The 230,686-nt window shown below is 39.4% G+C and carries 197 protein-coding genes, 1 pseudogene and 1 riboswitch (2 of these 199 only partly in view); of the genes and pseudogenes, 38 read left to right on the top strand and 160 right to left on the bottom strand.

The features are described from left to right. The 4 genes from IGI44_RS21575 to IGI44_RS21560 all read right to left on the bottom strand — a co-directional run. Positions 1–772, bottom strand: partial view of a glycerate kinase gene (locus IGI44_RS21575; RefSeq protein WP_438789968.1) — the 5' portion only. It extends 371 nt beyond the left edge of the window; only the first 772 of its 1,143 coding nucleotides appear in the window; it begins with the start codon at positions 770–772; the stop codon falls past the left edge of the window. Positions 773–1,011: 239 nt separating this feature from the next. After that, positions 1,012–1,968 carry a D-2-hydroxyacid dehydrogenase gene (locus IGI44_RS21570; RefSeq protein WP_438789967.1) on the bottom strand — a complete coding sequence of 319 codons (957 nt, stop codon included), beginning with the start codon at positions 1,966–1,968 and terminating at the stop codon, positions 1,012–1,014. 18 nt (positions 1,969–1,986) lie between these two features. Continuing rightward, positions 1,987–2,889: a sugar phosphate isomerase/epimerase family protein gene (locus IGI44_RS21565; protein ID WP_438789966.1), complete on the bottom strand. Its 903-nt coding sequence runs from the start codon at positions 2,887–2,889 to the stop codon at positions 1,987–1,989. A gap of 33 nt (positions 2,890–2,922) precedes the next feature. Continuing rightward, on the bottom strand, positions 2,923–4,593 hold the full coding sequence (locus IGI44_RS21560) for a thiamine pyrophosphate-dependent enzyme (protein ID WP_438789965.1): 1,671 nt from the start codon (positions 4,591–4,593) through the stop codon (positions 2,923–2,925). Positions 4,594–4,769: 176 nt separating this feature from the next. Between IGI44_RS21560 and IGI44_RS21555 the strand changes: the two genes are divergently transcribed. Next, positions 4,770–5,528, top strand: coding sequence for an IclR family transcriptional regulator (locus IGI44_RS21555; RefSeq protein WP_438789964.1), 759 nt, complete (start codon positions 4,770–4,772; stop codon positions 5,526–5,528). 39 nt (positions 5,529–5,567) lie between these two features. Beyond that, positions 5,568–7,175, top strand: a complete 1,608-nt coding sequence (locus tag IGI44_RS21550) for a PucR family transcriptional regulator (RefSeq protein WP_438789963.1) — start codon at positions 5,568–5,570, stop codon at positions 7,173–7,175. A 77-nt stretch (positions 7,176–7,252) separates the two neighbouring features. On the opposite strand, the gene IGI44_RS21545 is transcribed toward IGI44_RS21550, so the two are convergent. The 4 genes from IGI44_RS21545 to IGI44_RS21530 form a co-directional block, all read right to left on the bottom strand. Further along, complete coding sequence (locus IGI44_RS21545) at positions 7,253–8,500, bottom strand: MFS transporter (protein ID WP_438789962.1); 1,248 nt, start codon at positions 8,498–8,500, stop codon at positions 7,253–7,255. A gap of 79 nt (positions 8,501–8,579) precedes the next feature. After that, a complete protein-coding gene (gene allB, locus IGI44_RS21540; RefSeq protein ID WP_438789961.1) occupies positions 8,580–9,944 on the bottom strand; it encodes an allantoinase AllB in 1,365 nt (454 codons plus the stop codon). Between the two features lie 31 nt (positions 9,945–9,975). Further along, positions 9,976–11,457: an allantoin permease gene (gene allW / locus IGI44_RS21535; RefSeq protein WP_438789960.1), complete on the bottom strand. Its 1,482-nt coding sequence runs from the start codon at positions 11,455–11,457 to the stop codon at positions 9,976–9,978. A gap of 234 nt (positions 11,458–11,691) precedes the next feature. Then, on the bottom strand, positions 11,692–12,903 hold the full coding sequence (locus IGI44_RS21530) for a pyridoxal-phosphate-dependent aminotransferase family protein (protein ID WP_438789959.1): 1,212 nt from the start codon (positions 12,901–12,903) through the stop codon (positions 11,692–11,694). Between the two features lie 128 nt (positions 12,904–13,031). Here IGI44_RS21530 and IGI44_RS21525 point away from each other — a divergent pair, with 128 nt between their 5' ends. Then, positions 13,032–14,666, top strand: coding sequence for a PucR family transcriptional regulator (locus IGI44_RS21525; RefSeq protein WP_438789958.1), 1,635 nt, complete (start codon positions 13,032–13,034; stop codon positions 14,664–14,666). A 31-nt stretch (positions 14,667–14,697) separates the two neighbouring features. Here the strand turns inward: IGI44_RS21525 and arcC are convergent, their stop codons facing one another. From arcC to allC, 7 genes are read right to left on the bottom strand one after another with little or no spacing between them, the layout of a single operon-like run. Then, on the bottom strand, positions 14,698–15,636 hold the full coding sequence (arcC, locus tag IGI44_RS21520) for a carbamate kinase (protein ID WP_438789957.1): 939 nt from the start codon (positions 15,634–15,636) through the stop codon (positions 14,698–14,700). A gap of 24 nt (positions 15,637–15,660) precedes the next feature. Beyond that, complete coding sequence (locus tag IGI44_RS21515; protein ID WP_438789956.1) at positions 15,661–16,500, bottom strand: DUF2877 domain-containing protein; 840 nt, start codon at positions 16,498–16,500, stop codon at positions 15,661–15,663. A 13-nt stretch (positions 16,501–16,513) separates the two neighbouring features. Beyond that, complete coding sequence (locus tag IGI44_RS21510) at positions 16,514–17,776, bottom strand: DUF1116 domain-containing protein (protein WP_438789955.1); 1,263 nt, start codon at positions 17,774–17,776, stop codon at positions 16,514–16,516. Positions 17,777–17,790: 14 nt separating this feature from the next. Beyond that, entirely contained in the window at positions 17,791–19,548 is a 1,758-nt protein-coding gene (fdrA, locus tag IGI44_RS21505) for an acyl-CoA synthetase FdrA (protein ID WP_438789954.1), read from the bottom strand. Positions 19,549–19,567: 19 nt separating this feature from the next. After that, complete coding sequence (allD, locus tag IGI44_RS21500; protein WP_438789953.1) at positions 19,568–20,632, bottom strand: ureidoglycolate dehydrogenase; 1,065 nt, start codon at positions 20,630–20,632, stop codon at positions 19,568–19,570. Between the two features lie 21 nt (positions 20,633–20,653). Continuing rightward, entirely contained in the window at positions 20,654–21,439 is a 786-nt protein-coding gene (gene allE / locus IGI44_RS21495; protein WP_438789952.1) for a (S)-ureidoglycine aminohydrolase, read from the bottom strand. A 16-nt stretch (positions 21,440–21,455) separates the two neighbouring features. Then, entirely contained in the window at positions 21,456–22,685 is a 1,230-nt protein-coding gene (gene allC / locus IGI44_RS21490; RefSeq protein ID WP_438789951.1) for an allantoate deiminase, read from the bottom strand. A 155-nt stretch (positions 22,686–22,840) separates the two neighbouring features. Here allC and IGI44_RS21485 point away from each other — a divergent pair, with 155 nt between their 5' ends. Then, entirely contained in the window at positions 22,841–23,683 is an 843-nt protein-coding gene (locus IGI44_RS21485) for an alpha/beta hydrolase (RefSeq protein WP_438789950.1), read from the top strand. Positions 23,684–23,758: 75 nt separating this feature from the next. Here IGI44_RS21485 and allD (IGI44_RS21480) read toward each other — a convergent pair whose 3' ends face one another. Both allD (IGI44_RS21480) and IGI44_RS21475 read right to left on the bottom strand, forming a co-directional pair. Beyond that, complete coding sequence (gene allD / locus IGI44_RS21480) at positions 23,759–24,808, bottom strand: ureidoglycolate dehydrogenase (RefSeq protein ID WP_438789949.1); 1,050 nt, start codon at positions 24,806–24,808, stop codon at positions 23,759–23,761. Between the two features lie 413 nt (positions 24,809–25,221). Continuing rightward, positions 25,222–25,818 carry a DUF1989 domain-containing protein gene (locus IGI44_RS21475; protein ID WP_438789948.1) on the bottom strand — a complete coding sequence of 199 codons (597 nt, stop codon included), beginning with the start codon at positions 25,816–25,818 and terminating at the stop codon, positions 25,222–25,224. Positions 25,819–26,095: 277 nt separating this feature from the next. Between IGI44_RS21475 and IGI44_RS21470 the strand changes: the two genes are divergently transcribed. The 3 genes from IGI44_RS21470 to IGI44_RS21460 all read left to right on the top strand — a co-directional run bounded on the left by IGI44_RS21470 (position 26,096) and on the right by IGI44_RS21460 (position 28,885). Then, positions 26,096–26,803 (top strand): response regulator, encoded by a 708-nt coding sequence (locus IGI44_RS21470; RefSeq protein ID WP_438789947.1) that lies wholly within the window; start codon positions 26,096–26,098, stop codon positions 26,801–26,803. Further along, the gene (locus IGI44_RS21465) at positions 26,793–28,145 is read left to right on the top strand and encodes a sensor histidine kinase (protein WP_438789946.1); all 1,353 of its coding nucleotides are present in this window, start codon (positions 26,793–26,795) and stop codon (positions 28,143–28,145) included. The genes IGI44_RS21470 and IGI44_RS21465 overlap by 11 nt, the downstream gene beginning before the upstream one ends. A gap of 104 nt (positions 28,146–28,249) precedes the next feature. Then, positions 28,250–28,885, top strand: a complete 636-nt coding sequence (locus IGI44_RS21460) for a PepSY domain-containing protein (RefSeq protein WP_438789945.1) — start codon at positions 28,250–28,252, stop codon at positions 28,883–28,885. A gap of 747 nt (positions 28,886–29,632) precedes the next feature. Here IGI44_RS21460 and IGI44_RS21455 read toward each other — a convergent pair. Next, the gene (locus tag IGI44_RS21455; RefSeq protein WP_438789944.1) at positions 29,633–30,958 is read right to left on the bottom strand and encodes a replication-associated recombination protein A; all 1,326 of its coding nucleotides are present in this window, start codon (positions 30,956–30,958) and stop codon (positions 29,633–29,635) included. Between the two features lie 171 nt (positions 30,959–31,129). On the opposite strand from IGI44_RS21455, the gene IGI44_RS21450 reads away from it, so the two are divergent. From IGI44_RS21450 to IGI44_RS21425, 6 genes are all read left to right on the top strand, one after another. Beyond that, a complete protein-coding gene (locus IGI44_RS21450; protein WP_438789943.1) occupies positions 31,130–31,450 on the top strand; it encodes a hypothetical protein in 321 nt (106 codons plus the stop codon). Between the two features lie 206 nt (positions 31,451–31,656). After that, on the top strand, positions 31,657–32,562 hold the full coding sequence (locus tag IGI44_RS21445; RefSeq protein WP_438789942.1) for a helix-turn-helix transcriptional regulator: 906 nt from the start codon (positions 31,657–31,659) through the stop codon (positions 32,560–32,562). 47 nt (positions 32,563–32,609) lie between these two features. Next, the gene (locus IGI44_RS21440; RefSeq protein ID WP_438786461.1) at positions 32,610–33,305 is read left to right on the top strand and encodes a transposase; all 696 of its coding nucleotides are present in this window, start codon (positions 32,610–32,612) and stop codon (positions 33,303–33,305) included. Continuing rightward, positions 33,305–34,177 carry an IS3 family transposase gene (locus IGI44_RS21435; protein WP_438786459.1) on the top strand — a complete coding sequence of 291 codons (873 nt, stop codon included), beginning with the start codon at positions 33,305–33,307 and terminating at the stop codon, positions 34,175–34,177. Before IGI44_RS21440 ends, IGI44_RS21435 begins: the two co-directional genes overlap by 1 nt. 90 nt (positions 34,178–34,267) lie before the next feature. After that, positions 34,268–34,501, top strand: coding sequence for a response regulator transcription factor (locus IGI44_RS21430; protein ID WP_438790309.1), 234 nt, complete (start codon positions 34,268–34,270; stop codon positions 34,499–34,501). Between the two features lie 145 nt (positions 34,502–34,646). Continuing rightward, the gene (locus IGI44_RS21425) at positions 34,647–34,832 is read left to right on the top strand and encodes a hypothetical protein (RefSeq protein WP_438789941.1); all 186 of its coding nucleotides are present in this window, start codon (positions 34,647–34,649) and stop codon (positions 34,830–34,832) included. Positions 34,833–35,305: 473 nt separating this feature from the next. Here IGI44_RS21425 and IGI44_RS21420 read toward each other — a convergent pair whose 3' ends face one another. Next, a complete protein-coding gene (locus tag IGI44_RS21420) occupies positions 35,306–36,052 on the bottom strand; it encodes a hypothetical protein (RefSeq protein WP_438789940.1) in 747 nt (248 codons plus the stop codon). A 230-nt stretch (positions 36,053–36,282) separates the two neighbouring features. On the opposite strand from IGI44_RS21420, the gene IGI44_RS21415 reads away from it, so the two are divergent. After that, positions 36,283–37,230, top strand: a complete 948-nt coding sequence (locus tag IGI44_RS21415; RefSeq protein WP_438789939.1) for an alpha/beta hydrolase fold domain-containing protein — start codon at positions 36,283–36,285, stop codon at positions 37,228–37,230. A gap of 51 nt (positions 37,231–37,281) precedes the next feature. Here IGI44_RS21415 and IGI44_RS21410 read toward each other — a convergent pair whose 3' ends face one another. From IGI44_RS21410 to IGI44_RS21385, 6 genes are all read right to left on the bottom strand, one after another. Then, positions 37,282–38,667 carry a PASTA domain-containing protein gene (locus IGI44_RS21410; RefSeq protein ID WP_438789938.1) on the bottom strand — a complete coding sequence of 462 codons (1,386 nt, stop codon included), beginning with the start codon at positions 38,665–38,667 and terminating at the stop codon, positions 37,282–37,284. Next, a complete protein-coding gene (locus tag IGI44_RS21405) occupies positions 38,660–39,334 on the bottom strand; it encodes an ABC transporter ATP-binding protein (protein ID WP_438790308.1) in 675 nt (224 codons plus the stop codon). Before IGI44_RS21405 ends, IGI44_RS21410 begins: the two co-directional genes overlap by 8 nt. Before the next feature lie 202 nt (positions 39,335–39,536). Continuing rightward, positions 39,537–41,033 (bottom strand): ABC transporter permease, encoded by a 1,497-nt coding sequence (locus IGI44_RS21400; protein WP_438789937.1) that lies wholly within the window; start codon positions 41,031–41,033, stop codon positions 39,537–39,539. 310 nt (positions 41,034–41,343) lie between these two features. Continuing rightward, the gene (locus IGI44_RS21395; protein ID WP_438789936.1) at positions 41,344–42,189 is read right to left on the bottom strand and encodes a PRD domain-containing protein; all 846 of its coding nucleotides are present in this window, start codon (positions 42,187–42,189) and stop codon (positions 41,344–41,346) included. A 31-nt stretch (positions 42,190–42,220) separates the two neighbouring features. Further along, the gene (locus IGI44_RS21390) at positions 42,221–42,940 is read right to left on the bottom strand and encodes a glucosamine-6-phosphate deaminase (RefSeq protein WP_438789935.1); all 720 of its coding nucleotides are present in this window, start codon (positions 42,938–42,940) and stop codon (positions 42,221–42,223) included. A gap of 18 nt (positions 42,941–42,958) precedes the next feature. Beyond that, entirely contained in the window at positions 42,959–44,809 is a 1,851-nt protein-coding gene (locus IGI44_RS21385) for a glucose PTS transporter subunit IIA (protein ID WP_438789934.1), read from the bottom strand. Positions 44,810–45,230: 421 nt separating this feature from the next. Here IGI44_RS21385 and IGI44_RS21380 point away from each other — a divergent pair, with 421 nt between their 5' ends. Further along, the gene (locus IGI44_RS21380) at positions 45,231–45,446 is read left to right on the top strand and encodes a DUF3955 domain-containing protein (RefSeq protein WP_438789933.1); all 216 of its coding nucleotides are present in this window, start codon (positions 45,231–45,233) and stop codon (positions 45,444–45,446) included. Positions 45,447–45,552: 106 nt separating this feature from the next. Here IGI44_RS21380 and IGI44_RS21375 read toward each other — a convergent pair whose 3' ends face one another. Next, complete coding sequence (locus IGI44_RS21375; protein ID WP_438789932.1) at positions 45,553–46,341, bottom strand: DUF4931 domain-containing protein; 789 nt, start codon at positions 46,339–46,341, stop codon at positions 45,553–45,555. Between the two features lie 222 nt (positions 46,342–46,563). Here IGI44_RS21375 and IGI44_RS21370 point away from each other — a divergent pair, with 222 nt between their 5' ends. After that, positions 46,564–47,412 (top strand): peptidoglycan DD-metalloendopeptidase family protein, encoded by an 849-nt coding sequence (locus IGI44_RS21370; protein WP_438789931.1) that lies wholly within the window; start codon positions 46,564–46,566, stop codon positions 47,410–47,412. Between the two features lie 256 nt (positions 47,413–47,668). Here the strand turns inward: IGI44_RS21370 and IGI44_RS21365 are convergent, their stop codons facing one another. The 13 genes from IGI44_RS21365 to IGI44_RS21305 all read right to left on the bottom strand — a co-directional run bounded on the left by IGI44_RS21365 (position 47,669) and on the right by IGI44_RS21305 (position 68,247). Further along, positions 47,669–51,190 (bottom strand): SpaA isopeptide-forming pilin-related protein, encoded by a 3,522-nt coding sequence (locus IGI44_RS21365; protein ID WP_438789930.1) that lies wholly within the window; start codon positions 51,188–51,190, stop codon positions 47,669–47,671. Between the two features lie 248 nt (positions 51,191–51,438). Beyond that, positions 51,439–51,807 carry a YxeA family protein gene (locus IGI44_RS21360; protein WP_438789929.1) on the bottom strand — a complete coding sequence of 123 codons (369 nt, stop codon included), beginning with the start codon at positions 51,805–51,807 and terminating at the stop codon, positions 51,439–51,441. A 374-nt stretch (positions 51,808–52,181) separates the two neighbouring features. After that, complete coding sequence (locus IGI44_RS21355) at positions 52,182–53,126, bottom strand: transketolase family protein (RefSeq protein ID WP_438789928.1); 945 nt, start codon at positions 53,124–53,126, stop codon at positions 52,182–52,184. Next, positions 53,127–53,978 (bottom strand): transketolase, encoded by an 852-nt coding sequence (locus IGI44_RS21350; protein WP_438789927.1) that lies wholly within the window; start codon positions 53,976–53,978, stop codon positions 53,127–53,129. 18 nt (positions 53,979–53,996) lie between these two features. Beyond that, positions 53,997–55,361 (bottom strand): PTS ascorbate transporter subunit IIC, encoded by a 1,365-nt coding sequence (locus IGI44_RS21345; protein WP_438789926.1) that lies wholly within the window; start codon positions 55,359–55,361, stop codon positions 53,997–53,999. A 40-nt stretch (positions 55,362–55,401) separates the two neighbouring features. Then, on the bottom strand, positions 55,402–55,683 hold the full coding sequence (locus IGI44_RS21340; protein ID WP_438789925.1) for a PTS sugar transporter subunit IIB: 282 nt from the start codon (positions 55,681–55,683) through the stop codon (positions 55,402–55,404). Next, positions 55,683–57,734, bottom strand: coding sequence for a BglG family transcription antiterminator (locus IGI44_RS21335; RefSeq protein ID WP_438789924.1), 2,052 nt, complete (start codon positions 57,732–57,734; stop codon positions 55,683–55,685). Before IGI44_RS21335 ends, IGI44_RS21340 begins: the two co-directional genes overlap by 1 nt. A gap of 1,028 nt (positions 57,735–58,762) precedes the next feature. Next, complete coding sequence (pcp, locus tag IGI44_RS21330) at positions 58,763–59,407, bottom strand: pyroglutamyl-peptidase I (protein WP_438789923.1); 645 nt, start codon at positions 59,405–59,407, stop codon at positions 58,763–58,765. Between the two features lie 22 nt (positions 59,408–59,429). Continuing rightward, the gene (locus tag IGI44_RS21325; protein ID WP_438789922.1) at positions 59,430–60,374 is read right to left on the bottom strand and encodes a DUF979 domain-containing protein; all 945 of its coding nucleotides are present in this window, start codon (positions 60,372–60,374) and stop codon (positions 59,430–59,432) included. A 12-nt stretch (positions 60,375–60,386) separates the two neighbouring features. Beyond that, complete coding sequence (locus IGI44_RS21320) at positions 60,387–61,067, bottom strand: 5-oxoproline transporter, DUF969 family subunit (RefSeq protein WP_438789921.1); 681 nt, start codon at positions 61,065–61,067, stop codon at positions 60,387–60,389. A 126-nt stretch (positions 61,068–61,193) separates the two neighbouring features. Continuing rightward, positions 61,194–64,433: a M14 family metallopeptidase gene (locus IGI44_RS21315; protein WP_438789920.1), complete on the bottom strand. Its 3,240-nt coding sequence runs from the start codon at positions 64,431–64,433 to the stop codon at positions 61,194–61,196. Positions 64,434–64,448: 15 nt separating this feature from the next. Then, the gene (gene proB, locus IGI44_RS21310; protein ID WP_438789919.1) at positions 64,449–65,228 is read right to left on the bottom strand and encodes a glutamate 5-kinase; all 780 of its coding nucleotides are present in this window, start codon (positions 65,226–65,228) and stop codon (positions 64,449–64,451) included. Between the two features lie 466 nt (positions 65,229–65,694). Then, positions 65,695–68,247, bottom strand: coding sequence for a cation-translocating P-type ATPase (locus IGI44_RS21305; RefSeq protein WP_438789918.1), 2,553 nt, complete (start codon positions 68,245–68,247; stop codon positions 65,695–65,697). A 149-nt stretch (positions 68,248–68,396) separates the two neighbouring features. Here IGI44_RS21305 and IGI44_RS21300 point away from each other — a divergent pair, with 149 nt between their 5' ends. Then, positions 68,397–68,690 carry a helix-turn-helix domain-containing protein gene (locus tag IGI44_RS21300; RefSeq protein WP_438790307.1) on the top strand — a complete coding sequence of 98 codons (294 nt, stop codon included), beginning with the start codon at positions 68,397–68,399 and terminating at the stop codon, positions 68,688–68,690. Positions 68,691–69,099: 409 nt separating this feature from the next. Here the strand turns inward: IGI44_RS21300 and IGI44_RS21295 are convergent, their stop codons facing one another. The 3 genes from IGI44_RS21295 to IGI44_RS21285 are packed head-to-tail and all read right to left on the bottom strand — an operon-like array spanning position 69,100 to position 73,805. Then, the gene (locus IGI44_RS21295) at positions 69,100–70,503 is read right to left on the bottom strand and encodes a glycoside-pentoside-hexuronide (GPH):cation symporter (protein ID WP_438789917.1); all 1,404 of its coding nucleotides are present in this window, start codon (positions 70,501–70,503) and stop codon (positions 69,100–69,102) included. Positions 70,504–70,526: 23 nt separating this feature from the next. After that, entirely contained in the window at positions 70,527–71,399 is an 873-nt protein-coding gene (locus tag IGI44_RS21290) for a helix-turn-helix transcriptional regulator (protein ID WP_438789916.1), read from the bottom strand. Between the two features lie 36 nt (positions 71,400–71,435). Further along, positions 71,436–73,805, bottom strand: a complete 2,370-nt coding sequence (locus tag IGI44_RS21285) for a hypothetical protein (protein ID WP_438789915.1) — start codon at positions 73,803–73,805, stop codon at positions 71,436–71,438. A 555-nt stretch (positions 73,806–74,360) separates the two neighbouring features. On the opposite strand from IGI44_RS21285, the gene IGI44_RS21280 reads away from it, so the two are divergent. Next, positions 74,361–74,567, top strand: a complete 207-nt coding sequence (locus tag IGI44_RS21280) for a hypothetical protein (protein WP_438789914.1) — start codon at positions 74,361–74,363, stop codon at positions 74,565–74,567. A 238-nt stretch (positions 74,568–74,805) separates the two neighbouring features. Here IGI44_RS21280 and IGI44_RS21275 read toward each other — a convergent pair whose 3' ends face one another. From IGI44_RS21275 to IGI44_RS21215, 13 genes are all read right to left on the bottom strand, one after another. Further along, positions 74,806–76,104 carry an MFS transporter gene (locus IGI44_RS21275; RefSeq protein WP_438789913.1) on the bottom strand — a complete coding sequence of 433 codons (1,299 nt, stop codon included), beginning with the start codon at positions 76,102–76,104 and terminating at the stop codon, positions 74,806–74,808. 366 nt (positions 76,105–76,470) lie between these two features. After that, positions 76,471–77,682 (bottom strand): MFS transporter, encoded by a 1,212-nt coding sequence (locus tag IGI44_RS21270; protein ID WP_438789912.1) that lies wholly within the window; start codon positions 77,680–77,682, stop codon positions 76,471–76,473. A gap of 227 nt (positions 77,683–77,909) precedes the next feature. Continuing rightward, complete coding sequence (locus IGI44_RS21265) at positions 77,910–80,801, bottom strand: InlB B-repeat-containing protein (protein ID WP_438789911.1); 2,892 nt, start codon at positions 80,799–80,801, stop codon at positions 77,910–77,912. 225 nt (positions 80,802–81,026) lie between these two features. Beyond that, the gene (locus IGI44_RS21260) at positions 81,027–81,341 is read right to left on the bottom strand and encodes a type II toxin-antitoxin system RelE family toxin (protein WP_438789910.1); all 315 of its coding nucleotides are present in this window, start codon (positions 81,339–81,341) and stop codon (positions 81,027–81,029) included. Positions 81,342–81,346: 5 nt separating this feature from the next. Beyond that, positions 81,347–81,682, bottom strand: a complete 336-nt coding sequence (locus IGI44_RS21255) for a type II toxin-antitoxin system Phd/YefM family antitoxin (RefSeq protein WP_438789909.1) — start codon at positions 81,680–81,682, stop codon at positions 81,347–81,349. A 156-nt stretch (positions 81,683–81,838) separates the two neighbouring features. Continuing rightward, positions 81,839–83,188, bottom strand: a complete 1,350-nt coding sequence (locus tag IGI44_RS21250) for an MATE family efflux transporter (protein WP_438789908.1) — start codon at positions 83,186–83,188, stop codon at positions 81,839–81,841. A gap of 344 nt (positions 83,189–83,532) precedes the next feature. Beyond that, positions 83,533–84,273, bottom strand: coding sequence for a winged helix-turn-helix domain-containing protein (locus IGI44_RS21245; RefSeq protein WP_438789907.1), 741 nt, complete (start codon positions 84,271–84,273; stop codon positions 83,533–83,535). A 58-nt stretch (positions 84,274–84,331) separates the two neighbouring features. Then, positions 84,332–84,562 carry a hypothetical protein gene (locus tag IGI44_RS21240; RefSeq protein ID WP_438789906.1) on the bottom strand — a complete coding sequence of 77 codons (231 nt, stop codon included), beginning with the start codon at positions 84,560–84,562 and terminating at the stop codon, positions 84,332–84,334. 18 nt (positions 84,563–84,580) lie between these two features. Continuing rightward, entirely contained in the window at positions 84,581–87,841 is a 3,261-nt protein-coding gene (locus tag IGI44_RS21235) for a hypothetical protein (RefSeq protein WP_438789905.1), read from the bottom strand. Further along, on the bottom strand, positions 87,828–88,181 hold the full coding sequence (locus tag IGI44_RS21230) for an LPXTG cell wall anchor domain-containing protein (RefSeq protein WP_438789904.1): 354 nt from the start codon (positions 88,179–88,181) through the stop codon (positions 87,828–87,830). The genes IGI44_RS21235 and IGI44_RS21230 overlap by 14 nt, the downstream gene beginning before the upstream one ends. Positions 88,182–88,186: 5 nt before the next feature. Then, positions 88,187–89,230, bottom strand: a complete 1,044-nt coding sequence (locus IGI44_RS21225) for a DUF916 and DUF3324 domain-containing protein (RefSeq protein WP_438789903.1) — start codon at positions 89,228–89,230, stop codon at positions 88,187–88,189. A gap of 60 nt (positions 89,231–89,290) precedes the next feature. Next, the gene (locus IGI44_RS21220) at positions 89,291–89,944 is read right to left on the bottom strand and encodes a WxL domain-containing protein (protein ID WP_438789902.1); all 654 of its coding nucleotides are present in this window, start codon (positions 89,942–89,944) and stop codon (positions 89,291–89,293) included. A 441-nt stretch (positions 89,945–90,385) separates the two neighbouring features. Next, complete coding sequence (locus IGI44_RS21215; protein WP_438789901.1) at positions 90,386–91,501, bottom strand: tyrosine-type recombinase/integrase; 1,116 nt, start codon at positions 91,499–91,501, stop codon at positions 90,386–90,388. 653 nt (positions 91,502–92,154) lie between these two features. Here IGI44_RS21215 and IGI44_RS21210 point away from each other — a divergent pair. The 5 genes from IGI44_RS21210 (at position 92,155) to IGI44_RS21190 (ending at position 95,345) form a co-directional block, all read left to right on the top strand. Continuing rightward, positions 92,155–92,853: a hypothetical protein gene (locus IGI44_RS21210; protein ID WP_438789900.1), complete on the top strand. Its 699-nt coding sequence runs from the start codon at positions 92,155–92,157 to the stop codon at positions 92,851–92,853. Between the two features lie 539 nt (positions 92,854–93,392). Next, the gene (locus IGI44_RS21205) at positions 93,393–93,605 is read left to right on the top strand and encodes a hypothetical protein (protein ID WP_438789899.1); all 213 of its coding nucleotides are present in this window, start codon (positions 93,393–93,395) and stop codon (positions 93,603–93,605) included. Positions 93,606–93,671: 66 nt separating this feature from the next. Further along, entirely contained in the window at positions 93,672–94,064 is a 393-nt protein-coding gene (locus tag IGI44_RS21200; protein ID WP_438789898.1) for a hypothetical protein, read from the top strand. 34 nt (positions 94,065–94,098) lie between these two features. Beyond that, the gene (locus IGI44_RS21195) at positions 94,099–94,752 is read left to right on the top strand and encodes a DUF2922 domain-containing protein (protein WP_438789897.1); all 654 of its coding nucleotides are present in this window, start codon (positions 94,099–94,101) and stop codon (positions 94,750–94,752) included. A gap of 305 nt (positions 94,753–95,057) precedes the next feature. Beyond that, the gene (locus tag IGI44_RS21190; RefSeq protein WP_438790306.1) at positions 95,058–95,345 is read left to right on the top strand and encodes a phage holin family protein; all 288 of its coding nucleotides are present in this window, start codon (positions 95,058–95,060) and stop codon (positions 95,343–95,345) included. Positions 95,346–95,475: 130 nt separating this feature from the next. Here the strand turns inward: IGI44_RS21190 and IGI44_RS21185 are convergent, their stop codons facing one another. From IGI44_RS21185 to IGI44_RS21120, 14 genes are all read right to left on the bottom strand, one after another. Further along, on the bottom strand, positions 95,476–96,651 hold the full coding sequence (locus IGI44_RS21185; protein WP_438789896.1) for an NAD(P)-dependent malic enzyme: 1,176 nt from the start codon (positions 96,649–96,651) through the stop codon (positions 95,476–95,478). A 22-nt stretch (positions 96,652–96,673) separates the two neighbouring features. Further along, positions 96,674–97,207: a DUF1097 domain-containing protein gene (locus IGI44_RS21180; RefSeq protein ID WP_438789895.1), complete on the bottom strand. Its 534-nt coding sequence runs from the start codon at positions 97,205–97,207 to the stop codon at positions 96,674–96,676. Then, positions 97,204–98,295, bottom strand: coding sequence for a CobW family GTP-binding protein (locus IGI44_RS21175; RefSeq protein ID WP_438789894.1), 1,092 nt, complete (start codon positions 98,293–98,295; stop codon positions 97,204–97,206). The genes IGI44_RS21180 and IGI44_RS21175 overlap by 4 nt, the downstream gene beginning before the upstream one ends. Before the next feature lie 5 nt (positions 98,296–98,300). Further along, complete coding sequence (locus IGI44_RS21170; protein ID WP_438789893.1) at positions 98,301–98,624, bottom strand: hypothetical protein; 324 nt, start codon at positions 98,622–98,624, stop codon at positions 98,301–98,303. 74 nt (positions 98,625–98,698) lie between these two features. Continuing rightward, complete coding sequence (locus IGI44_RS21165) at positions 98,699–99,634, bottom strand: polysaccharide deacetylase family protein (RefSeq protein ID WP_438789892.1); 936 nt, start codon at positions 99,632–99,634, stop codon at positions 98,699–98,701. Positions 99,635–99,683: 49 nt separating this feature from the next. After that, the gene (locus IGI44_RS21160; protein ID WP_438789891.1) at positions 99,684–100,631 is read right to left on the bottom strand and encodes a serine hydrolase domain-containing protein; all 948 of its coding nucleotides are present in this window, start codon (positions 100,629–100,631) and stop codon (positions 99,684–99,686) included. An 11-nt stretch (positions 100,632–100,642) separates the two neighbouring features. Further along, positions 100,643–101,746: a C45 family autoproteolytic acyltransferase/hydolase gene (locus IGI44_RS21155; protein WP_438789890.1), complete on the bottom strand. Its 1,104-nt coding sequence runs from the start codon at positions 101,744–101,746 to the stop codon at positions 100,643–100,645. A gap of 36 nt (positions 101,747–101,782) precedes the next feature. Further along, positions 101,783–101,986, bottom strand: a complete 204-nt coding sequence (locus tag IGI44_RS21150; RefSeq protein WP_438789889.1) for a hypothetical protein — start codon at positions 101,984–101,986, stop codon at positions 101,783–101,785. 147 nt (positions 101,987–102,133) lie between these two features. Beyond that, a complete protein-coding gene (locus IGI44_RS21145; RefSeq protein WP_438789888.1) occupies positions 102,134–103,225 on the bottom strand; it encodes a tartrate dehydrogenase in 1,092 nt (363 codons plus the stop codon). 98 nt (positions 103,226–103,323) lie between these two features. After that, complete coding sequence (locus IGI44_RS21140) at positions 103,324–104,196, bottom strand: LysR family transcriptional regulator (protein WP_438789887.1); 873 nt, start codon at positions 104,194–104,196, stop codon at positions 103,324–103,326. A gap of 202 nt (positions 104,197–104,398) precedes the next feature. Beyond that, positions 104,399–105,448 (bottom strand): proline racemase family protein, encoded by a 1,050-nt coding sequence (locus IGI44_RS21135; RefSeq protein ID WP_438789886.1) that lies wholly within the window; start codon positions 105,446–105,448, stop codon positions 104,399–104,401. 12 nt (positions 105,449–105,460) lie between these two features. Next, positions 105,461–106,969, bottom strand: coding sequence for a BCCT family transporter (locus IGI44_RS21130; protein ID WP_438789885.1), 1,509 nt, complete (start codon positions 106,967–106,969; stop codon positions 105,461–105,463). Continuing rightward, on the bottom strand, positions 106,950–108,221 hold the full coding sequence (locus IGI44_RS21125) for an MFS transporter (protein ID WP_438789884.1): 1,272 nt from the start codon (positions 108,219–108,221) through the stop codon (positions 106,950–106,952). Before IGI44_RS21125 ends, IGI44_RS21130 begins: the two co-directional genes overlap by 20 nt. A 62-nt stretch (positions 108,222–108,283) precedes the next feature. Continuing rightward, complete coding sequence (locus IGI44_RS21120; RefSeq protein WP_438789883.1) at positions 108,284–109,381, bottom strand: alcohol dehydrogenase family protein; 1,098 nt, start codon at positions 109,379–109,381, stop codon at positions 108,284–108,286. Positions 109,382–109,623: 242 nt separating this feature from the next. Between IGI44_RS21120 and IGI44_RS21115 the strand changes: the two genes are divergently transcribed. Then, positions 109,624–110,469, top strand: a complete 846-nt coding sequence (locus IGI44_RS21115) for a LysR family transcriptional regulator (protein ID WP_438789882.1) — start codon at positions 109,624–109,626, stop codon at positions 110,467–110,469. A gap of 75 nt (positions 110,470–110,544) precedes the next feature. Here IGI44_RS21115 and IGI44_RS21110 read toward each other — a convergent pair whose 3' ends face one another. The 12 genes from IGI44_RS21110 to IGI44_RS21055 form a co-directional block, all read right to left on the bottom strand. After that, entirely contained in the window at positions 110,545–111,330 is a 786-nt protein-coding gene (locus tag IGI44_RS21110; RefSeq protein ID WP_438789881.1) for a sulfite exporter TauE/SafE family protein, read from the bottom strand. A gap of 34 nt (positions 111,331–111,364) precedes the next feature. Continuing rightward, the gene (locus IGI44_RS21105) at positions 111,365–112,768 is read right to left on the bottom strand and encodes a glycoside hydrolase family 1 protein (RefSeq protein ID WP_438789880.1); all 1,404 of its coding nucleotides are present in this window, start codon (positions 112,766–112,768) and stop codon (positions 111,365–111,367) included. A 12-nt stretch (positions 112,769–112,780) separates the two neighbouring features. Then, positions 112,781–114,661, bottom strand: a complete 1,881-nt coding sequence (locus IGI44_RS21100) for a beta-glucoside-specific PTS transporter subunit IIABC (RefSeq protein WP_438789879.1) — start codon at positions 114,659–114,661, stop codon at positions 112,781–112,783. Positions 114,662–114,799: 138 nt separating this feature from the next. Beyond that, positions 114,800–115,678: a MurR/RpiR family transcriptional regulator gene (locus tag IGI44_RS21095; RefSeq protein ID WP_438789878.1), complete on the bottom strand. Its 879-nt coding sequence runs from the start codon at positions 115,676–115,678 to the stop codon at positions 114,800–114,802. 370 nt (positions 115,679–116,048) lie between these two features. After that, positions 116,049–116,516, bottom strand: a complete 468-nt coding sequence (ribH, locus tag IGI44_RS21090) for a 6,7-dimethyl-8-ribityllumazine synthase (RefSeq protein ID WP_438789877.1) — start codon at positions 116,514–116,516, stop codon at positions 116,049–116,051. Between the two features lie 18 nt (positions 116,517–116,534). Then, on the bottom strand, positions 116,535–117,716 hold the full coding sequence (gene ribA / locus IGI44_RS21085; protein ID WP_438789876.1) for a GTP cyclohydrolase II: 1,182 nt from the start codon (positions 117,714–117,716) through the stop codon (positions 116,535–116,537). Next, positions 117,709–118,311, bottom strand: coding sequence for a riboflavin synthase (locus IGI44_RS21080; RefSeq protein WP_181236033.1), 603 nt, complete (start codon positions 118,309–118,311; stop codon positions 117,709–117,711). Before IGI44_RS21080 ends, ribA begins: the two co-directional genes overlap by 8 nt. A gap of 3 nt (positions 118,312–118,314) precedes the next feature. Beyond that, positions 118,315–119,370 (bottom strand): bifunctional diaminohydroxyphosphoribosylaminopyrimidine deaminase/5-amino-6-(5-phosphoribosylamino)uracil reductase RibD, encoded by a 1,056-nt coding sequence (ribD, locus tag IGI44_RS21075; RefSeq protein ID WP_438789875.1) that lies wholly within the window; start codon positions 119,368–119,370, stop codon positions 118,315–118,317. Positions 119,371–119,601: 231 nt separating this feature from the next. Beyond that, a riboswitch (FMN riboswitch) is annotated at positions 119,602–119,739 on the bottom strand. Positions 119,740–119,808: 69 nt separating this feature from the next. Then, positions 119,809–120,258: a PTS sugar transporter subunit IIA gene (locus tag IGI44_RS21070; RefSeq protein WP_438790305.1), complete on the bottom strand. Its 450-nt coding sequence runs from the start codon at positions 120,256–120,258 to the stop codon at positions 119,809–119,811. 111 nt (positions 120,259–120,369) lie between these two features. Beyond that, positions 120,370–121,986 carry a PTS transporter subunit EIIC gene (locus IGI44_RS21065; protein ID WP_438789874.1) on the bottom strand — a complete coding sequence of 539 codons (1,617 nt, stop codon included), beginning with the start codon at positions 121,984–121,986 and terminating at the stop codon, positions 120,370–120,372. Positions 121,987–122,000: 14 nt separating this feature from the next. Beyond that, positions 122,001–123,380: a 6-phospho-beta-glucosidase gene (locus IGI44_RS21060; protein WP_438789873.1), complete on the bottom strand. Its 1,380-nt coding sequence runs from the start codon at positions 123,378–123,380 to the stop codon at positions 122,001–122,003. Positions 123,381–123,394: 14 nt separating this feature from the next. Next, positions 123,395–124,270, bottom strand: coding sequence for an aldose 1-epimerase family protein (locus IGI44_RS21055; protein ID WP_438789872.1), 876 nt, complete (start codon positions 124,268–124,270; stop codon positions 123,395–123,397). A gap of 118 nt (positions 124,271–124,388) precedes the next feature. Here IGI44_RS21055 and IGI44_RS21050 point away from each other — a divergent pair, with 118 nt between their 5' ends. Continuing rightward, entirely contained in the window at positions 124,389–125,147 is a 759-nt protein-coding gene (locus IGI44_RS21050) for a MurR/RpiR family transcriptional regulator (RefSeq protein ID WP_438789871.1), read from the top strand. A 52-nt stretch (positions 125,148–125,199) separates the two neighbouring features. Here IGI44_RS21050 and IGI44_RS21045 read toward each other — a convergent pair whose 3' ends face one another. The 4 genes from IGI44_RS21045 to IGI44_RS21030 are packed head-to-tail and all read right to left on the bottom strand — an operon-like array spanning position 125,200 to position 128,553. Next, positions 125,200–125,496, bottom strand: a complete 297-nt coding sequence (locus IGI44_RS21045) for a PTS sugar transporter subunit IIB (RefSeq protein ID WP_438789870.1) — start codon at positions 125,494–125,496, stop codon at positions 125,200–125,202. 3 nt (positions 125,497–125,499) lie between these two features. Then, a complete protein-coding gene (locus tag IGI44_RS21040; protein WP_438789869.1) occupies positions 125,500–126,837 on the bottom strand; it encodes a PTS sugar transporter subunit IIC in 1,338 nt (445 codons plus the stop codon). Between the two features lie 5 nt (positions 126,838–126,842). Then, a complete protein-coding gene (locus tag IGI44_RS21035; protein ID WP_438789868.1) occupies positions 126,843–128,231 on the bottom strand; it encodes a glycoside hydrolase family 1 protein in 1,389 nt (462 codons plus the stop codon). Continuing rightward, positions 128,224–128,553, bottom strand: coding sequence for a PTS lactose/cellobiose transporter subunit IIA (locus tag IGI44_RS21030; RefSeq protein WP_438789867.1), 330 nt, complete (start codon positions 128,551–128,553; stop codon positions 128,224–128,226). Before IGI44_RS21030 ends, IGI44_RS21035 begins: the two co-directional genes overlap by 8 nt. A 177-nt stretch (positions 128,554–128,730) precedes the next feature. On the opposite strand from IGI44_RS21030, the gene IGI44_RS21025 reads away from it, so the two are divergent. From IGI44_RS21025 to IGI44_RS21010, 4 genes are all read left to right on the top strand, one after another. Next, positions 128,731–130,635, top strand: a complete 1,905-nt coding sequence (locus IGI44_RS21025; RefSeq protein WP_438789866.1) for a BglG family transcription antiterminator — start codon at positions 128,731–128,733, stop codon at positions 130,633–130,635. Positions 130,636–131,381: 746 nt separating this feature from the next. Further along, positions 131,382–131,519 (top strand): hypothetical protein, encoded by a 138-nt coding sequence (locus IGI44_RS21020; protein WP_438789865.1) that lies wholly within the window; start codon positions 131,382–131,384, stop codon positions 131,517–131,519. Positions 131,520–131,734: 215 nt separating this feature from the next. After that, positions 131,735–132,127 (top strand): hypothetical protein, encoded by a 393-nt coding sequence (locus IGI44_RS21015; RefSeq protein ID WP_438789864.1) that lies wholly within the window; start codon positions 131,735–131,737, stop codon positions 132,125–132,127. Between the two features lie 34 nt (positions 132,128–132,161). Next, on the top strand, positions 132,162–132,812 hold the full coding sequence (locus IGI44_RS21010; protein ID WP_438789863.1) for a DUF2922 family protein: 651 nt from the start codon (positions 132,162–132,164) through the stop codon (positions 132,810–132,812). A 349-nt stretch (positions 132,813–133,161) separates the two neighbouring features. Here IGI44_RS21010 and IGI44_RS21005 read toward each other — a convergent pair. The 21 genes and pseudogenes from IGI44_RS21005 to IGI44_RS20905 form a co-directional block, all read right to left on the bottom strand. Continuing rightward, positions 133,162–133,352: pseudogene (locus tag IGI44_RS21005) on the bottom strand (transposase); the annotation flags it as partial. A 227-nt stretch (positions 133,353–133,579) separates the two neighbouring features. After that, a complete protein-coding gene (locus IGI44_RS21000; RefSeq protein ID WP_438789862.1) occupies positions 133,580–133,741 on the bottom strand; it encodes a DUF960 family protein in 162 nt (53 codons plus the stop codon). A gap of 181 nt (positions 133,742–133,922) precedes the next feature. Continuing rightward, positions 133,923–134,081, bottom strand: coding sequence for a hypothetical protein (locus tag IGI44_RS20995; protein ID WP_438789861.1), 159 nt, complete (start codon positions 134,079–134,081; stop codon positions 133,923–133,925). A 238-nt stretch (positions 134,082–134,319) separates the two neighbouring features. After that, a complete protein-coding gene (locus tag IGI44_RS20990) occupies positions 134,320–135,093 on the bottom strand; it encodes an HAD family hydrolase (protein ID WP_438789860.1) in 774 nt (257 codons plus the stop codon). An 11-nt stretch (positions 135,094–135,104) separates the two neighbouring features. Then, complete coding sequence (locus tag IGI44_RS20985) at positions 135,105–136,967, bottom strand: glucose PTS transporter subunit IIA (protein ID WP_438789859.1); 1,863 nt, start codon at positions 136,965–136,967, stop codon at positions 135,105–135,107. A gap of 252 nt (positions 136,968–137,219) precedes the next feature. Beyond that, positions 137,220–139,664, bottom strand: a complete 2,445-nt coding sequence (locus IGI44_RS20980; protein ID WP_438789858.1) for a GH39 family glycosyl hydrolase — start codon at positions 139,662–139,664, stop codon at positions 137,220–137,222. Between the two features lie 126 nt (positions 139,665–139,790). Then, positions 139,791–141,146, bottom strand: coding sequence for an MFS transporter (locus tag IGI44_RS20975; RefSeq protein ID WP_438789857.1), 1,356 nt, complete (start codon positions 141,144–141,146; stop codon positions 139,791–139,793). Positions 141,147–141,164: 18 nt separating this feature from the next. Continuing rightward, positions 141,165–142,259, bottom strand: a complete 1,095-nt coding sequence (locus tag IGI44_RS20970; protein ID WP_438789856.1) for a Gfo/Idh/MocA family protein — start codon at positions 142,257–142,259, stop codon at positions 141,165–141,167. A 59-nt stretch (positions 142,260–142,318) separates the two neighbouring features. Continuing rightward, positions 142,319–143,431, bottom strand: coding sequence for a Gfo/Idh/MocA family protein (locus IGI44_RS20965; protein ID WP_438789855.1), 1,113 nt, complete (start codon positions 143,429–143,431; stop codon positions 142,319–142,321). Positions 143,432–143,458: 27 nt separating this feature from the next. Further along, entirely contained in the window at positions 143,459–144,640 is a 1,182-nt protein-coding gene (locus IGI44_RS20960; RefSeq protein WP_438789854.1) for a lactonase family protein, read from the bottom strand. A gap of 1 nt (position 144,641) precedes the next feature. Further along, positions 144,642–145,775 carry a hypothetical protein gene (locus IGI44_RS20955; protein ID WP_010767740.1) on the bottom strand — a complete coding sequence of 378 codons (1,134 nt, stop codon included), beginning with the start codon at positions 145,773–145,775 and terminating at the stop codon, positions 144,642–144,644. A gap of 16 nt (positions 145,776–145,791) precedes the next feature. Next, positions 145,792–146,250, bottom strand: a complete 459-nt coding sequence (locus IGI44_RS20950; RefSeq protein WP_349720920.1) for a C-glycoside deglycosidase beta subunit domain-containing protein — start codon at positions 146,248–146,250, stop codon at positions 145,792–145,794. Positions 146,251–146,464: 214 nt separating this feature from the next. Then, the gene (locus IGI44_RS20945; protein WP_438789853.1) at positions 146,465–147,424 is read right to left on the bottom strand and encodes an ROK family glucokinase; all 960 of its coding nucleotides are present in this window, start codon (positions 147,422–147,424) and stop codon (positions 146,465–146,467) included. Positions 147,425–147,478: 54 nt separating this feature from the next. Beyond that, the gene (locus IGI44_RS20940) at positions 147,479–148,393 is read right to left on the bottom strand and encodes a sugar phosphate isomerase/epimerase family protein (protein WP_438789852.1); all 915 of its coding nucleotides are present in this window, start codon (positions 148,391–148,393) and stop codon (positions 147,479–147,481) included. Positions 148,394–148,605: 212 nt separating this feature from the next. Continuing rightward, on the bottom strand, positions 148,606–149,973 hold the full coding sequence (locus tag IGI44_RS20935; protein WP_438789851.1) for an MFS transporter: 1,368 nt from the start codon (positions 149,971–149,973) through the stop codon (positions 148,606–148,608). 885 nt (positions 149,974–150,858) lie between these two features. Then, positions 150,859–152,331, bottom strand: coding sequence for a glycoside hydrolase family 1 protein (locus IGI44_RS20930; protein ID WP_438789850.1), 1,473 nt, complete (start codon positions 152,329–152,331; stop codon positions 150,859–150,861). 13 nt (positions 152,332–152,344) lie between these two features. Further along, positions 152,345–154,180: a beta-glucoside-specific PTS transporter subunit IIABC gene (locus tag IGI44_RS20925; RefSeq protein ID WP_438789849.1), complete on the bottom strand. Its 1,836-nt coding sequence runs from the start codon at positions 154,178–154,180 to the stop codon at positions 152,345–152,347. A gap of 107 nt (positions 154,181–154,287) precedes the next feature. Further along, a complete protein-coding gene (licT, locus tag IGI44_RS20920; RefSeq protein ID WP_438789848.1) occupies positions 154,288–155,124 on the bottom strand; it encodes a BglG family transcription antiterminator LicT in 837 nt (278 codons plus the stop codon). Between the two features lie 600 nt (positions 155,125–155,724). After that, positions 155,725–155,859 carry a hypothetical protein gene (locus IGI44_RS20915; RefSeq protein WP_438789847.1) on the bottom strand — a complete coding sequence of 45 codons (135 nt, stop codon included), beginning with the start codon at positions 155,857–155,859 and terminating at the stop codon, positions 155,725–155,727. A gap of 701 nt (positions 155,860–156,560) precedes the next feature. Then, the gene (locus IGI44_RS20910) at positions 156,561–156,854 is read right to left on the bottom strand and encodes a hypothetical protein (RefSeq protein ID WP_438789846.1); all 294 of its coding nucleotides are present in this window, start codon (positions 156,852–156,854) and stop codon (positions 156,561–156,563) included. Further along, positions 156,854–157,423, bottom strand: a complete 570-nt coding sequence (locus tag IGI44_RS20905) for an NADPH-dependent FMN reductase (protein WP_438789845.1) — start codon at positions 157,421–157,423, stop codon at positions 156,854–156,856. Before IGI44_RS20905 ends, IGI44_RS20910 begins: the two co-directional genes overlap by 1 nt. A gap of 80 nt (positions 157,424–157,503) precedes the next feature. Between IGI44_RS20905 and IGI44_RS20900 the strand changes: the two genes are divergently transcribed. Next, the gene (locus tag IGI44_RS20900) at positions 157,504–157,944 is read left to right on the top strand and encodes a MarR family winged helix-turn-helix transcriptional regulator (protein WP_438789844.1); all 441 of its coding nucleotides are present in this window, start codon (positions 157,504–157,506) and stop codon (positions 157,942–157,944) included. Between the two features lie 575 nt (positions 157,945–158,519). Here IGI44_RS20900 and IGI44_RS20895 read toward each other — a convergent pair. From IGI44_RS20895 to IGI44_RS20885, 3 genes are all read right to left on the bottom strand, one after another. Continuing rightward, positions 158,520–159,566 (bottom strand): zinc-binding dehydrogenase, encoded by a 1,047-nt coding sequence (locus tag IGI44_RS20895; protein WP_438789843.1) that lies wholly within the window; start codon positions 159,564–159,566, stop codon positions 158,520–158,522. Positions 159,567–160,123: 557 nt separating this feature from the next. Continuing rightward, positions 160,124–160,708: a histidine phosphatase family protein gene (locus IGI44_RS20890; RefSeq protein ID WP_438789842.1), complete on the bottom strand. Its 585-nt coding sequence runs from the start codon at positions 160,706–160,708 to the stop codon at positions 160,124–160,126. Between the two features lie 416 nt (positions 160,709–161,124). Next, positions 161,125–161,910, bottom strand: coding sequence for an SDR family oxidoreductase (locus IGI44_RS20885; protein WP_438789841.1), 786 nt, complete (start codon positions 161,908–161,910; stop codon positions 161,125–161,127). 108 nt (positions 161,911–162,018) lie between these two features. On the opposite strand from IGI44_RS20885, the gene IGI44_RS20880 reads away from it, so the two are divergent. After that, entirely contained in the window at positions 162,019–162,576 is a 558-nt protein-coding gene (locus tag IGI44_RS20880) for a TetR family transcriptional regulator (protein ID WP_438789840.1), read from the top strand. A gap of 211 nt (positions 162,577–162,787) precedes the next feature. On the opposite strand, the gene IGI44_RS20875 is transcribed toward IGI44_RS20880, so the two are convergent. Next, on the bottom strand, positions 162,788–163,030 hold the full coding sequence (locus IGI44_RS20875; protein WP_438789839.1) for a hypothetical protein: 243 nt from the start codon (positions 163,028–163,030) through the stop codon (positions 162,788–162,790). Positions 163,031–163,379: 349 nt separating this feature from the next. Beyond that, positions 163,380–163,910 carry a YbhB/YbcL family Raf kinase inhibitor-like protein gene (locus IGI44_RS20870; protein ID WP_438789838.1) on the bottom strand — a complete coding sequence of 177 codons (531 nt, stop codon included), beginning with the start codon at positions 163,908–163,910 and terminating at the stop codon, positions 163,380–163,382. Positions 163,911–164,222: 312 nt separating this feature from the next. On the opposite strand from IGI44_RS20870, the gene alsS reads away from it, so the two are divergent. Continuing rightward, on the top strand, positions 164,223–165,902 hold the full coding sequence (gene alsS / locus IGI44_RS20865; RefSeq protein WP_438789837.1) for an acetolactate synthase AlsS: 1,680 nt from the start codon (positions 164,223–164,225) through the stop codon (positions 165,900–165,902). A gap of 96 nt (positions 165,903–165,998) precedes the next feature. Here alsS and IGI44_RS20860 read toward each other — a convergent pair whose 3' ends face one another. The 5 genes from IGI44_RS20860 to IGI44_RS20840 all read right to left on the bottom strand — a co-directional run bounded on the left by IGI44_RS20860 (position 165,999) and on the right by IGI44_RS20840 (position 172,032). Continuing rightward, entirely contained in the window at positions 165,999–166,724 is a 726-nt protein-coding gene (locus tag IGI44_RS20860) for a DUF1361 domain-containing protein (protein ID WP_438789836.1), read from the bottom strand. 346 nt (positions 166,725–167,070) lie between these two features. Further along, the gene (locus tag IGI44_RS20855) at positions 167,071–169,857 is read right to left on the bottom strand and encodes a lectin-like domain-containing protein (RefSeq protein WP_438789835.1); all 2,787 of its coding nucleotides are present in this window, start codon (positions 169,855–169,857) and stop codon (positions 167,071–167,073) included. After that, the gene (locus IGI44_RS20850; RefSeq protein ID WP_438789834.1) at positions 169,847–170,221 is read right to left on the bottom strand and encodes an LPXTG cell wall anchor domain-containing protein; all 375 of its coding nucleotides are present in this window, start codon (positions 170,219–170,221) and stop codon (positions 169,847–169,849) included. Before IGI44_RS20850 ends, IGI44_RS20855 begins: the two co-directional genes overlap by 11 nt. Then, positions 170,196–171,236, bottom strand: a complete 1,041-nt coding sequence (locus IGI44_RS20845) for a DUF916 and DUF3324 domain-containing protein (RefSeq protein ID WP_438789833.1) — start codon at positions 171,234–171,236, stop codon at positions 170,196–170,198. Before IGI44_RS20845 ends, IGI44_RS20850 begins: the two co-directional genes overlap by 26 nt. Positions 171,237–171,294: 58 nt before the next feature. Further along, positions 171,295–172,032 (bottom strand): WxL domain-containing protein, encoded by a 738-nt coding sequence (locus IGI44_RS20840; protein WP_438789832.1) that lies wholly within the window; start codon positions 172,030–172,032, stop codon positions 171,295–171,297. Positions 172,033–173,303: 1,271 nt separating this feature from the next. Here IGI44_RS20840 and IGI44_RS20835 point away from each other — a divergent pair. Next, a complete protein-coding gene (locus IGI44_RS20835; protein WP_438789831.1) occupies positions 173,304–173,933 on the top strand; it encodes a CPBP family glutamic-type intramembrane protease in 630 nt (209 codons plus the stop codon). Between the two features lie 78 nt (positions 173,934–174,011). Here IGI44_RS20835 and IGI44_RS20830 read toward each other — a convergent pair whose 3' ends face one another. From IGI44_RS20830 to IGI44_RS20735, 20 genes are all read right to left on the bottom strand, one after another. Beyond that, on the bottom strand, positions 174,012–175,340 hold the full coding sequence (locus tag IGI44_RS20830) for an FAD-containing oxidoreductase (RefSeq protein WP_438789830.1): 1,329 nt from the start codon (positions 175,338–175,340) through the stop codon (positions 174,012–174,014). Between the two features lie 157 nt (positions 175,341–175,497). After that, positions 175,498–177,564: a VWA domain-containing protein gene (locus IGI44_RS20825; RefSeq protein ID WP_438789829.1), complete on the bottom strand. Its 2,067-nt coding sequence runs from the start codon at positions 177,562–177,564 to the stop codon at positions 175,498–175,500. Positions 177,565–177,976: 412 nt separating this feature from the next. Continuing rightward, the gene (locus IGI44_RS20820; protein WP_438789828.1) at positions 177,977–178,963 is read right to left on the bottom strand and encodes a choloylglycine hydrolase family protein; all 987 of its coding nucleotides are present in this window, start codon (positions 178,961–178,963) and stop codon (positions 177,977–177,979) included. Between the two features lie 49 nt (positions 178,964–179,012). Beyond that, complete coding sequence (locus tag IGI44_RS20815; protein WP_127979868.1) at positions 179,013–179,201, bottom strand: hypothetical protein; 189 nt, start codon at positions 179,199–179,201, stop codon at positions 179,013–179,015. 11 nt (positions 179,202–179,212) lie between these two features. Further along, positions 179,213–179,692: an RrF2 family transcriptional regulator gene (locus IGI44_RS20810; RefSeq protein ID WP_438789827.1), complete on the bottom strand. Its 480-nt coding sequence runs from the start codon at positions 179,690–179,692 to the stop codon at positions 179,213–179,215. Positions 179,693–179,815: 123 nt separating this feature from the next. Continuing rightward, entirely contained in the window at positions 179,816–180,769 is a 954-nt protein-coding gene (locus IGI44_RS20805) for an LCP family glycopolymer transferase (RefSeq protein ID WP_438789826.1), read from the bottom strand. Continuing rightward, a complete protein-coding gene (gene wecB, locus IGI44_RS20800; protein WP_438789825.1) occupies positions 180,744–181,907 on the bottom strand; it encodes a non-hydrolyzing UDP-N-acetylglucosamine 2-epimerase in 1,164 nt (387 codons plus the stop codon). Before wecB ends, IGI44_RS20805 begins: the two co-directional genes overlap by 26 nt. 172 nt (positions 181,908–182,079) lie before the next feature. Continuing rightward, complete coding sequence (locus IGI44_RS20795) at positions 182,080–182,580, bottom strand: DUF4352 domain-containing protein (RefSeq protein WP_438789824.1); 501 nt, start codon at positions 182,578–182,580, stop codon at positions 182,080–182,082. Positions 182,581–182,596: 16 nt separating this feature from the next. Beyond that, positions 182,597–185,470, bottom strand: coding sequence for an immunoglobulin-like domain-containing protein (locus tag IGI44_RS20790; protein WP_438789823.1), 2,874 nt, complete (start codon positions 185,468–185,470; stop codon positions 182,597–182,599). Between the two features lie 63 nt (positions 185,471–185,533). Next, the gene (locus IGI44_RS20785; protein ID WP_438789822.1) at positions 185,534–186,217 is read right to left on the bottom strand and encodes a CpsD/CapB family tyrosine-protein kinase; all 684 of its coding nucleotides are present in this window, start codon (positions 186,215–186,217) and stop codon (positions 185,534–185,536) included. Positions 186,218–186,241: 24 nt separating this feature from the next. Continuing rightward, positions 186,242–187,015: a YveK family protein gene (locus IGI44_RS20780; RefSeq protein WP_438789821.1), complete on the bottom strand. Its 774-nt coding sequence runs from the start codon at positions 187,013–187,015 to the stop codon at positions 186,242–186,244. A 35-nt stretch (positions 187,016–187,050) separates the two neighbouring features. Next, positions 187,051–187,737, bottom strand: a complete 687-nt coding sequence (locus IGI44_RS20775; protein ID WP_438789820.1) for a sugar transferase — start codon at positions 187,735–187,737, stop codon at positions 187,051–187,053. Positions 187,738–187,972: 235 nt separating this feature from the next. Further along, positions 187,973–188,743, bottom strand: coding sequence for a winged helix-turn-helix domain-containing protein (locus IGI44_RS20770; protein WP_438789819.1), 771 nt, complete (start codon positions 188,741–188,743; stop codon positions 187,973–187,975). Further along, a complete protein-coding gene (locus IGI44_RS20765) occupies positions 188,721–189,986 on the bottom strand; it encodes a glycosyltransferase family 4 protein (RefSeq protein ID WP_438789818.1) in 1,266 nt (421 codons plus the stop codon). Before IGI44_RS20765 ends, IGI44_RS20770 begins: the two co-directional genes overlap by 23 nt. Then, positions 189,983–190,708, bottom strand: a complete 726-nt coding sequence (locus IGI44_RS20760; protein WP_438789817.1) for a WecB/TagA/CpsF family glycosyltransferase — start codon at positions 190,706–190,708, stop codon at positions 189,983–189,985. Before IGI44_RS20760 ends, IGI44_RS20765 begins: the two co-directional genes overlap by 4 nt. Beyond that, a complete protein-coding gene (locus IGI44_RS20755; RefSeq protein ID WP_438789816.1) occupies positions 190,701–192,119 on the bottom strand; it encodes an oligosaccharide flippase family protein in 1,419 nt (472 codons plus the stop codon). Before IGI44_RS20755 ends, IGI44_RS20760 begins: the two co-directional genes overlap by 8 nt. Then, positions 192,116–193,327 (bottom strand): polysaccharide pyruvyl transferase family protein, encoded by a 1,212-nt coding sequence (locus IGI44_RS20750; RefSeq protein WP_438789815.1) that lies wholly within the window; start codon positions 193,325–193,327, stop codon positions 192,116–192,118. Before IGI44_RS20750 ends, IGI44_RS20755 begins: the two co-directional genes overlap by 4 nt. 23 nt (positions 193,328–193,350) lie before the next feature. Beyond that, positions 193,351–194,028, bottom strand: coding sequence for a YveK family protein (locus IGI44_RS20745; RefSeq protein ID WP_438789814.1), 678 nt, complete (start codon positions 194,026–194,028; stop codon positions 193,351–193,353). A gap of 15 nt (positions 194,029–194,043) precedes the next feature. Next, positions 194,044–195,081, bottom strand: coding sequence for a glycosyltransferase family 4 protein (locus tag IGI44_RS20740; protein WP_438789813.1), 1,038 nt, complete (start codon positions 195,079–195,081; stop codon positions 194,044–194,046). Next, positions 195,078–196,325: an O-antigen ligase family protein gene (locus IGI44_RS20735; protein WP_438789812.1), complete on the bottom strand. Its 1,248-nt coding sequence runs from the start codon at positions 196,323–196,325 to the stop codon at positions 195,078–195,080. The genes IGI44_RS20740 and IGI44_RS20735 overlap by 4 nt, the downstream gene beginning before the upstream one ends. A gap of 281 nt (positions 196,326–196,606) precedes the next feature. Between IGI44_RS20735 and IGI44_RS20730 the strand changes: the two genes are divergently transcribed. Further along, the gene (locus tag IGI44_RS20730) at positions 196,607–198,145 is read left to right on the top strand and encodes a helix-turn-helix domain-containing protein (RefSeq protein WP_438789811.1); all 1,539 of its coding nucleotides are present in this window, start codon (positions 196,607–196,609) and stop codon (positions 198,143–198,145) included. Positions 198,146–198,161: 16 nt separating this feature from the next. Here the strand turns inward: IGI44_RS20730 and IGI44_RS20725 are convergent, their stop codons facing one another. The 18 genes from IGI44_RS20725 to IGI44_RS20640 form a co-directional block, all read right to left on the bottom strand. After that, positions 198,162–198,926 carry a tyrosine-protein phosphatase gene (locus IGI44_RS20725; RefSeq protein WP_438789810.1) on the bottom strand — a complete coding sequence of 255 codons (765 nt, stop codon included), beginning with the start codon at positions 198,924–198,926 and terminating at the stop codon, positions 198,162–198,164. A gap of 313 nt (positions 198,927–199,239) precedes the next feature. Then, a complete protein-coding gene (locus IGI44_RS20720; RefSeq protein ID WP_438789809.1) occupies positions 199,240–199,581 on the bottom strand; it encodes a PTS lactose/cellobiose transporter subunit IIA in 342 nt (113 codons plus the stop codon). 55 nt (positions 199,582–199,636) lie between these two features. Next, positions 199,637–200,569, bottom strand: a complete 933-nt coding sequence (locus tag IGI44_RS20715) for an ROK family protein (protein WP_438789808.1) — start codon at positions 200,567–200,569, stop codon at positions 199,637–199,639. A 23-nt stretch (positions 200,570–200,592) separates the two neighbouring features. Beyond that, on the bottom strand, positions 200,593–202,020 hold the full coding sequence (locus tag IGI44_RS20710) for an MDR family MFS transporter (RefSeq protein WP_438789807.1): 1,428 nt from the start codon (positions 202,018–202,020) through the stop codon (positions 200,593–200,595). A 103-nt stretch (positions 202,021–202,123) separates the two neighbouring features. Next, positions 202,124–202,435, bottom strand: coding sequence for a PTS sugar transporter subunit IIB (locus tag IGI44_RS20705; RefSeq protein ID WP_438789806.1), 312 nt, complete (start codon positions 202,433–202,435; stop codon positions 202,124–202,126). Positions 202,436–202,453: 18 nt separating this feature from the next. Then, positions 202,454–203,800, bottom strand: a complete 1,347-nt coding sequence (locus tag IGI44_RS20700; RefSeq protein ID WP_438789805.1) for a PTS sugar transporter subunit IIC — start codon at positions 203,798–203,800, stop codon at positions 202,454–202,456. Positions 203,801–203,829: 29 nt separating this feature from the next. Beyond that, a complete protein-coding gene (locus IGI44_RS20695; protein ID WP_438789804.1) occupies positions 203,830–204,687 on the bottom strand; it encodes a Cof-type HAD-IIB family hydrolase in 858 nt (285 codons plus the stop codon). Between the two features lie 11 nt (positions 204,688–204,698). Then, positions 204,699–205,676 carry a sugar phosphate isomerase/epimerase family protein gene (locus tag IGI44_RS20690; protein ID WP_438789803.1) on the bottom strand — a complete coding sequence of 326 codons (978 nt, stop codon included), beginning with the start codon at positions 205,674–205,676 and terminating at the stop codon, positions 204,699–204,701. A gap of 13 nt (positions 205,677–205,689) precedes the next feature. After that, a complete protein-coding gene (locus tag IGI44_RS20685; RefSeq protein WP_438789802.1) occupies positions 205,690–206,082 on the bottom strand; it encodes a C-glycoside deglycosidase beta subunit domain-containing protein in 393 nt (130 codons plus the stop codon). 253 nt (positions 206,083–206,335) lie between these two features. Next, a complete protein-coding gene (locus tag IGI44_RS20680; RefSeq protein ID WP_438789801.1) occupies positions 206,336–207,439 on the bottom strand; it encodes a Gfo/Idh/MocA family protein in 1,104 nt (367 codons plus the stop codon). A gap of 27 nt (positions 207,440–207,466) precedes the next feature. After that, a complete protein-coding gene (locus tag IGI44_RS20675; protein ID WP_438789800.1) occupies positions 207,467–208,549 on the bottom strand; it encodes a Gfo/Idh/MocA family protein in 1,083 nt (360 codons plus the stop codon). Positions 208,550–208,551: 2 nt separating this feature from the next. Continuing rightward, the gene (locus IGI44_RS20670) at positions 208,552–208,893 is read right to left on the bottom strand and encodes a nuclear transport factor 2 family protein (RefSeq protein ID WP_438789799.1); all 342 of its coding nucleotides are present in this window, start codon (positions 208,891–208,893) and stop codon (positions 208,552–208,554) included. A gap of 11 nt (positions 208,894–208,904) precedes the next feature. Beyond that, a complete protein-coding gene (locus IGI44_RS20665) occupies positions 208,905–209,891 on the bottom strand; it encodes a sugar phosphate isomerase/epimerase family protein (protein WP_438789798.1) in 987 nt (328 codons plus the stop codon). A gap of 1 nt (position 209,892) precedes the next feature. Next, positions 209,893–210,324: a C-glycoside deglycosidase beta subunit domain-containing protein gene (locus IGI44_RS20660; protein ID WP_438789797.1), complete on the bottom strand. Its 432-nt coding sequence runs from the start codon at positions 210,322–210,324 to the stop codon at positions 209,893–209,895. Between the two features lie 18 nt (positions 210,325–210,342). After that, positions 210,343–211,257, bottom strand: coding sequence for a sugar phosphate isomerase/epimerase family protein (locus IGI44_RS20655; RefSeq protein ID WP_438789796.1), 915 nt, complete (start codon positions 211,255–211,257; stop codon positions 210,343–210,345). 171 nt (positions 211,258–211,428) lie between these two features. Beyond that, positions 211,429–213,738, bottom strand: a complete 2,310-nt coding sequence (locus IGI44_RS20650) for a GH39 family glycosyl hydrolase (protein WP_438789795.1) — start codon at positions 213,736–213,738, stop codon at positions 211,429–211,431. Positions 213,739–213,924: 186 nt separating this feature from the next. After that, the gene (locus IGI44_RS20645) at positions 213,925–214,875 is read right to left on the bottom strand and encodes an L-lactate dehydrogenase (RefSeq protein WP_438789794.1); all 951 of its coding nucleotides are present in this window, start codon (positions 214,873–214,875) and stop codon (positions 213,925–213,927) included. Between the two features lie 46 nt (positions 214,876–214,921). Further along, on the bottom strand, positions 214,922–215,890 hold the full coding sequence (locus IGI44_RS20640; RefSeq protein ID WP_438789793.1) for a TDT family transporter: 969 nt from the start codon (positions 215,888–215,890) through the stop codon (positions 214,922–214,924). A 149-nt stretch (positions 215,891–216,039) separates the two neighbouring features. Here IGI44_RS20640 and IGI44_RS20635 point away from each other — a divergent pair, with 149 nt between their 5' ends. Next, positions 216,040–216,879: a LysR family transcriptional regulator gene (locus IGI44_RS20635; protein ID WP_438789792.1), complete on the top strand. Its 840-nt coding sequence runs from the start codon at positions 216,040–216,042 to the stop codon at positions 216,877–216,879. Between the two features lie 194 nt (positions 216,880–217,073). Here IGI44_RS20635 and IGI44_RS20630 read toward each other — a convergent pair whose 3' ends face one another. From IGI44_RS20630 to IGI44_RS20610, 5 genes are all read right to left on the bottom strand, one after another. After that, positions 217,074–218,396 (bottom strand): PTS sugar transporter subunit IIC, encoded by a 1,323-nt coding sequence (locus tag IGI44_RS20630; protein WP_438789791.1) that lies wholly within the window; start codon positions 218,394–218,396, stop codon positions 217,074–217,076. A 115-nt stretch (positions 218,397–218,511) separates the two neighbouring features. Then, positions 218,512–219,876, bottom strand: a complete 1,365-nt coding sequence (locus tag IGI44_RS20625; protein WP_438789790.1) for a glycoside hydrolase family 1 protein — start codon at positions 219,874–219,876, stop codon at positions 218,512–218,514. Positions 219,877–219,990: 114 nt separating this feature from the next. Continuing rightward, positions 219,991–220,788, bottom strand: a complete 798-nt coding sequence (locus tag IGI44_RS20620) for a MurR/RpiR family transcriptional regulator (protein WP_438789789.1) — start codon at positions 220,786–220,788, stop codon at positions 219,991–219,993. 302 nt (positions 220,789–221,090) lie between these two features. Continuing rightward, complete coding sequence (locus IGI44_RS20615) at positions 221,091–222,308, bottom strand: MFS transporter (RefSeq protein WP_438789788.1); 1,218 nt, start codon at positions 222,306–222,308, stop codon at positions 221,091–221,093. Between the two features lie 136 nt (positions 222,309–222,444). Then, positions 222,445–224,838, bottom strand: a complete 2,394-nt coding sequence (locus IGI44_RS20610) for a sugar-binding domain-containing protein (RefSeq protein WP_438789787.1) — start codon at positions 224,836–224,838, stop codon at positions 222,445–222,447. A 115-nt stretch (positions 224,839–224,953) separates the two neighbouring features. On the opposite strand from IGI44_RS20610, the gene IGI44_RS20605 reads away from it, so the two are divergent. Then, positions 224,954–225,916, top strand: a complete 963-nt coding sequence (locus tag IGI44_RS20605; RefSeq protein ID WP_438789786.1) for an AraC family transcriptional regulator — start codon at positions 224,954–224,956, stop codon at positions 225,914–225,916. 16 nt (positions 225,917–225,932) lie between these two features. Here IGI44_RS20605 and IGI44_RS20600 read toward each other — a convergent pair whose 3' ends face one another. After that, positions 225,933–226,949 (bottom strand): AraC family transcriptional regulator, encoded by a 1,017-nt coding sequence (locus IGI44_RS20600; protein ID WP_438789785.1) that lies wholly within the window; start codon positions 226,947–226,949, stop codon positions 225,933–225,935. 277 nt (positions 226,950–227,226) lie between these two features. Between IGI44_RS20600 and IGI44_RS20595 the strand changes: the two genes are divergently transcribed. Both IGI44_RS20595 and IGI44_RS20590 read left to right on the top strand, forming a co-directional pair. Next, complete coding sequence (locus IGI44_RS20595; protein WP_438789784.1) at positions 227,227–228,912, top strand: glycoside hydrolase family 3 protein; 1,686 nt, start codon at positions 227,227–227,229, stop codon at positions 228,910–228,912. Between the two features lie 17 nt (positions 228,913–228,929). Next, a protein-coding gene (locus IGI44_RS20590) for a family 78 glycoside hydrolase catalytic domain (RefSeq protein ID WP_438789783.1) crosses the window boundary here: on the top strand, positions 228,930–230,686 show its 5' portion. It continues 1,069 nt past the right edge of the window; 1,757 of the gene's 2,826 nt are visible here — the first part of the coding sequence; the start codon lies at positions 228,930–228,932; its stop codon lies beyond the right edge, outside the window.

The following is a 230,686-nucleotide window of genomic DNA, read 5'->3' as shown; positions in this document are numbered from 1 at the left end:
CAAGAAGCGCAAAACCTAAGCCTCCTGCTGCTCCGGCACCGGCTGCTTGTGAAAAATCTTTTTTCAAATAATCTTCTGTAATTTTTGCGAAATGCTGAAATGAAGCATCGAACTTAGCAATATCAGGCTGTTTGACGCCTTTTTGCGGACCATAAACTGCGGTTGCTCCCTGCTCCCCACATAGAGGATTCGTAACATCACTGGCAATAGTAAAATGACACTGCTGTAATTGCTCCGGCACCTGCGAATCGTCAACCAACGCAATGTGCTCCATATCACAAATACTTCGAGAGACAATCTCGCCCTTCTTGTTCAAGAAGCGGTAGCCCAAAGCCTGAAGCATCCCCATACCACCGTCATTTGTGGCACTACCGCCTAAGCCTATCAGAAAATTTCTCTGTCCTTTTTCCATCAATGTTCGCAGCAATTCTCCTAAGCCATAAGTTGTCGCTTGCCAAGGATCCAGCTCTGCTTTTTTCACTAGCATGATCCCTGAGGTTTCCGCAACTTCGAGGATCGCCTTATCATCTAGCAGACCGTATTTCGCTTTGATTGGTTTTCCCAAGGGTCCGGTTACTGTCTCTGTCTTGATCGAACCAGAAGTACCTGCGATGAAGGCTTCGACTGTTCCTTCCCCGCCGTCAGCTACAGGTAAAATCTCAATTTCTTGAGATTCACTCATTCCAGCTTGGATTCCTTTTTTTACGGCAGCGCCAGCTTCTAATGAGCTGGCGCTGCCCTTGAAGGAGTCCATCGCGATGACTATTTTCATGCCGAACCTCCTTATTCGAATTAAAGTATTAATTTTTTCCATGTGAAAAAATTAGTTCGATTCGAATGCCGTATATCATTCAACTAAAGTACACGTTTGCTTCTATTGAGCTAGCTCGTAAGTAAGTCTGAATTTTTCTGACGTAAAAATTCAAAAGATTCTCGTACGCATACCATTTTTCTAAATACGCTAAAGCGTAAAGAAAAACTGGCAAAGTTGAACTGACATCCTTCCATCACTTACGCATTAACAACATTTACAGGATTCCCCTGTTGAAATTTCTCGACATTATCCACAGCGATATCCATCAAACGAGAACGTGCTTCACGAGAAGCCCAAGCCATATGTGGTGTGATGATCATGTTCTTCGCCGCTAACAATGGATTGTCCATTTTGATCGGCTCAGTGGAAACGACATCCACCGCCGCGCCCCCAACTTTTCCGCTGTTTAAGGCATCTCGTAAATCCGCTTCATTGATCAATTGACCGCGAGAATCATTGATGATATACACACCATCCTTCATTTTCGCGATATTGTCTTTGTTGATCAGGCCTTCCGTTTCTGGGAATAGTGGACAATGCAATGAAATCACGTCTGATTCCTTGAATAATTGATCCAAATTCACCATTCTAGCACCCGCGAAAATTCCTTCTGTATGGCTTCTGTCATTGGCGATGACCTTCATTCCTAAGGCTTTGGCGATCGCGCCGACTTTTTGGCCAATCCGACCATAGCCGATGATCCCGATCGTTTTACCAGCTAGCTCCATCTGTGGAGAGTTCCAGTAGCACCAGTCTGCATTGTTGGTCCAATCACCAGCATGCACCGTATTGGAATGATCGCCGATGCGGTGACACAATTCTAATAGTAACCCGATGGCATACTGAGCCACGCCATCTGTTCCATAGGTTGGAATGTTTGTTACTGTGATTCCATTAGCTTTAGCGGCAGCGACATCGACCACGTTATAGCCGGTTGCCAAAACACCGATATATTTTACAGTGGATGCGGCTTCGATGATTTCTTTAGTCATTTGAACTTTGTTTACCAAGATGATTTCAGCCTTTCCGATCCGTTCAAGAACCTGTTCTTGCGGTGTACGATCGTAAACGGTCAAATCTCCTAAGCTGCCTAATGCTTCCCAGCTCAAATCGCCAGGGTTTTCGGTATAGCCATCTAATACGACGATTTTCATATGAATCTTCCCTTCTCTCTAGTCTTCTAGTAATGCCCAAGCCCGTTCAATCACTCGTTTGGTATTCGCAACGATAACATCCCCGTCTTCATCTGGTCTTGGCTGAACCTCAAAGGACAGAACCATCGGGGATCTTGCATCTAAAAAGCCTTCGTCCTTCAGTACTTGGAAAAAGTCCAGTAATTCTGGTACATCATTGGCACTGTTGGGATAGCCAAAGCGCGGATGTAGGTCGCCATAGGCTTCGCAGCCTTCCGTAACAACATTATTGCCAATATGCAGATGGGTGATATACGGTTTTGTACATTGAATGACAAACTTGCTGGTTTCATAGGTTGTCGGGAAATGAGATAAATCAACAATTAGACCAAAGTTATTGTGAGTCAGGCAAACATCTGCCGCAAATTGTGCAGCTAATGGCGCCGGTCCAATCAATGAACATTTATCCATGTCATAATCGAAGATCTCTAGTTCGATTATCATGTTCTTTTTCGCAGCATAGGTACACAGGTTGCGGGTCGTTTTCAATAGCTGCTGATAAGCTTCTTCTTTCGTCGCCGCTTCCCATTTCCCTGAAAGGAAGGCAATCCCTTTCGCGCCCAAATATTCTGCCTCGTCAATGGCTTCTAATAATGTCTGCTCCGCTTTCAGACGATCGTCCTCATTGATTGCATTTGGATTCAAGCCAGGACCTAGTAAACGCGGCTGCGCTCCGTAGCACACACGCATATGGCTTTGAGCCAGAATATCTCGCGCGTCCTCCCGTTCTTGATCCTCTTTTACTTGCGTCATTTCGATCGCGTTGAAATATGGATCTCGTGATACTTTCGTCAAGGTTTCTAATAGCGGGTATTTTTGCGGTGGATAGCTCATCCACTGGATCAACCCCATATCAAAATACTTATGAATACTTTCTCTCATCTTCGTCACTCTCTTTCTTTAATTGATCGTCTTTTAAACGAATGATTTCACATTGTTCAAGGCATTTCCCATGTCACACAATTGCTCCGGTTTACAAATTGCATCGATCACATACGTTTTGCCCGATGCTTTCGCCCGATCAATCGCACCCTTCAGCTCATCTGGTGTGAAGACCCGTTCACCGACACAGCCGAAGCCTTCAGCGACCTTCACATAATCCATCGTACCGTCTTGGTTGTAAGGCATATCCACCGCATATTCAAAGCCGTAAGCACCTTTTTGGTTTTGACGAATCAACCCGAGGTAAGCATTGTTAACGATGATTACGATGATCGGTTTCTTGAATGCCGCAGCAACAGCGATCTCTTCACCCATGAAGGTAAAGCCGAAATCCCCCAAGACTGTAACAGAATGTGCTGCCGGGTCAGCAACCTTCGCGCCGAAAGCTGCTGGCACTTCATAGCCCAATGTTCCAGCTCCGCCTGATGGCAAATAGCGGCGAGAACGGTTGATTTTTTGTAGTTGTCCACTCCAGATTTGTGTAATCCCACAGCCGGCCGTAAACATGGTTGAATCATCAAAAGCAGCGTTCATCTCGTGGAAAACCCGATGCGGCATCATTGGTTTGCTGTCAAAATCTGTTTTACGCGCTAACTCTTTTCTGGTTGCTGGCAGGTCAGCGGCACGTTTAGAATTGACTGGCTTCGCATCACGTGCTTTTGCTTCAGCAATCAATGCCGTCAACGCTTCTTTCGCATCGGAAACGATACCTAGTTCAGGATCAAAGACTTTTCCGATTTGACCTTTTTCAATATCAATATGAATGAATTGACGACCTTCACGGTAGACAGCTAAATTACCTGTGTGGCGATCAGTGAAACGATTTCCGATCCCGATCACCAAATCTGAGTCTAAGAAATATTTATTCCCGATCGGCTGACCTACTTGGATACCCGCGTGTCCCGCGTTTAGCGGATGATCTTCCGGCAATCCGCCTTTGGCCATATAAGTTGCAATTACTGGGATTTCTAGCATCTCTGCAAAATCAATTAGTTCTTTTTCCGCATGAGATAGGATAACGCCCCCGCCCATGACGATAATTGGTGCGCTGGCTTTTTGGATCATGTCCATCGCTTGATTAATTTCAGCTGTTTCCGGCTTGACCGTATCGTTTGCGGCTGGTTGATAACTGTCGATATCAAAATCAATCTCTGCTTGTTGGATATCTAACGGCAGATCTAACAAAACTGGACCAGGTTTGCCATTACGCATTAGATAGAAAGCTTCCTGCATGATCTCAGGAATTTTTTCAGCGTCTAAAACACAGAAAACTTTTTTACAAACGGTTTTAGCAATACTCTCCATGTCGACACATTGAAAGGCATCCTGCTGCATTTGCCAGCTGTTGGCTTGTCCTGTGATTGCCAATACAGGAATCGAGTCAATATTTGCCGTATACAGACCAGTCACAAAGTTGGTCGCGCCCGGACCGGATGTACAAAGCGCCACGCTGATTTTGTGTGAAGCCCGATAATAGCCATCTGCCGCATGCATACATGCTTCTTCGTGACGCATACAAAAATGTTCAATTGGAGCATCCTCTAAATATTTGTAAACCGGATTGATCCCTGCTCCCGGAATCCCAAACGCATCTGTAATTCCTTCCTTCACCATAATCTGAACGATCGCATCTGCTGCTTTCATATCCATTCCTTCTTTCGTTTATATTTCACTATGTGATATTGCGTTTCACTTTATTGCATGTTACCATGTGAACAATCACTCAACAATGGAAGCGGTGTATTTTTGTCGCCCCAAAATTTAATTTGTTCGAAATGAACAAAAAAGAATTTAACGAATGAACAAAGGAGCCTTTAAAAATGGAAGAAAAGCAATTAAAAATCAATCACTCCGTCCAAAAAACCTTCGCAATCATTGAACTCATGTCTGCAGTCGATGGTCAAATGTCGTTGAATGATATTTCAAAACAAACGAACATTCCAAAAGCAACCGCATCGAGGTTGCTCTACACGCTGATGACGATGGGATACATTCAGCAAAATCAAAAAAATGCCGATTATTCCTTGAGTTTAAAATTTAAATTACTGAGTAGTAGTGTGGCGATTACTCACGATCTTGTTGCATTGGTTCGACCTTATATGCAGCAGATTTCCATGGAGCTGAACGAAGCAACTTGTTTGTCTATTTGTGACAATCAGGAGTTAGTCTATGTTGAATCAATCGACAGTCAAGACAACCTTTTGAATGTTACCCAAAAAATCGGCAAACGGGCGCCGTTGTATTGCACAGGTGCGGGAAAGCTATACTTGGCGAACATGACCGCTGATGAACTGACTCACTACTTGACTCAAGTCCAATTACAATCTCTAACTCAAAAAACAATCAACACCAAAGAAAAGCTGCAAAAAGAACTTTTACGGATCAATAAACAAGGCTTTTCAATGGATGATGAAGAATGTGAAATTGGTGTTAAGTGTGTAGCTGTTCCATTAGTGGATCAAAAAAGAAATGTAATTGCCACACTCAGTGTTTCAATGCCGACCATTCGTGCCACTAAGGAAAAAATCAAAACGACAGTCCAAATTTTGCATAACTCAACTAAAAATGTTCACCTATAGGCCGCCAGTCTAATCCCAACTCAAAAATAGGAGAAAAATATGACGTCAATAAAAGAGATCCTTCAGACTCCACGCTTTTCTGAACTATCATTACTGAACAAACGCGCTGACTTGGAACGTCCTCTGGATACGATCGAGATTTTTGAAACACCGGACGTTTCCTACTACATTCAAAAGAATGCACTGCTGGTCACGACTGCCATGGCCTTTCGTGATGATACGGATGGACTATGTCATTTAGTACGCTCGCTGGCAAAAGTGCCCTCCGCTGGGTTAGCAATCAAAATTGGGCGTTATTTAAAAGCGATTGACCCAAGGGTTTTAGCCGTTGCTGACGAGTTAAATTTTCCAATTTTACAAATTCCAGTCAGTCACCAATTAGGCGATATTTCCCATAAGCTGCTTAGTTTTCTATGGCATGATCAAACAGAGCAGATTTTTTATGCCTTAGAAATTCAGCAAAAATTTGTCAACTTGATGATCCGCGGCGCTTCGGTTGATACATTAATGAAAGAACTCAGCTCGATGATCAAGCAATCAGTCTTGTTGATTGATCCTTTTGGTGAGATCGCCAGCTCTCAAATGCAATACTCCAATCTTGAGATGCCGAAAAAACAAAAAGCGGTTCTTTTAGAAAAAATCCGTGAATGTCAAAACAATAAGCGTCGTGAGCGTCTGCTGCTTGAATTGGGGCAGAAAAAAATGCTGATCAGTATTTTCCCCCTTAGTTCGGATCGCTATTTACCCTATATGCTGGTGATTTTTGATCCAGATGAGCTTCCCTATCCCTTCTCACAATTTGCTATTCAGCAATCCTTGACCGTCCTGACATTGGCCCTTTATAAGGAACAAACATTGCTGAACGAAAAGCGAGCCGAGCGAAGGAGCTTTCTAACGTACTTGCTCAATCGTAAAACGGCTTTAGGAGATACGGATTGGTTAGAATACAAACGGCACTTCCCAAATCTAAACTCTAACTATTACCGTGTCGTTTACATTGAGTCCTTAATCAAAAAAGATCAGCACTTTTATACCAAAGAAATCGATGCTTTGACCTATGATTATCTATTCCAGCATGTTGAGGAAAAGTACGAAAATATCATGCTGTTCCCAACCGAGCAGTTGAATCAATGGATTTTCGTGATCCAGAAAAAAAGTGAGATATTACCTATTTTGGAAGAGGTACACGAACAGCTTCTGTCATTGTTTGGTGTCTATGCCCGCTTCGGCATTGGCGACCCCGTCAATAATATTGATCTGCTCCACTTTTCATATACGGAGAGTAAACAGGCGCTAGAGGAATCAGAGGATAAGAATGCGTTTGTGTCTTACAATAAAATTCAAGGTATTAAGCGAATCACCGAAAATGTCTCAAATGAGGATATGCGCTACTTCTGCATTTCAATTTTAAAAAATCTCGCCTATCCTGATAACGAGCAGGATAAGGATTTGCGAAACACACTGATGACCTACCTCGATATGCAATGTGAGATCACCAAAACAGCAGAAATGCTTTTCATCCATCGAAACACAGTCAAGTATCGAATTAAGAAATGTGAGGAGCTACTAAACAATCCGATTAATGATTCAGAATTTTCTTTGCAGCTGAGAGTAGCCCTATTTTTATCGGAGCCGGATGCAGGTTAAAAGGATCGAAAAACAATATAAAAAGACTGCTATCTCGAACTGATCTTCGAAATAGCAGTCTTTTTACCTCTCGTAGGTTAACAACTCTGTTCAGTTATTTCAGCTTCTGCTTCCTTCTTTTGGCAGACTGTATTGATTAGATAGAACACTAATGTTCCAAAGAAAATGATCCCAATCGCTAAATAAAAGGCATAAACCTTTGTCCCTGTCGTATCAGAAATGAACCCTGTCACAGAAGGAACGATTACAGAGGCGGACATTCCAAAAAAGTTAAAGACCCCATAGGTCGTGGCGATACTCTTTTTAGGCGCAAATTGTCCTAGCCAAGAAATAATGATCGGTTCTACCGCAAGTTTTCCTAAGAAACCATACATCATGATCCCAATGATCAAAAAGGTTTGATTGGAGGTGGTAATGGTCAAGAATAAGACAGCCGCAGCAGATATTTCTAACAGAATGATGATCGTTGTTTTTTTATGAGGAATCTTATCCGCGACTCGACTAAAGAGCAATGCCCCAGGAATTGCCGTAAAGAAGACTAAAGAAGAAGCCACACCGATCGATGTCCCCTGAAAGCCGCGTTCCGTTTCTAAAAAATTAGGCAGCCACGTATCGATTAAGTAATAGGTATACAAGGTAGAAAAATACAAAATATAGGCCGCGATCATTGGCAACTTGAACAGATCCTTAATGGAACTGCCGGATTTTACCGCAGCAGACTCCTGCTTGATGATTTTTTCCCCTCGAATAACTTTTCTAAAAACCACCAGCATCACGACGATTAATACAGCTGTCGCAATCAACAGATACTGCCAAGGCAGCACGCCTTCTCCCACTAAAAAGCTGGAGGAAACCAAACCTAGTCCGCTGCCGACCGCAGTTCCACTGTTCACAATTGCTGTAGCTAAGCTTTTCTTATCCGCCGGAACATACTCCGTAGTTAAAGAATACGCCACCCCGTAGTAAGTTCCGCAGCCTAAGCCCGCTAAAACACTGCCGATAAAGACCATCGGCAAACTTGACGCTGCCGCCACAAATAGTGTCCCTGCTCCAAACAGCAAGAAACCGGGAATCAATATTTTTTTCTTGCCAAATCGATCCACCAGCAATCCTGATGGAATCTGCATACTGACATAACCTAAAAAATAGAAACTAGAAATATTGCCCAGCTGTGCATCTGTTGCGCCGCCAAAATAATCACTAATGATTGGATAAATCGGTGTTAAAACCGTCCGATAAATCCAGATAACGATCCACCCTGCAGTTAATACGAAAATAATCTGCTTCCAGTAGGGAGCTCGTTTTGTCTTCACTTGTTCTTCCATTTTTACGTCCTCCCTTTAAATCAAAAAACTTGATGAAGCTGTGCCGGATTTCGGCACAGCTCATCGTATGAATTATTGTCTATTTTTTAATGAACTCACCCGGGAATTCAGTCGTCACACCAGCCTCTTGACTGTAAATCGTTTCGCCGCGCAGAATCGTTTGAACAACTTGCGCTCCGATTTCACGTCCAATATAAGGACTGATTTGGTTACGATATTCTAAATCTTCCGCTTTTAATGTGTACGGTGCATTCGGTTTAATCAAGACAAAGTCCGCGTCCTTGCCAATGCTGATCCGACCTTTAGAATCCAAATCATATCGATCAGCAGGATTTGTTGCGATCACATCAGCAAACATCTTCAAACTCATCCCGCGTTTTTGAACGCCTTCATCGTACATAACGTCCACGTTATTTTGTACGCCAGAAATACCTCCCCAAGCTTCAAAAGCATTTTCTTTGTCCTTCAAATCCGGTGTACATGGAGAATGGTCAGATGTTACAAAGGCAATTTCACCTGCCAATAATTTTTCCCACATCGCTTCACGCGTATCTAAATCACGAATTGGCGGTGAACATTTCACTACTGGACCAATGGCATCCAGCTCATCCGTGTGGAAGTACAGGTAATGGGTACACGTTTCGCAGGTAACATCCACTCCTTCGGCGCGAGCCTTCGTCACTTCTTCCACGCCTTCAGGACAAGCCACATGACAAATATGAATCCGGCAACCTGTTTCTTTTGCCAGCAGAATTGCACGGCGAATTGGTTCAACCTCTGTGAAGACTGGACGACTTTCCACATAAGCTTTTAACGTCGTCTCCCCACTTTTATAAGCAAGATCGCCTAATTTATCAGTGATAGCCGCATTTTCTGCATGGATCGCCAAGACTTTGCCCGTTTCAGCGATTTGCTTCATACCTTCATATAAAGAATAATCATCAACATTCATAAAATCGCCATCGATTGTGCGATCCCCGCAAGTTGCCATGAAGCATTTGTAAGCTGCTACACCGCCGTCATTTAATTCTTGAATCCCGCCTTTAAGATTTAACGGAGTCAAACCGCCGAACGATCCGACATCAGAGCGTAATTTGTTTTTACCTGCAGCATATTTGATCTCTAAGCTTTCTGCGTCCGTAGTCGCTGGGACTTGGTTCAAAGGCATTTCCATAAATGAAGTAACGCCGCCTTTAGCACAAGAAGCTGTCCCTGTCACATAGCCTTCCCATTCATCACGGTAACCGCCGCCAGGATCAGTGATATGCACATGGGCATCCAACATACCGGGACTCACAACTAAGCCGGAAGCATCAACGACTTTGTCTCCAGCTAAATCGTTTCCGATTGCAACGATGACTCCGTCCTTAACAGCTACATCTGTTTCAACTTCTCCGCTTTCTAAAATTACTAGGCCGTTCTTAATTACTAAATCGTGACTCATTCTATTTCCTTCCTCTCTAAAACTCATTTTTTTAATCAAAGGCTTCTTCCGTTTTATCTTCAGAGCCTAATTTCCTTAATCCGTAGTAGATAACAAATGCAAATGAGAAGCCAACCAGCCATGAAACATTTGAAATTGCTTGTAATGCTGGAATAAATTGTCCGCTTAAAGAAATAATCAAAGCGATGATTGTTGCGATATAAGCCTGACGGTTTAATCCACGATATATATTTTTTGAGTTGTCCGCTTTCGGATCCATGTAAAGCGCATTCAAGTCAATGTTTTGCTTTTTAATAAAGAAGTAGTGTGCGATCATCACTCCAGCAACAGGTCCTAATACCGCTCCAATCGAATTCAAGAAGAAGAAGATACTGTCTTGATTTTCCATCAGCTTCCAAGGCATAATCACGAAGCTGATCAAGCTAGCTACAATAACCCCTTTTTTGTAATCGATTCTTTTCGGGAATAAGGCCGAAAGCTGATAAGCAGCCGGAATGATATTCCCTGTCGCATTTGTCGAGATCGTCGTTAATAAGAAAACAGTCATGGCAATAATAACTGCTGGAAGATTATCCCAGCGATCAACAATGTTCAGCACATTCCATTCTTGAATGCCGTAATGAATCGATCCACCGATCAAAATAGCCACACTAGAAAAAGCAAAGATTACATAGGCAACTAATAGACTAGCCATCTGTCCCACCGTTTGGTCTTTGGTCGATTTAGCGTTTTGCGTGAAGTCAGAAACACTGGCTCCCGGCGCCGCCCAAACGGCTAAAACGGAGTTGATGATCATAAAGTACGCAAAAATAGGATTGATGCTTTGAGTAGCAGAGCTTGTATCAAATGATAGGATTGGTCCAATACCACCGGCTGCTCGTAATGCCCAGATCGCCATTCCGCCAAAGACAATGTAGATCAATGGACTTAAAACGGCTGTAAATTTATTCAATATATTGCCGCCGCCAATTCCAATCAAAACATTGATTCCCCAGAAAATCGTGAAAGCAATCAACCCGGGAATTCCAATCCCAAAGAAGCTGGCAGAACCGCCAATTGCTAAAAATCCGGGCCAAACTTTTCCAATTAAGATAAGAAGTGCTAAAGAACCTGTATAGTTTTGTAAGCCGAACCAAGCAATTGCTGCTACACATCCCCGAAGAAATCCTGGTAGTTTTGCTCCAACATCCCCATAGGTCGAGCGTAAGTGCAGTGCGAATGGAACCCCGTATTTAGAACCCGCACGACCATTCATTGTCATGAACAGAGCTACCACTAATGCACTGACAATTAACGCCAACATGACATTGATGGGAGACAAGCCTAAAAATAGAAATCCGCCTACTGCTGTGTAATTAGGAATGTTATGCACCGAGCCCATCCACAGAGTAAAATAATTCTTCGCGCTCATATTGCGTTTTTTAGATGTCTTTGGCAGCATGTCATCGTTGTACCCGCGCTCCTTGTAACGAGCAATTTCCTCCTCGCTAACCTGATAATCTTTGTTCTCCACTATTTCCTCCTCCTTCAACTTTCATCGTTCGATTAATCATTTTCTAACTACCAAAATTGTAAGCGTTTTAGGTGGAATCCACATTAGCCGAAGTTACCAAAATGTTCCACGTTCTTTGTACATCATAGACAATGGTATATGTGAATATCCCTCCCGATACCTACTTAAAATTCTAAAAAAAACAGCTGCTAGCCTTTTTACTCAAAATTACGAGCAGCTGTTCTTCTAAATTGTTTAGTTATCATAGACCTTCAAAGCAGCCTTCACTGCTTCACCAACATTGAGTTTCGCTCCGTAGTAAATCAATGCCGATTCTAATGCTCCTAACACCTGAAGAACATTTTCACGTCGGCTGCTGTAACCCATATTCCCAATTCGCCATACTTTGCCTTTTAAATCGCCAAATGAAGAAGCAATCTCAACACCAAACACCTCCAGTAGCATGTTGCGAATCGCTTCGCCATCATCAGCACCTTCAGGAATCATGATCGGTGTCACGGTCGGCATTTTTGTCTCCACATCTCCAAAAAGACTCAATCCCATCGCCTTAATACCAGCAACAATGGCTTCATCATTGAGTTTATGTCTGGCCCAAACATTTTCGATTCCTTCATTAATTATTGCTCGTAAGCCTTCATGTAACGCATAGATCATACTGGTGGCTTCGGTATGGTGGTTGATCCTCTCAGCGTTCCAATAACGCTGTAGCTGACTCAAATCCAAATAATTATTATTGATATGATTCTCATTGCGAACGACCTTGCTCAGTCCCAATTCTTTTTGATAGCGACTAGTCAAAACTTTTTCAACCCGCTCATTGTAAGTAATCAAGGACAAACCGGATGGCACACTCACACATTTCTGAGTTCCACCGATTGCAATGTCGACCTGCCATTCGTCAACAAAAAGCGGCACGCCACCATAGGTCGCGACCATATCAACCACGAAGAAGATCTCTCTTTTACGACAAGCAGCCCCAATCTGATCCAACGCTTGCATTTGCCCATTTGCTGTTTCCCCATGAACCATCGCAACGATTTTTGGTTGAAAATCATCCATAGCCTTGATGATTTCGGCTTGATCAAAAGGACTGGTCCAATCTTTTTCCAAATATTTGATCTCCGCCTTTGCTCGTTCGCAAATTTCTCCCAACAAATAAGCAAAACGCCCATAAACCGGTATCAAAACCTTATCGCCGGGCTCGATCAAGGCGATTAATGCTGCTTCCAAACCAGAACGTGATGTCCCGTCAATTGCAAAAGCTTGTTCGTTCTTCGTTCCAAAAGGTACTTTGATCATTTCCTTGACGTTATCCATGATCGTTAAAAATGCTGGATCAAACTGACCTAGAATGGTCGAACTCATTACTCTTAAAACATTTGGATGTGCCTCCACAGGTCCTGGTGTCATGATTGTTCGTTTAGGTATTACTAATTCTGAAAACATACAATTCCCTCTTTTTCTTTTTTATCGTTGTTATTTATGCATAATAACCAAAAATATTTAGTTAATATAACCAAAATGACCTTGAATATCTATCAGGCCTTGAATATACTTTGGTCAGGAGGTGCCCTATGAGAACACTGATTGATTTATTAGAACTCCCTCGTTTCTCTGACTTGCTTTTGATGACTGATCCCAGTTATGCAAAGCTACAGGTGGATAGTATCGAAATCAGCGAAACGCCAGATATTTCTTTCTATATTCCAGAAAACACATTTCTACTAACCACAGCAATGATCTACCAAGAGGATCAGAGCAGAATCTTTGAATTAATTGATTCCTTGCAGGAAAAAAAAGCTGCTGGTCTTGGGATCAAGATTGGGCGATTCATCGATAAAATCGATGAGCAGGTTATCGAATACGCCAATAAAGTGAAGTTTCCGATCGTTCAAATCCCTCTCTCTATACCCTTAGGAAGTCTTTTGCACCAAATGCTCAATTTTTTATGGGATAAAAAAACGGAACAACTAAATTATGCTCTAGATATTCAACAGCGCTTTTCGCATATGTTAGTGAACGATGTAAGTATCGCTCGCTTTATTTCTGATTTCGGTCGCTTGATTAAAACGCCGGTTATTTTAGTGGATCCCTACGGTCGCGTTTACGCAGCGTCTAAGCATTTTTCAAAAACCTCCAAACCAGCTGAATATTATATTGATCAGCTGACTTTGTCTGATCCGGATTTTGTAACGAAGAAAAATGATTCTACCTTAATCACTGATTTAGACAATAAATCTTTTTTAGTATCCTATTTTTCGGTCGAACCGAATCATTATTTTCCGCACTATTTAGTTATCCTAAATCCTGAGAAAATCCCATATCCTGTTTCAAATTTTGCTTTGGAACAGGCCGCTCTCGTTTTATCTTTTATGCTATACAAAAACCAAAAAGTGCAAGAATCCTTCGATGTTCTAAAGACAGATTTTTTAAGTCGCATGATTGAGATCCAACAGGCGCCAAATCAGCCCCCGCGCGATTGGCTTGATTTAGGAACGACCTACGGCTTAGTCAACGCACGGCATTACCGTGTCGTCTATGCCGCCTGTAAAATGAAGTCGAAGCATCATTCAAAAATCAAGTATCAGGAAGAGATCAGTCAGTTAAGTTTCAACTGGCTAAGTGACAAATTGGCGCACCATATTAAAGATGTCTCACTTTTCAAAGTCAAGGATACAGAGCATTTCGCGATATTAATCCAGCACAAACAAGAAAGACTTGAGGATATTCTGTCAATGGTCGCGGATGATCTCTCCGATCGTTTAGACATTCGGATCCAATTCGGTTTAGGCAATATTTACGATTCGATCGATGATATCGCCAAATCGTTTATTGAAGCTAAAACAGCCTTTGAAGAAATGCAGCAGCTCTCAACAAGTTCCCTCATTTACCAATACCAGTCAAAAGGCATGCGCAGTCTTTTTGAGAAAATGGGGCCATCCGATATTACTTATTTTTGTGAGATCACGCTTAAGGATCTTGCCTATCCGAAAGAAGAAGCGTTGATTGAGCTTCGGAAGACCTTGAAATATTATCTTGATTTTCATTGTGAAATAGCTCGAACAGCTAAGGCACTATTCGTTCATCGCAATACGATCAAATATCGGATCGAACAATGCAACAAACTGATTGATAAAAATATTCATGATTCCGGTGTGAGTCTTGATTTACGTTTAGCATTGGAATTATCAGAGGAAGATAATTTGTAAAACACTTTTAGGTACACGAATAGTAGGTATTTTACCCAACTATTCGTGTACCTGCTTTTCCTAATAACGCCTTATCTGCTTCTTCTAAAGCACAGATAATTGAGGTTTTACCTTGACGTGCAAAATGAATCGCTGCCTCAATCTTCGGTCCCATGCTGCCGTCAGCAAAATGACCGTCTTCAAAATGTTTTTGAGCAGTTTCTGGCGTAATGGTTTCTAATTTTTCTTGATTTGGTTTGCCATAATTTATATAGACATTACTAACATCGGTCAACATCATGAAAACATCGGCATCAACCTGTTCAGATAGCTTTTTACCTGTGCGGTCTTTATCAATAACGGCTTCAATTCCGCTTAGGTGTCCATTTTCTTTTCTTGATACAGGAATACCTCCGCCGCCCCCAGCGACAACAATCGTATTTTGATTCAACAAGTTCACAATCGAATTCACGCCATGGATTCTTAACGGTCGAGGAGATGGAACCACTCGGCGATACCCGCGGCCAGCATCCTCCATCATTTTCCAGTTGCGTTCTTTTGACATTTTTTCAGCTTCTTCTTTTGAATAAAAGACACCGATCGGCTTAGTTGGTTTCTTAAAGGCTTCGTCTTCTGCGGATACCTCAACTTGCGTCAAAAGAGTCACGACCCCGCTCGTTAAGCCTTCTTCTTCAATCTTATTCTTGATCGTTTGTTCCATTAAGTAGCCGATAAACCCTTGCGATTCGGCATTGCATACGTCCAAAGGAAACGGCGGTACTATATCTTTTGCTTCCTCATTTTGGCGTAAAATATTGCCAACCTGCGGGCCATTTCCATGGGTTACAACGATTTGATAATCAAGTTTTTCGATTTTTGCGATCATTTCAGCACTGGTTTTGATATTTTCCAGCTGTGCTTCGACTGTTTCTGCTTGACCTGGTTTTAAAATAGCGTTCCCGCCAAGAGCAATAACTACTCGATTTGCCATGTTCATCCTCCTTATTCTTTTGTCCTAAACTGCATTAAAAAATTCAAGTGTTCGCGTAAACCCTGCCAAAAAATCCGCGCCGGAAGTGTGTCCCGTTTTCAACACATGTTCCACGTCTACTTCTAATTGCCCATTCGGCTCTATTAAGGCTTTTTGTAGACTCAATACAGATTGATTAAAGCGCTGATTCAAGCTGCACAGCAAATAGTGCTTACTGACATCTGTGGTCAAATCATTTACCACAGTCATTTTAGTTCGTAAATAGTTCTGCAGCTTTTGATTGTTCCTGATGATAAGTAGACGAGCGGCTAAATGCCCAATAATCATGTCATCGCCAGAAGGGGTTAGTCCCGGTCCGCGTCCAATTAGAAAATGAAGTGCTTGACGCTGCAACGATAGCTGTTCAGAGCACAAATCATCCATTGCTGATACAAACGGATTCTCACTAGAGAAAATCATATTCAGCCCTTCTTGATAACCGGTCTCTTTTGTGATTCTTCGGATGCAGCATTCGTACTCAGCCCAAGTCGATTCGTTGATTCGATTGGTTTGTCTCCTTTGGAAGGTCTGATAATTTTTTCCGGTTAAGAGCAACTGACTTTTCGCAAATCTCAGCGCTTGATTTTGAATGATTAAACAATCGTCCACGGCTATTTCCGCCGATAATCGTTCGAAGTCAGGAGCGCTCAGATAGATTCCATTGGGAACAACAGTGCTTTGCTCAGAGGCGACAACTGCTAGATGCTGACGGGTCTCGTCTTGAATGTTAAAGCTGCGACCGAATTTACTGTGAACACGCCAGCGACTTTTAGAAAATGAACGTTTAGAAATTTCTTGATCCACACGACAAGCCTCTATCAGCATCTTTTTTCTCTCCTTATTCGTTAAATCCTAATTTCTTCGCATAAGCTAGAACCGCTTTTTCGAAACAATCAATCGGCGGCGTCACGGTGCCCGCGCCGATTTGTCCCTTGCCGGCTTGCTTATTCGCGATTCCCGTATTAATCACTGGTAAAACCCCTGTTTCAACAACTTTTCGCGCGTCGATACCTAGACAGATTCCTTTGAAATCCCATGTTGGCACTGGGAAATTCGGGTTGCTATCAATACAGATTTCTGTCATTTCGTTACTGGTGTTCAAGGCATCGTAAAAACCGCCCGATCCGACAAAACGCGTTACCGCCGGAGCAGCAATCATTGCCATACCACCAACACCAAAGGTTTCGGTAATCGCGCTGTCCCCCATATCTGGTGCTGCATCAGCTTCACTAAAGCCTGAAAAGTATAAACCTTTTGGCGTATTAACGGGACCCGTAAACCATTCGTCCCCCATTCCAGCGATTCTGATGCCGAATTCATAACCATTTCGACACATCGCTGTCACGATTGTTCCTTCTTGGATTTTTCTAGCGCCATCCATTACGGCTTTGGCTGATGCCATCATGACGTTTAAGAAAAATTGATCGGTGTCAGCTAAAAATTGGATGACTTCTTGCTTCTCTTTCTCGAATCCCTTTAAAGAAACGATTGCTGGAGCGACTTCTTTTAAGAACGCCAACGATGCTGCGATATTTCGTTGGTGAAATTCATCCCCCATTGAAATTGCTTTAGCAACTAAGACATTGACATTCAAACCGTTTTCCATCGTTTTCAAAGCTGCGCTCAAAACAGGTCTTAACGTATTCTTCATCCAGTGTAGGCAATCGATGACTTCTTCAGAATAGGCACCAAAACGCAAAACAGCGCCGATTCCTTCATTCATCGTGCAATACGCACGATTACCATCAGTTTTGTTTTCTACGACTAATACCGCCATACTGGCAGAAGTAATCCCGCCCATTGGTCCGACTGCGTCAACGTGGTGGCAAGGAATCAGCTTGACCTCGCCAGACTCCAGCTGCTTGCGTACCTCAACCTCGGTTTCTCCCCAGCCTTCAAATAAGGCTGCGCCAACACAGGCACCTTGGATCGGATCGATCATTTGGTCGTAACGGATTGGTGGTCCAGCATGTAACAGAACTTTGCCTTCATTTAATTCACGGATCACGGTTTTCGCAGGAACTACATCTAATAAAAAAGGAGAGCCAGCTACAATTTTTGCGGCGACCGCTTGGTTTGCTTCATCAATTGTTTTATACACTTTTCATTCTCCTCCTAATTCAATTCCACTTTATTCAAGAACTGCAATGCTTTTTGTAGGGTAACATTGCCGCCTGCAACAGGCTGCCAATCGAACTGAACAGCTTTCCCATTTTGACTAGTGATCGCATCTGAGAAGCTGCGTAAACCAATATTGATGAAGGAATCGTTCGTCAGTAGGCGCATCATCTCTTTTGATGGCGTTAATGAAAATTCACCCGCAGCCTTCTTAGCTAATACTTTTCTTTCTGGTAGTATCAACGGATTGCCTAACATTTGCACGGCTAATTTGACTGCTTGAGCGTTGCTGTTGCAAATGATAGCGCCAGCCGCTTCAAGAGTTGCTTTTTGCTCAGCCATATTTTGCGGATCTTCATCTGTTCCGACGATCGTCGCAATCACGGCCAGCTCCCGACCTTCTGATTGGGCTTTTTCTTTGATCTCTTTGATGGTCGGAGCCAGCTCCTTCGCCATATTTTCATGCGAGCCATAGCCCAACACATCATCTAATAGAATGACTGCGGTGGTATCTTCATCTGCCGCTTGTGCCAACATCTCTTGACGTTTGGAAGGGTCAATCATCGGATGAGGTTTCCCTTGGGTATAAATGTCATCGCCTAAATCGATGATTTCATGCACGCCGTCCTTCAAAATAAAACCATCTTCCGTCACGTGATCATCGCTTAGCCCTAAGGCACGCCGCATCAGCATCGCGGCCTCATAAGCTAGTGTGCCGCCAGAATACAGACCTTTGATCCCTGTTTGTTTTGAAGTGAATTGATAACCTGGATCAGTCAAAACGGATTCCTTTGGAGCTACAGCTTCTCCATTCATTAATTGAACAGCGATCTCAGCTGCTTCTTCCAGGGTGTAGGCACGATAGAGATTTTCTTCATGATCAGTCGGATCTTCCCCTAAGAAAATCGTCACGACTGACTTCGATGAACTTCTTAACAACTCAAGCACTTCATCTCGCACACTTGGTGCAGGCGGTTTAGAGATCACTACGATCACTTTCGTATCTGGATCATTTTCCAATGTTGCTACACTGTCCTTCAACGTGATCCCGCCGACTTCAGCCTTCAAATCACGGCCACCGGTTCCGATCGCATTGGTCACGCCGCCACCAAACTTGTGGATCAGCGTGGTCACTTCTTGAATTCCGGTACCAGAAGCACCAACAACACCGATACTTCCTTTACGGACAGCATTAGTAAAGGCTACCGGGATACCATTAATGATGCCGGTTCCGCAATCTGGTCCCATCAATAACAAGCCTTTGTCATGCGCCAGCTGCTTCAAACGAACTTCATCCTCTAAGGCAACGTTATCGCTGAAGCAAAAGACATGCTTACCTTCATTTAATGCATGTTCGATTTCTAAAGCCGCGTGTGTTCCAGGAATCGAGAAAACCGCTACATTGGCATCTTCTCCAAGCTCTAAGGCCTTATCCCATGTTTTAGCGGTTTCAGTTCCTTTGTCTGCACCGCCCTTGCTTTGTTCGGCAAGGAATTCATCAATCGCAGTCAATACTTCTTGGATCAATGCCTCATCTTGATCGATGATGTCTAGGACGATCACCATATCATTTGATGACGCCTTTTCCAGTTCTGTGGTGTACAGTCCACCAGTCTTAAAGATGTCTTTGTTGGCCGGCGTCCCCATCATCACTGAAGCTTTGTTCACTCCAGCGATGGTATTTAAACGGTTTGTTAACAGCATCAGGACAATCGAGTCTTGATAGCTGTTATTCTGAATTATTGTGTGTAACACTTGTTTCCCTCGCTCTCTGCTAAATAGTCGCAAAACTTCCAGTTCCACCATATTGATTGAAATGTATCGTGTCGCTTTCCAGATAGTCCAAGATTTTTTCTGCTATCGGAATGCCTTTACTCATGTATTGCTCATAATTGATTTGATTCGTCTCACCTGGATAATAGACTTGCTTAAATCCAACAGCCGGAGCGATCTCATGCAGTTCACCCACCATTGTCTCCACGCTATGTTTAAAACTTGGCAGATCGGTAAAACGGTTTGGATCGATCAAAATAAAGATTTGACCAAGATTTCTTTTTTCAGTTAAATCGGTATACATCGAAGAAACATTTTTGCCAAAAGGAAGACCCAATAACATACCGGACAAGACATCCACCATCATCATCAGCCCGAAGCCCTTTGGACCAGCTACTGGCAGCAGCCCTTGAACAGCATGAGGATTCGAAGTCGGTTCCCCGTCGGCATCTACTGCCCAACTATCTGGAATTTGCTGATTTTTAGATCGAGCATCTAAAATTTTCCCCCAAGCTTGAACCGTGGTCGCCATGTCAAAAACTACTGGAGCACCCTGTTCTCTAGGTATAGCAAAAGCGATTGGATTCGTTCCAAAGTAATTTTCTGAACCGCCAAATGGCACGACCATGGGATCTGACTGGCACATTGAAATAGCGATTAGATTTTCCTCCGCTGCACGCTTTACATAGTAAGAAAGCGTTCCACAATGACTGATTCGTTTTGCCCCGACGATTGCAGCACCGGATTCTTTTGCCATATCAATGGCATAATCTAAGGCATTCAATGCGGCGTATTGTCCCACTCCATTGTCACAATGAACGATCCCTGTGCTTGCGCCCGTTCTTTCAAACATAATGTCAGGATCAAGCGTGACACCACCTTTTGCGATCCGCTCAGCATAATAATCGACTCGAACTGCTCCATGAGAATGAATCCCGCAGGCATCAGCGAAAACTAAATGTTCTGCCACAAGATTGGCCTGATCTTTCCTCAAACCCGCTCTGCTTAATTTTTCTTGAATCAACTCATGTAATCTTGCTGGTTGAACATTCACTGTTTCTTCCATAGTAAAAGCTACTTCCTTTTCTTAGATTTCAGGGTCACGATTACAGTCTTTTGAGTAGACATATTTTAATGGCTCTTCACGCCCGACTGCATAGGCAGCTTGATGAACATAGGCGCTCATAAAGATATAGTCGCCCTTTTCTACCGGCAGCCAATCATTGTCCAAATTGTACATACCCTTTCCAGAAAGCAGATAGGCACCATGCTCTTGATAATGGGTCTCGATATAGCCATGACTAGCTCCCGGCTCAAAGGATAAGATATGGAAATTCATATCAAAACCAAGATCCTTAGGTAAAAAGTCCCAAAGCAATACATCCTTCATGCCTTCATACTGAATCGGTTCCATCTCATTGACATTGCCTACTACTTTATATGCACTATGACCTTCTAGTGGCTGATAGCGTTTCTTATATAAGAAAAAATCTGTGTCCTCTTCTTGTGCATTTGCTAAAAACATTTTTTCCTCTGCTGGTAAATAAACATATCCGCCAGAGATTACGGTGTGGCTTTCTTTGCTGTCGCTCACCTTCAGCTTGCCATCAATCACGTAAACTAACGTCTCGATGCCTTCTCCGCCGAAGCCTAATTCATTTTTGCCATCCTTATGAAAAGTCATGATGTAGTCCACAAAGCTTGCTCCAAGCTTTGTCGAACCTAGGATTGAGCAATCACAATTCTCAAAACCTGGGATCACATTATTCACCAAACCATCATGGGGAAGAACCGCATAATTGTTTTTCTTGATGACTGCTCTTGATTCTAATAAGCCGTCGAGATAGCCGATGTTATTATTTTTGTAACCCATTTTTCTCTCCTCTTTCCTACTCTTTATACGCCAGTTCATAGAGCGCTTGAGCCAGCACTTCCACCCCGGCAGTAAGGTCTGCTAAGTCAGTCGCTTCTGCTGGATTGTGGCTGATACCTTTGATACTAGGCACAAAAATCATGGCACTCGGATAATGCGGTGCGATGACTTGCGAATCATGCCCCGCTCCGCTATGCATCACTTTGTATTTCATTTCTTTCGTTTTTGCAGCTTGCTCGACGATATCAACGACGCTCTTGTCCATTGGAACGGGTGTTTCATCCATCCAAAGATCAATTTCCAATGCTAATCCAAGCTCGTTGGCTACTTCTTTCATGTATGCTTCCGCTTCTTTAGTGAATCGATTCAATTCATTGGCATCCGTATGGCGGCAATCCATGGTGAACAAGACTTCGCCTGGAACAACATTGACAGTATTCGGCTTTGGCTCAACCTTGCCAAAAGTAACAACAAGCGGGTCGCCCTCAGCAAATGCACGATCAATAATTCCTGAACAAATTTTTGAGAAACCGTAGACCGCATCGCGGCGATAGCCCATTGGAGTCGTACCGGCATGATTGGCTTCTCCCTTTAGAACGAAGGTGTAGCGCTTCTGACCGGCGATATTATTCACAACACCGATTTGTAATTTCTCATTTTCTAACACATTTCCTTGTTCAATGTGAATCTCAACAAATGCTTTGATGTCTTCGCGTCTTGCTTTCGCTTCATCAGCAAAATCAAAGCCTTGGCGGCGCATTTCATCAACAAATTTCAAGCCTTCAGAGTCGGCGATCCCTTCCACCTGTTCTCTAGAGGCTTCACAGACAAAGTTTTTACTGCCCCAAAAGACTGTCGGGAAACGACTTCCTTCTTCTTCAGCCATCGAAATAACTTCTAGTGAACGCAAAGGTTTGCCATAGGTTTCCAATAATTGCTGAATCGCAAGATACGCAGCCATCACGCCAAATTGACCATCTAGCGTACCACCATTGACAACGGTATCGATATGGGAACCAGACAGAATTGTTTCTTCAGGATATTTTGTCCCTGTCACACGGCCAAATAAATTTCCGACTGCATCAAATGAAGTCTCCAGTCCGATTTCCTGCATTTTTCCTTCAACAAATTTTTGAGCTTCTAGCCAAGAATCAGAGTAAAGCAGTCTCGTCATCCCGCCTGTTGGATCACTGCCTATCTGCGACAATGCGTTGATATTTTTATCTAGACGATTTTCTAAGGTCATTCCATGAACCTCCCTTTATTGATTAAACTTATTGTAAGCGGTAATACTTTTAACTTCATTGTTCATAAGTAACAAAAATCGATATCTATTTGTGCTAAAGCACTGTGAATTCCCTTTAGATGATTTTTTATAATGAGATAGAAAGAAGGGATTATATGAGTAAACAGGTATTTGTTTATAAAACTTGGGATCAGATTTCTTTAAAAGCGTCTTTTTTTACTAGTCTGAGAACCGATTCAAAAAAAGCGACAATTCTTTATTTGCACGGCGGCGGTTTCCTCTTTGGTGATCGTGATGATCTGCCAGAGCTTTATTTAAATAGTTTTCTTGAAAATGGGTTTAATGTTCTGACTTTTGACTATCCTCTTGCTCCTGAGACAACATTAACCGAAATCATTCACTGCTTAAAAGAAGCAATTAGGTGGTATTTAAAAAATTATCAAACGAAATTAAACCTTTTAAATTCCGACTTCTTTCTATTTGGTCGATCAGCTGGAGGCTATTTAGCGTCAATCTTGACGAATAATAATTATAAGCAGCAGCTTGGCCTAATCCGCTTTTATGGATATCACCAACTTGAACATACGGATTTTGTTTTGCCAAGCTCCTTTTATAATCGTTTTCCAAAAGTCCCGCCTCATGAAGCTCAGCAATTGATTCAAAATCAGCCTATCACTGATGAAGTTTTAGCGAAGAGGTTTCCTATTTATCTTTCTGCTCGCCAATACGGAAACTGGTTGAATTATTTAGGAACAATTACAGATGAACTATCCCTCAACTCAGATCAACTAAAGCAGTTTCCACCTGCATTTATCGTTCACTGTAAAGAAGATCCAGATGTTCCACCAGCAGCATCGCGCCAATTATCTGAAGCAGTTAAACGTTCCACGCTATTAGAACTCGACTTGAATGAGCACGATTTTGATCGAGCGAAAAATCCAATAGCCGACAATGTTTATCAGAAGCTGATTCGTTGGCTGGTCAAACAAGATTGCTAATCAAAAAAAGAAAGCTTCGATTTTACTATACAATAGTAGAATCGGAGCTTTTACTCATTTTTTTAAGAGGTTATCTTATTCTGCAAATTTATTCTTATGATCATAGCGATCGTAATGAATATCATCGCTGACTAGGTATTCATAAATATCATCAACGATTTCAATACCTTTTTCTTCATAGTTTTTCTCACGCATTCTTCCTCGCTCACCAGGATAATTCACTTCTTTGAATCCGGCGCTTGGTGCGACGGCTTTTAATTCATCTAACATTGTGGAAATTGTTTGCTTAAACATATCTAGACCAACGAAGAATTCAGGGTTGATCACGATGTGCAATTGTCCCAATTCTCTTCCTTTGGACAAATCATGATACATTGATGAAACGTGTTTCCCAAATGGAACACCCAGTAATACGCCAGATAAAACATCCACCATCATCATCAAGCCATATCCTTTTGCTCCGGCAATCGGCACTAGAGCATTTACCTTTGTCGAATCTGTCGTAGGGTTTCCCTGCTCATCAACTGCCCAAGTATCAGGAATCGATTCTTTGCGTGAGCGAGCATGCAAAATTTTCCCCCAAGCCTGAACAGTTGTTGCCATATCAAAGGTAATAATTCGTTCATCGTTGCTTGGTGCCGCAAAGGCAATCGGATTGGTCCCAAAAAATGGCTCGCTTCCGCCGAATGGTACGACCATCGGATCGGATTGACAAACCGATACTGCAACCATATCTTTTTCAGCCGCTCTTTCTACATAGTAAGCCAAAGCACCGCTATGAGAGATATTTCGGATACCGACGACGGCTACACCTGTCTCTTTGGCGATCTCAATTGCATGATCCATGGCCTTTTCAGCCGCAACGAATCCTGAACCATTATCTCCTTCAAACATCCCGCAGCTCGGTCCAGTTTGCGAAAAATTGAATTGTGGATCCTGAGTGATCCCTCCTTTAGCAATCCGTTCTGAATAATACTCTACACGCATCGCACCGTGAGAGTGAATCCCTCTAGCATCAGCAAACGTTAGTACATCACTGACAATTTCTGCTTGGTCTTCTGAAAGTCCCGCTTTGATAATTTTATTTTTGATTAATTGATGCAATTCCGTTTTTGTTAATCTCATTTTTTTCACCTTTTCTTTTTTTATTTTGGCCTTTTCAACATGCTTTTCCATTCCTATCGTACGTGTTTTTTAGCAATCGGACATTGTTCAAAATATACAAAAATTAAATAAAAATTGTTGATTTCTATTTAATCTCACTATATGAGTGTTTGATATCTCCCTTTAATTGAATTGCAAAAAAGCTCAAGAAATTACAACTTCCTGAGCTACAATAGATCTTTTATCATCCTTCTTACGATTGCAATATAGGTCTCTTAAAAAGGTCAGCTATCTTATTTATTCTTGTTTCACCATTTTTAAGCCTACTTCACCCTGACCTTAAAACAGTAACATAAAGCGAGTAACTAATCAGAACATCATCTACTTTCTTCAATGACCACTAAATAGATTCTTCAAAAGCTCACAAGAAAGCTTTATTCTGTTGAAACGACTATTTTGATTGGCGTACATTCTCCACCATTACAGTTGCTTTCGGAAACACTGCATGCAGCAACAGCTAGCTGCACATCCATTTCAGCTTCTAAAACAATCTTGTCTCCGGCTTTCGAGAGTGGTGGTTCAACAGAAATTTTTCCGTTGGGTAAGATTTTGGTATACATAAAGATATTGAATGGCGTAATTTCATTTTTTCTGAGGTTAAACTTCTCATCTAGCGAATCATTGATATTCACTAAACAACTCGAATGCCCATCCCCATTATTGTAAAAAAATTCATACATTTCTGGTCTGCAACAGGGATGCAATAAATCGTGCTCCTTCACATCGTCCTCAATGATGGTGAACATCTTGTTGTATAAGTTTGTATACAATGAATCTCCGGTGCTTACTTTCAAGCTTTCATTGCAATCAATCGTTACACCAGCAGAAAGCTGCTCAGTAAACGCAGCTTGGTTTGTCGCAAAAAAGTCGACCACTTGTTTCCCATGTAAATCAATAATTTCGATTTTCTCACCTTTTTCTACAGCAATAGTCAATCCGCTTTTCGCTTCAACGATAAATTCCCTTTCCATTTAAATCCTCCTATTAAATTGGTTAAAAAAGCCGCTCTCTTCTATACAGTAAAAATTCTATTATCTAACTATACAATAAAAATAGTTGTCCCGTCTCTTTGATCTAATGGAAAGGTACATCCATCTCCTCCTCTTTATGGAAATTTCTTCATTATAAAACAATTGACCTCTGCCTAAAAGCCAACTAATCTAAAAGATAAGAGATATTTCCGCAATTTTACATTTCGCCGATGACTAGATCGGAGTTTAGTCGAATAAAACAACTAGGGAGAAGAAAATGAAAACACCAGTGATTCTAATTGTTGAAGACGAAGAGAGTTTGATCAGCTTTATCGCTGATGAGCTAAGATATGAAAACTATGAGGTATTGATTGCTGAAGATGGACAAAAGGCATTAGAACTTTTTGACGCCAATGAAGAAAAGATTAGTCTGTTGCTGCTAGATTGGATGCTGCCTAAAGTTGATGGGTTGACCGTTGCCCGTAAAATTCGCCGGCGGAGTCAAGTACCGATCTTGATGATGACTGCCAAGGACCAAGTGGTCGACAAGGTGTCAGGCTTAGATGCTGGGGTGGACGACTATCTTACCAAACCTTTTGATATTGAAGAATTGTTAGCACGGATTCGCGTAATTCTTCGGCGAGAGGAACGAATACAGTCACTACAAAACGAACCGATTATTACTCAATATCAAGATTTAGTCATGGATGTGGTAAAAAGAACCGTTAGACGGGATGGACAGGACATAATCCTTACACAAAAAGAATTCGACCTCCTTTACGAACTAATGAAAAAGCCAGAGGAAGTTTTGACTCGAGATGAACTATTGAATGAGGTATGGGGCTATGATTATATTGGTCAGACCAACACTGTTGATGTCTTTGTTCGAGCACTGCGGAATAAATTGGATGACGCGCAGCATCCTCGCTTGATCCAGACGGTCCGAGGAGTCGGCTATGTCTTGAGGGTTGCCGATGAAAACTAAAAATGACCAAGGGAAAACATTGCAATATCAGCTTGTCACCCGTTTCAGTATGATCATGTTAGGACTGGTTCTGCTAGTAAATATTCTGATTCTCAGTGTCACCGCCCTACAACTTTATCAATCCAGCAAGAAAGAAACTGAAGCGATAGAAGACGCCCTGTCTCAAGTAGAAACACAGACGAACCAAGAATGGAAAAATACGCTGCAACTGTACATCGCCGCAGATGATCCGAGGTATTATATCCGCGTTTCTCTACAGAAAAACAATACGGTGTATTCAAGCGAAGCCTATCAGCTATATGACAACTTTCAAGAGTTAAAGCAGCTGCCTTTTCTGTCAGATGTTTTATGGTATGGCGATGCGCCCTATTTCTTTAAACAATTCCATGTCAAAAATACTAGTGTGGCGGTGCTTACCAGCATGGAAGACAATTTTGAGATTTTGGCGACCTTGTTCCTATGGTCTCTGGGCATATCAACTTTGATCCTACTGCTAGGAATCTTTTTCATCGCCAGATTTGCTAAAAAAATTAGTGCGCCATTGGTAAAAATGAATCATGAGGTCCAAAGCCTATCGCAACGACCGCAAGTAAATGAACGACTGTCAGAGCCCAGCTCACCAAAAGAAGCGAGCAACCTTGCCGTATCCTTCAATCGACTTCTTCATCAACAGGAGCAATTGATGCAGCGGGAACGCCAATTTATCTCGGATGCTTCCCATGAGTTGAAAACACCGCTGGCAGCGATTCGAGGACATGTCAATCTTATCAAACGTCGGAACAAAGAGCATCCCGAGGTAGTGGAAAAATCACTGCCCTTCATTGATAAAGAATCAAAACGAATGGAACTGCTCACCAATCAACTGTTGATTCTTGACCGCGAGAACCAGCAAGGGGAGTTGCAAAAGATTTTCTTGGCTCCGCTTATCCATTCTACTCTTGAGGAGTATGCCTCACTGATGACCCAGAAGCTGAATCTCCAATTAGATGAAGAAGCGAACCTTATAGGGAATCCTGAGCAATTTTACCAGATCATTCGTAACTTGATTGAAAATGCTGTGAAGTATACACTAAATGATGGACAAATTACGATTTCCCTCACTACCAATGAAAAAGAAATCAATTTAAAAGTAGCAAATACAGGAGAAAACATTCCAGATAGTGAAAAGGAAAAGATTTTTGAACGCTTTTACCGCATCGACCGTTCCCGTTCCAGTAAAATTCCCGGAACCGGTATTGGACTTGCCATCGTGAAGCAATTAACGGAGCTTTACCATGGTACGATTACTGTCACGGATCACCAACCGAGCGGTGTATGCTTTACTCTGGTCTTTCCTAACTAAGATGAAGACTTCTTCATGAAGACTTCATCTCATCTTATTTTTCTATCTCCTTCAGCCCGCTATACTATAGATATAGAAAGAAGAAACACGAAAGGAAGATGGAAATGAAAAACAAAGGATTACTTTTAGCGATTACTAGCGTGGCGTTACTACTTTTCGCCGGCTGCAGCGACAACACTGCTCAACTAGAGAGCGGCAATCAACAGGAGGAAAGCAGCCAGAGCATGAGCCAAGAAAAGAGTTCTGCACAATCAAGCAGCCACACTACCGCCAGCACAAAAAATAGTTCGGACACAGCAAACAAACAGATATCTCTACAAGAGGCAATCGCTGTTTATAGAAAAGAAAAGCCAAATACGGATATCACTGGCATTGAAATTAACTCTCGGATGAACCAGCTCATCTATGAAATCGAAGGAATGGATGCTAACAAAGAGTACAAATACTACATCTCTGAAACTGGTGAAGTTCAGACTAAAGATGAAAAAACACTGGATGAGGATGATCGCGGCGAAGACGAACGCAACAAAGAAAAACTTAGCTTCGAGAACCTCCTTCCTTTAGATAAAATCAACGCCATCGCCAAAAAAGAAGTCGATGGCAACATCGTAGAATGGTCACTAGAAAGAGAACTTTCGAAAACCCTCTGGGAAGTGAAAGTCGAGAAGAATGGTAAACAAACAGACATCTCCATCGACGCTCAATCTGGAAATGTTTTGGAAATAGACGAAGATGATTAATACACAAGCGGATCTCCGCGCATTGATGATGCAGAGATCCGCTTGTTTTATGATTAAGTACTAGGATTTTATTAACGCTCTAAACTTGTCTTGCCTGCTTGATCTCCAGAAATTTGAAAAGCATGGTCCTCATCGTAATCAAAAAACGAATCACTCACAGCCATATTGCTGATCGCAGCGCGCTGTTTGCTCAATCAAGAAAAGCTTGGTTAATCTCCTTTTTTCCCTGCATCTTTCCATTAAATTAAGAAGGAATTTTATCTCATAACTTAACAATCGTTCAGTCAGCTTCATTTTTTCTTTCCGAACGTAAAGTTTTTTCGTCTTTCGCTTATCAATAAACTATGGATCGTTCTATACTTAGTCTTAAAAAGCTCCATTCCTAAATATCTAAACTCTTCATAACGTCCAAATATTAATTGATAAACAACAATCATGTATTTTATTCTTATCGATCACTTCTATTGTTGATAGAAATATGGTTCAAAACCTATCCTGCACTAGTTACTGCAAATTTTTAAAACCAATAACAACTCAATTATCTCTTTTGCGATATTTTTATTGTTAAAATATATTAGTAAAAATTGATTTTCAGCATACTGGGTTCTCTTCATTATCCTATGTAAGGGAAAAACATTGAAAAAACACTTGCAATGAAGTTAAAACCGAACGTTATCGCAAGTGTTGTATGGCTATATAAATAATCAGAAAAATGGCATCTCTTCAATAAAAGTAGTTATTTTCACACTACTGATCATGCTCTGCATGCCATTTATCAATTGCTTCTTTCCGCTCCTTGAACCGCTTCTCATTTCCTTGTGTTGTTGGCAAATAGTATTGATGCCCTTCCAACGAAGCCGGCATCGTCTTCATTGAGGTCAATTTATCCTCAGTATAATGCGCGTATTGATAGTTTTCTCCATAGTGCAGGTCCTTCATCAGCTTCGTGGGCGCATTGCGAATAACTAAAGGTACCGGCTCGTTCATAGTTTCGTAGACATCTTTCTTCGCCGATTGATACGCAGCATCTACCGCATTTGATTTAGGCGCCAATGATAAATAAATCACCGCTTGCGTTAAATGAACATTACACTCCGGCAGGCCAATAAATTGGCAGGATTGAAAAACCGTATTGGCTAATTCCAAGGATCGAATATCTGCCAAACCAATATCTTCACTGGCAAAACGAACCAATCGTCTGGCGATGAACAATGGATCTTCCCCTGATTCTACCATTCGAGCGAGCCAATAGATCGCTGCATCCACATCGCTGTTTCGCATGGATTTATGCAGTGCCGAAATCGTATTGTAGTGTTCTTCACCTTTCTTATCATAAAGAAAAGATTTTCGTTCGATCAAATCCAGCAGCTTCTCTTCCGTCAACGTCACCGTATCGGCTTCTTTATCTCCGTTAAGAACAGCCATTTCTAGCGTATTCAGTGCTACTCTGGCATCACCATTGGCATATTTTGCAATAGAATCTAACACTCGATCGTCCAGTTCAATTTTTAACTTGGGAAAACCTCTTGGACTATCAATTGCTTGCTTTAAAAGCTGTAAAATATCCTCACTCTCCAGTTGATTTAAGACGAAAACCTTACTCCGCGACAACAAGGCTGAGTTGATTTCAAAGGAAGGATTTTCGGTAGTGGCTCCAATTAGAATGATACTGCCATTTTCAACATAAGGTAAAAAAGCATCCTGCTGGGCTTTGTTAAAACGATGGATTTCATCCACAAAGACAATGGTTTTCGTTCCAAATGTTCGATTATGCTCTGCATCCTTCATTACCGTTTTTATTTCTTTAATCCCACTTGTCACTGCACTAAAATTGATAAATTCGGATTTTGTCTGATTGGCAATGATCCGAGCCAGTGTTGTTTTGCCTACACCTGGCGGTCCCCAAAAAATCATTGATGAGACACGATCATTTTCAATGATTTCCCGCAGCAACTTTCCTTTACCCAGTAAGTGCTTTTGTCCGACAAACTCGTCCAGATTTTCAGGTCGAACGCGCGTTGCTAACGGCTCGCTCTCTTCTCTGGATTTTTCAAAAATTGAACCTTGTCTCATTCAAACCCCTCCTCAAAACGAACATTTGTTCTATTTTAACATTTTAATTCTTTATTTACAAAGTAATTCCTTGTATAGAACGCGCTTAATTCAAACTCTAGCGCTCAATTAGTAAGTCTGTTTTTTGTTATAATGAAAGAAAAATGAAGAAACAAATTAGGGTGGGAAAATATGAATAATGATATCACTATTCCAGATAGAAAGATTACAGTTTTTAGCACAGCTAAGCGACGTGAATGGTTGGGCTGGCTTGGTTCCATGTGTTGGTTATACTTTATGATGTACGGATATGATGTTTTCATGTCGCAAAGATTTGTTTATGGTGAAGGCAGCCGAGTGCCTTTCTATTATATGGTTGTATTTACTCTAGCACTCCTTTTTTTCGGTCTGTGCTTCTCCAGGGATGTAGAAAAGCTTTCTCACATTGCTTTTTTTCTGCACCGTCTGCCATTTTCATTACGTTTACTCTACCTTTCTTACCACCATCTCTAGGAGCCATTCTTTACGTTCTTTCCCCAATATTGGTTGCACCGTTAGTATTGCGGAGAGTTTATGGCGTATTTAACGTAGGGAACTCGAAAAATCAATTAACTAGATATATATCCGCTATTTCAGTTTGTGTCCTTCTTTTTGCTTTATGGATCATTATTCGCCCTTCAAAAGAACTTGCTTTTCTAGTGCCGGCGCTTTTTCTTATTATGGCTTGGGTCGGTATACGTCGCACAATCATCGTTTCAAGTGAATCAATCACTGTTGATAATAATATACGTTCAACCAAAATTATCTATTATTTGATTTTAGCAGTAGCGGCTGTCTTAGTATTTTGGACGAATTTAATGGGATTGATCATTCACTCCCATACTTCAAACATTGGCTTTGAAACGTCTAATTTAATGCTTACTTTACTTAGCTATATTCTTCCTGCTGCCAGTTTTTTTATGTATGGATTAATCAGCGAAAAAGGGTATGAGCGAATTGGCTTTGTTTGTGCCGCTCTCCTGCTTGTCTTAGGAATTTTACTTGCTCTTTTGCCAAATCACGATCAGATAGTTTTATTTCTAATCTTAACTACTAATTCCATCGGCGGCACTTATTTTGAATTTTTCATTTTGACCATTCCAATCAAACTTTTGGCTAGCCCAAGACACCCACTGCTTACTCCTGCATTAGGCATCCTAGCTAATCTGATCAGTTCAGCTTTATTATATATTCCTGAGCTCTGGCTACCGCAAATATTTCAAAAATTAGGTGCTCCAGTAATCATTTCCGCTGCCATTTCCGTCATTATTTGTATCATCTTGGTTTTTCTACTTTTTGAGCACTATCAAGTAAAAACACTGTCTGACGCGTTATGTACTTTCCTTTACAAAAATGAACTGTTATTGCCTTCTGTCCGTGAGCACGATCAAAAGGAAGAGTTGGCTACTGTCGGGTTTACGCAACAAGAAATTGAAGTTTCACTGATGCTGATCGATGGAAAATCAAGAAGTGAAATTACACGCAGGCTTCATTTGAAGGCAGAAACCGCTGACCTATTAATGAAATCGATTCAATATAAAATTAGTGGTGTAGAGGAACCTAATGATATGCTCCCTATAAAGTAGACAAGGAAAAACAAAAATTCCAAATCTACTTTATAGGGAGTTTTTGTATGTCTAAGAGAAGTCTTTATTCTCCAGAAGAAAAGTATTATGTCATTTCAGAGGTAATAGATGACCGTCGTAGTATGAACAGTATCGCTAAGAAACATTCCCTTTCATGGAAAACTATAAATGATTGGATTCGCAAATATAAGGATGGTGGTCTAGAAGGGCTGAAAGAATCAAACACATGGAAACGATATGATCAGGCACTGAAACAAGCCGCTGTTTTGGCTGTCATTAATAAGAAGATGTCCGTTTTAGAAGCCACAATGTTCTTTCAAATTTCTTCGACTTCTGTGTTAAGAAACTGGATTTCACGTTATACTACTGGGGAACCGACAAAATCTACCAGTAAAGGCTGTGTACCCAAAACCATGAAAAAAGGACGTAAAACCACCTATCAAGAGCGTATCGAGATCGCTCAATATACAATCGCTAACGAGCTGAATTACACGCAAGCGATTGAAAAATATGATGTTTCATACCAACAAGTCTATTCTTGGGTAAAAAAATACCAACAACACGGAGAAGAAGCACTAAAAGATAACCGTGGACGAAACAGATCAAGCGAGTTCTTAACCGAAGAAGAACGGCTGAAATTACGAGTAAAAGAACTAGAAGCACGAAACAGGCATTTAGAAATGGAGAATGACTTCGCAAAAAAGTTACAAGAGATTCAGCGGCGAAACCGACCCTCACATTAGTGAGAAACGTTGAACTCTACCAAGCCATTTCTGAATTGCATGAAGAAAAGCATTATTCAATCACGCAACTCTGTCGATTAGCTGGGGTCGCACGCTCCTCTTACTATAAATGGTTAAAGTGGAAACCCTCCAAGAAAGAACTTGAGAATCGAAAACTAGCCAAAGAAATTAAAAAGAAATACGACAGTAAGAAAGGCGCGATCGGCTATCGACAAATTCGAATGCAACTCAACATAAAACTTAAGAAGCGCTATTCTCGGAAACGTTATTACCGTTTAATGAAAGCACTTGGGATCAAAGCAGTGATCAAGAAAAAGCGTCCGACCTATGTAAAAGCAACAGAAGCACACGTCGCAGAAAATGTATTAAACCGGAAGTTTACCGCTGAGAAGCCCAATCAAAAATGGTGTACGGATATTACTGAATTGAGATACGGTAACGGTCGAAAGGCGTATTTGAGTGCCATCATCGATCTTTATGATCACTCGATCGTTTCTTGGGAGCTCGATCATTCCAATAATAACCTCCTTGTCATGACTACTGTTAAAAAAGCCATGCGCAAGAATCCTGGCGTCAAACCGCTGCTTCATAGTGATCGTGGGTTTCAATATACCTCTTATGACTATAAAGCACTCGAAACGAACTATAGGTTCACCAAAAGCATGTCCCGAGTTGGTCGCTGTCTGGATAATCAACCGATCGAACACTTTTGGGGCACATTTAAAGAAGAGAAATTTTATCAAGAAAGCTATCAAAATTTTGATGAACTAAAGAAATCTGTTAGTAGTTATATGCGTTACTACAATAACTATCGCTATTCCGAAGCGTTGAACGAGCTTTCGCCAAACGAGTTTAGAAAGCAAGCCGCATAAAAAAACAGGAATCGAAGGACTCGATTCCTGAATAGCATTATTTTTGTTTTTTAGCTGTCTACTTGACAGGGTGCATTTCATAATCCAGTAATATCGGCTATTTCAAAAAAGTACAAACTCACGAAAAGAGAAACGGAAATGCTTTTATTTCTTCAAGATGAGCTAACTAATGCGAGAATTGCGGCTGAATTAGTCCTATCAGAGTCAACAGTAAAAAATCATGTCAGTAACTTGATGAAAAAATTGCCTATCAGTAATCGAAAAGAAATTCCAAAATGGATAGAAGAAATAAATGATCAGTTATCCGACGATACTTTTTTTTGATGTAAAAAACGTTTTATAATCACTAAAAGAAGCCTAAGGACTAGTTTTGTGAAAATATTAGTCCTGTTTTTTTATCGCTTTCGATAGTAAAGTTTTAATTATAGTTACCAAAAAACTACACACTAGTTGCTTAGGAGGCGCCTTAATGTCAAAAACAAGAAAATTACTTATTATCTGTTTCATTATTTCCGTGATTTCCACGATTATTATGGTCATTAATTCTATTAGTAATTCCCAAACGATCTTATCGCCGGTAATAATCAGTGCTGGGATCGTACCTATCGTGCTCTTTATCGCAATTTTAAATGAAACTGGAGACACAAAGAAATAAGTGTATTACTTATAAAGCAGGTTTAATTTCAAACCTGCTTTTAATATTTGGAGTTACTATCAAAATCCTATATCTGACTAATTCTCTTTTTCAAATTTTAAGATAATTTCCTCATTCTGTCTTGTGGAATAGATTAGATTTTTAACCCTTAAATATACTAATTGAGTCTACTCAAATAGTTCAGCATACTTATTCTTACAAGTTAGAATACCCCATCACTCTCAACTGAATTAAGTAATATAAATGGTTCACTCAACTCATTACTGAAAAATATCAATTCTTGTTTTCCTACAGTAGAATTTAGCTTAAGAATTGTGATTATGATTTTCAGTGCTCAGAATTTCTAAAATAAAATCGTAAAAAAGCAATTAAACCACCTGTGGCAGTGAACTTCGAAAGAAATCGACAGATCATTGATTAAAAAAACCGTACAAATCCAATAAATGATTTGTACGGTTCGCTTTTATTAAAAATTAATACGAATAAATCAGCTCTCTAAGCTTTTCTTGTGCCGCCTGGTCCTCTGAGATTTGGAAACTTCTATTTGGCGTATAGCTTCCTAAACTCCCATCATCGGCGTATTCACCAAATCCAGTGTTCGTGCTCACCGGCTCCCCATTTCCTGTTTTTAATTCATAGACTACTCCATTATCGCCTAAGAGATACTTACTAACTGGTTTGCTATAATCCATTTTAACCGAATAATTGGCCGCAAAAGAGCCTGCCATCAGCTCCTGTTTGCCAATGCTTCCATCTTTTGACGTATAAAAGACGCAACCTCCCAACGCATGGATCGGAAAGGCTTTTTCCCCAGGCACACCGTTATTTTGTACCTGCACCTGACCATCTGGCGTATTGGCGTACCAATCTCCACGTCCTGCTGCCCCATGGTCAAAAAACCAATGACTCACCGCCATGTTCCCTATCGCAGCACGTTCGCCTGCCCAATCGAGAAAAGCCTGATTGATTGCTCCTTTTTGTCCAGCGGTAAATTGAACTTTCTGACTCGAATCAGTTGTCGCCGTAGTGCTGACTGTACTGCTAGCCCCCACCGTACTAGAACTTTGTGACTCTGTTGATTCAGAAGACGGACGTGAAGAAACTTCTGAAGTTAAAGACACACTCCTTGACGGTTCCACTTCTTTACTCTCTGTTGAACCACAGCCAGATAATACAAATAAAATACAAAACCCTAAAACGAAAAAACTCATTTTTTTCATTCTGTTCCTCCGAAAAATAGACTAAATTATTTTCTTTCATTAGCAATAAACCATTGCTAGTGCTTTAATTTTAGCACTAAAAAAAATTAAAATAATGAGAAAAAAGGAAGAAGCTATTTATATTTTGCTTGTTTCTGTCTTTTATAAGCGAATCATTGAACAAGCTGATCCTTTTGAAATGATAGCGGTTGCCTTTATGATAGACGAATACCAAGAAAGAAGGAATTGATATGTCAGAAAGAATCTCTTTAGAACAATCAGCTTTAGAATTTAGTATTGCTAATGAAAAAGAACCTTATATTTATCAATTACCTGTAGACGAAGCACGGGCACTACTAGAGGAAGTACAGGATTCTCCAGTAAATAAATTAGATGCAGACATTCAAGATCAAGAATGGGATTTAGGAAACTATGGAACCATTAACGTACGAACCGTAAAGCCAAAGGATACGACTGAGAAACTCCCCGTCATTCTTTACATTCATGGTGCTGGCTGGGTGTTGGGCAGTGCCCATACTCATGACAAATTGGTGCGTGAATTAGCCGTTCGAACAAATTCGATTGTTTTTGTTCCAGAATACGACCGCTCCCCCGAAGCAAAATACCCAGTGGCGATTGAACAAAGCTATGCGACCCTGCTTAAATTAGTAGAAGAGGCAAATAACGCATACGACGTTGAGCGTATAACTATTGCTGGTGATAGTGTCGGAGGAAATATGGCGACCGTTCTTACGATGCTGGCAAAAGACCGTCAAGGACCGAAAATCAATCAACAATTGCTTTATTATCCAGTAACAAATCATGGATTTGATACAGAGTCCTACAACCAATTTGCGACAGATTATTTCTTAGCCAAAGAAGGCATGAAATGGTTCTGGGATAATTACTTACCTGAAGGACAAGAGACAACGATCAAAACAATCTCCCCACTTCAAGCGTCTAAAGAAGACTTGACAGGACTTCCAGCTGCCATGATTCTTAACGGCGAGGCCGATGTATTAAGAGATGAAGGCGAAGAATACGCTCGCCACCTACGGGATGCCGGCGTAGATGTGACCCAGATTCGCTTCCAAGGGATGATCCACGATTTTGTGATGGTCAATTCTATGGATCAAAGCAATGCGGCACGAGCTGCAATGGATGTTTCGACAGATTGGTTGAACAAACGAAATAGCTAAAGAAGTCGCAAAAGGATCGAGCAACGATTGCTCGATCCTTTTTATTTAAGTTTATTCTTGTTTCTCATTTTCGTCTGCTTCGTTAGCTTCATTGGATAAAGGGGAATTAAGCGAGTTGGATGCCTCATCGGAAGGCTGGATATTTCCCAAACTGATACCAATCGATAAATTTGCGACCATCGGAAGGTATTCACCATACTTGCTCATTTCGACAACCGTCCCTTTAGGCTGATCCGAATCTACATAGTACACATCATAAGTGATTGTCGCACCTTTGGCCGCGTAGGTTTCAAAGAATAGCTTCGGCAAATCCCCTTCAAGAGCATTTTTACGCAGATCCTTGATATATGGACGTCCTTCTGAATAAACAACTTCAATCGTTGGAGGATTATCCTTTTCATCCAGTTCGGTTCCGGCTTCTATCGTTTGGCTAATAAAATGACCGAAAGGAATGGTTTCCGAATACGCACTTTTTAGCACAGCCGGCAGTTTCCCTGAGAGTTCTCTAGCTTCTTCTAAAGTGTATTTCCCATAATTGGGAACGACTAACGGCTTACCTTTCGACAACTGCACTTTAAATTCATCCTGTTTCGCAATCTTCGTCCCAACAGGCGTTTCCTGAGAAACGACGCTATCCAATGCAATCGATTGTGAGAAAACTTTCTCGGTAACTAGCTTTACTTCATTTTTTCGTACCCATTCATTGACCTCTGTCAGCGTTTTGTTGGTAAAATCAGGCACTTCGATAATTTTTTCAAAGGTTTCTTTACCTTTTGAATAGTAGACTGTCAGCCGATCTTTACGCTTGTAATTTTTCAAGTTTAATTCTTTGTTGGCTGCCTCCTGCTTGATAAATGTACCTTTTTGAATTTTATCATCATACTGCTCAATAACCGAGACATTTTCGGCCTTCTCCTTTTTTACCCACTCCTTCGCCTGATTCGAAGTGATTGACTCAAACTCTGGCAGGATGACTTGTTCGTCAGGATTAGGGCCCAAACTGACAGTCAAAATCAAGGTCTTTCCTTTTTTGATCTTATCTCCCGAGTTCACGCTTTGTTTAGTGATCTTATTGGTCGCTGTATCAAAGCTGTAAGTATTTTTAAGGTTCAAAAGCACTCCTTCTTCAGCACTCCACTCTCGTGCATGAGCAATTTCTTTGCCTTGAAAATTAGGAACCTTTACATAATTTAATCGATAATAAGCAATAGTCATCCCAATTATAGTAAGAAAAACCGCGATAGAAATGAAGAAGATTTTCCTTTGTCTGCGTCTTTTAAACGTGGGGTCAAATTCGACGTGCTCTGGCTCTACTTTTTTATCTGCTCTAGATGGTAAACGCTTTTCCTTTTTTACTGGTGCTTCCTCTAATGGTACTTCCTTTTTTTCTTTGTCTTCATCTTCATTGTTTACAAAATTTGATAAAAAATCACTCATATTGACTTAACACACCTTTTCGCAGCAGGAGCACTTCATCGGCCTGTTGAGCCACCTCACTGGAGTGGGTGACCAAAATAACACATTTTCCGTGCTTATGAGCCAACTCCTTGAAAATATCAACGATCTCCTCCTCCAGCTCTTCATCTAAATTACCAGTAGGCTCATCCGCTAGAATAATATCGCCATTCATCGATAACGCACGTGCGATTGCTACCCGCTGCTGTTCTCCCCCGGACAGCTGATTTACCAGCCGATTGGCTTTGTCTTCAGTAATTCCAATGTATTTCAAAAGATTATAAGCAACCTGCTTTTTTTCTTTTGGTAAATCATTCTCCGTTATCGCCATTGGCACAAGGACATTTTCAACAGCTGAAAGATATGGGATCAAATTATAGCTTTGAAAAACAATACTGATATCGTTTTTTCGAAATTTTTCGTAACCAATTTTTGCGATATCTTGCCCGTCATAAAGGATTTCCCCCTCTTTCGGCTTGTCTAAAGCACTGATCAACGATAAAAAAGTCGTTTTACCAGAACCCGATCTGCCTAAAATACTATAAAGCCTCCCTTTTTCAAAACTAATGGAAACATTCTTTAAGATAAATCTCCGCTGATCTCCATCTTGATAATAATAATCAATATTTTTCGCTTCTAATAAAGCCATCATTCGTACCCCTTCTTCTGATTAATGAGGTCATTTTTAACAAAAAATGACGCTGGATTTTCATGCCGTATATCATTCTACTAGTTCCTTCTTACTCGGTTTCCCCTTACTATTTTATTTGCTTATTCCTAAAACAAACTGTGAAGAGTGAAACTGAAATCCTTCTTCCTGTTGATGAAGTCATTTCCTATGCTGTTCTTTCTTACATCATAATTTTCTTCGGATTCAAGCGAAGAATATACAATAGTGGCAACAAAGCAGAAATAAAAACTGTCCCAATCCCCACCAACAAATAGGTCAAAATGTAGCCAACACTGAAGGTCACTTTGTAGGCTTGCTGAATATCTAAGAAGGAAAGATCACTTTGCATCAAGTTACTCATGTAATATTGCTGTGTTTGATTTGCATTACTTAGCCAATCTGATTGAATGAGTGATCGAGAAATTGCTCCGCCTAAGAAATTACCAGTAATTAATGACAGTACCAAAGCAACACAGCTAATCATCAACAATTCGAGAACGATTTGCATAATGACTTTACCACGGCTTTCGCCGAAAGAAAGATAAATTCCCAGTTCTTGTTTTCGATCACGTAGAAATAGCAATACCACCAATGACAAAATCAAAAGAGTCGCTACTACCGCTATGATCACGATGTATTTAGCTATCGTGTTTAATTTGGTCAAACCGCCCGCTACTTGTTCATATTGATCTGTAGAGGCCACAATATGATAAAATTCTGGTAATAAAGCATTCGCATCTTGACGGAAGGCCTCGATGTCCTCTGAATTTTTTAAGACATATGTTGCTTGATAGTAAACACTATCATCCCCCATTGATCCTTCATCGGCTGACAGACCTCCAGACATTTTCTCATCAATCTTCTTTTGAAGATCTTTTGCCGCTTTTTCAGTCGTATAAATCGTATTCAACTGCTCTAAGGCACGCCATTCATTTTCTGATTTTTGCTGCTCCGTTTGCTGGGAACTTTCTTTCTTTTGGACAACATTGAAAATTCCAGCTAGCTTCATCGGCTGATCGAAAGATGTTGTTTTAGATTGCGATTGCTCCTCCTCAGTATCCATCTCCTCAACACCAACTGGCATTTCAACAACCGTATCAAGAACAAAATTGTCACCGACGGATAGGTTATTTTTTTCAGCAACATCTTGACTAAGAAGAACCGCATTTGAACCATTTTTGATATCTGTATCAGTAAATCCGTCACCATCTGTAATCTTGATCAAGCCCTCTGACACATCTAGAGGCGTCTTGCTATTGTATCCTTTAATGTTAAACATGTACTTTGCACTACCAGCGTAAGAAACTCCCCCATTTGGATCCGTTGCAGCTTTAAATTTATTTGTTCCTGTACTGTTTAAAACAAACAGATCAGAACGTTTCACATAGGAAAGTTTACTAATTTTTTCGTAATCCTTTGCTTTAGGCTGTTTTAGTTCCTGCCCGCCTTCCTCCGCAGCAACAGTAGTCATCTGCTTCTCGTAAGCCTCATAATCCATTTCAACGCTCGCTACAGGCAGCATTTTTTTCTTCGTTTCATTTTCTACATTTGTTGTCGATTGTTGAATAGCAACAGCTCCCGCGATTACATTTCCTAAGATAAAAACAACCAGAAACAAAATCAATGACTTCCCCTTACGTCTCAGAACACTGCTGATGGCGCGCTTTTTATAATCCATAAACTAACCCCTTTTCACCTTAATTACATAGTATTATTCCATGATATTAACCTTCACTAATGGTAGCAAAATAAGGTGGAGTAAAGTCCAATTTGTCTTAAACGTACGATTTTTACTCTTGAAAGTACAAAAATAATTGTTCTTCGGCGTCAGATAATTCCTAAACGCAGTTTATGAATAGATTTCAGTTACCTGTAAAAGGAGGAATAAGTCTTTATTTTTTAAAGTTAAAACTAAAAAAGCACCTATTCTAAAAAAGAATGGATGCTTTGGTCATATTAAATTAGATAGTCTCAAAAAAACGGAGTACTTACATCTCCACCTGACGGACTCTTTCTATGTGCATCGTCAAGTATACTTCTTCCTCTAATGGCGGTTTCACATTATGGATCTTATTCAAATAACTTATAATTTTTTCTGCACATTGAAAGGAGGACTGGTATTGATCGAGGACAATACGAATCATCTCTTCACTCATATCCATCATTTTGATCCCCTTTACCTGGCGAATCAAGAAATATTGAAGGTGGGAGACTAAGCGAGAAAAATTTATCGAGTTCTGATCAATTTTGATTTGAAAATGATATTGGATAATGGAAATGATTTCCGAGATAATTTTCGTGACATTCATCGCCTGTTGAATCGAATCATAATTGCTTCCACTACTAATGAAATGCATAGCAATTGCCGTAGATTCTGTTTCATCCAGTCCCACATTCTCCGCCTCGTTGATCACTGCGACAGCCTTTTCGCCAATAGCGTACTCTAAAGGATAAAGCTGCTTGATATCCCAATGCAAAGGACTCACAATGGACATATTTTTCTTTTTTCGTTCAACAGCAGAGTAAATATGGTCTGTTAGAGAGATCAACATCGTTAAGCCAAACTCTGTGTGAAGTTCCTTTTCAGCAATTTTTATGATCGTATCACTTAGAGAAATATACTGCATAGGAATCTCACTAATTAAGGTAGAAACTTTATCAATTTCACTTTTTGGTTCATTTTTCAGGATAAATTTTCGCTCAATCAGTGATTCATTGATTAAATTTCCAGGGTAAGCCTTATAACCTACCCCTTTGCCCATCACAATCATCGGCTGGCCGGATTCCCCTTCAACCATAACAACATTGTTATTTAATCTTTGTGTTATTTGCATTGGGTTCCTCCTTATATCATTACTAACACAACTATAGCAAAGAAGCGGCCTCTTTATCAACGATCAATGTTATATTCGGATGTGTTGTCAATAAGGTAGCAGGAACCTCCTCTGTGACCGTTCCCTCGACTAGCTTTTTCACAATCTCTGCTTTTGACTCTCCACTAGCAATCATTACTAGTTGTTTAATTTGCATTATACTCTTTGGTCCCATCGTAACATAGAAATCCGGACGTTTTTCCTCTACTCCGCCAACCTCATTCAGCAGCACATCGACCATATCAGGCGTAGCATCTTCATCGACACGACTCGTCAAATCACCGAATTTAGTTGTGTTGGGTAGATTTCCGCAGAAGTGTCCATCGGCACCTACACCAAGCAATACAAAATCTAATCCGCCATCTTCTTTAATTCGTTGATCTTGCATCTCATAATTCGTCCAATCAAGTACATGAATATTTTCTTTCTTTATTGCTGCTGGTCCAAAAAACATTGCGTCTAGATTGGTCATGGTCACACCATAACGATCTTCTTCACCTTTAAAAGGAATCTCATCAAAATTGTAATAATGAACCTGTTCAAAATATTCCTTGTTCTTTACTAAGGGAACCAAAAGTTCATACACGCCTTTGGGAGTGGAGCCAGCAGTAATCGAGATATTGCGTCGATATTGACCGTGCATCGCTCCTAAAAGATATTGCGTTGCAACAGTACTCATTTCATTGTAGTCTTCCGTGATAATTACTTTCATATTTCATCCTTCTTTCTTTTAATTCAATGCGATATTAAATAAATTGTTCTCTAAATCAATCGTTTCAGAGGTCGCCTTATTGATCGTTTTATATTTTTCTGAGTTGGTTACTACGACGATTACCGCATCATTTAAGTTCTTAGACTTGATAAATGCTGGATCAAACGATAATAGCTCATCGCCTCGTTGGATTTTTTGACCTTGCTTTACCTTTAATTCAAACCCTTCTCCATCAAGAGTCACTGTATCTAAGCCAATGTGAATCAACACTTCGATCCCACAGGATGCCACCAGCCCAATCGCGTGATTCGTTGGAAATACCGCCTTTACCTCTCCTTCAAATGGTGCATAGACTTTGCCATCAGGAACTTCAATCGCCAGTGTTTTTCCAAGGATTTCCTGAGAAAAAGTATTGTCATCAATCATCTCTAAGGGCAAGATTTTCCCTTTTACAGGTGAATGAATGGATAAGCTATTCTCCTCTAACGAAATTGAGTCTGCTTGTGCTGCCTCACTGCTTTTGTTTTTTTCTCCCCTTGTTTCTTCAGAGAAACGATCCATCAACAAGAAGGTCAAAATAGCAGTGGCAACGATTGAAATGATCATCCCGATGACAATTCCAATAAATCCTTCACCCATAAACGCCGGCAATGAGAGAATTCCCGGCATAACAAATCCGAAGCTGCGCCCACCTAACATTGTGCTAACAGCAGCACCGATCCCTCCGCCGAGACAGGTCGCGATCATCGCACCCTTATACTTAACCAATACCCCATAAATAGAAGGTTCTGTGATCCCTAAGTATCCCGGAATTACAGCAGATAGCGCAACTTGTTTTTCCTTAACCTGCTTAGTTTTGAAATAAACAATTAATGGTGCTGTCGCCTGGGCAAATGTACTCATAAGCACCATCGCCAGCATTTGTGAAGAACCAAAACTGGAAATTTCCTGCTGCATTAAAGGATTCATCGCGTGATGCATACCGGCTAACACAAGGACGGGACGAGTACTTCCTACAACCAATCCTGCTAGCCACGGAGAAAAATCAATCAGCCATTTGATTCCCTGAGCAACATATTCACCAATATAATAGCCTAATGGCGCTAATACACTCATCGCAATTGGTGCAGTGATTAATAACGCTAATAAAGGAGAAAAGACCATATTGACCATTTCCGGAATACGCTTGTCAAAAAAGCGCTTAACATATTTCAATAGCCATACTGAGAAAATGATTGGTAAAACAGAGGCGCTGTAATTAACCACAGCTACTGGAATAAAGCCAAAAAGCTTCATGACCTGCTGACCTTCCGCAATCGCAAAGGGATACATCATCAATCCAGCCAAAGTTAGGGCCAAATACTCATTTGTCTTGAAGCGCTTCGCAGAACTCACAGCAAGCAAGAACGGGAAAAAATAGAACATAGCATCTGATAATCCATTCAGAAAAATGATCGTATCAGAGCCACCATCCGCCCAGCCAAAATTCAAGAACATAAAGATGAAACCTTTAAGTAGACCACCAGCAATGACTGGCGGCAAAGCGGGAGTCAAGATTGATGATAATGCATTTAACACACTAGAAACTCCGATTTTTCTATCGTTCTCCTCATCACCATTTGATAAAGACGTAATCTCGCCTAGCTCATTCGCAACACTCGCAACTTTTCCACCAAGAATTACTTGAAATTGATCTCCTTGAAACTGAATACCAAGTACACCATCCAATTGGCTTAACGCCTGCTGGTCGACCTTCTTATCATCCTTCAACTGAAAACGTAAACGTGTCACGCAATTAGTAAAATGACGGATATTCTTCTCTCCACCGACATACTTTAAGATAGCTTGAGCCAGCTCCTGATTATTCATGTTCTTCCTCCTTTTTTAGCCGAGTCCAATAAAAAAATGCCTAAAGAGAGTATGTGTATTAACCATACTTTCTTTAGGCATTGCCAGCTTTACCCGTAACGAACCCTGCTAAATGTAATTGTTTTCACACATAGGTTATCATCACAAAAAAGGAATGTCAACACGATTTTTTTTCTTTTACACGTAAAGAAATTGGAAAAATCTGCTCCACCGTTACCTTACCCGGATTCTCGGAAATCCCTCATATTTTGATTTTCAGTATTAAAAAACCCTCATAGTAAATTATTGATTCATTATTTATTAGTAATTTTTCCAAAAAATGATTCTTCAATTCTGCCTTCTCATCTAACAGTTTTGTCATGCGTATTAATTCTTAATTTCTATTTTATATAATCTGAAAAAATAACTACGAGGAGACCATATGAAAAAATATATTATACCCTGTTTATTTCTTGTTTTAAGTATTCTATTGTTTTCGATTTCCGCGCTTGTGGGTTCATACATTGATTCCAGTGGGATGCTTGTTGAACCAGCATTCTTTTGTATTCCATTAGGCTATGTAGCATTAGCTCTCGCTTTCTTTACTGCCTTGTATAGTATCGTTAAACAGAGAATCCTAAAAAAATATTCTTCTTAATTCGTTCTTTCCCCTCATGCAAACTAGCCCGTTGAATAACGGGCTAGTCTCTTAGTTCTCAAATCAAGCAGGGTCAAGAAAATACATGATCTTTCCAATTTTAAAATCAATCCTCCAACAAACTTTCCCGAAATTCCTCTTTCAGCAACAGTAAATGTTCCTCGGTAAAATTCTGGGTCAGCTTATAGCCAACAAAGTAGGGGGATACGATAAAACGTGGTGTCAGCTTAACAATGTATTTCCCTTCCCGCTCAAATAAAAACAAATTATAGCTTTCGCATCGCCCATGATGGTACGTGTTTAGAATGTACTTAACCGTCTTTTGTACATAATCTGCTAGGCAATTGATGGCATCCGCTGCTTTCACATCAACGAGAAGATTAATCTCTAAAAAGCCCATAACCGGCATACTGGAGAAATTGATTTCGACATTCTTTTCTGACAGAACGGTAATACCTTCGAAATTCTCCGATTGAATCTGAGCTTCCCCATCGATTTCCTTTAAGCCGACGATTTGCATATGAGGGTGCTTTAAGCTCCCCCCAGATAAGGGCCCGTGATTTTTATAAAAGAGCACGGATTTGAATTGGGGATCTGCCTTCGTTTTTGCCCAGCAATCGAAAGCAAAAGCAAATAACTTCCGATTTTCTTCGATTGTATAGGTTGAGATATCCTTATTGTGATCCGGATGTTCAATAATAATTGTTTGAAAAGTATCCCGCAATGTTTGGTATTTATTAAGCACCCAAAGCTGATTTCCCTCTTTTCTCAAAATATTGTCTTCTTCCGCGTAGTCACAAAATGGACAACCGGCTTTTTCCGATCCTAGGTGTTGCGGTTTCCCATTAGCGGCCAATGGTAAAAAAATTAACGCCGCTTCCTTTTTATTTTTCATAGATAAGTAGCTCCCATCTGAATAGTCTTACTCATTATACTAGAGTACGAAAAAAACGAATACATGTTAAGCCTATTTCGACAGCCTGATCATTTAACATAACGCTACGCTGGTAATGACTCCCGTTCCAAGTTTAATTGAATACTTTTTTACCTTTCTTGGGATGTTAGACTTAAAGACGAATGATAGGATTGGATTGCCGAATTCAGTAGGAGTGATTGGATGAACAGAAGGGCTCACCAATGGGCAAAGCTACAGTGGCTTGGAATCATCGGATTTCTGGCAGATATTTTTCAAATAGAAGTTCTGCGACTGTTTTATTTGTTTTGGCTTTTTGCGTTGCCTCCATTATTTTTTATGATTCTAGCTTTCTTCAAGCATTTTCCATTCATTTCTCAGAATATCCACATGTTGCTTAGCATTCCGGTTGTTCCGCTAGTCCATGGTTTCAAATTACCAGATAAAGAAAATTTCGATCCAAAATGTCACTACTCGCTGCCATTTGAAGGAGAATGGTACGTGGCAAATGGTGGTATTGATAAGGAAACCTCCCACTCTTGGCTGATGCATTCTCAAAGATACGCCTATGATTTTATCATCGTTGATCAAGCGGAACATTCTTATACTACTAATCGAAAATCATTGGAGGACTATTACTGCTACAAAGCCAACGTACTGGCCCCAGCAGATGGAACGGTTATTAAAATAGCTAATCATTACGAAGACACACCGATTGGAGAGATTGGCGAAGTCGGGTGTGCTGCTTCTGATATACGTGGAAATTTTGTTATTATTCAGCATGATAAACATGAGTATAGTGTTACTTGTTATTTACTAAAAGGCAGCATTTCCGTGAAAGCCGGCGATACTGTTCGCCGAGGAGAAAAAATTGCTCTGTGCGGAAACAGCGGTAATACAAGTGAACCCCATATTCACTTCCAACTTCAAACCGGAAAGAGCTTTGTTTATTCCGCTGGATTGCCGATTTCATTTACGGGGATCTGCTGGGACGATCATCAAATAGACGAACCTTGTTTTATTTCGCGAGAAAGTCAAGTTCGAAATGGTTAAACCTTTCTATCAGTTTTGCACGAACGACCGATTCCTTAATAATTTCCCTAAGCAAAACAGAATTAAACAAAAGAAGCTCTGGTTACCGTAAATTAGCAGGTATTTCTAAAAATTCTCAGTTCCTGATTAAAAGGAAAACTACTTACAAAAGATGGATAAACCCTTTAGAACAAAAAAAGCCGAATGAGCATGGGAACAAAAGTAGCATTCCCATTCATTTGGCTTTTTTCGTACTAATTGAAAGTTTTATCGCTTTTTATTGCTTCTTTCTAAAGATTAAATAGATGGCTGCTGCGGTTATCCCTAATCCAGCGACTGCAATCAAAGGCTGCACAGTATCATTTGTTTTTGGATAGAAGGAATTGCTTGACTGACTTCCTTTGCTCCGTCCAGTGGTTCCTTGTTGATGATGTCCTTGTTTAGTTGTATCGTCAGTTTTTTGCTTATTTACCATTGTCAGCGTTAGTAGCTGCGATGCATTCTCTCGACTGATCGTAAATGGGAGTGGTTTGGTGTCTAATTCGTAGCCTGGCAAGCTTTTTTTCTCAACAAATTGATACGTGCCAAAAGCCAAATCTTTTACGAAAATGCGACCAAATTTATCTGTTTTATAGGTTTTAATAACAGTCCCATCTGACTTTTCTAAATTGAATTCAACACCCGCTAAAACCCGATGAGTTTTTTTATCTCTCTTTTCAAGGCTGACCTGTCCCACACTTGCTATTTTCTTTTGATCTTTGACGGTTAATGTATGACTATCCGTTTGCTCATTCGTGACAACGATATGATGGAGTGTGCCATCAATCTGGTAGCCGGCTGGCGCTTTTGTCTCAATAATTTCGTATTTTCCGAAAGGAAGATTGTTAAAATACGCCTCGCCACTTTCATTTGTGACTGCTTTTTTCGTAAATGTTCGTTCATGATCATTTCGAATGGCAAATTCAGCATTCGCTAAAGGCTGACCCGAATCGTCAGTTTTTATGACCTTCGTACTTCCTAACTGTGTAGCCGTCTGCTCATTTTCCCATTTTGAAATAGTGATCGGATCTTGTGGATCATAACCAACCGTCACTTTCTTCACAAGATTTGTCGCGGTGTAGCCGGCTGGCGCCTTTAATTCTCTTACTTCATAAATCCCTTGAGAAAGGTCAGTAAAGCTCAATACACCCTGTGAATCCGTTTCGCCTTTCTGATATTCCTTTTGTCCTAATGCTCGGATGCCAAAGACAGCCTTACTTAATGGTTTACCCGTTGCCTTGTCTGTTTTTTCAATTTTCAACGAGCCTTTTTGACTGATAGGTTGCTCTTTTTTATTGGTCCAGTTACCGATATTGACATCTTGTCCGCCCTCGCCGACTCGTACAATCAGCGGATGAGGGGTTAATTGATAACCGTTTAGGCTAGTTAATTCAGCGACGGTATAGAAAGCTCCTACATTTAGCTCGGTGAATTTTACCCGTCCATTCTCATCCGTTTTTTTCTTAGTAAACTCTTTTTGACCAAATTCTCTGACCCCAAATTCTACCCCGCTTAACGGTTTTCCAGTTGCCTCGTCGATCTTCGTTAGTTGAATACTTCCCTTTTTATCTACTTTATGTTTATTCGTGAATTCAATAACCGATTTTTTCTTCTCTTGACCAACATAGATAATATGAGGTTGTTCATCAATTTGATAGCTTTCCGGAGAGGTTAATTCTACAAGCTCATAATATCCAGGAACTAAATTTTTATATTCAGCATGGCCCTGTTTATCTGTCGTCACTCTGATAAAATCGTGTTCTCTCAGTCCTTTTAACCCAAAAATTGCTCCAGATAAATCTGCGTGAGTTGTTTGATCCGATTTATGAATAGCTAATTCAACCAAAACAGCAGCTTCTTTTTTATCCTCAGCTACTAATGTGACAGCGGAGGTTTGGGCGCTAACGGTGACTTTATGGATAGTCGTTGACAGTTCATATCCTTCCGGCGCTTTTGTTTCGATAATTTCATACTCACCATAGGGAATCCCCTCAAAGCTGACATTTCCTTGTTCATCTGATGCTTGAACATCAATAAATTCTGTTGCCCCTTTTTGTCGAATACCAAATTCAGCCCCTGCAAGTGGCGTCTGCGTCTGGCTATCTTGTTTATGCAACGTGACGCTACCAACCTCAGGCTGTTCATTCTCTGATAGCCACGGATTATAGAAATTATGGATTTCCATCCCATCACGTTGATGAAGATTCTTGGCAAAAACATACCCATTAATGCTTCCTGAATGATAAACCACCGTCGCGTTAGGTGCGATGACACTACCTATAGTGAAGCTATGATAATAATTTTTTCCATTGTCTTTTCCATAATTGTCAGCTCCCTCGCTCGTAATACCACTCTTTGAAGTATCTGGATAGCTGCCATCATCTTCAAGATAGTTGGTAATACTTTGGGCATTTGGGAAATAGAACGTAATTTTTCTAGCTAAAGCACTGTAGGTCCCTGCATCTTGTCTAGTAGCTCCAGAAATACTCGTCCCGTTCATTACGATCTTTTTTGATGCAGAAGTCGCGACAATTTGTTTGTATTGATCGCTTTTCAAAAACTCATCCGGAATCGTTAATGTTTTAATTTCCAACGGTGTGTTATCCTTATCAAAGCTCAAGATAAGTACTTTCGAATCTGTGGTAGACGCACTCAATTTATACCCTGAACCTTCATAAACAGTCTTTCCAGCACTTTTAGTTAGCTTGTCTAATTTCGCGTTCATCTGATCTTCTTGTGCTTGTAATTTCGCAAAAGCCCCATCAATGATCTGGTCGTCTGCCTTATAGGCGATCGCTGAGAACCATTCGCCTAAATTCTTATAAATCCAATCAGAAATTGTTGGACGTGCGACTAACCAACCTTGCGTTTTTCCATTCGTTGTACGGTTTTCAACAACGGGCTTTACCCATTCGCTAGTTGCCCGATTATCGATTTTTCCGCCAAGCAATACATTGACATATTGATCCTCCCTAATCGGTTCTCCAATCGCCGTGTTGTTTTCCCTGAATGAAGCCCCGTAAGTGAAGGTCTGAAGATCATCAGGAAAAACACTATCTCCCCTAACAGCAATAGCCCCTTCAGTATCCGCCATATTCGCAGAATGCTGACCCGTTAAATAGGCATTATAATCCCACAAATTCCCAAGTTTTGCGGCGTTGCTTTCTGACAATGTTTGAACCGTCGCCCCTTTAGGTGCAGCGGAAGCTTTCTTTTCACGATTAGCCAAAGTTTGATCGGCATTAATTGATTGTTCAGTTTTTTCTGCTTTTTTATTGTCAGTGGATGACTGACTAAACTCAGCTCCATTTTCCATTCCCTCTTCAGAAGGAATGCTTGAATCTGTATCTTCTTTGCTTGCATCAGTCTCTTGAGTACCTGGCTCCTTAATCTCAACACTGAGCGATTTCGTATTTTCAGGAGTACTATTTTCATTCCCGCTTCTATTTGAAACCGTTATTTTATACTTTCCTTTCTGCAACACATGATACTGGTAAATAACGTGTCCAGAACTTGACTCTCCCTTCACCAGTTCCAATCCAGACTCAGGTGTTACGGACACCTTCAAATAATTTGGCTCATCTGTTGTAATCAACAGGTTTCCTTGGTCCCCAACCTGACTCGGTTGTTTATCAAAGCTTAAATCAAGCGTTTTCTCAGAAGCAAATACTTGATTTTCAAGAAAGAATGTATGAAATAAAGGGATGACCAGAATCCCAATAAAAATAATCCTCATAAGTTTCTCAACTTTTTTCCCCATTAGTAATCCCCCTTTTGTGGGAGTATATATCCATAAAAAATAACTTTCAAGGAATTGATACTACACATAAAAAGCATTCAAAAACGCGTTTTATTTTTTATTTTTTTGATCTTATTTATGACTATTTGCTCAAGACGTGTTCAAGCTATAGCTTCGTTTAACCTACAGTAATCACAGAAAAAAAGCAGGAAAGAACTATTGAACGTTTTCTTCCCTGCTTTACTTTTTTATTAATTAAATTTGGTTAGTTACCCCAGTTTCGTTGCGACCTTGTCAGGAACTTCATTCTTCTTTACTTCCTCATACATCGTTACACCTTTTTCTTTATTCCAAGTGATCTTTAAATAAGCATTTTTACGTAAAGGACGCGTTTTATTCGCTCTAAACTGAAGTTCTTTTTCCATGCCATCTTTATCATAGCCCTTTAAATCATAAGAATAGTCGGTATACTCTCTTCCCGCATCATCTTTTCCGTCTAAACGGCTGCCATCTGTAGTAATTTTTACATAATATTTTTCGCCATCCATTACTTTTTCATATGTACTATTCAAAAAATGACTTCCTCCGAATAAGACGATCGCTATCACTGCCGCAAAACCAATCAATACTTTTTTCATACTAAGCATCCTTTCTTAATTTCACAAAACAAAATAGCACGATAGGACCCTTTTAGCCCACATTTTCCACTAACATTTTTGTAAGCTGAGGCAAATTTTGAGTTAAGAATTTTCTTTTATTACACTGCTCTGTTACTTTTAAACGACAGTAGAGTATTTCTCAAAAAGTACGACCTATACCGAGGTTCATGGAATCTCGGTATAGGTCGTGCAGATGATATCAATAAAAATGTTGACACATGGATATCCTTCTCCATCACTTAGCTGACGTCTTTGATGTATAGTTCCATTTGAAGAAAATATGAATCGCCCTGTAAAGTTATAATCTAGCTTTACAGGGCGATTCGTTTATGGAGATTTATTTTAACTTGTCATTATTGAATTCTTTCAATTATTTTTTCTGTCGTCAGTCCAAATTCTTCCTGAAGGAAATCAGGAGTCCCTACTTGACCGAAGCGCTCGTCGACACCGATACGCTTCAACGGAATAGCAAGACCATTATCAGCTAGAACTTCTGCTACAGCACTGCCTAATCCTCCAGTGATTGAATGGTTTTCAATCGTAATTACCATCTTCTTACCAGCTAATCGTTCCAACAATAACTCTTTATCTAACGGTTTAATGGTAAACATGTCGATCACATCCACCGTTTCACCGCTTTCTTCGAAGAACGCTGAGACTTCCAAAGCCTCCGAGACCAATTGTCCAGCCGCAACGATTAAATAATCTGAGCCCTTCTTCAACAAATTGCCCTTCCCTAATTGAAAGGTTGATCCTTCAGCATAAACATTTCGAACACCTTTACGTGTACCACGAACATAGTGTACCCCCGATAATTTGCTGAATTCTTTGATGATCCAGTCCATCTGAACGGCGTCAGCAGCGTCACAAATGACTACATCAGGGATTGAACGCAGTAACGCCACATCCTCCCAAGTCGTGTGCGTCCCACCGTTATGACCAGCCGCAAATCCAGGGTCTGAACCAAAAATATTGATGGTATTTTTTGAATAGGCACCAGATAAGTAAATTTGATCCAATACTCGGCGTGTCGCAAACGGTCCGAAGGTATGAATGAATGGTACATATCCTGTGAGATTCAACCCCGCTGCAACGCCGACCATGTTTGCTTCGGCAATCCCGACATTGATAAAACGATCCGGATTCGTTTTGATCAAATCGGTCCATTTGCTGGCACCACCTAAATCGGCATCTAGCGCAATGACCTGCTCATTGTTTTTCATTGTCTCTTTCAGAGCGTCGACCACCACAACTCGAAGCTCTTTCCCAACTTCTCGATTGTCTGCTAGTGTGTACATCTATCCACGCTCCTTTGTTCGTTCTCGCAAGTCTTCCAGAATCCGTTCTGTCCTTGCCAAAATTTCTTCATTATCAAATTTCACAGAGTGATTGGCTACCATTTCTTCGAAGAACGGTACGCCCTGACCCTTGATAGAATCAAGCACAATACAAACTGCTTGGTCTTCGACCGTTTTACACTCCGTAATCGCTTGATCAATCGCTAGCATATCATTCCCTTTAACTTTAACTGTTTTAAAGCCAAACGCCTGCATTTTTTTCTCGATATCAAAGGGATTCAGGATTTCCTTCGTTGTTCCATCCAATTGCTTTTTATTTTCATCAATGATCACGATGCAATTATTCAGCTTGAAATGAGCCAAATATTGAAAGGCCTCCCAGCATTGTCCTTCATTTAATTCGCCATCACCGACGATTAAGTAGACGTAACTGTTCCTTTTTTGCATCTTCAATCCAGTCGCGATCCCCGCTGCAACTGAGGTCCCTTGGCCTAAAGAACCAGTCGTCGCATCCACTCCAGGCGTTTTTGTCCGGTCGGGGTGAGAAGGCAGTCTTGTACCGCCTTCATTCAACGTCATCAGCCAGCTTTTTTCAAAGAAACCAACTTCTGCCAAGGCGCTATACCAAGCAGTCCCAGCGTGTCCTTTGGATAATACCACGCGATCTCGTTCCTCCCATTGAGGATTTTTTGGATCGTAGTTCAATTGTTTTCCGTAAAGCACTGCCAACAATTCCACAATCGACAAAGAACCACCGATGTGCCCAGCACCGACTTTACGAATGGCCTCAATCGTATCAATCCGAATATTTGCGGCTAAAACTTCTAATTTCTTAAGCGTTACTTCTTCCACAGTATCTTCTCCCTTGAATTATTCAGAAACCGTACTTGATTTTTTTCCTTTGGTGATCGCTGTCAAGACGATCAAGATTCCTAATACTGCGAGAATTCCAATGATCGCCGCAATTTGACCGCCAAAATTGGCTAAGTTTCCTAAGAAAATTCCAGTTACACCATAATCCGTGTCAGAGAAGGTCGAGCCTTGGAAGCCTAGTTCGCCCATAACCGGCATTAAGAGAATCGGCATAAAGCTGATAATAACGCCATGGACAAATGAACCGACAATTGCTCCGCGTAACCCACCGGTTGCATTTCCATAAACGCCAGCTGTTGCTCCACAGAAGAAATGCGGTACTACTCCTGGAATGATCACCGTCGTTCCTGTTAAAACCATAATCACTAAGCTGACGATTCCGCCGACAAAGCTAGTCAAGAAGCCAATCAATACTGCGTTTGGTGCATATGGGAAAACGATTGGACAATCCAATGCCGGAATGGAATTCGGCACTAATTTTTCCGAGATTCCTTTAAATGCCGGTACAATTTCTGCTAAGATCAAACGAACGCCTGCCAAGATCACAAATACTCCCGCAGCAAATGATCCAGCTTGTTGTAACGAATAGATAATATAATTTGTGCCCTCGCTTAGATTTTCGGTAATGAAGGTATTTCCTGCAAACAGCGCAACAATTACATAGACCACTGCCATGGTGATCGTGATACTTACCGTTGAATCTCGTAGGAAGGATAATCCTTTTGGAAAGTTAATATCTTCCGTCGATTTTTCTTTATTTCCGACAAATTTTCCAATCAGACCACTCAAAGCGTATCCAAAGTTTCCTGTATGCCCTAAAGCAACGGAGTCATTTTTCGTAATTTGGCGAGTAAAAGGTTGTGCGACAGCTGGGAAAATGGTATTCGCTAATCCTAATGCCAAACCGCCAAAGAGTACCAATGGCACGGTTCCCATATCCGTCACACTCAAAATCACTGCAATCATGCAGGCCATATAAAGTGTGGCGTGCCCCGTTAAGTAAATATATTTAAACCGAGTAATCCGGGCGATCAAAATATTGAAAGCCATCCCGACTAACATAATAAGTGCAGTGTACGTACCAAATTTATTTAATGCCAAGGCAACAATGGCCTCATTGTTCGGAACCACGCCCTGCATGTTGAAGGCCGCTTGGAACATTTCACCAAAAGGTGCCAATGATCCTTCGATCACACCTGCTCCAGCTGTAACGACTAAGAAACCAACAAATGTCTTGATCCCGCCTTTAACAATCGAAGCAGTATCCTTCTTCTGTAAAACATTCCCTAAAACAGCGATCAATGCTACGAGTAAAGCTGGAGTACTTGCAATATCAATTAATATACTTAAAATGCCGTTCATTCTTTTATCCTCCTATTTCTTCCCTTACAGGCAATGCAGTCTATAACAGCCCTTGCTTCACACATTCCGCTTGAACCTTTTCCTTCAATTCATCCATGTCAATAATGCTATTCAAAACAATGACATTTCCTAAATGCTGCGCACTGTCTGCTAAATCCCCGCCAACAAAAAAGGCGTCCGCTAATTCTGGTGCCGCACTGCCCATGTCATAATGAGATACCTCTACGTCCTCGACACCTAAGTCTTTCAATACTGATTGAATGTTCATCTCTACCATAAAGCTTGAGCCCAATCCCGAGCCACATACTGCTGCAAATTTCATTATTCATCTTCTCCTTCAGTCATAATTGCTAAAATTTCTTCTTTCGATGAAGCCTTTAATAAGGTCTCTAATTTTTCTTTATTCGATAAAATCCTTGTTAAGCTCGCTAAGGCCTTCAAATGCATCTCATTGTCGATAGCAGCCAAACAAATAAAGATTTGAATCGGATGATTTTCATCATCTGAAAGTAAAACGGGGGGATCCACTTTTAACAGTGACATGCCCAATTCCTTTACCCCATCTTCCGGACGAGCATGAGGCAGGGCCACCCCTTTGCCGATATGGATAAACGGTCCGTAATCCTTTACCTTGTTGATCATCGCTTCAATATACGTTTGATCGATTTTTTCTTTCTTTTTTAAAGGTTCGGCAGCTACATCAATCGCCTCTTCCCAGCCCATCTTGCGGTCTGTCAATTGAATCATGTCAGCTGTTAATAATTCTGATAACATCGGTCGATCATCTTCCCTTCTTTTCATTTCCTTGTTCATTTTTTTCTGCACAATCTTATAGAGCTTTTCTTTGGTGATGCCTTTCTTTAGTTCAATATGAGGGATTAGAATATCTAGGATTTCATTCACCGATGGAATCAATACCTTCGGAAAGAGAAAATCTTCTTGAACTCTTCTCATTAATGCATTTTTTTCTAACTGGGTCATGATCGGGTTGATCACATAAAGCTTCTTCTCGGTTTTTACAGAAACACTGGAGAAAATAAGATCAAACTCACTATCCAGAACTTGTTTATTGAATTGTTCAAAAGAACTTGTTTCAGAGAAATCGATCTGCGGAAACAGCTCCTGCAGCTCAGACTTCATAATCAAGGAGGAGCTGATACCGCTAGGGCAAAGAATCAGTGCCTTGAGCTGAGCATTCCGCTTCTTCTGCCGCTGATTGCTGATTTCTCCGCCAAAGAGAATCGTGAAATAACCGATTTCCTCCTCAGGAATCTCTTTTTCAACAAGTTTCCTTAATGGAAACAAGGCAAGCTTTGTCAACTCAAAAATTTCATGATATTGCATCTTAATTTCATCAATTAGTACATTACTCAGCTTAAACTCAAACTTAATCCGAAAATACGCTGGAACTAAATGGTAAAAAAGATCTAACAACAACTTGCGATAATTTTTGAATTCAATCGCTGACAGTCGCTCAATCTCATGGATGACCTCACTTGAGCATTCCAATAAAAATTCTAACGACGTATCCTGAATCTCTCCTTGAAGAACGGTCATAAAAATGACTGTGAAGTAGTAAGATTCCATCGTAGTGTTTTTAATTTTAGGGAAATGTTCTAAAAAGCGATTGCTCGCTTTATGTGCGATCAATGGTTCTAATAGTTCCTGATCCTCCTTTTGGAAGCTCATCTCATGATTTTCTGTTCGACAAATCAAATAGGAAATAAAATACACCATTTCTTCAAAACGGCTAGGAACAAAAACCAGGTCAAATTCTTCAATCGTCATTGAAAAGTTTGAGCGAACCTCTGCATAAAGGTTTGGGGATTTTAATGATAGACCTTCATACAACAAGCGATTGCCATTAGGACTAGCGGCTAAAATACCTAACAAATGAAAGGCAGCTCCACGGATAGCTTTCTCACTGCCGTTTAGAAAGAAACCGATTTTTCTAGAATATTCAAGTGCCACACCACGCTCAGCTAGTACTGCTCGCAGTTTCTTCAAATCTTTTAAAATCGTATTTTTACTGACAAAGAGAAAGTCCTGGAAGTAATAAACCGATAATTCTTCAAACTGTGCGAAGGCGAGTAGGAAAATCATTGCCTGCCGCTCTTCTTCAAGAAAAACAGCTTCTTCTCGTTTTTGATTGAAAAAGAGATCGATCCAGTTTCGCGCAATGCCCTTAGGAATTTCAATTTCATCATTTGTTATTAAAATCTCTGAACCATATAAATTTGACGCTACTTCATTCAACTTATCGATCGCTAGAAGCAGTTCTGCTTCTTCCATTTTTGTCATTTCTGCTGCTTGATCAAGCAAAATATTTTCTTTTGAAGCTCCAATAATATAACTTAGCCGATAATCTATCATGTTCCTACCCCCACCTATACTATATATCCAGACCAAAGAAAGCGCTATGATTCTTCGGCACAACCTATTTTCGTTTTTTCTAAAACAGTGTGCCGATGTTTTTAGCTATTGAAAAAAGAACACATAATTCAACTTACCCTCCGCAGTAACAAAGCTTTTTGACTATTTTAACTACTTAATTATCATGAATAATTAAAAATTTAAAAAAACGTCCTACATTCAAATAGAAAAATAAAAATCTGTTATTTATTCTATTGTTAAGCAATGACCTACTCACCTAAAAATATTGATCTATTCATTTTTCTCTTCTCTGATATCATTATATCAATACTCCTTATTTCCCAACGGTGATTACAAAGCATTCATCGACCGCTTAGAAAATTTCCAAGACTTCTATTAGCAGAAATCAGGCATTTCCTGTTTCTTTTGTCGTAAATTGTCACAATCTTAATGAAGCTCCTCTGCAGATACGCCATCTACGTATAATTAGATCTAACAACCGCTGAAAATTCGATGATTTAATAATTTATTTTCCTTAAAGGGGAGCGATCTTATTTTTTATAGAAAAAAGAAGAAAAATAGTGAACACAAAGTCGATATATGGGGGCGGGAGCCACTTGAATTATATGAGAAAATTGGACGTACCCTTGAACGAAGTGAGCAACGTCTTTCGTTTACAAGCGACGGAACCCTTATTCTGGATCTGATGGTTTTATTTCATCATGAAAAGCCTGATATTCGCGGCGTTGGAAGCTTGCTTTACGCTGGCGAATGGATCAATTATGGTTCAAAACTCTACAGAGTAAATACGACTCTTTCTGCTAATGAACTAGAAGAATTGATTATGGAGGAGTTGAAGCTAACAAAAGCTGATTTTTTAATCAGTAGTACATTTTTAGATCCTAGAATAATTTGACAAAGACACATGTAAAAAAAGAAGCGGTTGACTGATCAAACTCATGATTTTTTGTCACAACAAAAAGATCGAGCATCTAAGAATGAATGCTCGATCTCCCAATTTTTTTTAACTACATAATGGTTCCCATCGCCACGTTTTGATCTTCATCATTGACGATCGCCGCAGTAACTGCTGCTTCTAAGCCTTTAGCAATGGTTTCAGCTGATAGGCTTGGCGTACCAGCTGGTAAATCAACTACTTGTTCTGGCAAATAAGGGACATGGATGAAGCCGCCCTTGATGTTCTTTGCCTTTTTGTCTGCTAAGTAAAGCAGGCGATACATAATATCATTGCAGACAAATGTTCCAGCGGTATAAGAGACGCTTGATGGAATTCCTGCTTCTTTAACTTTGCTGACCATTGCTTTTACAGGTAAGGTCGCAAAGTAGGCAGTTTCACCATCTTCATGAATTACTTGATTCAATGGCTGCTGTTCTTCGTTATCTGGAATGCGAGCCTCCATTAAATTGATTGCTACTTTTTCAATCGAGATATCTGAGCGTCCGCCCGCTTGTCCGACACAAATGACGATATCGGGATTTTGTTCCTCAATCGCTTTTTCCAGAACTTCACCATCTTTTTTAAAGACCGTTGGAATTTCCAGCGTATGGATTTCAGCTCCTGCAATTGTAGTTGGTAATAATTTTACTGCTTCAAACGCAGGGTTAATTGCTGCGCCGCCAAAGGGATCAAAACCGGTAATTAAAACTTTCATTTACTTCACCATTCCTTTTCTTCTATTTAAATAAAATCATATAGCAGATTTGGAAAACCAAAAAGATTACTGCTAAGACCGCTTGATTTTTGATTACGCCAAAACGATCCTTCATCTCCAGCATCGCCACTGGAACGATGTTGAAATTGGCAGCCATCGGTGTACACAAAGTCCCACAGTAGCCGCAGGTTAATGCGACCATTCCGATTAACACTGGATCAGCTCCATAAGCCAGAACAAACGGTGCTCCAATTCCGACAGTCATTACCGTAATGGCAGCAAAGGCATTTCCCATGATCATTGTAAACAGCATCATGCCGATCGCAAAGACGATAATTCCCAGATTGACATTTCCTTTTGGAATCACCTTCGCTACCAGATCAGAGATTACTTCCCCAACTCCAGCGGCCGTAAAAATCGCACCTAAACTAGCTAATAGCATCGGCAGCATACTTAATGGGCCCACCGTAGATAACATACGCTCCGCGTCATCCAAGAATACTTTCGGTTTATTTGAACGAGAATAAACCATCAAGACAACAATCGCAACTAATACACCTACGCCAACACCCACTAAGGCGCCTAATTGTGTGAATACCGCAAAAATAATCGCAAAAATCCCCATTGATAATGCTGGGATAAAAATCTTCATCCCGATCTTATCGGCCATTTTCTTCGTAACAGCCTCAGTTGGTGCGCTTTCTTTGCCTTTGCTGACTTTTTTGAATATTGGCGGTAGTGTCATAATGATGACCAGCACACCATTAGCCATTGGCGGAATCCAACGTCCAAACATCATGACCACGCCTAGTGCACACCAAAAAATCGCGGTGCCGATCGGGGTTGGATTGGCTTTATCGCGGGCATTTTTGATCCCCGTATAAACGGCAACAGCCCCCATAATAATATAAATAATTTCAAGTAGCTTTTCAGATAATAAAACATCTTGACTTAGAAAAAATGACATGTGTGTTCCTCCCTATTTATCGTTACCGTAGTATTTTTTGTATAATTTTCGGTCTTTTAAGAAGTAGTATACGATCGCTACGATGACTGCAAATAGCGCCACCGGAATCTCAACCTTCGCTAAATCAAGCAGACTCGTTTCATAACCTAGATCCTTCAATGTCGCTTGAACTAATAGCGCACCTGGACCTCCTACAAATAATACTTGGAAGAAAAACCAGGCAATATTTTCCATGCCTGAGGACATTCCTTTTAATTCTTCAACATAATCTTCTTCAGGTTCTTTTCCTTTTGCTTCAATCGAACCAATCACCATCGGCATAATAATTGGACGAACAAACCCGGCTACCCCGCCAAAGCTGATATTGAACGCCGCAAAGATCGAACGCATGACACCGTACGCTCCAATAACTGCTCCAGCGGAAGCATTTTTGATTTTTCCAATTAATTTTGCTGCCGATTCCTTTAAGCCATTTCGCTCTAAGGTTCCCGTAACCAGCATAATTAAGATGAAAATTGCCATCGAACGATTCGAGACAAAGCTTGTTCCCAATGTTGTCAGTAAACCCTCAACACCTAAACCACCAGTGATCGCTGTAACGATTGCTGCGATCAAAATGATCAGAATTGAATCCAATTTCAGTGCAAATCCAATAATAACAATTAAAATACCTATTAATTTAACTAATTCCATGTAAAACATTTCCTCCTTATTCATTTCAAACAAATGTAAAAATTCGAAATACCTTTTCTTATTATCGTTGGTATACGATTCTACTCACGTATTAAACATACGAAGTAGAACTCGCAACCAACAGCCTTAAGATGATGCAATCATCGGTCGAAGCCGAGTATAGCCAATATTTATTTCCTCTGGCGAAAGCACAGCAGATGACTGGTAGAATGATCTTGCAGCTAGCAAGACATCAATCGTCGCCAGATCATGAACAACATGGGTCTGCGCGCACAGTTGCAAATACTCTCCCTGCGCGGTTTCATCCGCCACCTCACTTGTATAAGCGACTGACGTCAGCCATGGAAAACGAATCGAAGGATATCGATGCTGGGGATCTGCCGCAAAGCTAATCCAATAATTGATCATTTCCTTATAGTACTCCGCAGGAAATAACTTAGGCAGCCATTTATGGGCATAAAGTTCAAATTGCCTTGCCCACTCTTCGTTCCACTTTTTCATTTCTGGAACATCCCCGATAGCCTCTGCAATGGCGTCTTCAATTTTTTTATTTAAGACGATGTTGGAACGGTAGTCCTCATTCGTCGGCACCCAAAAATAACCATATAATAACGAGCGAGGCAGCCAGAAGCCTTTATAGGATGGGGAAGTGTATCCAGAAAACGGCTGCTCCCATTCATGGGTAGGAACACCATGATTGTCCACCATGACATCTGGGACAAATCGCTCATACAATCGTGTCATTCCTAACGCTTCGGTATGCTGTGTTTCCAAGTTGAAGTATTCGTAATAAAACTCCTTACCCACCCCGTTAAAGCGTGCCACATGAAGTTTCCACTCGGGGGTTATTTTTTGTAACTCATAATGAATGGCGGCACCATCGACATTTTCTAATGGAACAATTACTAGGTTCAGATGTTCGGCAACATCCTGATACTTGGGCTTCGTCAACAATTCCTTCAGCAGCAGGAAAGCCCCATTCGTCCCGGAAACCTCGTTAGCATGATGCCGTGCATTGATTATTTCTGACGGATAATTGGTCAGTCGTTTCGTTCTTGAAAGATAACCCGAACCAGCAGCTTTTGGTAAGAGTTCAATCGCATATATTTCCCTTCCCAAATAAGAAGTCGCAATCTTATATACAGAAAGCTGCGGTACTCGCTTCAACTGTTGAATAATTGATAGATACTCCTCATAACCAATAACCTGATCAGGCAATAAATCAATCTGATCAATCGTCAAATTCTTGACTGTCTCAGGCGCTTTTTCAGGTACCTTTGCAGCAAAATATTTTCCCTCGACATGAAAGACTAGCTGATGGTATAAACTAAAATCAAAATCCTGACCCACTAAGCCTTGTTCAAAGAGCTTAGCATAGGACGCTACCACTTCTGCAGAAACCCCATCAATATGAATGGTTGCCGTTAATTCCTGATCTTCATAACTGATTGACTGTAAAAAGCAAGCCATCTCTTTACGTTTCACCGGATGAGAAATCCTTTGCCCATCCACGATAATTTGAGCTTCTTTCTTTGCTTGCTCAAAAAGCGTTACCTTAAATTGAGGCTTGCCCGTTTTCTGTTGAATGACGGGTAAGATTAATCCAGGTTCTTCAAACATCTCGTCAGAGACTTCCATTCCGTAATTTTTGAAGTAATCGGCTCCAGCAAAATAAAGATCCTCATGCAGTGCATCTAGACTCGATAAAAGGTCATTGCGACTTTCTAAGCGCTCATCAGGTTCACTAGCCGCTACTTCAAGTTGTAGTTGTGCAAAAAATGGCTGCTGCAACTTCGTTGGTTTGCCCTTTGCTTGTTTTTCGATCCAAGAACGACAATTGGGTAGTACCTCTTCCTGATAAAGTGTCCAAATGTTCTCCATATCTGTCGCAATTCGCTCCGTTAAAACAGACGCTCCATTGATGTTCACTTGAAGTCTGCCAGTTGGCGGATGAACTTTTCCCATACCTGGGTAAGCAGACAAATATGGGCGTTCCGAATAGCTCGCTTGATAGGTCCAGCGCTTCTGCTCTGTCTCTGTTTCTACTATTAACTCGTAGGTCAGCTCTTCCGCCCCAGAATAGGTCGCAAACGTCACCTGGTCAGAAGACAAATTGAGGTCTCTCATCAGCCTATCTTGAATGGGGTAAAGCTCTTGCAGATAACGAATCGGCAAGTCATTCCATTTTTCTGGATCATGACTGTCTACGTTGTGATAGCTTGGCGTTGCACCTGATTCTTCCGTCCATTCCGTCACACCTTCTGGCAGGAAAGGCTTGAAAGCTATCGTAACATTCTCAATTTTCTGACTTTTCAGTTTAGGTAGGATGATGTCATTGATCCAGGAATACCCTTGCTTATGGGCGCAGACCAGCTCCACCGAGCCATCCGCTTTTCGAGTCTTTAATTCCTCACGGATTCTTTGCTGAAGCTTTTCTCGGACTTGTTGATTCTCGCTTAAAACACCTGTAATTTCCACGTGATCTCCGGGACGAATTTTAGGGTAAATCGTTGATAGCAACGCCAAAAATTCATCCACTTCCCAAGGTAAATCGTAGGACTTTTCATAGCTTTCGACCATAGAACGGTGATTAATAAACGTTGTTTCAGGAAAGGCCTGTGCGATTTCTTCTTGTCGCTGTGTCATTTCCGGCGATGCGTAGACAAGCGTTTCTTTAGCTGGCAGACTGGCGGCATACGCCAATTGACCATCTAGCTTTTTCATTAAAAATCCATCCGTTAATTGTTGAAGGTAGCTGGTCCACGTTTCGAAAGCAGAAAGCTTTGGAAACTGTTCACAGAGGATTGTAGAGAATGCCTCTAGCTCTGCTCCAGTTCCTTCTATAATAATACGTTCATCTTGCTTGAAAAGTTGGCAGCTTGGCGCGTCTCGTAAGGAAATCGCCGGACCGCTCTCATAGTGTTCAGCAAGCAGCCAATCAGTTATCCCAGTGGTTTCCATGCCCAATCGGAATGCAAGGTTGCAGGCTGCCACCATCAGCGACGCACTGCATTTTTCAGGTAAAATCATCTTAACTGCTAGTTCATCAGGTAAAAAATCATGATTTCGATCTTGCAAATATGGCCCCGTACTAAACAATTTCTCTAGGCCCGTCACATCGCGCCATTCAAAATCAATCACCTTCTCAGCATAACGACTCGCCGCTTGATACGCCTCTGGCGGTCCTTCTTTCGTCATCTGCTGTTTGAGCAGCTTCATTAACTCCTGCTCAGTTGGAACAGGTCTTCCCGTTTTCGTACTAGCAATCGGAAAAGTTGTATGTTCACACATAAATCCTAAAATCAATGCTGCTTGAATGGTCTCTCGTTGCTGCAAAAAAGAGTGTTGACCTTCTACTTTTAGCACATCCGTTCCTCCCTACTACAGTTTTTTAAACAATGTCCCAATCTCACGTCCCGCCAATATATCAAACAAAACCTGCGGATCTTTGCCGTTTGCTAAGACCATTGAAATATTGGCCGTCAAAGCGCCGGTAGCTGTTTTAAGCTTACTGCGAATACCTCCGCGACTCAATTCTCCTAAGTGAGGATCAGAAGCGTCAAATAAACGCTGGTCAATTTGACTTAAATGTTGAATCATTTGGGCTTTTTCATTCACGAGTGGATTTTCCGAATACAACCCGTTCACATCCGTCAGCATAATCAATAAATCCGCAGCCACCGCTTCAGCGATCAATAAGGATAGTTCATCGTTGTCTTCAAATTTGGTTTTATGCTCCCCTGTATCAATCGTCACTGCGTCATTTTCATTTATAATGGGTAAAATTCCGCGATTCAGCAACTCCTGAAGTGTTTGCTCGAAAGCCTGACGATTTTCTGAAATGGTCAAGATATCTCTACTTAGTAATAGCTGTCCGATTTTTTGATTGTGCTTCTTAAACGCGGATTCGTATAAAGCAGTCAGAATCCCTTGTCCCACGGCTGCCGCTGCATATTTGGAAACATTTCCTAGCTGGATAGTTCCCGCGCCAACAGCTCCTGAAGAAACTAAAACAATCTTCTTGCCCGAGCGCATTAACTGGGTCAATACATCTGCTAATTTTTCGATCGCCGATTCAATTATTCCTGTCTCCGGCGACACTAATAAGCTTGTGCCCACCTTTATAACTATGATATCCGCTTTTTTTATTTCTTCTCTCATCAATTACACCTTATTTATAAAAAACAGACGATTACACTATATAAAACAGCAACCGACCATTACAATTCTTTTATTTTACGCTAATCATATCACAAAGATATACGTATGAAAATATTTTATTTTTTATCTTTAGCTCCTTTTACGCTAATAATCCTTTCATGAAGAGGTTTATCTTAAGAAATTTGAAAAATTGACTAGTTTTTACAAAAACACACAGTTATATTATAACAATCATTATTTTTCTCGAAATTTAAAATTAGATCAATTAAATATCATTTCGTTGATCAATAAATAATAATACCATCGACCTATTGAGTCAATATTCGCTAAACTTATGAAATTTTCTTATTCAATTCAACCAAAAAAGCCACTCTTTTCAATCTAAGAGTGGCTTCAGAAAAACTTGTAGCTTTGGGACTTATTTTGACATGAATAAGACAATTCTTTTCCTTAGCGTGAAGCTGCGCTAAAATCGTTGATTTCGTTTCTTTATCTCGATATATACAAGCGGTATGACTGAAATGCCTATGATAAGCAACCAGTGATAAAAATGGAGCGTCTGCAATCCCAGAATGGCGGCAGTTTGTGGAATAAGAACAAGCTGCACAAGCGTTAATGCACCTAAACAAGTGGTCCAAAACAGCAATTTATTCCCAGTAAAGCCTAATTTGAAAATTGACTCTGAACTCCTACAGTTATACATATGAACAATTGTCGTTAATCCTAAAACCATAAATGTCATGGTATTTGATAAACCAAGACTCGGCTGTACCTGTTGAATCGTAAATGTATGGCCCATATAAATCGTAATCAGAGTCAGTACCGTAAAAACTAGCGAAATCTCAATTATTTTTTTCAACAATCCATTGTCAAAAATACTGGCTTGTCGATCAACGGGCTGTTGATACATGACATTTTTTTCCGCAGGTTCCACTGATAAACTAAATCCCGGAATTCCATCTGCCACTACTTTAATAAGAAGAAGCTGGATTGCGGTTACCGGTGCACCAAGCCCCAGCAATAAAGAGATCAGGACAATGGTTAACGCGGAAATATTACAGCCTAGCATCGCATATAAGGATTTTCGGATGTTGGCGTAGACACGTCTTCCTTCTTTTACTGCGTCGATGATTGTCGCAAAATTATCATCTAACAACACCATGTCAGAAGCTTCCTTCGCAACTTCTGTGCCTCCGCCCATCGCAATTCCTACGTCAGCAGCCTTCAAGGCTGGTGCATCGTTTACTCCGTCACCGGTCATTGCTACAGTTTCGCCATTGGCTTGCAATGCTTTGACGATTCGAATTTTATCCTCAGGAGTCGTTCTTGCAAACACACGGTACTGATGAATGTCGTTTGAAAGCTCTTGATCGGATAATTTTCCTAATTCAAAGCCCGTCATCGCTTTGGTTCCATCCTCTAAAATACCAACATTTTCAGCGATTCGCTTCGCCGTCAACAAATGATCACCAGTAATCATGATCGGACGAATCCCTGCCTTCTTAGCGGTTTCCACCGCTTGATAGCTTTCCTTTCGAGCAGGATCAATAATTCCGATAAACCCTTCAAAATCCAGATCATTTTCTAAAAATTCACTTGTAACCTGTTGAGGAAAATACGCATATTCCTTCATGGCTACCCCTAACACACGATACGCCTGACTGGCTAACTCATCATGCTGCTTCTGATAGTTTGCGTGGGGTTCATTAAGCGCTAATCGATCAAAGGCACCTTTTGTGACAGAAAAATAGCTGTCTGCTTTTTTATACAATACCGTCATTTTTTTCCGTTTAGAATCAAAGGGCAGCTCTTCAATCCGCTCATATTGGCCCAATTTCTGCCGCAAACCCTCTTTTCCAAACTGTGCTTCAGCTGCTTTTTTGATCGCTTGTTCGGTCGGGTTTCCATGTTCTCCCTGTTCCTCCGCTAAATGACTAGCCAAATAAAAATGCAGAAGCACATCCGCTTCCGTTTGCGAATCCTCTTTATTCACAGAGACGATTTTTTCGACGGTCATTTTATTTTCCGTAATCGTTCCTGTTTTATCTGAGCAAATAACGGAGACATTTCCGATGGTTTCAACAGCTGCCGGTGTTCGAACGATGGTGTTTTTCTTCGCCATATTTCTAATCCCAAATGATAAAGAAATCGTAACAACTACAGGCAACACTTCAGGAATCGCCGCCACAGCCATGGAAATAGCCGTCATGATGGAAGTCTCAATCGAGTAGCCTCTGATGAGTCCAATGAGCACTGCTAAAAAGCCCGCGCCAATCGCTACGACTCCTAAAATTTTTCCTAGCTTTTGCATTCTGATTTGCAAAGGTGCTTGCATGGGTGCTTCCTCACTCAACAAGTCAGAAATTTTTCCGATTTCAGTTTGTAATCCGGTGGCTTCTACGATCGCTTCCGCGCGTCCGTTGACCACTAGCGAACCAGAAAACACTTTATTTTTCTGATCCCCAATTGAATCCGCTGGCATTGGTTGATAGTCCGGGTCCTTTTCACTGGGTTCACTTTCTCCAGTCAAAAAGGACTCATCAATTAATAGATTTTTACACGTTAATAATGTCGCATCCGCAGAGATACGGTCCCCTAGTTCCAACACCAAATGATCCCCTGGCACGACTTCTGTACTCTTTATACTTTTCAGTTGTCCCTCTCGGAAGACCTTCGTTTCAGGAATGCTGAAGTTCTTCAGCTCGTCCATTGATTTCTCTGCTTTCTTTTGCTGGCGAATCGATAGGTAAATATTCAACAGCACGATACCAAAAATAACTAGTGGTTCCGAGAAATTATCAGGATGATTTTTCCATGCTACATAACTAGAAAGAACCGTAGCAATTAATAGAATGATAATTGTAATGTCCTTCAACGACGAGAATAAATAATCGATGAAATGCTTGCTTTGGCGTTGTTCGATGGTATTTTCACCGTATTGTTCAAGCCGTTCGGCCGCCTCCTGTTGGGTAAGTCCCTTCTGTAATGTGTTCTTTTTTTCTGTCCATTTCTTTTGCATGCCTAAACCCTCCTAAACAAAAAAAGTCAGTCAAACTAACCATTAAAGCCTACGGTTAGTTTGGCTGACTTTTTAACATACTATTCCGGCGAACAGTATCTAAGTCTTTTATTTGAATTGCTCCTATCATTTCACATTGCTAAAAATAAATCAAGGATAAACTATCTCAAGAGCTTCTTGACAGAATTAAAAAGGACCCAGCAACTGTTTCTCTAGAACTTATAACAAAAGAACTTTCTTATAGTAAAGGGTATCTTACGCGGCACATAAAAAAACAAACGAGCAAAACTATTTCACAGCTTATTACCGATGAGAAATTAATACTCGCAGAAAAATATCTCTCAGAAACCTCAAAAACAATCTCTAAGATTTCAGAGATTGTTAATTATCAAAGTGAAAGCCATTTTTATCGCCTGTTTAAAAAAATTCCAACTAACACCTAAACAATATCGACTTTTGATAAAATAACAAATTATCATTTTGAAACAAGTACTTCAACGAACTAGTTATTCGGTTCACTTACAAAAAAGTGGGGCAACCACATTATGATGTATCTGATCAGGATTTTGTCTTCGTAATCGTTAGCGAAATTATTTAGTGTTTTTTTTCGTTGGTTCCTTTTTTATACTGAAGCCCTCTATTCACATCTTGTTTTATTGTTTATAAAGAATGAGTTCTGTAGCCTTCAAAGATACTAAGAATACTTCGTAATAGCAGGATAGAAACTCCTCTCAATAGATATTCATTAACAAAAATCCGAACAACTAAACGTATCCCATAGCTGTTCGGATTTATTCTTTAAAAGAAAGTTTAATTTCATTAAAAGTCTGTGATTAGTTACACCATCTATTTTTACTCTTCAACATATTTTGGCTCAGTAGTACCTCTTTTTCGTCTTATTTCTAATTCTTGGATAACTACAGACTCATTTTTTTCGAATTTGAAATAGCTGATCATTATTAACGCTCCTACTACAAAGAAAATCGCTGGTAAATAAGAAAAGCCAAATTTTATTGCTCCGAGCGCTGCATTTGTTTGAGTTTGATTAGCAACATAACCGAAATGCTGCATTAACTTTAACGGAATGAAATCACCGAATCCAGTTCCAACCTGTAACCCAACCGCACTTCCAACTGCCGTCAGAAAACCACTTGCTCGAATCCCCGTCTTATATTCACCGTAATCAACAGTATCAGAAAGCATTGCAAAGGGCATAGATACAGCTATCCCGGTACCAATACTTGTTACTACCCACATAGCTGCGAGTAGTGGAAAATTGTTTCCTGACACTCCTAACATAATTTGACCGACCGCAGCAGTAAGTAGCCCGACCATCATTGTTTGTGTTTTAGAAAAACGTTTAACCAGAAAAGGAATACAAATTACACCGATCATTTGTGTTAAAACCAAACCATTTAATACAGAGACGTAATTCTCATTATTCAAGTTATAGCGAGCATAATAAATCAATGATGAGGTTCTAGTGGAATTTCCTAACCAATAACACATACTGCCTAAAACGATGATTACCCATGGCCAGTTTCCTTTTAGTGCTTTGAAACTTTTACGAACAGGCAAACTTTTACCAGCCGTTTCAGAATTGATTTCCTTCGTATTTTTGAAAGCATAGAAAAACATGGCAATCGAGACAATGGCATAAATTGCTACGGTAAAGAAGAAACCGTTTTGTCGGTTACCTCCACCTAAAACTGAGACTAAAGTTAAAGTAAATGTCGCTGTTATAAAATATCCAACATTTCCACCAATCATGCGAAAAGAATTGAGTTTTGTACGCTCCAATGAATCATTGCTTAAATTTGGAAGTATCGCAGTAATCGGTGTTGAAATACCCGTATATAGAATACTCGTTGTTAAATAAGTAAAAATAGCATAGGCTGCCTTTGCTGTTCCATTTAAATTAGGAGTAAAGAAAGTCAATGCCATAAAGATACCAAAAGGAATTGCCAAACGAGCAAACCACGGACGGGCTTTCCCATATTTTGATTTTGTTTTATCTATCGCTAATCCCCATAATGGTACTGTTGCTGTATTAATGATTCGAACCACTAAAGCAATTGTTGCTGCCGTTCCAATTGAAAGCCCAAAAACATCAGTATGAAAAAAATTAATAAAACTAGTCAACGTACAATAAAGCAAATTTCCAGCAGCATCCGTTCCAGCATAGGCTAAACGATTGTTTAAGCTCAAACTCTTTTTCTTTGTTGCCGTTATTTCATTAGCACTTGTGTTCTCCATGATATTCTCTCCTTAATTTAGTATCAGTGATCCTTGTATTTGTTTCGATAATGTTGAGGAGAGAGTCCTTCTAGTTTTTTAAAGCGATTGGAAAAATAAATTTCTGAATTGAAACCCACGAGCATCGAAATTTCCTGAATATCTAAATCTGAACGTAGCAAATACTGTTTGGCTCGTTCTAAACGAATTTCAGCTAGAATTTCTAACGGTGTTTTTCCAAATGTCTTTTTCATCGCTTTGGAAATGTAATTACTGTGAAGATGGAATTGCTCTTCCAGCAGCCGATTCGTGACCACTTTCTCATAATTATTTTCCAAGAATAATTGCACCTGCTCTGCAAGTACAGTCAATCGGTCCCGATGAATCCCTTGATTTTCAATAAACCTTAAAAAACGTAAAAAGAGCTCTTCTGTCTGCCAAATATCATGCTGTTCCCCAGAATCCGCAACGGTACTATCAAGTATTGTTTGGATCAGTTCAAACAATACTTCAGGTTCTTTGATCGTTGCCTGCTTCTGTAAATGTAGGGTATAAGACCGTTGATGATAATGGAGCTCAGGTATAGGCAGATCTGAGATAAACCGACTTGGACGAGTACTTTGTTTCCATTGCGCCGTAGTATAGAAATGCAGCCAATAAAAACCGGTTTCTACCTCAACTGGTTGCCAAGAGTAATGATGCTTGTCAGGGAGAAGAATCAACATTTCATTCTCGCCCACTTCGTAACGCTGCTCATCTTCCGCTAAAAAAAGACAACCTTTTTTTACTATGATCAAATCAAAATAACCTAGCTCTTTGCGATTTGGATGATTCTGACCCGTTTGAAAAACTCGATAATTGCCTTCAATAAAATCGGGAAATGGCGGGATCGAGATTGAAATGATTTCTTCTGGCATCCTTTTTACTCCTTCCTTAACAAACTTATTCGTATTCTATAGATTCATCATCTCTGGCGCTATCAGTTCTTCCCTTTTTAGAAATAACTCTTGCTCAGCGTCTTTAATCGTTCGAATATTTCCATCGCAAATCAAATGGTACTCTTGATTGAACGGCGCGAAACTAACAATACGATAACCGTCCTCAAATTCTTCAAAGCTACCATTGATAACTTGAATGTGATCATCTTTTTGAAAAATGAACGTTTTTTGTCCAAAGTTTTCCATATAAGCAACCAATTCCTCTCCCATATCCCAATCTGGAGTCTGATCTGCATTATCAAACAATCGGCTGAATATCCCGCCATCTTTCCAGAAAGTCGCTTGACCAAATCGGTCTCTGGATAAATCTGGTCGATTCAAATGCGGTCCGGCAACCGCGTAAGTTGAGGCTGCCATCCCTTTTTCCAAAGGTGATGTAGTTGTCGAATGAGTATCATAACAGTAAAGAATTCCCGCAGTTGCTCGATAACTGGCTTCTAAATATTCTGGCTTATTGAGATTTTCATATACTTTGAAGGCAGCTGCCGCAGTCACACCTCCCCACAAAGAGTGAATCATGTAAGTCAATGCTTCCCACCATCGATCCGCATTTTGTGCTCGAAAGTCATTAGAATAGCCGATATTCGCTAATAATAACTCACCATATTTTTCTGCGCTTTCTTTTAGTCCAGCTTCGCTTAACGCACCTGCAGTCGGTCCGAAACCAGCATTATCATAAAAATGTTCTGTTATTGCCGCTTTATAACTTAATGTTTCACTGTCCACGCGAGAAGTCACTCTATTCCAAAGTCTATTAATTGTTTCATATTTTTTCGTTAATCCATGTTCCTTCAATTTTTTCAAAAGATCTTGAATATATAGGAAGTAAACACCCAGCATCTGAGCCTCTTCTTTTCCACGGGCATCTTCATGTAAATCAGGATTTACGCGTAGGTCAAAAACCTCCGCAGCCCAGCTTAAGTAAGTCTCACTAGAATGATGTTGCAAAATTTCATCTTCAAACTCTGAAAGCAAGTAAAAGAGATGCCCAATGTATTCAAAATCCATGCAACGGTAAAAATCACCATACAGCTTTTGAGGTCTTGTAAAATCCCCGTTTACGAACCATTTATTTTTTACATAATAAACAGCACTTTCTTCCACCTTTCGGACCTGCCGAGCATCAAGTTTCCCTAATAAATTTTTCTTGAGTACTAGATTTAGTTTTCCAAGCGACTCCCCTTGATTCGACACAGGTTCAAACGAGTAAGGAGTCGTTCCATTTTCTCCGCTGTATAGCACATCACAGATATAGGCTGCACGCTCCTCAATTACTGTCGCAATATCGTCCATCACATTTAAAACGATGAAATCTTCTGTCCCATCATTCAAAGTGAATATAATTTTGTGTTCACCTAAAAAATCAGGATTGAATGTGATTACTTGCCTTTCCTTACCGTCACTTTGTAGAACTAAAGAACGGTCATGAAGAACATTCTTACAATAGCACTGTGCACTTACTTGACTGATCTCAACTTTCTCTGGCAACTCTACAGTAATTCGGACTGGTTTTCCCAGAATATTTAGTGGTGTATAAGTAATTTTTGGGTGTTGAAGTTCTAGCCCAATACGGTAAAAGTCTTCTTGGTCTTGATTTTCGGCCAACGTGTATATCCACTTCTTTGTTTCATTTGCCTTCATCGTCAAGCCATTTTTGGAATATACCCAATCTCGGTTCTCGAATCCCTTTGGATAACCACCTGCTAAAATTAGTTTGTGAAACAAAAGTCCATCTAGTGAAGGTGAAACATTTTCGAAAAATAGGTTTTCATATACACAATAAGTTCCGACTGAATGGGTTTGCCCTTTCGTTTGATAAATCCCAAGATTACCGCCCTGATTATCCCGACGAACTGCATTGATTTTCGTATAATTGGTGGAAATTGATGGATAAATCGCAGCAGAATGATGAATATTCCGCAAAACATTCTTATCTCGAAACATGACGTAGCTTAAAGCGGCCCAAACACCAAACTCTTCGATTTCCAATGTTTCCTGAGTTTTATTGATCAGTTCTATCTCCCAATTCAAATATTTCTTCAATTCATACTTAATGTTTACGCTTACATTGTTGAAGCAATAGTTTACTAAGATCGTATTTTTTGTTTTCTCTATATCTGGTATCACATCTACACTATGCAACGTTTCACCATTAACAATCAAATCAAATTGTCCAAATAGTTTGTCACTGTCATTATAGCCTACTTCATTTAAATATTTTTCTTCAATTACCCAGTTCATTCGATACGGATCGTTCTTTAGATACAGCTGTGACAAATGTCCATCTTTTGAAACTTCCAGTTGAAATTGTTCATTTTCCAGCATGTCTTGCCTCCTCTTCTTTTTATACCTTTACGATAGCACCCTATGAAAGCGATAACTATTTACGATTTCAACGTAAAGTTAAAAGATTTCACACAAAAATTAGCCATGTCGAACTATCTCAATAATTATTCTCGATTCAAAAAAGCTTAACCATCACACAAGATGATTAAGCTTAACAATAATACAAAATACCTACTTGAAAATTCTTATTCTGAATTATTACTAAAACGACAGGCATTCTATTTCCGGAAAAGCCTGATCAATGCTCATTCAACTATCCTACTAAGTTTCGATCACAGGTTAGATTCACATTCTTTTTGAGTCTCACGATTCAGAGGTGATTAAATACATTTTTGCACTTGTCATCAAAAATTACGGAACTATTCAATGAATTATACAATTTCCCAAGTCGCAAAAGCTATAAATACCACTACCCGTAATTATGATAAAGAAGGTCTTCTACCAACAATGGAATGCAAAAGCTCAGGCTATCGACTCTTTTAAGCTACTAAGATAAAGATGCTTGGACTGATAGAATGCCTTAAAGAAAGCGATATGTCCGGCAAAGATATCAAAAACTACGCTAAATTTACCGAGCTTGGCGATGACTCTCTAAAAAAATGCTATCTAATGTTTCTCAATCATAAGAAAGTTATCGAGGAACAGATGAAAAAGCTTGATCATGGCATGGAAACGATTGAACAGAAATGCTGGTACTATGAATCTTCTATCGATGCTAAAACAGATTCATTTTCCGATTGAAATGTCCATAAAAAATGAAGAACAGTTCAGTAAGTTATACGATTAGTACGCTTCATAACTTTTTAAAAGATCAAACTAAAAACGTTTAATAATCTTTTGAAAGTTCGAAGCCATCTAAAGATAGGATTCTTTTCATCTCCTAGTTATATTGTTAAAAAACTATACAACAAGAGGAACAATCAACTGATAAGCTCCCCCTTGTTGTCTTTTATTCATAAAATCATTTTATTGAAATCCTCTACTGAGAAGACTCATCAAAAACTCTCTCTTGTTCATTTCTCAAAGCTATTCTTTTCTGCAGCTCCACATCATAATTACGTGCCTTTGGAATCGAGACATTGATTAGACCGCAGATTAATGTTCCAATTCCAGCGATCATAAACATTTTTTCAACTCCGATAGCATCGGCAATAGGTCCGGCAAACATCAGACCTACAGGTCCCGTGATACTCATTAGCGAGTTGATGACACCCATGACCCTGCCTAAATATTTGGGTTCGTAGCTTTGTTGAATCATCGCCATTAATAAGGTATTAAAATAAGGAGTTGCAAAACCCGCAATGGCATTCAAAATTAGAAATGCGACGAATCCTTTCTGTGTCCCTGGCAGCAATCCGCTCCAGCCAATGGTTATTCCAATAACTAAATAAGCGAAAAGAATCGGCCGCATCCGGTTTTTCCATTTACCAAATAATCCGATGACTGCACCGCCACCCAGCATGCCAGTCGCATAAATTACTTCGATTAACCCCGCTTGCCCAACTGTTCCCTTAAAATATTCCATCGTCATTAACGGATAGAGACTGGCTGCAGGCATAAAGATCAGCATAAAGGCTGAACCAATAAGCGTGATATACCAGAGACCTTTGTTTTCAATCAGCTTCTGCAAACCAAAATTTGAATCTGCTAAAATGTGAATACTTTCCCCTTCGGAAACAACCTGAGGAATTGTCACAAAAAGCAGCAGACCAACTCCAAGAATAGCCCCAAGAACATCAAAAAGAATCAACCAATTCATTGGAATCACTGAAAAAAGAAACGCTCCTAACGCTGGTGCAATAATGTAGTTCGCTGATTGTACCATTCCTAGCTGCCCATTGACCTTTGTCAGTTCTTCTTCTGGTACCATTGTTGGAAGAATGGACTGAATGATCGGCATCTGAAACGTTTGCGCAACGGCACGAACAAACAAGGAGACAAATACTAGCCATAATGGAAATTCAGGCGAAATAGTACCGGTAATTGAAAGGAGTAACGCAAATAATGCGACGATCACATCCGTAACAATTAGAAGAATTTTTTTGTTGCGACGATCCACAATCGGCCCGACGAAGGGACTTAGCACTACCATAGGTATCATACCCAGTAGTGTCGAAAAACTTAAAACCGTTGCAGAACCGGTGACTTTTGTTAAATACCAGACGATTGAATATTGAACAATCATGCTGGTTATTCCAGATAAAAATTGACCCGCTAGAAAAAAATACAAATTTCTCCGCCATTTCGGCGGTGTCGTTGAATCACTTTCTTTATTCATATATAAAACACTCCTATTGGATAAGACAAAATGTAACAACCAGCAATTTCTTCATTTCTAATTTTAGAGTGTTTCTAAAATCAAAAATGGTATACCTCTCTCAATCTAATTAAATCGCACATTGATTTTTTATTGAATAACACAACACCCACATTTTTAAGCGTTCCCACCAAGCATAACCCATTCAAAAATCTGAAACAAGTAAATTGTATGTATTCAACATTTTCGATTGGAGGCTTGTTTGAATCCTCGACTTTTTATAACAACACAATTTCTCAAAAATTCTGTTCGGGCACAGAAAAAAGTATCCTTTCTGTCAAAATCGACAAATTGGATACTTTTCTTCTGAAAACGAAATGTTCTTCTTTAATTTTTTCGCAGAAATTGTAACCCACTCATACCAATTAAAAGCAGGCCGCAAATAATGACCAACCACTGAATTCTCACCGTATCTGCCAGCGGACCGAAAATAGCTGTCCCTAACGGCATAAAGCCGCTGTACATCGTTCCAAGAAGCCCAAAGATTCGTCCCTGCTTTTCTGCAGGCACATGCTCCTGCAGAATCGTCGTAGTTGATGATTGCACGACCGGAATAAAAAAGCTCATGAAAAACATGCAGATGGCGAATAGCCAAAAGTTATCCATAAATCCAAGTCCTAGTGACAGCAAGCCGAAGCCCAGCAACCCGTATATGAGCGTCTTCATTCGATCCTTAAAACCTCCCCAAGTCCCCAAGAGGATGCCTCCCAAAACCATCCCAGCAAAACCGGTCATTTCATTAACGGTGAGATACATATAGCTGTCACCGAAGGTTCGCTCAATCAACAGTACCGTTAAAAAACTAGACGGCACACTCAAAAAGATAAACGAACCATAAGTCAAAAGCAGATTCTTCACCTTCTGATCTTTCACCGCGTAAGAAATGCCTGCCTTCATATCTGAGAAGAATGAATTTGACTGCTTCTGCTCCTCGCCTTTTTGTTTGCTGATGGGTATGAAACAAAGGATACCATTACCAATTATCGCCGTTGCTACATCTAACAGCAGAATCCAATGAAATGACCCTACAGCTAAAATGGCTCCTGCCACCGCTGGTGAAGCGAATTGTACGATAGACATCATACTGCCATTGATCCCGTTATAGCGTATCAACTGTTCTTCCGGGACGATTTGCGGAATAACCGCACTGACGGCTGGCGTTTGAATTCCTGATCCGAATGATCGCAGTGCGGAGACCACTAAAAGCAGCGGCAGGATATTCGCTGTTTCTCTAAACAACACTACAATCGCTAATAGTAACGTCACCGCGGCAATACTCAAGTCCGCACCAATGATCAGCCGTTTTCTCGAATAGCGATCTGCCCATACCCCGCCAAAAAGCGAAATAACCGTCTGCGGAATTGTCGAACTTAACGTCAGCAGTGTCAGCCATAAGCCGGAGGAGGTCTCTAATGCGACTTGCCAAATGATAGCCATTTGAACGATCGATGATCCGAACAAGGTAATGGCCTGACTGATAATAAACAAGGCCGTTTTTCGACGCCATGCCTGCTCTTTTTGTATGTCATTTGTTTCCATACTATCTATCCCCCACTTTCTTGTCACCAGAGTAGAATACTAGGAAAAAAGCAGGTGGTGGCTTAGTGGAGGGTTGATTTTCTCCTCCCAGCTCACAAAAAAAACTCAACCCTCATTAAAAGGATTGAGCTACAAAAGAACTATCTATAAATCTACACGTAAGCTACACCTATAAAGCATTTCAAAGAATGCTTCTTCGAGTAATACATTTCAGTGTATTCAACCTATCAATGCTTTGTCTTTTTATCACGACGGCTGTTCCAGCCTGCCAGCGCAATACTCACGGAGGCAATCCCTACAACGAGTAAGCTTGGATCATTGATAAACCCTGTTAAAGGATAGCGCTTCGCAGTTGGATATTGCTTGGTGCTTACCGGTTGAGGCTTCGTATAGTTCACTATTTGTGGTGTTACCATCGTTAGCTTTGCGATGGCATTTTGCAAATTCACTAAAGCCGTTTGATGCTTATCCAAGTCGTTGGTTGTCGCCAAGACCTCCTCAGCTTCCTTCAGCGCCTTTTCATAGTTGCTCCAGCTTTCAGTAGTATAGCGATTTTTGTCACGATTTTTCGTTTTTTCTTGAGTGACTAAGTCTTGCAGCGCAGCTGTCGTCGACTTCCATTGGGCAAACAACGTGATCGTTCCATTATTTTCAGCAGTCAAATTCAGAATCTCCTGTTCATTTGAATAGGCTGTTCCACTGCCATCTTTTTTGGTATTCCAGCCAACAAATTGTTCTCGATCCTTTGCGAAGGTATTCTTAGCTAGTTTGACTGTTTGATTATACGTCAGCACCTGTTGATTCATTGTTCCTGTGCCACCATTGGCATCATAGTGAATCACATACGAGTTGGCTCGCCAGTTTGCCTTCAATAGTAGGTTCCCTGTTCTGCCCGGTTGGATTTCTGTAATGACAGTTGGAGTCAGCACCTGTGACAGAACTTCTTTGACTTCCCACCCGACAAAATGATAACCGGTTCTTTTTTTCGTCGATAGTGGCAAGGTTAGCCTAGATTCAATCGTATAGGTCTGCGATGGCAAGGCTTCGTCTTCAAAGGTAATTTGGTAAATTTTAGGCGTCCATTGAGCGGTAAGGGTTCGATCACCGGTCTGTCCCGTTGGAATGCTTTCGATTTTTTGATTTCCTTCATACCAGCCAGAAAAATCATAGCCCTTCCTGCTAGGGGTTTCGAAACGGTCAACGCCTTTTTCAATCGTATAGGATGTATCAGCGATCTTCGAGTCACCAGTATTTTCAAAAGTTACCACATAGTCCGCCATTTCCCATTGCGCGTAAAGAGTGACGGTATCCCCATCATTTACGGATAGATTCTTCACGAGCTGTTGGTCATTTATCTTTTCCCCACGACCATCCCGCTTTGTATTCCAACCGATAAAACGATAGCCTTTTTTAGTAAAAGCATTCGCTGATAAATTTTTCTCCTCGTCAAAAACAAAGAATTGGTCATTCATCGTACCGCTTCCGCCATTGCTGTCAAACTTCACCGAATAGCGATTGCTCTGCCAATTAGCTTTCAATGTTAACGGTTGATCGATCGGATGCCTGCTAAATACAAACGGTTGCCCCTCCAGCAGCCACCCAGCAAATCGATAGCCAACTTTTTTTCCATCATACTGCGGGTCCGTTGCCAGCTTCCCAGTAAAAATCGATTGAGAAGCAGGAATTTTACTCCCTCCGTCCGTATCAAAGGAAAGCACATGTTTTTCCCTGATCGTATACGTGTGGATAGTGTCGTCTTGTAATTCTTCGTGAGCACTTATCATTTTTTCCGTCGTATCATAGCTTGCTTGATAATTATCCCTCACCCAATGAGAAGAAGTCCCTGAAGCTGGTGCGGGTAAATTTCGCAGGCAATGATTCCCAGTAAACTGAAATTTTTTCGTTAGTGTAAGGGTATCTAACTGTTCACATCCAATAAATGCTTCATACATATTCGGATTTTTTTCAGTACTCCAACTAGACAAATTCAGACTTGTCAAACTGCTGCAGTCTGAAAATAGTAAAATCATGGAGGTCACTTTCGACGTATCAAAACTTGATAAATCTAAACTGGTTAGCTTCGCACACCGATCGAACATATTATTCATATGTTCAAGACTGCTTGTATCCCAGTTTGACAAATCAAGCGTTTCCAAGCTTTCACAGCCTTCAAATAGGCCCAAAGTACTCGTCACTTTAGAGGTATCAAACTCGTCTACATCAATCTCTTTTAAAGCAGAACAATCCCTAAACATATACGCCATAAAGGATAAAGAATCCGTCTTCCAGTTTGAAATGTTAACGGTTGAAAGTTTGGAACAACCGGCGAAAATTCTGGAGAAGTTATCAAACGTTGATGTATCCCACTGGGCAACATCGAGACTCTCTAAATTTTTACAATTTTCAAAGGCACTCCTGATATCAATAAGTTTTGAAATATCCGCATTACCAAATGCAATCGACCGAATCGGCGCTCCGTTTTCATTATAAAACAGTTGATTAAGCGTCCCTGTCAGTTTTACCGATTTGACAGGATCTTGCGCGCTCTCGATTGTGAATGTTTCCGTAGTGTTTTTTAGGTATATTCCAAGTACAGTATTCAAATCAATCTGAACAGGAAGACCTTCTATTTCTGCAGGGACTATAATATTCTTTGGGTTCCCAGAATAGGATGAGATCACTGCGCGACCATTAGCGATTCCATACGTCCAGTCGAGAGTATTTTGTACAGCCGCCTTCTCCTCTTTTTTTTGGAGATTCGCTTGTGCAGAAGGAGGAGGAGAACTTTTCTTTGACAGAGGGGATACTGTTGTCGGTTGAGTCAATGCGGTGTCTTTCATTTGGCTAGTTGCAGTTTCAACGACGAGCTCTTGGCTTTCTTTTGTATCAGAAATGGTGGGAGATGTTGCTATCGGGACTTCAGAGGCATTCGTGGCAAGTGTAGATAGCGCTTCTTGTGCTTGGGATTGCGCGATTTCATTAGATGACTCAACCGCGAGGACTTGACTCGGAATGAAGACGTAGTTTCCGGCCATTATCCCAATTGAACCGATAAGAGCGAATACTTTTCGTTTCCTTCTTCCTTTGCCCAAAGAAGGCCTTTTAGCGAATTCTTTCATTTTCTAACCTCCTTAAACAAACCTACCAACAACAAATAATAGCGAATTTAGTCTTTCTTACTTAATAAAAGTGTAACAGGTTAAAGTAATAAGAACAAATTAATTTTGATCAATCAAAAAGAGCGCTCCTTCGAATACTTTCTAAAAATTCACAAAAAAAAAAGAGTAATATACTCCTTTTTTACGTTCTTATCAGAATGAACAAGTTTTGACAGCTTTAGAAAATTAATTAAGCGTTTTTTTCTGCAATCTTTTGACAGCATCTATAAAGACCCGCTCATCTGCCCTTTTCTCAATAATGATGATATCTATAACATCAATCGACTTCGTTTCACTGTTTTCTTTGAAAATGATTCTAATACCCAAGCGTTTATGCTTGATTTCTCTGCATTGCTTCAGATTTCCATGGAGCTCTTTTCCTGCCTGCATTCCTTTTTCTTGGATCTTTTCAAGTCCTTTATCCACCTGAACTCTCTGAGAGCCATCGAGTTTCTTGTAGTCCTTTACAGCTTCTTCAAACCACCTTAGTTCATAGACCATCCGTTCTACTCCCACTCATCATCCAACTCTGACAGGTCCATGTGCATTCCACCAGATTCACGAATCTCACTATCCAAAAAAGTCTTCTTATTTGTTAGTAACCGTAACTCCGTCTCTAAATAAACCAAACGCTGAGTTAATTCATTATTTTTTTCTTCAAGAACCGCATTCGACTCAATTAATTCTTTGTAACGATCGCTAGCAACAATCACTCCTACATCCTTGTTATTATTTAAAATATAGACTGCGTCGCCAGATTCTTTTGAAAGCTCGATAATTTTCATAGGCGCTTTTTTCAATTCACTTACAGATGTAAGAGGATTTTTTATTACATTCATCATATGAACCCTCCTCTACTATGACTAAATATAGCACTAAATATAGACTTAATCAAGTCTTTGCAAAAAATATAAACGATGTTTAAACCTTGTGAACGGCTTAAAATACCCGATACTGACTTTTCGAGAGTTCAATCAATCCAACCTGTAACAGCTAGACTAGCCTTCTTCTATTTCTTCTCGACAGCCTACCTTTGTTTCCCGCTCCTTCTTCCAATAGCGAACCAAATAAATCGCTAGTAGCACAATCCAAGAGAATCCCTCTGAGAGCGCAATGATCTTACTGGCGAATATGTGTACCAACAGATACGATGCCGCGATTCTGACAATTAACGAAGTCACGCCTGCGACACTTGAAAAAACCATGTCCCCGCAGCCTTCCACGTATCCCCGAATCACCATAGAAAAACCATAGATGAGGTAAAAAGGCGCTAATGTTCGAAAGAAGGTTTTTCCAATAGCTACAGAATTGGCAGAAAGTCCGAAGAGGGCTAATAAGTTTTCCCCAAAGAAAAAGATGAACAGTGAAATGCCTAGTGAGATCACCGCAATCATCGCCAACCCGATTTTCAAGGTCTTTTTAGCTCGTTCTTCATTCTCGGCACCGATATTCTGAGCCACCACCGTCGCTACACCCGAACCAAAATTCACGATCGGCAAAAAAATGACCGAATCTACGCGATAGGCTGTCGTGATTGCCGCAATGGTCTGTTCCCCGAAGCCATTCATAAACTTCTGAAGGACGATATTGCCAATCGAACTGATGCTGGCTTGAATCGTTGGTGGGACACCAAACTGTGCGCCTGTTTGTATCGTTGTCTTCTCGATTATTTTTTTGTCCAATCGATAGTTCAAATACGGATAGGTCTTTTCCGTGTAAATAATGATATAAAGCGTCATCGCGACTTGCGAAATGACGGTCGCCACCGCCGCGCCCGCTGCTCCCTGACGAAGAACCGCCACAAAAAGAATATCTAGTATCACATTAGCGATCGAAGAAAGAATGATCGAAACAAAGGGCGCCTTACTGTCACCTGCGCCTCTTAGTACACCGGTATACACATTATAAATCGCTAAAAAGGGCACGCCCATCAACATGATTTTCAAATACTGACTAGCAATGCCCATTAATTTCTGAGGCGTATCTAACAACGCCACAATCGGTGTCGTAAAAACAATCCCCAAGACCGAAATCAGTAAGAAAAAACCACCTAAAATAGCCATAAACGAAAACAACGTTTCCCGCATTTTCCAGAATTCTCTTTTCCCATGATTTTGAGCGGATAACACAGACAATCCAGAAGTAAACCCAATGATCGCTGTAATACATAAGTTGTAAATAGCAGTCGTCGCGCCGATGGACGCCAGCGGCAGCTCTCCCTCAACATTCCCGACAATGAAGGCATCCACCCAATTAAACAGCTGCTGAAATACCCCACTAAGCACTAATGGAATGGTAAATAGCAATAACACCTTTACAATACTTCCCCGCGTCATATCCTTTCCCATACAAAACCCTCCTTTGGTAACCAAACTTTAAAAAAAAGGCGTTCAGAGTTACGCATATGCAAGGATTTTCTCCTGCATAAGGGGTAACGTCTAAACGCCTTGTTCATTCCACTCATTATTGAAGTCAAAAATGACTCTTTTTTATTAAATTATCAGACGCCAAATGGAAAGTCAATGCTATTTGCCATTCTAACACCTATAAGTAAAATATCTGTAACCAATGATCTTACTCCTAGAGGATTAAAAGCAAAAAAAAAGAGATGCCAATATCCATCAGCCATCTCGCATAAAATCATTCAGTTCTTCGCCCTCCAACATCTATCCTATGTATTCGTACGTCTAGTCTAAACCGTTACTAAAAAATCCTTCTCAAAGACCCCCTTCTTCAACATATACCCGCTGCCCCAGACGGTTTTGATCATCTCAGGATCAAAGCCGGCCAACTCCAATTTTGTCTTGATCCGCTTTATCAAGACAGAGGTCTGGGATAAATGAGAATTGTTTGGCTGGTCATTCCAAAGTCGTGAACATAGGTATTCTCTAGACACAATGCCGCCTTTGGAACGAATCAGACAATCTAAGGTCGTCTGTTCCCTTTTTGTCAGGCTTCTCTTTAATTGCTGGAGATTGCCTGATTCCTGCGGTGACTCGTTCTTGTACATAAAGACGATACTCGTTTCATCCTTTTGATAGGGTGCCAGTTTTTCTGATAACTGTTCGCGTAAATAATCAATCGATTGATCAATAAACAACCAGTCGATCACGCCTAGCGTCTTCATTTGTTCCTCTTCGTTGGCATTTGGCTTATTATACAGCTTCCGTAAAAGTGCCCGCTTGTCTGATTTCAAAATCGGCAGCAGTTCTCTGATCTCGGAATCGGCGATCGTTTCACTTAAAATGATCGCCTGATAATTCAGTAAACAACGTTGCAAAGAATCCGTCCTCGTATCTTTCTGACGTTTACCTGCCTTTAAACACTCCAATAATTCCACTGAACAAAAGACCTCATAGTTCAGGTATTGAAGCTGTTGTTGCAACTCCTGTTCCACAACTAAGTTCTTGGTCAAAATCAAAATAGGTTTCATTCGTGCGCCTCCTTCTTTATTTTTTAAGGAAGTAAGCTCTCACCTACTTCCTCATATCCTAATTTCCTAAAAAGTAATTCAGCTGCGCCTGCCAATCAAGATACAGGAAGATCGCCGCACCGATCGCTAGCAGCATGATAAACAATAAGCCGCAGTCCACTAATAACACCGTCGACTTCTTGCCATGCTCTATGCGTAAGCGGCTGTCCTTGATGAAGAACAATAGAAAGCTGATCAATCCGCCTAAGGCAATCGCGCCGAAAACTCCCAGCCATACTGGAATCGTCATTCAAAGTTCCTCCCTTTCTTATGGCGTGTCATCAAGACTCCAAACCAAGTTTCCAGCATACATCCCAGTTTGATTCGCTGGCACATCAAGCGTCACACTGCTCCAGTCAATCTCTGTCCTGAAGTATCCTTGAGCATCATTTGGATCAGATATACTCCACAAAGTCTTGGCTGCCGCACCAGAATTGATCGTTACTATTCCCGGAGATCCAACAACACCTTGGTTATAATCTCCCCAATTCAGACCGTCATCAGTGGAATTCTGTAAATTTATTTTCATCGTTAATGTCGCCCAAGGCATGAGAATACTTGGATTATCCGTGCGTTTCAGCTGATCTAATTTAGCAGTTAGCTTCCAGCCTTTTGTCAGAATAGAATTCTCTACTTCAACATGATTCTTTGTACTAGCCGCATCTAAAGTAGCCGTCTGCGGGAAGTTTTCATTCTTCAACATACCGAAGTCAAGTTTTGGTGCGTTGATCAGTTCCATGCTTGCTGGGGCCTTTGGTGTCTTAAATTTATCTGAAATATCAGATTCCGACCACGCAGACCAACCACCTTGGTTTTCAACTCGATAACGGACAAAGTACTCTGTGTCTGCTTTCAACTTGCTAATAGTAAAATTCGTTTTTGTACTACTTGTATCAATGGATTGAGTGTCAATCTTTGGTGTCGTACTGCTGTCGATATTTTGCCAAGTAGAGTTATCTAAACTAATTTGGACCTGCACTTTATCAGGATGTGCTGGTGTTGTACCCACTGGACCTATACCATATACACCTGAAATATCTACTGAAGCATTATGTTTTCCTAGAGGTGTTGGTAAAGAATCAATTGTAGGTTTTGAAACTGTGTTTAAAGTGCTTGCCTGAGAATCCCTATATTTCCAAATTCTAGAAGAATCCCTTAAACAAAATCTGACATCATATAGTGTACCTGGAGTTAACCCTACGATAGTTTGTCCACTATAAATACCATCCAATGTAGTTGAATACATCAAATTTTTTGTGACCTCTGACCAAGTGCCACTCCCTGTCTTATACCACACCTCGCCTTTATCTTTATCTGCTGGATCTGTAGAAGGCTGCCCTGAATAAGTACCACTCTTTATAGTTAATTGGTTTGTTCCTGTAACATCATGATCAACACTTAGCTCACTGATTACTAAATCGATCCCCTTTGTGGAAAATTGACATGCTGCCCATGGAGACCATGCGCCACTTGCATTTTTCACACGATATCTTGTATAGTTCAAAGAATTTTGAGTGAGTCCCTTGAGTTCATAATTGATTTTCTTGGTACTAGTATTCACTTTTGGAGAAGATGATACATTCACCCATTTACCCGTACCAGTATCCAAAATTTGAGTTTCGACAATACTAGGATGTGCCGGTGAGCTCCCCACATTATAAGTTGCTTCAATTTGAGCTGTAGCATTGTTAGAGTTTGTCGGTACACCTAATGACACAGCCTGAGGTATGTTGACACTATTTGGTGTATAAAAAACTCCATTTCCAGAATAGCCACTGGCAGATAACCAGTCTTTTAAACTAACTCTGGCGTAATACTCTGTTCCAGCGGTTAATCCTGTTATATTTCTTGCTGAATAGGTGCCATCCCTACTGATGGTATGATTCAAATTGGTAATATGATTTGTCCAAGATGCTCCTTTATTAAGCGATAATTGAAGAACCCCATCATTTTTATCATTGGATGTATCTCCGCTGTAAGTTCCTTGTGTCATATCTACAGAGGTCGTCTTCTCATCAGTAGCAGTAAATTTTGGTATAGATATGTGAGAGAGGTCCTTAATGTTTGGGGCGCCAAAATAATAATCAATATAATAGGTCGCATTTTTTGATTTATATTTCATGTTGTATTCTAATCTGACATTTTGCAGTGTCGGAATATTTAATAAAACTAAAGTAGTCGTATTATCAGACCAATAATAATAACGGGCAGGACTTCCAGATACTCTCTGGGAGATAATTCGACTATTCACAAAACTAGCTACATCTAAATTTCCGTTACTTCCGTTTCCCAAATAATTGACCATGTGACTTTTATTCAGTTGACCAACAATCCCATTCTTACCCCAATATGTCCCTCCAAAACTCAAATGAAAATCGTAAGAGTTTGAACTATTATCTATCTCAACCTCCGGATTAGCTACAGAGGTATAGTAATTGTATGCTTCATATTTCCAATTAATTCTCAACTTCATGGTCACTCTGGTTTTACTAGTATATTGCGCAGATATGACCACTGGCTTAGCAAATTCAGCGAAGGGAATAGCTTGATAATAGTATTCATTTGATGTTGTGGGAGTGACACCTGCACTAGCCATCGGCATAATCCCCAAGCCTCGCTGAAACGCCTCACGATAAGTATCTGCCATCTTTGGAATCTGATTATTTTCACCTAGAGTACTGGGACTAGTAGTGCCGGTACCCGTCGATGGATCAATCATGACTGGCTCATCTTGTTTCGAATCTACTTTCGGTCCACTACTCTCAACTGTACTTTCCTCTATGGTTGTTCCAGTAGAATCTTGATTTGACTCAGTTGTACTTTCTTGTTCAGGTTCGGAACTTTCTTGAAAAGCAGAAATAGATTCCTCTGTTTGTTTCTCTGAATCCTTCGCGTCTACTTTGATGACTTTACCGATTTCTACTGAACCCTTTTGTGGTTGTTCATCCTCATTCGAGTAATTGATCGTGTAATCTGCAGCCAAACGATAACTTGCCACACCTGTTTTTTCCACTTCCTCTGAATACTCAAAAGGAAATTCAGTCACAGATAAATTAACGCCTTTTTCACCAATAGAAAAGTGATGAGTATCTTCCCACTCACCTGATTCTGCTTGACGTTGAAGAATCAATGCTGACAGGATCGTCTCGCTCTGATTTTCTTCTTTTCCAGCGGAAACCGTTCCTTGAATATTCAACCCATCTTCTAACTCTCTGTTCTGAAAAACAACCGCTGGAATCGCAGAATCAGCCTTCACTGCTTCAAACAATTGATTGTCTTCATAAGTAAGAACTCTCTTTTCTTCCTTTGGTTCAGAAGAAACGATTGGCTCACTAGATGAAGTTGATGGTGCAGGAATCGTCGGCATCGTTGACGACAGACTTTCTTTTGGTGCTGAACTGCTGGTGGTCGTCTTGATTTCTTCACTCGGTACTGTTTTCGCAAAGACGGCACCACTCATCACCACAGTATTGAGTAACAGATACCCCACAGTAATTAGACTCAGCACCTGTTTCTTAGTTCGTTTCATTCCTGTCTCCTCCTTCCTTCGAATCCTCATCGTCCTTGATTCGGAAAAATAGAAACAGCCAGAAACAAACCGCTAAGCAAAGAACGCCCAATCGATTTGCCCAATTCGTTTGGATCATACCCGTTTTCGGCAAAGTGCCGTATCGAGCGGGATACGTCTTATAGCCAGAGGTCAATGGCAAGACATTCTCTTCTGGTATGAACGGTATTTCCTTCGGTACTGGTTGGTTCTGTGAAAAGCCGATCCCAATCTCTGCATCCTGATTCTCTGACGCATAAGCAGAAATGGGTAACAATAAACTAAGTAGCACCAACAAGAAGAACCCTTTTTTATGCTTCACATCCCTCACTTCCTTTCTTGCCAAGTGCGTTGACGACGCCTCAAGAACACGATCAATCCGATTAGACTCAATAGCAGGATTCCCGCGACCCATGGGACCCATTGCGGAACGATCAGCTTGAAGACAGTCTCTTCATTGATTTGATCTGCTCGTTCTTTTCCGACCTCGAAGGTCTCGTTCCATTTCCACGTGCGTCCGTCACCTTTGGCTTCCCCGGTAAATACATAGGTTCCAGCTTCAAATTTATCTATGCCCAATGGAATCTCAAAATTGAAATTCGAATTCGGCGCAACAGAGAAATTCTCCATCTCATGCTTTGACAAGACTTTCGATTCACCTTTACGCTTGATCTGCCCGTTGATCTTCATTTCCTGCAAGACTTTCGGCTGATTATTCTGGACATTCGCCGCGATCACTTTGCGGCCGTTAGACAAATCCAAGCCGACTTTCTTCAAATGAAGGTCTGCACCATGATTAAACTGCTCTTCGTCTTCTGTTAGCATCAAAGCAATCACTCGTGCATATTCTGGAGTCAGACCGCTTTTATTCTTCTCAGCAGCGCCGCCTTTGCGAACAAAGCGCAAGGAACCCAATTTCACACCTGTAAAAGATTCTTTAGGCGGTATGATCTCGTATTCAACGATCTTCTCTTCAAAGTTTTTTACTGTTACTTCCTTAACATTGTCTTTGACCTTTACCAAGCTGGTGATTGGATTCTTCAAGCTTTTATCCAGCTTCGGCTTGGCATTGGCATAATCAATCGCGCCGACTGAACTGCTTACTGCATCATGAACCGCTACACTAACTGTGACAGGTTCTTTTTTCGTACTGATCACTTTTACTTGAATCGTTTGTTTCTGTTCCGGTTCAACAGACAAATAATAGTAGGTTTTTGTTTTATCTACCTGATTTTCAGGTATGATACTTTCTACTGTAAAACCTGCCGGATCTTGTTCTTCTTTTTCTGCTCGACCAATCATCGGAAAGAACAAACTCCCGATAATCATAAGAAACAGACTGCCTCTAATAAACTTCAAGTACCTAGCCATGACATCCTCCTCCAATAAAAAAGGGAGAGGAGACTGCTCCTACCCCTCTTTTGCGTTCTATTAGATTGTGTCTTCTAATGACCAAGTTAGTTTGCCGGAATACTGTTTACCAGATTCTGCAGCATTTGCAGGAACATTTAATTTAATGTTGTCCATTTCCATGGCAGTCTTTCCTTTATAAGAAGAAGTGGAAGACCCATCATCTGACATAACAGTAGTAGCAGAAGCTCCTTGTGCCAAAGTTTGGTTTGCAGGAACATCAGCAGTATGAGCAGGAGTTGGAGCGATAATAGAGCCCGCTGCTTCAGGTGCGCTAGTTCCTTGATAAGCTTGTTTAACAGTGTCGAATGAAAGTGTTGCTCCTACTAATGGAATAGAGCCACTTGAAATATTACCCATTTGTGCTGTTAACTTCCATTCATCGGCTCCAGTTTCTGTTCTGGCATCACTGACCACTACATATTTTTTCACACCAGATACTTCCGAAAAAGCATTCGCTGCTGTATTCACTTGGTTAGAGCTTCCAAAATCAAATTTTATTGGAGCCCATTCCATCGTCAAATCATCCGTGCCAGGCGGCACTGTGTGATCCGAAAAGCCAATACCTACTTCCGTATCATGTGAATCCACTGCTGCTAGTGCCGTACCTCCTGCCACAAACATCCCTAAAACGGTCGCGCTGGCTAGCATGCCAGCAAATAATTTTTTCTTCATCTCTTGTCTCTCCCTCTTTTTTATTTTTTTTGAGATTTATATATCAAACAGCTCTTTGCTATTGATATCGAAAAAAATTGAAAAATAGGCAAAAAGAAATGGTAAACTTAATTCGTATGACTTATTTTCTGATGTTTGGGTTTTGTCCTGTTTTAAATAAAAATAAGAAATCCATCAGAAAGTGCAGAACAACGCGTAGTCATGAATATGACGGCTAATATTGACGGCTTTTATTACTTCTTGAATATAATTTTAAATAACAAGAAGTGATTTTCACGACTTTTTATTCTTAATATTTTCTTAATAAACAGCTTAGAATAGGATTTTTTTTAATCAATTTGTTTTTTTGATTTTGTTAGCGCTTACTTTGAAATGGCAAAAAAATGCTTCGCCAAGGAACAAAAATTAGGTTATTTTCATCAAATTTTATTTCATTTTTAATTAATCCGTGAGTGCTTCGATTGCATAAACCGCGGTGACTCGTTCTTCCAGCATCGAATCCGAATAAACATCTAGTGTCATCTTTGTTGAGGAGTGCCCTAGCAATGCACTAACGGATGCGATTCCGATTTTTGCTTCTAAACACCGTGTGGCAAAGGTATGACGAAGCTGATGAAAATGAATGCTCTCCAATTTTGCTTGTTTCCTTAACTGGTGAAAGTGATATGTTAGCACACGTGGTTCACACCCTTTAGACCCAACCGAAAAAACAAAGTCTGTATCACTTGCTTTCCTTAAACGTTTTAATAAGTTTTGCACTTTTTGATTCATTGGGATAATGCGGTGGGAAGCCGCACTTTTTACCTCATCATAGTTGATAATAGTCTTCTGGTTTCCGATAGCCTGAATTCGGTTACAGGTTTGACGAATAGAAATGATTCCTTTATTAAAATCAACATTTTCCCATTTCAAAGCCGCAATTTCTCCGATACGCATGCCTGTATTTAGTGCCAGCACAACTGCTTGTGACTTCGCATCGTTATTTTTATCCACTATCTCTAAAAGAGTTCGCTGTTGCTCAATTGTTAATGCTCGAACTTTTTTGGTTCTTCTTTTTGGCAATTGGACGGCATGGCAAGGATTCTTATAAAGAAGACCTTGTTTCTTTGCATCATTTAGAGTCTTCTTTAAAAGACAAACAATGATTTGAATACTGCTGGCTGAAAGCCTTTGATCAATATAATGATCAACGATTTCTTGAATACGCTCAGATGTGACTTGATACATTGGTGTATTTCCTAAATGAGGAAGTAGGTAGCGAGAAAGCTTATAGCAATAATCTGAAAACGTCGATACCTTCACGGACATTCGAATTTCTTTTTTCCATTGGATAATCCATTCACTGTATGTCATTAGGCTTTTTCCATACAGTTCCATCATTCGTTCTGATTGTTGCTTTAAAGGAAGCAGCTTTTCGCGCACGTCTTGATACGTTTTTCCATAGATGTACCCATATTTAAGCCGGCCATTACTCTTCCTGCCGATTGCGTAGCGCCCTTCCCAGCGTCCATCCTTTCTATAGTAAATATTCTCTCCTCTGGTAGATTGTTTCTCCATAAAATAACCACACTTTCCAACTGATTTGACGAGTATTTTTGACGGGGTTAGTAATTGTTACTTTTCATTAAACTTTCTTGTAACTTTCCAGTGTTTACTCACTCCAAAAGTTAAATACCAACTATAATTTTTAAATTAATATTGCAATTCCTTTTATAATATCCTATAATTTCTAATATAAAGATATTGGTAGACAAATATGATTAGTTTTTTTCTGGTTATTTGTCAGATTTCTTATTTTTATTTAAAACAAGTAAAATGAATTAATTATATTTGCCTTCAAGTCTTATTTTTATAATTTTTCACTTGACCCCGACAAACAACTCTTTGAACACCTTAGAAAATCCTTTCTTAGGCGTTTTTCTTCGCCCTTTATTGTCTGTTTTCAATTCCCACCCTGTTATCACACGTGAATTTTTGCATTTATAAAAAGGCCAAAAAATACATTTAAATAACGAATAAAAAAGTTCAATATTTTACGGTCAAAGGATATAATACCTCAAATAAAACATCACTTCCGTACTTTTTTCTTTTTTTGAAATAAAGAATTTCAGTTGTTTTTCTGTTTACCTGTTATTTTTGAAAATAATCTGTCAAAACATGCAGTTATTTTTAGGTATACTGGAGGCATCAAGAGTTAAGGAGTGATGCACATGTCAAATGAAGAGTATTTGGGAAAAATTTTGTACAACAATCGAATGTCTGAGGAGTGGTTATTCTTATTAGAGGATGCGCCTGAATTTAATCCGTTTGATTTGAAATCGATTACAGCGTTACTTGTGGCGCCTTGTGATTTAGGCACCGTAGTCTTGCGGGAAAATCAGCGTTCCTTGTATGATGGCAGCAGCTTGGAAACCTTGCGTACGTTCTATCAGACGCACCGCCTTTTTGATTACACGCTAACGAGGCGGTGTTTTTCAATGATCAACGGTTTTTCTTCGTATAAGGTACCGTTTATCAATTGGCACTTTGCCTTGTGTCCACTGGAGGCTCCGGAAAATTGTTCGTGGGTGAATCCGCTGGACATCTATGAGCTGCGAACCATCCGAGGGATCTGTTTTGCGGAGTTGACTACCGGCTTGGTTCTGGAGATTCCGACTCAGAAGCGCAGTTTTCTACAACAACTGGAAAAAGCGATTTATTCTTTATGCTATTTACGGCGCGAGTATTCGATCACGCTACACTATAATGGAAACCCGCTGGATTACCTTCACTTGCCTGATACCCCGCTAATGCAGCTATTAAGTAGACGTGACTTTCTCCAGTGCTGGATTACTGATCGAGGGGCTTTTCATCAGAGGTATATGAGCGAACTCCTCTTAAAATATCAAGAGGACTCTGATTTACGATAAAACAACCCATTGTGGACCTTCCGTTCTGTTGAACGTCCACAATGGGTTATTTTTATGGTGTTTTTCAGGTCAATAACTGAACAGAAAATGAAAACAATCCGCCCACTTACCTGCTATTGATAGACTTCTTTACCTAACAGTAATGATTAAGAAAATATTAAGCGAAAATAGGAATTAGACGAATCTATCAACTTTAAATCCAGAAAAAAAGTCCATAAACCTCGTCAAATCAAATTTCTTTAAGAAAGCATAAAATACAAAATGTGTCAATGTCTGCAAAATCACATTAGGCAATGAAAATAGCCTATTTTTTTCGTTTTCAAAAATAGGAACTCCCCATCTAATGGGATTTCTCGAAAAAATAAGGGAAAAACAGGTGCAATTTTGATCCTCGAATGCAATTTTGCCGGCTTTGACCTTGTTTGTCTTCTCCCCTTATGATGAGTTCACCAGCTGGAATGAACAAAGAAGGAGGCAGAAACAGTCACTTAACCAAAGAAATTATCCCATAAGAACGAAGGAAGAAAGGTGGACAGTCTATGAAACGACAAAAGGAAAACGCACAAACCAATCGAAGGAAGAAGCTGACAATGCGCTTCACGTGCCCAATCAAACAGATACCCGAGTCAGAAATGGCGAACCTGTTAGCACTTATTGAAAAGACACAGCTTTTTGCAAAAGACGATCTGGATACTTGCGCTAGGATTAAACAATCCCGATCCATTGAAACAACCGAAAGAATTCTATTTTAACTAAGAAATCGAGCGGCGGCGGGAGGAATCCCGCTTGCCTCTTCTCAAAAAGAAAGGATGACCAATATGAATGAACCACTTTTAACACACAATCAAGTGTTTTCCCTAAAACCCGAAACCTTAGAAAAACGAATCATGGAATATTACCAAGAAACCCAAAACAGCAGCTTAACCATCAAGTACCTTGTCGCCTTACGCGTCCGCTTTAAGCTTGGTGCACAGGAGTTTGCTCATATTTTAGAGGACCTTGTCCGCTATCTCTTCATGAATACGAAAGCGACACGCACCATGAAACGCTTTTTCTATTATTTTAAAGATTACTTTGACGCACCTGAGTGGAAAAGATTGACCTTGCGAGTCTTTCCGTTGAGAAACTTCGGTGAAAAAGTCGTCTCCGTTGCCCGTTCCCTGATGTCGTTTGTCCGTCCTGAAAACACAACAGAACCTGATAAGCCCTGAGTAATCCAGAAAAACTTGAAAGGAGAAAAAAGAAATGATTGAAGAAACAACTGATTTAGTCGTGAAGTTTGCGAAAAGCAATGGTAAAAACCATAACTGGCGCTACAAAGAAGTCAATACCAACCTGCCCGTAGAAGAAATTAAAGAAGCCTGCGAATTACTTACGACCCTCGATATTTTTGAACAAGACGGTGTGAAATTTTTTGATTCCGTCCTCTCAGCCAAATTTGTGACCACAACTGAAGTCACTCTATTCACGAACGCATCGGAGGAGCTTCATGAAACCCCTGAAACAGAGCAATCTTCCGCTCTTTTTCCTATGCCAGTTTCTGAAACAGGTTCTAAAGCAATTCCTAAAACACCTACGAAAGTTCCTGAGGATCGCTCCCCACGTATGGCGATTTCTTTAGAAGAAGCGTTTAATGAAAAAAATCACTTCCCGTTACCAGCAAATACTTTACCGATTGATGCTGTAAATCTAAAAGAAAAAACAGTCACTAGACCGATTGAAACTATTGAACCTACTATATCTACTGAACGTCCGCAACCAACACACGTTGCACAATCACAACCAGCAACAAAGCCTAAGAAAGCACGTAAAGGTCTGATCAACCGTCTGCTTTCAAGGAAAACGCGAGAGAATGTGGATACAGAGATTCGCTCCCACGAACCTGATGATAGCGGCTAAATTCTGCCCTTGTTTTTTTTGAGAATGTTTAGTTCTAGGGATTAATCGCTTTGGCAGGAAGCGGAATAGAGATGCCCCAGCGAATCATGAATCTAGCAGTTCGCTGTTAGATTTCTCCACTCGATCTAGCGTAGGTCACAGACTCCTGCGATCGAAATCACAAGTGTTGATTAAATCTATTGAAAGAAGAAATCCCCGCTAACTATTTATTTGGCGGATGTTTCCCAATTATGGGTGTCTTCTTGACAATGGTTGGCTTGGATCTTTTTACCGGCTATGCCAAAGCCCTGAAAAGCCATACATGAATTTACTCTATCAATCTATACGAACTATTTACCGAGTTCATCACGTTTTCAACGGTTATTTATGCCGCAGCTTTAGGCAAACTCGATCCTGTCGTTGGTATTACGCTGTCTATTAATATGATCTTGATCTGGACCACTCTCTTGATTTTGTATGAGATCGGATCGATTTTAGAAAATGCCCATGCCTTTGGTCTAAAGATCGCGTGGATTCAGAATTGGCTGCGGGTCTTTGAGCGAAATGTCGGGGATGTACCTGATAAGGATGATCAGGAGAACAATGTACAATAAAAAAAAGTATCCATACTTAAAGTCTGAAGCGACTTTGTAGTATGGACTGACTTTGCGTGGAAAAATAGGTGTTCGTTAAATTCAAAAACAAAAATGAAAATGAAAAGAACATTCACAACAATTTTTCTCACTATCTTAACCTCGATACTCCAGTACTTTTTGCCGCTTTTCCTACAGCTTCAGCGACTCGATCCTTGATTCTTTTATCGAAAGGAACTGGTAAAATATATTCTGAATCTAGTTCTTCATCACTTACGAGCCCTGCGATCACCTCTGCTGCAGCTAATTTCATTTCAGTATTTATATCTGTTGCCCTCGCATCTAACGCACCTCTAAATAATCCTGGAAAAACTAGAACATTGTTTAGCTGATTGGGAAAATCACTGCGTCCAGTCGAAACCACAGCTGCTCCGCCTGCTTTTGCTTCATCTGGAAAAATCTCCGGAGTCGGATTCGCACAGGCGAAGACAATGGCCTTCTCTGACATACTCTGAACCATTTCTCTGGTCAGTACGCCTGACCCAGATACTCCAATAAAAACATCCGCGTTCTTAATTATTTCTACTAACGAACCTGTTCTTTTTTCACGATTGGTTATCTGTGCTATTTTTTCCTGCTCAGCATTTAACCCTGCTTTTCCTGCATATAGGGAGCCTGTTTTATCAGTCAGTATTATCTGATTTGCGCCTTTGCTCATTAATAATCGTGCAATCGCTAAGCCAGCTGAGCCGGCTCCGCAAATCACGATCTGAACATCTTCGATTACTTTTTCAACAAGCCTTAATGCATTTATCAAGCCAGCCAAAGCAACGATAGCTGTTCCATGTTGATCATCATGAAAGATCGGGATATCGCAGCAAGCTTTCAATTTTCCTTCAATCTCTAAGCATCGAGGAGCGCTAATGTCTTCTAGGTTCACTCCGCCGAAGCTGCCTGCTAGCAGCTGGACGGTTCGAACAATTTCGTCAACATCCTTACTTCGAATACATAACGGAACAGCATCCACATCACCAAAGGCTTTGAAAAGCGCACACTTTCCCTCCATCACAGGCATACTTGCCTCTGGCCCGATATCTCCTAACCCCAAAACTGCTGTCCCATCAGTAACAACGGCCACTGTGTTCCAGCGTCGTGTCAACTCAAAACTTTTTGAAAGATCCTTTTTAATTTCCAGACATGGTTGAGCCACTCCTGGCGTATATGCCAATGAAAGTGCTTCTTTACTATCTACTGAAGCTCTTCCTGTTATTTCGATCTTCCCTCGCCATTTATAATGGGCTTTTAACGATTCATTTGCATAATCCATAACTGTATCCTCTCACTAGTTCTTAGTCTAAGACCTTTTCTCCACTGCTTCTGGTTTCATACCATGTCTTGAAGGCAATCGTCATCCAGCCGAAAAATAGGCCAAGAGTTAGAAAGGTAAGCTCACTAATAAAAATTGAGGAGAAAGTAGCTCCAGGAACATAGGTCATACAGCCAAAATAGGCACCGCAAGCGATATAAACGGATGGTACAAAACTAAACATGTGAGGGGCGATTTCAAGATAAAAGAGTATTGTTGCGATAATCAATATAGCTAAAGGTGTCGCAAAAAATCCCAATGAAGTAAATGGGCCTGACAATAAAATGATGACAATACCTGCGGTCATTCCAATAACAAATCCAATAAAGGAACGCACGCCATCTTTTATGGTACATCCAGCCATAAAATAAGTTGCCCAAGCTAAAAATGACACCCAAGCGAAGCCGCCATTTCCTTCTGGAGGAAACATACTGTGTATCGATTGATCAATAATTTGAATAATACATGCTTGCAGACCGACAAAAAGCGCAATAGGCGTATGATTTTTTATCTTCATATTTTATTTACCTCCGTTAGTATCTGTGTGTCTTCTTCCAATAGCGATAAAAAATGATTGAGTGATTTTCGAACCATTTGAGGTGAGATTTCTTGAACAATAAAGACAATTCTTGAGGAATGATCTTCATCCGGCCATTCGTCTAGATGTAACGGTGGGGTGATATGACTTTGGACCGTATTGAGAACAACTGGGCCTAAAGCGCCAGGCACGTTGAGAAGTCCCTTTATTCGCAGGATTTTCTGACCATGGCGATAAACTAAAGCAGATAACCAAATGGCAAAAGCAGTCCAGTCTAATGGTTTTTCTGTACGAATCGAAAATGTTTGAATACTATTTTCCTCATCATGGAATTTCTCATGATAATGATGGTGATCGTCATTCGCCTCTTCATGATGATGTTCATCGACTGTACTGATATTAGGCAGCTTGTTAAGCCAGACTTGTACTTCCTTGCTTTTTGTTTCTGGATTAAAGGGATCAATGTCAAACAGCATAGACCATAGATTTTCTGATTCATTTGAATCTAAGATTGTTGCCATTGGATTGATCTGACTTATTCTACTTTTTGTTAAGGCACATTGTTCTGATGTGGCGATATCTGTCTTTGTCAGAACCAATCGATCCGCAATAGCCGCTTGTCTTAAGCTCTCCTTATGTGTGTCGATCTGTTCAGCACCGAATATCGCATCAACCGTGGTAACGATGTTGGCTAAACGAACCTGTCTTCTCAGCATTGGATCACCGTCGAGTGTTTGCGCGATCGGTGTTGGATCAGCAAGCCCTGTAGTTTCTACGACGACACGATCAAAAGGCGCAATAATGCCTCTAGAGCGCCCATCAATCAGCTCATGCAACCCTGTCTGCAAATCTTCTCGCATCGTGCAGCAAATACAACCGTTTTTCAAAACTACTGTACTTTCAGTGAGCTTTTGGACAAATAAATGATCTAGCGCCACTTCGCCTAGTTCATTAATCATTACCGCAACACCAGCACCATCATCGCAATCCAAAAGGTTCTGCAAAAGGGTGGTCTTTCCACTACCTAAAAAACCAGTCAAAACAGTAACAGGAATTCGATTGTCCATTTTAATTACCTCTTTCCCATCCCAATAGCTGATAAATATTCTTCATCCAGAGGATCGATTGCACATAATCCAATCTCATCCGCTGTTAGCCAAACATGTGCTAGGTCATCAACGATCTTCATTTGTCCTGTGGGTCCTTTAATAATCAGCTTTGTATGGAAATCGCATAACTTCACCCGGCTAGGAGACAACAGCTCGTTTACCATAAAGATTAGTCTTTGACGCTCTGCTCTTCGTGTCGTATGCTCTTCTGCTCCTATACCATCGGGATTTTCTGCACGTTCTAGCCAATCCGCCCCGCCATTTAATACTCCACATGCTCCGCACATCGTCATTCACCTCTGATTTTTTATAAGATTCAGGCTGTCTTCGCGTAAGACAGCCTGATCGATTGGTTTTGATTTTAAACGTGAAGTCCGCTTGGTCCGCCGAGTTCAATATTAGAGCCAAATGGTGCCCGCTTACGATAATCATCTGCGGCTTCTTCCATGGTTACAAAACGTACGCCTTCATGAGACAGCATATGATCAAACAGTCTTTCCAACATCATCAAGCCATGAGGTTTTCCGCAGGCATCTGGATGGATCGTGATTGGCATCACTGCATAATCATGATGACGGTAAACCCAATCAAATTGATCCTGCCAGATTTCGCCCAATTGACGTCCGGTAATCCACCCATGACTGTTTGCGGATGCTTTTACAAATAGTAGCGGTGGGGCATCATCTAAATGCCAGCTACATGGAATTTCAACTAAATCTGCTGGTTCACCAGCCTGCCATGGTTTCATCCAATCTTCGGCTGAACCGTTGTAATTGATCTTTGTCCAGCTGTCTCCAACCCGAACATAGTATGGATGGAAGTCATCCTCCATCAAGCTGCTATCATATTTAATTCCGCGCTCAAGTAATAATTCCACTGTGTTCTTGCTTAGCTCCCACCACGGTGCCATATAGCCAACCGGTTTTTTGCCAGAGATTTTTTCGATCGTGCTGATTGTGCGGTCAAGCACTGCCGCTTCTTGTTCACGGGTCATCGCTAAGGGATTCTCGTGGCAATACCCATGGATACCGATCTCATGCCCTTTATTTTTTACTGCATCACAAATCATTTCGGCCGCTTTAGGAAAACTCTCCATCGAATGCCCCGTTACTCCCCAGGTTACTTTCATGTTATAGCGATTGAATAATTCTAAGAGACGTGGCACTCCTCGTTTCGCACCATACACACCACGGGAGATATCACAAGGTGAATCTTCGCCGCCCCACGAACCGATCCATAAAGATACAGCATCAAAGTGTGGGTTAATACAAATTTGAATGTCCTTTTTGGTACTCATAATAATGTAGCCTCCTCTATATAATTAATAAAAATTAAAACCAATTTGATCAGACTTTCGTCACCAAATCCTGCCAGATTATCTGTCGCAGCGGTGACTGGTCGTACTTGCCATTAGAGCCTCCGTCAGACGGTTCTAATGACAATACGGTAATGACTGCCTTTTTTTCTGGGATCACAACACAATATTGGCCAAAGATTCCCCACATGTAGCCTGCATTATTTACGCCATCAATCCACGTCTGATAGCCATAACCTGCCTTAACAGGCGGATCACTGGGAATCCGTTCACCACTCTCGGAATATGGTGTGAGCATGTCATCGATAAATTTCTCTGAAACGATTCGTTTGCCGTTGTATTCACCTTTGTTCAATAAAAATTGACCAAAATTACTGAGTTCATCAATACTTAATTGCAACGCATTTGCCGCTATCGTGTGCCCCATTGGACAGCTGGTCCATTCAACATTGTGAATCTCTAAAGGTTCAAACAAACGGTATCTCAAATATTCTCTAAGATTTTGTCCAGACTGTTTTTCGATAATACATCCCAAGATATAAGGATTCGCATTGTTGTATAAAAAGGTTGTGCCTGGTTGATCGAGAAATTTTGCATGCTTAAAGAAATAGCGAACCCAATCTCGTTCATGCTTCCGCTCATGACCATCTCTCCACAGCATCGTTTTACTGACACCAGAGGTCATCGTCAATAAATTCTTGATCGTCGCATTTAAAGCGTTTTTATTTTTAACATCGTAGCTTTCTTCTGGAAAGTAATCCGTTACTCGATCCTCTAAGCGAATGAGACCTTCCTTTATAGCAATTCCTGCGCCAACCGCAACAAATGTTTTTGAAATAGAATACGTCTCAAATCTTGGTTTTGCTGAAAATCTGGTCCACTCGTCAACGATCCTGTCTTCTTTTCTGATTTGAGCAGCTAAGAGATACAGATTCTTTTTTTCAGCGTCCTTTAGAAATTTTTCTAGCAACTTGGTCATGACAACCTCCTTTATTCGTTGTATTGATACACCTGAAAGTCCTCTTCGCAAGGTGAGCCTGGGCAGAAAAACATTGTACTAGCTGTTAAATCTATGACAATTGAAAATACTGTGGCTAATCTTTGTCCTTCCGATACCGCTGAATTACTGTGCCGACAAATGGAATCAGGAAAACCTGTATGATTTTTTAGCATCTCCTTAATCGATTCAACTGAAAACAGTCTATTTTGTTTTTTTACCATTTGCTCCCCTCGATACTGTCTTAAAAATGTATCCGGTAGTTTTCGTTTGAAGGTATCATGATAGGGATCACGAGGTAGTCTCGGACTGAGAAAATGATTCGTATGAACGATTACTCCATCATTGGGAAGAATCACATCAAAATCATCATTGGATATTTCAATGTCCACCGCTTCACCATCTTTACTTCCAATCACAAAATTGGCGCAACAGCCTAAAGGCTTACTTACAGCAGCAGACATCGCCTCACTCAATGTTTTAGAATCTAGAATTCCTCGCATCGCAATATGCAGCGGTAATCCCGTTGGCGGCGAATCCACCGATAGCGCATTCAAATAGACGCTGATTCCACAACTGTTAAAGCCTGTTTTCCCTATAATTCCAGCTTCTGTAATCATATGAATGGTTGGTTTTCCGTTACTTTGGGTAATATTCATCATAACCATCGACGCTTTTCTTGATTCCTTCCAATCCCAGTTGTGAGCGACTAGTGTGTGATTTTCTTCCGTCACTTCTGGAAGGAAAACAAAGGAGGTGCACCCATCGATTTCTGGCGCGGACGATGCATTCCCTTGCAGGGCCAACTCGCTTCTCGCATTCAGTGTCAAAATATCGTCAAAAGAAACTTCTGCGCCATCGGCAATCCCTCGCATTTCATCTAAATAGTCTGGATTATAGATGCGAATCGGTTCAATGTACCTTTGCGCCATTTCTTTTGCCCTCTCCCAATCCAAATCGGAATAGTCCTTAAACATCACTTTGTAGCTTTCAATCGAATAAAGTACCTGTTTGCTAAATAATGTTCCATGCTGTTTGCCAATTTCATAGGGTGTTCCCGAAATATCCGCCATTGGAAATAATGAGTTCTTAGTCATCACACTTCTCTCCTTAATTCAAAATTCAAATAATTCTCATGCAACCTCTTTTTCATCTTCTAAACAAAGTCTTTCCCGCTCTTTATCCAATCGTCTATTTCGAAAGTACAAACAAATATCAACTCCAACGATCACTAAATTAATCACATAAAAAATCACAACGTAACTGATCGTGCCATTTAGAACTTTTCCAACGATTCCAAATATATATCCTGTAAAAATAAAGCATTCAAAAAACAAACTTTTTCCTTCTGAAGTACGTGAAACATAGGATTTGTAGACGGACAAAGGCCATGACAGTCCAAAACAAAGTACCATCATAATTTCAAAATAATTCGCGATGTTCCTCACCTGCTCTCCAAAATAAAACTGAATGAAAACTTTTAGTTAATCAGCAATCAAATTTATCGGAATGTCAGAATTCGATAGCTTCTCGATCACCGCATCAGTAATTTCGCTTGTTGTGGCATTTCCGCCTAAATCAGGCGTTCGCACATTCCCTTCACTCAAGACCTGTTCGATCGTATGGATAATTTTTTCTTCCCATTCCGGATAACCAAGATGAGTCAGCATTTGCCCAGCCGTCCATATCGTTGCCATCGGATTCGCAATCCCCATTCCGGCAATATCAGGAGCCGAACCATGTATCGGTTCAAACATCGATGGATGGTTCTTTTCTGGATTGATATTCGCTCCCGCGGCAAGTCCCATCCCACCAGCAATCGCAGCACCTAGATCAGTGAGAATGTCCCCAAACAAATTGCTCGTCACAACGATCTGGAATCGTTCTGGCTGCGTAACCATTAGCATACTTGCTGCGTCTACTAGGTAGCTGTGAGTCTCAACCTCTGGATACTCTTGGCTGATTTCTTCAAAGATTTGATCCCAGAAAACCATTGAATAGTTCAATGCATTTGCCTTGCTGACACTAGTAAGCGTTTTCTTTTCTTTGCGTGCTACTTCAAAGGCATAGCGGATGATTCTCTCACAGCCGATTCTAGAAAAAACACTATCTTGAATGACTACTTCATTTTCCTTCCCCTCAAACAACCAGCTGCCGCTTCCTGCATACTCACCTTCTGTATTTTCACGGATGAACAGCATGTCAATATCTGTCGTAGATTTGTTTTTGATAGGACAAGGAGCACCTTTTAATAGTTTGACCGGTCTGATATTGACGTATTGATCAAACCGTTTACGTATTACAAGCAGTAGCTCCCATAATGAGACATGGTCAGGAACTCCGGGATATCCTACAGCCCCTAAAAAAATGGCATCTGATTCTTCCAATTTTTCTAGACCGTCGTCATCCATCATCTTTTTGTTCTCACTATAATATTCGCATCCCCAAGGATACTCAGTGTATTCAAAATGAAACCTAGAATCTACAGTTGAAATATAGTCTAGAACTCTCAACCCTTCACGGATCACTTCAGGTCCTACACCATCACCGGGAATGACCGCAATTTTATAATTCATACCGTCCACCTCTTAACATCATTTATACATTCATCTTACAAGACAAAAGAAGCGGTGAAAAATATCAAAATCTTTCATCGCGATAACTTTTTTTTATATCAGATGGCTTCACTTTTGATATGATCGATGAATTTGATCATATCTGTAAACATCAAGCTGTTCTTTTTATAAACTAATCCGATATTGATCTTTAGTTTTTTACTCAAGGATATCCCTTTTACTGTCGGAATTGATTCCACAACTTCTTTGAAGAGAAAACCGCATGCGATGTCATTTAAAATGAACTGAATGATCGTTTGCAGCTGTGTAGAGGTATGGATGATATTTGGCTCAGCATTTCGTTTCGAGAACAGTTCATAAATCAATGAGCTGTGATAGTAGCCATCGTGGAACATAATTAAAGGTTCGTTGATAAAATCGCTTAGCTCCACTTCAGTTCGATCAGATAAAGGATGTTTTTCAGAAGCACAAAAAACTGTCTCCGTCGTCAGAAAATTGATGATGTTGTACTCGTCAGATGAAAGCTCGTTAGTTGGCAAAATCAAAATATCTAACGCGTCCTTATCTAGCATAGAAAGCAGATTTTTACTTCCCTCTTCTTTTGTCGTGACTTTTATTTCAGGGTACAGCGATTTAAACGATTTATAGATTTCTGGAAAAAAACAGGTTCCAATCATCGGCGGCACACCTAGACGAATCAATTTCCTATTCTTTCCATAGTCCTTCATCATTTCTACGACTTGATCTGACTGTTTGATTAAATCGTCCGCATATCCTAAAAAGATTTCTCCCTCTTGAGTGAGTTTGAAGCCCCGATTCATTCTATGAAGCAAGGTAACACCAAATTCTTCCTCCAAATCACGAATCGCTTTAGTTATCGCTGGTTGTGAAATATGTAAAAATTCTGCTGCCTGAGTGATATTATTGAATTGACAAGCCGTATGAAAATATTTTAACTGGAGTAGTTTCATTCTATCGCTTCCTTTCGTGATCGGTTGACTTAAGATAGCATGAAAAATCAAGGAATGTAAATATGCCTTATTTTAATAACAAAGCAGCTTCATACTTAATTTGAACAATACTTTCCCCATCCGGTAATACATAAATAACCCAATCACCAATATAGATGATTGGGCTTCAGGATAACAAAGTATCATTGTAAGCACGTACTCCTTACCAAATATCTCCAACTGTAAAGCCTTCTGGAAATGGATCTGTTTCGTCCAAAACGTACTGACTGTAACCGTAAATCCACGCTTGCCCGCCGATTGTTGGTACAATTGCTTTGTGTCCATGAATTTCTGTTTCCTCCACGGCATGACCGGTGAAAATCACACCTAGCAAACCTTCGCGGCGAAAGGCTTCTCCGATTTTTAGTTCGCCTTTGGCATGCTTGATCGCCATGAGTGCACAGGTTCCTGTTCCGCAGGCACAACGATCTAAAGCACCTGTCCATGTTTCAGGCTTATCAAAATCGATATCGCCAGTAAACACTGTATTGACACTTTTCCAATCCGCATTTGGATTATCAGTTGGTCCGTGTAATTCGGAAATAGTAATGCCGATTCCTGGATAATCCGGATGCTCTACTTTTAATTGCTCTTGGGCAGCTTTCATACAAAGTGCGGAGACCTTCGCGATTTCTTTTCCCATTTCAGGAACTAGCTCCAAGCCTTCGAATTGTCGGACATCGATACACACATAAAACATGCCGCCCCAGCCAACATCGACCTTGACTTTTCCAAGATGTGGGACATCAATTTCTTTGTCTAAATGAACCGCAAAGGCAGGGACATTGGAAAACGTCACCTGTTTTACTTTGCCTTTCTCACAATCGGCTTTGATACCAATCAATCCTGCTGGCGCCTCTAAATTAAATTCTGTCACGGGCTCAACCATTGGTATCATCCCCGTTTCAAGTAAAGCGGTAGCAACCGAAATCGTATTTCCCCCACTCATCATTGGGTATTCGATTTGCTCCATAATAATGTAGCCAGCCGCCGCACGAGGATCTTTCGCTGGAACGATCAAGTTGCAGCACAATGGCGGATAGCCGCGTGGTTCTCTCAACATTAGTTTTCTGAATTGGTCGTCATTATCTCTCAACCAATTTGATTGCTCATAAACAGAATCTCCTGGGATCGTTGGTATTCCGCTAGTTACAACACGCATTGGTTCTCCGCAATGTGTTTCGACTGCATTGAACATTCGCTTAAAGGCCATAAATAGTTCCTCCTAAGGATTTTTTTTCGTTGTCGCTTTTATAAATGAGACACAGTTGATTAGGAGAATAATTAGGATGGGCACACCTAGCATCACTACAGAGGTCTGAACGGTTTCCAATCCTCCCGAATGGATTAAAACAAAGCCCATCGTTGAAATCATTACTCCCCAAAATACTTTTAAAAAATTCGTTGAACGCCCTTTGTTCTTCTCTAAGCTCGTCATTTCAGCAATCGTATAAATCATCGATTCTGACTGCGTAATAAAGGATAGAAACACTGCTAATAACCCTAGCAATAAGAAGATCGTATTTAACGGCAGCGTATCCAAATAGGCAAAGAATGCGACTGGATATCCTCGTTCAAGAACCGTACTCCATATATCTGTTCCCTTCAATTGCCGCAAAATAGCTGATGAACCGAAAGTCCCAAACCAGACCACAATAAAGCCAACCGGAACCAACAGATTCACCACAACAAACTGTCGAATCGTCCGTCCTTTTCCTAGCTTCGATAAGAACAAACCTGTCAATGGTGCCACCGTAATCCACCAAGACCAGTAATAGATCGTATTACGAGCGACCCAACCGGTCTTTTTAACCGGCTCTAAATATAACGCCTGTGGAATCAAGATATCTAAATATTTTCCAAAGGAACTGATCGTATTATTCAGGATAAATATCGTTCCGCCAAAGACAAATGCGCCTACTAACAAAACGAAAAATATCAGCATGTTGAAGGTACTGACAAATTTTATCCCTTTGTGTATTCCTGAGCAAGCAGCGGTAATACTTATTACTCCTAGCACGACAATAATAATTATCTGTAAAACGCCAGGTGCTAACTTTGTATCAAAAATGAAATTGATTCCTGAAGAAAGTTGAAGCGTTCCTAGACCAACATTCGTTCCTAACGATGCGACTAATACATATAAGCATAGCCAGTTGACCAACGAACCGATCCAACCGTTGGCCTTCTCTCCTATCAGCGGATATAATCCTGCACTTAATGAAAAGCCCTTTTTCAGATTCCATAATACAAAGGCAAAGCCCAAAGCCGCAGCTGTATAAATACTATAGGCTTGAAATCCCCAATGAACATACACATATTGAAGCGCACTCTCTGCTGCCTCCACACTCCCGCTTGCTAAAGCAGTAAATTTTGGCGGCTCCATAAAATTGGTTAAGCCTTCTCCTACTCCGTAAAAAACGACCCCCATCGCCATTCCAGAAGTAAAGGTAATCGCGATCCATGAAAACGGGCTCATATCCGGCTTGGCATTTTCTCCACCTAAACGAATATTTCCAACTTTACTTAACGCTGCCCAAAGACAAAATGGCATCAACAGAAACGTTCCTAATGAATAGAACCAGCCCATGTATTTTTCTGAGTAGTTAAAAGCTAAGGAAATAAGCGCTTCGAACTGCTCCTTAAAGAAAATGCCGCTAAGTACGACCAGAATCGCTAATGTCGCTGGAACAAAGAACAACTTCTTATTAACATTACTGAATATCTTCCTCAATCAATGATCCTTTCTCGATGGTCTTCTTTCTTTTTGCCAGGACTAAAATTGTCACCCCAGCTGCGACAGCTACCATACTCATCGCTGCCATATACATGAAAATCATTCGGTACACCTGTTCAGCAGGATACTTGTCCAGCCAGCCGCCAACCTGTGAGAACATGAAAGCATCTGGACTAAACCCAATCGCAGAAATAATCCCGATGGCCGTACCTGATAAAGCCTTAGAAATTTTCGCTTCATCCATCGTCGCATAATAGACACCTCGAACGCCACTAACAAAAAATCCGATGGCCAACACCAATACCATAATCACAATTGGCGAGGATGTTGCAGGATACAGCATCATTGCTAGTGAACTACCAACAAGAAGGATCAACCCCACGATTGATGTCATTACCGAAGACTTCATCTTATCTGCAACTATTCCATAAATCGGCATTGCAATCAACCCGAGCCCATACTGTCGGAAGATTGCGATACTTCCGACAGTTGCACTGGAGATTCCAACAACACCACTCATGTAAGGAGTCGTATAAGACTGTAAAGCGAAAACAGAATACGTACCAAAGATCAATAAAGAGACTAACCATAAGCCAGGTGTTTTAAAAAGCTTGATATAATCTTCCTTTTTAAAGACCTGCTTTTCAGCTTCATCATGAACATCAACAATGATAAAATGAGCCAGAATTCCTGACACAAAATAGCAGATCGCATAGTAAAGCAAGACACTGCGATAGCCTACTCTTTCTGCCGGAATCATTTCCATGATAGCTAATGCGCCAAAGGGCAAAACAACACCGAATAAGGAGCGGATTCCCTCTGAAAAACCAAAATATTTTCCCTGTCCATCTGAACCACCTAAAATGCGGACAATCCGAATGTACGCCGCCCAGAAAATCAAGGTGCCGCTAAGGGCAGTCGCAATATGAATGATCATCAGAAATAGAAATGATGGATAGGTCATGTACCATAACGTTAATAATCCACCACTAAAACAGGACAAAGTAACTAATCTTCGTGAGCTGAAGCGATCGGCCAAAAAGCCGCCAAAGAAGTACCCAATCATACTGCTTATCCCCACCGCACTTGATAATAGCCCGAGCTGAGCATTGGTTAATCCAAGCACCGAGATGACTTGATCGTAAAACACTTCCCGTAAGTAGGTTACTTTGTAAATACAGCCGCCGAAAAAAGCGAGTAATGCAATCATTGAATATTTTCTAACGGTTGATAATGATTCGCCTTTCAAATAAATATCCCCCTTCATTTAAGAGGTTTTTGTTGTGAAATCACACAAAACTTCTTTTGAGATTATTCTCCCGAAACATTCAACACAAATTTTCCGATTAATTTCTTTTCAAGGAAGGCTTCCTGCGCTTTTACGATGTCTTGCAATGGAAATTCCTTAGCGATGACTGGTTCAATTTTTCCTTGTTCAATATACTCAATCAGGTTGGTAAAGGCTTCTTTTGTTTGGTAAGTACTGCCAAACAAACTCAGATCCTTCAAATACAGTGTCCGAACATCCAGCTCTACCATTGGGCCGCCGATAGCGCCAACGACACCGTATTTTCCGCCTTTTTTCAAGACTTCTAACAATTCTGGCCATTGATTTCCCGCGACCATATCTAATACAACATCGACCTTCATTCGACCGATTTTTTCGATGTAGCTATCTCCTCGGTAAACAATCTCATCTGCACCATAGCCTCGAACACGTTCTTCTTGATCAGGTTCGCATACGGCAATGACTTTTGCCCCACGAATTTTTACGAGCTGAACCAACGCCGAGCCCACACCACCAGACGCTCCGGTTACTAAAACAACATCGTCTTTATTTACCTCCACACGTACCACCAAGTTTTCAGCAGTCGAATAAGAACATGGAAAAATAGCTAATTCTTTGTCTGATAAATCAGAATTGATAACAAAGGCTTCATCTGAAAGTGCTACAGCATATTCTGCAAAGGTCCCATCGCATTCAGACCCATAAGTAATACATTCCAGTCCTTTATCACTTGAAGGGAGTTCCTGCATCGTTCTGATCAGTACACGTTCACCAAGCCGATCTTCACTAACACCTTCTCCGACAGCTACGATTGTTCCACAACCATCTGCACCTTGAATTCTCGGAAATTGCATCGCGGCCCCTGTCCAAGAACCATCCTCTTCTACTTCTTCTTCAAATCCAGCCGCGCCGCCGGCGTTCGTTTCTGATTTAACATTTTTGGAATACCAGCCAATACGTGTGTTTACATCTGTATTATTCACTGCTGCCGCTCCAATTTTTACTAATACTTCTCCAGCTTTTGGCATCGGTGTTTGAATATCGGTACGATACTCAAGTTTGTCAAAACCGCCATTTCCTGTTAAATAGACACCAGCCATTTTTTTTGGAATTCCGTTCATACAAATCCTCCTATTTTTCGATTGTATTTATTTTCACATTGTTAGAAAGAATTTTTCTAATTCTTTTCTACCTCGTGTAAGTTCAATTATAAATAGAAGAAACTTGAATCCAAGCGAATCAATTTGAACCCTTGATTCAAAAAAATTGAACATTGAACTTTATCTATAATGAAGAATTGCTATGCTTTTGACTCTATGATAATGTACTATGTGAATGAGTAATCAATCAGGAGGGTATTGGTATGAGCGAGCGGTTCAATCTGGAGTACTTAAACACATTTATGATCGCAGCAGAAACGGGCAAATTTAACACCACAGCTGAATTGGTCTATCTTTCTCATTCATCTGTCAGCACTCAGATTAAAAAGCTGGAGGAGCAAGTCGGAACGCTATTGTTCATTCGTAATAAGGACACGCTCACACTTACTCAAACTGGCGAAACACTCTACAATTACGCAAAGAAAATACTTGAATTAAATGACAAAGCATTTAACTCAATGAGTAATTCCAATTGGGAAGGCGCGGTTACTTTTGGCTTGCCTACAGATTACTCCAAGTTGTATCTTCAGCGAATTTATCCCTTATTAAAAAAAAGATATCCGAACTTCTCGTTTTCGACTGTCTGTTCAAGAAGTCGAGCTATCCGCAAACAAATCGAAGAAGCCAAGATAAATGTCGCAATTGTCGCAATGGAGCCGCAATATTTAGAAGATATTCCTTTGTGGGAGGAGAAGCTTTTTTGGGTGGCAAATCAAGCGTTTGATGTGGAATCGAATCGTCCTTTGCCAATTGCTTTGTTTTCGGACAACTGTATCGTCAATAATCATTCCCTTCATTGCCTCAAAAAGACAAATATCGATTTTGAAGTAGTCTTTACTAGCAGTATGCTAGAGAATATCGCAGATTGCGTAAAAAGTGGTCTGGCGGTTTCCTTACTACCAGAATCATTGATCAATGAGGAATTCACGATTTTACCAGAGGATTTTATTTCTTGTCCTTACAAATTGAAGCTAGGATTAACTTGGGATAAAAACGCACATATGGAAATGGTTGAAGAGATAGCTTTACTTGTACAATCTTGCCTTTAAGTTTCTTACTAAATGACGACCAAAGACTTCTCTTTGTTTGATAAAAGAGAAGTCTTTTTTAGTAGTAGAAAATTACTAAACCATATATCTGAAAATATTCATTAAAGTAATCAAGGACAACCCTACCATGAAGAGAGCATATAATAATTCGATTTTTTGAGAATTTAGCTTTTGATTTAACACTGTACCTAAATAGCCGCCTATTATAGCGATAATGATCAAAAATGGTACTAACTTCAAGTTGAATTGCCCGTAATCTCCCACATAGACAATAGAAATGATTTTCGCTATCTGCGAGCAAAATACGGTAGCTAAAGAATAAATCGCTGCCTCTTTCATACTATAACCAAATAGGATAACTAACAATGACACGTTTAATGGACCGCCGCCAATTCCCAAAAAAATTGAAATACTGCCTAAAGCTAATCCTAATAAGAGCGTCAGTAAAAGTGACGGTTTTTCTACTTTTGCTTTTTTCGGACCTATTTTATTATAAATGATCAAGAAAATGAGCGTAATGAAAAGAATGAGCGATTGTGAAAGCTGGACCTGCTGTTGTGTATAATTACGAACCATCTTGTTTAACAAATAGTCTCCTAAGTATCCTCCCAATAAAGATCCACCACAAATTCCAATTAGAACGTTAAAATTAAATTGAAAGCCACTCTTTCGCTGCTTATAAATCGAGACAATACACATAGTAAAGACGATAACGGTTGTATAAAAACTGATAACGAGTACTGAATCGTCACTAAAAAAATCGACCAGTGTCTTTAAAATAATTCCGCCGCCAATACCGGTCAACGAGCCAATGATCGTTGCCACAAGTGAAACAATGAGATAAAGTATATTCTCTACCATGTTATCTCCTTTCCTATTTTTAAAGTTTCATACACTAGGTCAAAGATTCGCCATTTGAAGCGATAACTTTCTTGTACCAATAAAACGAATCTTTCTTAACACGTTTATAGGTCCCAACGCCATGATCATCTACATCAACATAGATGAATCCATATCGCTTGTTCATCTCACCAGTACTTGCGGAAATCAAATCGATTGGTCCCCAAGAGGTATAGCCCATAACTGGGATACCATCCAAATCAATCGCCTTTTCAATTTCTAATAAATGACGTTTTAAATAGTCAATACGATAGTCATCATGAATTCTGCCATCACTTGTAACTTTATCCCTTGCCCCTAGTCCGTTTTCAACAATCATTACCGGTTTCTCGTATCGGTAATAGAGTGTATTTAGAGCAAAGCGTAACCCCTTCGGATTAATTGGCCAGCCCCATTCAGAACGTTCCAAATAAGGATTCTTGTAGCCTGTTTCTAAACCGTTCAATCCTTTAAAAATCCCTTTTGTATTACGTCCACAAACATGGGTTAAATAATAACTAAAAGAGATAAAATCAACCGTTCCTTCTTTTAAAATCAACTTGTCTCCATCCAGCATTGGAAGTTTGATATTTAGTCTTTCTAGCTCTTTTAACTTATACAAAGGATATTCGCCACGTACTTGGACATCAGCGTAAAACATCATTAGCTTCTGAAAGTCTTCGTTTCCTTGAATATCATCAGGATGACTGCTATTAGGATAAGAAAAGTGACCATTATACATCATGCCAACCAGATTATTTTCGTCAATTTCATGGGCAAGTTTAACTACTTTCGCACTTGCAATAAATTGATGATAAGCCGCAATCATTTTATCCTCTTCACTAGCACCTGTAGGAATCCCGCCTGCGTTCCAAGACATGGTAGACATATTATTAATTTCATTGAAGGTCAACCAATAATGAACCCGTCCTTTAAAATGGTTTATCACAGTTTGAGCATACCTGACATAGTAATCGGACGTTTCTCTTCCTTTCCAAAAGTGAAATTTTTGCAATCCCATCGGAGTATCAAAATGTTGCAATGTCACTAGTGGTTCGATTCCATAGGATAAACATAAATTGATAACTTTATCATAAAAATCCAAACCTTGTTTATTTGGCTCATCATCATACCCATTTGGGAAAATACGGGTCCAAGCGAAAGACAAACGATAAACTTTAAAACCCATTTCCGCAAATAAAGCGATATCTTCTTCATAATAATCGTAATGTTTAATGGCTTGATGAGTAGGGTAAAAGCGTTCTTCCTCAACTATTTCAGTTATTTCACGAGGGTGTCCATCCTCAGCCAAAGTCATCACATCAGCGGTACTTATCCCTTTACCATCTTTATTATATGCCCCTTCTATTTGTGCCGCAGAAGTGGCTCCTCCCCATAAAAAATTATCTGGAAACGGCATTCTTTCACTCCTCTATTCAATACTTAGTACAACTTCTCCAACTTGAACCTCTTCTTCTGTTGTCGGTAATACTTCTAAATAATCCTTCGTATTCGTTACTAAAATAGGCGTTGTTGTTTCCAAGTGTTTAGAACGAATATATGCAATATCCATTTCTAACAATAAATCCCCTTTTTTAACAGTATCTCCTTTATTCACATGAGAAACGAATCCCTCACCGATCAAGTTCACGGTATCTAATCCACAATGAATTAGCAGTTCAACACCATTACTGCCTACAATACCAATTGCATGTTTACTTTCTAAAAACACTGAGATTACGCCATCAAAAGGAGCATAGATCAAGCCATCTTTAGGAACGATTGCTAGTCCTTCACCAAGCAACTTCTGAGAAAAAACGTCATCATTCACCTGAGATAAAGACAGTACTTGACCAGCCATTGGTGAAGTCACACTGATAGACTCTCGAGCTCCTACTTCAGGGGCTGTCTGTGGATCAATCGTTGCTTCTTCATTTTCAATAATCGTGTCTTCTTTATCATCAATACCTAAAAATAATTGTGATACAAATGCGCCAACAAAGGCGATTACAATCCCGATAATCGTATAAGTTAAATTTGAAAGCCCATCTTCTCCAATGAAACTAGGTAATGCCAAGATGCCTGGTGGTACTTGCTGGTAGCGACCGACACCCATAATTCCAAGAAATAGTCCTCCAAGTCCTCCCCCAATCATCGCTGAATACAAAGGTTTCCGATAAGTAAGATTTATGCCATAAAGAGCTGGCTCTGTAATTCCTAAAACAGCTGAAATTCCTGTAGATATCCCGAGTGATCGCAGTTTCATATTTTTTGAACGTAGAGCAACAGCTAATACAGCGCCACCTTGAGCAATATTTGAAACAAGCATTCCTGGACCAGCAACCGTATCAAAACCAAACTTAGCCAAAGAATTGATACCGATTGAAATTAGTGCATAATGCATACCAGTCATTACTAATAGAGGAGTGAAGGTTCCAACTACCATTGGAATTAACCAACTTGCATAATTATCTAACCAACGAATTCCACCTGCCAAACCATCACCTAAAAAGGTTCCTAAAGGACCAATTACAATAAGAGCAACTGGGGCGACAATGAATAAAGTGATTAGTGGGGTGCTGAAAATTCGAGTAACTTTCGGAACAATTTTATCCACAAATGGTTCAATAAAAGACATAAACCAAATCGTTAGAATGATAGGAATAACCGATGATCCGTAATTGACTGGGGTAACTGGTAAACCAAAAAGTTGAATTGTACCCCCAGTCTCTCTAGCATTAGTAATCATTGCTGTAAATGTCGGGTGTAATAAAATGCCGCCAATCGTAATTGACAGGTACGGATTTGTACCGAATTTAACCGAAGCAGAGTGCGCCAATAACATTGGTAAGAAATAAAAGATAGCATCACTGACAAAATTTAAAATTTGATATGTTTGTCCATCTGTATTTATCCATCCTAATAATGCCACGATTGCTAAAACTGCTTTTAACATACCTGATCCTGCAAGTGCTGGAACAATTGGAACAAAGATACCGGCAACCGTATCCAATACTTTGTTCAATACCGTTTTGTTTTCATTGACCCCAGTGTCGTTTTCCTCTGATATGTTGACAAATTGTTGCAAAGCTTTGTAAACGTATTTCACATCATTCCCAATAATTATTTGAAATTGCCCGCCCTGATTGACCGTTCCGATCACATCAGCAAGATTTTTTAATGCTTCCTCTTTAACCAGTTCATCGTTTTTCAACGTGAAACGTAACCGTGTTGCACAATGGGTGACTGTCTTAATATTCTCTGACCCGCCAACGTATTCTAAAATTTCCTGTGCTTCCTTTTCATACTTCATAGCATTCCCTCCTTCTTTTATTGTCTTCATTATATTGGGGCATCATTCTCAATAGACGATTTCGATAAAATTAAAAAAAGTGTTGCGTAAAAAACGTATAAAACGTTTACAATTACGCAACACTGTTTCTTTCAAGCTCTAATCTTGGATCAAAGGATTGGTAGAATATCGATATTTTTGGTAGCTCTTTGCAATCGCATTCCTTTTTCTCCAAATATTTTGATGATTTTTTGAAAAAACATTCGCAAATAGCATATCTAACAAATACATCACAGATAAATCACTACTAAAATTTCCAGAATTATTAATCAACTTTTCCCTTGTTGAAATTTTCAGTGCTACATCTACAGACTCCGAAAGTGTATTGTCTCCGTAAGAAGTTAATGCTAAGGTTGGAATATTTTTACCTTTTAGTTCATTCAACACGCGAATCACATCATTTGTTTCTCCAGAGTAAGAAATAAATAAAAAACAATCGTTTGAATCTGCATAATTAATACTATAAAACGCTAAGTCAAAACGTTGAATCACTTCGACTGATCGACCTATTTCTAACATTTTATTTTTAAAATGATTCGCTAAGTTGATATGGTTTCCAGCCGAATAGATATAAATCTTATTACTGCGATCAATTAAACGAACTGCTTTTTCCATGAACTCATAATTTTGAATCGCTAATGTATCCGCAACTGTTTCTGTATACAATTGACAAACTCTATTGGCTATTGTCCAGGTACTGTCCTTTGAATGAAACGGATGATTAGGATCAATTTCTTTGAAATGCGACTGCAAATACTCATATTCAGATAGGTAGGCTTCTTTGAAATCATTGTACCCCTTATAGCCAAGTTTTTTACAAAACCTTGTAATAGTCGAAGGTGCAACAAACAGTTCCTCGGCCATCTTTCGACCGCTCAATTTTTTTATACTATCCGGTTGGTTTAAAAAATAGGTGGCAATAGTCGCATCAATTTTACTCATTGCTGTTTGATCAGACAATTTTTCATGTATTAACATCCTTCTCACCCGTCCATTTTACTCTTTATTAAGAAACGATTCACAACATCCAAAGAATAGATTTTCCGATGAATCTATAAATCTAATTGATGAAGCTATCCTACTCATTTATTATAGCATCTGTTTAATGGGAGTATGAACTCGCTTCCCAATAAAATTGTCAAAGAATCGGTATGAATAGTATCGTTAAGCAATTCAATATCACAATTTGACTTTTTATCCAAGCAGTACGATTTGTATATTATTCTTTTCCTTATAAAAGGATATGGGAAACATTCTTCACATTGATCAATGAGTAACATAATTACAACTTCACTCAAAATTAGTAGATGGTTATCCTAATAGTTCTATCAAAAATCTTTAAATAAAACTAACGAACTATATTTTTATTCAACGTCGCCATCTCGATCAAGCCCTGTGCTACTTCTGCACCTTTATTCCCTGCCTTGGTTCCGGCTCTTTCGATGGCCTGCTCGATGGTTTCTGTGGTCAATACGCCAAACATCACGGGAATCTCTGACTCCAGACCAATATGAGCCACCCCTTTCGCGACTTCATTACTAACTAGTTCATAGTGGGTGGTAGCTCCGCGAATCACTGCGCCTAAGGTGATCAAACCGCTGTATTTTCCACTTGCTACTAATTTTTTTGTGATAAAGGGAATCTCAAAGGCCCCTGGTACCCAATAGACATCAATATCTTCTTCCTTTACACCATGCCGCAGCAAATTATCCATCGCTCCGCTTAATAGTTTAGAGGTAATAAATTCGTTAAAGCGAGCAACAACGATTCCTACCTTGATTCCTTGACCGTCAAATGTTCCTTCAAATTGTGTCATTCTTTTTCTCTCCTTTTCTTAAATCGATAATAAATGATGAAATTTTTGTTTTTTCGTTTTTAAGTACGCACTATTTTCCTTTAAAGGGGCTGTTTCTAATGGAACCCGTTGGTGAATGTGGATGCCTCGTTCTTCTAGTTCTTTCACCTTCTCCGGATTATTGGTTAACAACCGAATATCCTTGATGCCATAAGAAGCTAGTATTTCTGCAGCAAATTGATACTCCCGTTCGTCGGGTTTAAAACCAAGCTCGATATTGGCTTCATAGGTATCTAGTCCTTGTTCCTGAAGCTGGTAGGCGCGCAACTTATTCTTCAAGCCGATGCCTCTTCCTTCCTGTCGCAAATAGAGGATCGCCCCGGTTCCTTCTGCTTCAACAATGCGCATCGCTTCATGGAGCTGCTCCCCACAATCACAGCGATGAGAGCCAAAGACATCCCCGGTTAGACATTCCGAATGAAGCCGCACCAACAATGGCTGTTCTGAGTTTGAAATATCACCCTTTGAAAGAAGCAAATGCTCTCGCTGTTGTCCATCCTCAAACAATGTTAATTCAAAGGACCCGTATTCAGTTGGAAGCTGAACCGTCGTCCTACCTTGTGCCGTCAGATAAAGCGTTAGTTCTTCCACTGTGATCATTGGCAGCTGCCATTCTTCTGCTAATTTTTCCAGCTGTGGACGGCGGGCCATAGAGCCATCGCCATTTAAAATCTCACAAATATAGGCCGCTTCACTTTGATTCGTCATTTTCGCCAAGTCTAACGCGGCTTCAGTATGTCCTCTTCGCACAAGCACGCCTCCAGCTTTTCCAATCAGAGGGAAAATATGCCCTGGTTTGTTAAAATCTGTTTCTTGTGCCTGGGGATCGGCTAGTGCTTTGATTGTTTGTGCTCGTTCACCAGCCGAAATCCCAGTTGTCGTTGACTGATGATCGACACTTACGGTAAAGGCTGTCCCGAAGCTGTCTGTATTTCTTTCGACCATCTCAGAAAGCTGCAATCGTTGAGCTACTTTTTCGGAGATTGGTGCACAGATCAATCCTCGAGCATGTTTTGTCATGAAGTTGACCGTTTCAGTAGTCGCTAGATTTGCAATTCCTACTAAATCTCCTTCTGCTTCACGATCATCATCATCTGCTACGATCACAAGTTGCCCCTTTTTTAACTGTTCAATGGCGGCTTCGATTTTTTCTCTATTCATACGATGTGTCCTTTCTTTGGGCTTTGACATATTTTCCTAACAAATCCGTTTCAATATTGACCAATTCTCCTCGCTGTAAACTTCCCAAATTGGTTTGATCCTTTGAGTGGGGAATCAGGCTCACAGAAAACAGGCGATTCGTGGCTTCTGTTATGGTCAGGCTTACACCATTAATCGCTATCGAGCCTTGAGAAATAATTTCACCAGTCAATTCTCTTGGGTAGTCAAACGTTAAAATCAAGGCATTTTCTAACACTCGTTTTTCGACTAAGCGGGTCGTTGTGTCGATGTGTCCAGCGACAAAATGACCTTCAATTCGACCGTTGAATGCTAATGCTCGTTCCAAATTTACTTCGTCAGATACTTTTGCCTTTGAAAACGACGTTCGCTGATACGTTTCTGGCATAATTTCAACCGTAAATTCCTGCTCTGATTTTTTGACGGCGGTCAAGCACACACCATTGATCGCCATACTATCGCCAATTTTATAATCTGCTAGTAGTTTTTTTGACGCTCGGCAGGTTAACAGAATGGTTCTTCCGCGAGGAATGATACGCGTCAGTTTGCCCTTTTCCTGAATAAGTCCTGTAAACATCTGCTACACTCTCCTTCCGGCGATTCGAACGTCTGATCCCAATTGTTCGATTGATATGTCGCTTAGTGCGGTCACCTGCTCCACTAAGCGTGTGCCAGTAAAACTAGCTGTGCCATTCCCGCCGATAATTTTCGGTGCAAGATAGGTAACCAGCTCATCCCAATAGCCGCTTGCTAAAAAGGCATCATGGATAGCAGCACCGCCTTCAACATAAAGGGATTGAATGTTTCTTTTGGCTAATTCAGTCACAACAAAAGACAGGGAAAGAACCTGTTTTCGAATGACTTCGATATGCTCAGGCAGATGAATCTCGTCATCCCTTTCGGTGAAAATGAGCACCGGACTGCTGCCAGCTTCAAAAAGTGCCAGTTCCTTATGGGCCAACACTTCCCCTTTTCGATCCAAGACCACTCGATAAGGTGGAAATTTATCCTCGTCGGTCGTTCCTAAGGTTGGATTGTCGATCAAAGCGGTTTGACTTCCAATCAAAATCCCTTGATAATCCCCCCGTTCTTTGCGGACTCGTTTCAATGCTTCTTCTCCTGTTAAGGGTGTTCTTTGACCAGCTAACGCAATTTTCCCATCTAAGGTCATGGCCTGCTTCAATGTGATAAACGGCCGTTGCTGCTCATGATAAAAATTGTAATGTCGATTCAGACTTCGAACCTCCTCCTCTAAGATCCCTGTAATCACCTCAAGCCCTTGCTCCTCTAAATAACGTTTTCCCTTTCCTGCCACAAGAGGATTCGGATCAAGTTGGCCGATGACTACCCGCTTGATCCCACTTTCCAGAATTGCTTGGGTACATGGCGGCTGCTTGCCATAGTGATGACACGGTTCCAGCGTGACATAGAGTGTTGAATTTAATAGTTTTTCGGGAGTTTTACATGATGTCAGCGCATTTTTCTCAGCATGGGGCTTACCATAAGCTAAGTGCGCGCCTTTAGCGATAACCTGATCGTCTTTGACAATCACTGCGCCAACTAAAGGATTCGTAAAGGTTTTTCCTTTACCCTTCCACGCTTCCTTAATCGCAAGCCGCATAAATGTTTCAAGCATACAAATTCCTCCTTTCCAAACAGCTATCTCGTTGTAATGAATGTATTTTTCCAAAAAACGGGAAAAATAATTCTATTCTCGTTACGCATAGCATTTTTCTAACCTGCTGAAGCAGGAAGAAAAACTGCAAAAAAAAGACCCCGTGTAAGCACATACACGAGGCCGTAACAGATAAACTCAAAGAAACCATAATGAAAAAAGGATAGACCTTCCCCATCATACTTCTGATAAGTTTTTCTTCTCCCATCCAGACTTTAACTGTCGGTTCCAGATTCACACTGGATCAACCGCAAAAAAATGCGGGTCACGGACTTCAAGGTACGCCTTGTCACCGTCGGTCGGGAATTACACCCTGCCCCGAAGAATACTATTCAATTCACGAAAAATACTACTATTCTTTTTTTAAGTCGTCAACAGAATAATTTTAAAATAACAAAATTATTTTCCAACAACGAGAACTGGACCCTGTATTTTTTCTACAGATGCGGAGCCTTGCTTGATTATCTCAACAGAAAACTCGCTGCTATTTGTAATAACCATAGGAGTAACCAAATTGTAGCCCTTTTCCTCAATAAAATCCTTTTCCAATAAAATTAATGGTTCTCCTTTTTTCACTTCTTGTTCTGGTGACACTAATACAGAAAAACCTTTTCCGTTTAATTGTGTGGTTTCTAAACCTATATGAATCAATATTTCTGCACCATTATCAGCTAGTAACCCTAAAGCGTGCAACGTATTAGCAATCATTATGACTTTACAATCACACGGAGCCCGTACCGCTTCTCCAGATAATTCAACGGCTATGCCTTCACCTAGCATTTTGTTAGCAAATACTGGATCAGGAACTTGTTCTAACCCAATTATTCGTCCATTGACAGGGGCAAACAGCGTTACCTCAGATCAAAGCTTCTTCTCTTTTCTCTTTGAAAATAAAAACATCTTCATCTTCTCCTCTAAGAGAAATAGCCGCATAAATTACACGGCTATTTATCAAAAATTCTAGCTCGATAAGCCTTCTAAATATTCCTCAAAATTGCTCTTAATGATACTCACATGCGGCCCATAGATAATCTGGACCCCGCTGCCTTTTTTGATAATTCCCTTAGCACCGTGCTGCTTCAATAGCTCATCATCTACTGCTTCAGGATCTTCTACAGTTAGTCTCAATCTTGTGGCACAGGCATCAATATCTACCAGATTTCCGGTTCCGCCAATGGCTTTCAAAATAACACCAGACAGCTCGTCATCAGAAGAATCACCCGCTTTTTTCTTTTGAAAATCATCTTTGGTGTAAAGCTTCGCTTCTCCTTCATCTCGTCCGGGAGTGGGAATATTAAACCTTTGGATAAGGTACTTGAAGACAAAGAAATACAAGACCGCATAGGCGATAAATACTGGAATGATCATCACCCAATTGGTTTTGGCATTACCTTGCAGCGGGCCGTATAAAAGAAAATCAATTAGCCCACAAGAAAACGTCGTTCCAATACAAATTTTCAACACATGCATCAAAACAAATGATAAGCCAGCAAGGCCGCAATGCAATAAGAATAGGAACGGTGCGATGAATAAGAAGGTAAACTCAATTGGCTCCGTAATCCCTGTTAAGAAGGACGTCAATGCGGCTGAAAAAAGTAAACCGCCCACTAATTTACGTTTCTCTGGTTTCGCTGTTTTATACATAGCATAAGCTGCCGCTGGCAAACCTGCCATCATAAATGGATATTTACCAGTCATGAAACGACATGCTTCAACACTAAAACGAGTCGTACTTGCTGAGGCAAGTTCCGCGAAATAAATATTTTGCGCTCCGGCAACCGTCACGCCATCGATAATTGCTGTCCCACCCAATCCAGTCTGCCAGAAAGGGATATAGAAAACATGATGCAAACCAAAGGGAATCAAAGCCCGTTCCATAAATCCAAAAATAAAGGTTCCGAAATAGCCCGACTTCATCACTAGACCGCCAGCTGAAAAAATAACTGATTGAATCAATGGCCACACAAAATAGAAAGCGATTCCAACAAAAATGTACACCAGCACAGAAATAATTGGAACAAATCTAACGCCTGCAAAAAACGATAATGCACTTGGTAATTGCTGCTTATAAAAACGATTGTGCAAGGCAGAAACACCTAATCCAACGACAATCCCGCCAAACACGCCCATTTCCAACGATGTGATGCCGACCACACTTGTTAATGCTCCGTCTAACACACCTTTACCGAATGATCCATCTGGTAAAATACTGCCATCCGCCTGAAGCAGTGCATTAATGGTTGTATGCATCACGAAAAAGGAAATCGCCGCAGATAATGCTGCCACCGCTTTTTCTTGCTTTGCCATGCCGATCGCGACAGAGATAGCAAAGATAATTGGTAAATTCCCAAAAATAACTGTTCCTACTTGTGAGAAAATTGAGAATAGCACATGTAAAGGTGTGCCATTCCCCAATATTCCTTCCAGTTTATAGGCCTCAATCGTTCCCTGATTGGTCAATGAAGCCCCTACTCCTAATAACAATCCGGCAATTGGTAGAATTGATACGGGTAGGAAAAAAGAACGCCCAATTTTTTGAATCGTGGCAAATACAACACTTTCACCTTTTTTACTCATTGCTTCCATCCTTTCTATCTCTCGTTGATCGTTAACTCCTGAGACTTTTCATCCTTAACTTCGATTCCCAGTTCCTCTAGCTTTGCAATGGTTTGACTAAACTGAGGCAAGTATTTCTTATGGGCCAACAGTAATTCATCTAAAACACGTTTCGCTGTTTTACCCGATGGAATCAATGGATTCATCGCGAATGCCTGCAGCGCCAAGCCGTAATCTCCCGTGACCGCTGCTTCACAAATCGTTAATTCCATATTTTTCATTAGCTGCAGCCAGCCTTTTTCTGCTGAGTTAAAGGTTCCAAAAGCTTGAGTAATCGCCCCAGTTGAACCAATATTGGCCGAAACCTCGACCACACATTCTGCTGGTAAATCCGGGATTGCCCCATGATTGATCGTGGACACTACCATGTGCGTTTGTGCATTTGAGTGAATGGCCGCAATTGTTGCACATGCGGCATCCGAATAATAAGCTCCGCCTCGTTTGGCTAATTGCTCTGGTTTATGATTCAGCTCAGGATTCTTATATAGTTCAAATAACTGGGCTTCGGTTTCTTTTACCTGTTCACCACGTGTACCAATTGTGCGATATTCCTCTAATGAATGGGCCAGCATCTCTTCTTCTCGATAATAATAACGATGATAGCCGCATGGAATCATATCGACACTTTCTAATTGCTCTTCAAAAAATGGCACACTGAAAATGTTTTTAGGAAGTCCAGCATCCTGTAAAGTCATTTCCTTTAACATTCGTTTCGTAACATTCTTACCAGTACTATCAAACACCCGATGCCAATGAAAATGATTCAGACCAGCAAAACGATATACCAAGTCCTTTTGCGTCTTCCCGATCAACGGAGGCTCCTCCATTGTTGCGATAACTGGAATATTGCACAATCCAATGACTTTTTCCCATCTTCCATAACGAACGACTGCCTCGGTCACCATGCCGCTAGGATTCGTAAAATTGATCAACCAAGCATCCGGACAATAGCGCTTCATATCTTCGACAATATCCAGCATGACCGGAATTGTTCGAAAGGCTTTTAAGATTCCGCCGGCACCATTTGTTTCTTGTCCCAGCATACCGTAATAAGAAGGAATTCGTTCATCTTTGATCCGAGCGTTTAAAAATCCAACGCGGAATTGTGTCGTAACAAAATCCGCTTCCTTCAACGCCTCGGAACGATCCAGGGTCGTGAAAATTTTTACATCATAGGGTGAGGCATCCCACATACGTTGTGCCATCGCTCCGATGATCTCTAGTTTTTCTTTTCCTTCTTCAATATCGACAAACCAAATTTCTTTGACAGGAAGTTCATCATACCGCTTGATAAAGCCTTCCATAAGCTCTGGCGTATAGCTGCTGCCCCCGCCGATTGTTGCAATTTTTACCATTTACACGCTGCCTCCTAATAGATTGAAATCATAAATTCTCTGCTAAAGCTTTCTTTTTCCTGTAGCTGATAACTACCGAACTTGTTCTCAAATTGCTGATCCGTCCCAACACGATCTGCGATTCCGCACCATGGCTGAATACAAACAAAATTCCCAAGTGTTGGATACGGCGACCAAATGCCTACATAATCAAAATCCTTAAAAGAAACAACTAATTTAGCTGAGTCCCTATCTGACTTTAAGGTAAATTCGGTCATCCCCTCAATTTGATAAATCAAGGCATCTTGTTTAAAAAGATCATGATCCAATCGAAGTGGAAATCTTTCTTCTGTAAAAGCGTTCGCCAAATCGGCTTCCTTGTTATCCGTCAAAACAATTCGTTTTCGGCTTTTTTTTGGTGAAACTTCCAAATAATAATCTTCAAATTTCAACTCAGGATTGATTGGGGCCGTAAATCCAGCGTGATTCCCATAGGAAAAATAAATCTGCTGATTGTCTCTGTTCTTTACAGTAAAACCAACCGATAAACTATTTTCCTCAAGGGTATAGCGAACATTTACCTCAAAATGAAATGGATAGATTTCCAAGGTTTCTTGATTGCTTTTGAAACATAAAATAACTTGACTGTTCGTTTTTTGTTTCAGCTCAAATTCAACATCTCGTAAAAAACCATGTTGACCTATCTGATATTTTTTGTTTTGATAGAAATAAGTATTCGACTTTAAACGACCTACATTGGGAAATAAAAACGGCGCACTACGATTCCAAATCGTGGGATCAGCCTGCCATAGATATTCATACCCCGATCGTCGGTTTTTGAAACTCTTTAACTCCGCACCGTGTAACGAGATTGATACGCTGCACTGAGCATTTTCTAAATAAATAATCACTATCCCTCCTATATTTTTTTAAGAATCGATCCTTAAAAAAAGAGTAACATGTAACCGCAACCAAATGGTTCCAGCTTCTGAAACTGGTTCCAATGACAAATCAGCAAAGGAGTTCATTATGAATATCGAAGAATTAATCAATGAACACTATAACTATTTAAGCCCCACCGAAAAAACGATCGCTCACTACATCGCAAATCACAAAGATGAATTAAAATCACTATCCATCACCAAACTGGCAGAAAAAACAGCCTCATCTAAAGCTTCAATTGTCAGACTCTCACAAAAATTAGGCTTTAAGGGCTTTACTGAACTGAAAAACTTCTTTGTTTGGGGCGATAAAAACATCCCGCAGAAGCTGACCTTTGCTTCCAAGTCAAATATTCTTAGTTCCTTGGCAGATACCATGGACTATCTCAAGAAGGCTGACTGGGATGAAATTTATGATTTAATTGACCATTGTGAGAAAATATATGTCATTTATACTGGTGTTTCTCAAAAAAATCAGACAATCGAGATGGAACGGCTTTTCTTGTTTATTGGTAAACCAGTCCTGTCCATCCCTGCCGATAAGGAGTCCTATGAATTCAAGCATTTCTTCAATGTCTTGAAACAAAATGATCTCATTTTTATTGTTTCCTTGACCGGTAATAACCATAATCTATCCGATGTATTGAACCTTTTATCCCTCAAGCGAGCAAAGACGATCTCCTTAACCGGACACACAGATAACCTGTTATCTCAACGAGTCGACTACCGGCTTTATGCTAGTCGCTTCAAAGATGTTCCAGAAGATTCCTTGCAATCCAATTCAATGTTTTATGTAGTGATCGAAGCATTGGTGTTTGGCTATTTGGAGCATAAGAACCTCAATTAAAACACATAAAAAGGACTGATAGAATCATCCTATCAGTCCTGAAAACAGCAAGTTAAATTTTTTTCATTAATTCATCCAAAACCTTTTTTACATTCATTAAACCAAAATCCTGAGCTGAGATTACTACAACTGGTACATTTTCTGGAACTAATTTTTTAATATCCTTTTCGGCAAATCTGATTTGTGGCGCTAATAGAATAGCATCTGTTTCCTCGATAATTTCGTCGAGTTCAACCATCGGGACAGCTTTTACAGTTGCATCAATATTTCTCTTTTTGATTTCTTCTTGCAATTTTAACTGCATGATCCCCGTACTCATACCCGCATTGCATACTAATACAATATTCATTTCTTATTCCTCCAATGCTACATTTTGATTTTCCTGTAACTCCTCTTCAAGTCGCTCTTCTTCCATTTTTTGTTTTTCATAAATTTTGAAAAACGGAAGATAAATGAATAGATCGACTACTATTAAGCCAATTACAAGGAACAATGCCTTCACATCCATTGTAGAAAGGATTGCTCCAATAGGTGCGAACATATTCCAACTAGGATCAGCAAATGTCCTACCAATAAGATGAAAATCCATTGCTAAATAAGTGATTACCCCATTAAATGCCATAGTAAAGACAAACGGAAACATCATAACAGGGTTAAACATTAATGGTAACCCAAATATTAGCGGTTCATTAATATTGAACAACGATGGAATAATACACAATTTACCGACTGTTCGAATTTGTTTCGACTTACTTCGCAAAGCTAAAAAGGCTAATCCTAATGTTGCTCCACTTCCTCCGATCGCCATAAAGGTCCACCAAAATGGTTCTGTTAAAATATAGGGTAAGGAGATTGCTGCTGTTCCTGCTGCGTATGCTGCTGAATTGGTAGTAAAATTGGTTACTAAAAATGGCGTTAACGGACCTGTAATAACGGTATCGTGAATCCCAAACCACCATAAAAGCATGACAATTACTGCTAGAATAAGCACACCCCAAACACTATCAATCATACTTACAAGCGGGGTCATAATTAAAGTCATCAATCCTGGAAAAGCATCGCCAGTTAAATTTAATGTAATAGAACTCAAAATTCCCATTAGTAGCAAGATAACCGCTGAAGGTGCTAGTGCCGCTAATGAATCGGTCAATGCTGGCGGCACTCCTCCGCCACTCAGTTCAATACGTCCAAATTTCTTGTTTGTCAAAAATCGGTATAACTCCACAGTAATAATAGATACCAAAATACTAGTAAATAGCCCTTTGCCATCAAAATATTGAAGTGATAGCGTTCCATCCTTGGTTACACAACTCATAATAAGAAATGAAATCAGCGTTAGTATAACAGAAATGAAATTATTTAGTTTATAGTGCTTCGCCAAGAAGAGTCCTAACCCAGCAGTCACATACAAAGACATGCAACCCATAGATATATTGTAAATCAGACCTAGCGGCACGGTTGTAAAATCAGCCAGCGATTGCCAGCCTTGAAAAAAAGTTCTTAAAAAGCCGACATCCATTGTCGTATAATCAGCAGCCGGCGAGATAATAATCAAAGCAAAACTTCCAATTGTCATAAAAGGAATTAGTGACAGAAACGTGCTTTGCAGTGCTTGGATATACTTTTGGCGAGCAATTTTATTTGCCATTGGTGCAACATGTTTTTCGATCGCATTACTAAACTTCTCCATTTTTATCACTCCTCATAATTTCTAATAAAGTCTCTGTACCAATAATAGCTGTCCTTTGGTATTCTTTGATTTTCGTTATCAAAATCAACATATACTAACCCGTATCTTTTTTCATAACCATTAATCCAACTGTATAAATCCATTGTCGACCAGACAAGATAGCCTCGAACATCGCAACCCTTTTCCTTTGCCTCCAGCAAATTGTCAATAAACCCTTTAAGATAATCAATTCTGTAAGAGTCTTCAATTTTTTCATCAATTAATTTATCATAGTGCCCAACACCATTTTCAGTAATAATAATCGGCGTGTCTGGATAGAGTTGTTTTAACTCAAGCAACAGATCATAAATTGACTTAGGATAAATCTCCATTCCCCATGGATTTTTCTCTGTTGTAGGATCATCATCGAACTCGAACCAATCCTTGATTACTGCCTTAGGAGCATCGCCTGTTCCAGTATTATTGTTTGTTAGAACAGTCTCACCACCTGTATACGGTTTTACTAAAATCCGGTCATACGCATTAATACCAAGAAAATCAACCCTTCCTGTCTGAAAAATATTCTTATCTTCTTCAAGCATATACGAAACATCCATGCCATCGGTGACTAATTTTTGAATAAATCTCTCAGAATACTGACCATATACACATACATCATTGACACTTCGATTAAAGAATAAATCGGCATTTTCTTTCGCTTGAGAGTATTCTGGAGTATTTTGAAGTACCTCAATCGAATAACTGTCTGAAACTAATCCAATCTCTCCGGTAAAATCCATTTTTCGATAAACGTTGACGGCTTTTGCACTTGCGAGCATTAAATGATACATTGCATGCCAACGTCGATTTAAATCCTGTACATTCGGTGGATAGTTTCCAATAGCATAAGAACACAAGGTATCATAATTAGGTTCATTAATGGTCATCCAGTAGTTGACTCGGTCGCCAAATTCTCTAAAACAAACTTTTGCATATTCTTCAAAAGCATCTGTTGTCTCGCGATTCTCCCAACCACCTTTTTCAAAGAGTGTCTGTGGTAAATCATAGTGATACAATGTAACAAGAGGCTCAATCTTATACTTTAAACAGGTATCTATCAACCGATTATAAAAATCAATCCCCTTTTGATTTATCTCACCAATACCATTAGGAATAATACGTGTCCAAGCGATTGAAAAACGATACGCATTTTGGCCTCCTTCAGCCATCATTTTTATGTCTTCTTCATATCGATGATAATGATCACTCGCGATATCACCAGTAACTGGATTCACATTGTTCTTTTCGCTATGACAGAACACATCCCAATTGGATAACCCTTTACCATCTTCATTCCATGCTCCCTCACATTGATAAGCTGCGGTTGCGCTCCCCCAAAGAAAGTTGTTAGCCATTCTTGTTTCCATCCCTTTCTCTATATAGTTCAATAAATTCTTTAGCGATCCGTTCAAACATAATTGTTCCCATCAAATGATCTTGGGCATGAATAAGAATAATACTAAACGCAATATCTTCTTCATTTGCTTCTGCTGTTAGTAATTTAGTTTGTGATTTATGTGCTGCATTCAATTTTTCATTCCCTTGTTTTATTTCCTTTTCAGCACCATCAAAATCTTGCTGCTTGCTACACTCAATCGCCTTATAGAAATGATCATAAGCTTCTCCAGCTTTTCCGATTAATTGAAATGCGATACTTTGTACTTCACTTTTGTCCATTTTCTGTAACCCCTTTCTCTAATTCCAATATAGCTAGCTTAATTTACCTATTCAAATCTGTTTTTTCATAGCACCCCGCAATTTATTAATTTGCGTTGTACCCCGCAATTATAATTTTGTCTTATTCAAGTTCTCCGTTATATAATAAAGTTGAATACTTAAAAAGAGGTGATTATTTTGGAACAATACAGTTTTACTAATAGACAAAAAAGGATTATTGCTGAACTTGTAAACAGTACAATTCCTGTCAAAGGAAAATCTTTAGCTATCATTCTTGATCTGTCATTAAGAACCATTCAAAAGGAGATTTCTCTGATAAATAAAGAACTGCCTCTTATAAAGTCAAGTAATAAAGGCTACTCTATTGATTCAAACTTATTACCATCTTTTACTGTATTTGAAGAGGACGAAAAGGATTTAAATCATCAACTATTGAAGAAACTATTTTTTAGTAAGAAAAGTATTCGAATTGAAGAACTAGCAGACATGTTTTTTATTAGTCTCTCCACTTTAGAAAATAAACTAAGAGAAATCGATCATGATTTGGAAAAATTCTGTTTGAAAATTAGCCGACATAAAGGATTGCTCAATATTTCAGGAACTGAGCTTAATAAACGTAGATTTATTAGTAGCCTAATCATGAATGAAGTCGATCCCACCTTTAATACTATCGATAACTTATCTTCTTTTTTCGGAGAAATTGATCTATCAAAAACAAAGTCGATTATCTTAAATGCAATCCATAAGTACGATTTTTTTGTTGAGAAAAATTATTCTTCAAATTTATTAATCAACATCATTCTTGCACTATATCGAATGCGTACGGATTCCTACATAGAAACGATTCCTGATTCTTTAGTAACAGCAGACTCCGTTGAATATCGAATTTCATTAGATATATGCAATCAATATGCTGATCACTGGCATATTCAGCCCAAAGAAAATGACATCATTTACGTGGCGACTTTGATTATGGGACAAATCAAACCTATTAGTCTGAAAGAAAGCGATGAGTATTCGCTAGAAGTGATCACACAAGACTTTATTGGCGAAATAAATGATATTTTGCTAGAAACGTTCAATTATTATCTTTTGGACATCAATTACCAGCAATTTCTTTATAATTTTGCGTTGCATATAGATGGTCTAATAAAACGGGCTTCTTCGAAACAATTAGTTAGCAATGAAGTCTTAGATAACTTAAAAAGGAACTGCCCATTCATCTATGAAGTAGCAATTTCCATATCAGAGAAAATTGCTTCAAAATACGGTATCTTCATTTCCGATGAAGAAATTGATTATATCAGTATCCACATTGGTTTTCTGATTGAAAACTCTACTGAGGACACTCGATTAATTAAAATTTTACTTTTAACAAAGGATTACCATCGTATCAGTGATAACATTATGAAAAAGCTTAACGAAACACATGGTGATCACATAGAAATACGAAGTACAAATAACGGAGCACCAGAAAATAGTATTGATTCTACAGTGGATCTAATTATTTCAACCAATCCGATAAATGTTATCGGTAAGAAAGTTGTTACGGTTTCTCCGTTTTTCTCTCTTATGGATCAGCTTGAAGTCGATAACGCGATTCGATTATGTATCAAAGAAAAAGAAATGAATTACCAAAATAAACTGTTGTCTTCATTCTTTCATGAGAAGCTCTTCTTTAAGACCTCTAAGCTTCAAACAAAGGAAGAAGCGATAACATTTCTGTCGCAAGAAATAATTGATTTTGGTTTAGCTGAATCTGATTTCACTGAATCAGTCTTTAGAAGAGAAGCGATGTCTTCCACTTGTTTTTTCGATACTTTCGCTATTCCCCATGCCATAGAGATGAATGCTAAAAAAACAATGTTTTGTGTGTTAATAAATGAAGAAGGTATAAAATGGGGAGAAAATACTATAAATATCGTTCTAATGATTGCTGTTCAAAAGGATGATCGGAAAAAATTTATGGACATTTACAACACGATTGTAAAAATTTTATGGGATAAAGAAAAGGCTAATCTCTTAGCCAACTCAAACAATTTTGAGGAGTTTATCTTTTTATTGAAACATCAGAATGATTAGCGCAGCAATCAAGAAAAAGTCCCAGATAGTTGTAAAAACAAGATCTCCTCATAATAATAATTGACACAAACGACCACGTACTATTGTTAGTAATAGTGCGTGGTCGTTTTTAGCTAGATCAGTAAATGCGATCGTTTGCTAATGAATTTTTATGTAACTGCTAACTCAACATTTGTCAGTTGCCCATTCAGTTACCTACATACTGTTAGTTCAATAAACTCATCAGAAGTCCTTACAGAGGAGAAAATCAGATTTCAATCACCTCAGAGATTGTCGCAAAAAAATATTTCGAATCTAATAGTCCATGTTTTCCCGCATCTGATAGAGAAACGTTTTCCATTTTAATTATTAAGAAAGCATTAAGTCAAACAAGGTTTTTCGCTTTTTTTAAAAGAAGTTTTACTACCCAAAATACTGTCAGTTCAACATTCTACTCCACTGAATAAAATATAAAATTTGTCAAAGTGGGCAAAATTGCATTTGCATTTGAAATTTGTATGTTTTTTGAGGTGATTTTTAGACAAATCCTCTTCTTAAGTGATACCTCGCAAAAAAAGGACAGAAATCCGTGCAATTTTGACCCCAAAATGTAATTTTGCCGGTTTTGACCAAGTTTGTGTTTCACCTTTATCGTTAAGTAACCGGCCGGAACAAAGCTACAACATACGGAGAAATGAAAAATAATTCAAAAAAATTGCAACAAAGTACAAGTATAAATCGATGCAGGAGAAGACAAGCAAAGAAAGGTGAACTTCCAAAACGTCATCGATGAACCAGCCGAAGAAGCTGTGCTAGAACTGGGAGCCATCATGACAGAACTTTCACCAGAGAACAACTACCTAGAAGGCGTGATCCTAACCAGCCAATCTCGGTACATCAAATAAGGAAGGATGAATTTGAGAAGTTGCAGTAGACGTACCGCCTTCTCTATTAATGAGGATGTCAGTTCTACTCTTTGCAGGACTCTTAGTCAGAAAAATAATTAATTTTACCAGCTAGTTTATCGTTCCAGCAATTTAGTTGAATGGTAAACAGCATTTGAATCGAACGATTTTTTCATAAAAAGAAAATTTTAAAACGAATTAGGAGGATACGATCCATGAATAAAACACTTTTGACGCACCAGCAAATTTTTTCACTAAAACCTGAGACACTTGAAGCACGAATCATGACCTTTTACCAAGAAACCCAAAACAGCAGCTTAACTATCAAGTACCTTGTCGCCCTACGCGTCCGCTTTAAGCTTGGTGCACAGGAGTTTGCTCACATTTTAGAGGACCTTGTCCGCTATCTCTTCATGAATACGAAAGCGACACGTACCATGAAACGCTTTTTCTATTATTTTAAAGATTACTTTGACGCCCCTGAGTGGAAAAGACTGACCTTGCGAGTCTTTCCGTTGAGAAACTTCGGTGAAAAAGTCGTCTCCGTTGCCCGTTCCCTGATGTCATTTGTCCGCCCTGATAACACAACAGAACCTGATAAGCCTTAAGTAATCCAGAAAAACTTGAAAGGAGAAAAAAGAAATGATTGATGAAACAACTGATTTAGTCGTGAAGTTTGCGAAAAGCAATGGCAAAAACCATAACTGGCGCTACAAAGAAGTCAATACCAGCCTGCCCGTAGAAGAAATCAAAGAAGCCTGCGAATTACTTACGACCCTTGATATTTTTGAACAAGACGGCGTGAAATTTTTTGATTCCGTCCTCTCAGCCAAATTTGTGACCACAACCGAAGTCACTCTATTCACGAACGCATCGGAGGAGCTTCCTGAAGCCCCTGAAACGGAGCAATCTTCCGCTCTTTTTCCTATGCCAGTTTCTGAAACAGGGTCTAAAGCACTTCCTAAAACACCTACGAAAATTCCTGAGGATCGCTCGCCACGAATGGCGATTTCTTTAGAAGAAAAAGAAGCGTTTAATGAAAAAAATCACTTCCCATTACCAGCAAATACTTTACCGATTGATGCTGTAAATTTAAAAGAAAAGTCTGTCCCTAACCCGATTGAACCTACTGTACTTACTGAGCGTCCGCAACCAACACACATTGTACAATCACAACCAGCAACAAAGTCTAAGAAAGCACGCAAAGGTCTGATCAACCGTCTGCTTTCAAGGAAAACGCGAGAGAATGTGGATACAGAGATTCGCTCCCACGAACCTGATGATAGCGGCTAAATTCTGCCCTTGTCTTTTTTTTGAGGAGGTTTAGTTCTAGGGTTAATCACTTTGGCAAAAAAAGCCTTACCTTTGTATTGGTCGTAAGGCTTGGTTTGCGTGCTTCTGTTGAACCATTTCAGTTAAAAGGAAACGAACTTTATGAATTTTTATTACTACACTCAGGACACACGATCAGTGTTCTTTTATAATGTTTATCCTTAGCTTGATGGTGATACAGTTGGAAAACGAATCTTCGTTTTTCAACTTCAGTAAATTTAGTCGTTTGTTCCTAAACCGCAGGAAGTCCTCCAGTATCATTTTCTCGTTTACTTATACTATCTCGAATTCGATCATCTGATTTTTGTTCTCATGTATATTTTTCAGTTGTTTTCTGATTCAGGCCGACTGTGCTCACGTAATAGCCCCTTGACCAGAAAATATTTATAGACTAAGTTTCTCTGCTGCTCATGGATAAACGTCGCACTTCTTACTTTCAAGTAGCCCATGACCTGCGAGATACTTATGTGATACTTTTACCAACATGTGAATATGATCTGGCTTTTAAAGTTAATTAATCCCTACTTTTACATGTTTGATGGACAATTTTAAAAAATTATATCCCTATTTATGATACGGCTCCCCGTATAACAAATACGTCTAGCTTTCAGTTTTACTATATAATAAACATATTGGTAGTATTCAGGATTTGGAACGTATGTTTCATTTTCAAAACTATAAATAAATGGCAATTATTCTTGTTGTTGGACAATCACAAAAATACCTATTCAGTCGTTTCGATTGAACTCAAAGATTTGTAGATAATCTAACTGAATCTCTGCTTCCTTTGCCTTTTCATCAGTCAACTGAAAACAATGTCGCTGTATTTCCTTTGGTACTAGTTCATTTACTCCCCTCGTGACATAGCGATTTTCTTGTGTATCGAACATTACTTGTTCCCCCTTTTGAGTACAAAAAATAACCCAATCATCAAGTTAAGATGATTAGGCTTCATAGTAATAATATATATTTGCAAATAAAGATTAATCGACAAAAATTACAATACATAATTTTCTGATGATCCGTAATTCCAATAGTTTATACAGAATAAAGAGTTTAGTATTAAAATAGCTAATAGATAAATTTCTGAATCAAGAAACCTTCTTTGTAAATTTTGCTGGACTTTATCTTATTATAATTGGTTGCAAAGCACAGTGCTTCACGACAAGTTTTAAAATTTTTTTCTTCTTTTGTTTTATCTCTATTAATACAAATTACTAGATACTTCACTTTCTTCCTCCTATTAAAAAGTGACAAAACTACAGTATTTCTTTCGATACGCTTAACATTGCTATAGTTTAATCATAAGGCATACCTCATTCGAAGGCTGTCTGTATATTGCCCATTTTTTCGATACATTTTGCTCAGTTTTTTTTTAAATTCAGACTAAGGTAAAATTAAAGACAAGATATAGTAATTACATTACGACACAAAAAAGGTGGAAAAATTAGCATTCTCCACCCTCACTTTATAATAGCTTGAACTTTTCTAACGCATACACGATACCATCATCATCATTCGTTTTGGTCACAAAATCAGCGATTGCTTTTACAGAATCATTAGCATTGCCCATAGCTATCCCCGTTCCAGCCGCTGTTAACATCTCAATATCATTTGTTTCATCACCAAAGGCAATAATGTTCTCAGTTTTTATTCCTAAGTTTTGTGCAATAGTCAGCATTGTGACTGCCTTCGACCCTTGATTAGGGACGATATCAACGAATGAAGGATGCCAACGAACAAAACGAAAATCTGAAAATTCTCTCTGTATTCTTTCATCAAGCTGCGGGGCATAAAATGCCAGTCCCTGATAGATATCATTTTTCAAGTGGAAATCTGGTAAATAGTCAGGGATTTCTCCACCGATAGAGCGCATTGCTTGTTCCATTTGAGAAACTTGAAACGAGGATATCCGACAAAAATGATCTAGTCCAGTTAATGCAATATCAATCTTTTGTTTCCTAAAATGGGTAAGTAGAGTCTTTAATTTATTTTTTTCTAGTGTTCTCTTAAACACCTGTCTATCGTTAAGAAAAGCAGCAGAACCATTGCAAACAATATAATCTTTTATAGCTAACTCATCTAAAATATCTTTGATGAGAAAACGACTTCGTCCTGTTGCCAACATTACCGTGTGTTTTCTTTGTAAGTAATCCAATGCTAGCACCGTGCTTTGAAGTAACTGATTTTTACTTGTTAGCAGAGTTCCATCAAGATCAAAAACGAATAACTTTTTCCCCATGTCTCTCCCTCTTAACTCTCTGTCTCAAAAATCGAATCATCGAATCCTAAAACCCAGGTTGCCACAAAGGTCACTACAATCGTGATTCCAATCGTGCACAAAGCTAATATAAAGTTCGTATTTGACCCATCAGGATTCATAAAGATTGGTAATGTAAAAAATGATGGTGGCGCAAATGAAAAGATTTTAACATTGGCGATGGCACAAAAAATACCGTTTGCGATGCAACCAATAAAGGTCGCATAAAAAGGTTTTTTCAGCTTCACACTGATTCCATAAAGAGTTGGCTCTGTAATGCCGCTTAAAAATGCCGTAATCGCACAGCTAGCCGCAAGCTGTTTTAGATTACGTTTCTTCGTCTTGAACATCACCGCTAATGCCACCGCGAATTGTGAGAAGTTCATTCCAATAAAAGCAATCAGCAGCATATTGTCATAGCCTAAGTTCTCAAAGTTTGTCAAAATAATTATCGGAGTCAAGGCGATGTGCATCCCTGTCATGACTAAAAGTGGAGCAAAAGAAGCTACTAATAGAATTGCTAACCAGCTTGCATGGCTATAGATCAAAGTTAGAATACTTCCGATTCCTTCACCCAATAAGAATCCTGCCGGACCAGTAATACACAAGGCGATCGGTAACATAACCACCACGATTGCAAAAGGTTTAAAAACATATTTGGCCGCATCCGGAACATATTTGTCAGCTAGTTTTTCGACGTATGACAGAACCCACACGCTTAAAATGATCGGCAATAAACTAGAAGAGTAGTCCACAGCTGTCACAGGCAAGTGAAATAAATCAACAGTTCCACCTTTTTGAGCGAAGCCTAGAATATTCGGATGTAAAAACAGTCCTCCTAAAAATAGCGCATAGATCGTATTGCATTTAAACCTCTTCGATGCGGTATAAGCCAACATCATTGGTAAGAAATAGAAAACGACATTGGCGGCGCTATTTAAAATTACATAGGTCGAGCTTTCCTGATCCATACCTAATCGAGTCATAATGACCAGAATTGCAGAAATAAATCCGCTAGCCATAATCAATGGAACTGCTGGGCTTAAAATATCGGATAATACGTTCAAAATCCGATTTGGAACCGATCCTTTTTCTTTCATTTCCTCTGTCGAACTTTCTATATTGTAGAGCTTTTGAATATTGTCATAGACTTGATTAACGGTATTGCCGATGACGATCTGCAATCCACCCATGGATTTAACGATACCTAGTACACCAGGAATTTTTTCCAGCTTTTCTTCGTCTGCAGCTGCTTCATCCTTTAAGTTAATCCTCAATCTGGTGGCGCAATGCCCCAGTGAAGTGATATTGTCTTTACCTCCCAATGTACGAATGATGGCATGTTCTAAAGCATATTCTTTTGAGTTCATTTCCTTTTTTTCCATTGGTATCTCGGCTTTCTCAATATCCAATAGAAGTGTCTCACGATCTCCCTGTTCCAATTCGTTAACCTCGATTATCTTATAATCTGGCGTATTTAGGATCACTAGTGGAATAATGGGATCATATCCTCGCTCCTTTATTTTCTCTAAATCAAAACGCATGATTAGATCCCCTGTTTTTACACGGTCATTTTCTGAAACTAGCGGCTCCAAAAGTTCTCCATTCAGATTAACTGTATCAATCCCTACATGAATCAATACCTCACAACCCTGATCACTCTTCAACGTAATCGCATGTTTCGTCGGAAATACGCTGACGACAACCCCATCAAAAGGAGCATAAATTTCTCCTAGATTTGGTCTCATTGCTGCTCCTTTTCCCATCATCTCCTCTGAAAAGATCGGATCTTTCACTTCGCTTAATGGAACAATCTCTCCTTGTGTAATCCCATGAATTTGCTCTTTTTCACTCATCTCAATCTAGGTCCTTTCTTTTTCAAGTAATCCGCATACATATTGGTCCTTCAACGTTTTCTTAATGATAATAATAGCGTTTGTCCTTAGCTAACTCCGCCGAAGTTATGGGCAAAATAGTAAGGGAATTAGGCTGATTTCTTTCTTAGAAAAGGCCTCGTGTTTGAAAAGGCAAAAAAATGACTGTCAGATTTTGTCCAATAAAAGACCTGAAATATCCCTAGACGAATCAAAGATATTTCAGGTTATGGATTATTCCATTGTTACATGCAAATAACGGATTTCATGAGGCTTTAAATGAATCGAAAATTGTAGACGATTATTCTCAACTTTTACTTTTGTGTTTAACAGCCGTGGAGTACTGATGCGATGCAAATAGTCCTGTTCATTCATACTCAACTCTTTTAAGTCAAAGCGACTCCATTCATCTTGAACACTACCATGTGCACGGTTTACCACACGTGATTTTATGATATAACCGCCATTTTCGACACCGTTAATATCGATATTCAATGTTAAGGCTTCATTGTCTTCAAAGAAATTGGACAAATTTTCTAGTTGAATTTTACTCTCATCTGTCAGGTAGTAATTAAAATTTAATTTACGATAGTTGTGACAAGCAAGGCGAAAAGAACCTCTCGTATTTCCTGTAACAATGCAATGTTTTTCTTTATAATAGATATCTTCATATAGCGAATTTAGAAATTCAAGTGCATAAAAGGCCGGTTTCGCTACTCCTGTCTTCGTAAGTAAACCACAGCCTCCAAAAAGAAATTCTTGAGAATCCTGAAGATCCGCATAGATATCTGTGCCTAGCCAATGTCCAAACAACTCGGCGCCACCGATTGTTGAGATCATATTTTGAATCAAATAACTCCCCTTCGCACAATGGTCATTGACTGGATTTCGATTAGAGAGTGTCAGACTATACTCTGAAACATGGATCGGCGTCTCTGGAAATGCACTTTGTGCTAATGCTTCTTTGACGATCTCTAAATTATGTTTGATAAAGAAAATGTCCGTTGATTTTTTTTCGTAGTAATTATCTGATTCCTTTTCTAATTGATAAGGATAACAAGTGATCGTCAAGAAATTAGGTTTCTCATCGTATTCCTGCCATAATGACAATAAATCGCGAAAGCCCTTATTTCCATAATGCTGCACTGGAAATCCGCCACCGCCAATTTTAATATCCGGTAAAATTTTTCTCATGGTTCTAGCGATTCTGTCAAAGGTTGAAAAATAATTGCGATGCACTTCTTCCGTTTGAGGCGAATAATTATAGCGTAAATCTAGAAAAGCTATATCTTCTTTTTTCCAGTATTCAAAATACCATTTTTGTACCTCTTCTGAACCATAGCGTTTAATAAAGTGCCGAAGCAATTCTCTGAAAAAGCGCTGCATTTCTTCTGGTGAATCGAAATCTTCATTTCTCGGAATCTCCACTAATGCATCTTGCGTATTTTTCAATAGCCGAATCGGTTTGAACCCCAGTTCGATATAAGGTTTCAGCTGATTCTTGACGAGAAAATCTATCGCCGTATCCAGCTTGCTAAAGTTTAAATTTTCCTTTGCCGCATGAATATCTAGATAAAGATTGGGGTCATAGATGTCCCAAAAACGTATATATTCCGCCCCAAGCTTATTTTTTAAGTAAATGATTTGTTCCTGAAAGTCTGATTTAGTTAAATCAATCGCTGTCCCAGCATTGATTAGCTTACTGTAGTAGCTGGTCTGCTTATAAGCTTTTTGATGATCTAAAATAAATGAGATGCTTCGATCATGGCTTTCTTCCTCTTGATCATTGGTTATCTGATTTTCATTTAGATAACTATTAAGTTTCTCACGCAGTTCTTCTTCATCTTGAGTGTGCTGTTCTTTTTTTTCTTTTGTTACGGCATTTTTCCGAAACAAGGAGGGCGTCATATCGTAGGCTTCTTTAAATACTTTATTGTACGCAGCAACACTCGCAAATCCGTTATCCATAGCGATTTTCATAATAGACGCGTCCGTATAGAGCAAATCTGTCATTGAATGTGTCAGTCGCACCGAATTGACCAGATCTGTAAAACTAACGTTGCATTTCTTCTTGATGTATTTTGAAAGATAGGCCGTTGAAAGGAAGAAATGATCAGCTAATTCCTGCAACGTAATGCTTTTCTGATAATTCGTTCGAATGAATTGGAAAATCTCTTCCATTCGACTATCATTTTTCTTCTCCGATTGATATCGAACATTTTCTGAGGTCAACAGAAAGTTCTTAGAAATCACATGAAGTAGCTGATAATACAAACTCATTCTATAGATTTGATTTTTCTGATTTGTCACAATCTGCTGATTAAGAATCTGATCTATGATTTTTCTCATCTCATCATAAGATTCGTTTTTTTCTAACGTGGAATTACACCAAAACAGAATCATGTCTTTAGTTAATAATTCTTTCACCTTGCTGTATGAAATAACAAAACGAGCGAGAAAAAGATCATCAGATCCTATGTAACGATGCTTGCGGTTATAATTAACAATGATCAAATCTTTTTGCTTCAACTGATACTCTTCACCCTCGACTGTCAGTGATAATTCACCATTTAACACATATAATAACTCGAAATTTTCATGATAATGAATTTTTGTTTCTGTTTGAGTTGTAAATTCAACATCCATTAATACATCTGAAGAGAGGTAATCTTTTTCCATCTTTTCCCTCCTAACTCTTGTTCATTCATTATAGCAAACCGGTTTCATTTCGTTAACCAGAGTATAAAAGGCTTGATTAGAGAAAGAAGCAGTTGATAATAATTTTACCAACTGCTTCTTTTTAGATTAACCTTTTACTACATCTACTTTATCAATTTCAGCTTCCTTTGATTTGGTAATCAAGTTGATCGCCACGAAAGAAGCGGCAGCAATCAATCCAGTAGCACCAAAAGTAATAAACCACGTACTGATTGATGCATTGGCAGATAACAACAACCCGCCCAATGTCGGTCCAAAGATTCCGCCTAAACGCCCTACGCTATTCACCAAGCCGACCGCTGAAGTACGCAACTCCTCTGGATAGTGTTGCGAAACAAAAGCATTAACTAGGCTATGTGCCGAGAATAGAAAGAAACCAATTAAGAAAACAAATAGATACAAAATGATGATATTGGTTTTTACACCCATCAGCATTAATACAACTGCTCCAATTCCATAAATTGCTGGTAAGAGGACCTTAAAGCCTTTGCGATCAGCTACTGCGCCCCATACAACCGTACCTGCGATCGTTCCTACATTCAAGAAGATCGAGAATGCTAAACTAGAGCCTAATGAGAAGCCATTTTGAACCATCACTCCCGGCAACCAGACAATCACTCCGTTAATGAAAAGCAGCCCCATAATATAGATGATGCAAGCCAGTAATGTTACGAGAATGAAACGACTGTTAAATAGTGCGAAATACGATACTTTTTTCTCTGGTTGTATCCCTTCAGCACTCATTGTTTTCAACTGTTCAAGATCAATCTTCTTCGTATAATCCTGATCAATTCTTTCTAATACTTTTTTCAGCTTTTCTGTTTCTTGGTGTTTTACTAAGTATTGGGCCGATTCTGGCACAAGTTTAATAATGAAAATTAGGAACAAAATAGGAACGAAAGCCATCCACAACACCGGACGCCAACCCAAACGCGGCAGTATTACAATCGCTAATAGAGAAGCAATGATCGAACCAATTTGATTTCCACATAGAGCAATTGCTACTGATTTACTTTTGCTGCTCTTTGGGGCATATTCCGACAGCAATGATATTACTAACGGAATCACCCCGCCAAAACCAACACCTGCTAAAAATCGGAAAATTGCGAATAATACCGGTGTATTTACTACGGATTGTCCAAAGGTAAAGACACAGAATATCAAGACTGAACCGATCAAGACCTTTTTTACACCTAAACGATTGCTGACGATACTTAAGATTACTGCACCAAACATCGAGCCAAATTCAGATAGACTGCCCATATATCCTAATACTGTCGCATTCAAGTTCCACTCAGAAGTGATGGAAGTGATAATAGAGCCATAAGCTGTTGCACCATACCCGGTAAAAGCAATCAGAAAAACACCTAAAGCAACCAAAGTGACATGGAATTTTCCGAGTTTACTATTATCAATAAAGTTACTTACTACATTTTCTTGCATGTTTATTCCCCCTTAAAACTAGACCTTTGCTTCCACAGATGACTCAAATGCCACACTTGAGAACGTTTCTGCAGACTTCCAGCAAGCTTCCATGACTTCCAATACTTTACGAACTTCTTGCGGTTTAACTAATAGTTCTACTTTGCCATTCAGAGCAGCAAAGTAATTTTCAAAGAATTCAATATGCTCTGTCTCAACTTTTGGAATATCCTCGGTGACGATCAACCCTGGTTCCGGTACTCCGAATGAACGCGTAGGCCCGTAAGATTTCGCTGATTTGTCTTGATCCTCATTCACGTTTTCTAATAGCTTTGTTGTGCGAACAATCTTGCCCTCTGGATCAAATTTATTGGCATACATACTTCCCGTATTGCCGCCCATATACCAATGACGTTCAAACCATTCTTTTTGATCAGATAAATAATACGTACCTAATTCAATCTCAGCGGTCACACCATTTTCAAAGCGTAGCAAAATATTAAAGTAATCATCGACTTCTTTATTGATTACATTGCGAATATCGGCAAACACTGCCTTTAACGGACTTTCCATCATGTACAAAATCTGATCAATCAAGTGAACACCCCAATCATAAAGCATCCCTCCGCCTTCCGCTTTGTAAACGTGCCAATCGTGCATATTACCGTTATAGCCATACAACGAGCTTTTGATCGTATAGACATCGCCCAAAGATCCTTCTTCGTAGCATTTCTTTACAGTTTGGAAATCCTTATCAAAACGACGTTGCTGATGAACCGTTAAGGTAACGCCTGCTTGATCAACGGCCTCCATCATTTCGTCAAATTCCGCCACACTCATAGCAGCAGGCTTCTCACAAATAATATTCATTCCTGCCCGTGCGGCTTTGATGACTAATTCTTTGTGCTGGTTATTGTTTGCCGAGATGATCACACCGTTAATATCTGACTCTTCCAAAAGCTGGTCAATTGTTCTATAGATCTCGATTTCTGGATAAATCTCACGTACTTCTTCTAATCGTTGTGGATTTGTGTCACAAACTGCTACACAATCTACATTATCTATACTTTTTAACGTCGCTACATGTCGGCGACCAATAAAACCGTACCCGACTACTGCATATCTGTATTTCATGATAATTCCGCCCTTTCTTTTTCAAAAAAGACGGTCAATCCCTGACCGCCTTATTCAGCTTATTCCATCGCTAATTTGATTGTCTGGTTCCCGTCCGAAGCTTGATAGATCGCATCTAAGATTTGCGTAACTTTGAAAGCTTCACTTGGCTTCACACACGGCTCGCCATCTGTCAAAATCGCATCAATCCATTGCTTCGCTTCCACCACACCAGCTGGTTCATTAACACCTTCAAAATAGTCCACTAAGGCTTCACCAGATAAAGTTTCTTCACTCATTTTTCCATGACGTGTATGATTAAACCAGAGCTCCGCATTTTCATAGCTGCCACCATATTTGATTTCGGCACCTTCTAAAGTCCCACAAAGCGTCGTTGCTGCTTCTCTGGCATCCATATAGTTCAATGCCCACGATGCTCGCAGGTTAATCAACGCACCATTTTTGAATTTGATAAAGCCCATCGCTGAGTCTTCTACTTCAAAGGTTTCAGTATCCCAAGCGCCATAGGTATTGCCTTCCGCCGCTGACGGTAAGTTACCTAATTTATAGAATACTTGACCGCTAACGCTATCCACTTCGTAGTTATCCATACACCACAATGTGATATCTAAGGCGTGCGTGCCAATGTCAATCAAGGGACCGCCACCTTGTTTGGATTTGTCTGGGAAGACGCCCCAAGTAGGTACAGCTTTACGGCGAATTGCATTCGCTTCTCCGTAGTAAATATCTCCTAAATCTCCAGCTTGACAGGCCTTTTTCAAGACTTGCACATCGTGACGGAAACGATTTTGGTAACCGACAGTAAATTTCTTGTCGCTCTTTTTCCAAGCTTCCATCATTTTACGCGCATCTTCTGTGGTCGCTGCCATTGGTTTTTCACATAACACATGCTTATCAGCAGCGAAGGCTGCTACTGTGATCTCACAATGAGAAACATTTGGTGTACAAACATGGATGATATCAATACTTGGGTCCTTCAATAATTCGTTATAGTCTGTGTAGATTTTGACATCCTTCAGATTATGACGCTCGGCAGTTGCTAACGCCTTTTCTTCTTCGATATCGCATAATGCCACGACTTCTGCTTTATCTGCTACTTTTTCTAAGGATGGAAGGTGTTTGTTGTTACAAATACCTCCTGTTCCGATAATACCGATTTTTAGTTTTTCCATTTTTCTCTTCCTCTCTGCTACATGGTCTTAACCAAATTGAATATTCACTGGATTATTTACTTGAATTTCTGAACCTGTATTTGTCAGTTTTCCATTTGCTTCATCGACTAAAAATTTATTGATCGTCCCTGAACGTTGATTCACTACATATATATGATCACCCGCTAAATCAAAATTAATGCTGCGAGGTATCGCTCCGCCTGAAGAAACGATTTCGATCAATTCCATTTTTCCGTTTTCGCTCAAACGGTAAGCTGTAATGCTGTCATCACCGCGATTTGAGACATATAAATAGTTGCCGGATTTGTGTATTTTTAGGTCGGCTGTTTGATTATGAGCGAAGATATCAGTTGGATCGTCCTTTGGTTGATAGTTATCCGACACTGTAACTGCACGTTCCAAATGATTCATCTCGCCTGTCTTTGAATTAAAAGAGTAACTATGGACTGTATGGTTTTGCTCACTGTTACAATAAAGAATTGGCTGTGTTGGATGAAACGCGATATGTCTTGGCCCAGAGCCTTTTTCTGTTTCTTGAGCCCAGACTTCGTTCAAGGTTGCTTCTTCGTAATCGATCTTGTAAACATGAATCAAATCACAGCCTTTATCTGCACAAAGCAGATAGTTTTCAGTTGGATCGAGACAAACACTATGAGGATGACTTGTCCATTGGAATAACGGTAAATCGCTAGAGCCCTCCAATACTTTCAGTTCACAGCACTCACTTAGACTTCCATCTGCATTAATTGGAAACATCGCGATACTGCCTTCATCAAAGAAGCGTTTGGCGACGTAGGTTCCTTGTTCGGTTCTCACACTGCGAGTAATGACTTCTTCATGATTGCCATGATTAGCCGCAAAGGCGTATCTGTTTTGACTATCTACCGTAATATAGCAAGGATAGGCTCCGGCTGAAGAGACTTCATTCAAAAAGGAAAGCTTTCCATCCTCATCTACCGAGTAAGAAGCGATACCTCCGCCATTTCCGTGCACGCCACCTAGATCTTTGCGCTCATCCGTGGCATAGATATAGCGAACATTTTTAGCAACCGCCATACTGCCGACATTGACATCTGGCGTTACTTTGCTGATTAATTCAAACGTTTCCGCATCATAGGCTTTGATCCCGCCATCGCCTGCTTCAGGGTTATTCACGCCTTGAATGTCCGCGCCCCACGCGCCTACATAAATGATTTCTTGTTTATTCATCCTATTCACCAATCAATCGTTTTAGCATTTCTTGATGTCTTCTCACTTGTTCGATTTCACTGTTTAATTCTTTTTCGGTCCGATCTTGGTAGTAACGTTGACCTTCGTACTCCGAATTGATATAGCCTTCATAACCGTTTTCCTTCAAGAACTTGATTGGCCCTTCGTAATCAATAGCGATATCCTGGTACTGACCAGGTTTTCCAGGAATTTCAGACATATTGTAGAATTTACCGTGTATGCTCACGATGTAAGGCATGATCGCACCTAAGTCCTCTGGTTTCGTTCTAGAAAGCAATAGTGCTTGTGACATGACTTCAAAATCAATATCTGTATAATCTGGCACATTGTCACGGATCATTTGCTGCATTTTTTTGAAGGCTGGCAATAAATCAGCTGGTGCTTCATCATGCTTCAAATAGCGATGGAACAAAGATTGGACATTCCCTGCACTATATAATGAAAGATCAATTTCATTTAACTCATTGCTCTTGCCTAGATGATTGTCCATACATAATTGAACAACTAAATCACAGCTTTCTTGTTTGGCTCCTTGACGCATGTACCATTCCAACGCCGCTTCAGAAGGTCGAAAAGCGAAGATACCCCAGTCAGGAACAAGTCCTAAATGTTTGGTTCCAGATTTCTTAGCGTATTCCACAATCTCATTGACATACTGACCATTGATCGGAATCGGTGCATGGATCTCTTTGCCTAATTTGATGTCACATTCTTCCGCGACAGGCAAGGCTTCGATCATGATTTCAACTGGCGTAGTTGCTAGTGTCCGAACATTTTTGAAGCCTAAGCGTTTCGCCAAGCGAATATCATTTTTCAAACGCTCTGCTGATTCTGAATAACTCATCACATGATCACGAAATTGCAATACATCATGGAAAACATCCATAGTCACAGGAGTCGTCTTGTATTTATCCATCCATTCAAACCATTGATCGAAAAATTCCTCTGGCGGATTTGGATATTGTCGTAGAGACATCTCATCTAAAATCTCGATTCCATCCGCTCCAAAAAGATTTGTGCCAACTTCTTTGACCTGTCCTTCTAAATCTAATTCTTTAAAAAACTGCGTTTGTTGGTAACTGTAAAATGAAACGCCGCGTTTGATTTTTCCCATTACTAACTGCTCCCTTCTATGCTTGTAATTCCAGTTCATATTTTACGATATTACGTGTCTTATCTGATCCTGCGCCGGAGCCCGGAACAGGAGGATTTTTTACCCATTCTTCATCCGTTGGCATATATCCATATGCAGCCAGAACAGATTGCTGGAAAGCTAAAATGTGTTTCCCTGGAGTTAATCCACCTGGCTTTTTCACATGGACGATTCCCTCGTCATCGTAATCCCAGTGCTCCCAAACAGCTTTTTTAATTTCTTCAAAATCACGAGGTTCTTTTCCATTGACTTCAAAAGTCTGTAATTCTCTTGGGTATTCAGTGTCATCTACTTTGATATAGTAGCCATTGTGAAGGGATAAAAATACTCCTCGGTAGTTAGCATTTCTTGCTGCAAATTGAAAGCCCACGATATTGCCATCTTGGTCAACATCGTTTTTCAAACTGTCTTTTCGAATTAAAAAATTATCGAACATCTAAATGTCCTCCCTTTTGTTATTTGCTATACTCATAATTTAAGCTATTTTGTAAGTGCGCTCCATTTCATTTTTACCCATTAATACTGCAATTTCACTCTTCTTTTTTTATCCCGACTAAACTGCTCCTACGAAAAGACAAAATTTAACTATCATATTTTGTCTTGTCCGTTTCTGAGCACTCTTTTTGTCACAATCTTTTGTTTTCTTTTTGTCATCGTAGTAACGTTTCTTCCACAGTCAGTATCTCATTACTAGACAGATACGAATAGACAGCTCCGTAGATTCCCGCATCATTTCCGAGTTGTGCTTTACTTACATTGTAGTTTCCACGAATCGCTGGAAAAATAAATTGATCAATTTTTTCTTTCAAGGGAATTAACAACGCGTCACCGGCTCCAGATAACCCGCCACCAATCACTACCTCCTCCGCATCAACCGTATTCATGATTCCAGCGATGGCTTGACCTAAATAATTTACTGTAATCGTTAAGGCGTTCATGGCCTTTTGATTTCCTGCCTCAATCCAAGTAAAAATATCAACCGCTGAAAGATTTTCTTGATTCTCTTCCATCAGATTCCGCATCGTTTTTACGAGTCCATTTGCAGAAGCGAAAGTTTCCAAGCAATTGGTGTTCCCACAGCCACAGGTTCTTTGTTCTTGCGAATAAATAGGAATATGACCAATTTCACCGCCAGAGGAATGAACGCCATTAATCACTTTTCCATTTAGAATAATTCCTCCACCGACGCCTGTCCCTAAAGTAACAAAGACCAAATTAGATTTTCCTCTAGCAGCTCCCTTCCACATCTCACCAAGAGCTGCCGCATTCGCATCGTTTAAAAGTACAACAGGAATATCCAATTCCTTTTCAATCGCCGATTTTAACGGCATGTCTTCCCAACCTAGATTCACCGCACGAACGACTATCTGCCCATCAGGTGAGATTGGTCCGGGAACTCCAATACCAATCCCAATAATTTCTGCTTGCTGATCGTTTTGTTCAAGCATCGTTTGTTGAATACTTCGAACGATGTCAGTCGGTATATTTCTGCCATTTTCAGTGATATTGGTCGGGATTTGCCATTTTTTATGGATCTGTCCATAAACATCGATCAAAGCCAACTTAATCGTTGTTCCACCTATATCAATACCAATCATTTGTTTAATCATTGCTTTTCCTCCTAAAAAAGAGAACGAATACTTCGTCCTCTTCACTAAAATTCTCTAAATAATGAAATTTCGTAAATACTTCGTACTTAAAGTAACAGACTTTTTGACGTCCTCATAAGTTTTCTCAAAAGCTTTATCTTCTACTTCAATACACGTGTACCCTTCATAACCAATATCCGTTAAGGCAGACACATATTGACCCCAATCAACATCACCTAAACCTGGTAATTTCGGACTCATGTATTCTAACGGTGTAGCCATCACGCCAACGTCAGCTAACTTATCGGCATATACTTTGATATCCTTGTAATGGACATGGAAAATTTTCTCTTTGAACTCATACAAAGGACGAATATAATCGATTTGCTGCCAAATAAAGTGGGATGGATCGTAATTAATCCCAAAGTAGTCACTATCGATTACTTCAAATACTTTTCGCCAATTACTAGGCGAAGTCATGATGTTTTTCCCTCCCGGCCATTCATCTTCAGTGAAAAGCATCGGACAATTTTCGATCGCGATTTTTACTTTTTTCTCTTCAGCGTATTTAACAATTGGATTCCAAACTTTAGCTGCTTCCTTCAAATTCTCAGAGACCGATTTACTTTGCATCCGCCCGACAAATGTCGTAACTAAATTGATGTTCATTAAGCTCGCTGCATCGATCAAGGTGTACAAATGATCGATCGCTTCTTGGCGTTTTTCTAAATTTTCATCTAACGGATTTGGATAATAAGCTAAAGCAGAGATTTCTACCTTCTTTTGCTTACAATAGGCTAAAATCTCTTCTGATTTTTCTTTGGTTAAATTTTTAGTGTCTATATGCGAAACACCTGCATAGCGACGCTCAGCTTTTCCCAGTGGCCAACAAGCAACCTCGACGCAATCAAGACCATTTTCTGCTACGATATCAATCATCTCTTCGAAATTACTTTGATCAAAAATCGCACTGACGATTCCTAATTTCATGATTTTTTCCTTCTTTCTGTTCTTTCATACCTTTATTCTAATGTCCTCAAACTGTTAAAGCATTGGAAGTTTTATTCAATATTCATTGAAATATTTATCCTTATTTTTGTTCTGGAAATCATTCATATCAAATAGAACAAAATTTAATAGTTAAATCTTGCTTTGCGGACATAAAAAGCAATCAAGCAAAGTCGCTTGATTGCTATAAGATATTATTTTTCCACAACCGTATTTTCTGGAATCGCATTTTCTTTTTGTTTAAAATGCTTAGTTTGAATATTAATTAATGTTATTGATATAGCGGCAACAATACCTGGTATCGCAAAAACCAAAAACCACATAGTGATTGAGACATTTGCTGTAAGCAACATTCCACCAACGATTGGCCCTAACATTCCACCAATTCGACCTGTCGCATTCGCAAAACCTACTCCTGTAGTACGAATTTCGGCTGGATAATATTGAGACGCAAATGTATTCATTAATGAATGTGCCGAAAATGCAAACATACCGATTAAACCAACAAACAGATAAAGAACCAAAAGATTTGCCTTAATCCCCATACCAAACAAGCTGATTGCTCCAACAGAATAAATGATTGGCATCAACACTCTAAAGCCAACTTTATCTACCATAATTGCCCAAAGAACGGTGCCTAAAAGCGTGCCTAAATTTAACACCACGGAAAACGTTAAGCTAGAGCCTAATGCATAGCCATTTGAGTTCATAACCTGTGGCAACCAAACGTTTACACCATTAATGGTAAGCAGCCCGCAAATATAAATTAACGTAATAAGAACTGTTCCTAGTGCATATCGCTTGTTGAATAACTTTAGATAAGAAACCTTTTCTGAGTTTTTTTCATCCTCAGCATCAAAAGTAATCGTTTCTTTAGTTGACTCCAATACCGCTTGATAATTAGGATCAATTTTCGTTAATGTCGCGTTTAATTTATCTGTTTGGTTACTTTGAGATAAATAGCGTGCTGATTCAGGAATCACTTTAATGAAGATAGGGATTAGTAACAAAGGTAAAATAGAGAGCCATAATACAGGTTTCCACCCAAATTGTGGCATTACATTCATCGCCACTAGTGGAGCTAAGATTCCACCAATTTGATTTCCACAAATAGCAAAAGCAACCATCTTTGCTTTGTTTGCTTTTGGAGAATACTCTGTTAACAAGGAGATAACGATTGGAGTCGCTCCCCCACTACCAACCCCAGCCATAAATCGACAAATACCAAACATTAACCCGCTATTAGTGAAGGTCGCACATACAATGAAAAAATTGAAAATAAAAATAGATACAATCAATAATTTCTTAACTCCAAACTTATCTGCTAAAAAACTTAGTAAAATGGCCCCTAACATCATCCCAAACATAGCTGAACTTCCAATAAAACCAACCTGTGTCGTACTGATATTCCATTCTTTAATAACTACTGGTACGATAGATCCGAAAACTGACAACTCATACCCAGAAAACGTGATGACAAAAAAGCCAATCGCCAACAATACTTTATGAAATCCATTAAACTTGCTGTTATCAAGAAATGAATTTAATACTTTTTGATTCATCGAAACCCTCCATAATTATATTCTGATACCAAACAAATCTCTCCAATAAAACCAGTTACTATTTGGTCATTATTGTCTCCACTGAAGCATTAAATAAATCCGTTCAGTTGGAGTATTCCTACTGCCTCCTTTTTGTATATAGTCAAATTTAGTCTTTTTGAGAATTTCTAACTATATTTTTTTTACACAAAACAACTGTTTAAGAAAGCCTTTTACAAAAAAAGGAATTTAAAAGAAAGAAAAAGTGCAAGATTCAGAATATAAATGAGGATTCGCGTTTAGTAATTAGAAGGCGTGCTAATTTAACGGATAAAAATAAAAGTATACTACTCCAACAAAACAATGTCATAATTTGGTTCGAGTGAATCATGAAAATAAGTAATTAAGTTTAGTTCAGATTCTTTAAAAAATTCGTATTAAAAAATAAGCCCTCAGATTATCGTTTGATATGCTGACTCTAACTGGAACAAAGAAATAGTTAAGTCCTAGTTAACGAAAAGAAATCATGAGTCGGACAGAATTAGTCACAATCATCGATAATTATAAGGACTATTACAAAAATGGGGCTTTCAACGAAAATTGCATACAATGACGCCTATGGAATATCATTTATATTATTAAGCAGCCTAAGGTACGACCAACCAAGCAGTAGCACGACGGTTACTGGGTAAAAAAAGTAAAAAAACTACCCTCCAAAACTGAAAGGGTAGTTCTAAAAACCATTCATTTTTTATTGACAGGTAGCCCACCAGAGTTAATTTATTGGGCTTTATATCAATAATATACTTGTAAGTTGAGATACTTTCTAACAAAGTAATAGTTAATATTTTAACCATCTTAATATAAAAAATGGACTTTTGCTCAATATAATACGATCAAATGGTGTTACCTAATTTCAATCTTCTCCCCATTAGATTCAATGACTTGTTTGTAATAGTAAAAACTATCTTTTTTGATTCGGTTATACGTGCCGTTTCCATAATCATCTACATCAACATAAATGAAACCATAGCGCTTCGACATTTGCCGTGTAGATTCGGAAATAATATCGATACATCCCCACCACGTATAGCCTAACAGCTCTACACCGTCTTCGTTGATCGCGTCACTCATGGCTTGGACATGATCTCGAAGGTATTCTTTTCGGTAGTCGTCATGAATTTTGCCATCTTCAGAAACCACATCCTTTTCACCTAAGCCATTTTCTACAATGAACAACGGTTTTCTGTATCGATCATACAAGTCTACCAGCGAAATTCGTAATCCGATTGGATCTGTCTGCCAGCCCCACTCACTTGAAGCCAAATATGGATTCTTCACGCCATTTACTGTATTTCCTGGCGCCATATCCAACCCTGTTGTATCGGCCGCCATACATGAAGTCATATAATAACTAAATGAAACAAAATCAACGGTTCCTTCTTTTAGAATTTTTTCGTCTTCTGGTTCTTGATGAAGAACAAAGTTTTTGTTCTCGATCTCTTTCAATAAATACTTCGGATATTCACCGAACACTTGAATATCAACATAGCGATAGATTGATCGCATCCGTTGCTGAGTCGCTAAGTTATCCTCTGGTTTGCAGGTGAATGGATAGAAACATAATTTGGTCATCATACAACCAATCTGTGCTTCAGGATACATTTCTTTACACATTTTGACCGCTTTAGCACTGGCAATCATTTGATGATGCATCGCTTGATAGATGGCTTGTTCAAACGGCATGTCTGTAAATCGATCCTCGATCAACCCTCCACTTGTCACAGGGTGACGCAGCATCGCGTCGACTTCGTTAAATGTCAGCCAATACTTCACATACTTGCCAAAACGTTCAAAGCACGTTTTGGCATATTTATCAAACAGATCAATGGCCTCTCTTGAATACCAGCCACGATACTTTGTAATTAATTCAATCGGCGGATCGTAATGTGACAATGTTACTAGTGGCTCAATGTCATATTTCTTTAGTTCTTTGAAAACATTCTCGTAGAATTCAATGCCTTTTTCATTAGGTGTAGGATCTTCAGGATTGGTATAAATTCTACTCCAGCAAATAGACATGCGATAAATCTTGAAGCCCATTTCAGCAAATAGACGGATATCTTCTTTGTAATGATGGTAGTGATCGATTCCACGACGTTTTGGATAATTTTCCTCAGGCCCAGCTATCAAAGCTTTTTCTAGTTCTTCTGTTGAGTACGCAAATTGCTTGGTGAAATCTGCGACCCCAACCTCTCTATACGGAAGACAATCTTCGATGGTCATTCCTTTGCCATCGATATTCCACGCGCCTTCACACTGATTGGCAGCTGTTGCGCCACCCCACATAAAATTTTCTGGAAAAGTTGTTTTACTCATTTTTTGTCCTCCATTACTGAATAATTTCCAATAGTTTATTTGAATTCTTGATTGATCCCTGTACCTTATTTGGAATCACATCAAGAAACTGATTGGTGTTTGAAATAATAATCGGTGTGACAATTGAAAATCCTTGCTCCTTGATCTTCGAGAAGTCTACCTCTGCCAAAACATCGCCCTGATGAATCTTCTGACCTTCGACTACCTGAATATCGAAATATTCTCCTTTGAGATTTGCGGTATCTAGTCCGATATGAATGATCAACTCGACACCATTAGTCGATGTTAACCCAATCGCATGTTTAGTTGGATAAATAGTTACTACTTCACCATCAAAAGGCGCAACAACTTGATTACTATTCGGTTCGATCGCAATCCCTTTTCCCATAATTCCTTTAGAAAAAACATCATCTTCAATTTCTTTTAACTCAATGAGTTTTCCTGATAACGGACTGTACACACCATAATCCACTTGTTTTGATGATTCCTTTTGTTTCTGATCTTTTTCTTCTGACAAGCCTAAAATCTGCACTAGAATAAAAGATATAGCAGCAGCCATAGCCATACCGATACAAACAAAGACAAAACCAGGACCCATAAACACAGGTAGAGACAGGATACTAGAGTTAACGTAAGCGGTTGAAGTCCCTTTAAACGTTGCCACGAAAGCCCCTGCGATTCCGCCGCCAACCATCGTTGCGATCAGTGCATTTCTAAATTTGAGCAATACCCCGTAAATTACAGGCTCAGTGATCCCGATAAAAGCAGAGATGAAGGCAGAAAATGAAATCGTCTTAATTTCAGAATCTTTGGACTTGAACCATGTTCCTAAAGCAGTACCTGCCATAGCCAGCGTTCCCATCGTGTTGATCGGTAAAATAACGTCATATCCAAATTGTGAAATATTCTCAATCATCAATGCGCCCAACGAAAGGTGCATCCCAGATAAAACGACAAGTGGTCGTGTCGCACCGACAACTAGTCCTGCAACAATTGGCGAGAACTCAAACAACATTTTCACCACGGATGCTAGTCCTATACTAATGTAGTTGGCAGATGGTGCGATCAAGATCAACGCAAGTGGTGTCATCACCAGCATCACTAGCATCGGTGTAAACACTAATCTTAATGCTTTAGGAATCACCTTATCGATAAAAGGATGAACATAACTTAATACCCATACGGTTAAAATGATCGGGATACTACTCCCAGCGTATTTCACAAAAGGAACCGTTAAGCCAAATACTAATAGCCCTGGTTCGCCATTGGCTAATCCTTCTGTCATGATCGGATACAGCAAGCATCCCGCTAACGCCATCGCTAATGGAATATTGGCCTTGAAGCGCTTCGCTGCGGACCAAGCAATTAGGAATGGAAAGAAGTAAAAAACACAATCCGAGGAAATCGTTAATAACTGCATGATCCCTGAGTCGGCTTTTACATTGGCATAAGTCGTCAAAATAATGATGAGCCCTTTAATCATTCCTGTTCCAGCTAATACGGGAACAACGGGCAGAAAAATTGCCGCAAGTGTTTCAAAGAGTCCTTTTAGATGAAACCCGTTTTTCTTCTCTCCAGAATGTCCCGCAGAATGAATCTCTCCGATCTGTTTTTCCATTGCTTTGTACGCATCTGACACGTCATTTCCAATAATAATTTGCAGCTGATCCGTCGCATATTGCGCACCAATAACGCCCTTTAATTGCTTAATTTTCTCCAAATCAACAAGACTGGAATCCTTTAAATAGAAACGTAATCTAGTAACACAGTGAAATATTTCGTTTACATTTTCTTTTCCGCCAATATTCTGTAAAATTTCTTTGGACAATTTATCGTAATTTGTTGCCATCGTTCGTTTCTCCCTTCCAAATGAACAAAAAAAGACCAAAACCAAACTATCGAACAGTTTAGCTTAGGTCTTGCCTCCATGATGAGTAACAATTCTAATCGCCTCAGTTATTTAGTTGTCACTTTTTCAATATGGATCGTTAAATACAGTAAATCATCGTCACTAATCGTTTTACCGCTAAATTTCTCTATATACCGCTTTACCTTTTTAGCACACTTAAAGGATCGTCGATACCGTTCCTTCACTAGCCTCAGCAGATGATCATCTTTACTACGGCTTTCTTCTGCTTCAGTTCCAAACAATCGCTGGTAAAAGAATTTTAGATGCGTTACTAGACGATAATAATCAAGGGAATCCTCGTCAAACTCGATGTCCATCTCAATTCGAATGATCGTTAGTATTTCCTGAACCATTTCAATCATCTGCATCGTTTCCTGCATATTGGTATTCAACTCTGCATTGATGAGATGCATGACAATCGTCGCCGCCTCATCGTCAGGTAAGTCTACGTTAAATCTTTCGTTGATAACCTCAAGCTTTCGCTTAGAGAATTCGAATTCTTTTTTGTACATGCGTTTTGTTTCTAGAACTAATTTGTTTTGAACTAATAGCCCTTCGTGGTAACGTCTAACCGTAAATTGTAAATGATCGGGTAGTGAAATATAGAGATTATCATTAAACTCTTTACCTAATTCCAGCTTGGCATCCGCGATAATTTCTTTTGACATTTCGATAAACTCAACAGGAATCTCTAAAAAACTCTTCTTTAGCTTTCCAATAATATCATGATCATCTTGATAGAAAATTCGTTCTATCTTTGATTGGTCAATCCTATCTCCACGTTTTTTTTGGAAAGCTACCCCGCTGCCCAACACAACAATGTCTTCTCCATTATCATCAATGGTCAATACAGCATTATTATTAAGTACTCGAATAATTTCCATGTTTGACCTCCTTAGAAAACAAAAAAGACAACACCAAAAAGTAAGCTTACTTTTGGTCTTGCCTGCATCATCAGTAACAATCCTCTTAGTATATGTTTCGAAATCGATTTCATTTGCAGTATATCATCCTCATAAAAAAAATACAATATCTTTTTTTATATTATGTGCAGCATAAGAGATCACTTTTAACGTGCTTCATCGCTTATTAAGAACAGAAGAGGGTGCGCACAAACATATCTACAGAGTTTCAAGACCCATAGGTTCTATTAAAAAATTCATACTATCTATATTTTTGATACGTAGAGAATCAATCCACCTATGTTCATGTACAGCATGAAAACATCCGGCTTTTAAAGTTAATTAATCCCTACCTATACATGTTTGATGAACAATTTTAAAAAATTATATCACTATTTACGATACGGCTCAGTATACAACAAATAAGTTTAGCTTTCTGCTTTACTATACGGTAGACATATCGCTAATATTCAGGATTTGGAAAACATGTTTCATACTTATAACATCTAATAGACAGCAATTATTCTTGCTTTTGAAAATCATAAAAATATCTTTTTCAATCGTCCAATTGAACTCAAAAATTTATAGATAATCCAACTGAATCTCTGCTTGCTTTGCCTTTTCATCAATCAACTGGAAACCACGTTGCTGTATTTCCTTTGGTACTTGTTCATTCACTCCCCTCATGATATAACAGTTTTCTTGTGTATCGGACATTGCTTCCCCTCTTTTTAGGGCATAAAAATAACCCAATCATCAAGTTGAGATGATCGGGCTTCAAAGAAATAAAATATACTTGCAAATTGATTTAAGTCTATTAAATAAAAAGAATCTTATTTTAATTAACATTCGCTTTGTTTGATATTTTTTTTAACTATGGAAGTTATCTCTGTCCTGTTTACTTCTCTACAACCTCTAAATATTTAGTACTTGCTACACTTTTAACGTTGAATTTTCCATTTTATATGTGATTTTTGTGACACTAGCATGAGGAAAAAGACATACTTATCGAGTTATGTGTCAATCACCTTTAAGATAAACGTTGTTAAAAGCTTCAACCTAAGAAGCAATAGTGAAAAGCTGATAGCTAATTTCAAAAATAAAGAGTTTTACTAAAATGCGATAGCTCAGCTCCTGAAAGGTAACATTCTTTTCAGATATGGAAAAAAGGAGCGCCTTCTGCTAGGTATATTTTTTATACAAAAAGACACTTTCCACTTGGAAAGTGTCTTTGATTTTCTGTACAAACGAATTAACGATTTGAAAATTGTTAAGCTTTACGTGGTTTCTTATGACTTGGTCAGCTAACTCATTTTTTCAAACAGCTTTATGAAGTTTTAATAGCGACGATTTAAAGAGAGTTAATATCAATATCCAACTACTAAGAATAAGGTCAATATAGCAACAGGTGTCCTCCATTAACTATTCTTTCTTTTTGGAAATGCAATTAGCCCAATAGCTGTGCTACCAGTCCCAATCACGACTAAGACTACTTTCCTCAAATTTCGATCTCTATCGTTATCTTCTTGGGACCAATCAAACAAATCTGAAATTATACCATCTCCAGCCTTTCCATGAATAAGTTCCTCTTGTCTTTTTTCATCATTGATTTCATGTTTTTCAAAAACAAAATTGAACATATATAAACCTAGGCAAAGGGCAGCAACGAGTAAACACAAACTTCCAATAATTGTTCTTAAAGCGTTTCCCATTAAACCCCTCCTTTTCTAACCGAGAATAGGTGAATAAACTCTTCAGAAACCATTTTAACTTGAGGTTCAATCATTTTAAAAGATCGATCAATATCAATAAATTGGTTGTTCTCATCAAACATATCCTTAGAAATATTTAGTGGCGGATTCACTGACATATTGTACATATTTAATCCCTGAGTTACTAATTTCATAGAGATTAAGCCTTGAAACCCACCGTGTCCACCATACACCATAATACTTACTGGTTTGTGGCTCCATTCTGAATATAGATAGTCTAAGGCATTTTTTAATACAGCTGGATAACCCCAATTATATTGAGGAAAAACCAATACAAATCCATCATATTGACTAATTGTTTCGCTCCAAGCTTTGGTATAATCCTTTTGATAATTTCCCATAGCTGGAATATTGGGTTCATCTAAAAACGGAAGATTAATTTTTGCTAAATCGATAATATCAATTTCTAGTTCATCATGTTTCATTGTTTTCTTCACCCAGTTTGCTACATCACCACCAATTCTAGTTGGTCTGTTGCTTCCCAGAATTATTCCAATTTTGTTATTCATGTGTAAGGTCCCTTCTAAAACTCAATTTATGTGCAACTTGCACATAAATATTATAAGGGTATTGTGCTATAATTACAAGTATGGAGAACGAAATCTTTAAGTCCTTATTTCAAATAGTCAATTTTTTTAATGATCCTAAACACGACATAGAATTATTAAGAAAGGCAGGAATCAAAGGAGACCAAAATTTATTATCAATTATTGTTCGTGTTGGCATGGCAAAGACTATCAATATTGGTGATTTAGCCAAACAAGTTGGGAAAAACCATTCATCTACAAGTAGACAAATTGATAAGTTTGAAAAACAAGGATTACTAAAAACAACTTATAACAACAAAGATAAACGAATACGAGAGATATCACTAACAAAGGAAGGAAGCAATCTATTTCACTTGATTAGTGAGGTACGTCTTGAACTGTTTAATAAGATACTGAGTGAAATCAATCCTGCTGAAGCAAAAAAAATTAATGATGGACTTTCTTTACTATCTGATATTTTACAGAGAATTGAAAATGAGTAATTTGAAAGCTTCTAATAAGAAACCTCAGGAGAAAACGAGAGTGTAATATAAACCATGTAAGTAACCATCAATCCTAGGCAGGTGGTTGCTTCGCGGTTTTTCTTTGCCTTCTTCAATATCTACCAACCAAATTCCCTAACAGGAACTTCATCATACCGCTTGAGAAATCCTTCCATAAGCTCCGATGTGTTGGACCTTTTATCCCTTAATCACGCAAAGCCGATCTCGTTAACCGGCTATACGTATAACTAGTTATTTCAACGAGTCGACTACCATCTTTATGCTAGTCGCTTCAAGGTTGTACCAGAAGATTCTCTTCAATCTAATTCAATGTTTTATGTCATAATTGAAGCATTGGTATTTAGTATTTGGAGCAAAAGAATTTAAAATAGTATTGAAACAAAACATACTAAATTTAGGAGAAAGTTAAATGATGTCTTTAGTACTTTTCTTAAAATAATAAGTGCTCTAATTGTGGGTTACTCCTTATAAAAAAATCATAGTGAAAATCTTCTAGTTACTGAGTGTAAGAACCTCACTAATAGCCAATTTCCACTATGATTATTTTTGTAAAATTAGTCAGAAACAACAACCATTGATTTGATTGTTTTACGCGCTTGCATGTCTTGATATGCCTGATTAATATCTTCTAGTCTATAGGTTTCCGTAAAGACACGACCCGGATTGATATCACCGTCTAATACGGCCTTAAGCAGCAACTGTTTGTCATAGGTCGTTACAGAAGCAGAACCACCGGCTATAGAAATATTTTGAGCAAAGGTTGAGCCGATTGCCCGATTGTTGTAGTGTGGCACTCCGACATAACCGATGCGACCACCATTATGCAGAACACCCAGGGCTTGTTCAATCGCTGCTTCTGTTCCTACACATTCCAGTGCTGCATCTGCGCCACCGCCGAGAATCTCGCGAACTTTGGCGATGCCTTCTTCTCCGCGCTCAGCAACGACAGCCGTGGCTCCTGACTGAAGTGCCATCTTCTGCCGATCTTCATGTCGACTCATAAGAACAATTTGAGAAGCTCCTCGCATTTTTGCAGCAATCACTGCACATTGGCCAACGGCACCATCACCGATTACCACCACTTTGTCGCCCTTTTCGACATGAGCGCAGCGTGCAGCATGGTACCCTGTCGGCATGACATCGGCTAAAGTTAGGAGTGATTTGATCATTCCTTCTGTATAATCGGATGGTTGGCCAGGGACTTTAACCAACGCCCAATTTGCATAATGGAAGCGAATATATTCTGATTGGAAGCCATTAGACCAGTTAGTCGCCCCCTGATGGCGATCACAGGTTCCATCGAAGCCTGCACGACACGCATCACATTCCCCACAGCCGTGGGTAAACGGTACAATTACAAAGTCGCCTGGTTTGACTGTCGTGATTGCAGCACCGATTTCTTCGACGATCCCAAGTGCTTCGTGTCCATCATTGACTGAATGGGCTTCTTTATTGTCTCCGTGAGCGTATGACCAAAGATCAGATCCACAGACACATGCGCGAACAACTTTGATAATCACATCATCATCTGCTTGCAAAGTTGGCTTAGCAACTTCCTCAACAGTTACTAGACCTGCTTTTTCAAAAATAGCTGATTTCATAAATAAACACCTTGAACGACCGAAAAATAAGTACATGTACGTTTGTTCGGCGTTCTTTCCTTTCATATTTTGACTTGATCACTCAATAATACGTTACTACTCTCGATTGAGAGTCACATTCCTTCGCAATCGCTTCTTTCATCCTCAAAAATAATTCTGCGATAGTTGAACTCATATTTTTATCTGATTCCCTCCTTCATTGTTTGACTAGCGCGTTCCAATTCGTTTTGAGTAATGTCTTTCGACTGCTCTGTCATCATAATACCCTTAAAGTTAACTTTAGGTGCAAGAGGAAAATGAAAAAAATTTAAATGTACCAAATCATAAGTTCGTACAAAAGATGGCCTTTCTTTTCATTTCAGGAGAAATTGCCTAGAAAAGCTCGTTCGTAAAGCCGGACATGGATATACCTACAGTGAAGCGATTTGTTCATATGAAAACTTTATACTTTTTTATAGTCAAAAAAACCGATCCTTGGAAGGATCGGGAACAAGTTGGCATAAAAAAAGGTGCATGATAACCAAGTATAAAAAAGCAATTAACTTTCCTTAAAAAACCTACTCACCATTCGGGTTAATCGCTTTTACAAAAGAAAAGTTTCCGTCTGCATACTCGAACATCAGAACGCAGCAATTCGTAAACGGCAGGGTTACAATTTGCTCTTGCGACAACCATTTTTGAATAAATCTGTACATCGCGCCTCCGTGACTCACACATAAAATAGTGTTTCCCTCCGACGCATCCATTAATCTCAATAGCGTACTGTTCATTCGCTCCTGCACGTCATCGGCGGATTCTCCGCCATAATCAACAAAAAAATCCCCATAAGAAGTTTCGCCTGGTTTGATTTTAGGATTTAACCGTTCACTTTCACCTTCAAATTGACCAAAATTCCATTCTTTTACTCCTTTGATTGTTTGAATTTTCAAATAATCACAAACGATTTCAGCAGTGTCAACTGCACGTTCTTGGGTAGAAGAATAGGCCGCGTCGAAACGAATCTTCTCATCAATAAAATAGTCCTTGACCTTGCGTGCTTGTTTAATGCCTAAATCTGTTAGGGGAGAATCACAATGTCCCTGAATTTTTCCTTGAAGATTGAACAGCGTCTGACCATGTCTCATTAAAAATAGTTTTTTCAAATGAAATGCCCCTTTCAAAAGCTGGATATACCTAATTATAAAGCAATTGAATCCCCAAATAAATCATACCTTTTAAGATTCATTTCGCTTATCAATTATTGGTCAATCTCCGAATCAAGAAATAAAAAGACCATCTGAAACTCGCCATGAAACACAGTAACGTAGAAACGAATGTTACCTATTCGCCTTACCGCTTCGGTGTTTTGTGAATGCTCGGTCTATTTCCACAAATGCCCTATAAGTCACCGTTAATTCATGAATAAAAGCTGATCCGAAAGTCTAAAAGACTTGTGGGTCAGCTTCCTTTTTAATTCTAAAAATAAAAGTCACAACTCGCCTATGAAATCGGCTGATTCTCCCAACTGATTTGTTCTCAAGCAAGAATATTAATCCTTCGGAAATGATTCTTTGCTTATTTATAAGCCCTCTGGGAAATATTGTTTTAAGGATTCTTTGGCCATTGTTTGCTCCGTTTTATCTGAAGCGGTATTTCTCATTTTACGAAGAACTTTTGCGGCGCCCGCGTTCACCCGCTTCTTATTTTGCTCCATTCCTTTGATCGCAGCACTTACTAGATCATCCAAAGGCATGTCTCCAAAGGCTCCTGATGGGGTGCCGCTTTCTAAATTCGTTTCGGAAACGAGTGGCGGAACAAGTTCCATTACATGAACGTTTTGCATCCCAGCATAGGCCAGTTGGTCCCGCAGTGCAGATGTAAACATTTGGACTCCCGCCTTTGAGGCTGAATAAGTTGGATGAGGTGCTGAGCTGAGATAGGCGAGTCCTGATGAAATATTCACGATCATCACTTCCTTTTGCTTCAGTAATTGTGGAAGAAATAGCTTATCAACAGTGATCGTTCCTACTAAATTAATTTCGATTTCCGATAATAACGCGTCTAGATCTAGCTCTGAGTCCAGTAGGTTATGAGCTTTCATAACACCTGCTGAATTGATCACGATATTCAAATTTGGTAAGTGGCTCGGCAACCATTCCTGTAAAGCCATTAGTGATTGGCGATCCGCTACATCTGCTTGAAAGGTCAAAATTTCAGGATATTCTGACTGAACAGCTGAAAGCCTATCCTTACTGCGCCCTAAAACAACGACCTTGTTTCCTCTTTTTGATAATTCTTTGGCTAGTGCTAAGCCAATGCCGGATGTTCCACCTGTAATCATTATTTCATTATTTTTAAGTTCCATTGTAAATACTCTCCTCTGAGTTACAGTTTTCATTTTTTGTAACAAGGCAATCTTAAAGGACTAAGTTACATAAGTCAAATAATGTAACTTATGTGTTATACTCTTCTTATGAATACAATTAATCGTAAACTCATATTGGAAACAGCTGAATTTTTAATCGAGCAGCAGGGAATGAGGAAGACCTCGCTTTCACAAGTAGCGAAAGAATTGGGTGTCAGCCATGCCGCGCTTTATAAATATTTCGCAAATAAGGAGGATTTGTGGACGTCCTTGGCCTTTGGCTGGTTAAATAAGGAACTTGTAGATGTTTTTCACTTTGACCCACGTCCTTACGATTCAAAAGTTGCGCTATTGCATGATTGGTTGTGGACGTTGACTGAAAGTAAGAAAAAGGCCTACGATGCCAATCAAAAAATGTTCAAATTGTATACGACCTACATCGATAACAATCCAGTTGTTTTAAACAAACACATGCATGAGTTGAAAGAAACAATGTCAGAGCTTCTCCACCATTCAAATGACAATGATCTTAGCACTATTTTAGAGGCTTTCGTTGTTTTTTCAGCACCCTCCTTTGCCCATACGTGGGATGCTCATTTGCAGGAAAGATTTGAAGCTGTTTGGACGCTTATGCTGCCGGGTTTAACGACGCTGTTGGGCGAATAAAGTGCCTGACACAAAAGTCTCTTCACAAACACTAAAGGGCACGAAAAACTGATCGTTGATCAGATTTTCGTGCCCTCTTCTTTTTTTCATTTGGAAAAATAGAGCTTTTGTTTTCTAAATTCCACCAAAAAAGCCTTCTAAATCTCTGAAACGATTTAGAAGGCTTTTTCTATCTTAATTTAGAGACTTTTTGATCAGCTCTAATCCTATTTTATGATACACATTTGTTTAATACTGCTTCCCCTGCATCGGATAAGAAAAAGAATCTGAATGGCTTTCTTAGTGATCCGTTCCCTTCAAAAATACTTCCTTGAATAAAGCCACTTTCCTTTAAGCCCGAAATACTCTCTTCAAAATCCGTTCTAGACGTTTCAAAGAACTGGTGTGTTAAATTGTCGAAATTCTTTTTCGCAATCTCATTTAAAATATTTTGTTCTAGTTCATTTATGTTCATCGTATCCTTCCCCTCTCAAGAACTATAATTATATTAAAACAAATAATTTGAATGTTTTTTCACAATTGTTTTATTTTTAATCACATTTTAATTTTACAGTTATTTTAAACGGCTGTTTATTATTAAACTATCATAAATATTCAATTTGAACAGACCGTTAAAACAGCATTCTTCCAGTAAATTCATTAAAATATCTAACATTCCGTTTTATAACTATAGTTTTTTTAAAGGGATTAAGACACTGACTATTCTCTGCAAAATGTGCTCTTAAATCGTTATATTCCTTTTACTAAAAAGGACTTACTGATGAATTTTTTATCCCTTGTAATTCAACATTAGAGAGCAGAAGCTATTTTACTTCTACTTCAAAATTCAATACGCCACGTGCCAATACATGATCGAACATGTTAAATCCCAAAAAGGCTGGTGTAGAATCTTCGGGAATAGCGACTTTCTCTATATCTAATGCCCATACGGTTAAGAAATAGTGGTGGACACCATGTCCTTTTGGCGGTGCAGCACCAATATATTTTTTCGCACGCGCATCATTTGGTAATTGGATCGCACCTGATGGCAAGTTTGAATTATTTTTGTTTCCAGCATCCTGAGGCAATTCCTTTACTGACGCGGGAATGTTCGCTACTGCCCAGTGCCAAAAACCAGAACCTGTTGGTGCATCTGGATCATATAATGTAACAACGAAGCTCTTAGTATCTGTTGGCGCACCTGACCAGCTTACTTCTGGAGAAATATCCTGTCCGCCTTCAATGCCGAAATCGCCAGACATAAATTTTACATCCGAAAGTTCTCCTTTGATAATATCTTTACTCGTCACGTCAAATGACGGTACCTCTTGCAAACCTAAAAATGGGTTATTCATTGTACATCCTCCTATAAAAAATTTTTTTAACAGGTTCAGATTAATCCCAGATATTTAAAAAGTAAATTAGGGAATTTTTTTATACGTCCTTTTTCCAGCGACAGTAGTCAACATGCAAATTTTTATGTATTAAGAAGACCGATCCTCTCTACTATTATGTGACTTTTATTTTTTGCGGTATAAAAAAATTCCCTAATTTACATGTGTTTCTTTTGGGACTATAGTGCACGAGTAAGCAATTTATTACCTTTACAAGTGTCTCAAGTAATCCTAATAAACAACTTGCCAAAAAAAATTTAGGAGCGATTTATTATGAGTACCAATGGAGCAGATTTAATCGTAGATACATTAATTAAAAATGGTGTGAAATATGTTTTTCAATTACCTGGTGGTAAATTAGGACCATTATTGATGGCTTTGAAGAAACGCGAAGAGGAAATCGAAGTTGTTACAGTCAGACATGAACAAAATGCTGGTTTTATGGCTCAAGGAATTGGTCGAATCACAGGCAAACCCGGTGTTGTCATGACCACCTCTGGCCCTGGCGCGTTAAATTTGGTGACTGCACTAGCTACAGCAACTTCAGATGGCGACCCTGTTTTAGCCATTGCTGGTCAAGTCCCACAGGCTAAGCTATTGACGCCCTATCCCCAAAATCCAAATATCTCTGGTGTCATGAACGATGCGACAATCACTAAATATGCCAAAGAAATTGAACATACTGATGCCTTAGCTGATGAAGTAGCCAATGCCTATGTAGCAAGTGTCAATGGAAATCCTGGTGCTGTCTTTATGGATATTCCCGGCAATATTTTACTTGCTGAAACCACTAAAACAGGATTGGAATTTTCATCCGTAGTTGACCAATTAGCAAATACCATCAGTGATGACGCGACTATAGCTACAGCTGCTGACAAGATCAAAGCCGCAAAACGTCCTGTCATGATCATTGGCGCTCGTGCAGATGACGAGGCTGCCGCTAAAGAAATCCAAGCTTTTGTCAAAAAGACCGGAATTCCAGTAGTTGAAACCTTCCAAGCAACAGGCTTGCTGACGCGTGAATTCAATCAAAATTATGTCGGACGGGTTGGTTTATTCAATAATCTTCCTGGTGATGAATTAGTCTATAATAGCGATCTAGTGATTACTTTAGGGTTGAACTTAGTGGAATACTGGGCTTCAGTTTGGAATGCCGATAACAAAACAATTATCGATATTGATACCGTCGTTGACCACTTGGATGAAACCTACATCCCTGATACTTTGGTTTTAGGCAACATTGCAAAAAATTTGAAAAATATTACCGCTGCGATGGCTGAGCAGGATCTTACAGACGAATGGAAAGCAGTGATCCGGACCCTGCAGGAAAAATTGATGACCAAAAAACAAGTTCCTGCAGAAACAGCCATTGATGCCCTACATCCTTTGGAAATTGTTGATTCTTTGCAAAAAACAATCGATGCACATCCTGATACTACTGTGGTAATGGATGGCGGCAGTCATGAAGTTTGGATGGGCTCTTACCTCAATGTGTATCAACCAAAGCATTTCTTAATGTCTGATGGTGAACAAACCTTAGGTGTCGGTCTTCCGTGGGCAATTTCTGCTGCCTTGCTTCGTCCTGACGAAAAGATTTTATCTTCAGGTGGTGATGGCAGCTTCATGTTCTCTTCTCAAGAATTGGCAACAGTTGCCCACTATCAGTTGAATATTGTCCAGGTTATCTGGGTAGATAAGGAATACAACATGGTTGAATTTCAACAGGAACTCGATTATGACGGGCAAGAAGAAGGCGTCGACATCGATTACATCGGCTATAAAGAAATGGCCGAAAGCTATGGCATCAAAGCGACTCGCGTTCGTTCAAAAGAAGCATTGGATGCCGCTTTGATGGAAGCTTATGCCTCAACGGAGCCCATGGTGATCGAAATGATTGAAGATAATCGTGAAAATATCCATTTGCGTGACAAAACAGAATTGAAGAAATACTAAAGAGTTGGCTGTTTTAAGTAATAAATAAAGCTAGACCCCAGAAATCGTCCAAAATTTCTGGGGTCTAGCTTCTTGATCGCCTGAAGCACTATTCTGCTATTTCCCCTCTCGAATCAATTGCAGCAAGGGATTTAAGAAAGTTAAGGCGTAAAACATCGCGAGAAAAATTCCGTAAAGAAGCGTAAACAAGAACCCATCTCGTCGATTCTCGCTAATGCTAAAATGGTCCATAAATTTTTTTACAAACATTCTTGGATGCAACAAATCCCAAGTATTAAATCGAATATAACGCCCTAAATAGATGCCAAAGCTTAGTAACGGGAAGATCACCCACGTTAATGTTCTGAATAACGGAGTATTGATCTGATTGATATTCTGCGGATCAATATAAACGATTACTAAAAATTGCAGCAATAGGATATTCAACGCTGTATTTAAGACACCCGAAATTGCTAAACTTAATACAGAAATAATGTCATACCAAATCGGCACTTCCACTTTATCGACATCTCGATGGGTCAAATTCAATTCTGTGATTAAATAGCCGGAATTCGGTAGAAATAAGAACCAAGCGATTAAACCGATAACCAATACAACCAAAGAAATACTGGTGACCAGATTGCTCTTAAGAACGGCACCCAGCCACGAAATAAGCAATTGCGCAACAATCGTCCCAACCAAAATAACTATGGGAATAATTGAAAGCTTGAAATTATGGACCATTGGTTTAAATAGTTTCGTTTTAAACAACCGTGGCCGAATCAGAATCGTCCCAATTGCAAATAAATTGAATAAAATGGTCACGACTAATATTACGAACAAATTATCACTCCATACGTTTATTTTTACTTTTTCAGTATTCGATTAAGAATTTTTATCTCGCTGATTCTTACCAAAGTGTCGTCATCAGTCCATCAAAAAGAAGTCCTTCTATCGAATGAAGCATTATTATCATATCATATCGTTTACAAATCCTCTTTTAATACGTTTAGCCCTAACGCTGGTTTTTCAATCGTTCCGCTAGTACATCGGATTTTTTGTTCTTCTTCGGTTCAGTTAGAACAAAACGAGGCAATCGATCGGAAAAAATTACTTTCCAAACGATTGCCTCGTCCAATAACTGATTTGAATCGGTCTTGTCTCATTGTTTTTTGGTCATTTGATTGACTCAATTTTGCGTACTTAACACCCATTCAAGCTTTAATTGATAATGATCTGCTTTTGTGAAATCCGTCTGACTCCCCTTCTTAAACCGTAAAAGGGTTCGAGTTAGATCCAATGATTGCGTCGTCTGAATGATATCTTGATCAGAATTTTCTGCTTTTCCTGCTAAAACCGTTACCTCTTTAGTTGCAGTAATTGCTTTTCCAGGTGCGCTCAAATCATTGATCTCAACATTGGCATTTTGATAGTTATTATACAGAACGTCAAAAGTATTCGGATTATTTTTAAAGGCTAATTGCAGCACAACTGCCGCATGATCGGATAGCGACTTTTTGGTTGTTAATGATTGAATGTCCGTTACCTTGAGTGTTAATTTCCAAGGTTTAGATCGATCCGATCGAGAATCGGTCACTAGAATTTCCCCTTTATTATTCGTATCGCCATCATATGCGTTCAACTGATTTTTTACTTCAAAACTTTGAAGCGGGTAATCTATTGTGGCACTTTCATTTGCTAGTGTTGCAATCTGATTGCTATTAATCAAGGACTTGCTATTGAAATTCAAGTTAGGTACTCGATCCAGCGTTAATTTATCTGCCACAATCATCACCTTCATATATTGAACAGTCGAATGATTTCCTTCTGGGTCCATCCCATAAAGAGCCAAGTAATGAAGGCCTGGTCCGAGCTTTTGCCACGCTTCTTTGGCGAATGTAATGGCTGAAAAGCTTTGTGGGGTGCCATTATTCAATGCTTCCCGACCGGAATGCTGACCGATTAACAGATCGGATTGATCAGGCTGATAATCTGTAGTAGGCGCATGCTCCCCAAAATCTTTTACATAGTAATTGATCGTTGTACTATTCTCATCTTTATCGCTTCCGATAATTGATAAAGGCGTTTTAACGGATAGTCGTTGAGCTGGCAATTGATTTATTTGATCAAAAGGAAGCGCATGATCAATTGAAATCTCTGGTGGCGCGTTAAAAATCACGGTAGCTTTCCCGTTAAGTGTTGCCTTCCCCACGTCACCGGTTAACTGAGCAGAAAAGTCAGCAGATTCTTCCGCTTTCTGATCAACTTTAAACGTCTTGGGAGTCGCAGTATATTTAATGGTTAATTGTTTCCCTTTGCTTAATGGCTGCTTTGTGTCAATGATCAGCGTATTTCCCGTTTTTGATACTTGAGCCGCAGGAATGACTACACCATCCACGGTGAATGAGGATGGATCAATCTCCAGAGAGGATGAAATCGGCAGTTGCAGCTTCGCATTGCCTGGATTCTCAATCGTCGAATCGGCTGAAATACCTGCAGTAAGTGTTTCTTGCAGTCTTTCTTGTTGTGAGCTGATATCAATGGTTGCCAAAGGGTCCGGTGATTGCCAGATAATTCCTTGATGAGCCCCGTAAATTCTTTTTACTGACTCTTGCAAAGTTAATGCAGTTACGGCTTTTAACTGATACTTTAAGGCTTCATTCTTTTCATTTTCAGGCAAGGAAGCAGAACCGTACGTTGCCCCTGTAACCTGCGTATCCGCATTTGCTGTCACATCAAGGTTCCCATTTTGATCCAGTTGCGGCTTTCCATTATAGGTAAGTATGTGCGTGCCCTTGCCAAGATCTGTCATGCTAGCAATGTGGTATTGCTGCTTCTGAGCATCATAGTTAACGGATACTGGTTGACCATCAAGCTGAAAACTAGCTTGATCAAACGTGATCCCCTTTGTAGCAGCGATGGTAAATGTTCCTTTTCCAATACTACTTAAGGATGAGCTAGGATCGATGATTAACGTGTCTTTATAATGCAGAATAGAATCCTTATTCTTTAAAACCACTTGCGGAATGTCTGTGCTGTCTTTTAATTTGCTCGAATCAAAAAAAGGGGCCTCATTATCTAGTCCTATTTGTTTTTGCACAGTCATATCAAGTACATTGGGAACCCTAGTAAACGTAACCGCCATTTCTTGAACCGCTCCGGCATCAGCACCCGTGGCACCAGCGAAACCAAGGTACGCTTTTCCGGAGGCGAATGTTTCTTTCACGCTCGCATCTCCCCCAACAAAATTCGGAATAGTTACTGCGGGCAACCCTTCGTATTGATAGATTAATTGGTTCGCTGATTTTGAATACTTCATCGTAAATTTTTTCCATGTCCCTGTTGCTAGGGGAATCTGCTGGACACTATTATGCTTTAAAACATTCATAACCTTTCCCAATATCCAACCATCACGATGAGTAGAGTAAGAAGCAAGCAATCCGGGATAGGAATAGGCAATATGATTTCCAGTAATGGCATCGCTGTAGTCCATTCCATTCACATTGTCATAATTATCAAATTCAATGGCAAAACTCTTTGGGATGGCGCTGCTATTTAGTGGATTATCTTGAGGAACTTCTGGCCCATATATTCCCAAACTACCTGCTTTATGTTTCCCGAGCCAGGTCGATGTTTCGCTGGAATCTTTTAACAGTACACCCATCCCGTCACCGGTTCCACCACTTTGAATGTAGACATACATCTCAATCTCAAAATCATTCGCGAAGGAGAGTGGCTGATTAAACCATACCGCTCCACTTTGATTCGTCTGGGAAGGAGTAACCTGAATATATTGATTGGCTGGATTGCTATTTTGTAAACTTCCACTTGGTATAATTTTCACCAACCCGGAACTTAATGGCAGTGTTGGAACGGGTGGTACAGGCGCTGCTTCTGAAATCGTTGACTGAAAAAAGAAGAGGCCAAAAAGAATCAGCATGCTATGAACAATTAAATACCCACGTTTATTCATCATTCTCCCGCCTCCGTCTCAAAAGTAAAATAAAAATAACTAGAAGAAGCAGCTCAACCAATATCCCATACAAAGCGTATTGATTTCCGAGCATATTGGTTTGAGGCAATCGTCCATATGGATGATTGCTCGCCTCTTTATGAACACTTTTTATCGGCTGGATGTCTCCATTCGGGATATGCTTTGGCGGAATAATTGTTTCTTTTCCAGGTAGAATTTCTAATTCACCAACAGTATTTTCCTCTGCTTCGACTACCCCGCTCACCTGTATTAAAGAAATACTAAGAATCAAAAGCAGCAAGATAAAAATTTGCGAGAGTCTGGATGTTCTTTCCCTTTTTTTATGAATCCTGAGGCTTTTCATCATTTCTCTGCCGCCTTCCTAACAGAAATGCGAGAATCAGTAAGAGAATAAAGAGTAGAATTCCGATTAAAATGTACAGCCAAGTGTAATCTTTTTTGATCCCCACAGCCTTTTTATTTAAATTCTTCGCTTCGCTTGCAGCGATCGTAAAGTCTTTTGTAAAGGCCCATCGGTGTCCTTTATTTTGTGCAACTAATTTTAATGTATAGTCTCCGGCCTGCAACTCTTCCTTCCCCCAATCGACAGGGAAATCGAACTGACTATTCGGAGCCATCTCCTGATTTTTACGAACCGTCTTCTTTAAACTATCACTGCTACCTTTTTTAGAAACAGTGGCAGTAATCGTCATTTGGCCGACCATTTGGGGTTTTGTATTTTCCAATGTCGCTAATACGGCGGTATAGCCATTACTTAATCCCGGCTCTACGTGCGTCAAATGCAATTCAGGAGCAACGATATTCTGAGTATCTTCGGTCAATACGACTCCGACAATCATTGCCAGCTGACTGGTTAATGCTAACCCTGATTTTTGTTTCTCATTGACAGTATCATTCGATACCATCGTTGCGGTGATTCCCCCTAAAAGAATTCCTTCAAAACGATCCTTTGGTACAGATAATTCTGCTGAAATGACTTTGGTTTCTCCTGCAGCCAGCACTACTTCATTCGGAACAGTTAATAAGTCATTTAAGCCGTATTTTGCTGTACTAGTTTGCTGAGCATTTTTTTTGTTATAGTCAATCACACCATTAGCATTCGTGACTGCACGATTAGCAGAAAGGTTTAAGGTGATTTTTTTATCAGAAAGGTTCTGGAAGCGAATCGATAGTTTCTGCTTGTGCTCTGGTTGTACAATCAAATCAAAATATGTGGCGGATGACTCTTTTTTTTGATTTTCAGGTAGCACTGCCTCCATGGTAAAAGGCGCTTTTTTTGTACTGTCAGCAATAGCAGCAGTGGGACTTAATAACAAAACAAAGCTAAAAATGAGAACAAGCAGTAGCCTAGACTTATTCATAAAATTACTCACTCCTTAACCCTATAAGAGGCGAATCGGTTCGACTCGCCTCTTATTTCTATTCGTTTCCTGATGGTGTTGGAACATTTGCTAAGGACCAAGTAAGTTTTGCTTGATACAAGCCGGATTGCGCTGCTTGGTTAGCAATCGTTAAGCTGGTCGTATTATCAAATGTAAAATTATTTGTTAGTGTTCCTTTTCCGGATGCTGCGTTCACTACAACTCCTGCATCTCCAGTTGCTGGGATTGACACTTCGGAAGGCGCGTCGACAGCGACGCCAGTATCTGTTTTCGATCCTTGTTTAGCTGTCATTTTTAAGGTTGTTCCTGACAAACTATGAGAGGCATCCTTTTTGAAATCTGAAACTGTCGCATAGACTTTCCAACCGTTTTGATCATCCCCACGGAAATCTGAAACACTTAGATTCAAAGTTGAATTTCCATCAAAATTCTTTGAAGATTCGATGGCATTTGGAGTGATATTACCGTCAACAAGCTTCAATGTTACCCCATTAGAGATATCTGAAACCGTTGGATTGCCTTTATCAGCTTTGGCAAAATGCATATTTGGAACCTTATCTAACGTTAATTTTCCTGCTTCAATGCTAAATTCGCCTACAGAATTGGCGTTTGCATTCGTGGTTTTATCTGCTTCATATCCTGCTTGTGCAGTTCCAGCACTAATATTCGAACTCTCTGTACCTGGTCCGTTGGTAGCCGCGAAAGCTACCGGCCCTGCCAAAGCAAGTGCTAAACTACTGAAATATAAGAAGCCGCTTAAAGTTGTTTTTTTCATTTCCAATACTCCGTTTCTTTTTTATATTTTATAACCTATCAATAATGGTATTGATAAAGTTAAAAACCAAATTAAGTAAACATATTCCTCGATACTTAACTCTTGGAAAAAGAATCGGTAAAGCAGAATAGTTTTTAGAAGCTTGAACACATGGATAAAAAAACAATTCATTGTTTTACTCAAGCCTTTGATTTTTATAGATTCTCTAACAACTAAAGTAAGATGATCTTCACAAACTTTAACAGTTAAAATAAATTTATTGTAAGTATACACTCTTGTTTATAATAAATATAAAAAGAACACCTCGTTTAAGATTCCTTATTTCACTTGTATTTATTGTTATATTGACGAAAAAAGCGTAATTAAAAACAGAGATAAATTGTTAAAACATGCTAAATAACACATGTATTCATAGTTATATATTAAAAATCAAATTATTTTTTATAACAAAATAAAAATAATTTTATATAACTAAATCATACAAAAAGTATTACTCACCTAAAACTAAATCGGTGCTTTCTGACAGTATATTTCCCCAGTGACCCCTGCAATAAAAATACATATTTCTGTACACCATTCTATTAAAAGATCATTTCTCTTCATTTTACGTATATTATTTAACCTTTAATTTGTTTTTTTAAACAAAAAGAAAATTACGCCCCAATTAAACGTATCTTCTCTTATACTACTTCACTCCTATTTATGAAGCTTTTTGACTACGTGTATTTATTCCTTTGACTGCTATTCACTTTCACAGTCTCGTTCTTGATCTCAAAGATATCGATAGCACATCCTTCACAGCCTAGTAGAAGGAGTCCTGAAATAGGCCGCCTTTTCAACAAAGCATTCAATTTTTAATAACAGAACCCCAATAGACTCTCTGCAAGTCCCCCTCCCGTTTTATAGAAGTATTTTCACTTAATATTAAAGCTTTCCAAGCACCTGACTATCTACCAAATGAATTGCCATAAAACCAATGTCAGGATTTCCCGTAATAGAAAGAAGTATTTTTATCCTCCTTTTGAAGGAATTTTCCATTAGTCATAAGCACTTCACGCTAGATATTTAAATGAGTCAAATTATCACATTCGTTATTAAAATATAATCCCGTTTCTCAGCCAAGAGGATTAATAGTAAATAAGTCATGATTCAAGCAATGATAAAGTCTATTCATTGCTCGAGAGAACTCCCACAAAAAAGCACATTAGAAGCTTTTTTGATCACTATATGCTACGATCAAAAAAATTCGATACGAAATGGGGAAAGCTCTCATGGATCAATTGTTAACGAAACCAATACAGATAAGAAACGTAATCATCAGTTCTATCCTTTTACTATTAGGCTTTTTAAATCTCAGTTTTGGCTGGATCGATCCTTTAGGTCCTTACTCTTTGGCTATTGCTGGTATTGTCTCTTTTCTACTTACCTTTGGGAAAGCGTCCTGGTTGCTTTTTAGTAGACCGATCAAGCCAATCAAGAATTTCTTTATTTTCTTTGTTCTTACTGTGGTTGTTTCACTCGGGACGAGTATTCTCTTGCAAGCTGTTTTAAACCTAAAATTGAAAGCCAATCCTCTTAGCAATCATATTCCCTGGCTTCAATTACCAGGAATGCTTTTAGGGGAAGAACTTTTAAGCTTCTTCGTATTCGTTGTAGCTGCCATTCTTCTAAGCAGATTTACGCATAACATTCTATTTGCTAACCTAATCAGTGCTGTCATTTTTGCTCTCTTGCATGTGCCAACGTATTGGAATGGAAACCTGTTTTTGACCCTCTTTCACGTATTAGCGTTACAAGGAGTCACTCGAATCATTTTTAACACTTCGGGAATTAAATCCAACACACTCCTCGTTCCTCTAATGATTCACATTCTCTTTGATGTTTATGCACTTTTAGCCTAAAACAAAGAAAAAAGGATCTGCACGCTGCAAGTCCTTTCTTTCTTTGTTTACATTTAAAAGTGTTCGTTCATCACTCGTTTATTTTAGTACATCATTCAATGCTTCACTCATCGTTGGATGGGTATAGATTTGGTCTCTCAGCATGGTATACGGTAGGTTTCCCTTCATCGCCAAAGTGATTAAATTAATAACCTCATGAGACTCTTCAGCGTAAATTGTGGCACCGAGAATCTGTTCTGTCTGAGGATCAACCAGTACCTTAAACATCCCTTTAGGATCTTCCAAAACATTGGCTTTTGGTACACCTGCAGCCATGAATTTGAATAACTTGTATTCGATTCCTTTGGCATGTGCTGTTTTTTCGGTCAAACCGACACTAGATAAAGGCGGTGTAATGAAAACACTGTACGGTACAAGCGCCCGATCCTTCAAGGAGCGAGTATCCTTACCATCTAATTGATCCAAAATAATTCGGTAATCATCTAATGAAACATAGGTAAACTGAGGTCCGCCTTTGACATCCCCGATGGCCCAAACATTTGGTGCAGCTGTCTGTAAATAATCGTTTACCACAATTTCGCTGCGATCAGTGACTTTTACATCGGTATTTTCCAGCCCTAAATCAGCAATGTTCGGTTTGCGTCCGGTCGCCGCTAAGATGTTCGCCGCATTGACTGTTTGGATTGACCCATTTTCGGTAAAGGTTACTTCCACATGATCTACTTGATCCTTCACCTCGTTAACTGACACACCTAAATGAAAGTCAATTCCTTGAGCGGTTAGATCGTTGAAGATCATTTCTGCGATATCGTCATCTTCACGAGCTAAGAATTTTTCTTTGGCATCTAATACAATTACTTTTGAGCCATAATTCGCAAACATCGAAGCAAATTCCAACCCAATATAACCAGCACCAATAATCACGAGTGTGTCTGGTAGTTTCTCCAGATCCATTGCCTGAGTAGAATCAATCATGTAGTTGCTGTCGGCAAGACCCTTGATTGGTAAAATAATCGGAGTAGCTCCTGTATTAATAAAGATCCGTTCCCCTTCAACCTGTTGCCTTTTGCCATTGTTTTCCACTTCCAATACATGATTCGATACAAAACGGGCGGTTCCATCCATGACCGTTCCTGTCGGTTCATCTGCGATCATATGATAATTCTTGTTTCGCAATTTTCCGGTCAGCGTTTCCTTGATGGCGACACCTTTAGTAAACGCTGTCCCCTTTTCTCCATTTAGAATCATCGATTTGGACGGAATACACCCGATATTAATACAAGTCCCGCCATACATTCGAGTAGATTTTTCAATAACCAGGACACTTTCACCGCGACTTGCTAACGTTTTGGCTAATGTTTTTCCGCCTTTGCCAAACCCGACGATAATATTCTTATAATGTTCCATCTTCATTCCTCCAAAAAACTTCTGCAGTTCCTTCTTGAAGGATACTACGTAATATTTTTTAAGTGAAATAACTTGCATTCCAAAAGAATCGACACAAAAATAGAGGACCTTTGAAATCACCAAAGGTCCTCTATCTACTTATCTTATTCCTTTTTGATTACCACATTTTCTTTAATAAATACCCTGCCGTTCCAAACAAGCCTAAACCGAAAGCAACCCATAAGAAACTACTTTTCGAATCATTAGTCTTTGGATACTGCTTTTGAGTGCCGCCGCTCGGCGTTGTCTTTGTTAAAACATTACTAGTTGTACTGCTTGAATCACTTGATTGTACTTTTTTAGTCGTACTAGTCGTATCTGACGTAGAACCTTCGTCTGAAGTACTTGACGCTGTTGTACTTGGTGTTGTCGTGCTAGGATCTGTTGTACTTGGTTCTGTTGTGCTCGGCTCTGTTGTACTTGGTTCTGTCGTACTTGGTTCTGTCGTACTTGGCGTCGTATCTTTATACGTATTGGTCAGTGTAAACTGATTGTTTTCTTGATTTAGAGAGGTTTCAAACCCTTCTGGAATATTCACTTCCTGAATCGTATAAGCAATCGTCTCGCCTGCGTTATTGTACAAAGGAAGATCGCTCGTTTTTCCGTCAATAGAAAGGCTGGAAATCGTCGTCTTAAACCCGTTCTCTTTTGTCAGAGAAAGCGTTGGTGACACTGTCCAAGCCTGTTGGGTCACTATCGGAGAGCGCTTGATTTGAAAATCAATCTTGTTAGGAATCAAATCTTCAGTCGCATTTTTCCATTTTTTCTCAACACCTAATTGTACTTTTGGTGCTTTGATTGATGGAATCGGAAAATCCAACAGGTTGCCATCACCAGTTGGATCTAATGTTGTTCGTTGGTTAGACAAGTACCAATACTCTCCACGAAAATCACTGGACTCCGTGTCAATTCTGATTGAATACGTGAGCGTAATTCGTTCGTCTGAACCAAGGGAGACATTTGATAAGGTAATGACTTGATTGTTTTCATTTACACCAACATTCTTAACTAGATCATCTGCTGGAACCCACTGATTTTCGGTATTTTTCCGCCAACCTTTAAGCGTATACGCATCTGGGGTAAAATTACCACTGCCTTGCAGCAAAATATCTTTACCCATGGGATCACTGACTGTCCCATGAGGAATTGTGTTGTCAACAGCGTTCGCAATACCTTTTAATGCTTCTCCTAATTCAGTTAGGTTTTCATCGATTGAGTGATAGTTTTTTTCACTGCTTGCGAGATTTCTAGCGATATACTCTCCTCGACTAGTAGGTGCCGTTCCAATGGAATACAATTGAACGCCCGTTTCTTTGATTGCGACAGATGTTCCTAGCGTTGCATCTGTAACAACACTCTTTTCTACGAGCGTGCCATTGGTGTCAGAGATATTATCGCTCGTGTTGAATTTTTCTGAATTTGTTTGAAAGTCCTTATAATAAGTAACGGTGTGAAACCCATTGTAATCAACAATTTCTCCAGTATTGTTATAGGTTTGAGCATTCTCAGAAGGCAGATAACTACGATTGGCACTGCTATCACCAATATGAACCATCATTTTCTCAGCTCCAGGTCGGCCTTGATTTTTAAGCAGATTATCCCCTGCAATCAGACCTTTTTGCATAAACGTACCTGTATGACTTTCAGCGGTATTTCTCAGAAAATTCTCCAAGTCATCTAAATTATTGGTAAACCCATTCGTTTCATACACATACCGATTGTAAGAAACAATCCCAAGTTTCACGTTTCCATTGGATAAAGAGCTCCCTAATTCATTCTCGAATTCCTGTAACCCTTTCAGTACATTTGCTAACTTTTCTCCATTCATAGAAGAAGAATAGTCGATTACAAGTACGATATCCAAAGGACGCGTAATTTGATTCCCCTTGATATCCAACGTCACATCGAATAATCCTTTTTTACTTGGATTTCCTGTTACGGTCTTTTTAAGATAAGCTTGATCTTGATAATTAATAAACCCTTCGCTATCAACAGGGATTTCAGCCGTATTTTGGTATCCATAGTTATACGTATCTCCGTCAGCAACACCATCAGCTATCTTATTTCCTGAACTATTGGTTTCATAACTAAAACGATTAGTGTCTGCCGATACACTGTGCGTTCCAATTGTAAGAAAAAATATACTCACAATTAAACCAATGCAAAAAATTAATTTATTTTTCATAACAAAACTCCTCATATCAATTTATTTCAATTAAATTATAGCATCGAGTGAATTAAAAAGATTGTATAGCGCTCGGCCCATTCTTTGATGATCTATTCGAAATCCGTGGAATAACTTAGTCAATAATCGTTTATTTACCTCAAACAGTATAGATGACAAATTTAAAGCAGATAATTAAAAGATCAGTGAAAAAAAGCGGATATAATTTCAAATTTAAAAAAAACGCGATCGCTACTAAAATCATGAATCGCTCATTTTCTTTGCTGCGAAAGAAATGGATGATTCTTTCCCATATATGACTTCATGTTTTTTAAACATACTTTACGCTGCTCTTTCCTATTGATCCAATCTGCTACATACAAATAAGCAAGCTATTTGAAAGATTTACCTCAAATAGCTTGTCTTATTTACGTCATTCATTGATTTTTGTCGTTTTAAAATCCGTTGAATACTTAAATTCAACTGGTTCGTCTTTCGTCAATAATTCTTCAGTCAATGTCAGTTCAAAAACCTCTTGTGTTTCGTACGGATTGAAGTAATAAGTACCGTTCGATACATCAAACACTGCTCGGTATTGCGTATAGTCGATGGAGCCATCGTTTTTAATGTTCACGCCCTTTGGAATCGTGACGTTGTCCAAGATTTTAAACATCGCATTCAAGGAATCATCGGCGGTTTTTCCTGATTCAATTAAAGCTCGCAAGTAGACGGTCCGCACAAATCGCTCTGGTGACGTATACCCGCCAGGAAGCCCGTATGTGCCGGAACCTTGACCGAAAGGCTTGATTTCATACTCATTGATTATTTTATTTGAAAAGTTGTTGGGTTGCACACTCAAATAATTATTCAAATTTTTCAAATGCCAGCCAAACTCTGGGCTATTTGTCATGACGCCAACTGGATTATCTTTTATAACCAATTCGCCGCTATCTGATTCAATCACCACAGTTTCACCGGTTTTATCAGTGACAATATAATGAAGCGGCGGTACAAAACCTAAAACTGGTACTTCCTTTTCAACAATCTGTATCTCGGTGATTCGTTTCCGCAATTCAGAAATGCTTTCGATCTCACCTAATAGCCAGATAATAAATTCGTGAGGCGCCAGATTGATAGACGCCTCTTTTTCTTCAGAGCTGTATTTGGCTTCATTTAAAAAGTAAAGCTCTGCAATAGCAAGCCCTTTTTCATTGATCCCATCTGCTAGAAAATACTCTCCTAGATTTCGACCCGTCCCAAGAAAGCCGTATTTTGTTTGTTGCGAGCCGTTAAATTGTTTTTTCCATACATAGTTTCTGGGAATCACGACGGGTCTTCCTTCTAACTGAAAACCAAAATCCATGGTTCTTGCTAAAAAATGCTGCTGCCCTTGATTTGTCAACGTTAAACTAGTACACATAATCGATTACTCCCTCAAAAATAAGTGACCTATACTCTTTTATATCAGGTTATTTAAAGCGGTCTTTGACTGAAGAGGACATATCCTTAAACTGTTTTCCTACAGCTTTGCCTTTTTCCGCATACTCTTCTCCGATACTTTTTCCTTCTTCACTGTATTTTTCGCCTAATTTGGCTCCTTGTTCTTTCGTTTGCTCAAAGCTTTCTTTTAATTTGTTAATTTCATCTTTAAATGACATACTACTCTCTCCTATTCTTCGTTAATTAATTTTTTCCAATCAATGATCAAATACTGACCGTCCGCATCTTTTGGTAAAATCTCTGTTAACAAATGCGCCTCTAATTGTTTCAAATACGTTTTCTGAGCTTCTCTATGGATGGCCTTAACGACCTCCGCTTTTTCGTTGATTAAATTCTTATCCATAAACATCGCATTGATAGGTTCTAAATTGATATGGGAAAGAAAGGGCGTTTCCCCTTCAACAGCCAAGAAAATATCGAGAAAATTGATCTTTTCTTTAGGCTTTTTCAATTTGTACCCGCCTTGCTTTGACGCATAAGATTCAATTAAATCCGCGTGCTTCAATTTCGTTGCGATCTTCTGTAAGTACGTATGTGAGACATTCATTCGCTTACTGATTTCACTCGATTTTAGCGAGTCGTTTTCTGGTAATTCTGCTAACATGACTAAAATTCCAATAGCTTGGACGTAGGACGATGATAATTTCAAGTACTCACCTCTTTCTACAGACATTATATATCCGCGGATAATTTTTGTCTACAGTTATGACGAGTTTTTTTCCGAAGACACCAATAACTTAGGTAACGAAGGATACATCACAGGAATTTCGTATTATGTTCCCATAGCCAATTCTGTTTTTAACAAGCGCTGAACTCTAGCTAATTCTTCTGGAGAGATACGTTGATAAGAAATTTCATCTTGCATGAACCCTTCTCCCTTCGCCTGTTGGGATTCAATCGTGCTGAAGGCGCTACGATAGTTTTTCGCTAATATTGCCAAATCATTCAATGAGATATCCATGTTGATCGTACCACCGAGACTCGTTAAAATTTCTTGGTAACGACTAATCCCCTGAATACTGCGTCCTTTCCTCAAAATCCCTGTAAGGACTTGACGTTGTCTCGCTTGCCGACCGTAATCTCCTTTTGGGTCATCGTAGCGCATTCGGATATATTTTAAGGCACTGCTTCCATCTAGTTGCTGGGTTCCTTTAGGAAAGTGGGTTTCTTCATAGGTAAAGGCAAAGGGATTTGAAACTTCAACATCTCCAACAGCATCAACAAGGGATTCAATTCCTTTCATATTCATTGATACGTAATAATGGATCGGTATATCCAGTAATTTTTCCACCGTAGCAACCGTCATGGCTATTCCGCCAAATGCATACGCATGATTGATCTTGTCCATGGTGTTATGCCCAACAATTTCAGTGTATGTGTCTCGTGGCAAACTAACTATTGTGGTTTTTGCTTTTTGAGGATTTATTGTTGCCACCATAAGCGTATCGGAACGCCCTTGTTCCGTACGATCTAAAGCACCAGTATCAACACCCACTAATAAAATACTGAAAGGTTCCTTCTGTTTTAGATCAACGGCCTGTAGCTTTTGTGTCCTAGAAAAGGGTTCATACGCAGCATTGGTCGTTTCCTTTACATCATAAAAGACCTTGGCAAGTACCGCAGTGAGTAAAAGAAGCAGTAAACATACTATTGTTACTAGGATTGTTAGGATTTTTTTTAGTCGTTTTCTTTGACTCGGTCTAGTTCTTTTTTTCTTGTATCCCATCACTACACTCCGTCATTTTTTCTGTTCTCGTCAGTCGATCACTAAAAACTTGAGCTAGAATAATGGCAATGCGCTCACTCGCAAGTCCATCTCCATATGGATTCACCGCTTGAGCCATTGCTTGGTATGCTTCGGGGTCTTCTAACAGTTTTTTAGTTTCTTGATAGACCCTATCCTTCTTTGTTCCCACCAATCTTAAGGTTCCTGCGCTGATCCCCTCTGGTCGTTCAGTCGTATCACGTAATACTAGAACAGGAACACCTAATGAGGGGGCTTCTTCTTGAACACCGCCAGAATCTGTCAAAATCAAATCACAGCGTTGAGCGAAATTATGAAAATCAAAAATATCCAGCGGTTCGATCAGTCGGATATTTTTATTCCCCCTCAATTCCTTTTCTGCTAATTGACGAACGGCTGGATTTTTGTGCATAGGAAAGATAATTTCGATCTCCTTTTTCTCGGAAGCCAATTGGGCCAAGGCTTGAAAAACTTCTGTCATGGGTTGCCCTAAATTTTCTCGCCGATGCATCGTAACTAACAACCGACGCTTATCATTTTCTAATAGACTAGGGTGTGAATAATCTTTTCGGATTGTATATTGCATGGCATCAATCGCCGTATTTCCAGTCACAAAAATCTGTTCTCTCTCACAGTTTTCCTTTACTAAGTTGGCTGCACTTTCTGCGGTTGGTGCAAAACAAAGATCTGCTAAGGAATCGACAAGTTGACGATTGATTTCTTCTGGAAATGGCGAGTATTTTTCCCACGTACGCAATCCCGCTTCAACATGACCAACGGCGATTTTTTGATAATAAGCCGAAAGTGCGGCTGCTAATGTGGTCGTCGTGTCTCCATGAACCAATACAACATCTGGAGATTCCTCCTCTAAAATCGGGGTCAGTTTTTCAATGATTCTTACTGTCACATCACTCAAGCTCTGCTTTTCCTTCATAATATTCAGGTCAATGTCAGGGGTAATTTCAAAGAAGGCTAATACTTGATCCAACATATCCCTGTGTTGCCCAGTCACAACTACTCTTGATTCAAAACGTCTGTCCTTTTCTAACACCTTGATTACCGGTGCCATTTTTATTGCTTCTGGCCGTGTCCCAAAAACTGACATTACTTTTATTGCCATATGTATCTCCTTCTATCTAATAGTGTGTCTCATACAACAAAGAATCTTGAAGGAGCTGATTCCTCTCTCCTTCAAGATTCTCTAGGTTTTAAACATAAAACAAGCGAATGGAAGACCTAAATAATAAAAAGTTTGATTGGTCTCACGAAATATTGATCAATGAAAAAATTTATTATTGTAGATTCCATGTTTTAAGGGCCTTGTCGGCTGGAGCATAAGCCAATTTCGTTGGTTTTTCTCCTGGCTCGATCAGATAATATAATTTTCCCTTAGAAGTTTTCTCAGGCGCTAATACACCACCGAAGGCTTCCATTTCCTCTGTTACGTTGTATGTTTTATCTTTTTTATTCTTTTTGTCTTTTTTGTCTGTCATCAATTGAAAATCAATTGCGCCGATCCCTTTATCCTGAGTGCCAATATTTTTGCACTCTACTGTAAAGGTAATGAGCTGCTTAGGCTTGTCGGCTTGATTAACAGACTCACTGCTCACTACCTCAGTGATTTTCATCTCGATCCCATCCGCTGTAAAAGGTTCCGCCAAATCGTCTTTCATTGAAACTTTTGATACTTTAGCAGTGGTATCTTTACTGCTATCCGTTTCTTTGTTGCTTGACGAAGCACACCCCGTTAAGAAAAAACAAACTGCCACGATGCTTAATAATAATTTTTTCATTCAAAATCTCCGTTCGCTAGTTCACCTGAACTGTTTTTCTATCTAATTCTTTACCATCTGGACCATAAGCCACTAAGTAAACACTGTCGCCTTTTTTGATTGCATCGCCCACGTAATAGTTGAAGGTTCCATTTTTGAAGGACCCACCGATTGAAACCAAACCATTATTCACATACAAGCGCGCTTGTTTTACATCACCCACGTAGATCCCCGTGATCTCAACTGCTCCTACTGTGTAGGTATTTGGTGAGATGCTTCCATTATAAGAAGAGCTTGCAAAATTAACTTTTACGTTCTCCTGCAATAAGACATCGTTCTCCCCATAGGCATTCATTGTGACAACATCTCCTTGTTTGATGCTGTTGCCAACATAATAGGTGAATTGTCCATTTTTAAAGGTTCCACCCCATGAAATAACATTTCCATTCACAGATAAACGTGCTTTCTTCACATCGCCTGTATAGGTTCCTGTAATTTCTCCATTTCCAACTGTGTATTGGCTCGGTGTAATTGTTCCTTTTTGAGCGGGAGTTTGTTTTACATTTACAGGATTGTTTTGTGTCAGTACAACGTTATTTTGGTCATAACCGTTAATCAAGACACTGTCGCCTGCTTTAATTTTTGAAGTCCCTACCCAATAAGTAAAACGACCATTATTAAAGGTTCCGCCCAGAGAAAGGACCGCTCCATTAACGATTACTTTGGCTTTCTTCACATCGCCCGTATAGGTTCCTGTGATATATTCATCCCCTACTGTATAGCTGTCTGCTAAAATAGACCCAGCCGTCGTTGATTCAACTTGAACTGTCTTGTTGTCTAGTTCGATATCCTCAGCAGAGTAAGCGACTAAACGAACCGATGCTCCTTTGGAAATAACATTTTGTCCTACATAATAGGTGAATGAACCATTCTTGAAGGTTCCCCCTTGCGAGATTAATTTGTCATTTACATATAATTTCGCTTTCTTCACATCATCTGTATACGTTCCTGTAATTTCAACCGAACCAACGGTGAATTTATTTGGTGTAATCGTTCCCTTAGCTGCTGGTGCCGCAAGGATGTTCACTCGATTATTTTGAGTTAATACATCACCATCGACATCATACCCATTGACTAGAACACTATCGCCTTTTTTAATGGCATTTTTCCCTACCCAATAGCTAAATTCACCATCTCTAAAGGTACCGCCGATTGAAAGTACTTTTCCATTAATGATTACCTTGGCTTTTTTCACATCCCCTGTATACGTTCCACGAATATATTCATCACCAACGGTATAGTCATAAGCAGAAATTGTTCCACTGTAATTTGAGAGCACCTTCACAGTTTTCTCGTCTAATTTCTTTTTATCTTTGTCATAAGCAACTAAGACAACTTTCGAATTTTTCTTAATCAATCCTGTACTCACTTCATAGCTGAACTTGCCATCCTTGAAGGTGCCTCCTTCAGATACTAAATGTCCATCCACATAAAATTCTAGGTAAGAGACATCGCCTTCGTATTTACCTGTGATCAGGCCTTGACCAACGGTATAATCATCAGGTGAAATTCCATGAACACTTTCTTTTACAGTCACTTCAATGTCTTTTGTGGTAATGCCTTTGTGTGTATCTTCTACAGAATACGTAATGTAGTATTTTCCTACTGCGTTGGTATTTACTGTATTTGATTTAATCACGATTTTTGATGTCAAATCGCCATCTTCTTCATCATGAGCAGTAACGCCCTCCAAAGGATTAAACGGCATTCCTTTTTCAATCACCTTATTTTCAGCATTGATGACTGGCAATGTGTTTTCTGCAACGGTAACTTCGATCGTCTTAGTCGCTGTTAGCCCATGACTATCCGTGATTTTATAAGTTACAGGATACACGCCAGGTACATTGGAGCGTACTTGGTTATCAATGATAATGACATTTTTCGTAATATCGCCGTCTTCTTTATCAATTGCTGAAACACCTTTCATCGCAAATGCTCCAGTAAAATCATCCCCCAAAACGATTTTGCGATTTTCAGCTGTCAAGACTGGTTTTTCTGTTCCATAAGCCGGATCGAGTTTCGCGTATTCTAAGAAACCGCTAGATTCTTTTCCGCCACCAACTGTCCAGTCAATGACATTATTGTCCTGTGTTAATCCAGTATTAAAATGATATTTTCCATCTAATGAATTCGGAATACGAATTTCAGTATCTGTTACAAAGCCACCCAGATCAATATTCACTGTGCAATATACATGAGGCAGGAGACCGATAATTGTTGTTATTTTTGGATTTTGGATAATCAACGAGCAGGTTTCCGGATCAACCTTAATATCGGTTGATTTATAGGTATAGGACTTGATTGGAATTCCTAAGTTGTAGGCCTTCATTTCACCAGATAAATAATTAATGAATCGAGGATCTTCTAACAACGGTTTGAATTCATTTGGTAATTTGACTTGATAATACGTTTTATCTGCGATCCCTAAATTGGCTAACTGTGTAATATTTAGATCTACAGATAAAATACCTTCTGTTTTTTGATTATTGATCACTAATTCCTTGCCTGTAGATGTTTTTAAACCAATTTTTCCCCAAGCAATCAGACCAATATCCATAGGCTTGATTAGTGAGCCTCCAGATTCTTCACCTTCCGTATCTGCTGCAGTATTACTTTCTGCAGTTGGTACTGATTTTTCTTCCGTTGTTTCTGTTACTTCCTGTACAGGTTCATCATTCGATTCTGGCGTCGCCTCAGGCAAATTTTCTTTTTTTAGACTATCTGCTAGCTCTGGCGCTACCTCCTCTGTCCCTGTCGTTTTTTCTTCTGCCAAGGCAGCTGCTGGCAATAACCCTGTGTTCAGCAACATCAAACTGCTGGCACCAATTGTCAATAATTTCTTTTTCTTCACTAATTTTACCCCTCTCTTTTTTTTATCCTTGTTTTATTACTCTGCGTATCCATCCATCACCCCCTAATATTTGTAATATTTATAGTTGCCAGCACTCACAGATTTTGCTCCGTTATAAACAAAGCCGATTAAGCGTGCATTTGACCGATTAAGTAGCGTCTTACACTTGACTAAGTTGTTTCGCTTCGTGCGATTTTCGCGCACGACTAAAATGACGCCGTCGACCTTTGAGGAAAAAATCTGTGCATCTGTCACTACTAACAATGGTGGTGAATCAACTACAATGTAGTCATACTGTTCCTCAAGTTGACGAAAAACTTCGTTTAATCGATTCGAATTTAACAGCTCGGATGGATTAGGCGGGATAGGACCCGCAGGCATAAAATCCAAGTTCTTCATCTGCGTGCTTTGAATAGCTTCATTTGGCAGACTGCGAACATTGCTCAATAAGGTACTGAGTCCCGCTGCTCGACTCGAATGCGAATTAAAAAACTTGCCTGCTGTGGCGCGCCGTAAATCGCCATCAATCAGTAATATTTTTTTATTGGTTTCAGCCATCACTACTGCCAGATTAGCTGCTACTGTCGTCTTCCCTTCCTCTTGTTCAGTAGAGGTAACTAACAGCAGCTTAAGCGAATTCCCTGCAGACTCTGCGAACTGAATACTCGTTCGTACATTCCGGTACTGTTCAGTAATAGGTGAAAAGCGATTTTCAATCGATATAAGTCGTGTTTCTCTTTCCTTCATGTAATGACACTCCTATTCCTATAGTTAGACTCTTTTTCTTTGCCTTCTGGATACCTGCAAAGATTCCTCTGATAAGTTTCTTTTCAACAGATCCTTATCCTTAGCAGACATTTTCATATCTACACTGGTCGTGTAAGGAATAATTCCTAAAGCATTGGTTTCGAAAATTTCATATACCGCTTGTTCCGATTTGATAGTCTGATCCACACTTGCTCGTAAAAGAACAAACAGAAGCCCTACGAGACCGCCGATGAATAGACTTAGAATCAAATTTAATTTATGGTTTGGGGAAATCGGAGAACGGCTAGCCATTGCCTCAGAAGTAATGGAGATTTCACCAGGAATTTGACTTTCTGCTAAGGCTTCTTGGAAAATTTGCGAAGTCGTATTCGCTAGTTGCGCTGACAGTCTGGGGCGATCACTTACAGCTCGGATCGAAAAAAAAAGCGATTCTTGCTGTTGTTCCAGCGTGATGGCCTCTCTTAATTGACTCATCGTCAACTGCTGATTTTCTTCTGTCTTCAGCTTTTCCTGCACCTGTCCTAGGACTAGATCGCTTAATACTAATTCTTTGTAGGTTTTTACCAATTGCAGATTGGCCGTAATTTCGTTTGATAAATTTTCTTCACTCGATTTCGTCGCAGCGATCATCTGTGTTTGCGAGCTGTACTTCGGTGTGAACCAGAAAAAAGAAATGTATCCGCCAAGCAATAATCCGGTAAGACTAAAAAGAATAATAGTAGGTAGTTTTTCTTTAATCGTTCGTACAAAAAAGGGAAATTTTAAATTTTCGTCCATAATGATTTGTTGCCTCCGATAGTTGATATGTTGATCTAGTAAGCCCCGTCACGGGTAATGATCACCAGCAACGTTTTAAGCATAATCTGTATATCTAAAAGAAAACTGCCTTTGGTTAAATAACTAAGATCGAGCTGAATCATCTCTTCAAAATGGAGCCTGTTACGTCCGCTGACCTGCCAAAGTCCTGTACACCCAGGTTTCACCAGTAACCTTTGACAATGATAATCAGAATACTGCTCGACTTCTCGCGGCAATGCTGGTCTTGGTCCAACAATGGACATTTCCCCTTTCAAGACATTGACAAGTTGCGGAAACTCATCAATGCTGAACTTCCGCAACAGTCGACCGACTTTAGTCACACGCGGATCACATTTCATTTTGAACATCGCACCTTTGATCTCATTTTTTTTCATCAGTTCAGCTAATTGATCCTCCGCTCCTACGTACATCGTTCGAAACTTATACAGCACAAAATAGTCTCCGTTTAATCCAACACGTGTTTGACTAAAGAAAACGGGGCCTTTAGGATCTTCCAGTTTTATAAGCAACGCAACAATAGCAAAAGGGATCATAAGCACTAATAGCCCCATTGTACTGACAATTAAGTCGACAAAGCGCTTGGTCTTGCGTGAAAAAAAACTAGCTGTTGTTAACTGATGTTGCTTCGTTAATTCGACAGTATTAAAAGACGAGTCATTTCCATAGACATTATTCATCATTTCACTTCCAAAATATCGAAAAAATCCGACGTATTTTTCTTTATTACTAAATTTGTTTTTTTAGAATAATTACAACTAACAAACTAATAATAGAACAGAAGTAATTACTTGAAACATCAAATACATGATGATTTTCTCTGTTTTTTTAGCTAAAAAATGGATTTTTTCCAGATATGAGCCTAAACACAGTTACTTTCCTTCTATTTTTGTTCATTTCGTGATTTTTTTGCTATTTCTAAAGAAAAATATTCTCAGTTACATTAAGAATTTGCTGCGCATCACTTTTTTTTAATTCTGCCTCTGTGTGAATCAATTGGTAAAATTCATCTGAAATTTGATACCCTCTTCCCCAAGCCGTATCAATTGGATTAAACGTCACTCCGCATTTTTCAACTTTTTCTTTGATATTGCGAACACAGCTGGATAAAGCGGACATTTTTGAATCCGAAGCGTTTTCCTCATTCCATATTTTTTGGCACATTTCCTGGCGCGAAAGATAGCGTCCTCTGTTTTCATACAAACACATGAGTAAACGGCTTTCGCGTCTAGAAAAACCGAAATTATAAAGATGGTATGTCACTTTAGGTGCTCTCTTTTTGTTGTTTGCGTATCCACTTTCTTTCGGCTTTTCTGATTCATTGGGTTCGATCGTCTGGCAAAGCTCGCGAATTTCTTCTAATGAAGCACTTCCTTTAATCCGCTGATCAATGACATAATCGCTTTGTTCTTCTTCAAAACCTTTAGTGAATTCACTTTCATATTTTCGAATGATCGCTGGAACATGTTCACGAATATTGGAGATTACTTCTCTAATTTCTTGATACGAAATCGTTTCACTCAATATGACTGCATCAAAGCAGGCAAGCAGGTGACGCATTTCCTGATCCATCGAAAAGCAGGCATTTAATAAACAAGTACTGCAAAATACTTCGTTATTCATTTGCTGTAGTTTGCTTTGAAAGCTGGTTTCAGCCAGTATATTTTTAGTTAAAATTAATAGTTTCATCTTCAGTCTCCTTTTTTCGACCCTTTTCAACGAACTGTTTGATACTTTTGACGAACTCATTATAGTAGCGTTCCTTCGAATGTCTTGTCCTCTTGTTTAAAGCCTCTTCACTCAGCTGCTGGCGCAATTTTTCATCGTGAATCAGTTGATCCAGCGCCTCTGCAAAATTTTCCAAAAACTGGGCATCATACTCAATTAATCGTGCGCTTTTTTCGCTAATATATTCAGGAATTCCACCGATTCTAGTTGCAATCACGGGAATCCCCATCGCTTGTGCTTCAACAGCGGAAAGACAACAAGTTTCATGAAAAATTGAAGGGACAGCACAAATGTCAGCAGCCTTTAGATAGTGTGGAATCTGTTGCTTCTCAATGTATCCCGTAAATCGCACATCAATCGGTAATTGCTCCGCTTGACTGATTACTTTTTCAAAATAGCGATCCGTTTTAGCAGAACTATAGGTAGTTCCTCCTAGCACCAAAACTTTGACATTCTCCAAGGAATCCAACCTATTCAACGCTTCAAACAGAAGATGAAGCCCTTTTGTTTCTGTCACTCGGCCTGAAAAAACAATGACACAATCTGATTCGGTGTACTTCCATTGAGCACGAATTTCCTGTTTTTCCTCTGGCGTCGCTGGTAGATACGCCTCCAGCGAAATGCCGTTATTCACGCGATAAAATGCCGGCCAATCATCTGGATACTCGATCTCTCTCACACGATCATTAAGAAAATCACATACGGAAAATACGCCGTCTAGGTGATCAAGCAGTTTGTTTGCCCCCATTGTTTGAGGATTTAGATAATCATTGTGCAGATAAACTCCGAGCTTTCCCGAGAAAAAGGAGCGGACAACAGGTATTCGTTCTGGACAATTCAGATCGATCAAACAGTCTACCGGATTTTCCTCTAAGTAGCATTTAGCCGTGTACATTAGCTCTGGATAAGGAATAAGATTGGTTCTTTTCCCTGTCACGATATGCGTTGCTTTGTTCCAACATTTTTGATGGAACCACCAAATAGGACGTTCTTTAGTTTGTACAGAAATGACTTGGCTAAACTGATGTGTTTGGTTAAAGGAAGGAATTGCCGAGTCAGCTGATGACACTACAATCAGCTCCAGCTCCTGCCGCTGTTCATTTTCCTCGATCAAAGAATCTATTAACGTTTCGATTGCTCCCCCCTTTACTGCGGGGATGGGTAATTTCCCATACGTTAAAAACAGAACACGATGTTTCTTCATTTAAACTTCTCCTGAACTAGTAAGTAGACAAAATAGAGATTCTCAAAAATATACCGCTTATAAAGTCGTTGCGGTTCTTTCATAAAACGATGCAGCCACTCTAATCCACTACGCTGCATCCAAATGGGTGCTCGCGAAATCTCACCCGCTAATACATCAAAACTGCCACCGACACCCATGATCAAATTGGCCTTTAGATCGTTCTTGTATTTACTGACAAACTCTTCCTTATAAGGAGAGGTCATGCCTATAAACAACATTTGCGGGTGGCAGGCAGCAATCTTTCGAACGACTGCTTGCTCATCCTTGAAATAACCATGTTGAGCCCCTACGATCCGCAAATGAGGATAATCTTGTCGCAAAACCTCGAGAAGCCGATCGAGGATTTCTTCTTTGGTTCCCAAAAAGTACACCGTCATCCCCAGCTCTTCTGCTTGCTTAAGCAGCTCCAGCATCGTATCAATACCAGTCACACGCTCAATCTCTCGCTTTTTCAACCAACGGCAGGCACGAACAACTGAATAGCCGTCGGCACTTACCATGTCCGCCTGTTGAATGATTTTCTTTATTTGAGCATCCCGCTGACTCAATACAATCTTGTTGGAGTTGACACCCACATGTTCAATGACTTCATCTCGTTGAATACGTTCAAGCATTTCATCGACGGTTTCCTTCAAATTTCCTTCATCGATCCACAGATCAAAAAGTTCAATTTTATTCATGGCGTTCTCTCCTTTTTTGTAAGATGAATGGGAGCAAATCGATACAAATAATGGCCGCAATCACAAGAACTTGAATGATGAACCTACTGGCTTTTGAAAAGAACTGTCCTTCACTAAGAGACAGTTGCAAAATCAATAATCCAAACTGAAAAACCATTTGTTTTGTGGTTAACGTGTGGCTCATTAATCGATTCGTCTCCTTTTTCCGTAAATAAAAAATGACTAAAAAACCAAGTCCAGAAGCGATCGAAGCTCCATTGATTCCAATCAGCGGAATCAGAAGAATGCTGCCAAACAGACTAATTGCCGCTCCCACTAATGAAGTTGTTAATACCCCTTTTGTTTTCTTCACCACAATATAGGACGTCCCTAAAAAGCCTGAAATACAAGAAAAAAAGTTACTTACAAGCAAAAGAGGAATATAGGCTTTGGCAAAATAGAACTCTTTTGATAGCAGTAGAGACGCTAAGGGGTCTAAAAATAAGAGAATTAAACTAGAGAAAACCAGTAGCACCGTACAATAATGGTTGAAGACACCTTGATAAAAAGCACCTGCGTTCTTTTTTCGGTATTGCTCCACCGCCGACAGCTGCCAGGCCTGCAAAAAGATCGAGCCAATTACTGATAAAAGACTCGGAATTTTGCTAGCTGCTGCGTACATTCCATTACTTGCTACTCCTAAAAAGAACGTCATAATAAAGCGGCTGGAGGTCGTGAGAATCCACCACATCGCAGAATTAGGAATCAATGGCAAGCTATAAGTAATCAGCTGTTTTCTCTGTTCAGGATTCCCGGCTTTTTTTCTGTTAAGTAAATCCTTCCAAGAAAGATTGCTAAACAAAAAGACTAATGAGCAGCTGTTTGCCAATACTAGTGATAGAAAATAGGCTTCCAACTTGTTCGACAGCGCTCGAAAAAAGACAAGACCTAAAAGTAAAGTTAATAATGACAGGAAGATGCCGTTTGCCGCATAAACTTTCAACTTACCGACTGCTTTCACGTACTGCATAAAAATCAACTGAATAGATTGAATCGCCAATAAAAGAAAACTGAGCACGCCAATAGATGAAGAGATTGCTATCTGTGGACCGAATAGATAGCAAGCACCTCCTAAGATTGCTGTTAAGATAAGACCAATAAAGTTGATCCCAATAGCTGTACGCAACCAACTGACTTTTTCCGAAGTGCTTTTGCTGTCTAAAACAAAACGCAAAACACCTTCAGAAACACTTAAACTAATGATTGGCAACAGAAGATTGATGGAATTAATCAACAAGTCAGCTGTTCCATACTCACCTTTTGTTAAATAGTAGGTGTAAAATCCGACTAAAAAGAAGGTGATCAGCTTGCTGCCAAAACTGCCAATAGCGAAAATCAAAGAATCATTCACTAATTTTTTATATTGATTCATATAGTTACCAATTTTTGTTGAAGACTCTGAATCATTTCGTAGTTTACGGCAAATGCTGTGCGCATCTCTTCCTTACACTGCTTCATTCGAAACAGCTCCTGCTGATTGTTCGCTAGTTTTAAATCGATTTTTTCTAACAACTGCACTCTGTTGTTACTCCAGTCTTCAATCGCCATGACATCCTCTTCTAATCCAAGATTTTTGAACATCTCGATGACCTTCTGTTGCCAGGACAAGCCAATGATCGGTACAAATTGTGAAACGGCGACTATCATTGAATGCATCCTCGTTCCAATCACTAGATTCAAGGACTGGTACAAGTCCAATAAGTCCTCCTTATCCTTAACAAAAACCACATTTACCTGAGGATTCTTTAAGAACATCCCATACAGAGTTTCAATCGTTTCGTAATCCTGCACCTCAGAAGAAAACAGTAGGATTTCTTTTTTGGCATCTGCCAAGCGCTGAATCAAACATTTCATTTCTTCCAAATAGTAGAGATACTCTTTTCGTGAACAGCCGGTAATACGATAATCAATCACACAGATACCAATTCGCTCTCCCGCGTTTTTCTGTGCCTGTAATTGTTCGAAGGGCAGCAATTCCGGCAATAAAAAGACCGGATCGACCGACGCATAAGCTGCTGGATGGTTCGCATTTTCCAAGTATTCCAATGATCGTTGATCACGAAAACTGACATAGTCACATTTTTTTAACGTAGTAATTGCCGCATTTTTTTGTTTTTCCGTACAAAATGGACCAATCCCAATCGAGCTGACCACGATTGGAAGCTGATGTTGATTCGCCAAAGCAACTACCTGATCAAAACGTTGGGCAGATAAAGTTGCTGGAGATAGATCAAAAATTGCATTCCCTCCGCCAATCATTAAAAAATCGGATTGTTTTAAAGCGTCTTCGAAATTTCGAATATCTGTTGGATCGTACATTCTTCTTCGCGAGCGTATCCACTTGCCTTTACTAATAAGATTTTTTACTAACGGAAGCTGGCGAAAATACTTATAGTAGATTTCATGAGTTTTAGAACGACGAATCAAACGATTATTTAATTGAATTTGTGATTCTTCGATTAATTTATAGCTGTATTTTTTTGTCTCAATTCCTGTTAACAATTGATCTGTCAGGGTTTCGGCTATCAAACGATCCCCAATGTTTGAACTATCAATAAAACTAACTAATGTTGCTTTCACGCATGTCCCTCTACTTTCAACTTTTATAATTCATAGAAATCCACGATGCCGATGTTTTCTATCTCAATGAGAAGCTGAACAACTTCTGGCGATCTCACGTATTTTTGTTCAGATAAATAGAACCAAGCAAAGCTACAAGAAGTACTGAACATAAAGCTCGCAATTCCCGCTCCTACTATCAGCTTGGACAAGCGAGGTGTTCGCACAGTCTCAGAGGTTTCGGCTGAAAGTAAAAATACGTTTCGAGGCAAACGGCTCGCCTCTACTATTTTCGGAAAGATTTCGCTTAAGCTTTTAGCTATTTCTTTACTCTCCTTTGAACTCCTTGTTGTGACAGAGACCGTAAAAATTTGAGAATTGATGCTGCTGGACGGCTTCATACAATCCAATAATTGCTGCTTGCTTTGCTGTGGCAGGTCTTCTTGGATCGCCTGTAACACGGCATCACTTTTCACCAACTCCTTGTAGGTTTCAATCAATTTGATATTGCTAGAAATTACTTGATTTTCATTTTCTAAATCATCCTCATTACCCTCAGCAGACTCTGCTACGGGCAATAAAAAGGACACCTGATTCGTATAGTAAAACCCCTTCATAAAAACAAACCCTGTGCTCCCTATCACCAACAACCCAAACGTCAAAATTAAAATTGTTTTTTTACGCTGCCATAGAACCTGTAGGAAATCGTTAAATGAATACATGTTTTGCCCCTCTCTTTAACCAGATAACGAATCATAGACAGATTCCCAATTCTGAAGATAGGCCTCCATAGAATAGTGTTCCTGAATCGTCTGCTTCGCGTTTATGGAAAATCGTTTGCGTTTTTCTGGATTCGAGAAAAAACGGATGATTGCCTGCTCCATATACTCAATATCGCCAGGCCTAACAAGAAGACCGTTCTCCTGATGCTTGATTACCTGACCAATTCCGCCAACATCCGTTGCCATATTCGGAATTCCGCATGCCATTGTTTCTAAAATTGCCATAGGAATGCCTTCATGATAGGAAGGCAGAAGGTGCAAAGCACAATCCTTCAGCAATTCTGTTTGATCCCTAGTCCAACCATGCAGCTCGATATTTTCACAATTTAACTGTTTCATTCGTTCAATTACCTTTGGTGTGGTTTCATCCGTATCCCCATAAAGATGAAATCGAATTTCTGGTATTTTTCTTTGAACTCGTTTCGCAAGTAAAACAATGTCGTGGCTTCCTTTTCGTTCACAAATCCGCCCAAAAGTCAGTACATTTATAGAATTCACTTGATACTCACTTTCAGCAGGAACAAAAACAGCATTATTTATAGCTATCACTTTCGTTTGGGTCAGCGTTTGATAGTATTCTTTCCAGTCCTCTCCCAGAGCCACTACGAGGTCCACCCCATCCAACACCTTGCGAATGTAGCGCCGCTCACCTCTAGAGGCTTCCGTATAGAAGGCCTTAAAATCGGGGGCATGCATATGAAAGATGATTTTTGTTCCTTTTTTCGCGGCTTTTTTTAAAAGAGCTTTTCGGTAAAAACTGGCATCCTGAGATACATGAAAATGAACAATGTCAATTTTTTGTACACGAGTCCTTACAAAAAGCTGACAGAAAGTACGTAGGGCATAAAAAAGCTTGTTCTTTTCATTCCAAGAGAAAAGATAGTGAATTTGCCAATTTTCATTCGTTGGAAAATAATGAATAAAATTTTTGATTACGGTGGATATTCCGCCTTTTCCAGTGCTTTTCGGACCCACCATCACGATTTTTTTCATACTTGCTCCTCTTTTATTACTTGGATAAACATGCAGGTAAAGCCAAACACGGTTGCGGATAGTGCTGAGAAAAAGACATGCCCCACCAAGAAACTGTAGATGATCGTAAAAATTAATAAGAAAATGCAGAACCCATTTCTACCTTGATGCATCGCTACTCTTAGAAAATGAACCATTACCGTGATCAAGATGACCGTTCCGATGATGCCATAAGAAAAGAACATATCGAAAAAATCCATTTCAATCAGCCCGCCCCTTCTGCCGTACCAGTTCCACCGATTCTCAAAGCCAGAGCCAAACCAAAAAACAGATTGATTCTTAGGCAATTCATAAAAATTCGCAATTGCCTCTTTCAAATACACGTTTCTAGAGCTCAATAGCAGTCGGGGCCAATCGTCTTGATACAGCGTACGAAAATAGGTAAAGCGTGCAATAATACTGGATAATGATCTTAGTAGAAATTCTTTTCCCTTCATTAGAAGAAAGAAAAGTAGTCCAACTAAGATTTCAAAAATAAAGAACTGCTCATATAATGTCCGGCTCTGGTGTCGAAACAAAAAGAAGCCGATCAAAAAAATAGAGTAGAGAATTCCAGTCAATAAACCGGATTTTGTCCCTAGTATCAACAGGCAATACAAGTTCAGAAAATAAAGTCCTAATAACACCCCGGCAGGAATGACCTGCCTTTTTTGTTGAATTAAAAACCAACCAATAAAAAAAAGCATGATCAAAAACGCATATGCAATGTCATTCGTTGCGAAATAGAACCCTTTAAAACCCGCCACATCATCATAGGTACTATTCCCTAATCCGAGAACATATGGAACCAGCAGTCCCCCAATTAAGAAGGTATCTAGAAGAAGCGCTAGCTTAGTTAATCTTTTTACTGACAAATAGTTCCCGAATTGCTTCGCAAAGAAAGGAATCAGCAAACACAAATAAAAACGAATCACATAAGACAGTTCATCTACCAGTAACTTAATGCCTGTATTAAAGAAAAATGTTTGAACAATGCACAGGATCGTCAAAGTAAAGAGTGTTATCAGTAGTAAGAAGTAATCATCTGTTTGTTTCACTCCTTTCGTAAGTACTCCATAAAAAATGTAGGCGATGAAAAAAATACGATAGATCGTTCCCAGAGGAATATTGCTGCCATAGGAGATGAAGACGCCATTAAAAATATCCACTAAAGGAAAAATCATGATTAGCAATAAAAAAATATGAAGCCTCATTCGCTCACTCAATAAATCGCTCCCTCGTTTTAAAATTAAATAAACAATTAACGCTATAAATTAAACACAATTAATGGTAATCTAGCCGATATTTCTCTAAACATCTGTTTTTGTTAATTTTCAGTCAAAATTTGATTGGTAGACTTTTAACCAAGAGTATAAAATAATAAATGTAAATTAATAAAACAAAATATTAACATCACAAAAGTCTATTTTTTATTAATCAAAATATTTCTTACTTATTGTTTGACTATTTTTAAAATAATTTATTAAAAGGAGGTGTATATAGAAAAATGTTTCTAGTCCACCAAATTGCTGATCTATTTGACAAAGAAACGTTCACAAAAATAGAAATTATAGGCTTGTTAAAGGAAAGTAAAACGTGGCTGTCTATTGATGAACTGTCCTCGCAATTAGGAATTAATCAACGAACCATTTTGAAGTACCTTACATTTATTGAGGAAGACATTGATACCTTTACCTCAAACAAAGAAATTGTGTTGAAAAATCATCATAAGAAAGGGTATTATTTGCATTATGATTTTGAGCCAGCCTTGGAGGATTTGATCTTTCGGATAATCGAAGGAACGATTAATTATCAATTAATCATGAAAATTTTTTTTTCAAAAATGACGTCGATCATTCAATTTTCACATCAGTACTACGTTAGCGAGTCCTCCCTATGGCGCATGATCAACAAATTCAGAGAAAAGTTAGTTCCAAAAGGGATTTCAATTGAACGCCGCTCATTAGAGCTAATGGGGAATGAGATTCATATCCGTAATCTCAGCTATTTTTTGTTATTAACTTCTTATAGCAGAGGCAGCTGGCCTTATGGCAGCACAACAAGATTGATCACTGAAAAAATAATTGACCGCGTAATTAGTTTTTTTCATTTGTGCTTGTCAGACTTTGAATATAAAAAGCTTTTTTGTATGATTGCCGTCTGTTTTGAACGTGCGAAAAGAGAAAAATACGTGTGTTTAACGAAAGAATTGCGGGAGAATATTGAGAAAAGTGAACTATTCGACCGTTTTTTTTACGAACTGAAAGATGTTTTGCCGAAGGAGCTGCAGCGGCAGGAGGAAGTCGGATTTCTATTTTTATATGTTTTCACGATTGATGAGGTATTTAATAATACTTACATACGGAAGGAATTCATTGAATTTAACTATGAACGAAATACGCAATTGTACCAGTCGGTTGAGGCGTTTAAAGAACTCTGGTTCGATGAACAGCATTTTTTTATTTCCAAAGAGGATCTTAAATTAGTAGATAAGACTCTTTATAGTGCTCATTTGTATTGTCAGTTATTCCAAAATAAAGAACCTACGAATTGCGATTCACAGGATTCTTGTCTCTTCAGCAACGAAACAGTTTCGCCACATTTAAAAGAACGTGCACGCGAATTGCTTTTCCTATTGCAAAAAAAAACAAATTTTCCATTATTTAAAGAAACAAACTATCTTTTGTCCATCTATCCATTATTATTTGAAACAATCACCCCTCTTCAAAAGGTGGAAGAGCCATTGCAAATATTTTTAGCGTCAGACTTATCGAATTTGGAGGAACAACGTCTGATTAACATGATTAAAAATGAATTTCTAGGAAGATTTAAAATGGAAATTTATACGCATCACGATTGTTTACGAGAAATGAACTCACTTGATTTGTTACTTTCAACGAGAAAAACCCTTTTAGTGGACCAGCCTTCAATTCCGAACATCGTCATTCCCAGAAAGCCAACAAAACTTGATTTTTGTACACTAGATATGAAGTTAAACGAATTGTTCATGGTTAAAAATCAACAAAAAAAGCATATATCCTTTTGAAGGATACATGCTTTTTTCACGCTGAGAAAAAGAAAGAATGTTTTACTTTTTGAAATGCAGGGCGTTGGACAGGATCACCATTCAGTAAATCCTTAGTCATTTGTTCCATTTCTCGGACCCGCTCTTTTCCAAATTTTTTTTCTATTTCTTGATAAGCTTCTCTTAAATAGAATCCGCGCTGTTCAACACTATGAGCATCTGATGCGACCATGAAACCCAACTGATTTGCCAGCATTGTTTTGGCCGCTTTTTGAACCTTTCGACCGAAGAAGCCAACAATACTTGGGGCAGTCAACTGTGTTAATACCCCCATCTCCAAATAGGGCAGCAGACGGTTCGGGTCTTTTGAAAAAACGGCATTACGCTCAGGATGTACAATCACAGGCGTGTGTCCATGTTCAATTAGCTGAAAAAGGAGTTGATCAGCGTAAGCAGGAACTTCCAATGTTGGGAACTCGATCAAAAGATAGTGATTAGATAAATCCGTAAATAGTAATTCTCCATGATGGATATCTTCCAACAACTCACCTGATAACCGTACCTCTTGTCCTTCAAAAAGTGACAGCCCGATCCCTCGTTGATTTAGTTCTTGCTGAAAACTATTAACGGCTGCAATGACCTTCGAGGCTGGATTATTGTAATGACCGTTTTTATGATGCGGCGTACATAAAATGTGAGTAATTCCTTGTTCGACAGCGGCATGTGCCATATCAATACTTTTTGCTAAATTTTCAGGACCATCGTCTATTCCAGGAAGAATATGACAATGTAAATCTATCATGCATACCACTCCAAACTACTTTTGTTCGATTCTATCAAATCCCCTAAACCAACACGCGTCAAATTTTGTTTGTTTCTCGACGCTATGTGATTTCAAGCACATTGGAATACTGAGTAATTTGATAGGTACAGGGTGCGAAATTAATAATTCCTAGTAAAACTTTCTATTAGCTCTCTTTTTTGATAACTTTAGTTCGTTCATCATTTTTTTTATTCATATGAGTAAAAGAACAGCTTAATAAAAACACCTGTGAAATCACAGATGTTAATGTATCTTCTATATTAATAACTGATCTTGACGAACTCATCCGTAACTATCCCAATAAAGAAGAGCTCGAATTTTTTTGTAAACAACCGTAAATCCCAATAACTTCTTTGGCTAAATCACAAAAGGCAATAGAGGTCATTAAATGATCTTGACTATGAACCGTCAATAAGGTGATCTCCGTTTTTTCTCCTTGCGCTTCCTTCGTCAGCATATCTGTTTGAGAGTGGTGTGCCTCGACGATTGATTGTTCTGCGGCTTGAATTTTTATTTCAGCCTGACCCATATCCCCCGTTTTTGCTGCTTGTATCGCTTCCATTGCATCACTTTTTGCGTTTCCACTATGAATAATTAAATTCATTATCGCTTCTAATTGCTCTTGATTGTTCATTTAGTTTCTCCTCCATAAGATTTTTAGATCTACTTTTTCTTTCTATTGAACGTTGTCATACCGGAATCATTTTTAATATTTCGATGATTTGATACGCGGCACCATAGACCCCTGCATCATTTCCTAAACTGGCTCTTCTAACTTGAAGACCGTCTCTGATTTGTGGGAAAACATATTGCTCCAACGCGTTCTTCAAAGGATCAATAAAGAGAGACCCTGCTTCGGAAACACCTCCGCCGATCACTAACTCTTCTGGATCTAATGTATTCAGGATTCCCGATAGAGCACGTGCTAAATAATCAATCGTTACGTTTAGAGTTTCCCGAGCAAATGGATTTCCGATTTTAACTAGTTCAAATAATTCTTTTGTATCGCTAACGAGTGTTGTTCCCGCTAGTTGATTCATTGTTTTTACCATTCCACTAGCTGAGCCATAACACTCGAGACAGTTCAGATTCCCACATCCGCAGACTCTCTTTTCAGCAGATTTAACAGGGATATGTCCAATTTCTCCGCCTGATGAATGGTGACCATTCACAATTTGTCCATTTACTATGATTCCTCCACCAACACCTGTCCCTACCGTGATAAACACGATATCCTTCAATTGCTCTGCCGAGCCTTGCCAAAATTCACCTAAAGCGGCCGCATTGGCATCATTTAGCAACGCAACTGGGACTCTTAGTTTCTGCTCAACGATCTGTTTTAGAGGAAAATTATCCCATCCCAAGTTTACCGCCCGTTTCACCTGAGATTCGTCTACCGGGCCAGGGACACCTATACCAATCCCTGACAGCTCGTCAAGGGATGTTCCCGTTTCATCGAATTTCCTTTCTATGCTGTCCACGATTTCATATGGAATATGAACTCCCTTATCCTTACAGTTTGTAGGAATGGACCATTTCTTACTTACTATTCCACTACTATCAAATAAAGCCAGTTTGATTGATGTTCCACCAATATCAACACCAATGATTTTATCTGACATAAGACATCTCTCCTATCGCTCGTTTATGAATCCGTTTCGTTACTGATCTTGTACTCATTTCCTGGCTTTTGGTTAAAAACAAAGAGCCGTGTAATCAATCCTATTTCGACGACGAATAAGGCCAATAAAAAAATGAAGCCGAATTTAGACCCATTTATTACCGCTTCTGCAAGATTATCTGCGTACTGAGTTTGATTCTTTGAGATAATTGCAGCAACAATCGAGGTTCCAGCAGCTCCAGCAAATTGCTGGAATGTCATAATGATGGCATTCCCATTTGCTTGATGCTCCTCAGCGAGCTGTCTTAAGCCATTTGTCATTAAGTTTCCAAAAGAGAAGCCGATCCCAATCGTAAAAAGGAAGTACAGCAGACCGATCATGAAATTACTCATCGTATCACAAAGAATTGTAAAGAGAACCAAAGACAAAGTGATGACGATACAACCAAATAATATTGGCTTTTTAGGACCAAATCGATCGAGCAAACGACCGCCTAAAGGTGTAAATAATGAGCCTAAGATAGCTCCAGGAAAAACGACAAAGCCGGAAACCTGTGCGCTACTTCCATTTACCAATTGAATATAATTAGGCAAAATAAACACAAGCCCCATCAAAACCAATTGCATAATAAAGAAACAGATGACATGAAGGCAATAGGTCGAATTACTGAGCAGGCTAAAATCTAGAATAGGATTCGTGATTTTTTTCGAACGTCCAATCAAACTTGCTAGGCCACCAATACTAAGAACAAAGGCACCAACTACTTGAATTGTCAAAAAGTCGTAATTTCCCATATTACTGAAGCCAAGAATTGAACCAATAAAGAAGAACGCAATCGCCAGCAAACTAAAGAAATCAAAAGAGGAGCGTTTTACTTCACTTTTTTGTTCAATCGTTGTGATTCCTACAAGTAACGCCAAAAGCATGACAGGAATAATTAGGATAAAAATAAAACGCCATCCTAACCTAGTAACAACTAAGCCACCGAATGTAGGACCAATTGCTGGTGCAATTGCCGGGATCATCGTACCTACGCCCATCATCGTTCCCATTTTAGAAGCAGGAACCTGCTCCAAAATGATATTGAACATCAATGGTAATCCGATACCTGTTCCCATTCCTTGTACAACCCGCCCAATCAATAATACGGAAAAAGATGGTGCGAGCGCGTCAATGATTATTCCGGCTGTAAAGAAACAAAGTGCCATTAAAAATAAGGTCTTGTTTTTAAAGGAGCGTTTTAAAAATCCGGATAAAGGAATAACGATTGCAAGAACTAATAAATAGATGGTGATCATCCATTGTACCGTTGCAGTATTTACATTGAATTCTCGACTTAATGTCGGGAATGTCACATTCATTGCCGTTTCAACTAGCACCCCGCAAAAAGATAAGATCCCCGTGGAAATGACTGCGCCAATGACTTTTGCTGTTAATTTCTGTTGTTCCATGTTTTTTTCTCCATTTCTAAAAATCAGTAAAAAATGAGTTATCTACATTTCCTACTAAAAAACGTGTTTATAAAAACGACGACTGAACCAGTCGCCGCTTCACCTATTTTTTCACTAATGAAAGTGCCTGCTGTAGCACTTTCTCCCCGTTCATTGTTCCATAGGCAGACATATCAATGATTGAAACAGGGATTTTCCCTTCAACCATCTCTTTGACCTGCTTCTCTTTGAAGCGTACTTGAGGACCTAATAGAACCACATCCTTGTCTGCTAGATGATTCTTCAGATCATCTACAGGTCTTGCGTCTACAGCTGTTTCGATTGATTGTTCCGCACCGGCCTTTTCAATTTTTTCAATTAAAAGACTGGTACTCATGCCCGCGTTACAGACTAATAGAATATTGATTTTTTTCATAATTCCCTCTCCTTTACTCTATTCTACGATTGATGTATGGTTCTCGATTTCAATTTCCTCTGCTACTTCTTCTTTAGTTTGGAGGCTTTCTTGCTCACGTTTATATTCTAAGTTATCAGCCATTTTAAAGAATGGGAAGTAAATCCCAGTTGCAACAACAACACATAGAGCCTGAGCTAAAAGCATTCGCCAACCACCGGCAATGATTGCATTAACAAAGGTTGGTGTTCCTGTCGGTAATTGTGCGCCAATCATACGGGGAACAAAACCAGTAGTGATGGACAAATAACCAATCAGTCCTGTGACTAATGGTGTCACAACCGTCGGAATCAGGAAAGTTGGATTCAAACAAATTGGCGTACCAAAAGTAATCGGCTCATTGATTCCAAAGAAGGTCGGTACACTTGTAATTCGACCAATATTCTTGTATTGATCACTCTTAGCAAAGAAGATAAAGCAGATGGCAAGTCCTAAGACACATCCGCCGCCACCAATTTCCAAAAAGACTGATGTAAATCCAAAATCAATTAAGTTTGGCGGTGTCGTTCCAGCTGCTGCGGCATTCATATTCTCAATCGTCATCGTTTGCAGGATTGGTGCATAAACCCCGAAAATAATCGCTTTCCCGTGGATACCAAACCACCAGAACAAGCCGATCAGCGCATACGCCAGCATAACTCCACCAACAGAACCGCCGATTTGTTGAATTGGTACCTGAAGAACGCTATAGACCAAATTGTGAACGCTACCAAAACTAGTGAACGTAAAGCCCCATGAGACCAATGACATGATAAAAGTAATAGCAAAAAACGGAATAATAGAACTAAAGGATTTTTCTACAAAGCTTGGGACACTGTCTGGCATATGGATGGTGATATTATTTTTAATGAACCAACTATAGATTTTGGCTACTAACAACCCAACAATAATCCCAACAAACATTCCCTTTGAACCAATATAATCGAAGCTAATAAAGTCAACCGGACGAACGGTATCATGAACCTGTTGTTCAATCGTTGAAAGCGGCGTTAACAACAGGAATGAAATAATTCCTAATACGCCCGGAAACATCCCTTCGATATCGTATGACTTTGCTAAGTTATAGGCAATGAAATAAACAACGATCAATCCCATAATATTGCTCGTAAAAATTCCAGGAAGTAATAATAATGACTTCAAGCCATTTCCTTCGATAAAACTTTGATATCCAGCAAAAGGCAAATTAGCGATTAATGTACACATTGCACCAGTAATACTGGCTGGGATCGTCATAACCATCCCTTTACTCACTGCTTTCAGGTAGCGATTATCAGAAACCTTTTCAGCCGCCAACTGTAATTTACCAAGGTTGTCGATAAAACTCATAATCAAATCTCCTTTTCATTTAGCTTGACCTAGACAAAGCGTGCGATTGCCTTCCCAACACCATTTGCATCATTCGTGTCTGTCAGATATTTCGCTTGCGCCTTCACTGCTTCAATTGCATTGCCCATTGCAACAGTGTAGCCAAACGAATCACTCAGCATCCCCAAATCATTGTAACTATCTCCAATTGTCATCACTTCATCCAAAGTTATTCCCTTATTCGCTGCATAGTGCATGATAGCCTTGCCCTTATCAGCCAATGGATTCGTGATCTCCAGATTGATGTCAAAAGAACCGGTGGCATTCACTGGATATTTTTTTGACAGCTCAGTACGTAATTGCGCAATGAGCGCTCTTTTTGCCGAAAAACTAATGATCTTACCAATTTTATAGTCCTGCTCAATTAGCTCATCCACAGTGGCAATCCGATTGATTTCCTTGTAGAGAAAATGCTCCTTAGCACTTTGATAGGCTTCCTCATAAGAAATTTCTGGATGAAAATTGATGATTTTTGTCGCTACAGCATCTTTGCAGGTTTCTTCATCACTTGGCGAAAAGGACCCTCCTGTCGTGTAAAGTTCGACAAATAGATTATTTTCCATCAATTCTGCAACAATCTTTTTTACTACGGAATTCTCAAGATACAGACTCTGAACGATTTCCCCCTGCGCATTACGCAGCTCACTACCGTTCATCACAAGGTAGTTGCACTCAATTCCTGCGTCAACTACCTGTGAATGTGCGTCTTCAAAGGATCTTCCAGTAGTGATGATGAATTCGACCCCTTTATTCTGAGCCCTTTTAATTGCTTGGGAATTCGCCTCAGAAATAGCGTGATCGCTGCTGACCAGTGTGCCATCCATATCGGATGCGATCAGTTTAATCATCTTCTCACCTACTATCCAATCACTCTTTCTAGTAATGCTTGATGCCGTTTGACCTGTGTAATACTGTCTACTTCCATATAATCCTGAATATGACGATTGCCCTCATATTCACTACAGATATAGCCATTGTAGCCAGCCTCTTTCAATGTAGTGATCACATCTTGATACGGAATACTCGTTTCCTGCAGATCTTCTGTAATATCGTAAAATTTCCCATGAATGTGAGAAATATATGGCATATTGTCGATCAAAATTTTCGGATCGGTATAGACGAAGTGGCGGCAGAATTCTGCGAAAGCCTTATCCGCTTCGGTTGCTTCTTTCATTTTTGATACGCTTTCAAAAGTTTCATCGCGGTTGATGCCCTTTTCATAGTTGTCACTAACCAGTTTGATAATCTCAGGAGTACCGCCTTTACGAATATAGGCATCTTGAAAAATTGAGCCGATGCGTTTCGTAAAGATCCCAAAGTCGGGCATGATACTAAACCATTCCGTCCCGCTCTCCTTAATGTAATCTAATCGTTCTTCAAACCAAGGCGTGCCAAACGTAAAGGGAGCGTGAACCTCTAAGGCGATCTTGACATTGGCTTCCTCTGCATAAGGCAAGCTTTGCTTTACTACTTCTAAAGGAGTTGATACTAGGGTTCTTAAAATTTTACAGCCTAAGCGGCTCGCAAGTTTTAAGTCTCTCTTCATCATGTCAACATTTTCTGAAGTCGTCAACATCCGATTGGCAAACAATTTATTATCTAAAAAAGCATCATAGGCAATTGGCTTCACGCCATATTTTTCCAGCCATTCGTGCCACTGCTTGACAAAATCATCAGAAATATTCGGGAAAGTCGGCAGCATTTGTTCAGGTAAAAATTCAATACCTGTCGCACCTGTTTTTGCGGCTTCCCGGATACAATCCTCAAGGGTCATTTTCCCTGTATAAAACTCATCTTGGTAACTGTAAAGTGATACTCCACGTTTGATCGTACTCATCATTTCATCTCCTCTATGCTTCTAGCACCAATATTTTTTCGTCATCGCCGGTATTATTAAATGGTAAATAAGAAATGCGTAAACTTACAAAGGCGTGAACCTTATGCTCACCCTCAGATAAACCACCAGCTTTTTTCACAAAGACAGTGATCGTTTCAATCATTTCCCAACGATGGTTAATGACCGTTGGCAATTCATCAAAGGTAAAGGTTTCACCTTTTACTGTAATCAACATGTCTTTGTTATCGACTTTTTCGCCATCGACCGTTAAATCTAACACTTCCACACAACTCATAGGAATTCCGCGATAATAAGGTACTCGCAACTGCACCTCATAACCAGTTACCTGATTGCTTTCACGTACATTGCGAAACCCTTCTGGATTCACTAAATATTTTTCAAACATTCTTTTGCCTCCTTTTTTTCGAATAAACGGTGTTCCAGAAGTAGCTTCTTCTACGCAAGCTCCACATACAGTTACTGCTAAGTTTCACTAAGCAGAGCTAGCATTCGAAATAAGCGAAATTTCGTAAAAATTTTAAACGCACCGAGTAGGTACCCTTCAACATCAGTTCCTACGTCACTATGTTCCTTGGCAATTTTCGGAAATTCCTTCTTATTTCTTGAAGCCGTCCACTTCTGTCACAACCACAATTGTTTTATAGTTTTACTTCGTTTCCTGTTTCCGCAGCTTTATAGATGGCAGCTAAAACCTGGGTTACTTTGAAGGCCTGCTCCGGTTTTACCAATGGCTCAGTATCATTAATGATCGCTTCTAGCCATTGCTTGGCTTCGATTTTTTCTGGATCAGAATCCCCGCCCTCAAAGAAAGCAATATTACCCGATGTACTGATATTTTCTTCCGTCAGCAAGCCGTTTTTCGAACGATTGTAGGTCAATTGATTGACTGGGTAGCTCATTCCCGCATCGATTTGTGCCCCGGCTTTTGTTCCGCATAAAGTCGTCGCCGCTTCCTTTGATTCCAAGACATTCAATGCCCAAGAGGCTTCCAAGAAAATCGTTGAACCGTCCTTCATTTTAATGAAACCAAAAGCCGAATCCTCTACTTCATAACTATCCGTATCCCACGGACCGAACAAGTTGCCTTCTTCTGCACCAGGAAGGTTACCTAATTTATTGAAAACAGAACCTGTCACCGATTCGACTTCATAGTTATCCATCATCCATAAAGTGATATCTAACGCATGCGTTCCGATATCAATTAATGGTCCGCCGCCTTGTTGTGATTTGTCTGGAAAAACACCCCAAGTTGGAACGGCTTTTCGTCTGATCGCGTGGGCTTTGGCAAAATAGATTTCACCTAGCTCGCCATTTACGCAGGATTCGTGAAGGGCTGTCACTTCACTTCTAAAACGATTTTGATAGCCGATGGTAAATTTCTTGCCGGATTTTTTCCAGGCATCCATCATTAATTGTGCTGCTTCTGGTGTATGAGCCATTGGTTTTTCACAAAGCACGTGCTTTCCAGCTTCAAAAGCTGCGACTGTAATGGGACTATGGCTGACATTTGGTGTACAAACATGCACAACATCAATGGATTTGTCTTTCAACAGCTCATTGTAATCTTCATAGTATTTTGCATCAGCAGAGCCGAACTCTTCCGCCGCTTTTTTTGCCCGTTCTATCTTAGTGTCACAAAATGCGACGATCTCGCATTTATCACTTTGACTTTTCAGTGCTGGAAAATGCTTATTATTTGCGATTCCTCCACATCCGATAATCCCGATTCTTACTTTTTTCATGTTTGTTCTTCCTCTCCATTTCTTCTATTATTTACTGGAATAATCAATCTCCAAGTTGATGCTTTGATGGTACTTCGCTGAGATACGGATCGCATCTAAGACCTTCATTAAGCCGAAAATCTGCTCAGGCTGAACCACTAATTCTGCTTTTCCTTGAACGTAATCATAGTAGTTATCGAAAAACATTTGATGGTTAACTGAAACCTCAGGTAATTCTTCTGTAAAAATTCTGCCTTCTGGAGCCGGTCCAAAGCTGCGCGTTGGACCAGCGTGTGTCATTGTGATCTGGCCAGGCACATTGCTCAATAAAGCCGAAGTTCTCGTGATTTCGCCTTTCGGATTGAAGCCGTCAATTTTAGCGCTTCCTTGATCACCGCCGATAAACCAGTGACGTTCAAACCAATTTTCAGAACTGTTTAAGAAATAGGTGCCCAATTCGACTTGCGCATTCACGCCATTTTCAAAATACAATTGAATATTAAAATAATCGTCCACCTGTTCATTGATCACATTTCGCACATTTGCGTAAAGTGATACTAATTTTGACGGCATCATCCATAAAATCTGATCGATTAGATGAACACCCCAGTCATAGAGCATACCTCCACCAAATTCAGGATAAACATGCCAGTCGTGCATATTTCCGTTAAACCCATAAAGAGCACTTTTTACGGTATACGTTTCCCCTACTAAGTTTTGAGCATAGACTTCCTTGGCTACACGATAATCGTGATCCCAGCGACGTTGATGGTGAACTGTAAAACGAACCTGCTCCTTTTCAACAACCGCTAGCATCTGCTCAACTTCAGCGGCATTCATTGCCAATGGCTTTTCACAGATAATATCCTTCTGTGCTTCTGCCGCTTTCGTCACTATTTCCAAATGAAGCTGATTCGGCACTGCGATTATCACCGTATCAATCGTTGGATCAGCTAATAATTCATCTGCGGAAGTATACGTATCCACCCCATCAGGAGCAAAGCTAAATTGCGCTTCATTTGTATCACAGACAGCTTTTAGCTGTGCATACGCTAGCTTTTTGATTGTTTCAGCATGCGTTTGACCCATAAAGCCAAAGCCGATAATGCCAAAATTCAATACTTTTTCCATCTCTATTTCCCCCTATCAAAATAATCCCAATGTTCTACAAATTGATTCTCTGCTATTCGATATAAATCTACGACATGAGCCTTCGTCTTCCCTTTTGGATCAACGCTTCGTAAAAATACAGCAGCATACTCTTCATCCAAAACAATTCGATCTACTTCAAGATGAAAATACTCGTCAGACGCAAATTTTTTCGAAAAAGCTTCTATTAGACCTTCTCTGCCGTTCTCAACTCCCGGATTGTGTTGGCGATAGTTTTCTGCGATCAAAGCTTCGGCTGCCTCCAATCGTTGCTGGTTAAAAAAGCGTTCGTAAAAGGTGAGAATGGTTTGTTTTGTGATTGCCATCGTCTGATACACTAGTCTTTTTCTAAAAACCGCTTTGCCATGGCAAGCTGTCTTTTCGTAAATTCCGTTCCGCCGCAATAAAGCTCATCTTCATACTCACTGATCAAATAGCCATCAAAATCGGACTTCTTTATCACCTCAAGAATCTCTTGATACGGAATACTAGGCTCTACTAAATCTTCATCCAAATAATGGAACTTGGCGTGAAATTCCACACAGTATGGCAAGATTTCGGTCAATTCCTCCAACATCCGTGGAAGCTCCTCTTTTGGCTTGAATTGAACAAATCCATACATTCCCTGCAGTGTTTGATTGATAGCAGGATGAGCACCCATAGCCATTAATTTCTCCCGAGCCTCCTCCAAAGGAACTCCCTGTCGACGCAGATCCGCAGCCAGCTGTAGATGTTCTTCTTCAACGCCCGCTTTTAAAGCTTTTAGCCAATGTGGTTTATTGGGCGCTATGGCAAAGCAGCCAAAATCGGGAATGAAACCAAGATAAGGTGAATTCGTTCGTTTCATAACCTCTAAATACTGCCGCATCAATGGTGAAAGCGGAGATTCAGGGTTGTGAATCTCGATTCCTACTTGCACTCCATATAATTCTGCATAAGGTGCCAACCGTTCAAATGCTTTCGGTGACAGCATGTATTGTGAACGCATCACTTTGCAGCCTAATTTGTGTGCCGTTTTCAAATCAATGATGGTATCTGCCAGCATCTCATCATCGGTTAAATTCCGATCATGCAGCATTCCTTTATCGTTATTCGCTCCATAACCGACAGGAGCAATTCCATATTTTGCTTTTAAACGTTGAATCATTCCTAAAAAATCATCACTGACATTGGGATATGATGGAATCATCTGAGTTCCAACGATCTCATAGCCTTCTGCACCAGCTAAATAGGCTTGCTTCACGCACTCTTCAAAATCATATTGGTATCTCGCATATTCCGTTCCGTAACAGAACAGTGTCGCTCCTAATTTCATACGGCTCATCTCACTCTCCTTCAAAGCTGACCGAAACTTTTTCACCTGAATCCAGCGGCATAAAATCATGCTCCGGCCCTATTTGCATATATGGAATACGAAGCACTAATTTCAATTCGATGTCATGCTCTCCTGCTAATCCGCCCGGTTTTAGAACATGTAGCTTCGCCGGTTCCACTTGGCTCCAAAATTCCGTAACTGCATATTTTAACTTATAAAGTGAAAGCTCTTTTCCTTTCAGCTCAAAAGTTACTGCTTCGTCTGGAATCTTCTCACCGTCAATTAAAACCTCAAGTAAGTCAATATCAGATAAATAATGTCCTCGATAATAGGCTAACTGGATATCAAAGGAAAACCCTTGTTTCTTTCCATTGATATAAAGATTCTCAAAAGACTCTGTTTTAATGATCTGTTCATTAAACTGCATTCGCATAACAAACATTTCTGATTACTCCTCCCGCTAAATGACAAAATTGCGTAAATAGTTGGTACTTAACCTGACCGATTTTTTTACATCCTCATACGTCTTCTCAAACGCCTTGTCCTCTACTTCAATGCAGCTATAGCCCTCAAATCCTATGTCGGTCAAGGCCGAAACGTATTTCCCCCAATCAACATCCCCTAGACCAGGAAGTTTCGGAGACATGTATTGCAACGGAGCCACCATCACTCCCACGTCCTTCAATTTTTCCGGATAAAGCTTGATGTCTTTATAATGAACATGGAAAATTTTGTCCTTAAACTCGTAAAGCGGCGCAATGTAATCAATCTGCTGCCAAACAAAATGAGATGGATCATAGTTCAATCCAAGCGCTTTACTATCAAGCCGTTTGAATACCTCCCGCCAAATTTTCGGTGTTGTCATCAAGTTCTGACCACCAGGCCACTCATCTTCAGTAAAAAGCATCGGACAGTTCTCGATACCAATCCGAACATCCATTTTCTCCGCATAATCAAGAATCGGCTTCCATACACGTTCCATCTCATTAAGGTTCTCAGTTAACGACTTTGTCTGCATCCGTCCGATAAAGGTTGTAACTAGATTTACTTTCAATAATTTAGCAGCATCAATCAACCGATATAAATGGGCAATCGCCTTTTCTCTCTTTACTAAATCCTCATCCAATGGATTGGGGTAATACGCTAGCGCCGAAATTTCTACCTGCTTGCTAGCTGCATAAGCAAGAATTTCTTGCGCTTTTGCTTGATCCAAATTACTCACATCAATATGAGAAACACCTGCATATCTGCGCGCCGCTTTTTCTTTTGGCCAACACGCGACCTCCACACAATCTAAGCCGTTGTCTGCTACGATATCAATCATTTCTTCAAAATCACTTTGATCTAAAATGGCACTAACAATTCCTAATTTCATGTTCCCACCTCTGTTTCTTTTATCTACACTTGAAGTATAAAGCGCTTTCTAAAGATGGGAATTCTGTTTTTTGTGAAAATACTTGCTGTTTTTTGTCTTCTTGAAAAGGAACAAGAAAAAAAGACAAAAACAATATGATTGTTTTTGTCTTTTTTAGAATGACTACTTCATTTATTGACGCTTTTTAACATTAATCACGTAAAACTCATTGGTAGTCAACTGTTTATGAATAACCAAACGATGATTAGTAACCTGCACCTCTTCAAGTTTTTGTAGCGGCGTATTCATCTTATCCAGATAACTTAAATCTGAGGCACGTAAATGCCTTGTAAAGTTGAATCGTTTCCACTGATTAAACAAATCTCCATGGTCCTTCAAACAGGAAAAAATTCGTAATTCATACTCTCCATTTGAAATACCTGAAAAAATTAATTCCTCTTCAAATTCGTTTTTCTCAAAAAAATTTTCTACTTCCATCTGCTTTAAATGAGCTTCATCTTTTAGAAAATACAGACTGCTAGGGTGCGTATAATTATGACCCAATACGAAAAATTCGTCACCATCTGAAGAAGCAATTAAATGGCGTCCATCCTTATACAATAATTGCAGTCCTCTCAATTGATCAAAAAATTTCATTGCATGCATAGCAGGCTTCGATAAGCCATTTTTATTAAGGAGACCATTTCCTCCAGTTAAAAAGGAATAGCTGTTAGGACTTTTTTGCGCCAGATCTGAGCCAAGCCAATAACCTAGCCCCGCCACCTGATCAAACACATCGATGATACTTTTAACGATAAATGCCCCTTTGTACAAGCTATCATTTAATAAATTACTGCGTGAAACCGTATTACTCCATTCAGAAATATAGATCGGTTTCGACAAGCTGCTTTGCTTGATGTGCTGCAATTGCTGTACAAGAAAATCTGGATCCGTCACTCGTTGGAAATTTCTTTTCTCCCGAACAAGTCGATTGGAATAGGGAAAAAGTACGAAAGAATAAAAATCAAAATTACAGTCCGAAAGCTCTTCATCCAGAAAACTTTCTAGATCTAGATCATTCGTAACGACGAAGTTTCCTCCTCCGATTGAAATGTTGGGAATCAGTTCCTTTATGATCCTATACGTTGTCTGATAGAAGATCGTATATTTAGAAACGAGTGTTTTGTCTTTAGGATCATTTGCTACGAGTTCTATCTTCCATTGCTCAACATTCTGTTTCCCATAGCGATTTAAAATGTGACGACAAAAGGCTCGCAACTTTTTCTTCCATTCATCCATTGAATAATTGCTTTCTTTAAATTGACCGACCAATTTATTCATACTGATCCACGGTACTAATCCAAGCTCTAGCAATGAATCAAGTACACCGTCCATTCTTTCATGAGTTGCTACAGTTTCTTCTTGATTGTTTCTAGCGAAAACTCCCCAAATACGACCATAGGTGAAATGAAGGTTTTCCTGTAAAAAGGAAAGATGCTGCTTCAGATTGCTATTTAAAACCATTTCAGCTTCTCCAACATTCAAAATTTTACACCAAGTTTCTTCGATTATAATCGGTGTTAGCTGTGGATAGTCTAGCTGAAGAATCGCTTTTTTTGACCCATTATTTTCCTGCTGACCTTCTTTATATTGGGCAAAATAATTTCTCACGATAGAATCAGATTCAGAGATGGCTGTCTTTTTTTCAACTTTATGCTGACTCCTGTAATTTGAAGGTGTTTGCTCATAAAGTTCTTTAAATTTTTTATTGAAGCCATTTGTGCTAAAAAAACCATTATCTACCGCGATCCGAGTAATTGTTTTCTCTGAATTTACTAGATCTTGGAGTGCATGGGACATCCGAATGTTACTCAAATAGTCTTTAAAATTCATTCCCATGCTTTTCTTAAAAAATTTAGAAAAGTAGGTAACATCCATATGAACCAAATCTGCCATTTCCGATAACGAAATATTCTCATAATAGCGTTCTTTGATTTCTCGGGTGATTTGCCGTATCCGTTCATCCTGTTCGATCAACAAAGTGCTTTGCTCAAGAAAAAGACTACTCAGCTCATTCAGTAAATGATACAGTTTGCTCATTTGTAAAAAATTAGTCTTGGTATTTTCAAACAAATACAAATCGATAAAATCGATTAAAAGCTGTCGAAGCGAATCGTAATTTTTGCTCGGATTGCTTATCGAATTACAATTAAAAGACACACTCTCCATTTCCAATGCCTGAGATAATAAAAAATCAGAAATTGAAAAACGAAAGAGCAAGCCTTCCTTATCTCTCACCGTTAATTGATACCGCTCATGTTTATTGATCACGACTATATCGTCTGTTTTCATTTCGTAGGATGCATCGTTTACTTGTAAATCCGCACTTCCCTTTAACAGAAAAAATAATTCAGTCGTCCTTGAATCATTCTCGTAAAAAAGAGCATGAGTCATTAGCTGAATATCGCTTTGAGTATCCAGGTAATTAATAATCCTTCCCATCGATTGCGCCCCCTTCTCTCTAATTTTTCTATAGCGTCAATGAAATCCCTTTCTTTTGATGGTACCATAAAAAGTTGAATTGAAAAGCGGTCTTCTAAGTAAGAAAGACACATTCTTCCTGTTTTAAACGGTAAAAGGAGTCCAATGACGGACTCCTCCAATTCTCATTGAATTCAATGAAAAAACCTATTTCTCCTCCAAAGAACGAATGACTTCTCGTAGTTGACTGCATGAAGTCGCAAATTTCTTTCGTTCCTCTGGATCAATGTTCAACTCAATAATTTCTCGCACACCATTTTGATCTACCACTGATGGCACTCCAGTAAATAGGTTCTTTTCTTCATATTCTCCATTCAAGTATGCAGATACAGGTAAAACCGCTTGCTCGTCGTTTAGAATCGCTTTTACAATTCTAGCCACACTTAATCCGATTCCATAAAAAGTCGCTTGTTTTCTGTTTATTATTTCATAAGCTGTATTTTTCACACTATCTGAAATAATTGTTAAATCCTCTACCGTTAAGCGATTGTTTTTTACGATAAATTCCAATAATGGTTTCCCTCCTACTGTCGTATGGGACCAGACAGCGACCTCAGAATCTCCATGTTCCCCAATAATATACCCATGAATACTTCTTGGATCAATTTGTAATTTTGCGGCTAACTCCTTGCGAAATCTGGTGGTATCCAATGTCGTTCCCGTACCTACTACTCTGCTGCTTGGCAATCCAGAAGCTTGCCAAGCTATGTAAGTCAAAACATCGACTGGGTTTGATGCAATTACCAACACACCATCAAAGCCTGAATGCATCACTTCTTTTACAACACTTCTAACGATCCCTGCATTTATATCGATTAATTCCAAACGTGTTTGTCCTGGTTTTTGATTCACACCTGCTGTAATCACAACAATATCCGCATCTTTACAATCAGAATACTCGCCAGCCCAAACCTTTATGTTTTCTTGTGCCCAAGACATACCATCTAAAAGATCAAGTGCTTCTCCTTCTGCTTTTTTTTGGTTCACATCAATCAATACTAATTCATTGATCAAACCTTGATTAATCATTGAATAGCCAATACTTGTTCCTACAAAACCTGTTCCCACTACTGCAACTTTTCTACTTGTACTTTTCATATAAAACACTCCTTTAAGAATAGATTTTCTAATCATGTTCTTCTCGCTAAAACTCACGATTTGCTTTTAACGTTTTGGTTTGAGTATAGAGGTGACTAAAATACTTAATTAAGACGTAGCACACCACTAAAATAGCTAAAATAGTCTCGAAAATGCTTAATGATTGAGTCAGCTCAAATAAAAATGGACGGTTTTCCAAAACTTTTGATGCCTTAAATATTGCTGTGGCTGAAATAACTAAGGGAAAAGTAAATGCTGCATAGCTAGGATAAAAACCGACTTTTAGCATTTTCTTCATATTAAGGACAATGCAGAGATAAATAAGTTGCGACAACAGCAATAACAGGATGACGAGTGGAAACGATACATTCTTGCAAACTGATAAATAGCCTGCCAAACAAAGTGACCCTGGTGCTGTCATAATCGTGATCAAAGGAATGGCAGAATCCTCGAACCTTTTTTTATGAACAATTCTCTTTAACATGATTGGCAATAAAATGAGATACGAAATCAACGCGACCCAAACAGCAATCTCACCTATCTCCTTAACAAAGGTCGACGATGTATTCGGAATCACTCCTATGCCAACAAACGTTATAAACCAACTTGGATAGACATACTCAAGAGTGACCTCCACTGGCAAGATGTGAACTGTAATGAAATACCCCATTAACGCAAGGTGTAAAATTATCGCAGTTAACCACAGGCAATCATTCAGCATTAGCTGAGGAAATAATCGTTCCAAAAAAGCAGCGATTACCATTAACGCCATTGTAAACGTCGGAGCCACTGATGCTACAATAGGGTTTCTTAATGCAGCAATTGTGTCTTTAAATGTAAAAATAATTTTGAATAGGAATACGATCATCATCACTAAACCTATGTAGCAAAAAAGATTCCCTATTCTCTCAAATCCTTCCGAAAACAATAGATTTCCTAACGATACAGTCCCTAAGATCAATCCACAAATAGGAATCGGAATGGTCTTTAAAAAATTTTTTATTGTATTATCCATCATTCTTTCCTTTCTAAACTATCGAAAATTTTTATCCTACTTGAAATCTCTTATTTACACCCCTATAATAATCATCAGTTAACTATTTGTAAAATAATGATTTTATATATTCGTTATAAATTTCTTTAATAGAAAAAGGTGGGATTTCGATGTTTGAATTATTGAGAACGTTCATTATTGTTTACGAAACGAGAAATTTTAGTACTGCAGCAAAACAAATGTTTAAGACACAACCGACTATTTCCATTCAAATTCAAAGATTAGAGTCGGAATTAGGCTTTAAACTATTTGATCGGAAAGGAAAACAATTGATCTTACCAACAAAACAGGCTGAGTTTTTATATCCAAAAGTGGTAGAATCCTTAAATTCCCTTTCTAGTATTTTTTCACAGGCAAAAAACGCGAAGAACTTTAAAACAGACTGTATTCTCGCTTGCTCAAATACCACAGCTGTCCATTTACTACCCAAAATCATGGAAGAATTAATTATGGCGTTTCCATTGGTGGCTTTCGAAATAAAAATTATGAATTCACAGGAAGTGATTGACGCGGTAGAAGGAAACAAGGCTCATATTGGATTAATTGAAAAATCGCTTGTTTCGCCCTTGATTCAAAAAGATTTCGTTTATAAGGATGAACTCGTTTTAGCAGGAGATCTTGATTCTGACTATTGGATTCTGCGAGAAAATGATTCTGGTATGTATCTTATTAACGAAACGTATCTCTATTCAAATCACTTAAATCCACAAATTATTAAAACCAATAATAGCGAAGTTATTTTGTCGTTATTAGAAAACAACATAGGAAAATCAATTATTTCTAAACTAGCCTTACCAGCCTCCTTAAAATGGCGAAAATTAGAAGATGACTATCGATTTAGAGATCTTTTCATCATTAAAAATGTCCAGAGTCCTCTACCTGAAGCGACTTCTATTTACGATATGATCAAAGAATTATTGATCGACTTATGCGACCATTCACTAAATTAAAGGAGGAGTCAAAAAAAATCCTTACAAAATAGAGAAAAAATAGAACCTATCTTAATAATGGACCTTTACGATTATTCAACTACTTTAAGGTACTGAACCTCTTCTAAGACTTCCAAATCTATTGAACACCTTATCCTCAAATCAACAAAGGGCAATCCTCTTCATAAAGAGATAATTGCCCTTTGTGTCACTTATTAAGCTTCGTTAATGCTTGCTTCATCTGCTTTCTTTTCATCTATCTCATTGACCACTACTTCTTCTTGAACCGCTTGATTATCTAATGCTTTAAAAAACGGAAAATAAATCGCCATGGAAATCAGGGTCGCTATAATTTCATAAATCCCAAATGAAAGACTTCCTTGAACGATTCCATGAACAAGCGGGGGTAATGAGCCTGCCCCCAAAATCCCCATCGGAGCAGTGATTACGCCAATCGAAATGAGCAAATGACCCAGAGAAACAAGGACTAAAGGCGTTAGTAAAAAAGGAATCAACAGCATCACATTTAACATGAGCGGCATACCAAAGATCACTGGTTCATTTACACCAAAGAGTCCACTTGGAAAGACAATTTTAGAGAAGGCGCGATAGCGTTTGCTCTTCGAAAAGAAAAACATATTTGCTACTAAACCAATCGTTGCGCCACTTCCTCCTAAACAAGCTAAATCATAAAGACCAAAATTGATCACATGAGGAATTGCCTCACCGGCAGAGACAGCTTCAGTATTACCCGCCAGATAACCTAAAAAGATCGGCATTAAAATCGGAAGTACAGTCATCGATCCATGAATGCCAAAAAACCATAATAAATTTGAAATCAAGATCAATACCAAGAATGCTGGCAAAGTTGCTGTTAGTGATTGCAGTGGTTGCTGCAGCAACGTGTAGATAAAATCCGTTGCTGTTTGAAAATGAGTAAAGCTAAAGAGTAATTTAATTAGTCCAAATAATAAAACGATGGCAACAGCTGGCACAAGTGAAGTAAATGACTTGGTCACCATTTCGGGAACGCCCTGAGGCATTCGAATAGTAAAATTCTTTTTAACAAAAAAAAGCATTACTTGAATCGTCAACAAGGAAACAAAAATTGCGACAAATACACCTTTTGCACCTAAATAGCTCGTGTTTAGATAAGCCAATCGCTCTTCTGGAACATCCGTAAGCGGGCTAAGCATTAAAAAACTCACTAGAGAAATCAACCCAGTGCCCAAAGCATGTTCCTTTATCTTAAAAATTTCCGATCCGCAATAGGCAATACTAAATGCCATATACATTCCTAACAAATCAATCGTAAAATCCGGTACATAATTCAGCAGTGTCCCTAATTGTGTCCGAGTTAAAAAATCTTGATACGGACCCCAACTAAAACTAGCGATGACGGTAAAAATTGATCCCACCATAATGACACCTAACAATGCCATTGATCCAGTACTAACACTTTTTAAGTAACGATTTTCAGAAATTTTATTTGCAACAGGGATGAACCGTTTTTCCATGAAATTGATAAACCTATTCATAAATATCACTCCTTAATCAAATTAATCCAATTTTCATGCCGTATATTCTTCCACTAACTCCTTGAACCTTTGATTCTTTTAATTAGATAAACTGCGAAAAATGCAACTGATATCCTTAATCTTTCAGCTTAATTCTACGTTGATACCAATAATAACTATCCTTTGGAATCCGACGACATTCCCTTACGTCCTCATCCGTTCGATCAACATAGATTAAGCCGTAACGTTTTTTAAACCCTTGATGTGAGCTGACCAGATCAATTAATGACCACGGACAATACCCCCAGACGGGATATCCTTCTGTAATTAGGCGTGTACATTGATTGATATGTTGTTCAAAATAATCGATTCGATAATGATCATGAACTTCTCCACCCTCTAAAACATCTGAAAAAGCCAGCCCATTTTCGGTGACGATCATTGGAAGTCCATAACGCTCATAAATATCGCGCATTCCAATGTATAGCCCTTCTGGATCGATCCCAAATTCCATCCACTTTGTTTTGGTTAAATAAGGATTGTTCCCAAGTGTAAATAGTTCATTACGATAAAACGGCGGTAATTGACTATTGTCTTCACCGTCTTCTAGCGCTCGTACACAAGTACTACAATAATAATTGATCCCAATGAAATCTGGTCGATTATTCTTCAACACTTTGATATCTTCTTCATCATAATCAGGATACCATCCCTTATTTTTCAGATAATTGCTGTAGCTAGTTGGAAATTGTCCAAAAACCGACATATCCAAAAAACAATTCTGTAAAAAATCTTGTGCGTTTCTAGCCGCTAGAATATCTTTGGGCGAAGAAGATTCGGGATAAATCACTTGCATCGAACAAATGGGTCCGATTTTTCCATCCTTAACAATTTCTCGAAATACTTTAATTGTTTTTTTCTCGGCGAGTGACATGTGATAACTCATCTGATACATATTTTTCATTTTTAAATCTGGATTGGCTTCATGATTGCCGTTCAAATCGGTTGCAGCACTGACAATTAGTTGCTCATTAATCGTTCCCCAATTCTTTACACGATCACCGAAATGACGGAAACAAATTTCCGCGTATTTCACAAATAGATCCACACATTTTCTTGACTGCCAGCCAGAAAAATCATCGACGTATTTCTGCGGCATCTCAAAATGATACAGTGTTGGAAAGGGAGTAATTCCATTTTCTAAACAAAGATCGATTAATTGATTGTAAAAATTAATTCCTGCTTGATTTTCTTCATACCCATCGCCCATGATACGCGTCCAATTAAAGGAAAAACGATAAAGAGTAATTCCTAAATCCTTCATTAAAAGTATATCCTCTTTTAGGTGATGATAATGATCAGAGGCAATTTTCGAATCCGCTATACCTTCTGGTATTTTCCTTACATCCGTAGTTGCGATACCTTTTCCTCCTTCGCCGTACCCCCCTTCTACTTGAAATGCCGAAGTAGATGCTCCCCAGTAAAATGTCTTTTTATCCATATGTGTATCGCCCCTTCCTGTTAAATAAACAATATCACGGAAACGATTCTATTTTCGACGACAAAACAAGGCCTCCAGTTTTAAAACTGGAGGCCTTGTTTCAAAATATGAAACTTATGCTAAGTAAACAGTGGTCATATAATAGAAAATTAAAAGTTCCATCACATAAAGAACGGATAAACGTCCTTCCGTATTTTCATTTCGTTCACCGCAAATAATCACGTCATCCGCACTTCGTTCAATCATCGGTGAATTTTTAAAAGTAAAAACAACAATCCGAGCTTTCTTCTTTTTTAAAGCAGCTATCACTTTTTCATTAAAATAGAAAAAGCCACCCTCCATCGAAAAGATCAGTGCCAAACTATCCGGTTGAATTTTTTCAATCGTCTCCAATTGGTCCGCTACTGTGAAGCCTGTGTGAACCCGCTTATCCATCATAGCCAAACGACTTTGAAAGTGCTGGCTCATGAAGGCAGCAAACTCTAATCCGAAGACAACCACGTCGGTGGATTGAGCTATAAGTTGAACAACTTCCTTTAGCTTTTCCTGCGAAAGATGCTGCTGGCAATAAGCCAAATTACTTTGAATATTTTCGCTGAATTCCATCATAAAAGAACTCGCGGTCGCATCCTGCTCGACTGTGTATTTCTTGTCATAATCATGGATGATCGTAATCTCATCTTCACACGCTGATTTAAAGTCGGTATATGTCGCAAATCCGATCAAACGAATAAAGCGTGAAATAGCAGCCGTTGATACAAAGCATTTTTCGCTAAGCTCATAAATCGTCAGTTGAGGAACCTGATTAAAATTATCTAAAATAATCTGTGCGATAAAGTAGTTGTTGTCCTGCTTTTTTTGATTATTGATATATCGAAGTAAGATACTTCTTACAGAATTCCCTAGTTCCATCCGCTTTTCTCCGCTCCGCTTTTTCCATTGATTTTACTTCAAGTATATACTGAAACACATTGCCATTCAATGAGGCTAAGAAATAGCCGATTGCGCCAAAATATTTTAAAAACCAATCTAGCTTTTAAATTAGAAACAACCTGTCAATATAGATACGGCTTTCTTTTTGTTAAGTTCTTTCGAAGAAAACTTAACAAAAAGAAAGCGAACGAGCATGTTTCTATCACTTTTGATAGTTTATGCTCGTTCGACCTTACGGCTCTTTCAATATTGATTTCTTAAAGCTTTATCCAAATACCGCTTTACGCCTCCTGAACTTCTTCATTCCGACTGTGTGTCGCTTGATCAGACTTTTTTTCAATGCGATTACCTAAGCGAGTAATCAATAATACGACTGCCATTAAGCCGCTGATGACGATCCCGGCAAGATAAGAGTTTGCTCCTGCTGAAATCTTGGTTGCTGCAAGCAAAATTGGCGCAGCAAATCCTGCTAATGACGAAATCAGTGTGTTCATCGCGATGGCTACCGGGAACTGCTGATGATTTGCTAAAATGGATAATTCAAACGGAATCGTTGCATTGACCATAACGATCCCCATTCCAGAGAACATATTTCCGGCAATATGCAACACCGGATTATTGAAAAAGACGATACAAAGATAAGATAAGGCGAAAGCTACGAAGCCCCAAGCCATCGTATCTGTTTTAGTAAATTTGCGAATGTATTTCAAGCCAAAAGCAGTGCAAATTCCTCCAACATTTCCTAGTGCGGTAACCATTGCAGTATAAGCTGTACCGTTCCCCTTTGAAGCCAGCAAGATTGACTGATTTGCCATAAAAATCATTAAGCAAAGTGACGTAACAAAAGTCACGATCAACATTACATAAACATAACCATTTAAACTTTTTACCGTTTTACCAAAGCTGATTGAACGTTGGTTAGAAACTTCCTCTTCAGATAATTTTCGGTCTTTAGGTACTAAAACTAACACGACGATTAAAATAAGAATCGCGGCTCCATAAACCCAAAATAGATTTTGCCAATTCGTACTACCTAATACACCGCCGATAGCAGTAAAACCCATCATTCCTAAATTGTTAAAGCCTACCGCCCAGCCCATGACCGCCGCACGCTCTTCACCGTCAAAATGTTCTTGTAATAATACGGGACCAACATTACTGATCAATCCAAGCCCGAATCCTAGAGCGATCATACATGCTAAAATAATATTCAGACTACTGTTATAAAAAACTGGCAGTAAGCCACTGACTGCTACAATAGCTACTGAAACGACGCCGATATTTTTTCTGGTCATTTTATAGGTTAACCAAGTGAAAAGTAAGGTAGCTATCAACTGACCAAGCTGTGGAATGGAACTAAGCATTTGTACCTTAGAGATAGGTTCTTGAGGAAATGATTTTGAAATCGCGGCAATTGCCGCGCCTACAACAGAGCCTGACATCAATAATAGATTCATGCTTAAAATACCTAATGCTAGAGATAATTTTTTCTTATTCATAATGATTGCACTCCTTCATATTTTTGTTTCCGCTTTCAAATGATAATTAAAGTATAGGTTAGAAAAAGTACTACAACCATATGCAAAATTCATGCCCTTTGTGGTCTTTTCATAGATACTTTTTCTGCCTTGTACTTTATTTTTGAATAGTCGCTTTGATTTGAACACTTGCTTCAGTTGTTCGTATGATAGCTAAGGCTTTTCCTTGGAACAATCGAACGCAAGATAGACTATACGCATCTTGATTCGTTGGATTTCCATTTGCTAAGCCGACAATTTCTCCTTTTTCGGCAGAAACTGCTACCTGATTATTTGCCGTAGGAACAAATCGTTGTTGCTCATCGACCGCTTTCAGAACAAAAAGGCTATATTCTTTTCCTTCAAAAATTCTTTCACTTCGGATCGAGTGAATCGTTGAACTGGTTTGATGCTTAGCTTCACTGATGATTTGATCTCCATCATAGGCTACAGCTTTTAACTCCCCAGCTTGGTAAGGAATTTCCCAATTAGCGATACAACCAACAACTATTTTCTTACCAAAACTTATTCCATTGACAAAAATCTCGACTTCATCCGCATTACTGAATGCACGAACAGAAATCATATCATTAGCATTGATCTCGAGGCCTTCTTCATTCCAATGAGGAAGAATGTGAAGCACAGGTTCTTTTCTCCAATTTGCCTGGTAATAGTAGTAATAATCTTTCGGAAATCCGCACAAATCCGCGATACCAAATTGAGAGGAAATAGCTGGCCAACTAAAAGGAGAAGGTTCGCCATAATAATCAAATGCCGTCCAAAGAAAAACTCCACCCATATACTGGTGCTGAGATAAATAGTTTAAAACTTTTTCAGGCGTCGCTGTACCTCCTGCTCCGGGATCACCTGGTTGGCGCTTTCCAGGTAAAATCATTGAAAATAGCGATCCGAAGTTAGAGCACTGACAATTTTCTTCATTATCTTTGTAAATTCCTCGGGTAGAAAAATAGGAGGCACTTTCCGTACTCATGATCGCAAGCTCTGGGTACTGCTCTTTGATTTTGATTGCGCCAGGTCCCATTGCATCCGCTTCTGGATAATTTACCCCCAGTACGTCATAATTCGCTAGATAGTTTTCATTAACTATACCATCGGGATTTAGTAGTTCTGCTGAAACAACTAAACTTTCATAGTTATTTTGTCTGATGCACCGAACCAATCTACTGGCTATGCGGCTTCCAAGGTTCGTATTACCGATGACTTCCTCATTCGCTACTGACCAAAACGCAATCGAGGCATGCATCCTACTTTTTCGAACCATTTTTTCCAAATCGGCGATTCGCCAAGGAGTGCTCTCAAGTAAACGGTTCTCATTCATTAAAAGAATCCCATAACGATCGCAGGCCTCCAAAAGCTCTTCAGAAGCAAAATGATGGGCACTGCGCCAAGCGTTGACACCCATTTCCTTCATCGTTTTAATTTTATATTCGATAATATCCTTATTCAGTGCGACACCTAATCCTGCAAAATCCTGATGCTCGCAAACACCCCTAAGTTCATACAAATTTTCATTTAAATAAAAGCCTTGTGAATCATAAGCGAACGTTCGAATGCCAAAGCTTTTACGGCACTCATCCGTTTCCATCTGAAAAACCGCTTCATATAAATGAGGATTTTCAGGCGACCAAAGGATCGGTGCAGAAAAAATAAATGTCTCTTTAATTTCATGTTTTTCAAAAGGCTGTAACGTTTGTTTGCCTAACGTGATCAACTGTTCACCAAGCCTGATCACTGGCGTGACATCGACTATCTCCTGTGAATGGTTCTCGATACAAACTTCAGCACCCATAACTGCCTGCGTGTCTTGAAGTTCCTTTGTATAGACGTACGCACTTTCTCTATTAAAGGCGATCAACGGGACAGACTCTAGCCAAACGTCACGATAAATACCCGCACCTTCATACCACCAGCCTTCAGCACCAGTTGTTGTATCCACGCGTACAAGCAATACATTGGTTCCTTCATTACCATATCTAGCCATCTCAGAGATATCATAAGAAAAACTTGTGTATCCACTAGTGTTCTGACCTAAATAGGCACCATTTAGCCAAACATCTGCTGAACGCATCACTCCCTCGAAATGTAGAATAACGCGCTTTTGATTCACCAACTTATCATTTAAGGAAAAAGTTTTTCGATAATAACCAATTCCATCTTCCTTTGATCCAGACATAAGCAATTCTGGATCTTGTTTATAGGGCTGACTGATTTTCCAGTCGTGAGGAATCGTAATAGTTTGCCATTGTTGATTTATTTCAGAATCAAAATCCGTTCCAGCTAAATTTTTTAATCCTTGAATCTCATCTCCTCGAGCAATTAGTTTTAGAAAATGTTCCCCTCCTGCACCGTATATTACCGGTTCTCCAGCCTCTTCTATTAGCGGTGCGGTCAATCCACCTAAGGCATGGGCCTTTTTGACCGTTTTCTTAGGCATTCCAATTTCCCCATAATGAAACAGCCATTGTTGATTCAATTTTTTCTTCTCTCGCATCTGTCTTCCTCCTCTGATATCCTTTATTCTAGTTCGTCAGTCTCTGTGATATAATGAAAAATACCGACTTCAAGAAACCGTTTACTACAATTTCCCGACCTTTCGGAGGTGCTTTATGGCAAAAGATCCTTTTTCTGACCTTCATTCTGGCGATGCAGACATTCCGCAAATCAGAACCCATTCACCGATCGCCATCTTCTATAAGCAAAAGATCGGCGAAAAAATTCTTTATACTAAAGTACAGGATGGTAAAATCATCGCCTTTGAAAACGAAGAATATCAAGCGTTACATAAAAACCAAAACTTTGAATTAATGTATGTTTTAAAGGGAGAATTAACAAACTATATTGAGGAGAAGGAATATATTTTTCAAGCAGGAGAAGGCTGTCTATTGAATACTCAGATTCTGCATCGGGAGATTCTTTCAGATGGCTGCAACGTCGTCTTTTTAAATTTATCCCCTGCGCTGCTTCAGGACTTACTTTCTATTGATTCCGGCGAAGGTCCGATCTTTCAATTTTTACAGCAAAATCTACAATCTGATGCTCAATGGAAACGCAGCTATATTGAGTTTACTCCCTGCTTGCCTTATCAAAGCGAAGGTTTTCATGTCATCATTGATTCCTTGCAGCTAGAGGTAGCTACTTCCAAAATCGGACGTGCTTATTTTCAACGAGGATTGATTTTACGCCTGTTGGATGCACTGGAAAATTCCAATCAATTTTCACTTCAGCGAATTGATCTGGATTTATCCAAAGAAGATTATCTTGTTAATCGTGTGATCCATTTAATTGAAAGCCGCTTTGGTAATATTTCTCGAAAAGAAATCGAAGCCACACTGCACTACAATCCTGAATACCTGAATCGGCTTTTAAAGCGGCAAACAAAAATGACTCTGGCCAATTATGCTCAAATGATTCGGACTCAGAAGGCTCAACAACTGTTAAATACAACTGATTTGACCGTTCAGCTTATTGCAGAACGACTAGGTTTTTCCAGTGAAGCTTACTTTTACCATTTTTTTAAAAAGCAAACCGGATTTTCACCTAATCAATATCGCCAAAAATTTAAGCTATAAAAAAGCCGATTGAGACTCAATCGGCTTTTTTGGCATTGAAAGAATGCTTTTCACGATATTCAGTTGGTAAAATTTTTAAATGTTTTCGAAACATTTTATAAAAATAGGAGGGATTTTCATACCCTACCTTTAGAGCAATTTGTTCAATTGGAGCATTGGTATACGTTAAATATTCCGCCGCAACATTCACCCGTTGCAGATGAACCAATTTAATAAAGGTCAATCCAGTATGCTTCTTCAAATAGGAAGATAAATAATTCGGATTGAAGCCAAAGTGCTGAGCCATTTCCTCTAACGTAATGTGAGCATAATTCTTTTCAATATATAAGAGTAATGATAGCAAATTAACCGATCCATCATCTTCCCCAGCAATCACTGTTTGTTCATTGGCAGCTGAGCGAATCAATCGGCCGAAGAGCGTTAATAGCTCTAATCGGATGATTTGATTCGATTGGGTATCTGGATAATAGTATTCCTGAATAATATCCTCTAACAGCAAATGAATCTTTGTCTCTCGATGCGTTCGAAACAAGCGATAAATGTTCTCCCCTTGTGTTTCATTTGAGAGCAGCGAAAAAAGTAAGGAAGACACTTTTTTGGTTACTCGATCCTCATACATAAAATGATAATCATTTAAATTGAAAGCCGTATCCTTTAGGGTCAGATTGACTACGATAGCATCGGTTGCAATTGGCTCTACACGATGAATCGTATGATTTCCAATGATGATCAAGTCATTTTGCTTCAACTTTAACTCATCATTTTTCGTAATAACCGTACATTCACCCACAAGAGGGACGATTATCTCCACGTAATTATGCACATGAAATGGAATAAAAGAGCCCACTGGCTGCACCGAAATGGCGATTGATTGCGGATTTACCTCTAACGAGTCGTCCAACGTATGAAAAAATTCGTAAACAGGCTCGTTTTTCAACACACCCGCTTGTTTTGGTCTCATTTCTGAACCTAACTCCTCCCAATTACGAGGTTGGTTTTTCTCCTGTAATATGGTCAAAAATTCTTCTTCCATTCCTTCAGCTCCCCTCAAAAAGGCAATTATTTTTGCAATAAGTCGAGTAATTATAGGATTTAAATCTTTAAGTTGCTTTTTTGAATGATATTCTTTCATTACTTCGCCTAAACTATCTCATGAATAAATCATTCAAGCAAGACTCAATTTCAGATAAATGAAAGGAGCAATGAAATGGACACACTTAAGCTGTTTTTTCGCAATGGTTTATACAATTTCTCCAAGCTAGAATGAAAGCGTGAACAAGTATCTTTAAATCATTGGAGGCGCAAAAAACATGTTAGATTTATCAACAAAACCTTACTACTTAACAGAACAACAAATTCAACAGCTGCAAAGCAAAGTTCAAACTATGACCTTAGATGAAAAAATCGGACAACTCTTTTTTGTCATTGGGCAGGATGAGGATCAAGTAGACATTAAAGAATTCATCAAAACCTACCGCCCTGGCGGTATGATGTATCGCCCCGCCTCAGCCGAAAAGATCAAACGACAATTAGCAACTGCTCAAGAAGCTAGCGATATCCCCCTATTCTTTTCAGCAAATTTGGAGTCTGGCGGAAATGGGATTATCACAGAAGGAACCTGGTTCGGAATGCCTCTGCAAATTGCTGCGACAGATGATCCTGAACAAGCCTATGAATTAGGCAATGTCGCTGGAAATGAAGCCGCTCAAGTAGGCTGCAACATGTCCTTTTCCCCGATTGTCGATATTGATCTGAATTTTCGAAATCCGATCACCAATACTCGAACCTTTGGTAGCGACCCAGAACGCGTGATTCAAATGGCCTCTGCACAAATTAAGGGGTTGGAAAAGAATAGTATCTTGCCTGTTATCAAGCACTTTCCGGGTGACGGTGTCGACGAACGTGATCAGCATTTGTTAAGCACGGTCAACTCTCTGTCCGTTGATGATTGGATGAACGCTTACGGGAAAATCTACCAAACCTTTATCGATCAGGGAATTAGCAGTATCATGATCGGTCATATCATGTTGCCAAGTTGGGAGAAAAAACTATCGCCGAATATGAAGGATTCAGAATTAAGACCAGCATCGGCTTCAAAACGACTGATCGATAATCTATTACGTGAGAAACTTGGATTTAATGGCTTGGCGATTACCGATGCCACACCAATGATTGGTTACAATTCGATTCTTCCACGAGAGGAACTATTACCTGCAACAATTAATGCTGGAATTGACATGATCCTTTTTAATAAAAATATTGATGAGGATTATACATTTATCAAAAACGCCGTTGAAAACGGCACATTGAAGCTGACTCGAATCAATGAGGCGGTTTTACGAATTCTCGCTACAAAAATGTCACATGGTTTATTTGAAGCTATGATGCCAGAAACGTTGAACTTAAATACTGCTGAACATGTAAAAAAAGCAGCCGCGGCAGCTAAAAAGTCCGTTACTTTAGTCAAAGATCGGGATCACCTTTTGCCTTTGACAGTCGAACGTTATCCGCGAATTCGATTGGTTGTTTTAGGTGACTCGGATGACGGTGGTTTTAAAGAAGGCGGCCAAGTTTCCGCTCTTTTCCAAAAACAGCTGGAGACACTGGGCTTTGAAGTGACACTATTTGACCGAAAGCATTTAGATTTTCATGAGATTTTTGAAGAAGGCGTAGCTGAAATGAAGGAGAAATTTGATTTAGCGCTCTATATCGCAAATATCGAAACGGCTAGTAATCAAACCACCACTCGGCTTGACTGGATTCATTTAATGGCGGCGGATGCTCCATGGTTCATGAAAGCTATTCCGACGATCTTTATCTCAACCGCAAATCCTTATCATTTATTTGATATTCCTGCAGTATCCACCTACATCAATACGTATACTGGAAATAAAGAAAGTATTGAGGCGGTGCTCAGAAAAATGACTGGTAAAGAACCTTTTGAAGGTATTAGCCCGATCGATCCATTTTGCGGGGACTTTACCACTAAACTATAAATTAGGAGTGTGAAAAAATGAAAATTTCAAAAATTTTAATCAATCATATGACAGAACCTGTAGGCTTTCAGCTAGATGATTTGCGAATTGAGTTTATAGTAGAAGCAGAACAGTTCAAAGAAATAACGAAGCAATTAACGATCTGGACAGATAATTATGAATCCCCCGTTTACCAAAGCAAGCAGGAACCATTTAAAAATAACTATTTCGATGTTCCTATAACGCTGATTCCACGTACTCGTTACCACGTAGAAATCGCGATTCGAGACGCCAATCATGAGCTTTTTACCAAAGAAAGCTTTTTTGAAACTGGAAAAATGAATGAACCTTTTCAAGCAGACTGGATTGCTCATCCCGATAAAAGTATTCAAAACACGCTTTTTCAAAAAGAGATCAGCTTAAAGTCAAAAGTAGTAGAAGCGCGTTTATATGCTACTGGATTAGGGATTTATGAAGCGTATATCAATGGCGAAAAAGTCGGTGATGAGTACTTAACCCCGGGTGTTACGGCATATGATCAATGGATCCAAGTTCAAACCTACGATGTCACAGCAGCCTTCCAAAAAGCGACTGATTATGAACTACTTTTCACTACTGGTGACGGCTGGTATAAAGGAACTTTAGGCTTCGATGGCGGAATAAAAAACATTTATGGCGACCAGCAATGTGTCATTGGAGAATTCCACGTGACGTATGAAGATGGTCAAACAGAGATTATTTCAACTGATAGCTCGTGGTTAACAACCAGCGGAAAAGTGACCAAATCAGAGATTTATTATGGAGAAGACTTAGACGATACACTAAATCCTTCCAATTGGGAGTCTGTGATCTTACTAAATCAAAATAAAAATCTCCTTCAAGACCGTTTGAGTCTGCCGATAAAAATTATGGAACGATTGCCTATTCAAGAAATCCTTGAAACTCCGGCAGGAGAACAGGTTCTTGATTTTGGTCAAAATCAGACTGGTTGGATGGAGTTTTACAACCGCGAACCCAAAGGCACCAAGCTTGTTTTTCAAATGGGAGAAATTTTGCAGGAGGGTAACTTTTATCGCGAAAACTTACGTGAAGCAAGGGCCTCTTTCGTCTATATTTCTGACGGTGAGGAAAAATGGGTTCGCCCCCATTTCACTTTTTACGGTTATCGTTATGTAAAAGTCGAAGGAAACACTCAAGCGCTGAGAAAAGAAGATTATCAAGCGGCTGTTCTTTATTCTGAAATGGCAACAACTGGCGAAATCGAAACCACCAATTCAAAGGTTAATCGTCTTTTCCAAAACATTCTGTGGGGACAAAAAAGTAACTTCTTAGATATTCCAACTGATTGCCCGCAGCGTGACGAACGACTTGGCTGGACAGGCGATGCTGAAGTATTTTCTAAAACGGCTGCTTTGAATATGAACGTTTTTCCATTCTTCAAAAAATATGCAAAAGACATCGCTATCGAGCAAAAATTGCATGATGGTATGGTTCCAATGTATGCTCCTGCAATGGGGAATTCTGATGGCGGTGCTGCGGTTTGGGGCGATGCAGCAACGATTATTCCTTGGAACATGTATCAAATTTATGGCGATCCAGCGATTTTACGTCAAAACTACACAGCGATGAAGGATTGGGTAGCATGGATTCAAAAAAACAGCAAGAGCACTGATTTATGGACTGGAACCTTTCAATTTGGCGACTGGCTCGCTCTTGATGGAGAAAATCCCGCATTACCAACTGGAAGGACTGAAGAAGATTTTATTGCCTCCGTCTACTACTACTATTCTAATGA

This window comes from Enterococcus sp. DIV0756 (assembly GCF_051710745.1).
Classification (GTDB): Bacteria; Bacillota; Bacilli; order Lactobacillales; family Enterococcaceae; genus Enterococcus_A.
Note: the sequence above shows the minus strand (reverse complement) of the source record. Positions and strands in the feature narration are given on the sequence as shown.

What these genes read in the sequence shown, in the direction of transcription:
- IGI44_RS21570 (WP_438789967.1), bottom strand. Translation starts at nt 1,968, where the DNA reads ATGAAAATCGTCGTATTAGATGGCTATACCGAAAACCCTGGCGATTTG.
- IGI44_RS21565 (WP_438789966.1), bottom strand. Translation starts at nt 2,889, where the DNA reads ATGAGAGAAAGTATTCATAAGTATTTTGATATGGGGTTGATCCAGTGG.
- IGI44_RS21560 (WP_438789965.1), bottom strand. Translation starts at nt 4,593, where the DNA reads ATGAAAGCAGCAGATGCGATCGTTCAGATTATGGTGAAGGAAGGAATT.
- IGI44_RS21555 (WP_438789964.1), top strand. Translation starts at nt 4,770, where the DNA reads ATGGAAGAAAAGCAATTAAAAATCAATCACTCCGTCCAAAAAACCTTC.
- IGI44_RS21550 (WP_438789963.1), top strand. Translation starts at nt 5,568, where the DNA reads ATGACGTCAATAAAAGAGATCCTTCAGACTCCACGCTTTTCTGAACTA.
- IGI44_RS21545 (WP_438789962.1), bottom strand. Translation starts at nt 8,500, where the DNA reads ATGGAAGAACAAGTGAAGACAAAACGAGCTCCCTACTGGAAGCAGATT.
- allB (WP_438789961.1), bottom strand. Translation starts at nt 9,944, where the DNA reads ATGAGTCACGATTTAGTAATTAAGAACGGCCTAGTAATTTTAGAAAGC.
- IGI44_RS21530 (WP_438789959.1), bottom strand. Translation starts at nt 12,903, where the DNA reads ATGTTTTCAGAATTAGTAATACCTAAACGAACAATCATGACACCAGGA.
- IGI44_RS21525 (WP_438789958.1), top strand. Translation starts at nt 13,032, where the DNA reads ATGAGAACACTGATTGATTTATTAGAACTCCCTCGTTTCTCTGACTTG.
- arcC (WP_438789957.1), bottom strand. Translation starts at nt 15,636, where the DNA reads ATGGCAAATCGAGTAGTTATTGCTCTTGGCGGGAACGCTATTTTAAAA.
- IGI44_RS21515 (WP_438789956.1), bottom strand. Translation starts at nt 16,500, where the DNA reads ATGCTGATAGAGGCTTGTCGTGTGGATCAAGAAATTTCTAAACGTTCA.
- allD (WP_438789953.1), bottom strand. Translation starts at nt 20,632, where the DNA reads ATGGAAGAAACAGTGAATGTTCAACCAGCAAGATTACATGAGTTGATT.
- allE (WP_438789952.1), bottom strand. Translation starts at nt 21,439, where the DNA reads ATGGGTTACAAAAATAATAACATCGGCTATCTCGACGGCTTATTAGAA.
- allC (WP_438789951.1), bottom strand. Translation starts at nt 22,685, where the DNA reads ATGACCTTAGAAAATCGTCTAGATAAAAATATCAACGCATTGTCGCAG.
- IGI44_RS21485 (WP_438789950.1), top strand. Translation starts at nt 22,841, where the DNA reads ATGAGTAAACAGGTATTTGTTTATAAAACTTGGGATCAGATTTCTTTA.
- allD (WP_438789949.1), bottom strand. Translation starts at nt 24,808, where the DNA reads ATGAGATTAACAAAAACGGAATTGCATCAATTAATCAAAAATAAAATT.
- IGI44_RS21475 (WP_438789948.1), bottom strand. Translation starts at nt 25,818, where the DNA reads ATGGAAAGGGAATTTATCGTTGAAGCGAAAAGCGGATTGACTATTGCT.
- IGI44_RS21470 (WP_438789947.1), top strand. Translation starts at nt 26,096, where the DNA reads ATGAAAACACCAGTGATTCTAATTGTTGAAGACGAAGAGAGTTTGATC.
- IGI44_RS21465 (WP_438789946.1), top strand. Translation starts at nt 26,793, where the DNA reads ATGAAAACTAAAAATGACCAAGGGAAAACATTGCAATATCAGCTTGTC.
- IGI44_RS21460 (WP_438789945.1), top strand. Translation starts at nt 28,250, where the DNA reads ATGAAAAACAAAGGATTACTTTTAGCGATTACTAGCGTGGCGTTACTA.
- IGI44_RS21455 (WP_438789944.1), bottom strand. Translation starts at nt 30,958, where the DNA reads ATGAGACAAGGTTCAATTTTTGAAAAATCCAGAGAAGAGAGCGAGCCG.
- IGI44_RS21450 (WP_438789943.1), top strand. Translation starts at nt 31,130, where the DNA reads ATGAATAATGATATCACTATTCCAGATAGAAAGATTACAGTTTTTAGC.
- IGI44_RS21445 (WP_438789942.1), top strand. Translation starts at nt 31,657, where the DNA reads ATGGCTTGGGTCGGTATACGTCGCACAATCATCGTTTCAAGTGAATCA.
- IGI44_RS21440 (WP_438786461.1), top strand. Translation starts at nt 32,610, where the DNA reads ATGTCTAAGAGAAGTCTTTATTCTCCAGAAGAAAAGTATTATGTCATT.
- IGI44_RS21425 (WP_438789941.1), top strand. Translation starts at nt 34,647, where the DNA reads ATGTCAAAAACAAGAAAATTACTTATTATCTGTTTCATTATTTCCGTG.
- IGI44_RS21420 (WP_438789940.1), bottom strand. Translation starts at nt 36,052, where the DNA reads ATGAAAAAAATGAGTTTTTTCGTTTTAGGGTTTTGTATTTTATTTGTA.
- IGI44_RS21415 (WP_438789939.1), top strand. Translation starts at nt 36,283, where the DNA reads ATGTCAGAAAGAATCTCTTTAGAACAATCAGCTTTAGAATTTAGTATT.
- IGI44_RS21410 (WP_438789938.1), bottom strand. Translation starts at nt 38,667, where the DNA reads ATGAGTGATTTTTTATCAAATTTTGTAAACAATGAAGATGAAGACAAA.
- IGI44_RS21405 (WP_438790308.1), bottom strand. Translation starts at nt 39,334, where the DNA reads ATGGCTTTATTAGAAGCGAAAAATATTGATTATTATTATCAAGATGGA.
- IGI44_RS21400 (WP_438789937.1), bottom strand. Translation starts at nt 41,033, where the DNA reads ATGGATTATAAAAAGCGCGCCATCAGCAGTGTTCTGAGACGTAAGGGG.
- IGI44_RS21395 (WP_438789936.1), bottom strand. Translation starts at nt 42,189, where the DNA reads ATGCAAATAACACAAAGATTAAATAACAATGTTGTTATGGTTGAAGGG.
- IGI44_RS21390 (WP_438789935.1), bottom strand. Translation starts at nt 42,940, where the DNA reads ATGAAAGTAATTATCACGGAAGACTACAATGAAATGAGTACTGTTGCA.
- IGI44_RS21385 (WP_438789934.1), bottom strand. Translation starts at nt 44,809, where the DNA reads ATGAATAATCAGGAGCTGGCTCAAGCTATCTTAAAGTATGTCGGTGGA.
- IGI44_RS21380 (WP_438789933.1), top strand. Translation starts at nt 45,231, where the DNA reads ATGAAAAAATATATTATACCCTGTTTATTTCTTGTTTTAAGTATTCTA.
- IGI44_RS21375 (WP_438789932.1), bottom strand. Translation starts at nt 46,341, where the DNA reads ATGAAAAATAAAAAGGAAGCGGCGTTAATTTTTTTACCATTGGCCGCT.
- IGI44_RS21370 (WP_438789931.1), top strand. Translation starts at nt 46,564, where the DNA reads ATGAACAGAAGGGCTCACCAATGGGCAAAGCTACAGTGGCTTGGAATC.
- IGI44_RS21365 (WP_438789930.1), bottom strand. Translation starts at nt 51,190, where the DNA reads ATGGGGAAAAAAGTTGAGAAACTTATGAGGATTATTTTTATTGGGATT.
- IGI44_RS21360 (WP_438789929.1), bottom strand. Translation starts at nt 51,807, where the DNA reads ATGAAAAAAGTATTGATTGGTTTTGCGGCAGTGATAGCGATCGTCTTA.
- IGI44_RS21355 (WP_438789928.1), bottom strand. Translation starts at nt 53,126, where the DNA reads ATGTACACACTAGCAGACAATCGAGAAGTTGGGAAAGAGCTTCGAGTT.
- IGI44_RS21345 (WP_438789926.1), bottom strand. Translation starts at nt 55,361, where the DNA reads ATGAACGGCATTTTAAGTATATTAATTGATATTGCAAGTACTCCAGCT.
- IGI44_RS21340 (WP_438789925.1), bottom strand. Translation starts at nt 55,683, where the DNA reads ATGAAATTTGCAGCAGTATGTGGCTCGGGATTGGGCTCAAGCTTTATG.
- IGI44_RS21335 (WP_438789924.1), bottom strand. Translation starts at nt 57,734, where the DNA reads ATGATAGATTATCGGCTAAGTTATATTATTGGAGCTTCAAAAGAAAAT.
- pcp (WP_438789923.1), bottom strand. Translation starts at nt 59,407, where the DNA reads ATGAAAGTTTTAATTACCGGTTTTGATCCCTTTGGCGGCGCAGCAATT.
- IGI44_RS21325 (WP_438789922.1), bottom strand. Translation starts at nt 60,374, where the DNA reads ATGTCATTTTTTCTAAGTCAAGATGTTTTATTATCTGAAAAGCTACTT.
- IGI44_RS21320 (WP_438789921.1), bottom strand. Translation starts at nt 61,067, where the DNA reads ATGGAATTAGTTAAATTAATAGGTATTTTAATTGTTATTATTGGATTT.
- proB (WP_438789919.1), bottom strand. Translation starts at nt 65,228, where the DNA reads ATGAGAGAAGAAATAAAAAAAGCGGATATCATAGTTATAAAGGTGGGC.
- IGI44_RS21305 (WP_438789918.1), bottom strand. Translation starts at nt 68,247, where the DNA reads ATGCAAAAGAAATGGACAGAAAAAAAGAACACATTACAGAAGGGACTT.
- IGI44_RS21295 (WP_438789917.1), bottom strand. Translation starts at nt 70,503, where the DNA reads ATGGAGAACACAAGTGCTAATGAAATAACGGCAACAAAGAAAAAGAGT.
- IGI44_RS21290 (WP_438789916.1), bottom strand. Translation starts at nt 71,399, where the DNA reads ATGCCAGAAGAAATCATTTCAATCTCGATCCCGCCATTTCCCGATTTT.
- IGI44_RS21285 (WP_438789915.1), bottom strand. Translation starts at nt 73,805, where the DNA reads ATGCTGGAAAATGAACAATTTCAACTGGAAGTTTCAAAAGATGGACAT.
- IGI44_RS21280 (WP_438789914.1), top strand. Translation starts at nt 74,361, where the DNA reads ATGTCCGGCAAAGATATCAAAAACTACGCTAAATTTACCGAGCTTGGC.
- IGI44_RS21275 (WP_438789913.1), bottom strand. Translation starts at nt 76,104, where the DNA reads ATGAATAAAGAAAGTGATTCAACGACACCGCCGAAATGGCGGAGAAAT.
- IGI44_RS21270 (WP_438789912.1), bottom strand. Translation starts at nt 77,682, where the DNA reads ATGGAAACAAATGACATACAAAAAGAGCAGGCATGGCGTCGAAAAACG.
- IGI44_RS21265 (WP_438789911.1), bottom strand. Translation starts at nt 80,801, where the DNA reads ATGAAAGAATTCGCTAAAAGGCCTTCTTTGGGCAAAGGAAGAAGGAAA.
- IGI44_RS21260 (WP_438789910.1), bottom strand. Translation starts at nt 81,341, where the DNA reads ATGGTCTATGAACTAAGGTGGTTTGAAGAAGCTGTAAAGGACTACAAG.
- IGI44_RS21255 (WP_438789909.1), bottom strand. Translation starts at nt 81,682, where the DNA reads ATGATGAATGTAATAAAAAATCCTCTTACATCTGTAAGTGAATTGAAA.
- IGI44_RS21250 (WP_438789908.1), bottom strand. Translation starts at nt 83,188, where the DNA reads ATGGGAAAGGATATGACGCGGGGAAGTATTGTAAAGGTGTTATTGCTA.
- IGI44_RS21245 (WP_438789907.1), bottom strand. Translation starts at nt 84,273, where the DNA reads ATGAAACCTATTTTGATTTTGACCAAGAACTTAGTTGTGGAACAGGAG.
- IGI44_RS21240 (WP_438789906.1), bottom strand. Translation starts at nt 84,562, where the DNA reads ATGACGATTCCAGTATGGCTGGGAGTTTTCGGCGCGATTGCCTTAGGC.
- IGI44_RS21235 (WP_438789905.1), bottom strand. Translation starts at nt 87,841, where the DNA reads ATGAAACGAACTAAGAAACAGGTGCTGAGTCTAATTACTGTGGGGTAT.
- IGI44_RS21225 (WP_438789903.1), bottom strand. Translation starts at nt 89,230, where the DNA reads ATGGCTAGGTACTTGAAGTTTATTAGAGGCAGTCTGTTTCTTATGATT.
- IGI44_RS21220 (WP_438789902.1), bottom strand. Translation starts at nt 89,944, where the DNA reads ATGAAGAAAAAATTATTTGCTGGCATGCTAGCCAGCGCGACCGTTTTA.
- IGI44_RS21215 (WP_438789901.1), bottom strand. Translation starts at nt 91,501, where the DNA reads ATGGAGAAACAATCTACCAGAGGAGAGAATATTTACTATAGAAAGGAT.
- IGI44_RS21210 (WP_438789900.1), top strand. Translation starts at nt 92,155, where the DNA reads ATGTCAAATGAAGAGTATTTGGGAAAAATTTTGTACAACAATCGAATG.
- IGI44_RS21205 (WP_438789899.1), top strand. Translation starts at nt 93,393, where the DNA reads ATGAAACGACAAAAGGAAAACGCACAAACCAATCGAAGGAAGAAGCTG.
- IGI44_RS21200 (WP_438789898.1), top strand. Translation starts at nt 93,672, where the DNA reads ATGAATGAACCACTTTTAACACACAATCAAGTGTTTTCCCTAAAACCC.
- IGI44_RS21195 (WP_438789897.1), top strand. Translation starts at nt 94,099, where the DNA reads ATGATTGAAGAAACAACTGATTTAGTCGTGAAGTTTGCGAAAAGCAAT.
- IGI44_RS21185 (WP_438789896.1), bottom strand. Translation starts at nt 96,651, where the DNA reads ATGGATTATGCAAATGAATCGTTAAAAGCCCATTATAAATGGCGAGGG.
- IGI44_RS21180 (WP_438789895.1), bottom strand. Translation starts at nt 97,207, where the DNA reads ATGAAGATAAAAAATCATACGCCTATTGCGCTTTTTGTCGGTCTGCAA.
- IGI44_RS21175 (WP_438789894.1), bottom strand. Translation starts at nt 98,295, where the DNA reads ATGGACAATCGAATTCCTGTTACTGTTTTGACTGGTTTTTTAGGTAGT.
- IGI44_RS21170 (WP_438789893.1), bottom strand. Translation starts at nt 98,624, where the DNA reads ATGTGCGGAGCATGTGGAGTATTAAATGGCGGGGCGGATTGGCTAGAA.
- IGI44_RS21165 (WP_438789892.1), bottom strand. Translation starts at nt 99,634, where the DNA reads ATGAGTACCAAAAAGGACATTCAAATTTGTATTAACCCACACTTTGAT.
- IGI44_RS21160 (WP_438789891.1), bottom strand. Translation starts at nt 100,631, where the DNA reads ATGACCAAGTTGCTAGAAAAATTTCTAAAGGACGCTGAAAAAAAGAAT.
- IGI44_RS21155 (WP_438789890.1), bottom strand. Translation starts at nt 101,746, where the DNA reads ATGACTAAGAACTCATTATTTCCAATGGCGGATATTTCGGGAACACCC.
- IGI44_RS21145 (WP_438789888.1), bottom strand. Translation starts at nt 103,225, where the DNA reads ATGAATTATAAAATTGCGGTCATTCCCGGTGATGGTGTAGGACCTGAA.
- IGI44_RS21140 (WP_438789887.1), bottom strand. Translation starts at nt 104,196, where the DNA reads ATGAAACTACTCCAGTTAAAATATTTTCATACGGCTTGTCAATTCAAT.
- IGI44_RS21135 (WP_438789886.1), bottom strand. Translation starts at nt 105,448, where the DNA reads ATGGCCTTTAAGCGAATGTTCAATGCAGTCGAAACACATTGCGGAGAA.
- IGI44_RS21120 (WP_438789883.1), bottom strand. Translation starts at nt 109,381, where the DNA reads ATGAACGGAATTCCAAAAAAAATGGCTGGTGTCTATTTAACAGGAAAT.
- IGI44_RS21115 (WP_438789882.1), top strand. Translation starts at nt 109,624, where the DNA reads ATGAGCGAGCGGTTCAATCTGGAGTACTTAAACACATTTATGATCGCA.
- IGI44_RS21110 (WP_438789881.1), bottom strand. Translation starts at nt 111,330, where the DNA reads ATGGTAGAGAATATACTTTATCTCATTGTTTCACTTGTGGCAACGATC.
- IGI44_RS21105 (WP_438789880.1), bottom strand. Translation starts at nt 112,768, where the DNA reads ATGCCGTTTCCAGATAATTTTTTATGGGGAGGAGCCACTTCTGCGGCA.
- IGI44_RS21100 (WP_438789879.1), bottom strand. Translation starts at nt 114,661, where the DNA reads ATGAAGTATGAAAAGGAAGCACAGGAAATTTTAGAATACGTTGGCGGG.
- IGI44_RS21095 (WP_438789878.1), bottom strand. Translation starts at nt 115,678, where the DNA reads ATGTTAATACATGAAAAATTGTCTGATCAAACAGCAATGAGTAAAATT.
- ribH (WP_438789877.1), bottom strand. Translation starts at nt 116,516, where the DNA reads ATGACACAATTTGAAGGAACATTTGACGGTCAAGGAATCAAGGTAGGA.
- ribA (WP_438789876.1), bottom strand. Translation starts at nt 117,716, where the DNA reads ATGAATAGAGAAAAAATCGAAGCCGCCATTGAACAGTTAAAAAAGGGG.
- IGI44_RS21080 (WP_181236033.1), bottom strand. Translation starts at nt 118,311, where the DNA reads ATGTTTACAGGACTTATTCAGGAAAAGGGCAAACTGACGCGTATCATT.
- ribD (WP_438789875.1), bottom strand. Translation starts at nt 119,370, where the DNA reads ATGCTTGAAACATTTATGCGGCTTGCGATTAAGGAAGCGTGGAAGGGT.
- IGI44_RS21065 (WP_438789874.1), bottom strand. Translation starts at nt 121,986, where the DNA reads ATGAGTAAAAAAGGTGAAAGTGTTGTATTTGCCACGATTCAAAAAATT.
- IGI44_RS21060 (WP_438789873.1), bottom strand. Translation starts at nt 123,380, where the DNA reads ATGGTAAAAATTGCAACAATCGGCGGGGGCAGCAGCTATACGCCAGAG.
- IGI44_RS21050 (WP_438789871.1), top strand. Translation starts at nt 124,389, where the DNA reads ATGAATATCGAAGAATTAATCAATGAACACTATAACTATTTAAGCCCC.
- IGI44_RS21045 (WP_438789870.1), bottom strand. Translation starts at nt 125,496, where the DNA reads ATGAATATTGTATTAGTATGCAATGCGGGTATGAGTACGGGGATCATG.
- IGI44_RS21040 (WP_438789869.1), bottom strand. Translation starts at nt 126,837, where the DNA reads ATGGAGAAGTTTAGTAATGCGATCGAAAAACATGTTGCACCAATGGCA.
- IGI44_RS21035 (WP_438789868.1), bottom strand. Translation starts at nt 128,231, where the DNA reads ATGGCTAACAACTTTCTTTGGGGGAGCGCAACCGCAGCTTATCAATGT.
- IGI44_RS21030 (WP_438789867.1), bottom strand. Translation starts at nt 128,553, where the DNA reads ATGGACAAAAGTGAAGTACAAAGTATCGCATTTCAATTAATCGGAAAA.
- IGI44_RS21015 (WP_438789864.1), top strand. Translation starts at nt 131,735, where the DNA reads ATGAATAAAACACTTTTGACGCACCAGCAAATTTTTTCACTAAAACCT.
- IGI44_RS21010 (WP_438789863.1), top strand. Translation starts at nt 132,162, where the DNA reads ATGATTGATGAAACAACTGATTTAGTCGTGAAGTTTGCGAAAAGCAAT.
- IGI44_RS21000 (WP_438789862.1), bottom strand. Translation starts at nt 133,741, where the DNA reads ATGTTCGATACACAAGAAAATCGCTATGTCACGAGGGGAGTAAATGAA.
- IGI44_RS20990 (WP_438789860.1), bottom strand. Translation starts at nt 135,093, where the DNA reads ATGGGGAAAAAGTTATTCGTTTTTGATCTTGATGGAACTCTGCTAACA.
- IGI44_RS20985 (WP_438789859.1), bottom strand. Translation starts at nt 136,967, where the DNA reads ATGAGTGAAAAAGAGCAAATTCATGGGATTACACAAGGAGAGATTGTT.
- IGI44_RS20980 (WP_438789858.1), bottom strand. Translation starts at nt 139,664, where the DNA reads ATGGAAAAAGATTACCTCTCTTCAGATGTATTAATGGATGTTGAATTT.
- IGI44_RS20975 (WP_438789857.1), bottom strand. Translation starts at nt 141,146, where the DNA reads ATGCAAGAAAATGTAGTAAGTAACTTTATTGATAATAGTAAACTCGGA.
- IGI44_RS20970 (WP_438789856.1), bottom strand. Translation starts at nt 142,259, where the DNA reads ATGAAATACAGATATGCAGTAGTCGGGTACGGTTTTATTGGTCGCCGA.
- IGI44_RS20965 (WP_438789855.1), bottom strand. Translation starts at nt 143,431, where the DNA reads ATGGAAAAACTAAAAATCGGTATTATCGGAACAGGAGGTATTTGTAAC.
- IGI44_RS20960 (WP_438789854.1), bottom strand. Translation starts at nt 144,640, where the DNA reads ATGAATAAACAAGAAATCATTTATGTAGGCGCGTGGGGCGCGGACATT.
- IGI44_RS20955 (WP_010767740.1), bottom strand. Translation starts at nt 145,775, where the DNA reads ATGGGAAAAATCAAACGCGGCGTTTCATTTTACAGTTACCAACAAACG.
- IGI44_RS20950 (WP_349720920.1), bottom strand. Translation starts at nt 146,250, where the DNA reads ATGTTCGATAATTTTTTAATTCGAAAAGACAGTTTGAAAAACGATGTT.
- IGI44_RS20945 (WP_438789853.1), bottom strand. Translation starts at nt 147,424, where the DNA reads ATGATTAAACAAATGATTGGTATTGATATAGGTGGAACAACGATTAAG.
- IGI44_RS20940 (WP_438789852.1), bottom strand. Translation starts at nt 148,393, where the DNA reads ATGAAATTAGGAATCGTCAGTGCGATTTTTGATCAAAGTAATTTCGAA.
- IGI44_RS20935 (WP_438789851.1), bottom strand. Translation starts at nt 149,973, where the DNA reads ATGAATCAAAAAGTATTAAATTCATTTCTTGATAACAGCAAGTTTAAT.
- IGI44_RS20930 (WP_438789850.1), bottom strand. Translation starts at nt 152,331, where the DNA reads ATGAGTAAAACAACTTTTCCAGAAAATTTTATGTGGGGTGGCGCAACA.
- IGI44_RS20925 (WP_438789849.1), bottom strand. Translation starts at nt 154,180, where the DNA reads ATGGCAACAAATTACGATAAATTGTCCAAAGAAATTTTACAGAATATT.
- licT (WP_438789848.1), bottom strand. Translation starts at nt 155,124, where the DNA reads ATGGAAATTATTCGAGTACTTAATAATAATGCTGTATTGACCATTGAT.
- IGI44_RS20915 (WP_438789847.1), bottom strand. Translation starts at nt 155,859, where the DNA reads ATGTCCGATACACAAGAAAACTGTTATATCATGAGGGGAGTGAATGAA.
- IGI44_RS20910 (WP_438789846.1), bottom strand. Translation starts at nt 156,854, where the DNA reads ATGGGAAACGCTTTAAGAACAATTATTGGAAGTTTGTGTTTACTCGTT.
- IGI44_RS20905 (WP_438789845.1), bottom strand. Translation starts at nt 157,423, where the DNA reads ATGAATAACAAAATTGGAATAATTCTGGGAAGCAACAGACCAACTAGA.
- IGI44_RS20900 (WP_438789844.1), top strand. Translation starts at nt 157,504, where the DNA reads ATGGAGAACGAAATCTTTAAGTCCTTATTTCAAATAGTCAATTTTTTT.
- IGI44_RS20895 (WP_438789843.1), bottom strand. Translation starts at nt 159,566, where the DNA reads ATGAAATCAGCTATTTTTGAAAAAGCAGGTCTAGTAACTGTTGAGGAA.
- IGI44_RS20885 (WP_438789841.1), bottom strand. Translation starts at nt 161,910, where the DNA reads ATGGAACTTAAAAATAATGAAATAATGATTACAGGTGGAACATCCGGC.
- IGI44_RS20880 (WP_438789840.1), top strand. Translation starts at nt 162,019, where the DNA reads ATGAATACAATTAATCGTAAACTCATATTGGAAACAGCTGAATTTTTA.
- IGI44_RS20875 (WP_438789839.1), bottom strand. Translation starts at nt 163,030, where the DNA reads ATGAACATAAATGAACTAGAACAAAATATTTTAAATGAGATTGCGAAA.
- IGI44_RS20870 (WP_438789838.1), bottom strand. Translation starts at nt 163,910, where the DNA reads ATGAATAACCCATTTTTAGGTTTGCAAGAGGTACCGTCATTTGACGTG.
- alsS (WP_438789837.1), top strand. Translation starts at nt 164,223, where the DNA reads ATGAGTACCAATGGAGCAGATTTAATCGTAGATACATTAATTAAAAAT.
- IGI44_RS20855 (WP_438789835.1), bottom strand. Translation starts at nt 169,857, where the DNA reads ATGATGAATAAACGTGGGTATTTAATTGTTCATAGCATGCTGATTCTT.
- IGI44_RS20850 (WP_438789834.1), bottom strand. Translation starts at nt 170,221, where the DNA reads ATGATGAAAAGCCTCAGGATTCATAAAAAAAGGGAAAGAACATCCAGA.
- IGI44_RS20845 (WP_438789833.1), bottom strand. Translation starts at nt 171,236, where the DNA reads ATGAATAAGTCTAGGCTACTGCTTGTTCTCATTTTTAGCTTTGTTTTG.
- IGI44_RS20840 (WP_438789832.1), bottom strand. Translation starts at nt 172,032, where the DNA reads ATGAAAAAAACAACTTTAAGCGGCTTCTTATATTTCAGTAGTTTAGCA.
- IGI44_RS20835 (WP_438789831.1), top strand. Translation starts at nt 173,304, where the DNA reads ATGGATCAATTGTTAACGAAACCAATACAGATAAGAAACGTAATCATC.
- IGI44_RS20830 (WP_438789830.1), bottom strand. Translation starts at nt 175,340, where the DNA reads ATGGAACATTATAAGAATATTATCGTCGGGTTTGGCAAAGGCGGAAAA.
- IGI44_RS20825 (WP_438789829.1), bottom strand. Translation starts at nt 177,564, where the DNA reads ATGAAAAATAAATTAATTTTTTGCATTGGTTTAATTGTGAGTATATTT.
- IGI44_RS20820 (WP_438789828.1), bottom strand. Translation starts at nt 178,963, where the DNA reads ATGTGTACTAGTTTAACGTTGACAAATCAAGGGCAGCAGCATTTTTTA.
- IGI44_RS20815 (WP_127979868.1), bottom strand. Translation starts at nt 179,201, where the DNA reads ATGTCATTTAAAGATGAAATTAACAAATTAAAAGAAAGCTTTGAGCAA.
- IGI44_RS20805 (WP_438789826.1), bottom strand. Translation starts at nt 180,769, where the DNA reads ATGGGATACAAGAAAAAAAGAACTAGACCGAGTCAAAGAAAACGACTA.
- wecB (WP_438789825.1), bottom strand. Translation starts at nt 181,907, where the DNA reads ATGGCAATAAAAGTAATGTCAGTTTTTGGGACACGGCCAGAAGCAATA.
- IGI44_RS20795 (WP_438789824.1), bottom strand. Translation starts at nt 182,580, where the DNA reads ATGAAAAAATTATTATTAAGCATCGTGGCAGTTTGTTTTTTCTTAACG.
- IGI44_RS20785 (WP_438789822.1), bottom strand. Translation starts at nt 186,217, where the DNA reads ATGAAGGAAAGAGAAACACGACTTATATCGATTGAAAATCGCTTTTCA.
- IGI44_RS20780 (WP_438789821.1), bottom strand. Translation starts at nt 187,015, where the DNA reads ATGGACGAAAATTTAAAATTTCCCTTTTTTGTACGAACGATTAAAGAA.
- IGI44_RS20775 (WP_438789820.1), bottom strand. Translation starts at nt 187,737, where the DNA reads ATGATGAATAATGTCTATGGAAATGACTCGTCTTTTAATACTGTCGAA.
- IGI44_RS20770 (WP_438789819.1), bottom strand. Translation starts at nt 188,743, where the DNA reads ATGAAACTATTAATTTTAACTAAAAATATACTGGCTGAAACCAGCTTT.
- IGI44_RS20765 (WP_438789818.1), bottom strand. Translation starts at nt 189,986, where the DNA reads ATGAAGAAACATCGTGTTCTGTTTTTAACGTATGGGAAATTACCCATC.
- IGI44_RS20760 (WP_438789817.1), bottom strand. Translation starts at nt 190,708, where the DNA reads ATGAATAAAATTGAACTTTTTGATCTGTGGATCGATGAAGGAAATTTG.
- IGI44_RS20755 (WP_438789816.1), bottom strand. Translation starts at nt 192,119, where the DNA reads ATGAATCAATATAAAAAATTAGTGAATGATTCTTTGATTTTCGCTATT.
- IGI44_RS20745 (WP_438789814.1), bottom strand. Translation starts at nt 194,028, where the DNA reads ATGTATTCATTTAACGATTTCCTACAGGTTCTATGGCAGCGTAAAAAA.
- IGI44_RS20740 (WP_438789813.1), bottom strand. Translation starts at nt 195,081, where the DNA reads ATGAAAAAAATCGTGATGGTGGGTCCGAAAAGCACTGGAAAAGGCGGA.
- IGI44_RS20730 (WP_438789811.1), top strand. Translation starts at nt 196,607, where the DNA reads ATGTTTCTAGTCCACCAAATTGCTGATCTATTTGACAAAGAAACGTTC.
- IGI44_RS20725 (WP_438789810.1), bottom strand. Translation starts at nt 198,926, where the DNA reads ATGATAGATTTACATTGTCATATTCTTCCTGGAATAGACGATGGTCCT.
- IGI44_RS20720 (WP_438789809.1), bottom strand. Translation starts at nt 199,581, where the DNA reads ATGAACAATCAAGAGCAATTAGAAGCGATAATGAATTTAATTATTCAT.
- IGI44_RS20715 (WP_438789808.1), bottom strand. Translation starts at nt 200,569, where the DNA reads ATGTCAGATAAAATCATTGGTGTTGATATTGGTGGAACATCAATCAAA.
- IGI44_RS20710 (WP_438789807.1), bottom strand. Translation starts at nt 202,020, where the DNA reads ATGGAACAACAGAAATTAACAGCAAAAGTCATTGGCGCAGTCATTTCC.
- IGI44_RS20705 (WP_438789806.1), bottom strand. Translation starts at nt 202,435, where the DNA reads ATGAAAAAAATCAATATTCTATTAGTCTGTAACGCGGGCATGAGTACC.
- IGI44_RS20700 (WP_438789805.1), bottom strand. Translation starts at nt 203,800, where the DNA reads ATGAGTTTTATCGACAACCTTGGTAAATTACAGTTGGCGGCTGAAAAG.
- IGI44_RS20695 (WP_438789804.1), bottom strand. Translation starts at nt 204,687, where the DNA reads ATGATTAAACTGATCGCATCCGATATGGATGGCACACTGGTCAGCAGC.
- IGI44_RS20690 (WP_438789803.1), bottom strand. Translation starts at nt 205,676, where the DNA reads ATGAGTACGATCAAACGTGGAGTATCACTTTACAGTTACCAAGATGAG.
- IGI44_RS20685 (WP_438789802.1), bottom strand. Translation starts at nt 206,082, where the DNA reads ATGTTTGAAAAATATTTAGTGAATCCAGAAGGGTTTCGCAATGTACGT.
- IGI44_RS20680 (WP_438789801.1), bottom strand. Translation starts at nt 207,439, where the DNA reads ATGAAAAAAGTAAGAATCGGGATTATCGGATGTGGAGGAATCGCAAAT.
- IGI44_RS20675 (WP_438789800.1), bottom strand. Translation starts at nt 208,549, where the DNA reads ATGGAAAAAGTATTGAATTTTGGCATTATCGGCTTTGGCTTTATGGGT.
- IGI44_RS20670 (WP_438789799.1), bottom strand. Translation starts at nt 208,893, where the DNA reads ATGGCAATCACAAAACAAACCATTCTCACCTTTTACGAACGCTTTTTT.
- IGI44_RS20665 (WP_438789798.1), bottom strand. Translation starts at nt 209,891, where the DNA reads ATGAGCCGTATGAAATTAGGAGCGACACTGTTCTGTTACGGAACGGAA.
- IGI44_RS20660 (WP_438789797.1), bottom strand. Translation starts at nt 210,324, where the DNA reads ATGTTTGTTATGCGAATGCAGTTTAATGAACAGATCATTAAAACAGAG.
- IGI44_RS20655 (WP_438789796.1), bottom strand. Translation starts at nt 211,257, where the DNA reads ATGAAATTAGGAATTGTTAGTGCCATTTTAGATCAAAGTGATTTTGAA.
- IGI44_RS20650 (WP_438789795.1), bottom strand. Translation starts at nt 213,738, where the DNA reads ATGGGAAGGATTATTAATTACCTGGATACTCAAAGCGATATTCAGCTA.
- IGI44_RS20645 (WP_438789794.1), bottom strand. Translation starts at nt 214,875, where the DNA reads ATGAAAAGTACAAGTAGAAAAGTTGCAGTAGTGGGAACAGGTTTTGTA.
- IGI44_RS20640 (WP_438789793.1), bottom strand. Translation starts at nt 215,890, where the DNA reads ATGGATAATACAATAAAAAATTTTTTAAAGACCATTCCGATTCCTATT.
- IGI44_RS20635 (WP_438789792.1), top strand. Translation starts at nt 216,040, where the DNA reads ATGTTTGAATTATTGAGAACGTTCATTATTGTTTACGAAACGAGAAAT.
- IGI44_RS20630 (WP_438789791.1), bottom strand. Translation starts at nt 218,396, where the DNA reads ATGAATAGGTTTATCAATTTCATGGAAAAACGGTTCATCCCTGTTGCA.
- IGI44_RS20625 (WP_438789790.1), bottom strand. Translation starts at nt 219,876, where the DNA reads ATGGATAAAAAGACATTTTACTGGGGAGCATCTACTTCGGCATTTCAA.
- IGI44_RS20620 (WP_438789789.1), bottom strand. Translation starts at nt 220,788, where the DNA reads ATGGAACTAGGGAATTCTGTAAGAAGTATCTTACTTCGATATATCAAT.
- IGI44_RS20615 (WP_438789788.1), bottom strand. Translation starts at nt 222,308, where the DNA reads ATGAATAAGAAAAAATTATCTCTAGCATTAGGTATTTTAAGCATGAAT.
- IGI44_RS20610 (WP_438789787.1), bottom strand. Translation starts at nt 224,838, where the DNA reads ATGCGAGAGAAGAAAAAATTGAATCAACAATGGCTGTTTCATTATGGG.
- IGI44_RS20605 (WP_438789786.1), top strand. Translation starts at nt 224,954, where the DNA reads ATGGCAAAAGATCCTTTTTCTGACCTTCATTCTGGCGATGCAGACATT.
- IGI44_RS20600 (WP_438789785.1), bottom strand. Translation starts at nt 226,949, where the DNA reads ATGGAAGAAGAATTTTTGACCATATTACAGGAGAAAAACCAACCTCGT.
- IGI44_RS20595 (WP_438789784.1), top strand. Translation starts at nt 227,227, where the DNA reads ATGTTAGATTTATCAACAAAACCTTACTACTTAACAGAACAACAAATT.